This is a genomic window from Burkholderia anthinoferrum, from assembly GCF_002925705.1.
Taxonomy (GTDB): Bacteria; Pseudomonadota; Gammaproteobacteria; order Burkholderiales; family Burkholderiaceae; genus Burkholderia; species Burkholderia semiarida.
This window is the reverse complement of the sequence record NZ_LFZP01000052.1, coordinates 283,500-513,406: the sequence shown is the minus strand read 5'-3', so window position 1 is coordinate 513,406 and position 229,907 is coordinate 283,500. Positions and strand designations below refer to the sequence as shown.

Below are 229,907 nucleotides of genomic sequence, written 5' to 3'. Positions count from 1 at the left end.
CGACGCCCACGGCGATGCCCGCGACGATGTTGATCATCGTGATCATGAGGCCGGCGATCGCATCGCCTTTCACGAACTTCATCGCGCCGTCCATGCCGCCATGCAATTGGCTTTCGATGGCGAGCCTTGCGCGTTTCCTGCGCGCCTCGTCCGGCGTCAGGATGTTCGCGCGCAGGTCGGCGTCGATGCTCATCTGTTTGCCGGGCAGCGCGTCGAGCGTGAAGCGGGCCCCCACTTCGGCGACGCGCTCCGAGCCCTTGGCGATCACGATGAACTGCACGACGGAGATGATGACGAACACGACGAGGCCGACGACGAGATTGCCGCCCACGACGAGCTGGCCGAAGCTTTCGATGATTTCGCCGGCATCGGCATGCAGCAGGATCGACTTCGTCGACGCGATGTTCAGCGAGAGCCGGAAAAGCGTCGTGAAGAGCAGCACGGACGGGAACGCCGAGAGCGTGGCGATATGGCCCACATACATCGTCACCATGAGCAGCGTGATGCTGATCGTGATGTTGATCGCGAGCAGCCCGTCGATGATCGCGGGAGGCAGCGGCAGGATCATCAGCGAGACGATCGCGATCAGCAGGACGGCGATGCCGGCCTCGCCGATGCCGGGCAGTTTCATGGTCTTGAACATGTCCACTACTCCGTGGTGGCGGTTTGAGGCGCGAGGCCGCCCACCCAGCGAAGAATCGCGGCGACGACTTCGAACAGTTCTTCGGGAATCGGCTGATTGAGCGGCACCTTGTGCAGCATGCGCGCGACGGGCGGGTTCGCGACGATGGGCACGCGCGCGTGCATGGCCTGCTGGCGCAGCCGCAGCGCCTGCTCGTCGACGCCCTTGGCGAGGACGACGGGCAGCGGAAACTCCGCCGGGTCGTAGCGCAGCGCGACCGCGTAGTGAACCGGGTTGACCACGACGACGTTCGCGCGCGCGACGCCGCCTTTCGGGCCTTCCTGCGATATCTCCCTGGCCATGCGCTTGCGCTCGCCCTTGAGTTCGGGGTTGCCTTCGCTCTCCTTGTGCTCGCGCTTCACCTCGTCCTTCGACATCCGGTTCTTGCGGATGAAGAGCCACTTCTGCAGCTTGTAGTCGAACGCGCCGATGACGACGAACACGCCGAGCGCGACCACGACCACGTGCATGAGCACGGACCACAGCACGCCGATCAACTGCGGTACCGAGTGATCGAGCGCGCTCGCCACCACGGGCATCGCGCTTTTGATCGTCTGCCACATGACGGCGACGAGAATCGCGGCCTTGCCGACCATCTTCGCGAGGTCGATGGCGGAGTTCGACGAGAAGATGCGCTGAAAGCCGGACCCGGGGCTGACCGACGCAAGCTTCGGCATGACGGCTTTCAGCGAAAACTTGAGCCCCGTCTGGGGGGCGAGCGCGATGATGGCGGCGACGAGCGCGACGGCCGCGATCCCGCACAGCAGGCCAAGCGCCTGCAGGCCGACATGAACGAGGACGGTCCAGAGGTCCTGCAACTCGCGCTCGCCGTGAGTGAAATCGATCGCCTCCTTGACGATCGCGCGCAGCGTATCGGCCAGATAGTGCTGGCCCGCCGTCAGCACGAGCACGATCGAGCCGAGCGAAGCGACTTCGACGAGGTCGGAACTCTTCGCGACCTGGCCTTCCTCGCGGACTTTGTCCAGCTTCTTGTCTGTGGGCTCTTCGGTTTTTTCGTCGCTCATGACCGCTGTCCTTCGCTTGTCGCAGGCGCGCACCCGGGATGGGGCGCCCCGATGCAACGTTAGCGGCGCCGCTGTATCCGGCGCGATGGCGATGCGAAGCAAGGACGAGGGCTGCGAAGCAAGGCGGCGCGACGGCGCGTCGCTCGGGCGCGGGCCACGTGAGCCAGGCGACCCGCGCGGCGGGCACGCGCGAAGACGTCCGCGAACGCGGCACGCGCCGCCGCCCATCGCATGCGGCGCTTCGCAATTCGTTGTGCGACTTCGTGCCGGGCACGTGGCGTATCCATCGTGTTGCGTAACTTAGCGTCAACGGAAGGCCACGCCTCATCGGGTGCGGCCCATCGGATCGAATCTGATTTCCTTGGGGGAAAGGATGGACGTTCTGAAGGATCGGCCGCAGTGCCCATCGGGAGTCGTCGGCGCGGTCGTCGACCTGGTCAGGGTGGCATTGGCCCGCGCAGGCACACCGGAGCAAGTCGATATCGACGATCTCGAGCACCTCGTCGAAGTGCTGCATCTGCTGCGCCCGGATTCCGCCGAATTCGCGTTTTTCGACGGCTGGCTGCATATGGTGCGCGAGGAATGGAGCGAGGCCGAACGGCTCTTTCGCAATCTGGTCGAGCGCTCGGTCTGCGTGCCGGCCAGCAAGGGAATGTTGCTGCAGTGCCTGAAGGCCCGCCAGGAGTTCGGTTGGCAGGAGGAGGCCCGGCGCCTCCTGGAGGAAGGCGGCAACGAAGAGGTTGAACGGCTCGCGAAGGTTCTGCTTGCGAGCGAGGAGCTGAAGCAGGCGGTCGCGACCGCGAAGCGCACGGGCCGCTTCGTTGCGCCGGATTCCGCGCTCGCGTTCGAGAACGGAGCGCATGCCGAAGACGGCGAAGCGGTCGCGACGCCGTCGTCCTCATCCAGCGACATGCTGCTGACGATGCAGTACATGCGTGTCTGAGCCTGTTGCCCCTACCAGGAGAAACGAAATGAGCATCACGACTGCATCGCAACTCCAGTACGAACTGGCCCGCGTCACCGGCACGACGCCCGCGGCGCCGACCGCGGACGCGGTATCGCAGCCGCTCGTCGACAAATTCCAGGCGATGATGGCTTCGGGGCGCCAGCATGCGGCGGCCTTGCACCCGACCGAGCGCGCGGACCTCGTGACGAAAGCGGTCGAGGAGCAGGCGGACTATTACCGGCAAGTGCCGAACGACGTGCTCTACATGACTCAGCACATGAGCGCGCTGTCGATGGAGCGCCTTGCCGCCGCCGACATGACCATCCAGCTCGAGATCGCCAGCCTGAACGCCGATCTGCAGGTGAAGATGGCAACCGTGCAGTCGTCGAAGGACGCCATGCAGACGCTCATGAAGAACCAGTGAAATGAAACCGAACCTCGTGCCTTCGAGGCCGCCCTCCGCATGGCGGCTCGTCGCGGTGGCGGCGCTCGTGCTGTCGCTTGCGGCATGCAAGCAGGAGCTCTACGGGCAATTGACCGAAAGCGACTGCAACGAAATGGTGGCGGCGCTGCTGATGTCCGGCGTCGACGCGCAAAAGAGCACGCCCGATGGCGGCAAGACCTGGTCGGTCGGCGTCGATGAAAAGCAGATCGTGCATGCCGTGGAAGTGCTGCGCGCACGCGGCCTGCCGCGCAAGAAATTCGACGACCTCGGCTCGCTGTTCAAGAAGGACGGGCTCGTTTCCACGCCGACCGAGGAGCGCGTGCGCTTCATTTACGGTTTGTCGCAGGAGCTCGACGACACGTTGTCGAAGATCGACGGCGTGGTCGTGGCGCGCGTGCAGATCGTGCTGCCGAACAACGATCCGCTCGCGCAGTCGGTCAAGCCGTCGTCCGCATCGGTCTTCATCAAGTACCGGCCCGACGCGAATCTCGAGCGGATGACGCCGGCGATCAAGAACCTGGTCGTGCACAGCATAGAGGGGCTGACCTACGATCAGGTCAGCGTGACGAGCGTGCCGGCCGATGCGCTCGATCCACCTGCCCACCCGCATCGCCAGGACGGCTGGATCGTCTATGCGGGCGGCGCACTCGGCGTGCTGCTGTTGATGATCGCCGGCGGCTTCGCGCTCTTGCGCGGCAACCTGCTCAAGGGCGGTGGCGGACTGGCGGGCCTGCTCGCGCGCCGGGCGGGGCGCGCGGCGAAAGCGCCGGCATGAGCTTCGATCCGAACGATCGCATGGCCGGCAGGGCGAGCAGGGGGAGCACACGATGAGCGCATACGACGCAGCCGATGCAGACGACGCAACCGCCGACAGCGTTGCCGCCCCGAACGGCGAGACGCCGGCGACCGTCGCGGCGAGGCTGGCCGCCTACCATCAGCGCCGGCGTACGCTGTTCGACTGGATGCATCCGGCGCGCCTTGCACGCGTGCCCTGTGCAGACCGGCTCGGCGCATGCGGCCCCGCGCAGGCGGAGGCGCTTGCCGATGCGCTGCTCGACGAATGGGGCATGCCCGTGCCGCCGCTTGCCGCGTTCAACGCGCCGGAAGCGGCGCTTGCCTTGCTGCCGGCGCACGATTGTCTGACCGTGTTCCGCCTGCGCGCGCTCGTGGAGCAGGTGGAGCCATTGCGCACCTGGATCGACCGGCCGCGTCGCGAGAAGTTGACGGCCTGGATCGGGGCGCGCGGCGTCAATCTGCTCTTCGCGCGCGGGCGAGAGCTTGCGGGCGAGGCGCGCTCGCTGGCCGCGCGCGCGCACACCGCGGCATCGGTCATGCAAGTGCCGCTCGACGCGGCCGATGGCGACGTCCTCGCGTGGCTCGGCTTTCGGCTTTTCGAGCGCGACTGCCGATGGGCGCCGGGCGGCCCGCTCGCGATCATGCGGTGGGCCATGCCGGCGCGCGACGATGAAGGGGCGTTGCCGTCCCTTTCGTTGCCGCCGTCACTACCGTCTTCGGAAGGCTCGAGCCCGAGCCTTTCGATCGTCTCGCAACTGCCCGACTTGTTTCCGGAGTGGTCATGGTGATCTGGTTACGCAATCCGCAGGCCGAAGGCACGGACCTCGGCGTGGGAGTCGAAGGGGACGTCCTGCGTCATGAACGCCTCGCGGCGATCGTCGAGATCGATGCGGCGTACGCCGAGATGCGCCGGCAATGCGACGAGGCGCTGGACGCGGCGCGCGCCCAGGCCCGCGTGCTGCTCGACGAAGCCCGCGCCCGCGCGGAAGAGCTCGCCGAGCGTGCGGTGCGTGAGTTCGCGCAAGCGGCCGAGCGGGGCTACGACGATGGTTTGCGGCGGGGGCTGACCGATTGGCACGAACGCGCGGCGGCCGCGCACGCCGAAGCCTGCCGGCTCGCGCCCGGGCAGCAGGACCGGCTGGCCGAACTGGTCGCGCTGGCGGTCGAGCAGATCGTTGCGTCGGCCGATCCCAAGGCGCTTTTCGCGCGCGCGGCCGCGACGGTGGAGCGGATCGTCGCCGACGGCAGCCCCGTTCATCTGCGTGTTCATCCGTCGGATCTGGCCGCGGCGAGCGCGGCCTTCGACGAAGCGGCCGCGGCGTGGCGCGAGGCCGGGCGCGCCGTGCGGTTGCGCGTGGCGGCCGACGCGACGCTTGCGCCCGGCGCATGCGTCGCCGAAACCGACCTGGGCGCGATCGACGCGAGCTTGTCGTTGCACTTGGCGGCGATGCGCGACGCCCTGGCGCGCGCCGTGCGAAGCGTGGCGGAGGAGCCCTCGCGGGAGGCGCCGAGTGCGCGGCCCGGGGATGACGCACAAGCGGTCGACGCGCAGGCCGGTTTCGCCGGCGAGGATCTGGCGGACCCGGATGCGCGCGCGGACGACGGCGGCGATGGCGGCGAGGGCGGCGAGGGCGGCGACGGCAACCTCGGCGACGAAGAAGGTTGGCAGGACGATGCCGCGGCCCTGCAAACGGCGGGGGACCTGCACGACGAGGGTTGGACCGATGCCGCCCATGCCGACGCCGACGCGATGTCCATCTGAACGGGCCTTCGCGCGGCACGTGGAAGAACACATGACAAGGAAGGGAGCGCCATGATCGACAGCGCGGACAGTTTCGGAACCGATGAAGCGAGCGGGGCGCACATCGCGCAGCCGCGGGCCATACGCGGCTTCTCGGCGCTGATGGAGGCGATGGAGCGCGAACTGCGCGCCCGCGCGCAACCCGCGGCGTGCGGCAAGGTGCAGGAAGTGATCGGCACGCTCGTACGCGTATCGGGCCTCGACGCGACGCTCGGCGAGCTATGCGAGCTGCGTTCGCCCGAAGGCGCGTTGCTGCAGCGTGCCGAGGTGGTCGGCTTCTCGCGCGACGTCGCGCTGCTCTCGCCGTTCGGGCGGCTCGGCAGCGTGTCCCGGGCGACACGCGTGGTGGGGCTCCGGCGTCCGCTTTCGCTGCGCATCGGCCCCCGTCTGCTCGGCCGCGTGATCGACAGCCTGGGCGAGCCGATCGACGGCAAGGGGCCGCTCGAATGCGACGAGTGGCAGCCCGTCATCGCCGATCCGCCCGATCCGATGTCGCGGCCCGTCGTCGATACCCCGATGCCGACGGGCGTGCGCGTCGTCGACGGCATGATGACGCTGGCCGAGGGCCAGCGCATGGGCATCTTCGCGCCGGCCGGCGTCGGCAAGAGCACGTTGATGGGCATGTTCGCGCGCGGGGCGCGCTGCGACGTCAACGTCATCGCGTTGATCGGGGAGCGCGGCCGCGAAGTGCGCGAATTCTGCGAGCACATTCTCGGGCCGGAGGGAATGGCGCGCTCGGTCGTCGTCTGCGCGACATCGGACCGCTCGTCGATCGAGCGCGCGAAGGCCGCTTATGCGGCAACGGCGGTGGCCGAATACTTCCGCGACCGCGGCATGCGGGTGCTGCTGATGATGGATTCGCTGACGCGCTTCGCGCGCGCGCAGCGCGAAATCGGCCTGGCGATGGGCGAGCCGCCGACGCGGCGCGGCTTTCCGCCGTCGATCTTCGCCGAGCTGCCGCGGCTGCTGGAGCGCGCGGGCCGTTCGGAGCTCGGCTCGATCACCGCCCTTTATACCGTGCTGGCCGAGGACGAATCGGGCGGCGACCCGATCGCCGAGGAAGTGCGGGGCATTCTCGACGGCCACATGATTCTTTCGCGCGAGATCGCGGCACAGAACCGCTATCCGGCGATCGACGTGCTCGGCAGTCTTTCGCGCGTGATGACGCAGGTGGTGCCGCGCGAGCACGTGGCGGCGGCGGGGCACGTGCGGCGGCTGATGGCCAAGCACAAGGAGGTCGAACTGCTGCTGCAGGTGGGCGAGTATCAGAGCGGCACCGATGCGCTTGCCGACGAAGCCATTGCGAAGATCGACGCGATCCGGGCTTTCCTCGGCCAACCGACCGATCTGCTCGTCGACCCGAGCGACACGCTCGCGGCCCTCGGCGAGATCGTGCAGTCCTGATGCCGGAGGCAAGCGATGAAAGACCGCCGCGTTGCCGCGTTCGAGCGCGTGCTCTCGCGTCGCCGCCAGCTCGATCGCAAGCTCAATGCGGCGCTCGGCGGTTTGCGCGGCGAGCTGCAGGCGCTCATGGACGCCTTGGACGAAAGCCGCGCGGCGGTGCGCGCGCATGCGGCCGAGCTCGCCGCGCACGACGGCAAGATCGACGCGATGCTGGGCGGCGTTTCCTTCCGGGCGAATGAGTATCTGAAGCTGCGCGAATTCCGCTCGCACGCGGCCGAGCAGCACGCGATGCTCGAGGCCCGGGCGGCGCAGGCCGCACAGGCGCTCGCGGCGAAGGAGGCGCAGATCGGTGCGCTGCGCACGGAGATCCTGCGCAACCGTGCCCGCATCGACATCTACGGCAAGCGGCGCGACACGCTCGTCAAGGGTATCGAGCTCGCGATCGAGGACGCGCAGGACGAGGAAACATCGGAGAGTCGCCGGCCCAGTCCGGCGTTTTGAAGCGGCGAGCGCGCTCGCCAGCCGGCATCCATTGAGCGACAGGTGACTGAAATGAGCGAGATTACATTCGCATCGATCGAATCGAGCCATCAGCTGGTCAGGTTTTTGATCGTGCTCGGCCTTTGCAGTGAACGATTGATGGTCCTGATGATGATTTTTCCGCCGACGTCCGACAACGTCGTGCAAGGCCGCGTGCGCACCGCGCTGGCGCTGCTGTGGGGCAGCTTCATCGCGTACGGGCAACGCGGCCTGCTCGAGCAGGGCGATGCGACGATGCTCGTGGGCATCGGGTTGAAGGAGGCGCTGATCGGCGTCGGCCTCGGCTTCGCGGCGTCGACGGTGTTCTGGGCCGCCGAAAGCGTCGGCACGTACGTCGACGATCTGACCGGTTTCAATCAACTGCAGATGCAGAACCCGAGCCAGGGGCAGCAGACGTCGCTGACTTCCACGCTCCTGAGCCAGTTCGCGATCGCGGCGTTCTGGTGTCTGGGCGGCATGACGTTTCTGCTCGGCGCGATCTACGAATCGTATACCTGGTGGCCGCTTGCGAACCTCACGCCGGCCGGGGGGGCGGTACTCGAATCGTTCGTGCTGGGGAAGACCGACTCGCTGATGGAAACGGTGGCGAAGCTGGCCACGCCGATGATGCTGATGCTGCTGCTGATCGACATCGGCTTCGGCTTTACCGGGAAGGTGTCGCAAAAGCTCGATCTGCCGTCGCTGGCGCAGCCCGTGAAAGGCGCGCTCACGATTCTGATGCTCGCCCTGATGGCGGCGATCTTCATCGATCAGGTACGCGATCAACTGTCGCTCGTGGGCATCGCGGCCGAGGCGAGGGCGCTCGCGGGCGGCAAGTGAAACGCGGTGAATGCGCGAGCGCGCGCAAGTATGCGTTCGCCGATGGCGATTGGCCGAAAAAGCTTGGAGAAAAACATGATCGAGGCGTTGAGCGACAACGCGATCGTCACGGGGATGATGCACGTGCTGTGGGCCGGTGCGGTGCTCGATACGTTTTCGGACGTTCAGGACCTGCTCGATGCGATGGCGGTGCTGCGTCCCGGGAGCGGCGAAATGCGCGAGGTGCTGGCCTGGTGGCATGTGCGTGCACGCGCCTGGGGCGAGGCGCTGACCGAATTGCGCCGGGTGGAGCGCGACGGCACGCTGTCGTCGCGCGGCATGGCGCTCGCGGCTGTCTGTCTTTACGCACTTGGCGATGCATCGTGGCGTACCTATGCGTACGCGGCGGCGTACAAGTCTGATGACCCGATGGCGACGCGCACCGCCCAGGCGCTGCTCGCAGCGCCCGCGATCGGGCGTGGATAGCCGCCCGCGGCTGCGTCAAGCGGGGACCGGCCGTCTGCCCGGCCGGCCGGTTTCACGATGACTCGCCGCGGCCCGAAGCTAGGTTTGCCTCGATCCACGATGCCACGTCGGTGACCGGAATGGCGTGGCGTTGATTGAACGTCCCGCGCTTGTCCCACGCGACACCCCGCCCTTGAGCGAAAGCGGCACGATACTTCCGCATCATGTTGTGTGGGTCCCGCGCCAGTTCATCCAGCAAGTACGCCTCACTCCACACCGCACGGCTGAAAGGGCGGCCGAGGCCCGCTTGCAGCTTGTCGGCGACCTCACCGTAAGTCACGGTGTCGCCGGCCAGATACACGATCTCGTTCCGGATACGAGGTTGGGCGAACACGATCTCGGCAGTCAGTGCGCCGATATCGTCGGGCGTCGTCAGCGTCACGGCGGTGTCGAGGCTGCCCAACGCGTGGACCGTGTCGTTTTTCAGGTCAACGACACCGAAGTCCGGCTCGAACAGATAGCTCATGAACATGCCGGTCGAGATGATGACCCACTCGGTGTCGTGCTGACTGCGCAGCAATTCGCGCACGTCCAGCTGTGCGTCGAAGATGTCCTGCGGACTGCCGCGACCGATCACGTCGAAATCGACCCCGAACTGCCACGGGAAGTACCTCGGGATTCGCGCCTGCAATGCAGCGCGTGCCAATTTCATCGGCGTGTCGATTCCGGCCGTAATGCCCGCGCAACCGATTACCGTGTCATATCGCGCGAACAAGACAGCGAGTTCATCGATGGAACGCTTCACGAAATCGCCTATGACGATCTCGATCCCAAGATCCCGAATCTCCGCGATATCATGCTGCTTGGCGGGTGCGCTGGATTCGACGGCACTGGCGCGCAGCAGCACGCTGATCTTCGCGCCAGTCACGTCCTTCGCCCGGCGTGCAAGACTGCGTAGCACCGGGAGGCCGAGTTCGCCGGCACCGAGCACGAGAATGTTTCGAGACGTAGCGTCAGGATCTGTTCGGTTCATCGTTTAGCCCATCAAGGAATGCGTGGCGGCAGTCTAGCAATGCGTGGGCGTGGATGAAAGAAGGCACACGCGTGATACTGGGAGCCAGAGAGTTGGATCGAGATGAACTTCTTCAATATTCGCAGACCGTGTGTGACGGCCTGCGGGACGATGATGACGGGTTGCGGCGGGAGGTGCTTGCCCATGCCGGAAGCCGTTGGTCGCTCGGTGTCGTGCACACGCTCGGCGTGTACGGCAGGCTGCGCCATGCGGAAATCGGCAGGCGCATGCACGGGGTGACTCAGCGCATGTTGACGCGCACGTTACGGCAGCTTGAGCGTGACGGCCTCGTGCGCCGTCACGATTTCGAAGAAGTCCCCCCCAGAGTCGAATACGAGTTGTCCGACACGGGCATGGACCTGCTCGTTCGCATGGTCCCGCTGTGGACCTGGATCGTCGAGAATGCGGACCGCTTCCGTGAAGCGAGGCGGAATTTCGACAGGCAGCACCGCGACGCAAACGCGTAGTCGACGCCGCCGCGGCGGTGGAGCGGCGCTGCACAAATGCCGGCGCTCGGTATCGCGCGACATCGATTCGGTCACGCGTACTTGTCGCCGACCGTACTGCGAATCGGATGGGTGTCGTAGACGATGATCATCCGTTCGATCAGCCCCGCGATGTCGAACTCGAACACGTCGACGCACTCGAAGCGCGCCACCGAACCGTCTTTCAGGGCCCAGTCGTAGATGAAGTAACCGGTCGCACGTCGAGCGCCTGTCGTGCTGACGCAGATATCGATCGGTGTAATCTTGCTTTCTCCCGATGCGGCAGCGACCTTCGAAAAGAAGGGTTCGGCGTGCATCCAGCCGAGAAACGGCGAAAAAATCCGCGCGTCCGGCGTGAATAGCGCGCAGATGGCGCCCACATCGCCTCGCTCCAGCTCCCGAAGGTAAGTGCGAACCTGTTCCGTATAGAGTGATGCCGACGTTGAGCCCAAAATTGTCCTCCGATCATTCGTTGACGCTCCCGTTCATGCGTAGGAGCGGGGTATCCGGTAGATGCACGATAACGACGCACCGATGACCGAACAATCGAAAAATCTGCAACCCGGGTATGCGGCGCATGCATATCCGCTGGCCGACCTGACGCGGCCGCTCCCGCCGTTGGCGGCGATTCAGTCGTTCGTCGCCGCGGCGCAGCTCGGCAGCGTCAGCAAGGCGGCGGATCATCTGTGCCGTACGCAAGGCGCGGTGAGCCGCCAGATACAGCAGTTGGAAACGCATTATCGATGCGCACTGTTCGTGCGCCATGTATCGGGGCTGACGTTGACCGCGGAAGGAAATGCACTGCTGACGGTCGCGGTCGACGTGCTCACGCAATTGGTTCAGCACGCGGATTCCCGAGCACGGGCGACCGCGGTGCTCACGTTGAAGTTGCCGTCCACGTTCGCCGTTCGCTGGTTGCTCCCGCGGCTACCGGACATTCATCGTGCGATGAGCGGGACGGAGCTGCGTATTTCGACATCCGCGGACGATAAGCCGGATTTCACGACGTCCGACGTCGACGCCGTCATCGTGCGCGGCACGGGGCAATGGACCGGCATGGAGGCGGTAGCGCTATTTCCCGAGAGGCTCACGCCGATGTGCGCGCCCGCCTTGGCAACATCGCTGCGATCCGTTGCCGATCTCGCGCATGTCGATTTGCTCCATCCGGGGCCCAGCCATGCGGAGTGGCGATGCTGGCTCGATCAGGTTGGCGCGCGCCAGCTCGATGCGGGACGCGGGCTGGTATTCGATACCCTCGAATTGACGCTCGCGGCATCGACGGAAGGGCACGGCATTGCAATCGGCGACCCACGAATGGCAAGAGACCGGCTCCGCGCCGGATCGCTGGTGACACCGTTCGAGGAGGTGGTTGAAGACGGCCTGTCGTACTTCCTCGTCTATCCGCCGCAACGTGCGGAACAACCGAAAATTCGGGCCCTTGCCGACGTCTTGCTGCGACTTGCGCGAGAAGACTGATCGACAGGTGAGCGGCCGATTCGGCATTCCTCCCGATCTTCCTGCCCACCGACGCTAGATACGGAACGCCGCCGGCGGGTCTGCGTCCGTCGAAAATGCCGCGCTTGCCACCGCGGCGACGCTTCGACTCCGCGGATGCCGCGCCGAATCCGATGCGGTCCATCGATACTTGTGCTCCCGGACAGGATCATGCCGCGCCCGCGTCGCGCACCGACGCCGTACAACGGCCGCGTCCATGCAAACTTGATCGGGAAAAGCACTAGACGTACGGGAATTATTTCCCGGCTATAGTGGAATGACTGAAGGTAGATGCGGCGCTTTTTGCCGATACCGACCAGGTCTTGACCGTAGACGGGTGCTGTATGAAAAATAAAATCGAAAAGACCGCCGGACCGATGTGGGGTATGGCGGCAGGATTGCTTCTCGCGGTGGCGGGGTTGAGTCTCGGCATCCTCCCGAAGTCCTTGCATGGCTCGGGAAGCGCAAACGACTTCATGGCGTTCGGCGTCGCGATGCTGGGCATCTTCCTCGTCGTCTATTCCACGCACGAACTGCGCAGAAAGCGCTTGCACTGAGCGTTCGCGCGTCGATCCGCGAAAAAATCGATTCCGGCGGGCCGGCGGCTCGCGCGTGCCCGCGCCTTCGACGTGCTATGCGTTGCGGATTTCGTGCTTGTAGACGAGTTCGACGATGCGTTTCGTCGGGATGCTCGCGCGCAGTGCCTCGACGCCTTTGATCGGAAACCACCTGCATTTCTCGATCTCGTTGTTCGCTTGCGGCGTATGGTCCGGGCCGACTTCCGCGAAGAACACGTGATGGATTTTCGCGAGCCCGGTGAACTGCATCGCGTACACGAGATCGTGGCCCGTCATGCCGGTTTCTTCGCGCAACTCGCGATGCGCGGCGTCGAGCGGCGTCTCCCCGCGCTTGATCGTGCCGCCGGGTAGCGCCCAGCGCGACGACGCACGCGCGACGAGCAAGACGTGCTCGCCGCGGTAGCAGACGACCGTCGCGCGCTCCTTGATCGGGACGGCGCTCGCTTCGGCGGCAGTGTTGGGCGCTGGCGTTCGGGGCATGGCGCCATTCTAACCAGCGTCGATCGTTCGGCCAAGCGGCGCCGATCGGGCTGGATGAACGGTCGTCGTCGCGTGGCCGACGGCTGCGCGACGGGGCCGGGCGCGCGGGACGCCGTTGGCGCGGGGCGGCCCGTCACGCGCACCGCGCCGCCGCACGATTCGTTCGGTTACTTCTTTTCTGGCAGGAACCAGTTCATCACGAGCGCGCAGATACCGCCCGTCGCCACGCCCGATTCCAGCACGTTCTTCAGCGCATGCGGCAGGCTGTTCAGGATGTCCGGCACCTGCGATACGCCGAGGCCGAGCGCCAGCGACACCGCGATGATCAGCAGCGCGCGACGGTCGAGGTGGATGCCCGCGAGGATGTTGATGCCCGATGCGGCCACGGCGCCGAACATCACCATCGCCGCACCGCCGAGCACGGGCTCGGGCACGGCCTGCAGCACGCCGGCGACGACCGGGAACAGGCCGAGCACCACCAGCATCCCCGCGATCCAGATGCCGACGTGACGGCTCGCGACGCCGGTGATCTGGATCACGCCGTTGTTCTGCGCGAATACCGAGCTCGGGAACGTATTGAACACGCCGGCCAGCAGCGAGTTCGCGCCGTTCACGAGCACGCCGCCCTTGATCCGCTGCATCCACACCGGCCCTTCGACCGGCTCGTTCGAGATCTTGCTGGTGGCCGTCACGTCGCCGATCGCCTCGAGCGACGTCACGAGGTAGATGATCAGCATCGGCACGAACAGCGCCCACGAGAAGCCGATGCCGAAGTGCAGCGGCGTCGGCACCTGGAACAGCGCGGCCTGATGCATGCCGGTGAAGTCGAGGCGGCCGAGGAACGCGGCGGCGAGATAGCCGATCGCGAGCGCGATGACGAGCGCGGTGCTGCGCACCCACACGACCGGCACGCGGTTCAGCAGGATGATCGTGCCGAGCACGAGGCCCGACAGCGTCAGGTTCTCGGCGCTCGCGAACGTGCCCTTGGCCATCGCGCCGTAGCCGCCGCCCATGCTGATCAGGCCGACCTTGATCAGCGTGAGGCCGATCAGCAGCACGACGATGCCGGTGACGAGCGGCGTGATCAGGCGCTTCACGAACGGCAGGATGCGCGACACGCCCATCTCGACGAACGACCCGGCGATCACGACGCCGAAGATCGCGGCCATCACGGTCTCGACCGACGTGCCCTGCTTGACCATCAGGCTGCCGCCGGCGATCAGCGGGCCGACGAAGTTGAAGCTGGTGCCCTGGACGATCAGCAGGCCGGCGCCCAGCGGGCCGAAGCGCTTGCACTGGACGAAGGTGGCGATGCCGGAAATCACCAGCGACATCGACACGATCAGGGTCGTATCGCGGCTGGACACGCCGAGCGCCTGGCAGATCAGCAGGCCGGGCGTGACGATCGGCACGATGATCGCCAGCAGGTGCTGGAGCGCGGCGACGAAGGCGACCATCGGCGCCGGCCGGTCGTTCGGGCCGTAGACGAGGTCGCGGGCCGATTCTGCGGCGTCGGCGCCGCGAGAGGCGGATTGGGCGGAGGAGGCGGGTTGCATGGCGAGCGGGCCGGACGAGGTGGAAAGTGCGGCATTTTAGCCGAAGGGCCGGCCGGCGCCGCCGGGCCGGGCCGCAATGGTGACGAGCCGGTGGATCGCGCAAAAGGCGCCCGATCGGCGGCCGGCTGGTTCGAACTGCGGGATGTGGCCAACGGTCAGCCCGCGACGCGTGCTCCGTTGCCGCGCGCCGTGGTGCGCGGCGGGCGGGAATCCGGATACGCGCGCTGGCAGACGGCGATGACCGTATCGCGCAAGCGGCGGTGCACGGGGTCGCCGTGCATGCGCGGATGCCACAGCGCGGACACGAGGATCGCCGGCAGACGGACCGGAATCTCGAAACTGCGCAGCCCGAGGACTTCGGTGAGCCCCGGCGAGCACGCATTGCCGAGGCTCGAACGCGGCACCAGCGCGATCAGGTCGGTGCTGGCGGCGACACGCATCGCGTCGGGGTAGCCCGGCACGACGACGTGCACGGCGGGGCCGGGGCCGGCGTTGCCGGTCGTGTCGTCGGCCGGCCCGGCGAAATCGCCGAGCTGGGCCGCCATGACGTGGCGGCACGCGGCATAGCGCGCGGGCGTGATCCGGGCCGACGCGAACACCGGATGCCCGGCGCGCGCCACCGCGACGTGCCAGTCGTGAAAGAGCATGCGCGTGTGCAGCTCGGGTGCGTCGTCGCCGCGCTTGCCGATTTCCAGGTCGACCGTGCCGTCGCGCAGCGCTTGCGGATTGCGGTCGAGCTTCGGGACGAAGCGGATACGCACGTGCGGCGCGACGTCGGCCAGCGCGGCGACGACCGGGCCGGACAGCATTTCCATGAACGACGCGGCGGCCCGAATCGTGAACGTGGCCGTGAGCGTCGCGAGATCGACGTCGGCCGTCGCCGGCCGGAGCACGGCGCGCGCGTCGCTCGCGACCGCATGCACGCGGTCGCGCAGCGCGGCTGCGTGCGGCGTCGGCACGAGCCTGCGCCCGGCGCGCACGAGCAGTGGATCGCCGGTGGCGATACGCAGCCGCGTGAGCGTGCGGCTCATCGCGGACGTGCTCAGGCCCAGCCGGCGCGCGGCGGCGGTCACGCTGGCTTCCGACAGCAGCACGTCGAGCGCGGTGACGAGGTTCAGGTCGATGTCGTCCATGCAGACAGGATACGCTTTTGTGCCGATAACCTGGTGTCTAATGCAACTATTGATTGCATTGGATGCGTCTGGCGCCTGTCGTGGCGCGCGCCTATAGTGGGCGCATGACGAAACACGGCAAAGGCGAAAACCATGCAATCGACTGAATCGAATCGACGAAACGCGCCCGCGATCCTTCTCGTCGCGGCGTCGCGCGGCCTCGGGCTGGCGATGGCGGAGGCATTCCTGAACAAGGGCTGGAACGTGACGGGCACCGTGCGCGCAGGATCGGGGCGCACCAAGCTGCACGACCTGGCCGACCGGTTCGACGGCCGGCTCGAGATCGGCACGCTCGACATCTGCGAGCCCGCGCAACTGGCCGCGCTGCGCGAGCGCCTGTCGGGCCGGCGCTTCGACATGCTGTTCGTGAACACGGGCACGACCAACGATCCGAGCGAAACGATCGGCGAAGTGACGACCGACGAATTCGTGCGCGTGATGATCACGAATGCGCTGGCGCCGATGCGTGCGATCGAGACGCTGCAGGATCTCGTGACCGACGACGGCCTGATCGGCGCGATGTCGTCGGGGCAGGGCAGCGTGACCAACAACGTCAGCGGGATGCGCGAGGTGTATCGCGGCAGCAAGGCCGCGCTGAACCAGTTCATGCGCAGCTTCGCGGCGCGTCAGGCCGATACGCGCCGCGCGCTGGCGCTGATGGCGCCCGGCTGGGTCCGTACCGAACTCGGTGGGCCCGACGCGCGCCTGACCATCGACGAGAGCGTGCCGAGCCTCGTCGACGTGCTGCTCGCGAAGCGGGCGCGGCCCGGGCTCGAATATCTCGACTATCTGGGGCGGACGGTGCCGTGGTGAACGACGGAGGCGGCGCAAGCGCGCGGCGGCCGGCCAGGTTCCGGCTCGTCGTGAGCGTGCCGCGGGATTCGGCCTGTGGTTCGCGGCCTGTCGCGGCACTGCGAAGGCCGCGCCGATTCAATACAATGCGACGACGCGTCAGTGATACGGTGCCGCCTCATCGCGTTTGAATCCATCCGGCTCATGGCGGATCGGGGGCGCTCCCGTCGCGACGGGCTTGTGTCGAACATGGAGCGCAGCATGAACGAACCCTATCTGCAGGTCATCGCGCATTTCTTCGCGAAACCCGGCAACGGCGACCGCGTGGTCGAATTGCTGGCCGAACTCGCGCCGGCCACGCGCACCGAGCCGAAAAACCTCGACTACGCGTACTTCCGGTCGCCGGAGAACCCCGACCACATCGTGATCCTCGAGCGTTACAGCGAGGCCGACGGCCTCGACGTGCATCGGGAAACGCCGCATTTCCAGCGGATCGGTGTCGGCGCGATCATGCCGTTGCTCGATCGTCGCGAGGTGATCCGCTACATGGTGCAGCCGGACACCGGCACGGCGACGGCCCCGGGAGGCGCTCGATGAACCCGTTTCAATTCCGTACCGTTCCGACGCAGATCGTCGAATTCGGCGCCGCGCGCCGGCTCGGCGCGCTGTTGCGCGAACGCTTTCCGGCGCTCGCGCGGCTGTGCGTCGTCACCGATGCGTTCCTGCATCGCAGCGGCGTGCTCGCGCCCGCGCTGGCGAGCCTCGCCGCGCACGGCTGGCAGGTCACCGTGATCGACGACGTGATCGCCGATCCGCCCGAGCACGTGGTGCTCGACGCGACCGCGCGGGCCGTCGCGGCCGATGCCGAGATCGTGCTCGGCCTCGGCGGCGGCTCGTCGATGGACGTCGCGAAGCTGATCGCGGTGCTCGTGCCGGGGCAGCAGGCGCTGGCCGACATGTACGGCGTCGACAAGGTCGCGAGCGCGCGGCTGCCGCTCGTGCAGATGCCGACCACGGCCGGCACGGGCTCCGAGGTCACGGCCGTGTCGATCGTCACGGTCGGCGAGGCGCGCAAGATGGGCGTCGTGTCGCCGCACCTGTTCGCGGACGTCGCGATTCTCGACGCGGAGCTCACGCTCGGCCTGCCGCGCGCGGCGACGGCCGCTACCGGCATCGACGCGATGGTGCATGCGATCGAGGCGTACACGTCCGCGCGGCTGAAGAATCCGGTGTCCGACATGCTGGCGACGCACGCGCTGACGCTGCTGTCGCGCAACCTGCTGGCCGCATGCGACGACGGGCAGAACCGGCACGCGCGCGAAGCGATGCTGGTCGGCGCGATGTTCGCGGGGCAGGCGTTCGCGAATGCGCCGGTCGCGGCCGTGCACGCGCTGGCCTATCCGGTCGGCGGGATCTTCCACGTGCCGCACGGTTTGTCGAACGCGCTCGTGCTGCCGCACGTGCTGCGCTTCAACGCGCCGGCCGCCGCGCCGCTGTATGCGGAACTGGCGGCGATCGTCGCGCCGTCGGCCACGGGCAGCGACGAAGCGAAAACGCACGCGCTGATTGCCGAGATCGACCGGCTGATCGTCGCGACGGGCATTCCGCGCACGTTGCGCGAGGTCGACATCGGCGAGGCCGACCTGCCGAGGATGGCGTCGGACGCGATGCTGCAGACGCGCCTGCTCGTGAACAATCCGCGCGAGGTGACCGAGGCCGACGCGCTGGAGATCTATCGGCAGGCGTGGTGACGCGGCGGGCGCGCGTGGCGCATCGCCCGGCAGGATTCACGACGCGCGCACGACCGGCCGCGCGAGCCGTGCCGCAACCCACGTGCATGCCGGCGCGACGGCCACGAGCGTGCCGAGCCGCCCGCCGTGCCTACATGCGCGACGCGTCGGCGCCGGCTGCCACCACGTACGCCGACGCCTGCTTCGTGCCGTCCGGCTTCGTCTGCAGGTACACACCCTGGATTTCCGGTTCGAAGCCGGGCAGCGCGTTGATCCCGGCCTCCAGCGCGCGGAAGTAGTCGAGCGCCGGGCCGCCCCATACTTCGCCGGGCACCACGCAGAAGATGCCGGGCGGATAGGGCAGCGCGCCTTCGGTCGCGATCCGGCCTTCGATGCGATCGAGCGTGACGAGTTCGACGTCGTTGCGGATCAGCTCGGCATTCGCGGCCTGCGGCAGCATCGCCTGCTTCGGGAACTGCGCACGCCGGAACATCTGTTTCTGCAGATGCTTCATGTCGTGGCTGCGATAGAAATCATGCATGCGCTGGCACAGCTGCCGCAGGCGCATCGTGCCGTACAGCTCGGGATAGGCTTCGCACAGCGACGGAATCGCTTCGCGCAGCGGCGTGTCCTGATCGAGATGGCGTTCGAATTGCGCGAGGTGAGCGACCAGATGCTGCAGCTTGCCGAAGCTCTCCGACGGCGTGAGCAGGAACAGGATCGTGTACAGGTCGGCCTTCTCCGGCACGACGCCGTGCTCGCGCAGGTAGCGCGCGAGGATCGGCGCCGGCGCGCCGAACGGCGCGTATTCGTGCGTGTCGCGATCGATGCCGGGCGTGGTCAGCAGCAGCTTGCACGGATCGACGAAATACTGGTCGTCCGCATAGCCTTCGAAGCCGTGCCACGTGTCGGCCGGATGGAAGCGGAAGAAACGCAGGTCGTCGACGATCTGCTCGGTCGGGTAGTCGGCCCACGGGCGGCCGTCGATCTGCTGCGGAACGAACGGGCGGATCTGGCGGCACGTTTTCAGCAGCAGCTTGCGCGCATCGACGCCGTGTGCGACGCAGTCGCGCCACAGGCGCTTGCCGGCCGGGCCCGCATGCATCTGCGCGTTGACGTCGAGCGCCGCGAACATCGGATAGAACGGACTCGTCGACGCGTGGATCATGTACGCGTTGTTGAAGCGCCGGTGATCGCAGAAGCGCTTCTGGCCTTCGATGTGGCTGTCCTTCTTGTGGATCTGCGACGTCTGCGAGAAGCCGGCCTGCTGCTTGTGCACCGACTGCGTGACGAAGATGCCGGGATCGTCGGGCCCGAGCGTCAGCATCAGCGGCGAGCAGTCCTGCATCATCGGGATGAACTGCTCGTAGCCGACCCACGCCGAATCGAACAGGATGTAGTCGCACAGATGCCCGATCCGGTCGACGATTTCGCGCGCGTTGTAGATCGTGCCGTCGTAGGTGCCGAGCTGGATCACCGCGAGCCGGAACGGGCGCGGCAGATCGGCGCGCTCGGGCGCGACGTCGCGGATCGCGTCGCGAATGCGCGCTTCGCCGAGCGCCGCGCTGTCGACGCCGCCGATGAGGCCCCACGCGTTGCGCGCGGTCTCGAGGTAGACCGGCCGCGCGCCGGACAGCACGAGCGCGCCGAGGTGCACCGACTTGTGGTTGTTGCGGTCGAACAGCACGAGATCGCCGGGCGCGAGCAGCGCGCTCGTGACGACCTTGTTCGACGTCGACGTGCCGTTCAGCACGAAATACGTCTTGTCGGCGTTGTAGATCCTTGCGGCGTTGCGCTGTGCTTCCAGCGCCGGCCCTTCGTGGATCAGCAGGTCGCCGAGCCGCACGTCCGCGTTGCAGAGATCCGCGCGAAACAGCGTCTCGCCGAAGAAATCGAAGAACATCCGGCCGAGCGGGTGATTGGAGAAGAACTGGCCGCCCTGATGGCCGGGGCAGTCGAACTCGACGTAGCCGCGCTGCACGTAGTCGCGCATCACCTTGAAGAACGGCGGCAGCAGACTCTCGCTGTAGATGTCGGCGGCGGCGGAAATCTGCCGGCCGTAGTAATGGCGGCCGCCGTGGCGGAGCTGGATCACGCCGCTCGCGCTCGGCAGGACCGACGGCGGCACTTCCTGGTCGGGCTCGACCGCGACGAAGAACGGAATCGCGAAGCCGGTTCTTTCGACGGTTTTCAGCACCTTTTCCGCGGCGTCGATACCGACGACGATGGCCGCGATATTCGTGAAATCGGTCTGAAATACGTCGACCTGTTCGTGCGTGGTGAGGAAGGCGCCGATCAGCGCCGGCTCGACTGCGATTTTCAACAGACTCACGCGAACTCTCCGGTAAATGACCTGAAACGGGAGCCGCATTCACGCCGATGGGTCATGTCGATACGACGCGCGCCGCAGCCGATTGAAATGCTCCCGCGAATGCGGAATGCCGAATGCGCACCGCGCCGGGAAGCGTCGAGCAGCGCGGCACAGCCGTGATCGGACGGTGCTCGGCGCCGCCGATCGTAGCAATAAAGGCACGCGAATTCAATCGACCAGAATCGTCAATGTCATTGACGGATGAGCCTAATCAATTGATCGGCAATTGACGTGCTGCAGCGCATATAAAAATGATCCAATGATGAAATCCTATTGGAAAGGCGCCGATGGTTTCACCGAATCGTCGGCTTTTCATCGAATGGCGTTCATGGCATAGTCGGCTCCGAACTGGGTGGCGAATCAAGCCGGAATGGCGAGCGTCTCGTGCCACTGCCCGTGACCTGCCGTCCGCGTGCGCGCGAGACGAGCGATACCAATCGAAGCAACCCAACCGCGAGGGCAACAACATGAACACTTCCGTCGGCGGCATTCGCCGTCTCGGCATGCGTGCGCTACTGGTCGACGACGAAATCGCGCAGGAAACCGCGACCGGCCGCGCGGTCCGCACGCTGAGCGCGGAACTCGCGCAACGCGGCATCGACGTGTTGACGGCCACGTCCGCCGACGATGCGGTCGTGCTGATCCGCTCCGATCCGTCGATCCAGTGCGTGCTGCTCGACTGGGATCTCGGCGTGGACGGCCACGGGCCGTCCGAGGTGGTGGTCGACGCGATCCGGCATCGCAACGGCAGCGTGCCGATCTTCCTGCTGGCCGACCGCAGCGTCGCGTCGACGGTGCCGGCCGCGGTGATGGGCAAGGTCGACGATTTCGTGTGGCTGCTCGAGGATACGGCCGACTTCATCGGTGGGCGCATCCACGCGGCGATCGAACGCTATCGCTCGACCGTCCTGCCGCCGATGTTCGGCGCGCTCGCGAAGTTCTCGCGCGTCTACGAATACTCGTGGCATACGCCGGGCCACACGGGCGGCACCGGCTTCCTGAAATCGCCGGTCGGCCGCGCGTTCTTCGAGTACTTCGGCGAATCGCTGTTCCGCTCGGACCTGTCGATCTCGGTGGGCGAACTCGGCTCGCTGCTCGATCATTCGGGCCCGATCGGCGAAAGCGAGCGCTATGCGGCGCGCGTGTTCGGCGCGCATCGCACGTATCACGTGACGAACGGCTCGTCGACGTCGAACCGCATCATCCTGATGGCGAGCGTGAGCCGCGACCAGATCGCGCTGTGCGACCGCAACTGCCACAAGTCGGCCGAGCATGCGATGACGATGTCGGGCGCGATTCCGACCTACCTCGTGCCGACGCGCAACCGCTACGGGATCATCGGGCCGATCGCATCGGAGCGCCTCACGCAGGCGGCGATCCGCGAAGCGATCGCATCGAACCCGCTCGCGGCCGGGCTGGCCGATCGCCAGCCGAAGCACGCGATCGTCACGAATTCCACGTACGACGGCCTCTGCTACAACGTCACGCGCGTCGAGGAATTGCTCGGCGCGAGCGTCGACCGGCTGCACTTCGACGAAGCGTGGTACGGCTACGCGCGCTTCAATCCGATCTACCGCGACCGCCATGCGATGCACGGCGACCCGCGCGACCACCACAAGGACCGGCCCACGGTATTCGCGACGCAGTCGACGCACAAGCTGCTGACCGCGCTGTCGCAGGCGTCGTACATCCACGTGCGCGACGGCCGCAGCCCGATTCCGCATGGCCAGTTCAACGAAACGTTCATGATGCACGCGTCGACGTCGCCGAACTACGCGATCATCGCGTCGAACGACGTCGCGGCCGCGATGATGGACGGCCCCGGCGGCGCCGCGCTGACGCGCGAATCGATCGAGGAGGCTGTCGCGTTCCGGCAGATGATCGCGCGAATGAACAATGAATTCGGCGCGAAGGGCGACTGGTTCTTCGAATGCTGGCAGCCCGATACCGTGCTCGAGGCGCGCACGGGCCGCACGCTGCCGTTCCACGAAGCGCCGCCCGAGCTGCTCGCGAGCGACCCGGCGTGCTGGGTGCTGCGCCCCGGCGCGCAATGGCACGGCTTCGGCAATATCGAGGACGGCTACTGCATGCTCGACCCGATCAAGGTGTCGATCGTCACGCCTGGCGTCGCGCCGGCCGGCGGCCTGATGCCGGTCGGCATCCCGGCGAGCGTCGTCACCGCGTATCTCGATGCGCGCGGGATCGTCGTCGAGAAGACCACCGATTTCACGATCCTGTTCCTGTTCTCGATCGGCATCACGAAGGGCAAGTGGGGCTCGCTCGTCAGCGCGCTGTGCGATTTCAAGCGCGACTACGACGCGAACCTGCCGCTCGACATGGCGATTCCGTCGCTCGCGAACGAGCATGGTTCGCGTTATGCGGGCATGGGGCTCAAGGATCTGGCCGACACGATGTTCGCGGCGATGGAGCAGCTCGGCACGACGCGGCTGATGTCGGAGGCGTTCTCGATCTTGCCGACGCCGGAGATGAGCCCGGTGCGCGCGTACGAGCATCTCGTGCAGGGCCGCGTCGAACAGGTCACGCTCGACGAGCTGGCCGGGCGCACGGTGGCCACCGGCGTCGTGCCGTATCCGCCGGGCATTCCGCTCCTGATGCCGGGCGAGAACGCGGGGCCGGCCGGCGGCCCGGTGCTCGGCTACCTGAAGGCGCTCGAAGCGTACGACCGGCGTTTCCCGGGCTTCGCACACGACACGCACGGCGTGGAAGTCGAGGACGGCACGTACCGCGTGTACTGCCTGACGGCCTGACGAGCGAACGAACGAGCGACCGGCCGCCCGGCGGCCTCACATCGAAGGATCGAACACCATGGACAACGCAGCGCACCTGTCCGGCGCGGCCACGACGGCCGCGCCGAAGAACCGGATGAACGTCTGGCAGCTCACCGTCCTCACGGCGGTCAACATGATGGGCTCCGGCATCATCCTGCTGCCGGCGAAGCTCGCGCAGGTCGGCACGATCTCGCTGCTGTCGTGGATCGTCACGGCCGGCGGCTCGCTCGCGCTCGCCTATGCGTTCGCGCGCTGCGGGATGCTGAGCCGCAAGCCGGGCGGGATGGGCGGCTACGCGGAGTACGCGTTCGGCAAGGCCGGCAACTACATGGCGAACTACACGTACGGGCTGTCGCTCGTGATCGCCAACGTCGCGATCGGCGTGACGGCGGTCGGCTACGGCACCGTGCTGTTCGACGCGACGCTGTCGCCGCTGCAAACGGGCCTCTGGACGATCTTCCTGCTCGTGCTGACGACGGTCGCGAACTTCGGCGGCTCGCGCATCACCGGCCGGATCGGCGCGGTGACGGTGTGGGGCGTGATCATTCCGGTCGTCGTCGTGTCGCTGATCGGCTGGTTCTGGTTCAGCGGCGCGACCTGGGGCGCGGCGTGGAATCCGCACGACCTGCCGTTCGGGCCGGCCGTGGGCGGCTCGATCGCGGTGACGCTGTGGGCGTTCCTCGGGCTCGAATCGGCGTGCGCGAACTCCGACGCGGTGGAGAATCCGGAGCGCAACGTGCCGATCGCCGTGCTCGGCGGCACGATCGCGTCGGCGATCTTCTACATCGTGTCGACCAACGTGATCGCCGGGATCGTGCCCAACGCGATCCTCGCGAAGTCGAATGCGCCGTTCGGCATCGCGTTCGCGACGATGTTCACGCCGGCCGTCGGCACGATCGTCACCGCGCTGATGGTGATCGCATGCATCGGCTCGCTGCTCGGCTGGCAGTTCACGGTGGCGCAGGTGTTCAAGAGCTCGGCCGACGTCGGCTACTTCCTGCCGGTGTTCGCGCGCGCCACGCGCACGGGCACGCCGATCGTCGGCATGGTGATCCTGCTGGTCGCGCAGGTCGCGCTGGCGCTGATGACGATCAGCCCGGAGCTGAGCAGCCAGTTCCAGAAGATCGTCGATCTCGCGGTCGTCACGAACCTCGTGCCCTACGTGATGTCGATGGCCGCGCTGATCACGATCCAGAAGGTCGCGAAGGTGCCGCCGGGCAAGGCGCTGTTGACGAACGTGGTCGCGATGGTCGCGACCGCGTACAGCTTCTACGCGCTCTACAGCTCGGGCGAGCAGGCGCTGATGCTGGGCGGCCTGTGCGTGTTCCTCGGCTGGACGCTGTTCGGCTTCGTCAGCGCGCGCTTCTACCAGATGGAAGTCGATGCGCACGTGAAGGAACCGGGGAAGTCGCTGCAGGCGTGAACAGGCCCTAACGCTGCCGCTGCGTCAGCAGCGGCGGGAGTGCTCGTTTCAACAGATCGACGACGGCGCGCACGCGCGGCGGCAGCGGCCGCTGCGCGTGCACCAGCACGTTGAGCGCGAAGTCGGGAACGTCGTAGTGCGGCAGCAGGCGGACGAGCCGGCCGTGCGCGAGCGCATCGGCGCAAGCCGGGTGCTGGACCACGCCGATGCCGCCGCCCGCCGCGATCGTGTCGAACATCGGGCGCCAGTGGCTCGCGGTCATGACCGTGCGGATACGCGCGTATTCGACTGCGCCGCCGTCGCGCTGCAGCGGCACCTGTTCGTTCGCGAACACGCCTTTCACACGGATGAACGGATGGTTCGCGAGATCGGCCTTCGTGTCGATCGGGCCGTGCCGGTCGAGATACGACGGTGCGGCGACGAGCACGCGGCCGACCGTGCCGAGCGCGTAGGCGACGAAGCCGCCGTCGCCGAGCTGGCCGACCCGGATCGAAATGTCGACGCCCTCGGTGACCGGATCGACGATGTCGTCGTTCAGCACGAGGTCGATGTGCAGCTTCGGATACGCGGTGCGGATCTGCATCAGCACGCCCGGCAGTACGACCTCGCCGAAGCATTGCGGCGCCGCGAGCCGGATCGTGCCGTCGAGCGCGTTTTCCGTCTTCGACACCGATGCAACGGCCAACTCGGCCGCCTCGAGCAGCGCCTTGCTGCGTTCGTAGAAAAGGCGGCCTTCCTCCGTGCACGCGAGCGTACGCGCACTGCGCATCAGGAGCCGCGTGCCGAGATGTTTCTCGAGTTTCTCGATGCGCTCGCTGACGGCCGGTTGACCCATGTCGAGATCCCGTGCCGCGCCGGACATCGTGCCGCGCTCCACGACCCTGACGTAGATGCGCATCGTCGCCAACAAATCCATGAAGTCGCGCCTTTTGTCTTCCGGTACGATTTTGTGCCGATCGACGGATGGTATCAAAGCGGCGGAGGGCCGACGGTGTGCGTCGGGCCGATACTCACTATCGGCCGGTGCGCTCATGGTGCCGACGAAGCCGCGTGCGTTCGTTCGCGCCGTGAGCGAAAATCGGCGTCGCTCCCTCGCGACCGACAGGAGACCCGGCATGACGCAACGCAACGAAGCCCCACGGACGCATTGCGTCGCATGGCAGATCGTGCAGACGTGGCAGGCGGCCGAATGGTGCCGGCTCGACGAGTCGCAAACGGGCATCGCGCTGGCGGGGACGGTGGCGGGCGCGATCGACGGCACGCCGTTTCGCATCGATTACGCGATCGCATGCGGGACCGACTGGCTCACGCGTTCGGCGCGCGTGACGCGGTGGACCGGCACGGCGCCGCCACGGCAATGGGACATCGCGTGCGATGCGGGGCGGTGGACGATCGACGGCGTCGATGCGCCGGCGCTCGCGGGCGCGACCGACATCGATCTCGGCTTCAGTCCGTCGACCAATACGCTGCCGATCCGGCGGCTCGCGCTCGCCGTCGGCGAGTCGGCGGAGATTCGCACCGCGTGGCTGCGTTTTCCGGATGTCGACATCGTGCGCGGCGAGCAGCGCTATACGCGCACGGCGCCGCACATGTATCGCTACGAGAGCGGCACGTATGCGGCCGATATCGCGATCGACGGCGCGGGCCTCGTCACCGACTACGACGAATGGCGGCGCATCGGCGCGGCGCCCGCGTCGTGACGCATCAGCGCGCGCTGGCGACCGACAGCTTGCCCGGGATCAGCTTCAGCGTGCTGAACGCGTCGGCGATGCTCTGCTGGTACGCGAGAGTCGCGTCGGTGATCGGCTGCACGCCGTAGCCGGCGCGCTTGAGCGCGACTTCGAGCGTCGGCGCGTCGAGGCCGACGAGCGGCGACAGTTGCGCGGCCACCTCGGGCACGTGATCGCGCGCCCAGCGGTCGACCGCATCGACTTCGTCGAGCAGCGCGCGCAGCACCTGCGGGTGCGCGGCCGCGTACTTGCGCGCCGCGAGGTAGTACTGCGTATTGCGCACGAGCGCGTCGCTGTTCGCGACCACGCGCGCGCCGAGCTGCCGTTCGGCGGCGGCCAGATACGGATCCCAGATCACCCACGCATCGACGCTGCGCTGCACGAACGCCGCGCGCGCGTCGGCCGGCGTCAGGTAGATCGGCTGGATGTCGGCATAGGTCAGGCCCGCGCGCTCGAGCGCCTTCACCAGCAGGTAGTGGACGTTCGAACCCTTGTTGAACGCGACCTTCTTGCCGCGCAGTTGCGCGACGGTTCGGATCGGCGAATCGGGCAGCACGACGATCGCCTCGCCCTGCGGCGCCGGCGGCTCGTTGCCGATGTAGACGAAATCGACGCCGGCCGCCTGCGCGAAGATCGGCGGAGTTTCGCCGACCGTGCCGACGTCGATCGCGCCGGCGTTCAGCCCCTCGAGCAGTTGCGGGCCGGCCGGGAATTCGAGCCATTGCACGGCGACGCCCTGGCTCGCGAGACGCTTCTCGAGCGTGCCGCGCGCCTTGAGCACGACGAAGTTGCCGTATTTCTGGAAGCCGATGCGCAGCCGCGTGCCGCCGGCATCGGCGCGTGCGGGCGCGGCCGCGAGCGGCCCGAGCGCGAGCCCGGCCAGCCCGGCGGCCGCGCCGTGCAGCCACTGGCGGCGGCGCGGGTTCGCCGGAGTCGATTCAAGGTCTGCGTGCGGTGTGTCGTTCATCGAGGCGTCCTGCTGGCGGGTTCACGGGCCGCGCGCGAAGGTGGCGCGGCCGGCGCAGGACCGGGCCGGATGCGGGCGACGCACGCAACGGGCCGGCCCGCGCCGGAGTCAGGACGATACGGCGCGGCGGGCCGGCGGCCAACCAACGAATCCGAATATGCAAATCAGCGGCCGGACGATACGTAACCGGTGACGCGGCAGCACGCCGCCGCGCTCACTCGGTGACGAGCAGGCTTTCCTCGATCGAGTCGACGCGATCCGGATAGAACGCGAGGTGCCCGCGAATCGATTCGACGGCCGGATTCGGATGCTCGTACGTCCACACGGCGTTGATCGAGCGTTCGCCGCCGGCCGGAATCGAGTAGTACGCGCAATCGCCCTTGTACGGGCAGTAGGTCGCGTGTTCGGTGCGTTCGAGCAGCGACATGTCGGCATCCTCGCGCGGAATGTACAGCACCGCCGGATAGCTGGCCTCGCGCAGCACCAGCGCATGGCGCGTATCGGCGACGACCTTGTCGGCCACCTTCACGATCACGCGGGACGAATGCGGTTCGATCAGGATCGGGTGATCGGGGCCCGGCGACTTCACGGGACGAGAGGGCGTATCGGGGTTGATCGGCATCGGGTTCCTCCGGAAAGGGCGGCGCGCACGGACGCGCCGTGCCGGCATGTGCACGCCGGGCGGATTCCCGCGCGCTGGCGCCGGCGTTGGCCAATCGATACGATGCGCCCATTCCGGAGAACTTGCAGGGGGCCGGAAGGCCGTGCGGCGGTTTTCGATCGGGTGTCCGGGCGGCTCGCGGCGGCGGCGTTCGGCATGCATGCGGCGCTCGCATGGACTTTTCGATGCAGCGGCAGCGGGATGCATCCACGACGATAAGCAACGCGGAATTAATTGGTAAGCGATCGGCGGGAGGCGCGCGAAGATCGGCGGTCGTCAATCGCATGACAGCCTTTTTTATCCGCCACCATGAAGAATCCTTTCGTTTCGTCAGCCGCGCGCCGCACGCGCGGCGTATCGCACGCCGGCGCGGCGCTCCGCTGCATCGCCGCGTCGTTGCTGTTGGCGGGCGCCGCGACGCACGCGCTCGCGGCGCCCGCGGGCAAGACGCTCGTGTACTGTACCGAAGGCAGCCCGGCCGGCTTCGATCCCGGCCAGCATACGACGAGCACCGATTTCGATGCGAGCACGTACCCGATCTACAACGGGCTCGTGCAGTTCAAGCGCGGCACGCTCGATCTCGTACCCGCGCTCGCGACGAGCTGGGACGTGTCGCCCGACCAGCGCACGATCACGTTCCACCTGCGGCGCGGCGTGAAATTCCAGACCACCGCGTGGTTCAAGCCGACGCGTCCGTTCCAGGCCGACGACGTCGTGTTCACGTTCCGCCGGATGCTCGACCCGGACGATCCGTTCCGCAAGGCGTATCCGGTCAGCTTCCCGTATTTCAGCGATCTCGGCTTCGACCGCAACATCGAGCACATCGAGAAAGTCGACGACTACACGGTGCGCTTCGTGCTGAAGTCGCCCGACGTCGTGTTCGTGCGCAATCTCGCGATGGCGTTCGCGTCGGTGCTGTCGGCCGAATATGCGGGGCAGCTCGCCGCGCGCCATCGGGAGTCGGACATCAACCAGTTCCCGGTCGGCACGGGGCCGTTCGTGCTGCGTACGTACCAGAAGGACGCGCTGATCCGCTACGACGCGAATCCCGACTACTGGAACCCGGACGACGTGAAGCTCGCGCGCCTCGTGTTCGCGATCACGCCCGACCCGGCCGCGCGCTTGCAGAAGCTCGTGGCCGGCGAGTGTCAGGTGTCGGCGTTTCCGCGGCCGGCCGATCTCGAGACGGTGCGGCGCGACCCGAAGCTGACGCTGTTTTCGGGGACGGGCTTCAACGTCGGCTTCGTTGCGTACAACACGCAGCATCCGCCGCTCGATCGCGTCGACGTGCGGCGCGCGCTCGACATCGCGATCGACAAGGCGGCGATCATCAAGACCGTGTTCAACGGCGACGCGACGATCGCGACGAATCCGATGCCGCCCGCGCAATGGTCGTACAACCCGCGCCTGAAGGACGCGCCGCGCGATCCGGCCGCCGCGAAGGCGCTGCTCGCGCAGGCCGGCTTTCCCAACGGCTTCGACCTGACGCTGTGGGCGATGCCCGTGCAGCGCCCGTACAACCCGAACGCGCAGTTGATGGCGCAACTGATCCAGCAGGATTGGGCGAGGATCGGCGTGCGCGCGAGGATCGTCAGCTACGAATGGGGCGAATACAACCGCCGCGCGAAGCACGACGGCCAGCACGACGCGATCCTGTACGGCTGGTCGGGCGACAACGGCGACCCCGACAACTGGCTCGGCACGCTCCTCGGCTGCGACGCCGTGCACGGCAGCAATCTCGCGAAGTGGTGCAACAAGGACTTCGAGCAACTCGTGACGGCGGCGCGCTCGAATGCCGATGTCGCGAAGCGCACGGCGCTGTACGAGCAGGCGCAGGTGGTGTTCAAGGACCAGGTGCCGTTCACGCCGATCGCGACGTCGATCGTGTCGCTGCCGATCTCCAGGCGAGTCCACGGGTTGACGTTCTCGCCGCTCGGCGGGCACCGGTTCGACGGCGTGTGGCTCGATTGACGGAAGGGGGGCCGACGCGCCCGTGCGCACCGGCGTTCGCCGCGTCAGTCGAGCGCGACGGCCGCGGCCGTTTCGACCGGCGTGCCTTCGAGCGCGACCGACGGCCGGCCGTCGGGGCCGACCGGCACGTCGCCGACGAGCGTCGTGCGATATAGCTGGCGGTCGAAGTCGAGATCGAAGATGTCGACGGGCGCGAGATGCGCGGTCGCGCGGTTGTCCCAGAACGCGATGCTGCGCGGCTCCCACTTGAAGCGGACCGTGAATTCCGGCCGCGTCACGTGCTCCCACAGCAGTTCGAGCAGCGCCTGGCTCTCGCGCGGCGTCAGCCCGACGATCGATTTCAGGAAGCTCGGGCTCACGTACAGCGCGCGTTCGCCGGTTTCCGGATGCACGCGCACGAGCGGATGCTCGGTCACGAGCGGGCGGCGCTCGACCGCGTCGTCGAATGCGCCGGTCGCGCGCGCGCCTGGCGGTGGCGTGAAGCGATGGATGCCGCGCAGCGTGTCGACGAAGCCGCGCAGCGGCGCGGACAGCGTTTCGTAGGCGCGCACGAGGTTGGTCCAGTGCGTGTCGCCGCCGTACGGCGGGATCGTCACGCCGCGCAGGATCGATGCCCACGGCGGATTCACGGCGGCCGTCACGTCGGTGTGCCAGCCGGTCCAGGGCCGGCGCACCGGTTCGCCTTCGAAGCGCGTCGCCTTGCGATGCTTCGCGATCGAATAGACGGCCGGATGGCCGTCGACATGCCCGAACACCGGGTGCCCGACCGTCGGCTCGCCGAACTGCGCGCAGAACGCGACATGCTGCTCGTGCGTGAGAAATTGTTCGCGGAAGAAGACGACGCGCCATTTCAGCAGCGCGGCGCGGATCGCCGTGATCTGCGGCGTCGTCAACGGTTGCGTGAGGTCGACGCCGCGGATTTCCGCACCGATGTGGGCGGACAGCGGGATCACGTCGACCGGCTGGGCGGGGGGTTCGAGTAGGGCGCTCATGCGACGCTCCTGGCGGAAGTGAACGGGGAAGACGGACGACATCGTTGCGCGTGCAAGCGTCGGTCCGGTGGCGCGATGTTCATGGCGGGTGTCCGGCAGGGAGTGGCGCGGCGGCGCGCGGGAAAAAGGGAAAGGAAACAGGCGAAAGGGCGCCGCCGCGGGACATGGACGTTATTGCAGCGTGGCGCCCGGCCCCTTCAGCAGGACGCTCCGGCGGCCGTCGATGCCGACCGGCACGTCGCCGTGAACGGTCGCACGGCGCACGACCCGGCGCGCATCGCCGTAGTCGTTGATCGCATAGTGCTGCGTCGCGCGGTTGTCCCAGATCGCGACGTCGCCCTCCTGCCAGTTCCAGCGCACGGTGTTCTCGAGACGCGTCACGTGCTCGTGGAACACCTGCAGCAGGTGCGCGGAATCCTGCGCCGACAGCCCCTTGAGCCGCTGCACGAAGTGTCCGAGCACGAGCGTGCGCTCGCCGGTTTCCGGATGCACGCGCACGACCGGGTGCTCGGTTTCGTAGACGGTCGACGTGAACACTTCGCGGTAGCGCTTCAGTTGTGCATCGTCGGCGTGCACGTGCGTCGACGCATAGTCGTAGGCGTTCGTGTGCAGCGCCCACAGCGTGTCGGCGAGCGCGCGCAGCGAATCGGGCAGATGCGCGTACGCGGCGGCCGTGTTGGCCCATACGGTGTCGCCGCCGAACGGCGGGATCACGACCGCGCGCAGGATCGAGACCTTCGGATACGCATCGACGAAGGTCACGTCGGTATGCCACGAATTCGCGCGTGCGCCGTGCGCGGAATCGAGTTCGAGCAGCGCCGCGCTGCCGTCGACGGACGGCACGGTCGGGTGCGCGACCGTGTCGCCGAAGCGGCGGGCGAACGCTTCCTGCGCGGTGTCGTCGAGATGGTGCTGGCCGCGGAAGAACAGCACCTTGTGGCGCAGCAGCGCGGCGTGGATCGCGTCGAACGTCGCGTCGTCGAGCGCGGACGACAACCGCACGCCGGAAATTTCGGCGCCGATCCGGCCGGCGACCTGGCGAAGCTGAAGCGGGACGGCGGCCGTGCGCGGCGCGGCGTGCGAAGCAGGCGAAGGCGAGTGAGCGGCGTGCTGGACATCGGACATCGGGAGTCTCCTGGAGTCGGGTCGGTCGAGCCTCCATTCAAGCAGGCGCCGCGCGGATTCGGAACCGATGAATCGTCACAACCTTAGCGTGCGGACTGCGCTGAACGATATGTGTCGTGATGCTGAGCAATGCAAACGCGTTGCATCGCTACCACGCGAGCCGCCATTCGCCGATCGGGTGCGCTCGCGCCGCGTCGATGCGCTTGCCGCCCGAGGCGTCGTCGCCCGACGGGGCGCTGTCGTCGAAATCGGCGAGCACCGTGGCGCGGAATCGCGCGAATGCCGGCGAATCGCGCCGGCGCGGGCGCGGCAGCGCGACGTCGACGATGCGCGCGATGCGGCCCGGACGCGGCGCCATCGTGACGACACGGTCGCCGAGATAGACGGCTTCGTCGACGTCGTGCGTGACCAGCAGCATCGTGATGCGTTCCTGTTCCCAGATGCGCAGCAGTTCGTTCTGCATCTTCGCTCGCGTCTGCGCGTCGAGCGCGCCGAACGGCTCGTCGAGCAGCAGCACGCGCGGCCGGTTCACGAGACCGCGCGCGATCGCGACGCGCTGCGCCATCCCGCCCGACAACTGGTTCGGAAACGCGTGCTCGAAGCCGTTCAGCCCGACGAGGGCGATGTGTTCCGCGACCGCACGCCGTTTCGCGGCGGCGTCCAGCGGCGCGTTGCGCAGCGCGGCGCCGATGTTCTGTTCGACGGTCAGCCACGGAAACAACCGGTGATCCTGGAACACGATGCCGCGCTGTAGCGACGTGTCGCGCACGCGTTCGCCGCCCGCGCGGATTTCGCCCGTGTAGTCGGTGTCGAGCCCGGCGACGAGCCGCAGCAGCGTGGACTTGCCGCAGCCGCTGGCGCCGACGATCGTGACGAATTCGCCGGCACGCACGTGCAGCGATACGTCGTCGAGCACGGCGAGCGCCGCGTCGCGTCGCGCGTAGTGCTTGCTTACATGGAGGATGTCGAGCGAATCGGAGGCGAGGGTCGTCATGGCGGTACGAAGAAGGGGGCGGAAAGGAGGCAAGGGGCGCTCAGCGCGCGAGGTCGCCGCGCCGGGCCAGCACCTTGCGCTCGATCGCTCGCGCGGTCGCGTTCAGCGCCCAGCCGGTCACGCCGACGACGATGATCCCGAACAGCACGAGATCCATCCGGAACTGCTCGCTGCCGTCGATCAGCGTGTTGCCGATCCCGCTGCCGGCGACGAGCAGGTATTCGGCGCCGAGCGTCGCGAGCCACGAATAGATCAGGCCGAGATACAGGCCGGTGAAGATCGACGGCAGCGCGGCCGGCAGGATCACGTGGCGGATCAGCTGGAGCCGCGAGTAGCGCAGCGCGCGGGCGACGTCGACATACGCGCGCGGCACCGCGTGAATGCCGTCGCAGGTATGGGCGGCGACCGGCAGCAGCGCGGCGAGCGACAGGAACACGACCTTCGCGACGTCGCCGAGGCCGAACCACACGGAAATCAGCGGAATCCACGCGAACAGCGAGATCTGCTTGAACGTGTCGAAGCTCGGGCCGACCATCCGCGCGGCGATGCGCGACAGCCCGAGCACCGCGCCGAGCAGGAGGCCGCCCGTCGCGCCGATCGCGAACCCGCACGCTTCGCGCGCGAGCGACGCCGGCAGCGCACGGCCGAGCGCGCCGCTTGCCGCCTGCGCCCACGCGGTGTGCAGCACGTCGGCCGGGCCGACGAGCAGCCCGCTTGTCACGAGATGCGCGGAAGCGATCGCCCACCAGAGCGCGAACGCCGCGAGCGGCAGCACGAAGCCGCGCCAGTCGGGCACATGCGGACGGCGGGCGGCCGCGGCGGATGTAGCGGTGGTAGCGGGCGGTGTGGCTGACGGCGCGGCGGCAGGCGGCACGGGCGATTCTCCTTCGGTTGGGCGGGCGGGCCCGTTCAGCCGCGAAACGCGGACGGCACGCCGCGGCGCAGGCGCGCTTCGAGTGCGTCGAGCGCCCGGTTGATCAGCAGGCCGACCGCGCCGACCACGACCACGGCCGCCATCACGAGATCGAGCTGGAACAATTGCCGCCCGTACACGATCAGGTAGCCGAGCCCTTCGGACGACGCGACGAGTTCGACCACGACGAGCGCGAGCCACGACTTCGTGAACGCGAGCCGCGCGCCCGTCGCGAGCGTCGGGATCGCGGCCGGCAGCACGACGTGGACGATGCGTTGCCGGCGCGTGTAGCCGAACCCGCGCGCGACTTCGTCGAGGGCGGGCGGCGTCTGGCGAAACCCCTGCAGCGTGCTCAGCGTGACGGGGACGAGCGCCGCATGCGCGATCAGCAGGTACTTCAGCGGCTCGCCGACGCCGACGAGCAGCAGCAGGAACGGCAGCCAGCCGAGCACCGGGATCTGTACGAGCGCGTTGAAGCTCGGCAGCACGTAGGCTTCCAGCGTGCGCGACAGCCCGAGCGCGACGCCGATCGACACGCCGAGCAGCGTGCCGGCCGCGAAGCCGACGAGCACGCGTTGCAGGCTGATCAGCGTGTGGCGCATGAGATCGCCGTTCGACGCGAGCTCGGCCAGCGTGTCGACCACGCGTTCGGGCGGCGGCAGGATTTGCGGCGCGATCCAGCCGCGCGCGCTGCCCACGCTCCACAGCGCGAACAGCAGCGCGGGCAGCACCCACGGCGCGAGCCGCCACGCGAGCCGTTCCAGCGCGGCCGCGCGGCGCGGCGGCACGGCGAGCGTGCGCGACTCGGACGACGGGACGGGAAACGCGGTGTCGCTCATCGGGGTCGATCCGGTCAGGAGAGAGGCTTGCCGGCCGCGTCATAGCGCGGCCAGTAGTTTTCGAGCTTGAGCGTGCGCAATGCATGGTCGAGATACTTCGGCTCGAACCAGCCGTCGACGTCGACCGGCTGGCGGATCAGCTTCAGGTTCAGCGCATCCTGCGCGACGGCCTTGTAGCGCGCGACGACGAACGGGTCGATCAGCGGGGACAGGCGGTCCTTCAGGCGCTGGTTCGCATAGTCGGCCTGCCACGACGTGTACGGCACGCCGCTCTTCGCCCACAGCTTGAACAGCGCATCGCGGTTCGCCTCGTCGGACGACCATTGCGCGCCCTTCACGAACGCGGTGACGACGCGCTGCACGATGTCCGGGTGCGCGCGTTCGAAATCGTCGAGTACGAGCAGGTGGGTCTGGCGCGTCAACTGCGGGCCGTCGTTCTGCGATTCGTAGATGATTTTCGCGAGGCCCGCGTCGCGCAGCTTGTAGAGCCCGTAATCGCCGACCGACGCGTCGATGCCTTTCGACGCGAGCGCGGCGAGCGAACTGGCGGCGTCGAGATTGATCACGCGCAGGTCGCGTTCGCCGAGGCCGTTCTTCGCGAGCGCGTTGTCGGCGACGAGCTGCAGGTTGGTGCCGCGGAAGATCGACACGCGGCGGTCCTTCAGGTCCTTGATCGAGCGGATCGTGGAGTCGGGCGGCACCGCGATCTTGATGCCCGAGCGCACGCTCGCGGCGAGCAGCAGGCGCGTCTTGATCCCGTTCGAGCGCGCGAGCACGGCGGGCAGGTCGCCCTGGTATGCGAAGTCGAGCGCCTTGTTGGCGATCGCCTCGTTGACGGCCGGCCCCGCGCCCTTGAAGAACAGCCATTCGACCTTGATGCCGTCGGCGGCGAATTCCTTTTCGACGAGCTGCTGCAACTGCACCGTCGCGGCGCTCGATCCGCCGAAGGTCGGTGGGTCGCCGGCGCCCTGCTGGGCGACGCCGATGCGGAGAATGGCGGGCTTGTCCGCGTGCGCGGCGGCGGCCGGCAACGCAACGAGGGACGCGATCAGCAGTGATCGCAGCAGGCGCAGTGGAAGCATGAATCGATGGATCCGGAACGTTGGGGAACGAGGCCGGGCCGCAGCCCGTCGGGTCATTCTCGATGACGCCCGGAGGCCGGACAAGCAACGATTTGAACTATGCTTATCGCCGCGCGGGGGATCGCGGGAGGGACCGAGCGCGCTGCAGCAGCACGAGCAGCGCGATCGACGTGATGGCGGGCCCGATCTGCGGCAGCGTCATCCACGGATTCAGAAACTCGTACAGCGGCAGCGCCCACATCGCGGCGACGGCGCATTGCTCGCCGCGCCGCCAGCCATGCTGCGAGCCGATGGCGATCATGCAGGCGATCGGAATGCACAGCCACGACAGTTCGTAGTGCCAGACATACGGATTGGCGACGAGCGTCGCGACGACCAGTGCCGCGCCGCGCAACCGCACGTCGCGGCTGCGGCGCCAGACCTGGCACGCCGCCGCGAGCGCGATCGCCGCGACGGCGGCCTGGCCGGCGAACGCGGCGGCGGGCGACAGGCCGGCAAGCCGAAACGCCGCGAATGGTGTCGGCGACGCGAACCAGAACGGCACGCCATGCTCGATGGTCAGCGAGCGCAGCGCGCCGGCATTCCGCAGAAACAAGCGAAGCGGTTCCATGCCGCCCGCCGCGATGCCCAGTGCGGTGATCGCGATCGCCCATGCCGCGGCCCATGCGAACGCGCGCCACGCGCGCGCGGCGATCAGCACGAACTGGAACAGCACCGCCAGTTGGGGCTTGACCGACAGGAGTCCGATACACAGGCCGGCCAGCATCGGCCGCCGGTCGACGAAATACACGGCGAGCGCCGCACACGCGGCGGTCAGCATCGCGTTCTGTCCGTATATCGCGGTGACGAGCACCCCGGGGCACGCGAGCAGCGCGAGCCAGCCGATGCGTGTCGCGTCGGGCACGGCGCCGAGCCCCGATACGCGCCACACCGCGAGGCCGAGCAGCACGACGCCGAGCACGACGAACAGCGGATAGCTGATCGCATAGGGCAGCAGCGCGAGCGGTGTCACCGCGAGCAGATACGACGGCGGGTACAGCCACGGCAGGAATGCATGGCGGCCGGCCAACGGGAACAGTCCGGCGAGCGCGCGCGAGAACGCGGGGATGTCGTAGGCCTGCCACGGCGAGCCGTGGAGCATCAGATGGGACGCGGACCAGAACACCATGTACCCCGAACCGGGGCGGAACGTGCCCGGTTCGGTCGAGCGAAGGCCGATCCAGAGCAGGATCGCCCCCAGCAGTACGCCGATCGCCAGCATGACCGCACTGTAAAGCGCGATGCGTGCGGGGGTGAGCCAGGCGCGGACAGGGCGTCCGCCGCGCCGTATCGGCGAGCCGGAAATATCCATGCGGCGCTACTTGGCCGACAGATTGCGCGGCACTTCGGAAAGCCGGTTGTGCACGCGGTAGCAGAGGGCGGCCGCCATGCGTTGCATCAGCGGATCGCACATCCGGTCGGTGCGCTTCGTGGCGACGACCTCGGCGCCCGCGTGCCAGCGTTCGAGCATCGCGGGAATCAGGGACGGTGGGCCCTGCAGGTCGGCGTCGGTCAGGATCACGGCCGCGCCGGCCGCCTCGTCGAGGCCCGCGGTGAGCGCGGCCTCCTTGCCGAAGCGCCGCGTGAGATCGACGATGCGTACGCGCGGATCGGCGACCGCGATGTCGATCAGCTTGTCCAGCGCGCCGTCGCGGCTGCCGTCGTTTACGCAAACGATTTCGAAGCGCGCGGTGCCGATCGCTTCCGGTATCGGAACGGTGGTCGCGAAGAACGCATCGATCGCTTCCGCTTCGTCGTGAAACGGCGCGACGAGCGATACCAACGGCTTCAGGGTGTGCCTGGACATACGTCCCCCGTGAGATCCGGTCTGCGGCGCGTTGTCTGGTTCTGTTGCCGGCGAACGTGCGGAAACGGGCCCGGACCGGTGCGCATGTCGCGGTTATGACGGCCTCGCTGGCTGCCGCCGGCCGGGGCGGCGAACCGTCGGATCATTCTACGCACGAACGGCACGCGAGTGACAGCATGCGCGGGTTTGCTCGGGGGGATTTTCCGCGATGCCGCCCGTGCCGAGGGGCGTTGGCGTTCGGACCGGTCTGCATACGCGCGCAACCGTTAGCATGTTGCTGTCACGACGGTAACGGAGAGGGGCATGCAAGTTCAGGATCTGACAGGCGCGGCGCTGGATTACTGGGTCGCGATCGCGGAAGGCCATGATGCGCCACGTGCCGACGCGTACGGATGCACGTCTGTTCGCACGGCGGGCGGCGTGCCGGCGCCGTTCGCGCCGTCGTCGTCCTGGGCGGACGGCGGCCCGATCGTCGAGCGGCGGCCGTTCGCCGCGTTCGAGCGCGATGGCGGGCGGGGCGCGTGGCGCGCCGTGTTGCATCGGGCCGTGCCGGCCGCGGGCGAGCGCTGCACGTTCAACCAATCGGGGCCGACGTTGCTGATCGCCGCGATGCGCACGATCGTCGCGTCGACGTTCGGCGACGACGTGCCCGACCTCGATATGGCGCGCCCGCGCTGACTGCGCGTCGCGCCCCGCGCGGCGCCACTCAGGCCGACACGTTCCGGATGGCGATCGACGCGACGTCGACGCGGCGCGGCAGGATCGCGTCCGCCGCCGCGCGATCGGCGACGCGCTGCAGCACGTCGATGTCGGCGCCGCTGAGGCTGCGCTGCGCGAGCGCGGCCCGGCGCGCGATATCGGTGGCGGCGTCGGGCGGCAGGCGCGTGAGCGACGCATAGACGCTCGCATAGTCGGCCGGGTGCGCGAGCGCCCATTGCCCCGCTCGGGCGAGGCGCGCGAGCACGTCCGCGAGCGCCGCGCGCTTGCCGCGATCGTCGAGCGTTTCGACTGGCGACGTGAGGAACGCGAGCCCCGAGTTGATGCCGCTGCCGTCGCGGACGATGCGCGCGCCGCGTCGCACCGCATGCCCGTAGTACGGATCGAACGTGGCCCAGATGCCGATCCGCTTCGCCTCGAACGCGGCGAACGCGTCGACCGGCAGGACGAAACGCACCTCGACGTCGCGCGGCGCGAGCCCATGTTCGCGCAGCGCGCCGTACAACTGGTATTGCGAGATGCTGCCGCGTGCCGACGATACGACGACGGTTTGCCCTTTCAGGTCGGCCACGGTGCGAACCGGCGAGTCCGGCTGCACGACGATGCCGAGCGACGTCGGCGAGCCGACGCGCGTCGCGACGATCCGCAGCGACGGATCGCCGAGCGCGGCCGTCAGGACGGGCAGGTCGCCGGCCGGCGCGAGATCGATCGCGCCCGCGCGCTGCGCTTCGAACAGCGGCGCGGCGCCCTGGAAGTTGGCCCAGCGGAACCGGTACGGCGTGCCGTCGAGCACGCGCGCCGCTTCGGCCAGCGCGCGCAGGCCGCCGGCCTGGTCGCCGAGGACGAGCGTGACGCCCGACAGGTCGGCGCCGGCCGCGCGGGCCGGCAGTGCGAGGCCGCCCGCGAGCGGCGCGGCGGCGAGGGCGGCAAGGCGCTGCAGCGCGCGGCGGCGCGCTGTGGCGAAAGAGTGGGTCATCGGCGGCGTGTCCTCGGTGATCCGCGCGCGGACGGCGCGGCTGCCGGGCAGGTTACGGAATCGGTTTCCGGCCGACAAACATCGAATCGTGAAATGCATATTCGTGCGGAGGGCGGCCGGTTTGGCCGGTGCGGCGGCGCTCGACCCGGCGCCCGAGCCCGCACGTCTTACGCGGCCGGCCGAATCGTCCGCAGGAATGCCCGCACGGCCGGCGCCTTTTCGAACCGCCGGTGCGCGAGCGCGAGCGCCGACATGATCGGCTTGCCGGCGATCGGCCGGTACACGACGCCCGGCAGCGACACGCAACCGGCAAGTGCATCGGGAATCACCGCGACCCAGCCGTTCACCGACACGCACGCGAGTACCGCGAGCAGGCCACCCGGCCGCGCGGCGACGACCGGCTCGAAGCGGCCGCGGCGCGCGACTTCGAGCGTGCCGAGCGCCTGTTCGGGCACAGCGAAGCGCGCGTCGGCGAGGTCCGCCGCGCGCACGGTCGCCATCGCCGCATAACGCGAATCGGCCGGCACGGCCGCGACGAACACGTCGCGCTGCAGCGTGACGATCCGCAGGCCGCCGGGCAGCGCCAGCGGCGGGCGCACGTACGCGAGGTCGAGCCGGCCCGTGTCGAGCTGGTTCGCGACGTCGTCCATCGGCACCTCGCGCAGGTTCAGCTCGATGCGCGGGTGCGCGGCGCGGAACGCGCCGACGGTGCGCTGCAGCGTGCCCGAATAGACGGCCGACGACACGTAGCCGATCTCGATCCGGCCGAGTTCGCCGCGTTCGGCCAGCGCGGCGAGTTCGCGGCCTCGCTGCAGGTGCTCGACCGCGGCTCTCGCTTCCGCGAGATAGGCCTCGCCGGCCGCGCTCAGCGTGACGGCGCGGCGCGACCGGTGAAAGAGCCGCACGCCGAGCACGCGCTCGGCTTCCTGGATCTGCCGCGTGAGCGCGGGCGGCGCCATGTCGAGCGCCTCGGCCGCGCGTGCGAAATGCAGGTTTTGCGCGACGCTCAGGAACGCGCGCAGATGACGGAATTCGAGCTGGCCCATGGTTGCAGTTTTCGTCAATGAAATAGCGTGGAAGTATCAATGACAGGCAATACCGGGCGAGCCTAGCATACGGCTCGTTCATCCTGTTCCGGAGTGGCCGATGTCCCCGTCTTCACCGGCGTCGCGCGCAAGCGCGGCCGCCGCCCCGCGCGCCGGCACCCGTCTGCCTGCCGCCGCGACGCTCGCCGTCGCGTCCGCGACCTGTTCGCTGATCGTGCTCGACACGAACGTGGTGGCCGTCTCGCTGCCGAGCATCGCGCGCGGCTTTCACGCGAGCTTCGCCGATATCGAGTGGGTCGTGAGCGCGTACATGACCGCGTTCGCCGCGTGCCTGCTGCCGGCCGGCGGGCTCGCCGACCGCTTCGGGCGCAAGCGGATGCTCTTCGCGGGCCTCGCGCTCTTCTTCATCGCGTCGCTCGGTTGCGGCATCGCGCCGTCGGCGGGCTGGCTGATCGCCGCGCGTGCGGTGAAGGGCGGCGGCGCCGCGCTGCTGCTGACCGCGGCGCTCGCGGTGATCGCGAACCGTTTCCCGGACGGGCGCGAGCGGGCACGCGCGTGGGCGATCTGGGGCATGTGCATGGGGATCGCGACGGCCATCGCGCCGCTCGTCGGCGGCGCGATCACGCAATGGATCGGATGGCGCTGGGTGTTCCTGCTGAACCTGCCCGTCTGCCTGCTGCTGGCGGCCGGCGCGCGCGTCGCGATCGACGAATCGAACGATCCCCATGCGAAGCGCGTCGACGTGGCCGGCAGCCTGCTGTTCGGCGCGGCGCTCGCCTGTGCGATCGCGGCGCTGATCGGCGCGCCGTCGCACGGCTGGCTGTCCATCGCGACGCTGGGCCGGCTCGCGCTCGCGGCGGCGCTGCTGGCGGCGTTCGTCGGCGCGGAGCGCTGGCAGGCGCGGCCGATGATCGATCTCGCGCTGTTTCGCCAGCCGCGCTTCGTCGGCGCCGTGCTCGCGATGTTCGGTTACGCGGCATGCGCGCAGGTGATGATGACGTTCCTGCCGCTGTACCTGCAAAACGCGTTCGGGATGTCGGCGATCGATGCGGGGCTCGGGATGCTGCCGTTCGCGTTCGCGATGATCGCCGGCCCGTCGCTCGGCGCGGCGCTCGCCGCGCGCGTGTCGTCCGGCGGCGTGCTCGCCGGCGGGCTCGCGCTGATCGGCGCGGGCAACCTCGCGACCGCGGCGCTGACGACCGGCGGCGACTACCGGCTCGTCGCGCTCGGCATGTTCGTGACGGGGTGCGGCGCCGGCATCATGAACGGCGACACGCAGAAAGCGATCATGGCGTGCGTGCCGCCGAATCGCACGGGCATGGCGTCGGGCATCAGCACGACGACGCGCTTCTCGGCGATCGTCACGGCCGTGGGCGTGCTCGGCGCGGTGCTGGCGGCGAGTACGCATGCGCGGCTCGACGGGCTGCTGTCCGCGACGCCCGGCCTGCGCGCATTCGTCGACGCGCCGTTCATGTCGAGCCTGCTGGCCGGCGACCTCGCGCAGGCGCTCGGCCGCGTGCCGCCGTCGGCTGCCGGTGCGCTCGCACAGGCGGCGCCGGCCGCGTTCGCGAGCGGATTCGCCGATGCGCTGAAGGTAAGCGGCGTACTGGCGCTGGTTGCGGCCGTCGTTGCGTACAAGTTGCTTACGCAGCCGATGCGCGAACCCGCGTGACGCAGACGCTTGCATGCGCAGCGCATCGTTCTGCTGTCGACGCTCGGGTCGATCGTCTCCCTGCCGGTGCGGCTCGCACTCACGCGGCGCCTGTGAGCCGGTGCGTCGTTTGACGCATCCCGTCAGCCTTTCAGTGCGTCGCGATCGACTTGCGCGTCGTGCAGCTTGCGCATGGCGTCGCGCAGCCTGGCCTGCTTGTCGGCGAGCTTGCGTTGCGCGTTGTTCGACTTCTTTGCATCGCCGAGCGCTTCGGCTGCATGGGCTCGTGCCTGTGCGTCGCGCACCTCGTCCTGCGCGTGCTGCAGATCGCGCTGCTTGTCGGCGACCTTGCGCTCGGCGCGCGCGAGCTGGCCGGCGTCCGTGCAATTGGCCTTGATCTGTTCGAGCGCGGCCTGCTGGCGCATCGCCTGATGCGTGTTGCCGAATCGCTTCGCGTTGTCGATCTGCGTCTGCAATGCACGAATGCGTGTCGCGCAATCTTGCGTATCGGCGAAGGCGCCGGTGCTCGCGAGCAGTGCGGCGGGAATGGCCAGGATAACGAGCGTTTTCTTCATGGTGGGGTTCTCGACAGGATAGCGGCCGGGTGAATCAGCGATGCGATACGGTCGCGGCGATGTTTCGAGAACGCATTCTGACGATTCGGTACCGGGCGCGTAAATAGGATTAGTCTGACTTGAGTCCGAATAGGGAATCGCACGGACCATCCGCGCGTGCACGGGTTGAGCAGCGAATCGTTGCAGCCGCGGGCGGCGGAAGGGGAACGCCGCGTGACGCCTGCGCCGGTCAGTGCGGTTTCGTCGCGAGGCGATGGATGCGTGCCGCTTGCGCGACGCGCGCCGGGTGGGACGCGTGACCATGCGCGGCCGGTGTGCGGCGCGGGCGACGGGTCGGCTCCGAGGAGTCGGCGACGTTCGGTGCGGTTTTCGCGGTATCCGCATCGATCCCCGAAGCGGCGATCGCGGCGACGGCCGGCAGCGTCGCGTCGGCGTCGAGCCATGCGCGCGTCGCTTCCGCGATCAGCCCGCGCAGCCACCGCACACCTTCCACACACGATCCCGATTCGTTCCACGTCATCCGGTACACGATGTCCGGCGGTTCCGCCGGCAGCGCGACCGCGGCGAGCGGCAGCAGCTTCGCGTAGTGCCGCGCGAGCCGGTAAGTGGTGGTGAGGATCAGGTCGGCGCGCACGAGCGCATGCGCGGCGAGCTCGAAATGCGGCAGCGTGACGGCGATGCGCCGCTGCAGGCCCACGCGTTCGAGCTGCCGGTCGATCGCGCCGGACGCTTCGAGCCACGACGGCGTCGGGCACAGCTGCGGCGCCGCCGCGAACGCGGCGGCCGTCATCGCGCCGCGCCGCGCTAGCGGATGCGCCGCGCGCATCAGGCACACGACGCGGTCGTCGAACAGGTCGTCCTGACGGAAGCGCGACCGGCGCGCGGGCCGGTTGTCGATCACGACGTCGAGCTCGCCGTCGGCCAGCGCGCGCTCGTCGTCGAACCCGTCGCCGAGCGGATGAAACACCAGTTGCGCGTTCGGCGCACGCTCGCGAAACAGCGCAACGAGTTTCGGCACGAACAGCACGTTCAGGTAGTCGGGGCAGCCGATCCGGTAGGTACGCACCGACGTGCGCGCGTCGAACGTCGGCTGCTGGATGCGGATGAAATCGATCACGCGCAGCGCGTTGCGCAGCGGCTCGATCAGTCGCGCACCGAACTCGGTCGGCACCATCCCGTAGCGGCTGCGCACCAGCAGCGGATCGCCGAGCAGCGTGCGCAGGCGCTTGAGCGCGGCGCTCGTCGCCGGCTGCGACATGTTCAGGCGCACGGCCGCACGCGACACGGTACGCTCGGTCAGCAGCACGAGCAGGATGCGCATCAGCCGCGCATCGAGCACGTCGAGCGCGCCCGAGTCGTCGGACGCGTCGCGGGGCGGCGCGGCCGGGTCTAGCGGATCGCGCATGTCGATACGCGTCCCGGCGAGGCGAGGTGGCCGCGCGACGCGGCGGCCGGCCGGCGGCCCGTCATTTCGCGAAGGTGCCCGGCCAGCCGACGATCCGCTTCGGGCGCGGCGGCGCGTAGGTGCGGACCTTCGACGTCTTCAGCTTCAGGCGCACCAGCGACTCGGCGAGCGCGACCGCGGCCGATACGCCGTCGACGACCGGCACGCCCGTGCATTCCTCGATCTGCCGGTCGAGGCCGGCCATCCCGCCGCAGCCGAGGCAGATCACTTCCGCATGATCGTCCCGCACCGCGCGCTGCGCCTCGTCGACGATCGACTCGATCGCGCGCGCCGGGTTCTCCTCGAGTTCCAGCACCGCGAGACCGCTCGCACGCACCGACGCGCAACGCGCATCGAGCCCGGCGAGCTTCAGGCGATCCTCGATCAGCGGCACCGTGCGGTCGAGTGTCGTGACGACCGAGTAGCGATGGCCGAGCAGCATCGCGACGCTCGCGGCCGCTTCGGTGATGTCGACGACGGGCGCCGTCAGCAATTCCTGCAGCCCTTCGCGGCCGTGTTCGCCGTAGCCGGCCTGGATCACGGCATCGTACGGTTCGTCGTAGCTCATCACGCGATCCATCACGGCGATCGCCGCGAGGTAGCTCTCGAAGTTGCCTTCGACCGACTCCGCGCCGAAGCGCGGCGTGAGCCCGACGATCTCCGTGCCGGGCGACGCGGCGGCCTGCGCCTGCGCGGCGATCGCGTCGGTGATCGACTCGGTCGTGTTGACGTTGACTACCAGGATCCTCATCCGTGACTCCGTATGCGTGTGTATCAGTGTCGCGCGCAGGCAACCGCGATGTGTTCGCCCGAGCGCGCTTCGTATTGCCGCTTGCGATCGGCCAGCAGCCAGTACACGCCGCCCGCGATCGCCGCGCCGAGCAGCCACGAGAACGGCGTCATCGCGCTGAAGGCCGGTACGACGGCGAGCGTGATCGAAATCAGCGCGGACGGCACGAGCGCCGCGAGCGCGTTGCGGTTCACGCCGCGCGTGTAGAAGTAGGCGCCGGTCGGCGCTTCGGAATAGAGATCGGGCACGTTCACGCGCTGCTTGCGCACGAGCCAGTAGTCGACCGTGATGATCCCGTACAGCGGGCCGAGCAGCGCACCGAGGCCGGACAGGAAATAGACGATCACGATCGGGCTGTTGTACAGGTTCCATGGCAGGATCAGCACGGCGATCGTCGCGCTGATGAGGCCCGCGCGGCGAAACGACAGGCGGTGCGGCGCGAGGCTCGTCAGCACGAAGGCCGGTGCGACGAAGTTCGCCATGATGTTCACGGCCACCGTCACGATCAGGAACGCGAGGCAGCCGAGCACGAGGAACAGCTTGTTCGGCACCGTCGCGATGATTTCCGTCGGGCTGTGGATGACGTGGCCGTTCAGCTTGAACTGTGCGCCGGCAAGCACGAAGCTGATCGTCGCGAACACGAGGATGTTGACCGGCAGGCCCCAGAAGTTGCCGACGCGCACCGTCTTCGCGCTCGGCGACGAACGGGTGAAATCGCAGAAATTGAGCACCAGCGTGCCGTAGATCGCGAGCCACAGCGCGCCGCCCGCGAAGATTTCCGTCCACATCTTCAGGCCGGTCATCGGCTTGCCGATCGACATCGCGAGGTGGCCGCCGGTGCGGCTGAACATCCACGCGGCGAGCGACAGCGTCGTGACGAGGATCACCGGGCCGGCGAGCCCCTCGTACTTGCGGACCATCTCCATCCCGTACGTGAGGATGCCGATCTGCACGAGCCAGATCGCGACGAACGTGATCCAGCCGAGCGTCGACAGCCCGAAGATCGCATTCCGGTCGAACGCGGCGAGGCCCGGCCAGATCGCGGTAAGCAGCACGCGCAGCACGACCGACGCGAGATAGGTCTGGATGCCGAACCATGCGATCGCGATCACCGCGCGAATCATCGCGGGCAGCATCGCCCCGTAGATGCCGAAGCTCATCCGGCTGATCACCGGGAACGGCACGCCGGTTTTCTGGCCCATGTAGCCGGTGAGATTCATGAAGCAGTACACGAGCACCGCGCCGATCGCGAGCGACGCGAGCATCTGCCAGCCCGACAGGCCGAGCGCGAACAGCCCGATCGCGAACGAGTAGTTCGCGATGTTGTGCACGTCGTTGGTCCAGAGCGCGAAGATGCTGTAGCGGCCCCACGTCCGGCCTTCGGCCCGGGTCGGCGCGAGATCGGGGTTGTGCAGCCGCGGGCTCGGCGCGGGCTCGCGCGCGGCCGTATCGTGTCGATGCGATGCGTCGTCCGCGCCGAGCCCGATGCTCGCGCGGTGGATGGCTTCCAGTTGCACGCCGTTGTCTCCTTCCATGTGCGGGGCGCGAAACCGGCCGCGTATGCACGCGCCGCGGGCCCGGCCGCCGTGGACGTTATGTGTCGGATTTGTTCGCGAGTATGGGCGGCAGGTACGGCGATGGGAAATTAAATATTCGGCTGGGGGGCATTCAAAAAACAAATGGAACGCGCCCGGCCGCGCCGCCCGGCGCGCGGCACGCAAATTGCGGGTCAACGGGTTCCATTCACATCGACATCAGCGGAGGTGTCATGCAGCGATATTCATTTCGTCACGTATCGCGAGCCGTCTTCGCCGGCATCCTGATCGCGGGCCTCGCGGCAGGCGCCGGCTGCCAGAAGAAGAGCGACAACGCCGACTCGGGCGCATCGAGCGGCATGTCGGCCGCGCCTTCCACCGCGCCTTCCACCGCACCGTCGGGCATGCCCAGCAGCGGGGCGGCCGGCAGCAGCGGCGATACCGGCGCGAGCCTGCCGGGCGCGGCTTCGGCGCCGGCCGGCGCGAGCGGCGGCGGTTGACCCGCGTTCAGGCGGCAGGCGGGCGGCGCGCGAGCGTGTCGCCCACTTCCCGGCCGCTGCAGTGCCCGGCGGCAGGTGCGCCAGACGGACGACGCGCGCGCAGTGGTGCGCATGAAAGATTTGCAAGGATCGTTGTAGCGATTTCCGGCCTGGCGGCGACGGCGTGACGCCGGCGTGCGTCGGCCGGCCAAGGAGGTGCGATGCAGAACGCGGAATCGAACCCTACCCCCGAAAAGCAGCGGGAACAGATCGAGAAGAGCCCGGTGAAGACGCCGGCCGCCGGCGACATGCCCGACGCGGCGACCCAGGCCGAGCAGGTCGCGCGGCGTCCGCTGACGCCGGAGGCAGTCGCCGGCAAGATGCCGACCGGCCTGCCGAAGATCGACGTCGACGCGCATGCGGTCGACAGCGGCGATCCGGTGCGTCGGGCCGCCGGCCGGATCGTCACGCTCGACAACGCGAACATGGCGATGACCGACAACACGGTCGACGTCGACGGCAAGGGCATGGAGGCGCGCACCGGCGCGTCCGAACTGCAGGACAACGTGATCTATTCGAACGCGTCGCTCGACGAAGCGGTCGCTACGCCCGACGAAGGGCTGGGCGGGATCGAGAGCCGGCCGTCCGGCAACCTGCCGCAGATCGCGACGCGGCCGGGCTGGCGCGTGCGCCATGTCGGCGACGTGGATATCGCGCACGGCGACGGCACGCGTGCCGAGCACGTGATCTGCCTGGAGCGGGTGGACGACTGATAGCCGGCATTGATGCCGGCGTTTGATCCCGCGACGTTTGATCCCGCGACGTTGGATCCCGGTATACGACACGCGGCGGCCGATGCAATCGCACCGGCCGCCGCGACCGTTTTCGGACCCTTGCCGCGTTACTGCGGCCCCAGCTCCTGCGCGGACGTATCGGCGTCGTTGCCCTGCGCGACCAGCACGTGGATGTCGTTCGGCGTCACGTCGCCGATGCCGCCGGACGGAATCGTCAGAAGCAGCCAGTCGGCGTTGTTGCCTATGTTGACCGGTGCGGTCTTGAGGATCGGCGACTTGCTGCCGGCCGTCGTCACGACCACCTGGTAGGTGCCGCCGTTCAGGTAGACCGAATCCTGCGTCGTTGCCGGCACGGCATTCTGGTAGGCGGCGCCCGCCATCGTCGGACTGACCGTCGTGATGTCGGTGCCCGGCGCCACGACGTACACGTCGACGTTCTGCGCATTCGGCGACGCGTTGAAGCTGCGCACGCGCGCCTTGTCGGACAGCAGCCCCTTGTCGTACGGATCGTCGATGACGGAGATCAGCGACGTCGTGCTCGGCAGCGCGATCGTCGTGTAATGGTGACCGTTCGCCGCGCTGAACGACTGGGACGCGATGGTCGTCGTCGTGCCCGATACGTCATAGCTCGCGGTCTGATTACCCGAATCGATGTCGTGATAGCGCGTCACGCCCTTGTAGGCGACGCCCGCCTGGTCGACCTTCGCATTCAGGTAGTAGTCGAGGTTCGGGCCGGCCGGCACCGCGTTGATGAAGCGCGCCTGCGGCTTCGAGATGCCGAGTACGGTCCCGGCGTCGTCGCCGCCGCCGCATGCCGTGAGCATGGAAATGACCGAGCACAGGGCCACTATCGTTCGTATTGATTTCATGTCGTCCTCTCGTTCAGGAAACCTGTATTGCGATGCGGGACCGCCGCGTGAAGGATCGCGCGGGGCGCAGCGCCGGTTGGAAGGAAGTTGGCTGTCCGCCGGAGGGCGGGCGCGAGGGTGACGCAATCGACGTGCCTGCGGGAAGACCAGGCGCGACGGACGCAGGCGGGCGCGCACTGGCCGGGATGGCGGCGCGAGGCGCGGGCGCGAACCGCGTGAGTGGCGCGGTTGTAAAAAGGGCGTGGCGCGTGCGGTCGCTAACCGGGCGGCATAGGCAAGCGCCAGTGCGCAGCCGATCCCCATGCCCGCCGGGGGCTGACTCATCCCACGTGGCCAGCGCGCCGGGCGAAATGACCTGCCGCACGAAAACGATGGCCGGCGACGGCTGTAATTCTTGCCGGGTTCGACCATCGTTTAACCATTCGAAACAATGTGTTCACCGAAAGGGGCATGATCTCCGGCGATCGAGCAGGCATACTGTCGCCTATGTTGCTCAATGCGCGCCGAACGGCGTGCGCTTGCCCTCCATGTCCATTCCAGTCTCTTTTCGAACCGTGCGATGGTTGACCATTGCGGCTACTGCGTGCTTGCTCGCCGCGTGTTCGACCGCTTCCGACGTCACCACGACGTCGAACCCGAACGTATTCACCGTGACGACGCGCACGCTCGGCGTGTCGACGACATGGGCCGACGCCCACGCGAAGGCCGTCAGCGAAGCCACCAACTACTGCTCGCAGCGCGGGATGCGCGCAAGCGTGAAGCAGGAATCGCTGACCGGCGGCCGCCGCGTCGACGCGCGCTCCGAACTCGCGTTCGAGTGCCATCCGACCTTCGAGACGGCGTCTAACCCGCGCGGTTGACCGGCCGGCGGCATGACTGCGCCGCCCGCGTTTTCCTTCCCCCGCATGGCAAACCGACCCGCGATGCCGTATCGGCACATCGCGGGCCGGCGCACGTCCGGCGTCGGCCGGGCGGGTCAGGCCGGCTGCGCCTCGTACAGCTTCACGCACGCGGAGAAGTCGAGCGTGCCGAGCCCCTGCTGGCTCATCGACTGATAGAGCTGCTGCGCGAGCGCGCCCATCCACACCGGCTGATGCGCGCCGCGTGCGGCTTCCGTCGCGAGCCCGAGATCCTTCAGCATCAGGTTCGCCGCGAAGCCGCCCGCATAGCCGCGCGCGGCCGGCGCCGCGTCGCTCACGCCGGGGTACGGGTTGTACGTGTCCGAACTCCAGCAGCGGCCGGTCGACGTGTTGATGATGCCGGCCAGCACGGCCGGATCGATGCCGAGCGCGGCGCCGAGCGCCATCGCTTCCGCCACGCCCATCATCGAGATGCCGAGCAGCAGGTTGTTGCAGATCTTCGCGATCTGTCCGGTGCCGGTGCCGCCGCAGTGCACGACGTTCCTGCCCATGTCGAGCAGCACCGGGCGGATGCGCTCGAACAGCGGGCCGTCCGCGCCGACCATGAAGGTCAGCGTGCCGGCCTGCGCGCCGCCGGTGCCGCCCGACACGGGCGCGTCGGCGAGCGGGAGGTCGCGCCGCGCGGCGGCGTCGGCCACCGCGCGCACGGTGCCGGGGTCGATCGTGCTGCAGTCGACCAGCGTCGCGCCGGCGCGCGCGCCGGCCAGTACGCCGTCGTCGCCGAGGTAGACGGCGCGCACGTGCTGCGCGGCCGGCAGCATCGTGATGATCAACGCGCCGCGCGCGGCGGCGTCACGCGGCGACGCCGCCGCCGTCGCGCCCGCGCGCACCGCGGCGCCGACCGCGTTCGCGTCGAGGTCGAACACCGTCAGCGCGTGGCCGGCCTTGAGCAGGTTGGCGGCCATCGGGCCGCCCATGTTGCCGAGTCCGATGAAGGCGATTTCCATGTCCGGGCTCCGTCGGGTCAGCGCAGCGCGATCGTCGTGTTCACGCCGCCGGCCGTCGCGTCGTCGTCGAACCAGCGCGCCGTGACCGTCTTCGTCTGCGTGTAGAACTGCACGACCTGCTTGCCGTACGGGCCGAGATCGCCGAGCTTCGAGCCGCGCGAGCCGGTGAAGCTGAAGTAGGGCACCGGCACCGGAATCGGGATGTTGATGCCGACCTGGCCGACGTCGATCTCGCTCTGGAACTTGCGCGCGGCCGCGCCGCTCTGCGTGAACAGGCCCACGCCGTTGCCCATCGGGTTGCGGTTGACGAGCGCGATCGCTTCGTCGAGCGTGTCTGCTTCCATCACGACCACCACCGGCCCGAAGATCTCCTCCTTGTAGATCGACATGTCGGTCGTCACGCCCGAGAAGATCGTCGGGCCGACGAAATTGCCGTGCTCGTAGCCGGGCACCTTCACGTCGCGGCCGTCCAGCAGCAGCGTCGCGCCTTCGTTCACGCCGGCGTCGATCAGCGACAGGATGCGTGCCTTCGCCGCCTTCGACACGACCGGGCCGACGTCGGTGCCGGCTTCGGCGCCCGCGTTGACCTTCAACGCCTTCGCCTTTTCGACGAGATCGGGCAGCCAGTCGCGCGCCTGGCCGACGAGCACGACGACCGACGTCGCCATGCAGCGCTGGCCGGCCGCGCCGAAGCCCGCGCCGACGAGCGCGTTGATCGACTGCTCGCGATGCGCGTCGGGCAGCACGACCGCGTGATTCTTCGCGCCCATCATCGACTGCACGCGCTTGCCGTGCTGGCTGCCGAGGTTGTACACGTGCGTGCCGACGCGCGTCGAGCCGACGAACGAGATCGCCTTGATGTCCGGGTGCGTGCACAGGCGGTCGACCACCGTCTTGCCGCCGTGCACGACGTTCAGCACGCCTTGCGGCACGCCGGCCTCGATCGCGAGCTCGACGAGCTGCATCGTCGACAGCGGGTCCTGCTCGGACGGCTTCAGCACGAACGTGTTGCCGCACACGATCGCCATCGGGAACATCCACAGCGGGATCATGCCGGGGAAGTTGAACGGCGTGATGCCCGCGCACACGCCGATCGGCTGGCGCAGCGTGTAGGTATCGACGCCGCCCGCGACGTTCTCCGCGAATTCGCCCTGCTGCAGCGTGCCGATCGAGCACGCGTGCTCGACCACTTCGAGGCCGCGGAAGATGTCGCCCTGCGCGTCGGGCAGCGTCTTGCCTTGTTCGGCCGTCAGCGTGTGCGCGATCCGTTCGAGATTGCGGCGCACGAGATCCTGGAACTTCAGCATGATGCGCAGCCGCGCGCCGATCGGCGTCGTCTTCCAGGTCTGGAACGCGCGCTGCGCGGACGCGATCGCGGCATCGACCTCGTCGAGCGTCGCGTACGGCACGCGGCCGATCACTTCCTGCGTCGCGGGGTTGACGATGTCGCCCCATTCGGCGCTTTGCGAATCGACGAACGCGCCGTCGATCAGCAGCTTGGCGGTGGGCAGGGCGAGGGTGGTCTGGGGGACTGCGGCGTTCATGGCATGCTCCGGGGAAACGGTGTGACGATGAAAAAGGGGCTGCGTCCGCCGCGCGCGCAGGCATGGCGGGCGGCAGGTCGAACTGAAATCGAATGAATGCGGGCGCTGCGAGCCGGTCGGCTTACGTCCGCGCCGGACGCATCAGCGCGGTACAAGCAAGCGCGAACACGCCGAAGCCGACGAGATACGCGATCACGTAGTGCGGCTGGCCGCCGCCGGCCTTGAGCAGCGACGTCGCGATCATCGGCGCGAAGCCGCCGCCGATCACGCCGGCGAGCTGCACCGACAGCGAGATGCCGCTGTAGCGGATTTCCGCGGGAAACTGCTGCGCGAACAGCAGCGATTCCGGCGCATAGAGAATCGGGAACACGACGCCGAGGCCGAGCACGATCGCCCACCACGCGGTCGACGTCTGCTGCGTGCCGAGCATCATGAAGAACGGCGCGGCGAACGCGCACATCAGCACGAGGCCGATCGCGAACATCCGGCGCTGGCCGATGCGGTCGCTCAGATGCCCGCACAGCGGCATCGTCACGAGCGACAGCGCGGCGCCTGCCGTGATCGCGTGCAGCATCTCGGCCTTCGGCAGATGCAGCTGCTGCGTCGCGTAAGCGAGCGCGAACGTGACGACCATGTAGAACCACGTGTTCTCGGCGGCGCGCGCGCCGACGATCGTCAGCACTTCGCGCGGATGGCGGCGCAGCGCGGCCGTCACCGGCGATTTCTCGGCCTTGCCCTGGCGCTGCATCTTCTCGAAGTCGGGCGATTCGGGCACCTTCGCGCGGATGAACCAGCCGAGGCCGACGAGCGCGATGCTCGCGAGGAACGGCACGCGCCAGCCCCACGACAGCATGTCGGCTTCCGGCAACGCGGCCACCGCGGCCATCGCCACCGACGACAGGATCAGGCCGAGCCCGACGCCCGTCTGCGGCAGGCTGCCGAACAGCCCCTTGCGGCCTTTGGGCGCGTGCTCGACGGCCATCAGCACCGCGCCGCCCCATTCGCCGCCCACGGCCATCCCCTGCAGGAAGCGCATCGCGATCAGCAGCGCGGCGGCCCAGTAGCCGATGCTGTCGTACGACGGGATCAGCCCGATGATCATGCTCGGCACGCCCATCAGCAGCAGCGTGATCATCAGCATCGACTTGCGGCCGATACGGTCGCCGAAGTGGCCGAACACGATGCCGCCCATCGGCCGCCCGATGAAGCCGACCGCGAACGTGCCGAACGCGGCGAGCGTGCCGACGACCGGGTCCAGCGACGGGAAGAAGATGCGGTTGAACACGAGCGCGGCGGCCGTGCCGTACAGGAAGAAGTCGTACCACTCGATCGTGGTGCCGGCCATGCTGGCCCAGCCGGCCAGCAGGTGGTGCTTCGCGGTGCGCTCGAGCGCCGGCGTCGCGATGGTCGCATGCTCATCGAGGGTGGATCGGGTCTGCATGGTGTCTCCGGTTTTATTGCCCGCGGCTCATGGTCCGCAGGTCACGGTCGAGTATAGTTATGCGCGGATTCATGATGTACCGACAAAGAAACCGGTTGGATGTGCATTTATGCATATCGACGGCCGGCCCGGAGACGCCCGCCTTTTTCCCCTCGCCGATGCGACATGCCACCGAGCCGGTTTCCGGCAACCTGAACTGGGACGACCTGCGCTTTTTCCTCGAAGTCGCGCGCACGCAGCGCGCGAGCGGCGCGGCGAAGCGTCTCGGCGTCGACTACACGACCGTCGCGCGGCGCATTCGCGCGCTCGAGGCCGCGATGGGCACGCTGCTGTTCGACAAGTCGCGCTCCGGCGGCTTCACGCTGACGGCCGAAGGACAGCGGCTCGTCGCGTATGCGGACGCGATGGAGACGACCGTGCAATCCGCGTGCGATCAGGTCGCGAACACCGGCGAGGCGCTGTCGGGCCACGTGCGGATCGGGTCGACCGAAGGGTTCGGCTGCTTTTTCCTCGCGCCGCAGCTCGCGCGGTTCCGCGCCGCGCATCCGCACGTGACGGTCGATCTGCTGCCGGTGCCGCATTTCGTCAACCTGCCCAAGCGCGAGGCCGATCTCGCGATCACGCTCGAGCGGCCCGAGCGCGGGCCTTATGTGGTCACGAAGCTGTGCGACTACCAGTTGCGGCTCTATGCGACGCGCGACTATCTGGCGAACCACGCGCCGATTACCTGCACGGACGATCTCGCGCGGCACGCGTTCATCAGCTACGTCGACGATCTCGCGTTCAGCAACGAGCTGCTGTACCTCGATCGCGCGGTCCCCGGCGCGACGGCCGGGTTGCGCACGACGAGCGTGATCGCGCAGGTTTTCGCGGCGCTGCAGGGCGGCGGCCTCGCGATCCTGCCGTGCTTCATCGCGGCCACGCAGCCGGCGCTGGTGCCCGTGCTGCCGAACGACGTGGTCGTCACGCGATGTTTCTGGCTGACGTGCCGCGAGGATCTGCGCAAGCTGCGGCGCGTGACCGCGCTGTGGGATTACCTGCGCGCGGCGGCGGATGCAAACCGTGCGTTGCTGGCGGGGGAGTCGGGGGCGCTGAGGTTCGTTGGCGAGCCGGCATAGCGGGTTGCACGCGCGTCGCGACGGCGGCGCGATCGACATGACCGACGTGGATGACGAAACAGCCGGCGGCGATTCGACCGGCTATCGGGGGGAGGCAGATGGCTTTGACGCATGCGGGCAAGGTTTTCGTGGTGTGCGTGGTCGTATTCGGCGTGGCCGCTTACTGGCTCGCGTCGCGCATGGTGCGCCGCCAGACGGGCGGCAAGCGCGGCTCCGGCGGCGCGGTCGCGTTCTGGTGGCTCGTGTGTTTTTGCCTGGTGTCGCTGTTGTTCCCGTTCGCGTACTGGATCGGCGACGAGATTTACGCGCTTGCGGTGTCGCCGACGTACGAAGCGACCGTCGTGTCCTACCAGTCGGAGTGGGACACCTGCGAGCGCCGCGAAAGCTCGGGGCGAACCTCTTCGTACCGGTGCATCAAGTACACGTCGATCCTGGAAGCCGTGATGCCGAATGGCGAGCGCATCGTGCTGCCCGGCAACATCCGCTCGGGCGCCGTGCCCGAAATCGGCGAGAAGGTCGATGTCGTGTTGCCGCAAGGGGCGCGTCAACTGCACGAGCGCAGCGTGCGCAGTATCGGCCTGCTGGCCGGCGGCGCGGTGATGGTCGCGATCATCGGGTATTTCGTCTATCTGATCGCGGCGTACGGGGCCGGGAAGAAAATCGACAGCGCGGCCCGCTTCGGCATGGCGGCGGTGGTGAACGGGCTCGTGCCGCTCGGCGCGCTGCTGATGGAAATCGCATTCCTGAGCGTGCCGTACCGTTACTGGGTGCACGGGAATCCGCAGCAATGGCCGGTGTGGGTGCTCGCGCTGGGCATGCTGTTCGCGCTGGCGCTGCTGCCGTTGCTGCTGCTCTATGCGCGGGCCGCATGGCGGGCGGTCGTGAAGTAACGGCGCCCCGTCGCCTCGCGGTCGCGGCGCGGGGGGGGGCGGCCGCGCCGCCGGTAGTCAACCGGGGCAGCCCAGCCGATCGGCGAGTTCGTTCAGATCCCTGACGTCGAAATCCCACGCGTCGTCGGCCTGCAGGTCGGTCGTCTGGCCGGGCCCGTGCTCGGTCGGCCGCAGCACGAACGCGGTCGACAGCCCGAGCCGGCGCGCGGCGGCCAGATCGCCGTTGTGCGCGGCCACGAGGCACAGCTCGGCCGGCGCGAGGCCGAGAATCTCGACCGCTTCGGTATAGACGGCCGGCGACGGCTTGTACGCGCGGGCGACCTCGGCGCCGAGAATCGCGTCCCACGGCAGCCCGCCGTGTTTCGCGACGTCGACCATCAGCCGGATGTTGCCGTTCGACAGCGGCGCGATGATGTAGCGCTGCTTCAGCCGGTGCAGCCCGGCGACGGAGTCGGGCCACGGATCGAGCCGGTGCCATGCGAGATTGAGCGCGTCGATGTCGGCATCGGGCGCGTCGACGATCCCGAAACGGTCGAGCGTGCGCACGAGGTTCTCGCGATGCAGCACGTCGAGCCGCACGTAGCGGCGGCGTCCGCTGCGGATTTCTTCCATCGACGGCGAATATTCGGCGCGCCACGCGTCGGCGAACGCGAACGGGTCGAGCGTCGGCGCGTGACGCTCAAGGAATGCGGCGGCGCCGCGCGCGACGCCGCTTCTCCAGTCGACGATCGTTCCGAAGACATCGAAAACGAGCGCCTTGATTTCGGCAGGGTTCGTCATGGTGATCGAGTGAAGGTCGTTCGATGAGGGGTCACATCGCCGTGCCGCCGGATGGCATGGCGCCGGTTCGATCGACATTGAATCACGGATACGAAAACCCGGCCCGGGAGGGCGCGGTGCGTGGCTCGCGCGCCGGTCGCGCCAGAGCCGGCGCGCGCGGCGACGGCGCGCGGCGGCCGGCCGGACGGTACCGGCTGACGCGCGCGCCGAACCTCGACTGGGGCCCGGTGCGTTCAGGCGGTCAGTGCCGCTTGCGGACCTGCACCTGCACCTTCCCGTGGCGAATCGGCATCACGTCCGGGCTGTCGTCGCCGACTTCGCTGGCGATCAGGTCGTTCAGGCGGCCGTTCATCGCGAGCAGCAATTCGCCGTGCTGCTTCCTGTCCATCGCGAGATTGCGCATCTCGCCCGGGTCGCTCGCGATGTCGAACAACTCGACGTCGTTGCGCGCGAACAGATCCTCCATCGTCGTCGGCCGGTTGAATTCGAGCGGCGAGAAATAGCGCGTGAAGCGGTAGCGGCCGTCGAACACGCTGCGGATCGTGCCGCGCAACCGGAAATCCGGCTGCTGCGCGAGCGCGCGGCGCAGCCGTTCATCCTCCGGCACGCCTTTCTGCCGCAGCGTGCCGAGTTCCTTCAGCATCCATTCGCTGTCGTAGTACAGCAGCATCGCGTAGTTGAACAGCGTCGCATCGCGCGCAGCGTCGCATCGCGCGCCGCGCCGTTTCGCGTCCGCCGGTTTCGCGAGCCAGCGCGTGAGGTCGTGCCCCTTCAACGCGCTGCCGCGGATCGTCGCGAGCCGCGCGGCGTCGAGGCCGGTGAGTCCGAGCAAGGTCGGCGCGATGTCGATGTGCGACGTCAGCGCATCGCACTGCATGCCGCCCGGATACGCGGGATGCCGGATCACGAGCGGCACGTGATTCTGCGGCTGGTACGCGGCCGCGCCCTTGCCGACGAGCTGGTGCGCGCCGACGTGGTCGCCGTGGTCGGCCGTCATCACGACGATCGTGCGTTCGTCGAGCTGGAGCGACCGCAGCGTCTGCAGCAGGCGCACGACGTGCGTGTCGCAATCGCGGATGCAGTTGAAGTAGTTGTCCTGATAGAGGCGCACGCGTTCGTCGGTGAACGGGTAGCGCCCGACGAGGTTCGCATGCGCGGCGTTGAACATGCCGTGCGCGGGCGGCCGCCCCGGCTCGTCGTACGGCTGCCGCCGCGACGCCGCGAGCGGCACGTCGCGCCATGACGTGCGGTACAGCGCGTCGTTCGGCGGCGGCGCGTTGCCGAGCATCGGATGGTTCGCATCCTGCACCGTCGAGCCGTTCGTGTCGGTGTTCACGAACATCGCGTCGTGCGGGTTCACGAGATTCACCGCGAGGAACCACGGCCTGCCTTCCTTCGCGAGGCGCGGCGCATGGTTGCGCATCCAGCTCACCGCGGCCTCGGCCGTGAGCCCGTCGTACTCGTAGCCGCCGCGCACCATGCCGATCAGGTCGCCCACGCCGAAGTAGTCGTCGAAGCCGTACGCGCGGATCGTGCGGTTGTAGTCGGCCACGGGCGCCGTGTACGGGCTCGCGGTTTCGTGCATCGACGCGCTCAAGTGCCACTTGCCGAGATACGCGGCGTAGTAGCCGGCATCGCGCAGCATGTGGCCGACGGTGCGTATGTCCGGCGACATGTCCTGTTGCCAGGGCAGGCCCGCGTTGTCGAGCACGCCGGTGTGCTGGATGTGCTGCCCCGTATAGACCGTCGAGCGCGACGGCGAGCACACGCATGCGGCGATCTGGTGATGCATGAACGTGATGCCGTCGCGGCGCAGCGCTTCGCGGCCGGGCACCGGGAACGGCCAGCGGTCGAAGTGGCGTTCCTGGTCGGTCAGGATGAACAGGATGTTGTAGCCGGCGGGCGGGGTGGCGGGCGCCGTTGCGGCGCCGCGCAAGCCGGGATCGACGGCTGAGGCGGTCGCGGCGGTCGCGGTACCGGCGGCCGGGGCCGGCGGCGGCGGGTTCGCGGCCAGCGCATCGGCGCCGATGCCGGCCGACGCGACGGCCGCACCGGCCAGCTTGAGGAACCGACGCCGCGCGGTGGGCTCGGTGGCGGGGGCGTCCTGATCGTCTTTCACGTCGGCTGTCTCCTGGTCATGCACGGCTCGTGCCGGGGGTTTTCATGCCGACGACTATGCGGCAGGATCGCGTATCGATCGATGAAAGATCAGGGTCGATCGATAACCTGACGAACATGAATGACGGAGGCGCCCGTGACCCTCGACCCCCGCGGCCCGGCCGGCCGCACGCGACCGGGCCCGCTCGCGCCGCCCGGCGCGCCGGCCCACGAGCAGCGCATCGCGCAGGCGCTGCGGCGGCTGCGTGTGCGCGACATGGAAACGCTCGATACGCTCGGCCGCACACGCAGCTTCGCGCGCACGTCCGAGGCCGCGTCGATCACGCAGCCGGCGTTGTCGAAATGGCTGCGCGAGCTCGAGGACTCGCTCGGGCTGCCGCTGTTCGAGCGCACGTCGCGGCGGGTCGCGCCGACGGCATACGGCGATGCGCTGCTCGAATGCATCGGCCGCGTGCTGACCGACATGCGCGGCGTCGCACCCGCGTTCGACGCGTTGCGGACCGGCGCCGGCCGACCGGTGTCGATCGGCCTGCTGCCGAACATGGCGCCGCAACTGATTCCGGGCGCGCTCGCGTGGCTGCGGGAAGCCGGCCGCCCGGTACAGCTCAACGTGCGGGAAGACACGCTCGACCGGATGCTCGTGCAGGCGCGGCGCCACGAGCTCGACCTGCTCGTGTGCCGGCTCGACGCGTCGGCGTTGAGCGCGGGGCTCGCCGTCGCGCCGTTGTACCGCGACGACATGATCGTCGTGTGCGGGCCGCGCCATCCGTTGCTCGGGCGTGCGCGGATCGGCTGGCGCGACGCCGCCGCGTTTCCGTGGATCGCGCCGCCGTTCGGTTCTCCCGCGCGCACGGCGCTCGATGCCGAGTTCGCGAAGGCCGGCCTGGCGCCGCCGGCCGTGCTGATGGAGTCGGTGTCGTGGCAGACCAACCGCGCGGTCGCCGACCAGTCGCCGTGCCTGTTCGTGCAGTCGGCCCGCGCGTTCGACCTCGCCGCGCGGGCCGGCGAGCGCGTCGGCCGGCTGCCGCTGAAGTTGTCGACGATGCCGGAGACGGTCGGTGCGTTGTATGCGGCACCGGCGAGCGTGTCGGTCGCCGCGGCGATCGACGCGCTGAGCGCGGTGACGCGCACGCATCCTGGCGCGGACGAGCGACCGGGAACGGAGCGGGGCGCGGACACATTCTGACGGATCGTTTTCGGAGAACGCGCGCGCGGCCTTCGTGCGGTGCAGCAACCTGGCGGCGAACCGTTCGCCGCTGGCGGGGGCGGCGCGGCAACCGAGCGTATCCCCTGATGGAAGCAGGTATGCCGATCGTCACGGATTGGTGTTAAATAGATTTCGGCGCGCCCTCGCTCGGCGCGCAAACGGGGCGCACCGGGCATCGGCGTAAACCCGAGGCGGAACAGGGCACGAAATATCGAAAACGAATCGGGCGCATCAGACCCGGTCGGACAGACGGCAGGATTCACTTTGAATACCGAACCGCAAAGTTCTCGTTACAGCCTCGGGCTCGCCGCGGAAGTGCTCGCATCCGAGCAGAGCGTGCTGAGGCTGATCACACGCAACACGCCGCTGCCGGAACTGTTGGTCGAGGTTTGCCGGCGTGCCGAGGCTTTGCTCGGCGACGGCGCGTCGTGCACGATCCTGCTGCTCGATACGGACGGCATGCACGTGCGCGTGGGCGCGGCGCCGTCGTTGCCCGCGCAGTACAGCGCGGCGATCGACGGCGCGACGATCGGGCCCGCGGCCGGCTCGTGCGGCACCGCGATGTACGAGCGCCGGATGGTCACCGTCGAGGACATCGAAACCGATCCGCTATGGGCCGACTACCGCGCGATCGCGTTGCCGCTGGGCTTGCGCGCGTGCTGGTCGGTGCCGTTCCTCGACGATGCGGGCGCCGTGCTCGGCGCGTTCGCCGTCTATCACCCGCGGCCGTGCCGGCCCAGCGACGAGGAAACCGCGCTGTTGCGCGATATCGGCAACAGCGTCGGCCTCGCGGTGCATCAGGACCGGATCGCGCGCCAGCTCGCGCGCAGCGAGGAACATCACCGGCTCGTCGTCAACAGCCTGAGCGAGGGCATCCTCGTCGTCTCGCGCGATGGCGTCGTGATCGCGAGCAATCCGAGCGCGAACCGGATGATGCGCGTGAAGGGCGAGCTCGTCGGCCGCCGGCTGTCGACGGTGATCCTGCGCAAGCTGCGCGAGGACGGCACGCCGATCGAGCCGCACGACTGGCCGAGCCGGCGCGCGCTCGAGACGGCCACGCCGATGCTCGACTATACGGTCGGCTTCGGTCTCGCGGACGGCGACATCATCTGGGTGCGCGGCAACGCGGTGCCGATCGTCAGGCCGGGCGACACGCAGGCCGATTCGGTGCTCGTGTCGTTCAACGACATCGGCCCCGTGCGCGAAGCGCAGCAGCAGTTGCGCTACATGGCGACCCGCGACGCGCTGACGGGCCTCTACAACCGCCGCTGGCTCGGCGACCGCATGCGCGAGCTGTTCGGCGCGCCCGACGCGGCGGGCGGGCCCGCGCGCGTTGCGATCCTGTTCATCGATCTGGTCGGCTTCAAGAAGGTCAACGACACGGCCGGCCACGACGCGGGCGACGCGCTGCTGCGCAGCGTCGCGTCGCGGCTCGCGGCCTGCGCGGACGACCGCTACGCGCTCACGCGCGTCGGCGGCGACGAGTTCGTGATCCTCGTCGACGACTGCGACGATCCCGACCGTCTCGCGGTGCTCGCGCGCGAGGTGATCGACGCGATCGCGAAGCCGTTCGCGATCGCGAACAACGAATACTGGCTCGGCGTATCGATCGGCATCAGCGTCGCGCCGCGCGACGGCGACGATGCGGTGACGCTGATGCGCAACGCCGATTCGGCGATGTACGACGCGAAGCAGCGCGGCCGCAACCACTTCACGTTCTTCACCGCGCAGCTCAACCTGCGGCTGCAGCGCCGCTTCGCGATCGAGCAGTCGCTGCGGCGCGCGCTGGCGTCGGACACGCTGCGGCTCGCGTATCAGCCCGTCATCGATGCGCGCAGCGGCCGCACGGTCGGCGCCGAGGCGCTGCTGCGCTGGACGAGCCCCGAGCTCGGGCCGATGTCGCCGGCGGAATTCATTCCGGTCGCGGAAGATACGGGGCTGATCGTCGCGATCGGCCAGTGGGTGCTCGAAACCGCGTGCCGGCAGGCCGCCGAGTGGCGCCGCACGATCGCGCCGGACCTGATGCTGGCCGTCAACCTGTCGCCGCGGCAGTTCCACGAGGGGCTCGTCGAATCGGTCGGCCGCTGTCTCGCGCAAACGCGGCTCGACCCGTCCGCGCTGGAGCTGGAGATCACCGAAGGCGTGCTGATGAACGACACGGACACCGTGCTGCCGATGCTCGAAGCGCTCACGGACATGAACGTGCGCATTTCGGTCGACGATTTCGGCACCGGCTATTCGTCGCTCGCGTACCTGAAGCGCTTTCCGCTGCACAACCTGAAGGTCGACCGCTCGTTCGTGTCGGGCGTGCCCGATCATCACGACTCGGTCGCGATCACGCAGGCGGTCGTCGCGATGGCGCATTCGCTCGGGATGAAGGTCACGGCCGAGGGCGTCGAGACGCAGGCGCAGTCGTGGTTCCTGCAGCAGATCGGCTGCGACATGCAGCAGGGCTACCTGTTCAGCCGCCCGCTGGACGCGGGCGACTACGCGCGCCGGCTCGGCGCGGCCTGAGCGCGGCGCGTTCGCCGGTTGCAGCCGCTACCGAGCGTCGAACCCGCCGGCGCCCGGCGGCGTCGACGACGGATCGATCTCGACCCGGTTCTTGCCCGCGTGCTTCGCGCGATAGAGCGCGCGGTCGGCCGCCTCGATCAGGACGGTCGTCGGCAGGCCGGGCGCGGGCACGATGCTCGCGCCGCCGATGCTGATCGTCACGGTCTGGTTGCCCGTCGACGAATGCGCGTGCCGCAGTCGCAGCCCCTCGACCGCGAGCCGGATCTTCTCGCCGAGCAGCCGCGCGGCGCCGGGCGACGTGCCGGGCATCACGACCGCGAATTCCTCGCCGCCGAAGCGCGCGGCGAGATCGCCCGATTGCCCGAGGCAGCGCTCGATCGTCGACGCGATCTGCTTGAGCACGCTGTCGCCCGACACGTGCCCGTACGTGTCGTTGTACAGCTTGAAGTTGTCGACGTCGATCATCAGCAGCGACAGCTCGCTGCGCTCGCGCGCGCCGCGCCGCCACTCGGCGGCCAGGTATTCGTCGAGATAGCGGCGGTTCGACAGCCCGGTCAGGCCGTCGGAGTGCGTGAGGCGCCGCAGTTCGAGATTGGCCTCGAGCAGTTGCTGCTGCGACTGCCGCAACGCGCGATAGGCCTCGTCGCGCTGCAGCAGGTTCAGGTACGAGCGCGAGTGGTAGCGGATGCGCGCGACCAGCTCGATGCGATCGGGCAGCTTGACCAGATAGTCGTTCGCGCCGGACGCGAACGCGGCACTCTTGATCACCGGTTCTTCCTGCGTCGACAGCACGATGATCGGCACGTCGCGCGTCGCCGGGTTCGCGCGGTACGCCCGCACGAGGCTCAGCCCGTCGGTGCCCGGCATCACGAGGTCCTGCAGGATCACGGTCGGGCGCGTCTCGATCGCGGCGGCCATCGCGTCGTCCGAGCGCGGGCAGTAGTGGAAGTCGATGCCTTCCTCGTCGACGAGCGCGCGCCGCACGGCTTCCGCGACGATCGTCTGGTCGTCGACCAGCAGCACCATCGCCGGCGCGTCGGCGGGCGACGCGCTCGGGCCGCCGGGCGGGCGAGTCAGGTCAATCGTCATGGTCGATGCGGGTTGTTGCGGTTGTTGCAGGAGCAGGCATGGGTGTTGCGCGCGGTCATCGTCGGGCTCAGATGCGCGCGAGCGCGGCCAGTTCGCCCGCGATGCGCCCGAGCGGCAGGATCGCGCGCGCCGCGCCGAGCGTCGCGGCCGCCTTCGGCATCCCGTACACGGCGCTCGTCGCTTCGTCCTGCGCGATCGTATGGTAGCCCTTCATCCGCAGCGCCTTCAGGCCGATCGCGCCGTCGCGCCCCATCCCCGTCAGCAGCACGCCGATCACGCGGCCCGGCCAGTGCTCGGTCAGGCTGTTGAAGAACACGTCGACCGACGGGCGATACGGCGTGGCGGCCGGTTCACGCGTGTATTCGAGCGTGCCGGCGCGCGTGACGCGCAGGTGATCGTCGGTCGCCGCGAGCAGCGCGACGCCCGGCTGCGGGCGGTCGCCCGCGCGGGCGACGCGCACGGTGAGCCGGGTCTGGCCGTCGAGCCATTGCGCCATGCCTTCGGCGAACGCGCGATCGACGTGCTGCACGATCACGATCGGCGCATTGAAATCGGCCGGCAGGCTGCCGAGGATCGACGCAAGCGCGCCAGGGCCGCCGGCCGATGCGCCGATCGCGACCAGCGGGCCGCCGCCGGTGCGCGCGGCCGCGCCGGCGACGCGCGTGCCGCCCGGCGCGTCGAGCAGGTGGCCGATCTGGTCGATCTTTGCGAGCAGCAGTTTCGTCGTGTCGCCGGCCGCGCCGTCGCCGAGCCGCGGCGTGTCGACCGCGTCGAGCGCACCGGCGCCCATCGCCTCGAACACGCGCCACGCGTTCGCGCCGATGCAGCTCGTCACGATCAGGATCGCGCATGGCCGTTCGGAACGCATGATCCGGCGGGTCGCCTCGATCCCGTCGCATTTCGGCATGATCAGGTCCATCAGGACGATGTCGGGCGGCTGCGTGGCGCACAGTTCGACGGCTTGCGCGCCGTCGGTCGCGACCCACAGCACGCGGTGCTCGGGCCGTCGCGCGATCGCGCGGCGCATCGCCTCGACGGCTAGCGGGAGGTCGTTGACGATGCCGATGTTCACAAGCGGAATTCTCCGGTCGGTTCGTGGTGTTGGAGCTGGGCCGGGTTCATGGAGGGGGCAGCCTGTTCGGCGCGGCCGAACGGCATCGGCGGCCGGACGGCGCGGCGTTCTTTTCGGTTGGCGACGCCCGAATGCTGTCATGCGGCGCGGGCGGCGGCAATCGAAAAATTTGCGCATTGCGCCGTTTCAGACCATTTCCTCTATGGCGATGCCGCATTGCGTGCCAGCGGGCCAGTCGATCCTGTCCCGGCAGGCCGCGAAAGTCCGCATGTTACCGTGCCGGCATCGACAAAAAGAAAGGAGGGAACCGGATGACCGCGCCCGAAACCGTACTCGTCAGCCGCGCTCCATACGCGCCGATCGTGATCGAGCAGGACGGCCGTTTGCTGTACCGAATCCACATCGAGAGCGGGCACGCGTCGTTCCACCGCGATTTCCCGGTCGAACCCGACGCGGTGCGCGTGCTGCGCGACGATGCCGAGCGCTACTACTTCCTGTTCGCCGCGCTTCACCATCCGTATCAGCTGCGCGCGACGAACCTCTCCGACGCGGAGCGCGAGCGCCATTTCGGCACGATCCTGTTTGCCGGCCGCGACGAGGTCGAAGCCTTCATGACGGAACGCGATCGCGCGAGCAACGGCGCGGTGGCGAACCTGCTGAGGATCTTCACGCAGGCCGATTACCGGCAAATGCGCGAGGGCCGGTGGTTCGGCGTGGGCGCGGGCACGCCGGCCGCGTAGCGGGCCGTACCGCGCATCGGGCAGCGGCCGCGCCGCCGCGCCGTCAATGGCTGCGCGCGTAGCCCTGGATCAGCGCGCGCATCATTCCCTCGACCGTCGCATCGCGCAGGTCGTCTTCCTGCTCGGCTTCCTCGACAAGCGCGGCATAGGCGGTCGCGAGCGTCACGCGGTCGACTTCATGGCGTTGCTCCATCAGCGTCACCATCCCGTCCTTCGCCAGATGGGCGGAGAACGCGCGGCTGCCGATGGTCTGGAATACGTCAATCATGGCGGCTCTCCCGTACGTTGCCGATGCTTTCCAGTGTAGTCGGCGTGCCGCGGCCGCGCCACGCGGCCGCGCCACGCGGGCGGGCCGGCACGCCCGATTCATCGGATGAAAGGCGGCCGACACACGGTGCGCGCACGGTGTGCCGCTTCAACGTTTACCCGAACCTGCAAATTGTCGACTTTTTATCGATAAAGTCTCGTGTTAGATTTCGCCGTCCGAGCCCGATGCAAACCGGGCCGGCCGCGCGCGGCCGACGTGCCGCGCGTCCCCAGACACGAGGAGGAGAAATGCTGGTGCTGATTGGGGTGCCGATCGTCGTGATCGGCTTCGCGCTGCGCTTCAATGCGCTGCTGGTGGTCACGATCGCGGGGCTCGCGACGGGGCTGGCGGGCGGGCTGAATCTCGTCGACATCGTCAGCGCGTTCGGCAAGGCGTTCACCGAGAACCGCTACATGGGGCTGATCTGGCTCACGCTGCCGGTGATCGCGCTGCTCGAGCGCAACGGGCTCAAGGAGCAGGCGAAGCGGATGATCTCGCGGGTGCAGGCGGCCACCACGGGCCGCGTGCTGATGCTGTACTTCGTGCTGCGCCAGGGGACGGCCGCGCTCGGCCTCACGTCGCTCGGCGGTCACGCACAGATGGTGCGGCCGCTGATCGCGCCGATGGCCGAGGCTGCCGCGGTCGGCCGGCACGGCGAGTTGCCCGAGTCGGTGCGCCAGCAGATCCGCGCGCATGCGTCGGGCGCCGACAACGTCGCCGTGTTCTTCGGCGAGGACATTTTCATCGCGATCCAGTCGATCCTGCTGATCAAGGGCTTTCTCGAACAGAACGGCATCTCCATCGAGCCGCTGCACCTGTCGGTGTGGGCGATCCCGACCGCCGTCGCCGCGCTGCTGATTCACTGCACGCGCCTCGCGCTGCTCGACCGCCGGCTTGCGCGCGGCTTCGGCCTGGTGAAGCAGGAGGGCGCGCGATGATCGGCCTCGAATCGCTGTACACGCTCGCGGGGCTGATGTTCGCCGCGTTCGCGTACTTCAACCTGACGGACCGCACGAACCCGCGTCGCGTCTTCAATTTCGCGTTCTGGGCCATTTACGCGGTCACGTTCCTGTTCGGTGCGCTGCTGCCGCATTTCGTGACGGGCTGCCTCGCGATCGCGCTCGCGGTGATCGCCGGTTCGGGCAAGCTTGGCCGCGGCCAGTCCGACGAGGCGGGCGGTGCGGCGGCGGTGCGGCGCGAGACGCTCGCGCAGCGGTTCGGCAACCGGCTGTTCCTGCCCGCGCTGCTGATTCCGGTCGTCACGCTGATCGGCACGTTCGCGCTGAAACTCCTGCCGTTCGTCGAGCCGAAGAGCGTGACGCTGATCTCGCTCGTGCTCGGCACGATCGTCGCGTTCGTCGTCGCGCTCGCGATGCTGCGCGATTCTCCCGTACATGCGCTGAAGGAAGCGCGTCACACGATGGATGCGGTCGGCTGGGCCGCGATCCTGCCGCAGATGCTCGCGGCGCTCGGCGCGCTGTTCGCGGTCGCGGGCGTCGGCGGCGTGGTGTCGGGGCTCGTGAAGGAGTGGGTGCCGATCGATTCGCCGTTCGCGGTGGTCGCGGCCTACACGGTCGGCATGGCGCTGTTCACGATGATCATGGGCAACGGCTTCGCCGCGTTTCCGGTGATGACGGCGGGCATCGGCCTGCCGTTGATCGTCCATCAATTCCACGGCAATCCGGCGATCATGGGCGCGATCGGGATGCTGAGCGGCTTCTGCGGTACGCTGATGACGCCGATGGCCGCGAACTTCAACATCGTGCCCGCGGCGCTGCTCGAACTGAAGGACAAGAACGGCGTGATCAAGACGCAGTGGCCGACGGCCGTGCTGCTGCTGGCCGTGAACACGCTGCTGATGTACGCATTCGTATTCCGCTTCTGATTCGATGGAAGAGATCCTCATGACCGACCGACTCACCCCCGAACTCGCGTCGAAATTCGCGTCGCTCGCGCTCGCGCACCTGACTCGCGAATATCCGAACAAGCTCACGCACGCGCTCGAGGGGCCGCACGACGTGCAGGGCCCGCGCGCGCTGCACCCGATCTTCTACGGCAGCTACGACTGGCACTCGTGCGTGCACGGCTACTGGCTCGTGCTGCGCGTGCTCGAACGTTACCCGGCATTGCCGGAGGCCGAGCGCATCGTCGCGATCGTCGACGCGCACTTTACCGACGCGAACGTCGCCGGCGAGCGCGCGTATCTCGCGCTGCCGCACAACGCGGGCTTCGAGCGGCCGTACGGCTGGGCATGGCTGCTCGCGCTCGCCGCGCAACTCGAGCGGCTTGCGCTGAAGGGCGCGCTGCCGCAGGCCGCGCGCTGGGCGAAGACGATGGCGCCGCTGGCCGACCTGTTCGTGTCGCGCTTCGAGACTTTCCTGCCGAAGGCCACCTATCCGCTGCGCGTCGGCACGCATTTCAACACCGCGTTCGCGCTGGCGCTTGCGCTCGATTTCGCCCGTGACACGCAGCGCGACGGGCTCGCCGCGCTGATCGTCGATACCGCGAAGCGCTGGCACCTGAACGACGTCGCGTGCCAGGCGTGGGAGCCGTCGGGCGATGAATTCCTGTCGCCCGCGCTGATGGAAGCCGAACTGATGCGACGCGTGCTGCCGGCCGCCGAATTCGACGGCTGGTTCGCGCGCTTCCTGCCCGATCTCGCGCGCGGCGAGCCGGCGACGCTGTTCGAGCCGGCGACCGTCAGCGACCGCAGCGACGGCAAGATCGCGCACCTCGACGGGCTGAACCTGAGCCGTGCGTGGTGCCAGCGGTCGCTGGCCGGCGCGCTGCCGCAAGGCGATGCGCGGCGCGCGAAGCTGCTCGACGCGGCCGAACGGCATCTCGCGAGCGCGCTCGCGCACGTGGCCGGCGACTACATGGGCGAGCACTGGCTCGCCACGTTCGCGTTGCTCGCGCTGGACGCGTAGCGCGCCACGGGCGTTCGTGGGGCGCGCTTGCCTTTGCGTCGCATGCAACACCGCTTTCCATGTCAGGGCCGACGCGCGGCGGCGACGACTCGCTACACTGCCGTACCGGTTGGACGGGCCCCGGCGTCAGGCCCCCGAGCAAGGAGACAAAAGAGGATGGACACCCCACGCGCAGCGGTCGTCACGTACCGCGGCAATGCGATCGAGAACACGCACGTCGCCCATGTGGCGGTCGTCGATGCACGCGGCCGGCTGCTGGCCCGGTTCGGCGATCCGTTCCGGATGACGCTCGCGCGGTCGGCGGCCAAGCCGGCCCAGGCGCTGTCGGTGATCGAGACGGGCGCGCCGGAGCGCTTCGGCTTCGACGACGCGGACATCGCGCTGATGTGTGCATCGCACAGCAGCGAGGACCGTCACATCGAACGCACGCGCGCGATGCTCGCGAAGGTCGCCGCGCACGAAGCGGATCTGCGCTGCGGCGGCCATCCGCCGTTGTCCGACGCGGTGTACCGTTCATGGATCAAGCGCGACTACACGCCGACCGGCGTATGCAGCAACTGTTCGGGCAAGCATGTCGGGATGCTGGCCGGCGCGCAGGCGATCGGCGCGGCGATCGCCGATTACCATCTGCCCGACCATCCGATGCAGGTGCGCGTGAAGCAGGTGGTGGCCGATGCGTGCGGCCTGCGCGACGATGAAGTCGTCTGGGGCATCGACGGCTGCAACCTGCCGACGCCGGCGTTCCCGCTGGATCGGCTGGCGCGCCTGTACGCGTCGCTGGCCGACGGCGCGGACGCGGTGGAAGCGGGCGGTGCCCAGGTGACGGACCGGATCCGCGCACTGGCGCGCATTCATCGCGCGATGACCGCCCATCCGGAACTGGTGGCGGGTGAAGGGCGCTATTGCACGGTACTGATGAACGCGTTCGGCGGGCAGGTGGTCGGCAAGCTCGGCGCGGATGCGTGCTACGGGATCGGCGTGCGCGCGTCGGAACGCACGCGGCAACTCGGCGCGGATGGCGCGCTCGGCATCTCGGTGAAGATCGAGGACGGCAATCTCGACGTGCTGTACATGGTCGTCAGCGAAATCCTCGAGCGGCTGCAGATCGGCACGGCCGAGCAGCGTGCGCAACTGGCCGGCTTCCACCGCCCGCCGATGCTCAACACGCAGGGCGTCGAGTTCGGGCACGCGACGTTCCCGTTCGAATTGCAGGCGGCCTGAGCGCGGTTACCGCGCCGATGCCGCCGGCCCGTGACTCGGGCATGCGCATCGGCGCGCGCTACGCGCGTGCGCCGCGAATCCTCGCGAGTTCGCGCGCCGACAGCTCGCCGATCTGCGCGAGGTGTTCCACCAGAAAGTCCTTCAGCACGCGCAGCTTCGCCGAGCTGCGCCGGTTCGCCAGATACGCGATGTAGATGTATTCGCCGGTCAGCCGGTTCTGCAGCCGGTGCCGCGGCAGCACGGGTTCGAGCTCGCCGCTCGCGAGCAGGTCGCGCACGAGCCAGATTTCGAATTCCGCGATGCCAAGCCCCGCGCAGGTCGCTTCCAGCAGCAGCTCCGAATGGTCGGTGACGAGATTGCCGGCCGGCAGCACGCTGTGCCGCGCATCGCCGCTCACGAGCTCCCAGCGCGGATCGCCTTCGGGGTGCACGTAGCGCAGGCAGTTGTGGTGCTTCAGGTCGTCCGGCGTCGCCGGGCGCCCGCAGCGGTCGAGGTAGCCGGGCGTCGCGCACAGGATGCTGTCGTTGCGCGACAGCCGGTGGACGACCAGGTTGTCCAGGTAGTTCTCGCCTTCGTGGATGTCGAGATCGAAGCCGCCGGCCACGAGGTCGTTGTGGTTGTCGGTCAGCCGCACGTCGAGCTGGATCGTCGGATAGCGCGCCAGAAACGGCGCGATCAGCGGCGCGAGATGACGGCGGCCGAACGCGACGGGCGCGGTGAGCTTCAGCGGGCCGCTCGGCTGCGCATTCAGCTCGGCGACGACGCGCAGCGTGTCGTCGAGATCGGCGATCAGCGTGACCGCACGTTCCAGGTAGATATGGCCGGCTTCGGTGAGCGTCACGCTGTGCGTCGAGCGGTGCAGCAGCGCGACGCCGAGTGCCTCCTCGATCGCCGTGACCTTGCGCGCGACGGTGGACGTCGACACGTGCATCTCCTTCGCCACCGCCGAAAAACTCCCCGTTTCGACCACGCGCACGAACGCGCGCATCGCGCCGAGGTGATCGATGCCGGTTTCTCTCGCACCTTTTTTCATTCGATTCTCGCTGTTGCGTCCCACGCAAAACCGCTTTCGATAATACAGAAGCGAGCTTGTTTTTGCAAAGGCATAGAATGCGAACCCGTCGCGTCGGGAAGCGGCTGCCGGCGAGCGGCACGAGACATTTCAGGAGGGCACGATGGCAGAAAGCGGCTTCCGCGTCGAAGCGGATCTTTTAGGGAAACGAAGCATTCCGGCTACCGCGTATTACGGCGTCCATACGCTGCGCGCGAAAGAGAATTTCGACATTTCGGGCCGCACCATCGCGTCGCTGCCGTACCTCGTGATGGCGCTCGCGGCCGTGAAGGAAGCGGCGGCCGACGCCAATTGCGAACTCGGTCTGCTGCCGCGGCCGTACCGCGACGCGATCGCCGCGGCGTGCGTCGAGATCCGCGAAGGGCGGCTGCACGACCAGTTCGTCGTCGACATCATCCAGGGCGGCGCCGGCACGTCGACCAACATGAACGCGAACGAGGTGATCTGCAACCGCGCGCTCGAAATCATGGGGTACGCACGCGGGCAGTACGAATATCTGCATCCGAACGAGCACGTCAATCTCGCGCAGAGCACCAACGACGTCTATCCGACCGCGATCCGGATCGCGACGTGCTTCGCGGTCGAGCACCTGCTCGAGGCGATGGCGCGGCTGCGCGATGCCTTCGCGGAGCGCGCCGACGCGTTCGCCGGCTTGCTGAAGCTCGGCCGTACGCAGTTGCAGGACGCGGTGCCGATGACGCTCGGCCAGGAATTCTCGACCTACGCGGTGATGCTGACGGAAGACATCGCGCGGCTGCAGGAGGCCGGCTGGCTGATTCGCGAGATCAACCTCGGCGCGACCGCGATCGGCACGGGCATCACCGCGCATCCGGAGTACGCGGAGAAGGCGCTGGCCGCGCTGCGCCGCATCACCGGGCTCGACCTGAGCACCGCGCCGAACCTGATCGAGGCGACGCAGGATTGCGGCGCGTTCGTCCAGGTGTCGGGCGTGCTCAAGCGGATCGCCGTCAAGCTGTCGAAGATCTGCAACGACCTGCGGCTGCTGTCGAGCGGCCCGCGCGCGGGCTTCGGCGAGATCAACCTGCCGCCCGTGCAGGCCGGCTCGTCGATCATGCCCGGCAAGGTGAATCCGGTGATCCCGGAGGTCGTCAACCAGGTCGCGTTCGAGGTGTTCGGCAACGACGTGACCATCACGTTCGCGGCCGAGGCCGGCCAGCTTCAGCTCAACGCGTTCGAACCGGTGATCGCGAGCGCGCTGTTCCGCAGCTTCAGCCATCTGACGGCCGCCTGCACGACGCTCGCGCAGCGATGCGTGAGCGGCATCACCGCGAACCCCGAGCGGCTGCGCGAAACGATGGAGCGCTCGGTCGCGCTCGCCACCGCGCTGAATCCGTACATCGGCTACAAGCGCGCGACCGCCGTGGCCGCCGAAGCGCACGCGACCGGCAAGTCGATCCACGAGGTCGTGCTGGCGCGCGAACTGATGACCGAGGCGCAACTCGACGAAGCACTGCAGCCCGAAGCGCTGATCCGGCCGCGCGTGTTCTGACGCCGGCCGGGTCGCGGCCCAACCGAAAGCGCCCCCGCAGCGGGGCGAAACACATCGACAAACAACGGAGACTCACGATGAAACACCCCACCGAGCGCCCGGCCGGTCCGGCCGGCGGCGCGGATGCCGCGCATGCCGATCCCGATGCGATGTTCGCGTCGCACGAAGCCGGCTATGCGAAGCAGTTGAAGCCGCGGCACGTGCAGATGATCGCGATGGGCGGTGCGATCGGCACCGGCCTCTTTCTCGGCGCGGGCGGGCGCCTGCAAAGCGCGGGGCCGGCGCTCGCGCTCGTGTATCTCGTGTGCGGCGTGTTCGCGTTCCTGATCATGCGCGCGCTCGGCGAGCTCGTGATGCACCGGCCGACCAGCGGCAGCTTCGTGTCGTACGCACGGGAGTTCATGGGCGAGCGCGCATCGTTCGTCGCGGGCTGGATGTACTACCTGAACTGGGCGACGACCGGCATCGTCGACATCACCGCGGTCGCGATCTACATGAAGTACTGGGCCGTGTTCACCGACGTGCCGCAATGGGTGTTCGCGCTCGGCGCGCTCGGGATCGTGTCGGTGATGAACATGATCGGCGTGAAGGTGTTCGGTGAGATGGAGTTCTGGTTCTCGCTCGTGAAGGTGGGCACGCTCGCGGTGTTTCTCGCGGTCGGCGCCGTGTTTCTCGCGAGCGGCCATCCGGTGGCGGGACAGATGACGGGGCTGCATCTCGTCGCGGATCACGGCGGGATCTTCCCGCACGGGATCCTGCCGGCGGTGCTGATCGTGCAGGGCGTCGTGTTCGCGTACGCGAGCATCGAGCTCGTCGGTGTCGCGGCGGGCGAGACCGCCGACGCGCGCAAGGTGCTGCCGAAGGCGATCAACAGCGTGATGTGGCGCATCGCGCTGTTCTATGTCGGCTCGGTCGTGCTGTTGACGCTGCTGCTGCCGTGGACGGCGTACAGCGCGCACGAAAGCCCGTTCGTCACGTTCTTCAGCAAGCTGGGCGTGCCTTACGTCGGCACCGTGATGAACGTCGTGGTGCTGACGGCCGCGCTGTCGAGCCTGAATTCCGGCCTTTATTCGACGGGCCGCGTGCTGCGCTCGCTCGCGATGGGCGGCTCGGCGCCGCGCTTCGTGTCGCGGATGAACGCCCGCGGCGTGCCGTACGGCGGCATCCTGATCACGGTCGCGATCAATGCGATCGGCGTGCCGCTGAACTACATCGTGCCGGCCCAGGCGTTCGAGATCGTGCTGAACATGGCGTCGCTCGGGATCATCACGACGTGGGGCTTCATCGTGATGTGCCAGATCCTGTTCCGCCGCGCGGTCGATCGCGGCGAGATGAAGGCCGTGTCGTTCCGGATGCCCGGCGCGCCGTTCACGTCGTGGCTCACGCTCGCGTTTCTCGTCGGCGTGCTGGTGTTGATGGCGTTCGACTATCCGGGCGGCACGTGGACCATCGCGACGATTCCCGTCGTCGTGCTCGCGTTGGTGATCGGCTGGAAGCTGGCGAAACGTGGCGCCGAGCGCGAGCGGGCGGCGGCGGTGCCCGCATCCGTGCGTGGCGTGGCGGATCCCGCGCGGAACGCGTGACGAACGCGTGACGTCATGCGCCGGGGGTGCCGGTCCGTTCGCGGGCTGGCGCCCCCGGTCCGTTTGGTTCGAGTCAGTTCAACCCGGCGCGCTCACCGACCCATCGGCTGAAATCGCCGGCCATCTCCGCGGTCAGCTCGTGGCCGGCCGCATACAGCCGCGTGTCGTGCGCGACGCCGAGCGCCGTCAGCTTCGCGTCGGCCGTGTCGGCCCATGCGACGGGCAACTTGTCGTCGAAGCGGCCGTGCATCACCAGCGCGTGCAGCGTGCTCAATGCATCGCGCGGCGCGATCAACGGATCGATTTCCGGCAGGATGCGCCCGCACAGCACGGCGAACGCGCTCACGTCGCCCGGCGACGTGAGGCCGACGCTCGCGCTCATGATGCCGCCCTGGCTGAAGCCGGCGATCACGGTCGGCAACGCGGGGGCAGCGCCATCCCGCGCGCGGAGCGCATGCAGCAGCGTGATCAGTTGCACGCGGCTCTCGTCCGCACGCGCCGGATCGATTTCAGGGCCGTTCGGGCCGAAACGCACCGGAAACCATGCATGCTGATTGGGCCCGAACGTGAGCGGGCCGCGCAGGAACGCGATTTCGATGCGCGGATCGATCGTGTCGGCCACGTTCAACAGGTTGGTCTCGTTTCCGCCGACGCCGTGCAGCAGCAACAGGCGGGCGGCCGGGCCGCCAGTGGCCGGACGCAGCCGGTATTGAAGGCCGGATTCGGGCTCGGTGGTCAGCGGCAGGACGTCGGTCATTGCGTGGGTCCGAAAGGGGAGCGATGCAACAGTCTAGAGCGGGCGGATCGGGAGGGGAATCGCCGGGGCGGGATTGATTGTTTCGTGACCGGAACGAATCGGGGCCCGGTACGTTGCAGGAACGGATCGCGACGTCACGCGATCGGGCATGGGCCGGCGGCCCCGGCAATCCGTTCACGCCAGGCCGATCGGACGACTCGTCATTCTCACGTTCAATTGATAAAATAGATACATTCTGTAGATACGTGAGGGCGGGAACATGGATACTGCAAAGCTCTTCAAGCATGGCGGTTCGCAGGCCGTCCGGCTGCCGAAGGAATTTCGCTTCGATACGGCCGAGGTCCGCATCCGCCGCCACGGGGCGTCCGTCGTTCTCGAGCCGATGCCGCAGGACTGGGCCTGGCTGACACCGCTGATCGGCCCGGTCGACGCCGATTTCGAGGCTGCCGCGACTACGCAGCCGTCCGCTCAGGAGCGAGCGGGCCTGGATGTGTTCGAATGAAGTTCCTGCTCGATACCAACGCGGTGATCGCCATTCTCAAGGGCGAGCCGGCGATGCTGGCCCGTCTGCATGCGTGGCAGCCGGCCGATTTCGGCATCCCGGCGATCGTCGCGCACGAGCTTTACTACGGCGCGTACAAGAGCCAGCGCGCGGCGGCGAACGCCGCGCGTGTCGACGCGCTGCAGTTCGAGGTCGTGCCGTTCGACACCGAGGATGCGCAGCATGCGGGCGAAATTCGTGCGCATCTGATCGCGGCCGGCACGCCGATCGGCCCTTACGATGCATTGATCGCAGGGCAGGCGCGTGCGCGGCACCTGGTGCTCGTCACGCACAACGTCCGCGAATTCGAGCGCGTTCCGCGGCTGCAATTCGAAGACTGGCTCGCCGAGCCGAACGAAGGCTGAACAGTCGATCATGCGGTGGACACACTGACGAACCAGCCGGGCGAACGCTGCAACGATTATAAAAAATACCAAAACAAACCGGCTCGTCGATAATGGGCAAACGTTTTGCCGGCATTCAATAAAACGGATTTTGCGGAGCCGGCATAAAACAATAAATATCCGCTATTTCGACGATTGCTCAGGCGCAGCTTCCACGCCGGTAAGGCGGCGCGAAGTTAACGGCAAATCCGCAAAAGACTTTAGGCTTTTCCCCGCACAATTATTCATTCCATTTTCCTCAATGACCGATTGATTTTCGGTCATCGGACCGTCATACGCCATCCCCGATAATTCGGCGCTCACACTCTTTCAATAGACAAAAGGGCGATCGCACCCGGATCGCCGCGGGGAGCTGTACTCATGACCATCCGTCATCGCATTACGCTGCTAGTCGTCCTGACGTTCTTCGCGCTGTCCGCGATCGGCGTCTATGCCGTGTACCAGACGCGCAAGAGCGCGTCCGAGGTGCGTCAGGTCACCCAGGGCATCGTGCCGAGCGCGCTCGCGTCGGCCGATCTCGTCGCCGAGGTGAAGAATATCCAGATCGCGGCGATGACGCTCGTCTACGCGCCCGACGCGAACACCGCCGCCCAGGCGCGCGACGAGCTGAAGGCGAAGCAGGCCGCGCTGCGCGCCGCGCTCGACGCGCAGGCGAAATCGGCGGTCGGCCGCGCGCAGGAAGGGCTCGTCACGCAGGCGAAGGACAGCGCCGCCAACTATTTCGCGGCGATCGAAGACACCGTGAAGATGAAGACGGACGGCAAGGCCGAGATGGCGCAGGCCTACCTGTTCGCGAACGTCGCGCAGTATCGCGACGAACTCGAAAGCATCGTCGACACGCTGCGCGTCGAGAAGAACCGCCAGAAGGACGACGCGATCGGCGCGCTGAACGGGATGCTCGCGACCACGGCCACCGCGATCGCGGGCGTCGCCGGCACGGTGATCGTGCTGCTGACCGCGCTCGGCTTCGTGCTGTATCGCCAGATCACGCGCCCGCTGATCGGGATGCAGACGGCGATGAGCGAGATCGCGACGAGCCAGGATTTCACACGCCGCGTGCCGGTGGGCCGGATGGACGAAATCGGCCATTCGATTGTCGCGTTCAACGGGATGATCGAGAAGATCCAGGAGAACGCCGCGCAACTGAAGCAGAAGACGGCCGATATCCAGGCGATGCTGCAGAACATGCAGCAGGGCATCCTGACCGTCGTCGAAGGCGGCGTCGTGCACGCGGAATATTCGGCATACCTCGAAACCATCTTCGAGACGAACGACATCGCCGGCCGCGACCTGATGGCGCTCGTGTTCGACGATTCGGCGATCGGCGCCGACGCGCGTTCGCAGGTCGACGCGGCCGTGCACGCGTGCCTCGGCGAGGACAGCATGAACTTCGAGTTCAACGAGCACCTGCTCGTCAACGAAGTCGCGAAGCGAATGCCGGACGGCCGCGAGAAGTGGCTCGACCTGAGCTGGTCGGCGATCACCGACGAAACCGACACGGTGGTGCGCCTGATGCTGTGCGTGCGCGACGTGACCGAGATACGCGCGCTGACCGCGCAGACCGGCGAGCAGCAGCGCCGCCTCGAGATGATCGGCGAGATTCTGTCGATCAGCCAGGACAAGTTCCACGACTTCGTGCACAGCGCGAAGGGCTTCCTCAGCGAGAACGAACGGATGATCCGCCAGCACGAGCGCGCCGATCACTCGATCGTCGCGGCGCTGTTCCGCAACATGCACACGATCAAGGGCAATGCGCGCACGTACAGCCTTCAGCACCTGACGAACATCGTCCACGAAGCGGAGCAGGCGTACGAATCGCTGCGCCGCGCGGACAGCGGCCCCGAGTGGAATCGCGACGCGCTGATGGAGGATCTGGCGCGCGTACGCGAAGCCGTCGACCACTACGCGACGATCAACGCGGTCACGCTCGGCCGCGGCGGTGAGCCGGCACCGAATGGCGCCGATTTCCTGATGGTCGAGCGCGCGCGCATCAGCGAGAGCCTGCGCGTGCTCGACGGCGCCGATCCGGCGAACGCGTCCGACTGGCATGCGGCGCGCGATGCGGTGCGCCGCATGCTGAGCCAGCTCGGCACGCAAGGGATCGGCGAGGCGCTCGGCGGCGTGATCGAGTCGCTGCCGTCGCTCGCGGCCGAGCTCGGCAAACCGGCGCCCGTCGTGCATATCGACAGCCACGGCCAGCGCGTGCGCAGCGAGATCGTCGCGACGCTGAAGAACGTCTTCATGCACCTGCTGCGCAATGCGATCGACCACGGGATCGAATCGTCCGACGAGCGGCGCGCGGCCGGCAAGGCGGCGTCCGGCACGATCGACATCGCGGTCGGCGTGGGCGGCGGCGAACTGTGGTTCGTGCTCGGCGACGACGGCCGCGGCCTCGCGCTCGACCGGATTCGCGGCATCGCGCGCGAGCGTGGCTGGATCGATGCCGCGAGCGAAGCGGCGATGTCCGACGAGGACGTCGCCGAGCTGATCTTCCGGCCGGGCTTCTCGACCGCGCAAGCGGTGACCGAAGTATCGGGGCGCGGCGTCGGCATGGACGCGGTGCGCAATTTCCTGAAGCGCGACGGCGGCGATATCGCGCTGCGCTTCACCGACGATCGCGTCGGAGCGCCGTATCGCGCGTTCGAGACGATCGTGTCGCTGCCGGCGCGCTTCGCGGCCGACGGCGCCGCGCATGGTGCGGGGCACGCGCAGCCGGCGCGCCTCGCGGATATCGGCGCGGCGGAGTGACGGCGTGATCGTGCAGGCGTGGATGATTCAGATGGCCGCCGCGCTCGCGGGCGGCGTGGTCGTCGCGGTGGCGGCGGCGATCGTGTGTCGTGTGATGCGCCAACGGCTCGTCGCGTCGATGGAGCGCGACGCGCATGCGTTGCGCGGTGCGCTCCACGCGGCCGAGGCCCGGGCGGAAGAGACGGCGTCGGCGCATGCGCAAGCGGCCGACGCATGGGCGCAACGCGAGGCGCAACTGGAAGAGGCGCTGGCGCGCGAGGTGTCCGAGAGCGCCGCGCAGCGCGACGCGTTGCAGGCGCTGTCGGCCGACCGCGCGGCGCTCGCGCAGCATGCGATGAAGATCGCCGACGAAGCCGCGCGCCTGCGCGGGCTCGCCGGGACGTTCGAGCGCTGGCACGAGCAGATGATCTCGCTGACCACGCAGAACCAGGACATGCGCGCGAAGAACCTGGAGCTGTCGGCGATCGTCGCGCACGTGTCGATCGTGTCGCTGAACGCGTCGATCGAGGCGGCGCGTGCCGGCACGGCCGGGCGCGGCTTCTCGATCGTCGCGAGCGAGGTGCGCGGGCTGGCCGCGCGTTCGCAGGAACTGTCGAACAGCTATCGCGACAGCCTGAACCGCAACGATCTCGTGACGGCCGCGACGTTCCAGGACATTCAGGCCGGCGGCAAGATGATCACGGCCGCGCTCGCGACGGTCGAGACGCTGGCCGGGCAACTGCACGCGCGGATCGAAGGAGCGGCCCCGTGATCAGCGCGCAGGCGAGGGCCGGTTTCGAGCGGATCTTTTTCGATGCCGCGCGCACGCGGCTCGCGGCCGGCGGCGCGTGCGACATCCGGCCGGCCGCCGGGCACGCACACGACGCGCCCGATCGCATGCACGCGAAGCCGCGCTCGAAGCCGACGGTAGCCGAACATGTGGTCGTGCTGACGATCTCGGCGCTGCATTTCCGCCTGCTGCTTGCGCTGCGCTTCAGCGACGACGACGCGACGCGCCGCCATTTCGCCGGCGCGACGGCGGGCGCGAGCAGCCAGCGGCCGCTGACCGACGCGTTCATGGAAGTCGCGAACCTGTGTTGCGGCGCGATCAACCAGGCGCTGACCGCACCGTTCCCCGATCTCGGGATGTCGACGCCTTGCCTGCTGAGCGGCGTGAGCATCGACGCCATGCACGCGCTCTCGCCCGATTACGTGGCCGCGTACGACCTGACGCTCGACGGCGACGTGCGGGTCGGCGCGACGCTGTGCGTGTGCGCGAACGCGCCGGTCGATTTCCATGTGCCGGAAACCGCCACAGCGGAGAGCGGCGGCGAGCTCGAACTGTTCTGACCGACCATCAGGAATCCATCCGATGACCGAAGACCAACCCGTCAGCAAGGTACTCGTGCTCGACGACAGCCGCGTGCATGCCGACGCGATCAAGCGTTTCTGCGACGAGCACAATCTGGTCGGCCTGACCGTGCGGCGCAGCCGGCTCTTGAAGGTGCTGCGCTCGAACATCGATCTCGGCGCGATCCTGCTGGCCGAGGATTACGGCGGCTCGCCGGCCGAGAGTGCGATCATCGCGACGCAGATCGACGCGCTGCGGCCCGAGTTGCCGATCATCCTGCGCCGCGAATCGCTCGCGTCGCGCGACGGACTGCCCGATGCGCTCGCGCGTGTGGCGTGCGCGGCCTACGTCGCCGACGACATGACGCCGCTCGCGCGCGCGATCGACGAATACCTGTTCGGCCGCGACTACCCGAACGCGCTGGTGCGCGGCATCTCGGAGATCACCGAGGCGCGCATCGACGGCCTGTTCCCGGGCATGACGATCGAGCACGACACGCCGTGCATCGTGCGCGACCAGATCATCTTCGGCGAAGTGTTCAGCCTGATCGCGCTCGAAAGCGCGTGGTGCCGCGGCTACATGCTGCTGCAGACGAGCGAGCAGCCGCTGCTCGACATGCTCGGCGGCACGCGCGACAGCGGCCGCGCGCCGGATTTCCGCGACGTGAACAGCGTGCTCGGCGAACTGACCAACCTCGTGTGGGGCGCGTTCAAGAACCGCTATCTCGGCAACGCCGAGGCGCTGGCGCGCCATCCGGTGCAGGTGCCGCTCGTCGTCAATCACAAGCAGAAGTTCATCTCGTTCGGCGGCGACTGTCCGCAGCTCTGTTTCAAGTACCGGATGACCGATCCGGCTTCGGGGCGCTCGGTCCGTCTCGACCAGCGCTTCGTGTTCAGCCTGAGCTGGTCGCCGGAGGATTTCCGCGAATCGGTGCAGGACGTCGGGCCGATGGTCGAAGCGGGCGAACTCGAACTGTTTTGAATGTTGAAGTCGGCAACGACGAAAGGGGAATACGACATGGCAAAGATTCTGGTGGTGGACGATTCGGGCACGGTGCGCGACGAAGTGGCCGGCTTCCTGCGCGATCACGGGCTCGACGTCGCGACGGCCGTCGATGGCAAGGACGGGCTCGCGAAGCTCAAGGCGACGCCCGGCGTGCGCCTCGTGATCAGCGACGTGAACATGCCGAACATGGACGGCCTGACGATGGTCGAGAAGATTCGCGGCGAACTGGCGAACACGGCGGTCAACGTCGTGATGCTGACGACCGAAAGCAGCCCGGCGATGAAGGCGCGCGGCAAGGCCGCCGGCGTGAAGGGCTGGATCGTGAAGCCGTTCAAGGGCGATGCGGTGCTCGACGCGCTGAAGAAGCTCGCGGGCTGACGCGCCAGCGGGCCGTCGAACGGTTGCGCGCGCAATTTACAGCGCGCCGGGATGTCCGTATCCTGCCGGATGCCGAGGGCGGCGTGGCGGCGCATCATGCGCCGCCACGCCCGGCATTGACGAACATCAGGAACGGAACGAAACCGATGGCATCCGAATACGTGCGACCCGCTGTGCGGCACACGGAGACGCTGATCGCGAAGGGCGTCGTTTTTACCGTCGTGGGCACGTGCGTGCTGATCGGCGTCACGTTGCATGCGCAGTCGACGCGTGAATTCCTGCGCGCGTCGGTCGTCGTACCCGGGCGCGTTGTCAAGCTGAACGCAGGCCAGCATCATCCGGAGATCGCGTTCACGACGCTCGCGGGCGAGCAGGTCGAATATGCGCAGGGCGGCGAGGTCAGCGTGCAGGACGACGCGACGGTCGAGGTGCGCTATGCGCCGGACGCGCCGAGGATGACGGCGCGGCTCAATACGTTCGGCGCGATCTGGGGCGGCGTGCTGACAATCGGCGCGATGGGCGCGGTCTTTTTCGCCGTCGGCGTCGGTCAGTTGTGGTCGGGCGTGCGCGCGTGGCGCAGCGGGCGCAACCGGGTGCGCCCGCCCGCCGCGCACTGAAACACTTCACAGGACATTCCGGCATGACAATCCGCTTGATGCCGTGGCTCGTCGCGATCGGCGCCGCGTTCGCGGGCTGCGCCGCGCACGCGGCGGGCACCGCGCATTCGCTCGATCAGGTGCCCGGGAAATTCGATTCGCCTGACGCCCGCGCCGCGTATGCGCGCGACATGAGCGGCGCGCCGGAAGCGGACGGTTTCGGCGTTCACTTGCCGCCCGGCTTCACGAAGGAGGGGCTGGTGGCGCAGCTTGCGCCGGGCCAGCCGCTTGCGCGTGTCGTGCTGGCCGGCGCGAAACCGTGGCCGCAGCGTCCCGGCGCGTTCGTCGCGATCGTTTGCGTGGCGCCGACCGACGAGTCGGCGCGCGAGGCGCTGCGATTCCGTGCACCCACCGATTGCGAGGGCTTCGAGCGCCACGCCGAGGCCGATGACCAGAAGGAACTGGTCTGGCTGGGCGTGTTCGAGCGCGGCCCGGACGGCGTGCCGCGCCTCGTCGCGCGAACCGAACAGCCGCTCGACCAGGCCACCGACTGGAGCAACACGAATCTCGACAGTCCCGACTACCTCGAGGAGGCGAAGCCGTCGGGTGATCGCGTGCTACGTCCCGAGCGGTGGTCGCGGTTCGATCTCGCGCCGTATGCGCTGCGGGCGGGCGATGCCGCGTTCGGGGTGCGGGCGGGCTGGTCGATCGGTTATTCCGGCGGCGGTGCGTCGTTCGAGGCGTTGTACCTGTTCCGGATCGACGGCAAGACGCTGCGCGTCGTGTTCGCGCAGCCGATGATGTTCTACCGGGATATCGCAGGCGATTGGCATCGCAACGGCACGCGCGATCACGACATCACCGAAGGCAGCAATACGCTGAGCGTGCTGTCGACGTCGACGGATGGCTTCCGCGACCTGCAGTTGCGCGAGCGCGGCGGCAAATGGCGCCGGACGTTTCGCTGGTCCGCGGCGGACGGCGCGTATCAGCCGCGCTGACGCACCGGCCCTGGCGGTCCGCTATCGGCCCACGACCGGGCCCGCCGCCGCCGTCGCGAATTCGTCGGCGACGGCTTCGATCACCGCCCGTACATGCGGTCTTGTAGAGATCGGCATGGGCGACGAGCCACACGGTGAAATGATTGCATCGCCGCTCCATCAGGCGCACCAGTTCAGGCTCGGCGTCGGCGCGGAAGCACGGCGCGCAACGGCGCCGTTGACGGGCGAGCGGCATCGCACGTCGCGCGGTGGCCGACGGGCCGGCGTGCATGCGCATGCGGCGGCGCGGCTGGACGTCGTGCCGAATGTGGAGGACCATTTCCCCGATATGCCGCGAGCGGGCGGGCGCGATGGCCGCTCGTTCGCATCGCCCCTCAACCCTGCCGAACCCCGTCGAGCGGAACACCATGGAACCCATTCACGAGACAGCCGGGCCGGTCCTGCTGCGCGACGCGCGCGACGGCGTCGTCACGCTGCGCCTGAATCGCCCGCAGCAGTTCAACGCGTTGTCCGAAGCGATGCTTTCGGCCCTGCACGATGCGTTCGATACGCTTGCCGCCGATCCGCACGTGCGCTGCGTCGTGCTGGCCGCCGAAGGCAACGCATTCTGCGCGGGCCACGACTTGCGGCAGATGCGCGGCAAGCCCGAACTCGACTACTACCGCACGCTGTTCGCGCAGTGCAGCCGCGTGATGCTCGCGATGCGCGCATTGCCGGTGCCGGTGATCGCGCGCGTGCACGGCATCGCGACGGCGGCCGGCTGCCAGCTCGTCGCCGCGTGCGATCTCGCGATCGCGGCCGATACCGCGCGCTTCGCGGTGTCGGGCATCAACGTCGGGCTGTTCTGCTCGACGCCGGCCGTCGCGTTGAGCCGCAACGTCGCGGCCAAGCGCGCGTTCGACATGCTGGTGACCGGCCGCTTCGTCGATGCGGCGACGGCCGCCGCGTGGGGGCTCGTCAACGAAGCCGTGCCCGAGGACGCGCTCGATGCGGCCGTCGCGCGCAAGGTCGCGGAGATCGTCGCGAAGAGCCCGGCCGCGGTGCGATATGGCAAGCAGATGTTCTATCGTCAGCGCGAGCTGCCGCTCGACGAAGCGTATGCGTACGCGGGCGACGTGATGGCGCGCAACATGATGGAAGAGGATGCGGGCGAGGGCATCGACGCGTTTCTCGAGAAGCGCAAGCCGACGTGGCGTTCGTGATGCGTTGACGGAAGCGGACAGAGCGCGCGTCGGCGCCCGGCGTTGCGCAACGCGCAACGACGTACCGTGTCGTCGCCGGTGCGCGTGGGCGGTTCGCCGCAGAGCTGACGGGCCGCGTGAGGCGGCCGGCCAGCACGCGGCACGGCACGTGCGGCGACGCTGTCACGCATCGCAGCACCGCAGCACCGCCGGCCCGTCAGCGTCCGTAGCTGCCGGTCCGTAGCGCCGGCTGCACGCTCGTCGCCCCGGGCGGCACGATCACGACCGGCACGCGGCGCGCGAGCGCGCACATCAGCTCGTAGCCGATCGTGCCGCTGGCTTGCGCGACGTCATCCACCTTCACCTGGTCGCCCCACAGCTCGACGCTCGAGCCGATGCCCGCGTTCGGGCACGGCGTCAGGTCGACGGTCAGCATGTCCATCGATGCGCGGCCGACGACGCGCGTCATCACGCCGTCCACCGCGATCGGCGTGCCGGTCGGGGCATGGCGCGGATAGCCGTCCGCGTAGCCGCACGCGACGACGCCGATCCGCATCGCCCGATCGGCCGTGAAGCGGCGGCCGTAGCCGACGGTTTCCTCCGGCGCCAGCGTCTGCACGCCGATGATCCGGCTCGTCAGCGTCATCGCGGCCGTCAGCGGCGTGTCGGCGATATGCCGCGAGGCGCCCGTCGGCGAAGCGCCGTACAGAATCGTGCCGGGGCGCACCCAGTCGCGGTGCGCGCGCGGGTGCCACAGCACGGCCGCCGAATTCGACACCGAGCGCTCGCCCGGAATCCCGGCCGTGGTCGCGTCGAACTGGTCGAGCTGCCAGTCGACTTCGCCTTCGTCGGCGTTCGCGAAATGCATCATCAGCGTGATCTTGCCGATCGACGGCGCGCTCGCCGCGCGTTCCCACGCGGCGCGGAACGCGGCCGGCCGATAGCCGAGCCGGTTCATGCCGGAATTCATCTTGAGCTGGATGTCGATCGGCTGCCGCGGCTTCGCGGCGATCAGCAGGTCGAGCTGTTCGTCGCAGTGCACGGCGACCGTCAGCCGATGGTGATCGGCCAGCTCGACGTCGGCGGGCTCGAAGATCCCTTCGAGCAGCAGCACGGGCTTGTCCCAGCCGAGCTCGCGCACGCGCACGGCTTCGTCCAGATCGAGCAGCGCGATGCCGTCGGCGGCCGCGAGGCCCGGGTAGATCCGCTCGATGCCGTGGCCATACGCGTTGGCCTTGATCACGGCCCACACGCGCGATTGCGCGGCGGTGCGGCGGATGAAGTCGAGGTTGTGGCGGACGGCGTCGGGGCGGATATGGGCGACGATGGGACGGGGCATGGCAAGGGCTCGGGTCGGATGTCGTTCGGCGCACGGGGCGCGGAGTGAAACGGCAGGCCGGCGCGATCGCGCGCCCAGCCAGTGTTGAGCGCTATCTTATTGGTGTTAGACCAGTTTTAATTAACGTATTTGTCGATGATTTGGTGGAAATTCGGGTGCTGGGGCTCGCCGCGCACTGCCCACTTCGGCCTGGGCGGCCGAGTCTCCCGTCTAGAAAACCGGTGCGCGAACGGCACGGTGCAATGCTAAGCTCTCGGCGATCTTGTCATTGACCAATGTAATCATAACGGAGGAGACTTGGATGACGACGTCCCAGCTGTGCCTGTTCATCGTGGCGCTGTTGCCGTTCCCGATGACGTTTCTCGCCAAGGCCCGCAAGGGTTACGACAACCGTACGCCGCGCGATTACCTCGCGAAGCTCGAAGGCTGGCGCGCCCGCGCGCAGGCCGCGCATCAGAATTCATGGGAAGCGCTCGCGCTGTTCGCGGTCGCGCTGGTCGTGGCGTGGCACAACGGCGCGAACGTCCATCGCGTCGACCAGCTCGCGATCGCGTTCGTCGCGATCCGCATCGTGTATGCGCTGATGTACCTGTTGAACTGGGCGTCGCTGCGTTCGCTCGTGTGGTTCGGCGGGATGGCGTGCGTCGTCGCGCTGTTCTTCGCGACGCCGTAAGCGGCCGGTCATACGCAAACGCGCTGCCGGCGTTGCATGCGGCCCGTCAGGCCCCGCCCGCGCCCCGTGCGTGACTGTCGTTGGATGCGGGCGCAACGATCTTCGAGACGAACGGCGGCGCGTCCGCTTCGCTGCGCAGGAATGCGATCAACGGATCGAGCAGCCGGTGCCGCGTCGCCGGGTGGCGGCGCAGCACGAAGCGCCACGACGCGTCGCGCGCGAGGCCCGGCACCAGCGGCACCAGACGCCCGCTGCGCAGCTCGGGCTCGATCAGCGGCACGCGGCCGAGCGCGATGCCCGCGCCGCCGACGGCCGCGCCGATCACCTGGCTGAAACTGCTGTAACGGACGATCTTCGTCTCGAAGTCGTCCGGCAAGCCGAACTGCACGGCCCAGTTGCGCCAGTCGATCTCGGGGCTGTCCTCGTGCATTTCCTGCAGCAGCCGCGAGCGGCATACGTGCCCCGACGCGTACGGAAACAGCTCGGGGCTGCAGACCGGAAACACGGTTTCCCGCATTAGCACGTCGTCGTCGGCCCGCAGCCGGTGCGCCGGTACGTGCACGATCGCCAGATCGACGCTGCTGCGCGCGAAATCCGGCTCGTCGTCGAGCACGACCGCGTGCAGCGGGGTGTCGGGATGAAGCGACGAGAATTCCGCCAGCCGGCGCGCGAGCCACATCGACGAAAACGGTGCGTTGGCGGACACGGTGAGCCGTTGCGCGGCACCGCGAATCTCGCTGCACGCGTCGGTGAGACGCGACAGCGCATCGCTGACGGCCGGCAGCAGGCGTGCACCGGCCGGCGTGAGACCGATGCCGCCGAGCCCCGTGCTGCGTTCGAGCAGCCGCGCGCCGAGCGATTCCTCGAGCGAACGGATCTGGTGGCTGACCGCGCTGGTCGACACGTTCAGCTCGACCGCCGCGCGCGCGAACCCGCCGAGGCGGACGGCCGCCTCGAAAGCACGCAGTGCGCTGAGGGGAGGAAGGTGCGACATGCGGGGTATTGTAGTTGACTCAACACCCGTTGAAAAATCATCTTTTGCCGCGCGCGGGCGGCGCGGGTAGCCTCGATCCGGTCAACCAGAACGCAACCAAACACCGACCGGAGGGCTTCATGTATTTCGACCGACGACTATGGGCGATGATGGCGGGACTGCGCTGGCGGGTGGCGGCGGCCGTCGCGCTCGGGCTGCTCGCGATGGGTGTCGGCATCCTCCGCTTCGTGTTTCTCGGCCGCGTGCTGGCGCTGGTGTTTTCCGGCGCGCCGGCGCGCGGCATCGGCGAAGCCGTCGTTGCAACGGCGGCCTGCGTGCTGCTGCGCGCATGGCTCGATCATCGCCGCACGGTGCTCGCGCAGCATACGGCGGGCCGCGTGCAGGCGACGCTGCGCGCGCGGCTGTTCGACCGGATCGCCGCGCTCGGCCCCGCCTGGTTCAGCGGCGAACGCACGGGCGGCGTGATGCTCGCCGTCGTCGACGGCGTCGAGCAGTTGCAGACCTTCTTCGGCGTCTACCTGCCGCAGCTCGTGATCGCCGCGTGCGCGCCGCTCATGATCTTCGCGGTGCTCGCATGGTGGGACGTGCCGACGGCCGCGATCCTGCTCTTCGCGGCGCTCGTCACGCTCGCGTTGCCGCAGCTCGTGCATCGCGCCGACAAACGCGCGGCGCTCGCCCGTTCGGCCGCGTTCAAGGCGTTCGGCGAGGAATTTCTCGACGCGGTGCAGGGCCTGCCGACGCTGAAGGCGTTCGGGCAGAGCACCGCGTTCGGCGCGAAGCTGGCCGCGAAGGCGCGCGCGTTGTCGGACAGCACGTTCTGGGTGCTCGCGCTCGGCCTGCTGACACGGTTCTTCACGGATCTCGGCACCGGCCTCGGCGCGGCCGCGGCGATCGCGGTGGGCGCATGGCGCGTGCGGCACGGCGACATGAGCCTCGAAGCGCTGCTGATCGTGCTGATGGCCGGCAGCGAGATCTTCCGCCCGTTGCGCGACCTGCGCGCGGTGCTGCATCAGGGGATGATCGGTCAGTCGGCGGCGAATGCGATCCACGCGCTGCTCGACGCGGGCGGCGCCGCGCCTCGCGTCGATGCGCCGCGCGTAGCGGGCCTGCGGCCGGAGATCGCGTTCGACGACGTCAGTTTCGCGTATCCGGGGCGCCGCGCGGAGGCCCATGCGGCGCTGAGCTTCTCGGTACGCGCGGGCGAGACGGTCGCGATCGTCGGGCCGAGCGGAGCCGGCAAGTCGACCATCGTGCGCCTGCTGCTGCGCCAGCACGATGCGCAGGGCGGCGCGGTCCGGATCGGCGGCCACGACGTGCGCACGCTCGATGCCGATCAGGTGCGCGAGATGATCGCGGTCGTCGCGCAGGATGCGACGCTGTTCGATGGCAGCGTCGCCGACAACCTGCGGCTCGGCCGCCCCGACGCGAGCGACGCGGAGATGATCGCCGCCGCGCGCGCCGCCAACGCGCACGATTTCATCTCGGCGCTGCCCGATGGCTACGCGACGCGCATCGGCGAGCGCGGGCTCATGTTGTCGGGCGGTCAGCGCCAGCGCATCGCGATTGCCCGCGCGCTGCTGCGCGATGCGCCGATCCTGTTGCTCGATGAGGCGCTGTCGTCCGTCGATGCGGAAAACGAGGCGCTGATCCAGCAGGCGCTGGACCGGCTCACGCGCGGGCGCACGACGCTGGTGCTCGCGCACCGGCTGTCCAGCGTGATCGGCGCCGATCGCATCCTGGTGCTCGACCAGGGGCAGGTCGTCGACGAAGGCACGCACGCGGCGCTGATCGCACGCGACGGCCCGTATCGCCGCCTGATGGGGCCGCAACTGGAAGCGGTCGCCGAATCCGTCGGCGCGGCGACCCCGGCCGGCGCGACCGCGCGCGGGTCGTCGGGCCCGCAGGTGCGGCCGCTGAACGACGACGCGGCGACGATCGGCTGGCCGGAAACGTTGCGGACGCTGCTGCGCTTCGTGCGTCCATGGAAGGGCAAGGTGGTGCTCACCGTGCTGTTCGGGATCGGCCGCGTGCTCGCCTTCATCGGCGTCGGCGTGCTCGGCGCGCGGGTGGTCGGCGCGGTGCCGACCGGTCATGTCGGCACCGGGCTGGTTGCCGCGCTGCTCGTGATCGCGCCGGTCGCGGCCGTGCTGCACTGGCTCGAATCGTGGCTCGCGCACGACATGGCGTACCGGCTGCTCGCGGAAATGCGCATCGCATTGTTCGCGACGCTCGAGCGGCTCGCGCCGGCCGGGCTGCTGCGTCGCCGTTCCGGCGATCTCGTGTCGCTGGCGACGCAGGACGTCGAGACTGTCGAATATTTCTACGCGCATACGCTCGCGCCCGCGTTCGTCGCGGTGCTCGTGCCGGCCGGCGTGCTGGTGCTGCTCGCGTCGGTCGCATGGCCGCTCGCGCTCGTGCTGCTGCCGTTCCTGCTGTGGGCCGGGCTCGCGCCCGTGCTCGCCCGCCGCGACGTCGACCGGCTCGGCACCGGCGCGCGCGAAGCGCTCGGCCGGCTCGGCGCGCACCTGACCGAAACGATCCAGGGGCTCGCGGAACTGACCGCGTTCCAGGCGATCGCACGCCGGCGCGCCGCATTCGTGGCCGAGGCCGATGCGTATCGTCGGCAGCGCGCGAAGCTGCTCGACGATCTGTCGACGCAAAGCGCCGCGCTCGAAGTCGCGAGCGGGCTCGGCGGGCTGGCGGTCGCCGCGCTCGGCGCGTGGTTGTGCGCACGCGGCTGGTTCCCGCACGAGTCGTTGCCGCTGCTGGTGCTCGTCGCGGTGGCCGCGTTCATGCCGGTGGCCGAAATCGGTCAGGTCGCGCGCCAGCTTGCCGACACGATCGCGTCGACGCGCCGCTTGCGCGCGCTGGAGAAGGAGCCCGTGACGGTGACGGACGGCGCGCATGCGATGCCCGGGAATCCGGCGGTACGGTTCGACGCGGTGTCGTTCACGTATCCGGGCCGCGGCGTGCCCGCGATCGACCGCGTGAGCTTCGAGGTGCCGCCCGGCAGCACGGTCGCGCTGGTCGGTGCATCGGGTGCGGGCAAGTCGACCGTCGCGAGCCTGCTGCTGCGCTTCTGGGATCCGCAGCAGGGCCGCGTCACGCTCGGCGGCGTCGACCTGCGCGACCTGCGGCTCGACGATCTGCGGCAGCACATCGCGCTCGTCGCGCAGGATACCTATCTGTTCAACGACACGCTGGACGCGAACATCCGGCTCGCCGCGAACGATGCGTCCGACGCGGACGTGCGGCGCGCGATCGACCACGCGGCGCTCGGCGATTTCGTCGCGCGGTTGCCGGACGGGCTCGCGACGCGCGTCGGCGAGCGCGGCGTGCAGTTGTCGGGCGGCCAGCGCCAGCGTGTGGCGATCGCGCGCGCGTTCCTGAAGGATGCGCCGGTGCTGATCCTCGACGAGGCGACGTCGCACCTGGACACGATCAGCGAGCAGCAGATCCGCGCGGCGCTGGAGGACCTGATGACGCAGCGCACGTCGATCATCATCGCGCACCGGCTGTCGACCGTGCGTCATGCCGACCTGATCCTCGTGATGGAGCAGGGCGCCGTGATCGAGGCTGGCCGCCATGCGGAGCTGATGGCGCGGCAGGGCGCGTATGCGCGGCTCGTGTCGCATCAGGCGAGCGGGGTCGCGGCGTGACGGGGCAGCGAGCGCGGCTGCATCCGGTGTTGTCCGTACCCAGGTATTGACAACATATGTTGTGTGATTGTCTAATTCGTCATCGCGTGTTGCGCGATCGTGACGACGTGCGTCCCGGCATCGTTTGACGGGGCGCGCCAACCCGGCGCACGCTACCTGTCACCGGAGTGGACTCTTTTGCACGACATGCCGCTTTCCCTTTCGCCCGTCATCGCCGGCACGCCGTTCGACATCGGCGTGCGCCTCGGCGAGCTTGCCCGGCCGGTATTCGACGCGTACATGCGGCAGAGCCGTGCATGGCAGGCCGTGCGCGGCTGGCGCGGCCATCCGTTCGTCGCCGACGCGATCGACGAAGCCGCGCTGCTGCGCGTGCTCGGCGATCGTGCACCGGAAGGGCTGCCGATCTACCGCGACGGTCCGACCGATCGCGACGACGAGAACACGCTCGCGACCGCGGTGTTCGAGATTGACGACACCGCGATCGATTTCACCGTCCATCAACACGGCACGCAGCGCTTCGCGACGCGCATCGTGCCGTCCGCGCACGCGCCCAGCGCATCCTGATCCATGAGGCCACGCATGACGACCGTTTTCCATCGCGCCCCGCGCGCCACCTTGCCCGTCGCCGTCGCCGGGGACGGCATCGAGATCGTCGATTCGACCGGCAAACGCTATATCGATGCGTGCGGCGGCGCGGCCGTCTCGTGTCTCGGCCACAGCAACCCGCGCGTGATCGACGCGATCAAGCGGCAGGCGCAGCAATTGCCTTACGCGCATACGTCGTTCTTCACGACCGACGTGGCCGAGGAACTGGCCGACCGGCTCGTCGACGGCGCGCCGGCCGGGCTCGACCACGTGTATTTCGTGTCGGGCGGCTCCGAGGCGATCGAGGCCGCGCTGAAGCTCGCGCGCCAGTACTTCGTCGAGAAGGGCGAGCCGCGGCGCCGTCATTTCATCGCCCGGCGCCAGAGCTATCACGGCAACACGCTCGGCGCACTCGCGATCGGCGGCAATGCATGGCGGCGCGAGCCGTTCCTGCCGCTGCTGATCGACGCGCACCACGTGAGCCCGTGCTATGCGTACCGCGATCAGCAGGCCGGTGAAACGGAGGAAGCGTACGCGCAGCGCCTCGCGGACGAGCTCGAACGGAAGATCGTCGAGCTCGGCGCGGAAAACGTCGCGGCGTTCGTCGCGGAAACGGTGGTCGGCGCGACGGCCGGCGCGGTGCCGCCGGTGCGAACCTACCTGAAAAAGATTCGCGCGGTGTGCGACAAGTACGGCGTGCTGCTGATCCTCGACGAGATCATGTCGGGGATGGGGCGCACGGGTTACCTGTATGCATGCGACGAGGACGGGGTCGCGCCCGATCTGCTGACGATCGCGAAAGGGCTCGGCGCAGGCTACCAGCCGATCGGTGCGACGCTGGTGAGCGATCGTATTTACCGGACGATCGTCGACGGCTCGGGCTTCTTCCAGCACGGTCACACGTACATCGGCCACGCGACCGCCTGCGCGGCCGCGCTCGAAGTGCAGCGCGTGATCGCCGAGGAGAAGCTGCTTGACAACGTGAAGGCGCGCGGCGAGCAGTTGCGTGCGTCGTTGCGCGCGCATTACGGTGCGCATCCGCATGTCGGCGACGTGCGCGGCCGCGGGCTGTTCGTCGGCGTCGAGCTCGTGCGCGATCGCGACACCAAGGCGGCGTTCGATCCTGCGTTGAAGCTGCACGCGGCAGTCAAGCGGGAGGCGATGCAGCGCGGCTTGATGGTGTATCCGATGGGCGGCACGATCGACGGCGTGCATGGCGATCACATCCTCATCGCGCCGCCGTTCGTTTGCACCGCGCAGCAGATCGATACGATCGTCGAGCGGCTGTCCGGCGCGATCGGCGCGGCGCTCGCATCGGCCGCCGCGTGAACCCCGACCCCACTGCATTCTCATCATGACAGACAGACTGCCTCCTTTCGATCCCGCGTCGGCCACCGTCGAACAGAAGGCCGTGCTCGCCGATATCCTCAGCGGCCCGCGCGGCAACCTGAACGGGCCGTTCCTTGGCTGGATCGCGAGCCCCGAGCTGGCCCAGCACGCGCAGAAGCTCGGCGCGTTCTGCCGCTACCGCACGGGGTTGCCGCTGCGGCTGTCGGAGCTCGCGATTCTCGTGACGGCCGCGCGCTGGCGCTCGCAGGCCGAGTGGCACATCCATCATCCGATCGCGCTCGAGGCCGGCGTGCCGGCCGCGACGGCCGACGCGATCCGGCTCGGCGTCGCGCCCGCATTCGAATCGGACGACGACGCGCTGATCCACGCATTCGCCACCGAGCTGTACGACACGCGCCGTGTGAGCGATGCGACGTTCGCGCGTGCGCAGGCCCGCTTCGGCCACGAGACCGTGGTGAACCTCGTCGCGCTGCTCGGCTATTACGCGCTCGTCGCGATGACGCTCAACACGTTCGATATGCGCGCGGACGGACAAACTGATTTGCCGTTTCCGGAATAATCGCTGCCGGCGCGAGCGGCAGCAGCATGCCGCACGCGCGTCCGGATGGCCCGAAAAGCACGTACGCGCGGGCTTTTCGGCGTTTCGGCACGAATCGTTTCGCGACTTCGGCGTGTTGTAAGGCGTACACAGCACGACCTACCCGTCAGAGCAGGAAATTTTTCCCCTCCCTAGAATTTCGGCAAATAGCTTACGGGGGAAATATCGATGCGCTGGGTCCTGTTGATCGTGTTCATTGCGTGTGTCGTGTACACGCATCGGCGCGGCAAGGTTCGGCACCGGTTGTTCAGGCAACTATCCGACCACTCGACCTTTACCGCACCGCTGAACTGCTTTTCGTATGCGTTCTCGTCGGTGCCGACCACGCCGTTTCTCGATACGCGGCACTTTCCGGAGCTCGCGGTGCTGCAGCGCGAATGGCGCACGTTTCGCAGCGAAGCGCTCGCGTTGCGCGACGCGAGCCGGATCAAGGCGTCGGGCGAGTACAACGACATCGGTTTCAATTCGTTCTTTCGCCACGGCTGGAAGCGTTTCTACCTGAAGTGGTATGACGCGCCGCATCCGTCCGCGCAGGCATTGTGTCCGCGTTCGGTCGAGATCCTGTCGCGGATTCCGTCGATCAAGGCGGCGATGTTCGCGCAGTTGCCGCCGGGCGGGAAGCTCGGGCTGCATCGCGATCCGTATGCGGGCTCGCTGCGCTACCACCTCGGGCTCGATACGCCGAACGACGACGCGTGCCGGATCGTCGTCGACGGCGAATCGTATGCATGGCGCGACGGCGAGGCCGTGATGTTCGACGAGACGTACCTGCACTGGGCCGAAAACCGCACCGCGCACGATCGCGTGATCCTGTTCTGCGACATCGATCGCCCGATGAAATACCGTTGGGCGCAGCGCATCAACGATGCGTTCGGGCAACTGCTGATGCGCGCGGCCGCATCGCCGAACGAAACCGGCGATCGCACGGGCGGGCTCAATCGCGCGTTCAGGTACCTGTATGCGATTCGCCGTGCCGGCAAGCGCTTGAAGGCGTGGAATCGCACCGTGTACTACATCGTCAAGTGGCTGCTGTTCGGCGGGATCGCGGTCGCGATTTTCTGCATCTGACGGGCGACGGCGGGCGTTTCTTCCGTCTGACGATAGGGCGTACGGCAGGGCGCCGACGGCCTCGGCCGCGATCAATGCAACCAAATGTATTCGTCCGGGATCAACGGACGCTGGCCGCGTATGATGGCTTGTTCACGTGGATATGATCGGTGAGCAAGCATGACGAGTACCCGTAAGACCATGATGATCGCCGGCGGGCTCCTGGTCGCCGCGGCCGGCACCGCGTACGTGATGCTGCTGCGCGCGGACCACCGTGCGATCGAAGACGCCGGCATCGGCGACGCGGCCGCACCCGTTGCGTCGGCGCCCGCGGGCAACGATCACGCGGCGCAGGGCGCGATCGCGCCGCCCGCACCGGCTGCCGCGACGGCGCCGAAGCAGGCGGCTGCCGCCCCGTCGCCTCCCGAACCCACACCCGCGCCGGCTGCAACCGCGCGCGTCGGCGCCGCGCCCGCGCCGGTTCCGGCGATTCCGGTCGTCAGCGACAGGCCGCAACCGGTGACGAAGCCGGCCGCACCGCCGCCGAAAGTCAACGTCGTGACGGTCGATGCGCAGGATTCGACCCCCACGCCGGCTCCCGCACCGGCCGCCAAGCCCGCTCAGTCGGCGCAGTCGGCCGCACCCGCGCAGGTCACGCAGCGCGCGCCGCGCAAGCGCGACGGCCTCGAACGCCATGCGGCCGCCGCGCGGCCGGCCGCGACGAAATCCGAAACGCCGGAGACGGCCGCGCTCGTCAGGGAATCGGCGAAGCTCGATCCGTCGCTGCCGCCGCCGTCGACGTCATCGATGCAGTCGATGTCGGCGAGCACCGGTTCGTACCGGCAGGGCGGTTCGTCCTCCGGCGCGAATCCGGTGGCCGCCGCGATGACCGAGCAACTGGTCAGGCAGTCGAGCAGTTTCAAGGCGACGGCGCCTGCGCCGGCGGACGGCGGCTCGGCCGCAACCAAGTAACCGCGCGCGTTTTCGGCATAAAAAGGGCCCCGCACGCCGACCAAGGCATGCGGGGCCAAGAGAGACAAACCTTGATGTCGTCGGGCCGACGTGCGTCAGGCGGCGACCGCTTCTTCGGCCTTCGGCTGCGCGGTTGCGACGGGCGCCGCCACATCCTGCCGGATCAGGTGGTCGAACGCGCCGAGCGACGCCTTCGCGCCTTCGCCGACCGCGATCACGATCTGCTTGAACGGCACCGTCGTCACGTCGCCGGCCGCGAACACGCCCGGCACCGACGTCGCGCCGCGCGCATCGACGACGATCTCGCCGTGCTTCGACAGCTCGACCGTGCCTTTCAGCCATTCGGTGTTCGGCACGAGGCCGATCTGCACGAATACGCCTTCGAGATCGATGCGCTGCATGTCGCCCGAGCGCAGATCCTTGTAGACGAGGCCGTTCAGCTTGCTGCCGTCGCCGGTCAGCTCGGTCGTCTGCGCCTGCGTGACGATCGTCACGTTCGGCAGGCTGCGCAGCTTGCGTTGCAGTACTTCGTCCGCGCGCAGCTGCGCGCCGAATTCGATCAGCGTGACTTCCTTCACGATGCCGGCGAGGTCGATCGCCGCCTCGACGCCCGAGTTGCCGCCGCCGACCACCGCGACACGCTTGCCCTTGAACAGCGGGCCGTCGCAGTGCGGGCAGTACGCGACCCCGCGGTTGCGGTATTCGCGCTCGCCCGGCACGTTGATTTCGCGCCAGCGTGCGCCGGTCGCGAGGATGATCGTCTTCGCCTTCAGCACCGCGCCGTTCGCGAGACGGATCTGATGCACGTCGCCCGGAATCAGCGCGTCGGCGCGCTGCACGTCCATGATGTCGACGTCGTACTGCTTCACGTGCTGTTCGAGCGCGGTCGCAAACTTCGGCCCTTCGGTTTCCTGCACCGACACGAAGTTCTCGATCGCCATCGTGTCGAGCACCTGGCCGCCGAAACGCTCGGCGACCACACCCGTCACGATGCCCTTGCGTGCCGAGTAGATCGCCGCGGCGGCGCCCGCGGGGCCGCCGCCGACGATCAGCGTGTCGAACACCGGCTTGTTCTCGAGCGACTTCGCCGCGCGTTCGCCGGCGCCCGTATCGAGCTTCGCGAGGATTTCCTTCACGCTGCTGCGGCCCTGGCCGAACGACGCACCGTTCAGGAACATCGTCGGCACGGCCATGATCTGGCGCGACTCGACTTCATCCTGGAACAGCGCGCCGTCGATCGCGACGTGGCGGATACGCGGGTTGATCAGCGACATCACGTTCAGCGCCTGCACGACTTCCGGGCAGTTCTGGCACGACAGCGAGAAATACGTTTCGAATGCGTAGTCGCCGTCGAGCGCGCGAATCTGTTCGATCACGTCGTCGTCGAGCTTGATCGGATGGCCGCCCGTTTGCAGCAACGCGAGCACGAGCGACGTGAATTCATGGCCCATCGGGATGCCGGCGAAGCGGATGCCGGCCGGCTTGCCGGGTTCGCCGATCGAGAACGACGGCTTGCGCTCGGCGTCGTCGCGGCGTTCGGTCACGGTCACGCGATCCGTCAGCGACGCAATCTCGTTCAGCAGCGCCAGCAGTTCCTGCGATTTCGCGCTGTCGTCGAGCGAGGCGACGAGTTCGATCGGGCGCGTGATCTTTTCGAGGTACGCTTTCAGTTGATTCTTGAGATTGGCGTCGAGCATGGCGTTTCGGATTCCGTATTGATTATGCTGGTCGGGCACGTCGTGCCGGAGGAGAGGGCGGGCCGCGCGATGCAGTGCCCGCCGTCGCGCGCCTCGGGCGAGGCGCGCGGAGCGATCGTCAGATCTTGCCGATCAGGTCGAGCGACGGGGTCAGCGTTTCCGCACCCGGCGTCCACTTGGCCGGGCACACTTCACCCGGGTGCGCCGCGATGTATTGCGCGGCTTGCACCTTGCGCAGCAGTTCGCCTGCGTCGCGGCCGATGCCGTTGTCGTGGATTTCGCACAGCTTGATCTCGCCTTCCGGGTTGATCACGAACGTGCCACGCAGCGCCATCCCTTCTTCCTCGATCAGCACGTCGAAGTTGCGCGACAGCGTGAGCGTCGGGTCGCCGACCAGCGGGTACTTGATCTTGGCGATCGTGTCCGACGTGTCGTGCCATGCCTTGTGCGTGAAGTGCGTGTCGGTCGACACGCCGTAGATTTCGACACCCAGCTTCTGGAATTCCGCGTAACGGTCGGCGAGGTCGCCCAGCTCGGTCGGGCAGACGAACGTGAAGTCGGCCGGGTAGAACACGACGACGGACCATTTGCCCTTGAAGTTCTCTTCCGAGACGGGCACGAATTCGCCGTTGTGGTAAGCGGTTGCCTTGAACGGCTTGATTTGGGTGTTGATGATCGGCATCTGGGTAATTCCTTTTCGTCAGTGGTGAGTGGAGTGTTGCCAGTATCCGGGTTCACCCTGTGTTTGTGAAATTGCTTGTTTCAATCCGGGGCATCGGGATTTTCTATCTGCTTCCGGCCCTTGATTGGGTGGGGAGGGGAGGGCGTTGATGCGGGCGCCCGCTCGGCATGAGGCGGGGTCGGGGGACGTGCTGGGAAGGCGTATGCGCTGGGCGTACGCCGGCTTAGATCTGATACGGCACGCGAACGCCGGGTTCGGAGGCGGGAAAGTCCTTCGTGTTGCGCGATACGAGCAGCAGACCGTTCACTTGCGCCGATGCCCACACGATCGCGTCGGGCAGGCGTATCCGGCGGTCCTTGCGAATCGTCACCGCGCGATTTGCAACCGTGCTGTCGAGTGCGATGACGTCGAACGACGAGAGCCATGCACGGATGGGTGCCTCGTCCCTTGCGGACGCCCCGACGAGGACTTCCATCCACGTGATCATGCTGATTGCGCGATAGTCGTAGCGGCCTAACTCCGCACGGGCGGATTCCACGCCGCCCAGATAATCGATCAGGATGTTGGTGTCGAAAAGGGCTTTTACCATTCCGAGCGCAATTCCTCTTGATAGGCGAGCCCATCGATCGTGCGATCTTTCCAGAGACCGAAGACGTCGTCGGCAAGCCGGGGCTTGTTCAGGGCAATGTAGGCGTCGATCGCGTCACGAATGATGGCGGCGCGGGGACGGTGTTGAGTCTCGACGATGACGGCCAACGCGTCTAGTTGGCCATCCGTCAGATCGACCAGAATCCGACCCATGGTAACCTCCGATATATGATATGCATATCATATATGCAGACTTAAAAGTATGCAAGGCCCCGGCAGGACGACGCTGCAAGGAGCCCCCGCTCAAATCCCCGCCATCTTCCTCAACCATTCCGCCAGCCGCCGCGCCCCGTCCGGCATGTCCGCGTCCTCGCGCGTGCACAGGTAGTAGTCGCGCCCGTCGTCGAGCGCGTGATCGAACAGTTGCACGAGTTCGCCGTTCGCCAGTTCGCGCTGGACCAGCGGCGCGCGCAGCAGCGCGGCGCCGAGGTCGGCGCGCGCCGCGCTCAGCGTGAGCTGGCCGTCCTCGAACATCGGCCCCACCGCATGCGACACGTGCCGCACGCCGGCGCCCTGCAGCCAGTTGACCCACGTGCTGCGATCCTCGTCGTGCACGAGCGGCGCGCGCGCGAGATCGGCCGGCGTGCGGAACGGCCCGTGACGCTTCAGGAACGACGGGCTGCACATCGGCACCATCGCGCCCGGCAGCAGCCGCTCGCAGCGGTAGCCGGGCCAGTCGCCGGTGCCGAAGCGGATCGACAGGTCCGATGCATCGCTTCGGTAGTTGCGGTGATGCGCGTACAGCACCGTGACGTCGACATCGGTGTTGTCGGCCAGGAACGCATGCAGCCGGGGAATGAACCAGCCGATGCCGAGCAGCGGAATCAGGCTGACGGTGATCTGGCGCAGCGACGAACGGTCGCGCACGAAGCGCGTCGCGCTGCGCAGCACCGAGAAGGCCGCGCTGATCGACCGGTAGTAGTCGCGCCCCTCGTCGGTGAGCGCGAGCAGCCGGCCTTCGCGCACCGTCAGCGGCGTCTGGATGAACGCTTCGAGCAGTTGCAGCTGATGGCTGACCGCCGACGGCGTGATGTCGAGTTCGCCCGCCGCCGCGGTGACGGAGCCCAGACGCGCGAACGCTTCGAACGCACGCACCGCGCGCAGCGGCGGATCGTGCGGCAATTGTTCGATATTTTTCATGTATCGAATTTTATCGAAAAATCAGGGTAAGCGACAACACAAAAATATGCTGTATTTACATGGGTATACAGTAATGTGTCGGGAATGGTATAAGCATCCAACAATTGGGTATTTGGGGTTTGGTGGTTGAATATTTAATATTTTTCATGTTTATGATTCGATTCACCGATCCCTCACACATGAAAATCGCTTTCCTCTCCGCCAGTCTCGCCTTCTCCGCGGCCGCCCTCGTCGCCGCCGTTCCCGCGTTCGCGCAGTCCGCTCCGCAGACGGTCCTGATCGGCCTCGCCGCGCCGCTCACCGGCCCGTCCGCGCGGATCGGCAAGGATCTGCAGAACGGCGCGCAACTCGCGATCGACGACGCGAACGCCAAGCATCCAACCATCGGCGGCAAGCCGGTCGTCTACAAGCTCGTCGCGGCCGACGACCAGTCCGATCCGCGCACGGCCGTCGCGGTCGCGCAGCAACTCGTCGACCAGCACGTGATCGGCGTCGTCGGTCACTGGAACACGGGCTGCAGCGTGCCGGCGTCGCGCGTGTACCGCGATGCGGGCATTCCGCAGATCGCGCCGGCCTCCACCGGCCATCAATACACGCAGCAGGGCTACGCGACGGCGTTGCGCATCATGGGTCACGACGATGCGGGCGGCCGCTTCACCGGTGCGTACGCGGTGAAGACGCTGAAGGCCACGCGCATCGCGGTGATCGACGATCGCACGTCGTTCGGCGCGGGGCTGGCCGACCAGTTCATCCAGGGCGTGCAGGCGAACGGCGGCACGATCGTCGATCGCCAGTACGTGAACGACAAGACCACCGATTTCAGCGGCGTGCTGACCGCGATCAAGGGCAAGCGCGCGGATCTCGTGTTCTTCGGCGGCCTCGACGCGCAGGCCGCGCCGATCGCGCGCCGGATGCGCCAGCTCGGCGTGAACGCGCCGCTGCTCGGCGCGGGCGGCTTCGTGAGCCAGACCTTCCTGTCGCTCGCCGGCAAGGACGGCGACGGCGTGACGGCGCTCGAGCCGGGCCTGCCGCTCGACCGGATGCCGGGCGGCAAGACGTTCGATGCGCAATACCAGGCGCGCTATCACGCGCCGATCGAACTGCATGCGCCGTTCGCGTACGACGCGGCCGCCACGCTGATCGCGGCCGCGCAGAAGGCCGGCACGACCCAGCCGGCGAAGCTCGTCGCGGCCGTTCGCGCGATCGACCGGCCCGGCGTGACGGGGCGCATCGCATTCGACGCCGAAGGCAACCTGAAGGACCCGGCCTTCACGATCTACCAGGTGCGCGGCGGCAAGTGGGCCGTCGTCGACGTGCTCGGCGGCTCGCGTACCGCCGTCAAGTAACGATAAAACGACCAGGACGATCCCCATGACCGAAGCGAACCCGACATCCGCCGCCGCACCCGAGGACACACGCCTCGGGATTCTCGCGCGGCGCCGCATCGAAGCGGAAATCATCAAGCCGATCTACGAGATCATGAAGCGCGAGTTCGGCGCCGAGCGCGCGCAGGCCGTGATCGCCGAAGCCGTGCGCGGCGCGGCCGTCGATGCGGGCCGTACGTTCGCCGCGCAGGAGCCGGACGGCCCGAGCGTGAAGTCGTTCATCGCGCTGCAGGTGCTGTGGGAGAAGGACGATGCGCTCGACGTCGAGGTGCGGCGCGCGGACGACGCGCACTACGACTACGACGTGCATCGCTGCAGCTACGCCGAGATGTATCACGCGATGGGGCTTGGCGAGATCGGGCACCTGCTGAGCTGCGCGCGCGACAGCTATTTCATCCAGGGCTATGCGCCGGACATCGCGCTCACGCGCACGAGCACGATCATGCAGGGCGGCAAGCGCTGCGATTTCCGCTATGCGCTGCAACGCGCGCCGGAGCACGGCGATGCATGACGCTACCGTGACCATGCCGCGCGTCGACGGCGACCGTCTGTGGGCGTCGCTCGAACGGATGGCGCAGAACGGTGCGACGCCGAAGGGCGGCGTCTGCCGTCTCGCGCTGACCGATCTCGACCGTGAGTCGCGCGACCTGTTCGTGCAGTGGGCGCGCGACGCCGGCTGCACGGTGCGCGTCGATCGGATGGGCAACGTGTTCGCGCGCCGCGCGGGCCGCAATCCGGGCGCCGCACCCGTGATGACGGGCTCGCACGCCGATTCGCAGCCGACCGGCGGCCGCTACGACGGCATCTACGGCGTGCTCGGCGGGCTCGAAGTCGTGCGCGCGCTGAACGATGCGGGCATCGAGACCGAACGCCCGATCGACGTCGTGATCTGGACCAACGAGGAAGGCTCGCGCTTCGCGCCGGCGATGGTATCGGCCGGCGTGTTCTCGGGCGTCTACACGCTCGAATACGGGCTGTCGCGCACCGACGGCGCGGGCCGGACGATCGGCGAGGAGCTCGAACGGATCGGCTACGCGGGTGCGGAGCCGGTCGGCGGCTATCCGGTGCACGCCGCGTACGAACTGCATATCGAGCAGGGCGCGATTCTCGAACGGGCCGGCAAGACGATCGGCGTCGTGACGGCCGGGCAGGGGCAGCGCTGGTACGAGGTGACGCTGACCGGGGTCGATGCGCACGCCGGTACGACGCCAATGGAGTTTCGTCGCGACGCGCTGGTGGGCGCCGCGCGGATGATCTCGTTCGTCGACGAGCTCGGCCGCCGTTACGCACCGGATGCGCGCGCAACGGTCGGGATGATCGAGGCGCGGCCGAATTCGCGCAATACGGTGCCGGGCGGCTGTTTTTTCACGGTGGAATTCCGGCATCCCGACGATGCGGTCCTCGACGAACTGGACGCGGCGCTGCGCGCGGAGCTCGCGCGCGTGGCCGACGAAACCGGCCTCGGCGCGCGGATCGAGCAGATTTTCACGTATGCGCCGGTGCCGTTCGCGCCACGCTGTATCGACACGGTGCGCGACGCGGCCCGCGCGCTCGGGTTGTCGCACATGGACATCGTGTCCGGTGCGGGACACGACGCGTGCTATGTCGCGCGTGTCGCGCCGACCGGGATGATCTTCGTGCCGTGTGTGGACGGGCTGAGCCACAACGAGGCGGAAGCGATTACGCCGGAATGGGCGACGGCGGGCGCCGACGTGCTGTTGCGCGCGGTGTTGCAGAGTGCGCAGGAAGCGTAAGCGCGACGCGTGCGGCCGGGCTGCGGAGCGCTCGCGTTACTTCCCCGCCTTGCGCCGCGCCATATACGCGAGATACGCGACGATCTGGTCGAGTTCGCGGTCGCTCAACTGTTCGGGCGGAAACGCCGGCATGCTGCGGCCCGGCCAGTCGCGTACCGACGCCGGGTTGCGGATGTAGCGGCGCAGCGCGGCGGGCTGGAAATAGTCGACCGGATTCATCGGCGTGTTCAGGTCGGGGCCGGCGCGGCTGCTGCCCGCGCCGTCGATGCGATGACACGCGAGACATTGCGTGACGAACAGCCGCTGGCCCGCGCGGGCCGGATCGTTCGCGGGCAACGCGGCATCGACCGCGAGCGACGGCCAGCGCGCGAGCGGCGACGATTCGATCGTGATGCGCACGATCTGGTACGGCCACTGCTCGCCGCGCACCGACGGCGCGTCCGGCCCGAGCCAGACGAGATAGAACGGCCCCGCGCCGACCTGCTTGCCGGGCAGCTTCGGCCACGGATGGGCCGGATCCTCGATCGCGAGCCACGGGACCGCGCCGGCCGGCGCGCGGCGGCGCACGAGATCGAGCGGCAATTGCGCGGCGAAACCGTCGGCCGCGCGCGTTTCGAGCACGCCGTCGGCCGGCAGCGGCGTGTCGCCGAGCAGCGCGGCGAACGGCACCGCGCGGAACGTCATCGGCCGGCCGTATGCGATGTCGCGCGGCACGTGGATGTCGGTCGCGTCCGGACGCGCGAGCAGCGCCTGGCGGGTGAGGGCGCGGGCCGTGCCGTCGGTGTCGAGTTCGAGCGTGGACTGAGCCGACGCGCGTTGCCCGAGCAGGCAGACGGTCAGCAGCACGAGCGAAAACCACTGGCGCTTCAGCATTCGTTCTCCGGGAAGGGGCGTTCCGGCGGCGGCAGGCGGGCCGCCGCGGTCGATGGAAGGAATCGGGCGACAGTCTATCCGGTACGGGCGGCGCTGGCGAATTCGGCGCGCAAGGGCATGGCCGTCATGACCGGACCGGCCCGCGGCAGGGCTCGACCAACGGGGCGCCGAGTGGGCGAGGTGTCGTCATAGCGGTTCGGACCGCGGAGGACAAACGCTCACGGTGGCGATATGCGGTCTACCCGCGTTCACGACATTGCGTGACCGGCCATCGTCGTCAATGACTCGAACAAGCCGCTTCGCTCTTCGGCATGGGTGTGCGTTGCGCCGGTTCGAAATCGGCTTCACGCAGTCCCGACGGCGTCAGCGACACGAAATGCATCGCCGTGCCGCGCGCCGGGAAACCGGCGATGCCGGTCGAGCCCCACGGAATCGGCGAACGCTGCACGCCGCTCACCGCGATATCCGCCGGCGCAAGCGCGAGCGTCAGCAGCCGCCCGTCGCGGGTCGGCACATACGCGTGCGTGCCGGCGACACCGAGGTCTGATTCGCGCACCGACGCCGGCAGGCAATCGAGCGTCGCCGTGCGGCGGCCGTCCGGCGCGATCAGCATCGCGACGCCGCGATCGTCCGCCGTCGTCGTGACGACGATGAAACGGTCGATCTCCGGCACATAGGCGGCCGAATACACGTAGTACTGGATCGCGTCGTTCAGCGATCCGAGTTTTTCCAGCTTCGCGGTGACGGGGTCGAACATCGCGTATTCGAGCGTCGCGTCCGTGCTGCCTTCGATGAACTTCTGCCACACGAGCAGCGCGTTGCGCGGCGAGCCCGCGATCACGGGCCACCACTCGCGGCGGCGCGGCGCGACCGCGACATGGTTCAGTACGCGCCCCGCCGCATCGTAGGTTTTCAGGTAGACACCGTTGCCGCTGCCGAGGTTGTCGACCCCGCCGCCGTTGACCCAGTCGGCCGAATAGAACACGACGAAGCGGTCGCCGGCCGTCGCGACATGCCCCGAATGGCCGCCCGATTCGACGTCGTTCGGGTAGGGCTTGACCGGTTTCAGGTCGCGGCGGTAGACGCCGTAGCGCTGGCTGACTTCCTGCGGCGCGTTCCAGCCGTCCTCGAACGTGACGAAGATGTCGCCGCGCGCGTTCTGCGCGATCGACACGGGTTCCTGCGCCTCGGGGCGGCTGATGAACGTGCGCACGTGCAGCACGCGCGTCCCGCCGGGCAGCCATTCGCCGACGTACACGTCATGCGGCCAGTTGCCGCCGCGCCGCGCGCCGCGCGGCACGATGCCCGAGCTGCTGAAGAACACCCAGCGTTTGCCGTCGCCGGCGTCGGCCACGCCGATTCCGTGCATGAAGCGCCGCGGGTCGCCGCTGTCCTGCGGCGACGGGGCGGTCGACACCGTGACCGTATGCACGACCGGCGCGCCGGCGAAGGCCGGCGGCGACGCCGTGCCGATGCCGCCCGCGCCGCAAAGGGCAATTGCGGCCAGCCGCACGACGGCCTGTACCGGGCGCGTTCGCCGCATCATTCGACGGTTACCGATTTCGCGAGGTTGCGCGGCTTGTCGACGTCGGCGCCGCGCGCGCAGCCGACGTGATACGCGAGCAGTTGCAACGGAATCACGTTGACGATCGGCGACAGCAGGTCGCCCGATTCGCGCACGCGGATCAGGTGCGTGTCGCGGTCGGCGTCGATCTCGAGCTGACTGCCGGCCAGCACGTAAAGCCGGCCGCCGCGTGCACGCACCTCGGCCATGTTGGACTTCAGCTTCTGGAACAGGCGGTCGTCCGGCGCGATCGTGACGACCGGCATCGCGCTCGTGACGAGCGCGAGCGGCCCGTGCTTCAGCTCGCCGGCCGCATAGCCTTCCGCGTGGATGTACGACACTTCCTTCAGCTTCAGGGCGCCTTCCAGTGCGATCGGGAAATGGATGCCGCGGCCGAGGAACAGCGCGTTCTCGGTGCGCGCGAACTTCGTGGCCCAGCCCATGATCTGCGTTTCCAGCGCGAGCGCGTGGCCGATGCGCCCGGGCAGCGCGCGCAACTGCTTCAGGTGCGTCGCGACTTGCGCGGCATCGAGCCGGCCGCGTAGTTGCGCGAGCGTCAGCGTCAGCAAGAACAGCGCGACGAGCTGCGTGGTGAACGCCTTGGTCGACGCGACGCCGAGTTCGGCGCCGGCCCGCGTCAGGAACCGCAGTGGCGCGTTGCGCGCGATCGTGCTGGTCGCGACGTTGCAGATCGCCATCGACAAATCCTGGCCCATCGTGCGCGCCTGCTCGATCGCGCCGATGGTGTCGGCCGTTTCGCCCGACTGCGAGATGCCGACGACAAGCGTGCGCGGATCGGCCACCGTGTCGCGGTAGCGGTATTCGCTGGCGATCTCGACCTGGGCCGGCACGCCCGCGATGCTTTCGAGCCAGTACTTCGCCGTGAGGCCCGCGTAGTAGCTGGTGCCGCAGCCGAGCAGCAGCACGCTTCTGACTCGCGACAGCAGCCCGCGCGTGCCTTCCGTCGCGTCGAACAGCGCCGGCGAGATCGTGTCGATGCCGTCGAGCGTGCTGTCGATCGCCTTCGGTTGCTCGAAGATTTCCTTCTGCATGAAGTGCTGGTACGGGCCGAGCGCGGCATCGTCCGCGCGCGCCTTCACTTCGCACAACGGGCGCCGTGCTTCCTGCCCGCCCGCATCGACCACGGCGATGCGATCCGGCGTGATCAGCGCGACGTCGCCGTCCTCCAGGTACACGAAGCGGTCGGTCAGGTCGCCGAGCGCCGCGCAGTCGGACGCGAGGTAGTTCTGCTCGGCGCCGATGCCGATCACGAGCGGCGAGCCGGCGCGCGCGGCGACGAGGCGCTGCGGCTCGCGCGCGCCGAGCACCGCGATCGCGTACGCGCCGTGCAGCCGTTTGACCGCGCGCACCACCGCGTCGAACAGGTCGTCGCGATAGAGGCTGTGGATCAGGTGCGCGATGACCTCGGTGTCGGTCTGCCCGCGAAACGTATAGCCGAGTTGCTTCAGTTCGGCGCGCAGCGTGTCGTGGTTCTCGATGATCCCGTTGTGCACGACGGCGATCGTGTCGCCCGACATGATCGGATGCGCGTTCATTTCAGACGGCGCGCCATGTGTCGCCCAGCGCGTATGCGCGATGCAGGTCTGCGCTTCGAGGCCGAGCGTCAGCACACGGTCCTGCAGGTCCGTCACGCGTCGCAGCGTGCGTTCGCTGCGCAGGCGGCCGTCGCCCTGAACGGCGATGCCGCACGAATCGTAGCCGCGATATTCGAGCCGGCTCAGTGCATTGACCAGTTGCGGCACCTGATTGTTCAGGCCGCTTGCTCCGACGATTCCGCACATGATTCACCTCGTCTCCAGGAAGTTTTCTGGCTGGCGCGCGATGCGCGGCAGCACGATGTCAGGAGCGGTGCCGCGTCGCACGGCAGGCGTCGCGCGCGGCGCGGCACGTCTCCGGCGATCTATTCGCGGGGCTGCGGCCCGGCATGGGCAACCCATTCGATGCCCGAAATCGACCCGTTCGCATCGTGCGACGCGACGAGAATGCGCGTCGTGCGGCGCGCGCCGCGCCGGCGCTCGCTCGCGAACGCGGTCGGCGGCACGGAGCGCACCTTCACGCTGGCCGAGCGTCGCACCATCTTCGACACGCGCAGGCGATAGGCGAATGGATGCACGACGCGTCCCGCGATCAGCCACATGACGATCGTGCCGGCGATCAGCGCGATGCTCGTCACGTAGAACACGATCTGCTCGATCGGCATCTCGGCCTCGTTGAACGGCAGCAGGTAGCGGTACGTATAGATGCAGATCGATGCCCATACACCGCCGACCAGCGCGGGCCGCACGAGGCGGAACCATGCGACGAGCACGGGCCCGACGATGCCGCCGCGTTCGGCGATCATGTCGCGCGGGGCGCGCAGGGAAAGGTCAATAATCGGCGCGTTCTTCATGTTGAATGCCTCGGTCGGGACTGACCCAGACGGCGCGCTTGCCGCGGCCCCGCAGTACGACGGCGGGCAGGGCGACGACGGTGGTGATCATGCTGATCAGCCAGAACGCGACGGGGTACCAGATGGTGTCAAGGAAGTACATCAGGAGTTTTTCGTCGTAACGACGATCGATCATGCTGCCGATGATCAGCTGCAGGATGCAGGTCGCGACCAGCAGCATCCCGTGCCAGTGCGGCACCACGGACACATGCCAGTTCGGCGGAAGCGGGTAGACGACGTCGATCAGCGCGAGCAGCAGGATGAACGACATCGAGTACGCCCACGCGATGCCGATCAGGTACTCGACGAACAGCGGCCACATCATCATCTGCGTGGGCCGCATCAGCGTGCCCGCGTACTTGAGCAGCACCTGGATGCCGCCCTTGGACCAGCGCAGCCGCTGCCGGTAGAGCCCCTTGAGCGTCTCGGGCATCAGGATCCAGCTGAGCGCGTGCGGCTCGTACACGACGCGCCAGTCGCGGCACTGCAGCTTCCAGCTGATGTCGATGTCCTCGGTGAGCATGTCCGAGCTCCAGTAGCCGACGTCGGCGAGCGCGGTCTTGCGGAACATCGTGATCACGCCCGATACCGTGAAGATGCGGCCGTACACCTGCTGCGTGCGCTTGATCAGCCCGACGATCGACGAGAATTCGCCGACCTGCATGCGGCCGAGCAGCGACGTGCGCGTGCGGATGCGCGGGTTGCCGGTCACCGCGCCCACGCCCGGGTCGGTCAGGAAATGTTCGAGCATCCAGCCGATCGCGTCGTGCGCGAGCAGCGCGTCGCCGTCGATACAGAGCAGGTATTCCGCGTTGGATACCGCGGCCGCGGTCGTGAGCCCGACCGCCTTGCCTTCGTTGCGCGCGTGATGGATCACGAGCAGCCGCGGGATCTCGACGGCCAGCTCGTTGAGGATCTCGCCGGTGCGATCCTTGCTGCCGTCGTTGACCGCGATGATGTCGTAGTTCGGATACAGCATCCCGTTCAGATGGGCGATCACGCTGCGCGCGTTCGCGGCTTCGTTGAAGCAGGGCACGACGATCGACACCTTCGGGATGCCGCTCGACGCGATCGTGCGTGTCGACAGCTCGCGGCCTTCCTCGAGCAGGAAGTAGTGCACGACGCCGCCGATCATCCACAGATACGACATGAAGAACGGATAGTAGAAGACGAAATCCTGCAGGCGCTGGATCAGGCTATGGGAGGTCATGGCGTCTTGGTTCCCCGCGATTGCTGCATCTGCATCAGCGCGTTGATGGAGGTTGGGTCGAGGCGCGACTTCAGCGACATCACGTCGCGCATCGCGTCGAGCTCCGGCTGGCCGGTCAGGAAGTTGTCGGGGTAGTAGCCGAAATTCACGGCGCCCTTGCTGCGCAGCCGCCGCATCTGCGCGAGCAGCGTGCTGGCCGGCACCGCCTTCTGCCCGTGCCAGTCGTACGACTGCAGTTCGAACACGGTGCGCTGCAGCCCGCGCTGCTTCGCGCGCACCGCCTTCACGAGCTGGTCGAGCCAGCCTTCCGGGTCCTTCGCCTGTTCCATGTACGGCATCGCCATCAGCGCGACGTAGTCGTAGGCGGCGATGAAATCGTCGTAGTTCTGCGCATACCACGCTTCCGATTCGGGCTTGAGCACCGGCATCGCGAAGATGTTGCGCGCGGTCAGCACGTCGCCGGCGTTCTGGTGGGCCAGCACGATCTGTTCGAGCTGCCGGGTCATGTCGATCAGGTAGCGCGTCTTCTGGCGCGTCCAGCGCTTCATCAGGTCGGGGTTCTCGCGGATCTTGCCGACGTCGGCCGGCAGCCCCCATTGCGAATAGGTGCGCAGCGCATGCCGGCCCGCATCCTCGTAGTCGTCGAGCACGGCGTCGTCGCCGAACAGGATGCCGCTGAACGACGCGTGCTTGCTGAGATCCTCGTAGACCTGCTGGATCATCAGCCGCGAATCGGGATCGAACGGGCTCAGCCGGAACACGCGCGCGCCGTTCTCGCGGGCCGGCGCGCCGCCGTAGGCGCTGACGGCTTCGAGCGCGCGGAGCTTGTCGGCCGGCGGCCGGAACGCGAGCACCGGCATCCACGCGTATACCTGCACGTTGGACCGCGTGTTGAGCTGCCACGCGGCACGCGAGAACAGGTCGGAACGCATCGGCAGATGCCGGTTCGGGAAATACACCGCTTCGGCCACGCCCGTGCCCTTCGGGTCCGCATACGCCTGCAGGTACACCGATTTCGGCTGCATCCGGTAGATGCGCTCGATCAGCTTGCCGAGATTCGCTTCCTGCCGCGCGGGATCGGGGTCGTAGACCTGGTCGAGATCGACCTGCACGGTACGCTCGGGCATGTCGACGTCGCCGCGGTTCGACGCCGGCTCGCGCATCGAGCGCTCGAACCCGCCGATATCGACGTCGTACATCATCAGGATTCGTCTGAGCCGGTCGAGCGGCACGTCCGGCGTATTCGGGCCGGCATCGAGGCTGAACTGGATGTCCATGCCGAGCGATGTCGAGATCTGGCGCACGGGCTGGTTTTCCGCGCCGTACGGCCACACCATCGAGCGCGCGACGATGCCGGTGCGCTCGCGGATCTGCCGCACGCAAGTCTGCAGGTCGTCGTGCACGCGGGCGTGGAATTCGGCGTCGGTTTCATAGCGCTTCTGGTCTTGCAGGTACAGGTGCGACGTGGTCGCCGGCAATTCGTTGCCTTGCGGATTCGCGATCGCGCCATGATGCAGATTGTGGGTGTGGCAGCCGAGCTCGACGAATTCCGACTGCCCGAGCTTCTTCACCTCGTCCCACGACAGGAAGTAGTCGCGCGGCACCTGAACCTTGTCGCTGATGCGGATCGGCGTATCCGGCGGCATGTCGATCCACGCGGTGACGAGGCCCATCACGGCCGGATACTTGAAGCGCTCCAGCAGCGGCAGCACCTTCGTGTAGTGGCTGCGAAAGCCGTCGTCGAACGTGAGCAGCACCGAGCGCGGCGGCAGCGGCTTGCCGCCGTGCCGCGATGCCTCGATCTGCTTGACGGTGATGGTGTGGTAGTTGTTGGTCTGCAGCCACGAGAAGATCGCGGTCAGCGTACCGGTATCGACCGCGAACGGATCGATGATCGCGGTCGGCGACGAAAACGACGCCATCAGGTTGTCGCGCACGTCGTGCATGCAGATCACGCGAAACGTCTTGCCGTCGGCCGGGTCGGACGGCGGCAGCAGGTCGATCATCTTGGCGCCGCTCACGCCCGGGAACAGCGAACAGGCGGCAAACGTGCCGAGGCATCCGCACATGAAGGTCCGTCTGGATTGCATTCAGGGCTCCTTTCTAAAACGGCAGGTTGAGCGACAGGAAGCCGGTTTCGGAGCGCTCGCGCTGGCCGTCGTACGCGTGGCTGCTGACCTCGACGCCGTAGCTCAGCGTGATGTCGTGCTTGAACGTCCACGCGTGCTCGATGCGCGCACTCCACAACGGGCTGGTGCCGAAGCCGCGCTCGTTGTACGCGCCGCCCGACACCGACACGCGCTGTCGCAGCCCGAGGTCGCCCTTCTTCCACAGCGTCAGTTGATGCATGACGGTCGCCGCGGCCGCGTAGTCGCGACCGGGGCTGAAGTAGGGCGCGTCCCGCCGCGTGTTGCTGTCCGTGCCCAGGTTCAGCGAGACGTTGACGAGCTGGTTCGCGGACGTATACACGCGCTGCGTGGCGGTCGCCGCGATCTCCTGGTGCAGGTTCGAATCGCTGTAGCGGCTCACGCCGTAGCTGAGCTTGACTTCGCGCCGGTCGTTCTGGCGATACACGACCTCGACATTCGCGGAGCGGCCCCAGATGTGCGCGGCATACGCTTTCCACGGCAGCGAGTTGTCGTTGGTGTCGAGCCCGGCGCTGACCGTCCAGTAGTCGTTCAACGCGTACGCGATCGTCCCGCGGCCGCCGGTTCGGCCGTCCCCGCCCATCGAGCGCGTGACTTCGCCGAGCACGGTGAGCGGCCCGTGCCGGTAGTCGCCGCCGATGCCGGTGCGCGTGCGGCTGAGGTTGCCGTCGTCGGTCTGCGCGAAACCGTAGAACGTGTGCGAAAACACGCGCCAGTTGTCGCCGAACGGTTGCGAATACACATAGCTGTCCGACGTGAAGCTGTTGTTGGCCAGCGCGCTGTTGCCGTGCTCGAAGCTCAGGTCGGTCGTGAACACCGGGCTGCGGTACGCGTTGTAGTCGCGCTTGAAGCTGCGCACCGCACCGCTGTCCGGGAACGTGTTGCCGAGGGTCTGGTCGACGGTTTTCGCGGTCGCGTAATCGTCCGCCGTGAGCGATGCGCGGCCGAGGCCCGCGAGCATCTCGACGCTGTCCGGGTGATCGGTCAGCGACGCGCGATACATCGAGATCGCCTGGCGCGGATGCGATTGGCCCGACACGGCGTCGGCATGCGCGGCGCGCACCTCAGCGTTGAACGGCACCTCTTTCTCGAGCTGTTCGAGCGCGGCGATCCCTTCGTTCACGTGACCCGTGAAGATCAGGTATTGCGCGCGCAGCCGGTAGTAGCGCAGATAGTCGCTTTCTCCCGGGCCGACGTTGGTCACCTGCCTGGCCGGCGGCAGCGACTTCTCCATGTCGTCGAGCACCTGCTTCGCTTCCGGCGCGCGTGCCTGGTCGACGTACGACCAGAACAGCCCTTCCTGCAGCTCGATCGGGCGCGTGCGCGAGCCGTACTGGAAGCCGCGGGTCGCGCGATCGGTCGGCGAGGCGGTGGCCTGTTTCAGCGCGCGCGCGTACACGGCGTTCGCCTTGGCCGGCTCGCTCAGGTACAGGTATGCGTCGCCGACGGCCGCCAACGCGTCGATCGAGATTTCCGCGCTGGACGGAATCGTCTCGAACGTCGCGACGGCCGTTTTCATCTCGCCGCGTGCGGCAAGGGCGACGACCCGGTCGCCCGCGAGGGCGGTGCGGACCGGGGTGTACTCCGGTGTCGCGGGTATCCGCTTGTCGAGGTCGTCCGCCGCGCGTAGCGCGTCGTCGATTCCATCGAAGCGGTCCGAACTCGTCATCGATCGCGACTTGTCGCGTCCGCCGCGCACCTGCTGGCGAATCGACAGCTCTTCCAGTTGCGCGATGTCGACGGCGGAGAACGCATCGGGCCGGGCCTTCGCTTCGTCGAGCGCCTTGACCGCGCCGCCGCTCGCCGCGAGGCCGAACACGTCGTTGCGTACCGTCTCGACGTCGGCGGTGCGGAGATTCGGCGCCCGCGCATTCGGCGCTTCGACGTCGGGTCCCTGCGATCGCTGGGTCGACTCGCCGGGGAGCTGGGCGCCGGGCGTCTGCGAATTCGGCGGCTGGGACGACGGCAGTTGCGCGCCCGGCGTCTCGGTCGCAGGCGTGGGCGAGTTCGGCATCGGTGTGCCGGATGCCTGCGCGGTGAGCGTCGGCATGGTCGGCGCAGCCGGCGGTGCGGTGGTCAGGGGTTGCGCGGGCTGCGGCGGTGCATCCGACGTTCGCGCGCGCGGCGCCGACGTATCCGGCGGCGGGGTGTCGAATGCCTGCGCAAGCAGCATCGACGCGTTCGGCGATGCTGCGACCGGCGCCGGTGCGCTCGGCTGCGCAGCATCGGGGTCCACCACGACCGTGGTCGGCATCGCCGGGTTCGGCGCCTGCGCGATCTGCAGCGACGCATCCGAGGCCCGCGCGATCGGCGTGGTCGCAAGCGGGGGCTGCGTGCCCGAACCCTGCGCGGCTTGCGTCGACGCGCCCGTTGGCCGCAGGTCGGGTGGCAGCGCATCCGGCGCGCCGCGGGATCCGGCGATCTCGCTCGTGCCGCGCGGTTCCGCGTCGCCTTCGGCGGAAAGACACGGGCCGGACGCGACGAGCAGGCACAGCAGCGGCGCATGCAGGAGGATCCGCCGGTTCGGCGGAGCGACGGTGGTGCATTGTTGGTGACGATTGTTGGCCACGGTGTCTCCTCACTTTGAAACGATCACGTCGATTGCACGCCCGAGGGCCGGTTCACAGGCGGTTGCGGATCGCCTGTCCCAGCAGTGCGCGCGATTCGCTGTTCGTCGGGTCGATGGCGAGTGCTCGGCTCGCGTTCTGCTCCACGCAGCTCCATTCGTCGATCTCTGCGCACCGGCGCGCCTTGGCCAGAGCGCGGGCGCCTTCCAGCTCATCGTGCGTGACGCGGGCGGTCTCCATGTACGGCGTGCCGGCGAGGCTCGACTGCGGCTGCCGTTTCGTCGCGGGGTCGGGGTGTTTTCTCGTGCGTGCCAGCGCCTGCGAGCGCGACGTCCGGTGCGCATCGCCGGCGCGCGCCGAGCGACTGCCGGTCGACGCCGCGTGCGGGCTCGCCGCGAGCTTCGTCGGCGGCACGTGCGCGGCGCGCGGTGGGCTCGTGTCGGAGCGGGCCGTCGCTTGCGGCGGCACGGCCGGTTCGGCCGGCGCCGACACGGCGGGCGCCGTCGAGGCGGACGGCGGAACCGGCCCGGCCTGCGCGACCGTCGACGTCGAGCCGGCGGGCGCCGCTGTGCGGGACGAGCCACCCGTCGCCGCGACGATGAGCTGGCGGTACTTGCCGACGACGTCGCCGATCACGCCGGCGATATCGTGCGTCACGCTCGCGTGGCCGATCCTCGTGTCTCGCTCGACGTACGCGAACGCGCCGAAGATCGCGGCAAATGCAGCGACGCTGAGCGCCGCATTCCTTCCCGGACCCCACGAGGGTTTCGGCTGACGGTCGGGCGAGTCGTCCGGTCGTTCTGGACGGGGCATTCAAGTCTCCTGGATTCGATGCGCTCCATGAATGACGCGATCGGAGCGGGGCGGTGCGACGTTTCACCATCGCAACTGCGTCGTGAGCGCACCCGTCTCGACGATCGCGAACTGGGTTGCTCCCTGATAGGTTCCTTCAACCCGGTAGCTCGCGTCCGGCACGCTGAACAGGCAGCGCGATCCCGATGCATTGAATTCGACGAGCACGCGCCCATGCCGGCGCAGGCGCACCTGCACGTTGGAGAGGGGCTGGCCGGTGCTCCCCGACACGAACGACACGCCCAGGTTGTACGGGCGTCCGTCAGGGGGAAGCGGCGCGGTGCCGTCGATCCGCGCGTCGCCGCAGATATACGAAATCACGTACCGGTTTGCCCCCGGACCGGACGCCGGCGGCGGGGCCGCCGATGTCTGGGCCATGGCGTTCATGCAGAGCGTGGAGAGCACGACGCTCAGGAAAGGGCGAGCCTGCTGTCGAAGCGAAGGTGACATTGCAATCTCCCGTCCGGAATCGATGACGCGCATCGACTCGGAGTCGAATTTGCCAACGTTCTTTTTGCGACACGCTATTGATACACGATGGCTTTTGAACCAACAACCGCGTGTGACCCGAATGGGACGGGAGCGAAAGATCCTATCTAAATAGGATAAGGATGGATTGGTAAGGATGTCTTAATTATGAATAAAGTCGATATTCCCGGACATGAAAATTGCTCACCGGTAGCGATGATCGAGCACGCTTTGAATCACGTCGGAGGTATCGACGTTCGTGCCGAAAAATAACGACTGATAAAAGAAACTGTTGCGCCTGTATTCGAGAAGAATCGATGAATGTTCGGATACAGACCGCATGTCGAGAAATGAGGGTGCGACGTTTTTGATCATTCCGGCTGTTACAGGTAAATAGAAACTTGTGTAACAAGGTATTTCTGTCTGGAAAATCGGTCCGAATATTCTTACTTAATACGGGAAGCAGTAAAAAGTACGACACGGATTTGCAAACGTTTGCGTTTTAATGGCGGCGGATTGGGGGCAGGTGAGGGATTTTATGGAATCCGGCGGATTATCGATTGCCGTCGAAAGAATACGCATGCGCGCCATGGATATCCACGGCGCGGACACGGCGTTCAGCGACTGCCGCCCGCGCTTCGTCGCGCGCCGCGCATTGCCGGCGCGGCCGCCTCTTCGGTGCCGATCGCCGCGTCGAGGGCCGTGCGCGGCCGGTTCATGATGTAGGCCCACAGCTGCTCGGCCGCGAGCCCGCGCTTGCGCGCCGATCGATACAGGCGGATTTCGAGTTCGGTGATCCAGTCGCCGGTGCCGGCGCAGACGAGCGTGCCGTCCGCGAGCTCTTTCGCGACGCAGCTTTCCGGCAGCCAGCCGATGCCGTGCCCGGCCACGACCATGCCTTTCAGCGCCTCGGACATATGCGTCTCGAAACACCGGTGCAGCACATACGGCTCGGTCGCGTTCAGCAGCAGCATCTCGACGATGTTGCCGAGAAAGGCGCCCGACGAATACGCGAGCAGCGGCAGCGGCGCATCGGGCGTGCCGGGCAGCTGGAACACCGGCTTGCCGCGTGCATCGGGCGACGACACGGGCAGGATTCGTTCGACGCCGAGGCTGACGAACGGAAAGTGGTTCGGATCGAGCACGATCGGCAACTGCGGATGGTGATAGCCGAGCAACAGGTCGCATTCGCCTTCGACGAGCTGCTGCACGCCTTCCGGCACGTTCACCGCATTGACGCGCGCGGTCACGTGGCCGACCTCGCTGTTGAGTTGCTTGAGCCATTCCGGAAACAGCGTGAACACGAGCGTATGCGCGACGGCGAAGCGCACGACCTGGTCGCTGGCCGCGAACTGGTCGTAGCCGTTCACGAGATTGCGCGCCGCATACATGCTGCGCAGGATGTCCGCGGCGAGCCCGCGGAACATCTGGCCGGCCGGCGTCAGTGCGATCGGATTGATGCTCCGGTCCACCAGCTTCGCGTCCATCCAGGTTTCGAGGGCGGCGATTCGTCTACTGAACGCCGATTGCGTCAGGTGCCGATGACGCGCGGCCCGGGAAAAGCTCTTGGTATCCGCCAGGCTCAGGAAATCTTCCAGCCACTTTGCTTCCATTTCGATCTTCGCTTTTTATAGTCGGGCGCCTGAAAGGGGGCGCCGTCTGCTGCGCAAACGTTCTAGCGTACCGCGCATCGCGTCGGTCGGGCCGATGTTTTTTTTCGATCGGTGTCAGTCGAAATATGCATGGGCGTTGTCGGCGGGATTACGGCTACATAGCGTTGAGGGGCCGGACCGAGTTAACCGGACAGTTCATCGCGTCGGACTGTCCGGCCCGCCCGGACGGCGCTTCCCCCGGGCCGGCTGCGCCGTGTGCGTGCCGGCCCGCCCGCTCGGGCCGGTGCCCGCCTCGTCGCTTTTGGTGCAGTGCAGATTGCACATCCGTGACACGCGGGAGAACTATGTTCGTCGGATGCGGCGCAGCATCGGCCATGCGCGTCGGCGGCGCACCGCGAGTGCGCGCCGCGTCGGCGATGCACCGTTGTGGTGCGAAACGTGGCGCGGGCGTGCCCGGCGCGGCGCAAAAACAGGGGGATATCGACGGGAGCGAACACGGCACGTTCCTTGCAAAGCATTGGTTACGCCGGTCCGGCATGCGCAATGCCGGGGAAAACGATCGATGGAGAAAAAATCGATGAAGCCATTCGATGAAATGCTGCAATCCGGCGACATGGTAAGGGCGCCTTACGCGCGCCTGAAGCAATGGCTCGACACGCAGAATCCCGCGAGCCTCGCCCAGAAGGCCCACGATGCGGAAGGCGTGTTCCGCAAGACGGGCATCACGTTCGCCGTCTACGGCGACGCGGAGGCCGCCGAGCGGCTGATTCCGTTCGACATCGTCCCGCGCATCATCTCGGGGGCGGAGTGGAGCCGGCTGTCGCTCGGCATCGAGCAGCGCGTGATGGCGCTCAACGCGTTCCTCGACGACATCTACCACCGCCAGGAAATCGTGCGCGCGGGCATCGTGCCGAAGCACCTGATCGCGCACAACGACGCGTTCATCCCGGAGATGATCGACTTCCGGCCGCCCGGAAACGTTTACACGCACATCATCGGCGTCGACATCGTGCGCACCGGCGAGAACGAGTTTTACGTGCTGGAGGACAACGCGCGCACGCCGTCCGGCGTGTCGTACATGCTGGAAAACCGCGAAACGATGATGCAGCTCTTTCCGGAGCTGTTCCAGCAGGTGAAGGTGCGCCCGGTCGAAACCTATCCGCAGATGCTGCGCCAGTCGCTCGCGGCCGTGTGCCCGCCGGGCGGCAACACCGACAACCCGACCGTCGCGGTGCTCACGCCCGGCATCCACAATTCCGCGTACTACGAACATTCGTTCCTCGCCGACCAGATGGGCGTGCACCTCGTCGAGGGCAGCGACCTGCAGGTGATCGACGGCCGCGTCGCGATGCGCACGACCGAAGGCTTCCAGCCGATCGACGTACTGTATCGCCGCGTCGACGACGCGTTCCTCGATCCGCTCACGTTCCGCCCCGATTCGGTGCTCGGCGTGGCCGGCATCATGGACGTGTACCGCGCGGGCAACATCACGATCGCGAACGCGCCCGGCACCGGCATCGCCGACGACAAGGCGATCTACTCGTACATGCCGGAGATCGTCGAGTTCTACACGGGCCGCAAGGCGCTGCTGGAGAACGTGCCGACCTGGCGCTGCGGCGAGGCCGACAGCCTGAAATACGTGCTCGAGCATCTGGACGAACTGGTCGTGAAGGAAGTGCACGGCTCGGGCGGCTACGGGATGCTGGTCGGGCCGTGCGCGTCGAAGGCCGAACTCGACGCGTTTTCCGCGAAGCTGCGCGCCCGTCCCGCGAACTACATCGCGCAACCGACGCTCGCGTTGTCCACGACGCCGATCCTGACCGACGCCGGCCTCGCGCCGCGCCACGTCGACCTGCGGCCGTTCGTGCTGGTGTCGGACCGGATCCGCATCACGCCGGGCGGGCTCACGCGCGTCGCGCTGAAGGAGGGATCGCTCGTCGTCAACTCGAGCCAGGGCGGCGGCACCAAGGACACCTGGGTGCTGGCCGACTGAGCCGGACGCGACCGCGCGCGCCGGAGCCGGCGCGCGAACCGAACGAAGACGGAGTGGACACGAGATGCTTCTGGGACGTACTGCAAGCGGGCTCTACTGGATGTACCGCTATATCGAACGCGCGGAGAACATCGCGCGCATCGTCGATGCCGGGCTGCGGATGGCGCTCACGCGCACGGCCGACGCGCCGGCCGAATGGTCGTCGGTGCTCGTCAGCTCGGGCGCCGACGACGGCTATCGGCAGAAATACGACGCGTACGCGGCCGATACCGTGACCGACTACCTGCTGCGCGACCGCGACAACCCGTCGAGCGTGCTGTCGTGCATCGAAGCCGCGCGCTCGAACGCGCGGATGGTGCGCACGGCGCTCACGCGCGAGGCGTGGGAAAGCGTGAACGGCGCGTGGCTCGCCCTGCGCCGCGCGCTCGCGCAGCCGGTGCCTGAAAGCGAGCTGCCGGCCGTGCTCGACGAAGTGAAGCGCGAAACCGCGCTGATCCTCGGCAGCTTCTACAGCACGATGCTGCGCAACGAGATCTTCGATTTCGCGCAGATCGGCGCATTCATCGAGCGCGCCGACAACACCGCGCGGATCATCGACGTGAAGTACCACCTGCTGCTGCCGTCGGTGTCGCACGTCGGCACGATCCTCGACAACTACCAGTGGGAGACGATCCTGCGCTGCGTGGCCGCGCATCGTTCGTACCGCTGGGTGTACGACGTGCAGTACAAGCCGCTCAACATCGCGGACTACCTGATCCTGAACGGCCGCATGCCGCGTTCGCTGCGCTATTGCTACGGGCGCGTCGTGTCGAGCCTGAACCTGCTCGCGAAGGATTACGGCGTGACACACCCGTGTCACGACACGGCCACGAAGATCCTGCAACTGCTGTCCGATACCTCGGTCGAGCGGATCTTCAAGAGCGGCCTGCACGAATTCCTGACCGACTTCATCGGCCGCAACAACAGCCTCGGGCTCGAAATCGCCCAGGCTTACAACTTCGACTGAGGCTTGCCATGCGACTCGCCATTCGACACATTTCGCGTTATCGGTTCGACGATCAAGCCAGCCATGCGCTGCAACGGCTGCGGCTGCGCCCGCAATCCGGCCCCGGGCAGACGGTGCGCGCGTGGCAGGTCACGATCGACGGCGTCGAGCCGACGCTGTCGTACGCCGACGGGCTCGGCAACCGGATCGACCTCGTGCGCCACGATCGCGGCGCGAAGGACGAGATCGTGGTCGTGGCGGCCGGCGTCGTCGAGACGCAGGACCGCGCGGGCATTCTCGGCAATTCCGAAGGCTATGCGCCGCCGTGGATCTTCGAGCGCGAGACCGCGCTCACGAAGGCGGGCGACACCGTGCGCGCGCTCACGGATGCGCTGCCGATCGAGCCGCACGGTCTCGACGCACTGCACTGGCTGATGACGGAAGTGCACGGCCGCATCGCATACGCGCCGAACCTGGCGGCCGATGCGCCCGTCGATGCGGAAACCGCGCTGCAAAGCGGCGAGGGCACGAGCCGCGACCATGCGCACGCGTTCATCGCGGCCGCACGCGTGCTGAAGATCCCCGCGCGCTACATCTCGGGCTACGTGTTGGCCGACAGCGCGATGCAGCGCATCGCCGATTCGAAGCAGCATGCGGGCGACGTCGAGGAGGAGGCGGCGCTCGCGCTGCAGAGCGGCGACGGCATGCAGCAGGCGCTCGGCGCGTCGCATGCCGCGCAATCGCAATCGCAAGGGCAATCGCAGTCGCAGTCGCAGTCGCAGTCGCAGTCCCAGGGGCAGCCGCAGGCGGCGCTCGGCGCGCAGCCGCAAGCCGCGTCGCTGACGCAGCAGCCGGCCGGCCATGCATGGGCCGAGGCCTATGTCGAAGGGCTCGGCTGGGTCGGCTTCGACCCGTTCATGAACCGTTGCCCGGATGAACGCTACGTGCGCATCGCGGTCGGCCTCGACCATCGCGACGCGCAGCCGGTGACGGGGCTCGGTGCGACGGCCGTGGCCGTCGAGATCAGCGTCGTGCAGTCGCCGGAACTCGTCTGACCGGCGGCGCGCTTTCGCCGAAACAGCCATGCCGGGCCGCCGCGTCGACAGCGACGCGGCGTGCGCGGCCGGCCCAACCCGACCCGAGCTCCCATGTCCATCCACGTCGCGCTGCATCACACCACCCGCTATCGCTACGACCGGCTCGTCAACCTCGGCCCGCAGGTCGTGCGGCTGCGGCCCGCGCCGCATTGCCGGACACCGATCCTCGCGTATTCGATGACGGTCGAGCCCGCGCAGCACTTCATCAACTGGCAGCAGGACCCGTTCTCGAACTATCTGGCGCGCCTCGTGTTTCCGGAGCGCACCGAGCACTTCGAGATCACCATCGATCTCGTCGCCGAGATGTCGGTGTACAACCCGTTCGACTTTTTCCTCGAAGCGAGCGCGGAGCAATATCCGTTCAGCTATGACGACGCGCTGAAGACCGAGCTCGCGCCGTATCTCGCGTGCGATCCGCAGACGAGCGCCGCGCCGCTGTTTCGCGCGTATCTCGACGGTGTGGACCGCACGCCGGCCGGCACCGTGAACTTCCTCGTCGCGCTGAACCAGCAGCTTCAGCGCGACATCGGCTATCTCGTGCGGATGGAGCCCGGCGTGCAGACGCCCGCGCAGACGCTCGAGCTCGCGTCCGGCTCGTGCCGCGACAGCGCGTGGCTGCTCGTGCAGCTGTGCCGCCATCTCGGCATCGCCGCGCGCTTCGTGTCGGGCTACCTGATCCAGCTCACGCCGGACGTCAAATCGCTCGACGGCCCGAGCGGCACGTCGGTCGATTTCACCGATCTGCACGCGTGGTGCGAGGTCTATCTGCCGGGCGCCGGCTGGATCGGCTTCGATCCGACGTCGGGCCTGCTCGCCGGGGAAGGGCATATTCCGCTCGCGTGTACGCCGCAGCCGACGAGCGCGGCGCCGGTCGAAGGGCTGATCGACGAATGCGAGGTGTCGTTCGAGCACGAGATGAGCGTGACGCGCGTGTACGAATCGCCGCGCGTGACCAAGCCGTATACGGAATCGCAGTGGGATGCCGTGCTCGCGCTCGGCTCGCAGGTCGACGGCGCGCTGGCCGCCGGCGACGTGCGGCTCACGCAGGGCGGCGAGCCGACCTTCGTGTCGATCGACGATCGCGACGGCGCCGAGTGGAACACCGATGCGCTCGGCCCGACCAAGCGCGGCTACGCGACCGAACTCGTGCAGCGGCTGCGCGCCGAATACGGCGACGGCGGCTTCCTGCATTTCGGGCAGGGCAAGTGGTACCCGGGCGAGCAACTACCGCGCTGGGCGCTGTCGATCTTCTGGCGCGCGGACGGTCAGCCCGTGTGGCACGATCCGTCGCTGTTCGCCGACGAGCGCGAGCCGTCCGCGTATACCACCGACGACGCGAAGCGCTTCATCGATGCGCTCGCCGCGCGGCTGAACCTGACCGGCGAATTCATCCGGCCCGGCTACGAGGACGTCTGGTACTACCTGTGGCGCGAGCGCCGGCTGCCCGTCAACGTCGATCCGTTCGACGCGCGCCTCGACGACGAACTCGAGCGCGCGCGGCTGCGCAAGGTGTTCGAGCAGCAGCTCGACAGCGTGGTCGGCTACGTGCTGCCGGTGAAGCGGGTGGATGACACGCCGGGTCTCGACGGGCCGCGCTGGCAGACGGGGCCGTGGTTCTTCCGCGACGAGCGGATGTACCTCGTGCCGGGCGATTCGCCGATGGGCTATCGGCTGCCGCTCGATTCGTTGCCGTGGACCGCAAGCGCCGACTATCCGTACCTCGTCGAGCGCGATCCGTTCGCGCCGCGCGACGCGCTGCCGGACGCCGCCGCCATGCGCGCCCGCTATGCGGGCCCGGCCGACGCGCCGCGCTATCTGGCGGGCGTGCATCGCGAAGCGTCCGCGCCGACCGTGATGCAGTGGCGCGACGACGGCGCGGCCGCGAGCGCTCGTGCGGGCGCGGTGGACCCGCATCGCCGGCCCGAGCGTTTCGAATCGGCCGCGTGGATCACGCGCACCGCGCTGTGCGTCGAAGTGCGCAACGGCATTCTGTATCTGTTCATGCCGCCGCTCGCCGCGCTCGAGGATTATCTCGACCTGCTCGGCGCGATCGAGCTGACCGCGCACACGCTCGGCGTGAAACTCGTGCTCGAAGGCTATCCGCCGCCGCGCGACGCACGGCTGAAGCTGCTGCAGGTGACACCCGATCCGGGCGTGATCGAGGTGAACATCCACCCGGCCGCGAGCTTCGACGAACTCGTCGACCACACCGAATTCCTGTACGACGCCGCGTGGCAGTCGCGGCTGTGCAGCGAGAAGTTCATGGTCGACGGGCGGCACGTCGGCACGGGCGGCGGCAACCACTTCGTGCTCGGCGGCGCGACGCCGGCCGACAGCCCGTTCCTGCGCCGCCCGGACCTGCTCGCGAGCCTGATCGCGTACTGGCACAACCATCCGTCGCTGTCGTACCTGTTCTCGGGGCTCTTCATCGGGCCGACGAGCCAGGCGCCGCGCGTCGACGAGGCGCGCAACGACCAGCTCTACGAGCTCGACATCGCGTTCGCGGAAATCCAGCGCAACAAGCTGCTGTTCGGGCAGGACATGCCGCCGTGGCTCGTCGATCGCGTGCTGCGCAACCTGCTGATCGACGTGACGGGCAACACGCACCGCAGCGAGTTCTGCATCGACAAGCTGTATTCGCCCGATTCGTCCACCGGCCGGCTCGGCCTGCTCGAACTGCGTGCGTTCGAGATGCCGCCGCATGCGCGGATGAGCATCGTGCAGCAACTGCTGCTGCGCGCGCTGGTCGCGCGCTTCTGGGCCGCGCCGTATACGACGCCGCTCACGCGCTGGGGTACCGCGCTGCACGACCGCTTCATGCTGCCGGAATTTCTTCGGATGGATTTCGACGACGTGCTGGCCGAGCTGCGCGACGCCGGCTTCGCGTTCGATCCGGCGTGGTTCGCGCCGCACTTCGAATTCCGTTTTCCGCTGTTCGGGCAGATCGCGGTGAACGGGATGCAGCTGTCGCTGCGCGGCGCGCTGGAACCGTGGCACGTGATGGGCGAGGAGGGCGCGCCCGGCGGCACGGTGCGCTACGTCGATTCGTCGGTCGAACGGCTCGAAGTGCGCGTGACGGGGCTGAACGACAACCGGCACGTCGTGACCGTCAACGGCCGCGCGCTGCCGCTGCAGCCGACCGGCACCGTCGGCGAATACGTGGCGGGCGTGCGCTACAAGGCATGGGCGCCGCCGTCGGCGCTGCATCCGACCATCGGCGTGCACGCGCCGCTCACGTTTGACATCGTCGATACGTGGCTGCAACGCTCGCTCGGCGGCTGCCGGTATCACGTCGCGCATCCGGGCGGGCGCAACTACGCGACGTTCCCGATCAATGCATACGAAGCCGAGAGCCGCCGGCTCGCGCGCTTCGTCGAGATCGGCCACACGCCGGGGTGGATGGAGGTCGCGGCTGCCGCGCCGAGCCGCGAATTTCCGTTCACGCTCGACTTGCGGCGGCCGTGATCGATCGATGACAGGGAGGACGACGATGCGCGGATCGCGACCTCCGGGCCCGCCGGTCGGTCGCGACGCCCCCGGAGTGCTAGGATGCGGGCAGATTGCGGTTCCGCGCTGCGGCTTGCCGCCCGACTGGCGGCGCGCGTGCGCGGCCGCACCCTGACGACGGAACGACATCGTGCCGCCCATTGACCTCGATCATCTCGCCGCCCTCGACGCGATGCCCACGCTTTTCGATACCGGCGCCCAGCCGGACGCCGCCGAACTGGCCGCCGCGCTCGCGGCGCCGGCCGCCGCCGGCCGTTACGACGAACTGCGCGGCAGCGCGGCCGGCCTGCACGCGCCCGCGCTTGCGCCCGCATGGCGCAGTTTCTTCACGTCGATCGGCAGCGACGGCGTGGCCGACCTCGACCGCCGCGCCGATGCACTGCACCGGCGCATGCGCGAGAACGGCCTGTTCTACCAGTTGCACGAGCAGCGCGCCGGCGACGGCGCGGTCGGCCCGTGGTCGCTCGACCTGCTGCCACTGATCGTCACACCGGAGGATTGGGTCGGGATCGAGCGCGGCGTGCTGCAGCGCGTGCGGCTGCTCAACGCGACGCTGGCCGACCTGTACGGGCCGCAGACGATCCTGCAACGCGGGCTGCTGCCGCCCGCGCTCGTCACCGGCCATCCCGGCTATCTGCGCGCGATGCGCGGCGCACGCGTGCCGGGCGATACGTGGCTGCACGTCGTCGCGTTCGATCTCGCGCGCGGCCCCGACGGCCAATGGCGGATCGTCGCGCAGCACACGCAGGGCGCGGCCGGGCTCGGCTACCTGCTCGAAAACCGGCTGATCGTGTCGCGGCTCTTTCCGCGCGGGTTTCGCGGGCTGCGCGTGCAGCGCCTCGCATCCGCGTATCGCGCGCTGCTGCAAAGCATGCAGTCGCTCAGCCCCGCCGCGAAGAATTCGCGGATCGTGCTGCTGACGCCGGGGCCGCACAGCGCGACCTATTTCGAGCATGCGTATCTCGCCCGCTATCTCGGCCTCACGCTCGTGGAAGGCGGCGACCTGACCGCGCGCGACAACCGCGTATTCCTGAAGACGCTCAGCGGGCTCGAGCCGGTGCATGGCATCCTGCGGCGCGTCGACGATGCGTGGCTCGATCCGCTCGAACTGCGGCCCGATTCGATGCTCGGCGTGCCGGGGCTGTTGCAGGCCGTGCGCGCGGGCAACGTGCTGCTCGCGAACGCGCCGGGCTCGGGTTTCCTCGAATCGCCGGCGATGCTCGGCTTCATGCCGCGTCTCGCGGAAGCGCTGCTCGGCGAAACGCTGACGCTGCCGGCCGTGCATTCGTGGTGGTGCGGCGAGGCGGCCGCGTGCGACGACGCGCTGCCGCAGCTCGCGCGCAGCATCGTCAAGGCATCCTATCCGCCCGACGTGCAGGAAGGCGGGGCGTTCGAACCGGTGATCGGCGCGCGGCTCACGCAGGCGCAACTGGCGGAATGGCGCGCGCGGATTCTCGCGCGGCCCGAACACTATACGGTGCAGGCCGACCTGCCGCTGTCGCAGGCGCCGACCTGGCCGCGGCCCGATGCCCCCGACGGCAACGGCAGCGCACGGATCGTGCCGAAGCCGCTGCTGCTGCGCGTGTTCGCGCTTGCGGACGGCGCGCGGCGCTGGCGGCTCCTGCCGGGCGGGCTGTCGCGGGTCGGCACGCGCGACGCACTGTTCAACGCGCCGATGCCGCGCGGCGGCAGCACCGTCGATACGTGGGTGATGACCGAGGGCATCGTCGATTCGACGACGCTGCTGCAGACGCACCTCGGCCCCGACGATCTCGTCGAGCGGCCGCGCGCGATCGCGAGCCGCGCGGCCGAGAACCTTTTCTGGCTCGGCCGCTATACCGAGCGCGCGACCAACCTGATGCGCCTCGCGCGCGCCGCGCTCGAACGGCTGCGCGGCGAAGACGACGTCGACAGCCCCGCGCATCTGGAACTGATCGACACGCTGTGCCGCGACACCGGGCTGGTCGCGGCCGACGCGCCGCACGCCGTCGATGCGCCGCAGGCATTTCAGTACGCGCTGGCGACGTCGCTCACGCGCGGCGGGGATCGCACGTCGGGCATCGCGTCGTGCCTGTTCGGCATGCGCGGTGCGGCCGCCGCGATCCGCGAACGGCTGTCGAGCGATCAGTGGCGGCTGATCGACGACGCGACCCAACTGTTCGCGGACAGCGCAGGGCAGCCGGAAGCCGAGGAGCAGATCGGCAACGACGCGCTGCAGTTGCTGGAGCGCCTCGGGCTGCTGCTCGGCGCGATCACCGGCGCGCAGACCGACAACATGACGCGCGACGACGGCTGGCGATTGCTGTCGATCGGCCGACAGATCGACCGGCTCGACTTCCTGTGCAGCGTGCTGAAGTTCGCGTTCGACGAAGGGGCCGTGCATCGGCAGGACGGCTTCGAACTCGTGCTGGAACTGTTCGACAGCACGATCACGTTCCGTTCGCGGTTCCAGCGCGGCTTCGACGTCGCGCCGCTGCTGTCGCTCGTCGTGCTCGATACCGACAATCCGCGCTCGCTCGGCTGGGTCGTGCAGGCGCTGCGCGGCCGGCTGACGAAGGTCGAGCGCAGCGAAGGCTACGCGCTGTCCGAGCTGGCCGAGACGGTTCCGGACATACCCGCGTGGTCGCTCCACGAGCTGTGCGAGACCGCCGAAGGCGGCCGGCACGACAAGCTGCTCGCCGCGCTCGACACGACGGTGAAGGCGGTGTGGGAACTGTCGAACCGGATCGGCGAGCGCTATTTCAGCCACGTGCGCGAGGCGGGCAGGACGCTATGGTGATGATGAAAGGCGCACCGAAAACGCCATCCGGTGCCGGCCATGCACGGCAGGCAGCGGCCGAGGCTCCGGCCGCCGTCGCGCCGGGCCGGTTGCTGCGCGTCACGCACGACACCGAATACCGCTACGCGGCGCGTGTCGAATCCGCGCAGCACCAGGCTCGCCTGCAACCGCTCGCGACGCCGCGCCAGCAGATGCTGTCGTTCTCGCTCGACATCGAGCCCGCGCCGGAATCGGTCTGCACCGAGATCGACGCGTTCGGCAACGCGCGTGCGTCGTTCGCACTGAACCAGCCGCACGACGCGCTGCTCGTGCGCAGCCGCAGCACGGTGCGCGTGACGCCGCCGATGTGGTCGCTTGGCGCCCGCGGCGAGCCGCCGCCGTCGATCGCGAATCCGGACGCCGCGCACGCCACCGCATGGGAGGCCGTGCGCGACCGCTTGCGGTTCCGCGCGGGGCAGCCTTACGACCCGGCGAGCGAGTTCGTGTTCGCGTCGCCGCACGTGGCGTGCGACCCCGAACTCGCCGCATACGCGGCCGCGAGCTTCACGCCGCAACGGCCGCTCGTGCAGGCGGCGTGGGATCTGATGCGGCGTGTGCATGCCGATTTCGCGTACACGCCGAACAGCACCGACATCACGACGTCGGCACTCGACGCGCTGCGGTTGCGCAAGGGCGTGTGCCAGGATTTCGCGCACGTGATGATCGGCGCGCTGCGCTCGCTCGGGCTGGCCGCGCGTTACGTCAGCGGTTACCTGCTCACGCAGCCGCCGCCCGGGCAGCCGCGGCTGATCGGCGCCGACGCGTCGCATGCGTGGGTCGACGTGTACGATCCGGCGTGGCCCGAGGATGGTGGCTGGCTGCAACTCGATCCGACCAACGATCGTGCGCCCGGCGACGACTACGTGATGCTGTCGGTCGGCCGCGATTATGCCGACGTGACGCCGCTGCGCGGCGTGATCCGCGGCGGCGGCGCGGATCAGGAGCTGAAGGTCGGCGTGACGGTCGAGCCGCTCGATGCGGCTTGACGGTACTGCCGGGCGGGGCTCGCACCCTTTAAGTCTTCGTTAATACTGCACGCCTAGCATGGTGATGCTGGCGAACGGTCCGAACTCAGGTCCGGCGCGCCGGCGGCACGCGCGGGTGCGTCGACATCACGGCGCCGCGCCGTCGCGCGTCGCCATTTCCATGCAACGGCGGCGGACATGATCAAGCACTTCGACTACACGCTCGGCAACGAGACGATCGAGCTTTGTGCGAGCTTCGGCGCGGGCCCGGCGTTTCGGCGCGTGCTCGTGAGCCGCGCGGATTCGATGGAAACGTTGGTGGTGCTCGATGCGCGCGGGCTATCGGGCTTGCTGAAGGTGGCGACCGAGGAACCGGAAGGGCTGCTCGACGATGCGATCCGCAAGGTCGGCGACGAACAACTCGTCGAACGGGCGATCAGCGGCCGGACGATCGTCGAAGCCGCGTTGTGACCGGCGGCGCGTAAGCGTGCCCGTAGGCACGGAGACACGCGCCGCATTCCGTCGATCACGCAGCGAACCGGTCCGTCGCCGCGACGAGCGCCTCCAGAATCCCCGGCTCGTTGTACGCATGCCCCGCGCCGGGCACGATCTCGAACGTCGCATCCGGCCACGCCTTCGACAACTCCCACGCGGTGCGGGCCGGGGTCGCGATGTCATAGCGGCCCTGCACGATCACGCCCGGAATGCCGGCGAGCCGATGCGCGTCGCGCAGCAACTGGCCTTCCTCGACGAAACCCTTGTTCACGAAGTAGTGGTTTTCGATCCGCGCGAACGCGAGCGCATAGTGGCCGTCCCCGAAATGCGCGGCGAGCGCGGGATCGGGCAGCAGCGTGATCGTCCGGCCTTCCCAGATGCTCCACGCGCGCGCGGCTTCGAGTTTCGCGGCTTCGTCGTCGCCGGTCAGCCGGCGATGGTAGGCGGCCATCAGATCGCCGCGCTCGGCTTCCGGAATCGGTGCGAGGAAGTCTTCCCAGTGATCGGGAAACAGCCACGACGCGCCTTCCTGGTAGTACCACAGCAGTTCCGCACGACGCATCGTGAAGATGCCGCGCACGATCAGCGCGCTCACGCGTTCGGGGTGGGTCTCCGCGTACGCGATCGCCAGCGCGCTGCCCCACGAGCCGCCGAACACCAGCCATTGTTCGGCGCCGACCATTTCGCGCAGGCGTTCGATATCGGCGACCAGATCCCACGTCGTGTTGTTCTCGAGGCTCGCATGCGGCGTCGAGCGCCCGCAGCCGCGCTGGTCGAACAGCAGGATGTCGTAGCGCTCGGGATCGAACAGGCGGCGGTGGTCCGGGCCGCAGCCGGCGCCGGGGCCGCCGTGCAGGAACACGGCGGGCTTGCCGGCCGGGTTGCCGCAGCGTTCCCAGTAGATGCGGTGGCCGTCGCCGGTGTCGAGATGGCCGTGGGCGTAGGGTTCGATCGGTGGGTACACAGACAGGCTCCGGTGAGGTCGACAGGAGGCGGACGAGGCGCGGGCCGATGTGCGGACGGGTACGGTCGAGCGGATGTTGCTGCGCCGCAAAATTCGTTGCGTAGGCATCGGACCGGCCGCCGCCGGACAAGGCTTGTCATTATGCCCATTCGTCGCGCAGGGCGTGGGCGCGCCGTGGCGCGGCGTCGCCTCGTCGGCGGCATGTGCCACGCGGATTTTTGAAGCAATTTCATTCCGATATTTTTCATACAAAATCCCGGCGACATGTCGGCGGGCCGGTCGGGCGCCGGCCGATTCCTGTTCCTTTACCGTGCCAACGGAAACCAGCCGATGAACCATCGCGTCACGCAGTTGACCGGGTTGCGCGCCGTCGCGGTCGCGATGGTCGTCGTCGGTCACGCCGAGCATGTGCTGCCCGGCGGCTATACGGGCTGGTACGCGCCGTTGCGGCTGATCGCCGACGGCCGGCTCGGCGTGCTGATCTTCTTCGTGCTGAGCGGTTTCCTGATCACCAACGTGCTGCGCGCCGAGTTCGCGCGCACGGGCGGGATCGCGCTGACGTCGTTCTACGTGCGCCGGGCGCTGCGGATCTGGCCGGCCTGCTACGTGTATCTCGCAGTCGTTGCGATCGTCGCGTTCGCCGGCGGGGTCGACGTCGATCGTCGGCAGTGGCTCTATGCGGCGCTGCACCTGTGGAATTACTCGGCGTGGTTCGGGCTGACCGGCGACAACGCGCTGCACCCCGACGGCGCGTGGTATCTCGGCCATTTCTGGTCGCTCGCGCTCGAGGAGCAGTTCTACTGGTTCTGGCCGTTGCTGTTCGTGCTCGGCATCCGCCGCGCCGGCACGCGCTGGCTGGCCGCGCTGATCCTGGTCGTGCCGCTGGTGCGCACCATCACGTATTTCGTTGCGCCGGCGCTGCGCGGGCAGCTCGGGATGATGCTGCACACGGGTGTCGATCCGATCCTGATCGGCTGCTATGCGTCGCTCAACCGCGAACGGCTCGAAGCGTGGATCGGCTCGTGGCGCGGCGAGGCGCACATCGTGACGGCGCTCGTCTTCGTCGTGCTGATCGGCATGCCGCTCGCCGAGCACCGGCTCGGCGGCTTCTGGAATGCGACGTACGGCGTGACGCTCGAAGCCGCGCTGATCGCGATCGTGATCGTCGTGCTGAATTTTCGCGGCGAGTTCTGGTGTGCGCGGTGGTTGCGTACGCGGCCGGTCGTGTTCGTGGGTACGATCTCGTTCAGTCTTTATCTGTGGCAGCAGCCGTTCGCGAACCCGCATCTGCCCGTGCCGCATGGGTTTCCGCTTGGTATCGTGTGGGCACTGATTGCCGCGACCGCCAGCTACTTCCTCGTCGAAAAACCGTTCCTGCGGCTGAAGGATCGCTATACGGCGCGCGAGGCGCGGCGTGTGCGGGATGACGCGTTGCGGATGCCGGCGCCGACCGACGCGATCGGGGCGAAGGTGGTGGAGTAGGTGGGGTAGCGCCGCGATTCACTGCGGTCTTACTGGAAGCGCTTCATTGCGGCGGGCGAATACCAGAAGTTCCGGAACATGTCGATTCCATAGGACTTGCCGTCGTAGTGGACGACCGTGCGCACCGTGCGCTTGCCCGTATCCGAGTAATCACCGTTCTTGCGCTGCGTCGTCGTGATGTGCGCCGTGATCGACAGGTCGGCAAAGCCGTGGCTAGATGTTTTCTCGACGGCGATCGTCATACGGGCCTCTTCACTGCGCGCATCGCCGACGCCAGGGCCGCAGGCATCGCCTTCGACGCTGATCCATCCGTAGAGGTTGGTGCCGAACACCGGGCGGATTCGGTTGCCTTCACGAATCCACAGCGTCAGCTCTTCGCTCGCATTCGCGTCGGGGCAACTTGGCCCGCGTGCGCTGCTGGTAAACACGACGCCGAACGCCCGTACGTCGGGCGAGAGCCGGTAGGGCGCCGTGTCGATGCGGTAGCTGTTCTCGCCGATTTCCGTTGCCGCATCCTCTTCGACCACCGATCGATCGGCCGCCACGACCTTGCCGCCTTCGACGAGCGCGACCACCTGCAGTTTTTGGCTTTCGTTCGGATTCTTGCTCTTCGGCAGCGAATCGAACGCGACGGCGGCGATCGTCGTTTCCGGCGCGTTCGGCGTCGCCTTGCATGACGATGCGACGACGAGCCGGTCCGCGTCGCGCGTGGCGATGCGCGCGCTCGCGACACCGGCCCAGCGGGCGACGGCTGCGACGACTGCGTCGCTGCAAGACTGGCTGTCGGCAGCGTGAACGACGGGGGAGGCGACGAGCGTCAGCATTGGGGCGAAGCGCAAGATTCTCATTGTCGCGATCGGAAATGTGTCTTCATCGGTATTCGTGGGCGTTGCCTCCCGACCCACTTCCGTCGGCCGATTCCAACGGGATTGACGTTCGGCATTGACGGACCATCGGTCGTTCAGGATGGCGGGCATGCGTCGTTCGCGATCGAAGCGGGTGCACGGAGGTTGTTACCGTCGACAGGTGCACGAGACGGCTTGCTTCGCGGCGCGAACACGACGCTCGGCATTCGGCACACTCGTCGGCTCGCGGCACGCACGCAGCACATGGTAATGAGGCATTCCGTCCCGGTCGATGTGCACGGCCGATACCGACGGACGGCGCTTTCATAGATCGACAACTGACGCGCCGTTCACCTTCCCGTCGACGATGTCCTTGCCTTGCTGCCGGGCCGCCCGCCTCGCCACTCCAAAGTCGGAGAATGTGTGGGGCTGGTTCAGTCGGAAAACACGGCTTGAAGGCGCGCTTGCCATCGAGGCCGGGCGACATATGCGCACGGCGATGTCATACCCTTCGGCGTAACGGGAATGCCTGTCAAAGCGATGGAACGTGCAGGAGAAGACAAGGGGATGAAGTTCGTACCCCTTATAGAGAAGAAACGGATAGGTTGGCATGTTGGTTGCTCCATAAGGGGAAGCCCACTATACACGGAACGGTTGGGGCGGGGTGACGCGGATGACGAGGCGCGCATCCGCACTCGTCGCGGCCAGCCGAAATAAAGTGGTTGCCTGTCCGGCGATACGCGTATGATGGTTTCATCCGAGCCGCATGCGTATCGATGGCTCCCCCTTCCAGCCTGGGCCGCACCCCTGGCTTGCGCACGGTATTTCCGTCTCTTCGACCCGCGGTGCCGTGCGGCATGCATCCGTCGGAACCGGCTCCCGTGCCGCCGTTCGAGCGAACCCTGGTGTTCTCGCTGGGCATCGATTCAAGATGCAAATATTAATCAAAGGCGGCGAACATGAGCTGGTACTGCGATGTGGAGCGCGAATTGGTACATATCAGGCGATCGATCGGGCTGCTTGAACAAGCCCAACACGCCTTCGTCAACAAATCGTCCGTAAGTGATCCTTCGTATTGGCGGATCAGGCTCAACAAACTCCGCAAGCAATCCAACCGAAACAGGATCCTCGAGCTCCAGGTGGACGAGCTTTTAGGGCGCATCGACGGAATTCAAGTTCCGCGCTGCGGCAAATAGGCCTCTGTTCCGCCACCGTTGTTATTCCGCGGCTGCACGCGTAACCGGGGGGGCAGCTCGAGCAAGCCGATTTCAAATTCAGGAGCAACATCATGATTGACGCCAGCCCAAGCAACACGTTTCGACATCTCCCGCTCTCGCCGGAGCAAGACGCGGAAATCCGGCATTACATAAAGAGGAAGGAGCAAAGGGGCGAGCAATGGGATACCCAGGAACTGGCAATGATGCTCGGCGACATGCTTGCGCCTCCGCCGGGCGACGACGAGAAGCCGGAGCCCACCGTTGAAGAAACGAGACTGGCATGCGAGTTTGCATTGGCATCGATCGACGAAGCCATGGGATCTGTTTCCGCCAGCGAAGAACGGCTCGCCGCGGTGGAGGCCGAGGAAATGAAACACCCCAGGGGATAGGGCATTGCCGACACCCATGCGTCACGTCCACGATTGTGAAGGACAAGAAAAAAGGCCCTTGCGGGCCTTTCGTGGACGAAGGTGAGGGCAGCGCTTACCGCGTCAACTGGGTAAAACCATCCAGCAACCGTTCGACATCGGCCGCCTGAATCGCCCCCATCGTCGAGATCCGGAACAGTTCCTTCGACAGCCCGCCTTGCCCGGCGTAGATCACGAAGCCGCGCGCCTTCAGCCCGTCGTGCAGGGTTTCGTACGTCACACCCTGCGGCAGCCTGTACGCACGCAAAACCACTGACGACTCGCCTTCCGGCAGCACCAGCGGCATCCCGCGTGCAACAAGCCCCGCCTGCGCCTGATCGGCAAGCGCCTTGTAATGCGCATGCCGAGCACGCCAGCCGCCGGCCTCATCGAACTCGCGCAGCGCTTCGACCAACGCGTAATACGCATGCACGGACGGCGTAAACGGCGTATTCCGCTGATCCTGCAGCTTCGCAAGCCGGCCGAGATCGAGATAGTACGTGCGGCTCGCGGCCTTCGCGAGCGCACTACGGCGCACGATCACGAACGCGGCACCCGGCACACCATGCAGGCACTTGTTCGCGGTCGCGGCAACCGCATCGATGTCGCCACCTGCAAAATCGATCGCTTCCGCGCCGAAGCTGCTGACGCCGTCCACGAGCATCTTCACGCCGCGCGCACGGCACACCTCGGCGATGGCGCCGAGGTCGTTCAGCCGGCCCGTCGTCGTTTCGTGATGGATCACCGCGACATGCGAGTAGCGGCCCGCGTCGAGGCGAGCGCCAATCTGTGCGACATCCGGCGCCTGCATCCACTCGTGCTTCAGCACATCGTGCGCGATGCCGTACTGCGTGGCGATCTGCGTGATCCGCTCGCCGTACACGCCGTTCTCGATCACGAGCAGCTTGCCGTCCTGCGGCACGAGCGCGGCGATCATGCTTTCGACGGCGGCGGTGCCGGAACCCGTCATCAGCACGGCGGCCCATTCGGCCGGGTCGAGTTCATACGCGGCAACGAGCCGCGCGCGCGCTTCATCCTGCAAGTCGAAGAATTCGCCTTCGCGATGGCACAGGTCGGGTTGCAGCAGGCTGCGGCGCACGCGTTCGGAGAGCGTGACCGGGCCGGGGTTCAGCAGCAGCATCAATGGGCTCCTTCGACGTGGGCTTCGGTCTGCGCGGCGCCGATGTGCCGCATCAGACGGGTCTTGACCTCGACCGGCGTGACGGTCGGGCGCGGCAGGCCGTCGGGCACGCCGGTGCGGATTGCAATGCGCACGAACTGTGCACCGTCGCCCGTGGCAGCCAGCGCCGCATCGAGCACGTCGAGCGTATCGCCTTCGACCGCCGACGCATAACCGCACGAAGCGGCGACACCCGCGAACGACACATGCTGCGACACCGTCGCCTGGCCGCCCGTCGATTCGTGCGCGCCGTTGTCGAGCAGCACGTGCGTGAGGTTGGCCGGGCCGTAGGTGCCGAGCGTCGCGAACACACCCATGCGCATCAGCGCGGCGCCATCGCCGTCGACGGCCACCACGCGCAGGTCGGGCCGTGCGAGCGCGAGGCCGAGCGCGAGCGGCGTCACGCAGCCCATCGAGCCGACCATGTAAAGCTGGTTCGGGCGATCGTCGAGCGCGTAGAGTTCGCGGCCGCAGAAACCGGTCGACGCGAGCACGACGGTCGAATCGACCGGCGTATGCGCGATCACGCGCTGCAGCGCGTCGTGACGGGTCGGCCATGCATCGGCCGACGCGGCGCGCGCCGACGATTGTGCGGCGACGTGCGCGCGCGGCGTCGCGGCCGGGTTCGCCTTCAGTTCATACGGCGCGACGCTGCCTTTCTGCATCACGAGCGCGTACGGGCGGCCCGTCGCGTCCATGTGCGCGATCGCGCGGTCGAGTGCCGGGCCGACCTGTTCCGGGTCGGTCGGGAACGTCTCCCACGGGATCTCCATCGTGTCGAGCATCGCGGGCGTGATCGGGCCCATCAGCGCGTGCTGCGGCTCGTCGGCCACGCCCGGCTGGCCGCGCCACGTGACGATCAGCAACTGCGGCAGGCGGAACGTCCAGGTGAGCGACGTGAGCGGGCTCACCGCGTTGCCGAGCCCGGAGTTCTGCATCATCGCGATCCCGCGCTTGCCGCCGAGCGTCGCGCCGGCGATCAGCGCGACCGCGTCGCCTTCGTTCGCGGCCGACACGTAATGCAGCGTCGGGTCCTGCAACACGTAATTGATGAACGGCGTCAGGTACGAGCAGGGCACGCCCGCGTACCAGTCGAAGCCGCGTTCGCGCGCGGCCTCGACGAACTGGGCCGCCTCGATCATTGCGCGCCCCCGTTGCCGGTGCCCGGCTCGGACAGCGGCGTCTGGCCGTGCGCGAAGTCGCCCGCACGGCGGAAGTCTTCGAGGTCGTTGACGCCGCGCCAGTGGCCGTGCACGTACTGCACTTCGATCTTCTCGCCGGCGGCGATCAGTTCGTTCAGCAGCGACGGGATGTCGAGCGTGTCGAAATCAGGACGCGCCTGCAGCGTCGCGAGCATCGCCTTCAGGCGGTCGACGCCGGCGCCGCGCACGTTCAGCAGGCCGATCCAGCGGCCGTGCGGGGTGCCCGCGGCGACGTCGCTCGACACGCGCTGCAGGTAGGTCTTCTGGCCGAACAGGCCGCGATCGTCGGCCGCCGAGCAGAGGGCGAAGTCGCGCACGCTCTGGTTGGTCTCGGTGAGCGACGAATCGACCACCACGCTGAACTCGGCCTCGCTCTCCGCGAGGTCGCGCACGATGTAGCTGCGGAACAGCAGGTCGCCGTACGAGATCACGGTGTCGCCGGTCAGGCGGTCGGCCGCGCAGGCGAGCGATGCGAGTTCGCCCGTCTGCGCATGGCGCTCGTTGACGACGAGCTTGATGCCCGACGTGTCGATCGCATCGGCGCGATAGCCACCGACCACGGTGATGTCGTTTACGCCGTGCGTCTTGAAGCCGTCGACGAGCCAGCGCAGCAGCGGCTTGCCAGCGACCGGCAGCATGACCTTGGGTTTATCTTCGGTGACGGCTTCGAGGCCCTTGCCGCGGCTCGCGGCGAGCACGATCGCCGCATTCGACGCGCGCGACGACGAAGACAGGTAGATACGCTCGGCCGCCGAGTACTCGTCGGCGTCCTGCAGGCGGAAGATCTCGTTGACCGATGCGACGCGGTCCTCGACGTTGATCAGCGTTTGGCTCTCGTAGATCTCGCGCGCGGTCGCCTGCATCGCGGATGCCGACGCGCGGATCAGGTGGTTCGCCCAGATCACGGTGCTGATGCCGGCCTGGCGGAACACGTCGGTCGGCGTGCTGTAGTACTTGGTCGGCACGATCACGAGCGGCGCCTTGCCGCTCCATTCGCGCGCGAACTGCAGGATTTCGTCGGGGCGCGACAGCTTGCTGTGGATCAGGATCGCGTCGGCGCCGGCTTCCGCGTACGCGTTCGCGCGGCGCAGCGCCTCGTCCATCCCCCAGCCCGCGATCAGCGCTTCGACGCGCGCGACGATCGAGAAGTCGGGGTCGGTCTGCGAATCCTTGCCGGCCTTGATCTTGCCGCAGAATTCGTCGATCTCGGCGAGCGGCTGGCGTTCGCCGCCGATGAAGCTGTTGGTCTTCGGAAACTGCTTGTCCTCGATGCACACGCCGGCGATGCCGCGCTGCTCGAGCTTCTTCACGAGACGGCGCACGTTGTTGAAGTTGCCGTAGCCGGTGTCGCCGTCGAGCAGGATCGGCAGGTCGCTCGCGTCGGCCATGAATTCGAGCACGTCGACGACCTGCGTCCAGCTCGCTTCGTTGTTGTCGCGCACGCCGAACTGCGCGGAGATCGCGAGGCCCGAGGCCCAGATGCCCTTGAAGCCGGCCTCGCGGACGATCCGCGCGGACAGGCCGTTGTGCGCTTCCATCAGGAATTCGAGATCGCTGCTGACGAGCATGCGGCGCAGGCGCGCGCTGCGCGATTCGGTGAAGTTGGGTTCGCGTGCGTTCATCGTGCGGCTCCGGCGGTAGTGCGTTGAATCAGGGGAAGAATGTCTTGCGTCGCGCGTGCGACGTCGTTCGGGAAATCGATCTCGATCCACGGCGAGCCGGTGACGTCGGCGACGTCGAACGAATGGCCGCCTTCGAGCAGCAGGTCGCGCACGGCTTCCTCGTGCGGCATGTTCGCGCGGCCGCTGTCGACGTAGCCCGCGACGATCGTCGCGAGGCGGCGCGCGGTGCCTTCGGTGAAGCGGAAGAAGCCGACCGATTCGCCGATCGTGTCGTAGTCGAGGTCGACCGCGAGCTGCTTGCGCAGCTCGACCGGCACGCCGTTCTTCAGGCACAGCTTGACGGGCTCGTCGCCGGCCTCGAAGTCGCGGTCGATCAGCAGGCGGTCGACCGCGCGATCGGAATCGGCCACCAGCGCGTGCAGGATGTTCTCGTCGTACAGCACGTCCGCGTCCATCAGCAGCACGTCGCCGCCGCGCGTCATTGCCTCGGCGACGGTATGCACGGTCAGCACGCTGCCGAGGTCGTAGCGGTCGTTGATCACGATCTCGGCGGCGCGGCCGAGGCGCTTCAGTTCCTGCTCGACCTTCTCGTGCTGAAAGCCGAGCCCGAGCACGATCTCGTCGACGCCCGCGGCGTCGAGCACGCGCAGATGGCGCTCGAGCAGCGACACGTCGTCGAAGCGCAGCAGGCACTTCGGAAACTGCGCTTCGGGCGGTTGTTGCAGGCGCAAGCCGAGGCCTGCCGCAAGAATGATGGCTCGCATGGGTTCTCCAACCAAAAAGCCGGCGATCTGAACGATCAGTCGGCGAGCGGCTGCGGCGCACGGCGCCGCTGCCAGTTTCTTTCACTGAAATGCAGATAGAGCAGGCCGGGCAGACCGAGCGCGAGTTCGCGCGCACGCTTCGCGAGCGACAGCGCGAGCGCCGCGTCGGGCGGCAAGCCGACCAGCGGCGCGAGCAGCAGGTAGCCGCCTTCCTGCGCGCCGAGCGAGCCCGGGATCGCGAAGGCCGCGCCGCGAATCGCCTGGCCGACGCTTTCCAGCAGCAGCGCGTCGAGCCAGCTCACCGGATGCCCGAGGAAGTGCAGCGCGAGCCACACTTCCGCGGTGCCGACGATCCAGCCGACGAGACTCAACGCGAAGGTCTTCGCGACTTTCGCGCGATCGCGGTACAGCGCGCCGACGGCGCCGTCGATCGCGTCGGCGCGCGTGGCGAGCGACGACCAGTCGCGCGGGCCGAGCAGCTTCGACGCGAGGCGCAGGCCGCGGCCGAACAGGCCGCGCCGCTGCGCCAGATAGAACATCACCGCGAGCGCGCCGAGCACGCCGGTGGCGATCAGTGCGGGCGTGCGCAGGTGCGCGACCGACTCGTGCGTCGCATACAGGCTGAACGCGGCGATGCCGATCAGCGCGAAGGCCATCTGCGAGAGCGCCTGCATCGTCGTGCCGACGGTCACGGCGGCGGCCGCGTCGGCCATCCGCGTGCCGCGCTGCGCGAGGTGGCGCACCATCAGCACGGGGCCGCCGATCTGCCCGGCGGGCAGCAGGCTGTTCACCGATTCGCCGACCCAGCGCGCGCGCAGCGCATTGCCGAGTTCGGCGCCCGGCTGCCCGCGGCGGAACATGACCGTAATGGCTACCGCGTCGATCACGAGCGGCACGACGTGGAACGCCGCGACGAGCGCGAGGCCCCAGCCGGCCGCGAGGAACGTGGACGCCACCGCGCCGACGCCTTGCCAGGCCAGCAGGGCGATGAAGAGTGCGGTCCCGAGGGACAGCAGGATGAGGCCCGCGCGTGTCATGACCCGCTCGTGCGTCGCGTCGCCAACTGCTTGAAGACCTGGCGGAAACCGAAATACGCGATCGCGTCCTTCATGTTCGAGATGAAGCGCTTCCACGGCCGCATGCCGGGGTTCGTCACGTATTCGAACGTGAGCGACACGCGCATCTCGTTCTGGCCGAGCGGCGTGATGCGGTGGCGCAGCTTGTCGCCGTCGAACAGCACGATGCCGCCGTCGGCGATCTGCACGGAGCCCGGTTCGTCGGGCACGTCCGGGTTGCGCGTATGCAGCTCGTAGTCGAGCCGGCACGACGATTCGTCGATCACGCCGATCAGCAGCGTGTAGCGGCGGCCGTCGTAGTACGACGTGTCGTAGTGCCAGCCGATGTGGTCGCCGGGTTTCGTGTAGTAGTAGAGCGCGTACGCGTGCGGATCGTCGTCCGGCGACAGCATCAGCTTGTCGCCGGTGATTTTCTCGAGGAAGCCGATCAGCGCCTTCGAGCGATACAGCTCGGCGATGTACGGCGCCTGCTCGTCGATCGTATGGCGGCTCACGCTGCCGCCCTGCTTGTGGCCGGGCAGGTAATTGCGGTTCAGGCCGGCCTGCATCGCGCGCGCGGCATCCGCCAGCTTCGCGTGCGCGTCGGCCGGCAGGAATGCGTCGAGATAGAGGAACGAGCCCTGGCGCGTGTAGTCGCCGCGCAGGCGCTCGAGGTCGAGCCGGCCGACGCAGTCGGCCACGGTGCGATCGGGATCGGCCGCCGTCGCGCGCACGGGCGCGGGGCGTGCCGGGCTCAGCACGGAATCGTCGCGCGTGCTAGGAGTCATTTGGAAGCCTGGATTTCGGTTGAATTCTGCGAAAGGTCGCCGCGGTTGCCGCGCCGCACGACGCGCCACCAGTCGATCACGACCCAGGCGGCGAACAGCGGGGCGCCGATCGACGCCGCGAGCAGGAACGGCTGCACGCCGTCGACGAGCGTCACGATCGGCAGCAGGTACAGCACGTCCTCGGTCTCGAAGCCGCCGGCGAACGCCTGCTTGGTGCCGGCCTTGCCGGCGATCGATTCGATCCGCATGCGCAGGAAGAAGATCAGCGCGACGGCCGCGCCGGCCACGGCGCCGAGCAGCACCGGCGACGCGGCCATCTGGCCGCCCTGGGCGACGATGCCGACGCCCATGCTGACGAACAGCGCGACCGTGACGAGCGCATCGGCCGCGAGGTCGTAAAAATGACCGATCTTGCTGGACTTGCCGCTGATGCGCGCGAGCTCGCCGTCGGTATGGTCGACGAAGTTCGACAGCACGATCAGGAACGCACCCGCATTGCTCCAGCCGAAGCCGCCGTGCGCGAGGCACCAGGCGCCGGCGAGGCCGATCAGCAGACGAAGGGTGGTGAGGTGATTCGGGGTGACCGGCGTATCGACGAGCGGTCGGACAAGCGAGCGCGCGAGCCGCGCATCCCACGTGCGTGGCAGGGGCGGTTCGGGGTGTGTGGCGGTTTTTCTTTGGTCCATCGGCGAAATATATACGGAATTGTAATTTGTTGCTTTTTATTCGATCAATGTCCTGACATGCGGGAGTGTTACCGCGTCTTGCAGGCATCGGGCGGTTCGAAAACGCGCCGGCGAACGAGGCCGCCGACCGGGCGGCCGGACCCACTTTCCAGTGTGGTCCGCATCGCGCGGCTGTCAAGGCCGCAGGGGCTTCGCGGGCCGGCGCGGCGGCGCTTCTCGCGCCGGCCGGCCGGCGGCGCGCGATGGACCGGAGCTTGACCTCCGTCAGGCCGGGAAAGAGCGCAGCGGGCGACAATCGGCCACGCCGGACGGGTGTCGTCCGTTGCCGAACCAAAGGCCGTCAATGTCGAGGGACATCCGTCGATTGATGCGCGACGGCCGGCGATCGCGAACCGGCGATTCCGCCCCGGTGCTTTCACGTACCTTTCGCGCGCATCGCGCGGGCCGATCGCCTGTCACGGAACGACCGTTCGATACCCGACAAATCCGGCAAGGATCTTTTGCATCCAGCGGACATTTCGCGGCGATCGCCTCTGCGATACTCCGACCGTGCCCGTGGTGCCGGGCCGCCCCTCGCGGCCCCAAGGGCTTCGCGTCGCTCAGGAGACACCCCCCGCGACGTCAACGACAGACCAAAGCGTCAGATAACCAGCCATGTCTTCATCACGCATCCTCGCTCCCGCCCTGCGTTCGCTCGTCCGCACCGCCGACGAAGCCGCCGCGCTGATCCGCCCCGGCATGACCGTCGCCATGAGCGGCTTCACCGGGTCGGGCTATCCGAAGGCCGTGCCGGCCGCGCTGGCCGCCCATATCGACGCGGCGCACGCGCGCGGCGAGGACTTCCGGATCAACGTGCTGACGGGCGCGTCGACCGCACCGGAACTCGACGGCGCGCTCGCCCGCACCGACGGCATCTCGATGCGGCTGCCGTACCAGTCCGACCCGACGTTGCGCGACAAGATCAACGGCGGCGAAGTCGATTACCAGGACGTCCACCTGAGCCACGTCGCGCAATACGCATGGTTCGGGCTGTACGGCGATCTCGACGTCGCGATCGTCGAAGTCGCGGGCATCCGCGAGGACGGGCTGCTGATTCCGTCCGCGTCGATCGGCAACAACAAGACCTGGCTCGAGCGCGCGAAGCACGTGATCCTCGAAGTGAATGCGCGCCAGCCGCTCGGCCTCGACGGGATGCACGACATCTACTACGGCACCGCGCTGCCGCCGCACCGCAAGCCGATTCCACTGACGAAGAGCGACGACCGGATCGGCGAGCCGTACCTGCGCTGCCCGGCCGACAAGATCGTCGCGATCGTCGAAACCGACGCGCCGGACCGCAGCAATGCGTTCACCGCGCCTGACGCGACCTCCAGGCAGATCGCGCTGCACCTGATCGACTTCCTGCGCCACGAAGTGAAGCGCGGCCGCCTGCCGGAAAACCTGCTGCCGCTGCAGTCGGGCGTCGGCAACATCACGAACGCGGTGCTCGCGGAACTGAGTTCGGCCGGCTTCTCGAACCTGACGGCCTACACCGAGGTGATCCAGGACGGCATGCTCGACCTGCTCGACGACGGCACGCTGAGCTTCGCGTCGGCTACCGCGCTGTCGCTGAGCCCGGCCGCGGTGCAGCGTTTCGCCGACGACATCGCGACGTTCCGCGAGAAGATCGTGCTGCGCCCGCAGGAGATCAGCAACCATCCGGAACTCGTGCGCCGCCTCGGTTGCATCGCGATGAACGGGATGATCGAGGCCGACATCTACGGCAACGTGAATTCGACGCACGTGATGGGCACGAAGATCCAGAACGGCATCGGCGGCTCGGGCGACTTCGCGCGCAACGGCTATCTGTCGTGCTTCATGTCCGCGAGCACCGCGAAGGGCGGGGCGATCTCGCGGATCGTGCCGATGGCGAGCCACGTCGACCATACCGAGCACGACGTCGCGGTGGTCGTCACCGAGCAGGGGCTGGCCGACCTGCGCGGCCTGTCGCCGAAGCAGCGCGCGCGCAAGATCATCGCGACCTGCGCGCACCCGGACTACCGCCCGATGCTCGAGGATTACTTCGAGCGCGCGTCGCGCGAAAGCTTCGGCAAGCACACGCCGCATCTGCTGGCCGAAGCGCTGTCGTGGCACGAGCGCTACGTGCGCACCGGGACGATGAAGGCCTGACGAGCGGGCCCGCGGCGGACGCGCGCCCGTCGCAGTCGAGCGACGGAATGCCGGGCACCCGCCGCAGGAACAGCGTCGACAGCTCCATCGCGAGCGTGGCGCCCGCGTCGATCACAGCAGTTCGAACGGGCCGCCGGGCGTGCTCGTCGCGCACGTCGGCCGCGGACGGCGATGGTGCGGCGGCGCGGCGGAGTACGACGCGGGGCCAACGGTTTCATGGGGGGGCCGGACTTGTCTTGATGGAGTCGAGCGACTATCTTGCAACCTCAAGCGAACTTGAGGTCAAGCATGAGCCGACTGGACATTGCGGAGGTAGCGCGGCGCACGGGACTGCCTGCATCGACGCTGCGTTATTACGAGGAAAAGGGACTGATCGTCCCGATCGGCCGGCATGGGCTGCGGCGGCAATACGACGAGTCGGTGCTGGAGCGTCTGGCGTTGATCGCGCTCGGCCGCGAGGCCGGTTTCTCGCTCGACGACATCCTCGCGATGGTCGGCACCGAGGGCCGGCCCGCGATCGACCGCGCGAAACTCGATGACAAGGCCGACGAGCTCGACCGCACGATTCGCCGTCTCGGCGCGGTGCGCGATGCGCTGCGGCATGCGGCCGTATGCCCGGCGGCGAACCATCTCGAATGCCCGTCGTTCCAGAAGCTGCTGCGCATTGCCGCGCATCGTCATCCGGCGCGCCGCGCGAAGCCGGAAGGTGCGTAGGCAGCGAGCCCGCGCGAGGCAGGATGCGCCGCGATAGCCGTTCGACGGAAGGACGGCTACGTGGCGACGTCACGGGTTCGACGTGCCGAATGCGACGAGGCGACATCGTCCGTGCCGGCTTCGGCGTCCGCGAAACAGCCGCGCCTGCTCATCCCGCGTAATACACGCGGCATTCCATTTCGCGCCCGCGCACGATTCGCTTGCCGACGAGTGCGCCGTACGTTTCGGTGAACACGGTGCGCTGGTGCTCGCACTGCGCGGCGTCGTAGAAGTAGAGCGACACCCAGTCGGTCGGGCGCCCGGCTTCCGGCGTGCGCATGGCGGCCTGCTGGCTCAGCGCCGTGAAATGCCAGCCGCCCTTGGTCATGTGCATCACGGGCGGCGGCACGTAACCGTCCGCGTTCGGGCGCCGGTGCGTGAGCGTCGGCAGCACGCCGGCGGCCGCCTTGTTGCGGTACTGGCGATCGATGTAAAGCAGCAGTTCGACCGGCGGCTCCGTGCCGGGGCCGGCGTTTCGCATGTGACCTTGCCAGCGTCGGCGGCGGCTCAGCACGTCGTCGAGCGCGGCGCGGATGCCGACCGCGCGCCGCGGGCCGACGCCCGCGATCGTTTCGAGCTGGCCGTTGCGGGCCGCGCGTTCGAGTTCCTCCAGCGTATCGATGTGCAGCGCGTCATGAATGCGCAGCGCGAGCGCGTGACCGATGCCCGGCACGGCTTCGAATGCGGACGCGCGTTCCGCGTCGCCGCGCAGGCGGTCGAGCTGGCGCCAGCGGCCGGTCACCAGCAGCTCGGCGATCGCCTGCGCGACGCCCGCGCCGACGTCGGGCAGCGCGCCGAGCGCCTCGACGCCGCCGGTTTCGAACACGGTGCGGACGTCGCGGTCGAGCGCATCGACCGTGTCGGCCGCCGCGCGGTACGCGGCGACCCGGTACGGATTCGCGCCCTGGTCGACGAGCCGTTGCGCGGCCTCGCGCAGGCAGGCCGCGATAGGCTGGTTTTCCTCGTACGTCTGGCTGACGGTCGACTGCATGGCGAGGGACCCGAAAAGCACAAACGGAATGGCTGCGACGAGCGATGCGCCGGTCGGCTTTCAACCATTGTCGTGACGCGCGATGAAGAAAACTTGATGTGCGTCAATGGCAAACGTAGCACAGGCGCGCCGTGCACGGTCATGCAGCATTTCGGCACGACCGTGCGCGGCGCGCGATGCGGTTACGCGTCGAGAAACGACTGCGCGTTCTCGGCCTCGGCGGCCGTGCGCAGCGCGGCGAGCGCCCGTTTCTCGATTTGCCGCACGCGCTCGCGCGACATTCCCGCATCCTGCGCGATCGCGTCGTAGGTGTCGGGCTCGGCGCCACCCAGGCCGAACCGCCGGCGCAGCACGTCGGCCTCGGTCGGCGTGACCGACCGCAGCAGCGACAGCACGCATTCGCGCATGCGCGTGTCGGCCAGTTGCTCGAACGGGCTGGCCGATGCCCGATCCTCGATCAATTCCACGAGGCCGGTATCCGCATCGGGCAGCGGCGTGTCGAGCGAAACCGGCTCGGCCGGCAGCGCGAGCACCGCGCGCAGCTTGTCTTCGTCGAGGCCGGTTTCGGCCGCGAGTTCGGCCGGCGTGGCCCGACGGCCCGTCCGCTGGCGAAAGCGCAGCACATGCCGCTGCACGCGCTGATACTGGTCGCCGACGTGCACCGGCACGCGGATCGTGCGGGAGCGATCCGCGACCGCCCGTGCGATCGCCTGGCGGATCCACCACGTCGCATAGGTCGAGAACTTGAACCCGCGCCGGTATTCGAATTTCTCGATCGCGCGCATCAGGCCGAGGCAACCGTCCTGCACGAGGTCGGACAGGTCGACGCCGCGGTTCAGGTACTTGCGCGCGATCGACAGCACGAGCCGCAGGTTCGCCTCGAGCATCGCGCGCGTTGCATCGCGCACCTTTTGCTGGCCGTCGCTCAGCGCCGCCGCGAGCGCGCGCCGTGCGACCGCATCGAAGTGCGCTGCATCGACCGCCGACGGATCGTGCGGTGCGCTCGCGAGTGCGCGCACGGTACGGCTTGCGTCGTCGACGGCCGGCGCGACCCAAGCGAGCGAGCCGAGCAGGGCGGCCACGTGGTTGCGCGCGTCGCGATATTCGTCCGAACGGCTGCCATGCGCATGCAGCGCGCCGCGCAGCGCCGAGACCGCCGCGTGCAGCGCATCGTAGCGGGCGGGCGCCGGCGTATCGTCGTCGCCGTCGGCCGACCCGGTCGCGCCTGTCGTGCGATGACGCTCGAGCAGCACGTCGACCGCGGGCGGATAGCCGGCGATCGCATGCAATACCTGATGACGGCCCGTCTCGATTTCGCGGGCGAGCGCGATTTCGCCTTCGCGCGTGAGCAGCGGCACCGCTTGCATGCGCCGCATGTAGAGCGCGAGCGGATCGGTCGACGCGCTCGTGCCGCGTGCGAGGTCGCCGAGCATGGCCCTGCCTTCGTCGAGCGCGTCGCGATCGACCTCGACCGGCGCCGCGCCGGCGAACGGTGCGGGCGCGGCCGGCTCGTCGAGTACCGCGATGCCGATGTCGGCGAGCGCGGCGCGTACGACGTCGAGCGCATCGGGGCTGTCGCTTTCGGGCGGCAGCGCGTCGACGAGGTCGGCGTGCGTCAGATAACCCTGCTCGCCGGCGAGCGCCAGCAACTGGATGATCGGATCGAGCGGTGTGTCCGCCCGGAGAGTGGGGCGTGGCGTAGTCATGTCGATGGCGGCGCGAGCCGCGTTCCTGTCTGGGCGGGCCGAAGCTCGCCGGTTTGCGGTTGCCGGTGGATCGCGGACGCCCGTCCGCGCCGGTCAGCCCGACATCGTTCAAGTTGAGGGCATTTGCGCCAACTTCAACGCCGGCGCCGCGGACGGGCCAGCACGCGGCGTGCCCGCGCGGCGCGCCGGAGCAGGAAACAAAAAGTAACCGATCATACGCGCGGAAATCCGCAGGGGACGTAAGCTAGAGTCACGCGCGCCGCCTGGCGGTGGCGCACGGATTCCGCCGGAGTACGAGATGAACCCGATTCCCGCCGCGAGGCCGGCCGTCGTCGCGCTGGCCGCACTGATGCTTGGCGGCTGCTACTACACGAGCCCGTACGGCTATGCACCTTATTACGCACCCGTGCCCGCCACGGTGACGCAGCGCGAGATTCCGGCTGCACCGGCCACGCCTGGCCCGGCCCAGTCGACCGTGCCGCAAGCGCAGGTCGACGCCGGCACGGCGGTGCCCGTGTATGTCGCCCCGGCCTACGTGCCGGCGCCGTATCCGTATTACTACCCGGCGTACTACTCAGGCTGGTACGGGCCGCCCGTGACGATCGGCTTCTGGGGCCGCTGGGGCGGCGGCGGATACTGGGGCGGGCGCGGCGGGTACTGGCATCGTCCGTGGGGTGGCGGGCATTGGGGTGGCGGCCATGGGGGCGGGGGCCACTGGGGTGGCGGCCACTGGGGCGGCGGCCATCGGCACTGACGGGCGCGCGGCGGCGCGGCGCGGGAGAGCATCATGTTGAACACGATTGTCCGAAGTCTGTGCGTCGTCCTGGCCGGCCTCGCGGCCGTGCCGGGCGTCGCCGATGCGCAGAGCAGCGCTTACACGAATTCGCCGGCCGAGCTGTTTGCGGGGCCGGCGCCCGATTATCCGGTGGTCGCGCAGATTCCGCCCGGCACCGCGCTGGACGTATTCGGCTGCCTGAGCGACTACACGTGGTGCGACGTCGCGCTGCCGGGCGTGCGCGGCTGGATCGATGCGCAGTTGCTCGACTATCCGTACCAGGGCAACTATGTGCCGCTGCTCGAGTACGGCGCGATCATCGGTGTGCCGGTGACCGGATTCGCGATCGGCGCGTACTGGGACCGCTATTACCGGCACCGCCCGTGGTATCCCGACCGCGATCGCTGGGCGCGCCGTGCGGAGCCGCGGCTCGGTCCCGGCGGCATGCCGCCGGGGCAAGGGCGGCCGCGGCCGGGCGCACCGATGCAGGTCGCGCCGGCCGGCCCGCCGCCCGTGCATGACACGCGGCCATCGGCCACGCGCGGCGGCTGGAACGGCGCGAATCGCGTGCCGCCACCGGCTGCTCCTGCACCGACACCGATGCCGGGTGGAGTGGGTAATGCGCGCCCGGCCAGCCCGCCAGCGCCGACCCCGATGCCGGGTGGGGTGGGTAATGCACGTCCGGCCAGCCCGCCGCCGGCCGTGCCGCGCCCGTCATCGCCCATGCCGGGCGGCGAGGGCCACATGATGCCGCCGCCGGTGCGGCAGGGGGGCGGCGGTTATGCGCGGCCGCAAGGCGGCGGAAATGGCGGCGGTAATCGCGGCGCAGGCGGTGGCCCCGACGAACTCCGTCACTGAGGGCGCCGGTGCCGCGGCTTCTCCGGGCAACGGACGAAAAAAAGCCGCTCCGAAGAGCGGCTTTCGGATCGGGCGAACGGGAAGCGGGCAAGCCGCTACCCGCCGCCTGTAGCGCGTCGCATCAGTCGTCGAGCAGGGACAGGTCGCGTACCGCACCCTTGTCGGCCGACATCACCAGCTTCGCGTATGCCTTCAGCGCCGCGGACACCTTGCGCGGACGCGGCTGGGCGGGCTTCCAGCCCTTCGCGTTCTGCTCCTCGCGGCGGCGCGCCAGTTCCTCGTCCGACACCAGCACGTCGATCGTGCGGTTCGGGATGTCGATGCGGATGCGGTCGCCGTCGCGCACGAGGCCGATCGCGCCGCCCGCTGCCGCTTCCGGCGAGCAGTGGCCGATCGACAGGCCCGACGTACCGCCCGAGAAACGGCCGTCCGTCAGCAGCGCGCATGCCTTGCCGAGGCCCTTCGACTTGATGTAGCTGGTCGGGTAGAGCATTTCCTGCATGCCCGGGCCGCCCTTCGGGCCTTCGTAGCGCACGATCACGACGTCGCCGGCCTTGACCTTGTCGTTCAGAATGTTCTCGACCGCTTCGTCCTGCGATTCGGTCACGTGAGCCGAGCCTTCGAACACGAGGATGCTCTCGTCGACGCCGGCCGTCTTCACCACGCAGCCGTCGAGCGCGATGTTGCCGGTCAGCACGGCGAGGCCGCCTTCCTTCGAGAACGCATGCTCGTACGAGCGGATGCAGCCTTCGGCGCGGTCGAGGTCGAGGCTCGGCCAGCGCGTGTTTTGGCTGAACGCGACCTGCGTCGGAATGCCGGCCGGGCCGGCCAGGTAGAACGTGCGGACCGCTTCGTCCTGCGTGCGGACGATGTCCCACTGGTCGAGCGCGTCCTTCAACGTCGGCGCGTGGACGGTCGGCACGTCGGTGTGCAGCTTGCCGGCGCGCTCGAGCTCGCCGAGGATCGCCATGATGCCGCCTGCGCGGTGCACGTCCTCGATGTGGTACTTGTTCGTGTTCGGCGCGACCTTGCACAGCTGCGGCACGGTGCGCGACAGGCGGTCGATGTCCTTCATCGTGAAGTCGATGCCGGCTTCCTGCGCGATCGCGAGCAGGTGCAGGATCGTGTTGGTCGAGCCGCCCATCGCGATGTCGAGCGTCATCGCGTTCTCGAACGCCTTGAAGCCGACCGAGCGGGGCAGCACGCGTTCGTCGTCCTGCTCGTAGTGCTGGCGCGTCAGTTCGACGATGCGGCGGCCGGCGCGCTTGAACAGCTGTTCGCGATCGGCGTGCGTGGCGACGACCGTGCCGTTGCCGGGCAGCGACAGGCCGAGCGCTTCGGTCAGGCAGTTCATCGAGTTCGCGGTGAACATGCCCGAGCACGAGCCGCAGGTCGGGCACGCCGAGCGTTCGACTTCGGCGACGTCGGCATCCGAATACGACTGGTCGGCCGCGATCACCATCGCGTCGACGAGGTCGAGCTTCTTCAGTTCGATGGCTTTGGTGACCGGGTTCGCGAGGCGCGTCTTGCCGGCTTCCATCGGGCCGCCCGACACGAAGATCACCGGAATGTTCAGGCGCATCGCGGCCATCAGCATCCCCGGCGTGATCTTGTCGCAGTTCGAGATGCATACCATCGCGTCCGCGCAGTGCGCGTTCACCATGTATTCGACCGAGTCGGCGATGATGTCGCGGCTCGGCAGCGAGTACAGCATGCCGTCGTGGCCCATCGCGATGCCGTCGTCGACCGCGATCGTGTTGAATTCCTTCGCGACGCCGCCCGCGGCTTCGATCTCGCGCGCGACGAGCTGGCCGAGATCCTTCAGGTGCACGTGCCCGGGCACGAACTGGGTGAACGAGTTGACGACCGCGATGATCGGTTTCGAGAAATCGTCGTCTTTCATGCCGGTGGCACGCCACAGCGAGCGCGCACCTGCCATGTTGCGGCCGGCGGTGGAGGTTTTGGAACGGTAAGTGGGCATGGTGAAAGCTGAAGAAATATCGCGGGAAAAGGGTGGAGGCTCGGGAATAAAGGCCTCTCTCGCGCCCGTGCGAACAACCTCTTGAGCTGCGCCCTGGGCAAACTTCGCGATTATCCCACAGCCGCCGGGCCCGTGGCGCCGGCGGGAGCGGGCGAGCGGCGCGCCGGCCAGGGGCCATGCTCGCCCGGCGCGCCCGGGCTCGCCGGCACGCAGCCCGACGCAGGTCATTGCCGGCGCAACGGGCGCGCGGCTTCACCGCCCGTTCTGCCGATGGTGAAGCCGCGCCGTGCGGCTCGATCGCGCGTCAATCGAGCAGCGTCAGGATCTCGTCGTACAGCGCCTTCGGAATCCGCACGCCGTTTGCGATGCTGCGCGCGCGGGCGTCGAAGCGCCGTTGCGACGGCAGCCGCGCGCCTTGCGCGACGATCGATTCGAACATCCGTTCGCCGCGCGCGAGCCCCGCGTCGAGCTCGTCACCGAGAAACACCTCCGGGTCGAACGCGATCACGAGTTCGCCGTGGCACGGCGTCGCGCCGACGCCTTCGTCGAAATCCATCGATTCCCGGCTCGTCATGTCGCCGATCAGCGCGCCGCCGAGCAGCTCGACCATCGCCGCGAGCGCCGAGCCCTTGTGCCCGCCGAACGTGCGCATCGCGCCCTGCAGCGCGGCTTTCGGATCGGTGGTCGGCTGGCCATCCGCGTCGATCGCCCAGTGCGACGGAATCGCCTTGCCCTGTTTCGCGTGCAGCTCGATGTCGCCGCGCGCGATCGCGCTCGTCGCGAAATCGAACACGAACGGCTCGCCGCCCGGGCGCGGCCACGCGAACGCGATCGGGTTGGTGCCGAACACCGGTTCGCGGCCGCCTTCCGGCGCGACCCAGCTATGGCTGGGGTTCATCGCGATGCCGACCAGCCCTTCGGCGGCGATCGCCTCGACCTCGGGCCACAGCGCGGAGAAGTGGTAGCAATGGTTGATCGCCATCGCGGCGATCCCGTGCTGCTTCGCCATCTCGACGAGGACGGGCAGCCCGGTCTCGAAGCTCAGCAGCGAGAAGCCGCGATGCGCGTCGACCGCGACGATCGATGACGACAGCCGGCGCAGCGTCGGCACGGCTTGCGGATCGACCTTGCCTTTCTTCAGCGAGCGCACGCAGACGAGCAGCCGGTACACGCCGTGCGAATGGCACTCGTCGCGCTGGCCCTGCGTGATCACGTTGGCGATGGCGTGCGCATGCGCGTCCGACATCCCGTTGTGCGTCAGCACGCGCAGCGCGAGTGCGCGCACTTCATCGAGCGACAGGACGACTTCGGTTGCGCGCTCAGCCATGGTTCACCTCGCGCGGGGCGGGCACGCCGTCGATGCGTTGCGGCACGTGCAGCGGATTGCCGCTGCGAATCGCGTCCGGCAGCAACGCGTCCGGCACGTCCTGGTACGACACGGGGCGCAGGAAGCGCTCGATCGCGCGTGCGCCGACGGACGTCGTGCGCGTGTCGGACGTCGCCGGGAACGGGCCGCCGTGCACCATCGCGTGGCCGACCTCGACGCCCGTGCCGAAACCGTTGACGAGAATGCGGCCGGCCTTGCGTTCGAGCGTCGGGCGCAGCGCGGCGAACAACGCGGCGTCGCGGTCGGCGAGATGCGCGGCGATCGTCAACTGACCTTCGAGCGACTTCAGCACGCGATGCAGCGTGCCGGCATCCGGGCAGCGCACGATCAGCGATGCGGGGCCGAACACTTCGTCGCGTAATTCGCGGTGCGCGACGAACGCATCGGCGGACGTCGCGAACAGCGCCGCGCGGGCCTGGTGACGGCCGCCTTCCGCGCCTTCGGCCAGCAGCTCGACCGCATCGTGATCGCGCAGCGCCGCGACGCCTTGCGCGTAGCTCGCGTGGATGGCCGGTGTCAGCATCGTCTGCGCGGCGACGGCACGCACGGCATCGGCCGCCGCGGCTTCGAATGCGCGCAGCGCGGGGCCGTCCACCGCGAGCACGAGGCCTGGATTCGTGCAGAACTGGCCGGCGCCGAGCGTGAGCGACGCGACGAACTGCGCTGCGATGGTATCGTGACGGGCGTCGAGCGCGGCGGGACACAGCAGCACGGGATTGATCGAGCTCATTTCCGCATAGACGGGAATCGGCTCGGCTCGCGCGGCCGCGATATGCATCAGCGCGACGCCGCCGCGGCGCGAGCCGGTGAAGCCGACCGCCTTGATGCGCGGATCGGCGACGAGCGCCTGACCGATCTCGCGCGACGCGTCGAACAGCAGCGAGAACACGCCGGCCGGCATCCCGCATTCGCGCACGGCCTGCTGGATCGCGCGGCCGACGAGTTCCGACGTGCCCGGATGCGCGGAATGCGCCTTGACGATCACCGGGCAGCCGGCCGCGAGCGCCGACGCCGTGTCGCCGCCGGCCACCGAGAACGCGAGCGGGAAGTTCGACGCACCGAACACGGCGACGGGCCCGAGCGCGACGTTGCGCAGGCGCAGGTCGACGCGCGGCAGCGGCTTGCGCTCGGGACGCGCCGGATCGATCCGCGCGTCGAGAAAGCCGCCGTCCCGGACGAGCGACGCGAACAGCGCGAGCTGCCCGACCGTGCGGCCGCGTTCGCCTTCGATGCGTGCGCGCGGCAGCCCGGTTTCGACGACGCAGCGCTCGATCAGGTCGTCGCCGAGCGCCATGATGTGGCGGCCGATCGCGTCGAGGAACGCGGCGCGTGCTTCGAGCGACGTTTCGCGATACGTGTCGAACGCATCGTCGGCGAGCGCGCATGCCGTTTCGAGATCGTGCCGGCTCGCGCCGCCGAACGCCGGTTCGAGCGGTTCGCCGGTGGCGGCGGCGAGCGCGTGGAGGGTGCCGTTCTGCCCGGTGACGGCCGACGGGCCGATCAGGAGCTGACCTGTGAGTTGCATGGTTTTCCTCGGAAAAGGCAGGGCCGGGCGTACTGCGCCCGGCCGTTGGAAGGGGAAAAGGGCTGAAAAAGGGCGCGGGCGCGTCAGTCCTCGTCGTCGTCGAGTTGCAGCTTGTCGGCGCGCACGCCGGTGTTTGCGCCCCAGTAGTAGATGACGAGCGCGACGGCCGCGACGGCGACCGTGTCGTACGGATGCGCGAGCCGGCCCGTGCCGCCGAAGCCGCCGAGATACGACAGCACGATCATCGCCGCATAGAACGCGATCAGCCACGCGGACGAACGCACCTGCTCGGCGAGGCTCAGCTGCGCGGTCGGCACCCAGCGGCGGCACGCGAGATAGATGACGAACATCACGATCTGCAGCCCGAGCAGCCAGGACACGGTGCTCCAGCCCGACCAGTAGACGATCAGCGCGGCGATCACGAACGACGCGGGGCCGGTGACGCCGAACGCGCTGGCGCGGAACGGCCGCGGCAGGTCGGGCGCGGTGCGGCGCAGCGCGGCGACCGACACGGGCGCGACCGCATAGCTCAACACCAGCGCGGCCGACACGATGTTGATCAGCGCTTCCCACGACGGAAACGGCAGCGTCCAGAAGATCGCGAGGCCGAACGTGAGCCACAGGCCCGCGCGCGGGATGCCCGACGCTTCGTCGACGCGGGTGAACACCTTGAAGAACGTGCCCGTTTTCGCCCAGCCGTAGACCACGCGCGGCGTCGCGTTCATGTAGATGTTGCCGCAGCCGCTCGGCGAGATCATCGCGTCGGCGACGACCATCACCGCGAGCCAGCCGACGCCGAGTGCAAGGGCGATGTCGCGGTACGGCAGCGAGAACGCCTTGCTCACGTCGTGCCAGCCGGCGGCGAGCATGGCCGTCGGGATGCTGCCGATGAACGCGAGTTGCAGCAGCACGTAGATCAGCGTCGACAGCAGGATCGACAGGATCAGCGCGATCGGGATCGTGCGCTGCGGATTGCGCACCTCGCTCGCGACCGACACGATCGGCGTGAGCCCGAGATACGCGAAGATGATGCCGCCGGCCGACACGGCCATCTCGATGCCCGGCATGCCGAACGGCGCGAAGCCGTGCACGGTCAGGTTCGCGGGCTTGAAGAACGTGAACAGCACGCCGATCACCGCGAGCGGCACGATGAACTTGAAGACGCTGATGATGTTGTTCGCCTTCGCGAACGTCTTCACGCTCGAATAGTTCAGGTAAAAGAAGAAGCAGAGCAGCGCGGCCTGCACGAGCCAGCCGAGTGTCGTCGGGTCGCTCGATCCTTCGATCGTCAGGCCCGGAAACCACGCGGCCGCGTACTGGCGCGCGGCGACCACTTCGATCGCGATCAGGCTCGAGAACGCGATCAGCGTGATGAAGCCCATCAGGTAGCCGAGCAGCGGGCCGTGCGAGAACACCGGGTAGCGCACCACGCCGCCCGCGCGCGGCAGCGCGGCGCCGAGTTCGCAGTAGACGATGCCGAGCAGCAGCACCGCGAAGCCGCCGAGCAGCCACGAGAAGATGCCGGCCGGGCCCGCGATCGTCGATACGTGACTCGCGGCGAACAGCCACCCCGAACCGAAAATGGCGCCGAGACCGATGAACGTGAGATCGGTCAGCGACAGCTGTTTCTTGAACTTGCCGTGACCCGCGTCGGGGTGCGCGGAACGGGAAAGCGGGACGGACGGGTGTGCGTTGCCTTGGCCTGGCATGGGCTTGTCTCCTGGAGGGAATATCGGCACAGGCTCGATGTGCGCCGCGCTCCGACGGAGCAGTGGCGCTCGCCTGCAGGCCGGCGTCGCCCGGTTCGAACGACCGGGGCGGGCCGCGGCCCGTTCACGCGCGGCGCGACGCCGGGGTTGGCGTGAACGGCCCGCAGGCCATGCCGGACCGGGGACGGCGGCGCGTAGCGGGGCAAGCCCGCGCGCCGCCGCCGGGGGCGTCGATCAGAGACCGACGTCGGGCAGCACCGGGCGCGTTTCCAGCGCCTTCGCGACGATCGCCTTCACTTCCGCGAGCGTGTCGCCTTGCAGCGCGAGGCGCGGCGGACGCGTGATCGCGCTGCCGCGGCCGACCAGCTCTTCGCACAGCTTGATGCACTGCACAAGGTCCGGGCGTGCGTCGAGGTGCAGCAGCGGCATGAACCAGCGATACAGCGCGAGCGCTTCGTCGAAGCGCTTCTGCTTCGCGAGGCGGAACAGCGTTTCGCCTTCCTTCGGAAATGCGTTCGACATGCCAGACACCCAGCCTTCGGCGCCGACCGCGATGCTCTCGACCACGACGTCGTCGAGGCCCGCGAACAGCACGAAGCGATCGCCGACCGCGTTGCGCAGGTCGATGAAGCGGCGCGTATCGCCCGACGAATCCTTGAAGCAGACGATGTTCTCGCAATCCTGCAGCGCGATCAGCACGTCGGGCGTCACGTCGTTCTTGTAGATCGGCGGGTTGTTGTAGACCATCACCGGCAGGTCGGTGCTCGTCGCGACCGCGCGAAAGTGCGCGGCGGTTTCGTGCGGTTTCGCCGAGTAGACGAGCGCGGGCATCACCATCACGCCGTCGACGCCGACGCGCTGCGCTTCGCGCACCGTGTTGCGCGCGAATTCGGTCGTGAATTCGGCGATGCCGGCGATCACGGGAACCTTGCCGCCGGCCGCGTCGCGTGCGGCTTCGATCACCTGGAGCTTCTCGCTCGTCGACAGCGACGTGTTTTCGCCGACCGTGCCGCAGACCACGAGGCCCGACACGCCGTCGTTCACCAGGTTCTTGACCACGCGGTGCGTGGCGTCGATGTCGAGGGAAAAGTCCGGCTTGAACTGGGTGCTGACGGCCGGGAAAACCCCGGTCCACTGAATGGCGTTTCGGCTCACTGAAATCTCCTACGTGTTCGTATCGATCGGCCGACAGGTGTCGGTGTGGCAACCAGTATCGCCGCGCAAACGCCCATCACGCTTGAGTCGTATCGCGGAGCAAAATGACGAAATCGGCACAGCGGCCGGCAGGCGCGCCGGGGGCGCGTGGCACTATGCCGATTTCGTCGTCGTCCTCATCGAAAAGCCACAAGCGGACGGACGCGCGACGGAGGAAGCTATGCTCCTTTCCCCACTTCGGACGGCTCATGATGAAGCGCATCCAGATCATCGATTCGCACACGGGCGGCGAACCCACTCGGCTCGTCGTGTCCGGCTTTCCGTCGCTCGGCAATGGCACGATGGCCGAGCGCCGCGACGTGCTCGCGCGCGAGTACGATCGCTACCGCACCGCGTGCATCCTGGAGCCGCGCGGCAGCGACGTGCTGGTCGGCGCGCTGCTGTGCGAGCCCGTCTCGCCCGACGCGGCGGCCGGCGTGATCTTCTTCAACAATAGCGGCTACCTGGGCATGTGCGGGCACGGCACGATCGGCGTCGTGCGCACGCTGCATCACATGGGCCGCATCGCGCCGGGCGTGCACCGGATCGAGACGCCGGTCGGCACCGTCGAGGCGACGCTGCACGACGACCTGTCGGTCAGCGTGCGCAACGTGCCCGCGTATCGCCACGCGCAGGCCGTCGAAGTCGACGTGCCGGGATACGGCCCCGTGAAGGGCGACGTCGCGTGGGGCGGCAACTGGTTCTTCCTGATCAGCGACCACGGGCAGCGCATCGCCGGCGACAACGTCGCGGCGCTTACCGCGTATGCGTCGGCCGTGCGCGCAGGGCTGGAACGCGCGGGCATCACCGGCGCCAACGGCGGCGAGATCGACCACATCGAGCTGTTCGCCGACGATCCCGCGCACGACAGCCGCAGCTTCGTGCTGTGCCCGGGGCTCGCTTACGACCGTTCGCCGTGCGGCACCGGCACCAGCGCGAAACTCGCGTGCCTCGCGGCCGACGGCAAGCTCGCGCCGGGCGCGGTGTGGCGGCAGGCGAGCGTGATCGGCAGCGTGTTCCACGCGAGCTACGAGCTGGCCGACGGCGGCATCGTGCCGACGATTCGCGGCAGCGCGCATCTGAGCGCGGAAGCGACGCTGCTGATCGAGGAAGACGATCCGTTCGGGTGGGGCATCGGGTCGTGAGCGAAACGAAGACCGACGTCGTCGTGATCGGCGCCGGCATCGTCGGCGCGGCGTGCGCGCACGAACTCGCGCGGCGCGGGCTGCGCGTGCTCGTCGTCGACGACGCGAGCGGCGGCGCGACCGGCGCGGGCATGGGGCACCTCGTCGCGATGGACGACAACGCGGCCGAACTCGCGCTGAGCCATTACTCGATCGAACTCTGGCGCGCGTTGAGCGGCGAGATGCCCGACGGCTGCGCATACCGCAATTGCGGCACGCTGTGGCTCGCGGCCGATGCGCACGAGATGGATCTGGCGCGCGCGAAACAGGCGACGCTCGCCGCGCACGGTGTGGCCGGCGAGCTGATCGATGCGGCAGCGCTCGCACGACTGGAGCCGATGCTGCGCACGGGCCTCGGCGGCGCGCTGAAGATTTCCGGCGACGCGATCCTCTACGCGCCGGTCACCGCGAACTGGCTGTTGCAGCGCGCGCCGCGCATCACGTTGCGTCGCGAGCGGGCCGTCGCGGTCGATGGCCCGAGCGTGATGCTCGCGAGCGGCGACGTGCTGCGCGCGGAGCGTGTGGTCGTCGCGAACGGCGTGGCGGCGCGCACACTGCTGCCCGAACTGCCGCTGCGCCCGAAAAAGGGCCATCTGCTGATCACCGACCGCTATCCGGGCCACGTGTCGCACCAGCTCGTCGAGCTCGGCTATGCGGCCAGCGCGCATGCGAGCGACGGCACGTCGGTCGCGTTCAACGTGCAGCCGCGGCCGACCGGTCAGTTGCTGATCGGCTCGTCGCGCCAGTTCGACACCGAGGATGCGCAGGTCGAGCCGCCGGTGCTGGCGCGCATGCTGCGCCGCGCGGTCGGTTACCTGCCGGATCTGGCCGAGCTGAACGGCATCCGCGCATGGACCGGCTTCCGCTCCGCGAGCCCCGACGGCCTGCCGCTGCTCGGCGAGCATCCGGCGCGCCCGGGCGTGTGGCTCGCGGTCGGGCACGAAGGGCTCGGCGTGACGACCGCGCCGGGCAGTGCGCGGATCGTCGCCGCGCTGATGGCCGGCGAGCGGCCGCCCATCGATATCGAACCGTATTTGCCGGGACGCTTCTTGAGCGCGTCCCGCGTAGCCGGAGCGCTGACATGAAACGACCCCCACGCTCACTTCGTCCGCTGTCGACCGGAGTTGGCGCTTCGGCGCTGGCGTCGGTCCCATGCAAGGCGTCCCCCGCGAGGGCGGTCAGCCGCCTTGGGGCGGCCCGGCGGAGGCTGACATGATCATTCATCTGGACGGCCGCGCGCTGACGGTAGCTGATGGGACGACCGTCGCGGCCGCCGTCGCGGCGAGCGGCGACGACACGACGCGCGTGTCGTGCACGGGCGCGGTGCGTGCCCCGTTTTGCGGGATGGGTATCTGCCAGGAGTGCCGGATGACCATCGACGGCCGGCGCCGGCTCGCGTGCCAGACGCTGTGCCGCGACGGCATGCAGGTGGAGCGCACGCGATGAAACAGGAACGACAGGAACGATTGAGCGTCGACGTCGCGATCGTCGGCGCGGGCCCGGCCGGGCTGTCGGCCGCGCGGGCCGCCGCACGAAGCGGCGCGACGGTTGCGATCGTCGACGACAACCCGCGCGCGGGCGGGCAGATCTGGCGGCAGCCGGCAGCAGTCGCACCGACGCCGGCCGCGGCCGCACGCCTCGCCGTGCTGCGCCAGCCGAACGTCACGCATCTCGCGGCGACGCGCATCGTCGCCGAAACGCAGCCGGGCACGCTGCTGCTCGAAGACGACGAACGCGGGCGGCTGCTCGATTTCCGGACGCTGATTCTCTGCTGCGGCGCGCGCGAGCTGCTGCTGCCGTTTCCGGGCTGGACGCTGCCGGGCGTGACCGGCGCGGGCGGCTTGCAGGCACTGATCAAGTACGGGCTCGACGTGCGCGGGCAGCGCACGGTCATCGCAGGCAGCGGACCGCTGCTGCTGGCGAGCGCGGCGACGGCCCGGCAGGCCGGCGCGCGCGTATCGCACGTACTCGAACAGGCCGCTTGGCGCGACGTGGCCGGCTTCGGTACGGGGCTGTGGCGCTGGCCGTCGAAGCTCGCGCAGGCCGCGAAGCTCGTCACGACCGCGTATCGGCCCGCTGCGTACGTCGTCGAGGCATTCGGCGACGAGCGGCTCGAACGCGTGCGGATCCGGCACGGCGATCGCGAATTCGACGTCGACTGCGACCGGCTCGCATGCGGCTTCGGCCTCGTGCCGAATACCGTGCTGCCGCGGCATCTCGGCTGCCGGATCGAGAACGACGCGGTGGCCGTCGACGCGCACCAGCGCACGAGCCGCGACGGGTATTTCGCGGCGGGCGAGTGCACGGGCGTCGGCGGCAGCGAGCTGGCGATGGTCGAAGGTGAGATCGCGGGCTACGCGGCGACGGGGCAAACGGCACTGTTGGCCGCGCTCGTCGCGCGGCGCGCGCACTGGCAGGCTTTCGCGGATGCCGTGCGTGAGCGCTTCGCGATCCGCGAACCGATCCGCCGGCTCGCACGGCCCGACACGCTGCTGTGTCGTTGCGAAGACGTGCGGTTCGACGCGGTCGCGCGGGAACCGGGCTGGACGGCCGCCAAGCTGCAGTCGCGTTGCGGGATGGGCGCGTGCCAGGGCCGTGTGTGCGGCGCGGCCGCGCAGGCGCTGTTCGGCTGGACGCCGCCCCCGCCTCGCACGCCGCTCGTGCCCGCGCGGGTCGGCACGCTGATGCTCGACGGCACGGGGGCCTGCGAGAGCGCATGATGCGTGACGCTGGCGGACTGTGATGAAGCGGCCCCGGTTTGCGCCGGGCCGTGCCGCTCCTTCCATCTTTATTTCACCTTCACTTTTCCTGGCCGCCGGCCTCGGCCCGCCACGAGCGCGCAGGCGATGGAGCGTCGTGGGCATGGGCACGGGTGGCGGCTCCTTCTGTCGCGGTGCCAGTCCAGCGACACAGTGCCCGGGCCATCAAGCTCCATCGGCAGGATGCGATCGCAGTTCGGCTGCATGAAGCGCCGCGCGGCGGGGCCCGCGTGACGGTAGGCAAGGAGGTTTGATTGAGGGTGATCAACCGAATTGCCGATCCGGCAAGCAGCGGGAAAAAGAACAATATACAAAATAATATAATATTGATTCTTTAATCATGTCCCTCCGCCGATGAACGACGATTTCCCGGCCGGGCTACCCGGCCCCGACCAGATGCGCGCCGCCGCCGAATCGGCCTGTGCGCTGCTGAAGGTGATGTCGAATCCGGACCGTCTGCTGCTGCTGTGCGAACTGTCGCAGGGCGAGCGCTGTGTGAGCGATCTCGAGGCACGCCTGGACATCCATCAACCGACGCTGTCGCAGCAGCTCGGTGTATTGCGGGACAACGCGCTGGTTCGTACGCGCCGCGAAGGCAAGGCGATTCACTATTCGCTCGACAGTCCGGCCGCGATCGCGGTGATGGGCGTGCTGTACGAACAGTTTTGCGGGGCGACCGTGAAGGAGGTACGCGATGCAGATTGATGCGCTTCATTTCACGCCGTGGCTGTCGCTCGTCGGCGGCGTGATGATCGGGGGCGCGGCCGTGTGGCTGGTCGCCTTTAACGGCCGGATCGCCGGTATCAGCGGGATCGTCGGCGGCCTGCTGACGGCGGGCCGTGCAGAGCGAGGCTGGCGCGCGGCGTTCGTCGCCGGGATGATCGTTGCACCCGTCGTCATGCGTTTCGCCGGGAGCAACTCGATGCCGCAGGTCGACGCCAGTTGGCTTGACGTGATGGCGGCCGGGCTGCTGGTCGGGATCGGCACACGATACGCGGGCGGCTGCACAAGCGGCCATGGTGTATGCGGAATTTCGCGCGGGGCGCTGCGCTCGGCGGTCGCGACGGCGACCTTCATGGTCGCCGGCTTCGCGACCGTGTTCGTGCGGCTGCACGTTGCGGGGGGCTGACATGCAGGCAGGATTCGCGTTTCTGGCAGGGCTGCTGTTCGGCGTCGGCCTCATCGTGTCGGGTATGGCCGATCCGCGGAAGGTGCTCGGTTTTCTCGACCTGGCGGGCCGCTGGGATCCGTCGCTTGCGTTCGTGATGGCGGGCGCGATCGGCGTTGCGGTGTTCGGGTTCGCGTGGGCGAAGCGCCGCACACGGTCGTGGCTCGGCCTGCCGATGCAGTTGCCCGCGCAGCGGGCGATTACCGTGCGCCTCGTCGCGGGAAGCGCGGTATTCGGCATCGGCTGGGGGATTGCCGGGTTTTGTCCCGGCCCTGCGATCGTGTCGATCGGCTTCGGAGTGGCCAAGGGAATCGGGTTCGTCGTCGCGATGCTGGCCGGAATGGCGTTGTTCGAATGGATCGAGCGACGGCGGAATGGGCCGTGAGGTTGGTGCGGCGGCTGCGCTGGAAGAGGGCGCCCGGCACGTCGTGCGTTCGTCCATCGCCGCGATGAGCCAGCCGCCCGGCGGGATGCTGTGGATCGCGTTGGCGGAAGGCGTGCGCTCCGATGTGTTGTTCGACGCCGCGCCCGCGCATGGAGTCAAGATCGCGCCCGGTTCGATCTTCTCGAATGCGGACCGTTTCGACGGCTATATCCGGCCCGGCTGCGCGCGCGTATTCGATGCGGTGCCCGAGACGGCGTTCGACACACTCGGCCGCCTCGTACGGGAAGCCATGGCGGCCGGGTAAGCGCGACGGCGCCGGCCGGTCGGACTTCCGCATACGCGAGTGCGCCGGCCGGGCGCGGTACCGAAGCGGCAAGCCTCCGCCATTTCATCGGCCGACCGCGTGCGTGGCGAGGTGCTGGCGAATCAGCGACAGGTAACGATCGCCGACCGAGAAATCGCGGGCCGCGCGCGGCCGGGCGGCGGCCGGCCGCAGCGTGGCCGGCACGCTCATGCCCAGATACCGGCACACGGCCGACGGAAAGGGCTTGCGCGTATGCCCGAGCTGACGCGCAGCGCGTTCAATGCGGGCATCGCCGACCTGGGCACGAAGCCACGCCAGCACTTGGCGATCGGTGTCGTTGACGATACGGACCAGATGTTCCATCGCGCACCTCACTGTTCATAAATACAGTACTGTAAATATAACCAGTGTTTGCGAGAACCGCAAGCGGCGGCGCGTCGGCTGGCCGTTCGGCCAGGGTCAGCGCGCCGGCGCGGCGGTGCGCGCGAGCCGGGCAGCGGCCGCTGCCGGTGCGGCAATGCCCGTATACCGCGCATCGGTCAGCGTGCCGAGAAATGCGACGATATCGTCGATCTCCGCGTCGGTCAGCGCGGGCGGCGTACCGGGCCGGCGGTTCATCGGCGTCGAGTTGACGTTGATGTTGCCGCGATAGGCGGCCGGCACGTCGTCGAACGTTCGGGCGCCGTGATACCAGAAGCCCGGATCGGTCGAGCGCGTGTTGTAGAACGCGACCGCGTCGCGCAGCGTCGTGAACACGCCGTTGTGCATGAACGTCTGCTTGACCGCGACGTTGCGCAGCCCCGGCGTGCGCAGGTAGCCGCACCACTGCGTCGGTTCGGGCCAGCGCAGCCGCCGCGCGGTGTCGCACAGTCCGTTGTCGAAGTGGCGCGGATCGCGGTTCGCCGGCAGCGCCCGGTTGCGCGGCACCGCGATCGCGTCGTAGCCGAAATCGGTGAACAGCGAGCGCTCCGGGCGGTTCGACGTGTCCGACAGCGTATGGCAGGTCATGCAATTGCCCTTGTCCGGATTCCGGAACAGCGCGAGCCCGCGCATCTCGGCCGGCGCGAGCGGCTTGCGCGTGCGCAGGAACGCATCGAAGCGCGACGTGAACGGCGCCATCTCGTCGCTCTGCAGATAGGCTTCGACGGCCGAACCGAGCGCGCGCACCAGTCGCTCGGGATCGCGCCGCACCGGCGCGCCGAAGCGCGCGGCGAGATCGGTCGCGAGTTCGGTCGCATTCACCTTGCGCAGCAGCGCGGCCGGCGACCGGTTGTTCATCTCGTTCGGATCGAACAGCGGCCCGCGGATCTGTTCGGCGAGCGTATCCGCGCGGCCGTCGCTGAACAGGCCGCCGAACGGCGACGGCGCGGGCGCATCGTCGTCCTGATAGAAGTGGCGGCGCGGCACGTAGCGCACGTACAGCAGCGACGGCGCATTGCGCTGGCTGAAGCGCCCGGGCCGGCTGCCTTCCGGCACGCCGGGCCCGGCGAGCGACGCGGCCGACAGCGTCGGCGCGAACGCGCGGCCCGGATCGTGGCAGCCCGCGCAGGACATGCCGCGCGGCTCGGACAGCCGTGCGTCGAAGAAGATCCGGCGGCCGAGCGCGACGAGCGTCGGGTCGGGCGCGAAGCGCGCGGTGGCCGCATCGATCTTGCCCGTCACCTGCGGCGTGCCGTTGCCGATCGTGTCGACGACGCGCGACGGCGGCGCGCCGGGCAGCAGGACCGTTTCGGCCGGCGCGGCGTGGGTCGCGAGCGTCAGGCCGGCGAGCAGGGTGGCGGCAAGCGTGTGCAGACCACGTACGCCCGGCCCGTCACGTCGAACTTCGTCACTCACGGCGCGATGAACCCCGTCTTGTCGCAGGCGAGCGTCCTGCCCGACTGATTGCACGACGCCAGGAGCTTGCCGGCCGCCGAATACGCATGGAACACCCAGCCCGTCGCCGGGGCGGCGTTGCGCTCCATGATCAGGAAACCGAAGCTGTTGTTGTGCGATAGCCGCTCGATCACGGCGCCCGGCGCGGGTGTCAGGCCGGCCGGGAACGGGTCGGGCAGTGCGACGTCGAGGTTGTCGCCGCCGTTGCCGGACACGATCGTCGCCGGGTGCCCCGACGAGAAGTTGATCGCCTGGAAATCGTGCACGTGGCCATGCAGCGCGACGTGCACGCCCGGCGGGTAGTACGCCTGCGCGTTGAGGCTCGACATCACCGACTGCAGCGCGAGGTTGCCCGGCGCGGGCGTGCTGCCGGCGATCGGCGCGAATGCGAGAATCGGATGATGGTTCGTGAAGATCGTCGTCGTCATGCCGGGCTTCGACGCGAGCGATGCGACCGTCTGGAACTGCTTCTGGTAGATGCCGAATTGCGCGTCGGTGGTCTTGAGCGGCGTGCGGCCGACCTTCGCGGTGTCGAACACGATCACCTGCGAGCCGTCGCCGAGCGACACCGCATAGGGTTCCGAATAGTTTGCGTCGTTGTCGTTGGCCGGATCGTCGCACGAGCGGGCGGCCGAGTACGGGCGCGGGTCGAGGAAGCGGAACCACCCCTGGCCCGCCCGCGCGCATTCCTCGTGGTTGCCGCGCACGACCACCCACGGCGCCTTCGCGAGCAGCGGCGCGGCCGGGCGGAACAGGTCGGCCTGCCACGTATCCCAGCCGTAGCCCCACGGGCTGTCCTTGCAGCCGGCGATGTCCGGCGGGCATGCGTTCTCGCGGTAGTGGTAATCGCCGACGTGCAGCACGAGATCGGGCGACAGCTTCGCGACGCTGGCCGCGATCGTGCCGAGCGGCCAGACCGCGGCGTCGTTGCACGCCTGCCATGCGTTGTCGGCCTTCTTCATCCGGCAGCCCGTGTCGGCGATGATCGCGATGCGCCGCGGCTGCGCTTTCGGCAGCGGCAGCGTGCGGCCCGCGACGCTCGCCGCCTGCGCGCCGGCGGGCAGCGTGGCCTCGCAGACGGACACCGGGAAGCTCGACTGTTTCGAATCGGCCGGGTCGCTGGCGGTCGGCCGCTGGGCGACGGTCGCGGCGCCTGCGCGCAGCGCCATGCGCGACAGCTTGCCGTCGACGGTCAGTTGCGGGCATATCGGATCGCCGGCCGACGCGGGCGTGTAGTTTGTGATGACGCGCGCGATCGCCTGGTTCGCATCGCCGATCTCGACCCATGCGGCCTGGACGTTGGCCGACGCGCTGGCCGGATCGTCCGGCGTATCGATGTGATTCGAGCACGCGGACAGCGCGGCGAGGGCAACAAGCGGGGCGCAGCGCACGAGCAGCGCGCGCGAGAGGATTCGTCGCATGGGAAGGGGAAGCGCCGTAGGAAAGCCGTCAACGATACGCAGCGCGAATGTAAGAAATGTGAAAAGCGCGGTGCGACAGCGCGCATGAACGGGGCAATCGGCCTTGACTTCAAGCCGGCTTGAAGCAGTACAGTCCGGTTCGTCATCAACGAATCGGAAGGGAATCGACGATGGAAGCCAACCGGCCCAACGAAGCGCAATCCGCGCTCTGGAACGGTCCGTCGGGGCGCGCATGGGTCGATGCGCAGGCGCTGATGGACCGGATGTTCGAGCCGTTCGAAACGCTGCTGGCGGATGCCGCGGCAGCGTCGTCCGCAATGCACGTGCTCGATGTCGGCTGCGGCACGGGCGCGGTCACGCTCGCGATCGCGCGGCGGCTCGGCGCGGGCGCGCAGTGCACGGGCATCGACATTTCGGCGCCGATGATCGACGCTGCCCGCACGCGTGCCGAACGCAGCGGCGTGCGCGCCCGGTTCGTGTGCGCGGACGGGCAGACGCATGCGTTCGAGCCCGCCAGCGTCGACTTGATCGTGTCGCGCCTCGGCGTGATGTTCTTCGACGACCCGGTGCGGGCGTTCGCGAACCTGCGGCATGCGGCGCGGCCCGGCGCGCGGATGCGGTTCGTCGCGTGGCGCGGCGCGGCCGACAACCCGTTCATGACGACGGCCGAGCGGGCGGCCGCGCCGCTGTTGCCGAACCTGCCCGCGCGCCAGCCCGGCGCGCCGGGGCAGTTCGCGTTCGGCGACCGGCAGCGGATCGCGTCGGTGCTGTCGGACAGCGGCTGGGCCGACGTCGCGATCGAGCCGGTCGACCGCGCGTGTGTGCTGCCGGCGTCCGCGCTGGACGACTACATCGCCCGGCTGGGCCCCGTCGGCCTCGCATTGCTGAAGACAGACGAAGCAACGCGGCAGCGCGTGATCGACACGACGCGCGCGGCGTTCGAGCCGTACGTGCATGGCGCCGAGGTGCGGTTCGATGCGGCGTGCTGGCTGGTGACGGCGCGCGCGCCGTCTGCCTGACGTGTCGCGTGAACGCCGCGGAAGCGGATCAGGGACGCCCTGGCTGCCCGTCCGCGCCGGGATGACGCGCACCCGTGTGACGAAGCAGGGCCGCGCGACGTGCGTGCGTCAGCGTTGGCGCGCGCGCAGCATCAACCACGCGCAACCGCCGGCCGCCAGCACGAGACCGAGCAGGACGGCCTCCACGCCGAGCGCGAAACCGGGCGGCATTTCGCCGCTGTTCGGCACCGGCGCCAGGTTGCCGGCCATTGCGATTGCGCCGCCGGCGAGCAGCGCCGCGCAGACGATCCAGTAGATCTTGCCGCGCGGCGGCGCCGCGCGGATTCGCCACAGCGCGATGGCGCCGCCGCCGAGGTACAGCACGGCGAGCGTGCCGAGCGCGATGATGTCGGCGGCGCGGCTGTGCAGCAGCCCGCTCATTCGGCCTCCGTCGCGTGCCCTGGCGCGCGGCTCAGCAGATGCGTGCGCGTGTCCGCCGCGAGCGACACGTAGCGTTCGTACTGGCGCAGCACGTCGGCAATCACTTCGTCGCCGCGCAGGTATTCGACGTCGTAGCCGAGCCGGCCGTCTTCGAAGAACGTGACGATGCCATACACGTGCGTACGCGACGCGTCCGGCTCGGCCGCCTCGCGCACCAGGAACGCGGCCGCGGATTTCACGGTGACGCGCACGCCGTACACGAAATCGCGATGGTCGGCGGTCGGCACGGTGAGCCGCACCGCATCGTCGCTGTCGCGCTGCACGTGCGCATCGACGCCGCTCGCGCGCAACTCGTCGGCGACCTTGCGCAGCGCGGGCTCGACCGTTTCCGCGACGAACTGGCGCGCCTCGGCTTCGGTCGTCTGACGCAGGATGTGCGTCAGGCGATGGCGCCAGTGCTGGCCGGTCCAGAAGCTCGTCGCGGGTGCGACGTCCTGCGAATAGTGCGCGCGGTCGGCCGCGAGCCCGCGCCACAGCCCGTAGCAGAGCGCGAGCATGATGAGAGCAACCGGCAGCGCGGCGATCAGCGTCATCGCCTGCAATGCGCCGAGCCCGCCCGCGACGAGCAGCACCGCGGCCGTCACGCCGAGCAGCGCGGCCCAGAACAGCCGCTGCCAGACCGGCGAATGCGCGCTGCCGCGCGTCGCGATCTGGTCGATCACGAACGCGCCCGAATCCGCGGACGTGACGAAGAACACCGCGATCAGCACGATCGCGACGATCGACAGCAGTTGCGGCAACGGCAGGAAATCGAAGAAGCGGAACAGCAGCGCATCGACGCTGGTCGCCGTCTGCGCGAGCGCGCCGGCCGCGCCGTGCGTATCGAGCCAGATCGCGCTGTTGCCGAACACCGTCATCCACACGAGGTTGAACGCCGTCGGCACGAGCAGCACGCCGATCACGAACTGGCGGATCGTGCGGCCGCGCGAGATGCGCGCGATGAACATGCCGACGAACGGCGACCACGACACCCACCACGCCCAGTAGAGGATCGTCCAGCCGCCGAACCAGCCTTCCTCGCGCGGCGGCGCGTATGCATAGGTGCGGAACGACAGGTCGACGAGGCTCGACAGGTACTGACCGATGTTGTCGGCGAGCGCGCGCAGCAGGAACGCCGTCGGGCCCGCGATGGCCACGAACGCGAGCAGCAGGAACGCGAGCAGCAGGTTCAGCTCGGACAGCCTGCGCACGCCCTTGTCGAGGCCGCTCGCGGCCGACAGCCCCGCGAGGATCACGACGAGCGCGACGAGCCCGAGGCGAAACGTATTGCCGCCCGTGTCCCAGCCGGCGACCGTATGCAGGCCCGCGCTGATCTGCATCACGCCGTAGCCGAGCGTCGTCGCGATGCCGGCGACCGTGCCGACCAGCGCGAACGCATCGACCGTGTGGCCGATCCAGCCGTCGATGCGCTCGCGCAGCACCGGATACAGCCCCGAGCGCAGCGTCAGCGGCAGGTTGTAGCGGAAGCCGAAGTACGCAAGCACGAGCCCCATCAGCCCGTAGATGGCCCACGCATGGAAGCCCCAGTGGAAGAAGGTCATCAGCATCGCCTCGCGCGCGGCGTCGGGCGTGCCGGGGGCGACCGTCGGCGGCTTCAGGAAATGCTGCATCGGCTCGCCGACGCCGAAGTACATCAGGCCGATGCCCATGCCGGCCGCAAACAGCATCGCCGTCCACGACACGAAGCTGAATTCGGGTTCGGCATCGTCGGGGCCGAGCCGGATCTTGCCGAAGTCGCTGGCGGCAATCAGCACGAGAAACACGAGGAAGCCGGTGACGGCGAGCACGTAGAACCAGTCGAAACGTGCGATGACCCATTGCTGGCCGGCGAGGAACAGCGCGCCGGCTTCGCTCGGGTGCAGCGCGCACACGACGAGCAGCGCGCCGATCACGGCGAGCGCGGGCAGGACGACCTGCGGCTTGAATGTCGTGCGAGGCGAGGGACGGAGATCCGGCATGGCGGGTATCCAGTTGTGGGCGCAACGACGCGCAACGCCGCCCGGCGCGCACGTCGCGCGTCGGACCCTGATACGGCATGCGTCGAGTGTACCGCGGTGTCAGGACTGCAAGAACGGGTATGCAGAGGGAATCGAACCTGACGAATTGTAAGGTATCGGGGCGATCGGGAAAACCGGCGCGCTGCGCCGGCCGGGCTGGTGGCGGGACGGGGAAACGTCGTGGAGAACGTCTATGGGGCGCCCGGACGGCGCATGCAGGGTGCGCATCGTCCGGGGCGTGGAGAGCGTGCCGAGGGGCCGCCCGGCGGGTTCAGAACGTGACGGCGATCCCCGCCATGCCGACGAACTGGCCGCGCGTCGTCGACGGCGTGAGCTGCTGCGAATCGCCGACGATCGGCGCCGCGTCGACGATGTGCCCGGCGCCTTGTGCGCCGAGCGTCTGCCCGCTCGAATGCGTGTACGCCTGCAGCGCGTAGAGCGTCGTGCGTTTCGACAGGCTGTACGACTCCTTCAGCGAATACTGTTGATAGCGGGCCGCACTCGCGACGCCGTTCGCCTTCGATGCGAGCGTGTACGCGAACGCGCCGGCCACCGAGAACGTCGGCGTGAAGCGGTACGCGGCGAGCGCGCCGTAGGTGTTGAACACGGCCGTGTCGGTGAAGGCCGAGCCGTTGCCGGGCAGGTACTTCACGTTCGAATAGTTGAGCCCCATCGTCAGGTCGCCGAGCGTGTAGTTGCCAGCCGCCGCGACCTGTTCGACGGCCTTCGCGGTCAGATAACCCTGGTTCAGCACGGATACCGCGAAGCTGCCCGACGCTGCGGTGGCCGGATTCTGGAAGCCCGCGGACGAACCCGAGCTGTTGATCCGCAGGTAGCCGGCCGCGATCCCGATCGGCCCGTTCGCGTAGCGCAGCGCGGCGCTGAACGTGTTGCCCTTGCCGGTCGCGCCGGCGATGCCGCCGAATGCGTACATCGCGCTCGCGGTGAGTCCGGCGAAGGTCGGCGACGTATAGGTGACCGAGTTGTTCACGCGGATCGTCGTGTCGAGGCCGTCGATGTCGCCGGGATGCGCGCCGGTGGCGCCGGTCAGCCAACTGCTCGACGCGTACGGGCCGACGAACAGGAAGTACGGCGTGTACTGACGGCCGGCCGTGACCGTGCCGTAGCGAACGTTGCGCAGGCCGACGAAGGCCTGGCGGTTGAAGATCGTGCCGGCGGCGGCCTGCGCGCCCGTATTCAGGTTGAAGCCGGCCTGCAGGTCGAAGATCGCGTGCGTGCCGCCGCCGAGATCCTCGTCGCCGCGCAGCCCGAACTTCGACGCATACAGGTTGCCGTCGCGCATATAGACGTTCGAGTGTCCCTGCTGGTTGTTCACGTACGCGATCGAATCGTCGACCACGCCGTACAGCGTCACGCTGCTCTGCGCATGGGCGGCGGTCGTGCCGAGCGACGCGGCCGATAAAATGAGGATTGCATAACGGTTGACGGGTGCTGTCATTGTCGATCTCCGGGTCTCTTCATCTTTTCAAGGGGGCGGGAGGTTGAATGCCTCCTCTGTGGCAGGCGGCGGGCCGCGCGAACGGCCCGCCTGATCGGGTTGGCTTCGGCCTCAGCGGTTCAGCGGTTTAGTGGTCGAACGCGACGACGAGGCGGCGCCATGCGCCGTCCCGCGTATCCTGCTCGACGCGCGCACCGCGCACGGCCACCGGGCCTTGCAGCGACGTGGGCAACAGGATCTCGACACGGTCGGCCGGGCGCGCCGGGCGGCCGTCCCAGCGGACCGACACGCCGAGCGCGCCGGACGCCTCGCGGCCGGTCTCGATGCGCCACAGTCCGTATTCGCCGTCGCGCCACGCTTCCGTTTCGCCGTCGTCCTCGACGCATTCGCCGTACGCGACGCCGTCCTCGATCCGTGGCGCGACGAGGAAGCCGCGCGTGTCGGCGCGCGCACCGAAGTGCTGTTCGGCGACGTTCAGCGGCAGCACGCGGCCTTCGCGCAGCAGCATCACCGGCGTGTCGAGCGGCGCGGGTAGCGTCACGCTCGCGCCGCCGTCGAACGATTGCGCGCTCGCGCAGCACGTCCAGCGTGCGCCAGACGGCAGATACACCGTGCGCTCGGACTGGCCGGGATCGACGACCGGCGCGACCAGCAGTGCGTCGCCGAGCATCATGTCGTCGCACGCGTCGTAGCAGCGCGCGTCGCCCGGGAAGTCGGCGAAGGTCGGCCGCAGCACGGGCTCGTAGCGCGTCGTCGACAGCCACAGCAGGTGATAGAGGTAGGGCAGCAGCCGGTAGCGCTGCTTGATCAGCGACGCGATCTGCGCGGTGATCTCCGGGTACATCCACGGTTCGTTGACGGTGCCGTCGTCGTTCCACGAATGAATGCTGAAGCGTGGCATGAAGATGCCGAACTGCACCCAGCGCAGCAGCAACTCCGGCGACGGCGCGGGGCCGGAGAAGCCGCCGATGTCGTGGCCGATGTTCGATACGCCCGACAGCGCGAGCCCTAGGCCCATCTTCAGGTTGTAGCGCAGCGTTTCCCACGACGTGTAGTTGTCGCCGGACCACGTCTGCACGTAGCGCTGCATGCCGGCGCCGCCGGAGCGCGACACGAGGAACGGCCGCCGCGCCGGCGCATGCGCGCGCTGCGCGTCGCGCGACGCGCGCATCATCAGCATCGTCTGCAGAACCTTCGCCTCGCGCGCCGGAAACGGCTGGCCGAAGCCGTGCGCGATCGCGTCGGGCGACCAGATCTCGTATTCGTTGTTGTCGTTCCAGGTCGACTCGATCCCGTATTCCAGCAGCGCCGACGTGACTTGCTCGCGCCACCAGCGGTAGGCGTCCGGCTGCGTGAAGTCGACGTACGCGCCGACCTCGTCCCAGAACTGCACCCACGCGGGCTCGCCGCATGCCGAGCGGATCAGCAGGCCGCGCTTCGCGGCGTCGTCGAAGGCCGGATGGTCGCGCAGCAGGCACGGCTTGATGTTCGCGCACAGGCGGATGCCGTGGTCGCGATAGTGCTGCACGAAACCCTGCGCGTCGGGAAACTTGTCGCGGTTCCAGTTGAACACGTAGCGCTTCGCGCCGATCGACGTATAGCCCGACGACAGGTGGAACGAATCGCACAGGATGTCGTGCGCGCCGCACTGCTCGACGAACTGGTTCATCTGCTGCTGCGCGTCCGGCGCATCGGTATAGCTCATCGTCGAGCCCGAATAGCCGAGCCCCCATTTGGGCGTGCGCGCCGGACGCCCGGTCAGCCACGTGAAGCGCCGCGCGGCCGCGAGCGGCGTATCGGGCGACGCGATGAAGTAGTAGTCGAGATCGCCGTGCTCGGCGACGAAGTAGCGATAGAGCCCGTGGTAGTTGTCGAGTTCGCGGCCCATGTCGAACGTGCAGTCCGACAGCGTGTCGTAGAACAGCCCGAACCCCTGGCGCGCATCGGGTGACCACGTGATGTAGAACGGGATGTGCTTGTAAAGCGGGTCGGTGTGCTTCGCGCTGTAGCCCATCGCGTCGATGTTGCGCATCTCGAAGCGTGCGCCCGTGCGGTCGAGTTCGCCCGCGCGTTCGCCGAGACCGAATACCTTGTCGCCCCGCTCGCGGGCGACGTAGTGATAAGCACGATCGTCCCACCAGCCGAAGTTGTACGCCTGCGTCGCGCGGTCGGCGAGCACGATGCGCCATGCGCCGTCCGCGCCGCGCATCGACCACGTGCAGTGGCCACCTTGCCGGCACACCGCGAGCCGGATCTGCGCGGTTTCGATCCGCACGCCGTCGTCGTCTTCGGCGAAGTCGTAGTGGGGCAGCGCGAAGCCGCTCAGGTCGAGGCGGTCGCGCCCGTCGAGCGGCACGTCGTCGAGGCCGGGCGCGATGGTCCACGTGCGCGGGGTGCGCGCCGTCGCGTCGGGCAGCACGCGCAAGCGCACGATGTCGTCCTCGAGCACGAAGATTTCGAGGGTGGCGCCCGTATCGGACGCGAGCAGCACGCGGTTCGCGTGGTGGCTGGCGACGCGGAACGCGGGCGGATGAAGGAGCGAAGTCATAAGGCGATTCCTGGTGAAAACGGAGCTCAGGCGTGCTGCGCGAGCAGGCGTTCCTGCTTCGACTGGCCGCGGATCAGCACCGCGAGCAGCGTGACGCCGATGATGTCGAACAGGCCGAGGCACGCGAACAGCGGCGCATAGCCGATCTTGTCGGCGAGCGCGCCGACCAGCAGCGAGAAGCCGAGGCCGCCGATCCACGCGGCCATCCCGGCGAAGCCGCTGGCGGTGCCGACCTCCTCGGAATCGAACACGTCGGCCGACAGCGTGTTGACGAGCGCGGAGATCATCTGGTGCGCGAAGCCGCCGACGCAGAACAGCGCAATCGCGGTGTACGGCGACGACACGAGCCCAATCATCGCCGGCCCGAGCATCAGCACCGCGCCGAGCGCGACGCCGGCGACGCGCGACCACACGAGCGGCAGCTTGAAGCGGTTCGCGAGGTAGGGCGACAGGTAGCCGCCGGCGATGCCGCCGAGGTCGGCCGCGAGAAACGGCATCCACGCGAACACCGCGATCTGCGTGAGCGGCATGTGGCGCTCGGTCGCGAGATACAGCGGAATCCAGAAGCTGAAAGTCTGCCATGCGGGTTCCGCGAAGAAGCGCGGCAGCGCGATCGCCCAGAAGCGCCGGGCGGTGACGACGTCGCGGACGCGGCGCCTGGACACGGGCGGCATCGTGGCCTGGCCGTCGCGGATCAGCGTGCGTTCCCGCGCCGTGATGCGCGGATGGTCGGCCGGCGACCGGTACTGCGTGTACCAGAGCGCGGCCCAGATGAAGCCGAGCGCGCCGGTGACCATGAACGCGGCCTGCCAGCCGAACCGCATCGAGATGAACACGACGAGCGGCGGCGCGATCGCGGCGCCGAGCGACGTGCCCGCGTTGAAGTAGCCCACCGCGACGGATTTCTCGCGGTCGGGAAACCATTCGGCGACGGCCTTCATCCCCGACGGAATCGCGGCCGCCTCGAACAGGCCCAGAAAGCCGCGCAGGATGCCGAGCGACAGCCAGCCGGACGCGAAGCCGTGCGCGACGCCGACCACCGACCACAGCATCGCGAACAGCGCGAAGCCGAGCCGCAGCCCGATCAGGTCGACGATGAACCCGCATACCGGCTGCATGATCGTGTAGCCGATCTGGAACGCGCCGACGATGTACGAGTACTGCTGCGTCGAGATCGCGAACACCTGCTTGAGCTCGGGCGCGAGCACCGCAAGGGAATTCCGTGCGAGGTAGTTGAGAATCGTGCCGAGACACACGAGCACGATGATCCACCAGCGCAACGCCTTGACTGTCTTCACTGCTGTCTCCTGTCAGGCAGGGCGGGCGCGCGGCGCCTGCCCGGTCCATGAGGGCCATCCGTCGGGATGGCTTGTTTCGTTTTCGTTCGTACGATGTCCGATCTTGTTCCGCGCCGGTTTGTACCGGTTTATATTCGAATTCACGGTGTTCGAGCGAACATTTGGCCGTCATCACACTGCAATGTTATCTGACGACTGATCATTTTCGAACATCCTATGTTCGAATGCGAATCCGGTCAACGTGAATCTGCATTCGAACGAACGTGCCTGGGGTTTTCCCGATGACGGTGCGCCCAACACAGGGGCCGGGACGGAAGGCCGTCGTCCGTCAAAGGCCCGTGCGGCGCGGGCGGGCGATCTCGCGGACGGCTGACGAAGGTGCGCGGGGGTGACAACCCTGATGAAAATTTATTTTTTTCCGGCCATCAGATTGTGTAAATTCATTTTCATCGAACCTTGCAACAACCCTTCGCATGACGCCTCTCGTTCCGCCCGATGTCAGTCACGACGAACCTGCGATCGCCGAGCGGATCGCGTCGGCGATGCCGTTGATGACGCCGATTCACCGGCGCATGGGCGAATTCGTGCTGGCGAACCCGTTTCGCGCGGCGACGATGCGGATCGATGAACTCGCGCAGGCCGTGAACGCGTCGATCGCGACCGCGAACCGCTTCGCGAAGGCGCTCGGTTTCGACGGCTATCCGGCGATGCGCGCGGCGCTCGTGCGCGGCTTCGAGGCCACGCTCGGGCCGGTCGAGCGGCTGCGTTCGGCGCAGGAACAGGAGCCCGGCGTACGCGGCGCGGTCTGGATCGATGCGGTGTTCGACCAGGCTGTCGCCAACATCGAGAACACGCGCGCGCAACTGGATGCGGCCGACGTCGAGGCGGCGGTCGAGGCGATCGTCGGCGCGCGGCGCGTGCTGATTCTCGGCGCCGGGTCGAGCGCGTTTCTGACCGGATTGATGGAGCACGGACTGTCCGTCTGCCATGACAGCGTGCAGTCGCTCGCGCTGCTCGGCGGGCCATCGCATGCGGCGCGACGTCTGTACACCGCCGATTCGCGCGATCTCGTGATCGCGCTCGCGTTTCCGCGCTACGTGAAGGACACGATCGAGCTGGCCCGTCGTGCGGCCGCGCGCGGCGCGCGCGTGCTCGGCATCTCCGACGGCCCGCAATCGCCGCTCGCGCCGATCGCGTCGCTGAACCTGTACGTCAAGGCCGAGCGGCGCTTCGCGGCCACGTCGGAGGCCGCGGTGCTGACGATGATCGAGGCGCTGATCGACGCGGTCGCGCTGCGCACGCACCGGTCCGCGAAATCCGCCGCCGAGATGACCGAATTCCTGCTGCCGTGGCTCGTGCAGCCGCAAGCGGCGCTGCCGGCCGCCAACCCTTCTTCCCCCCGTCCGAAAAAATCATGACTTCACCCGCGATCGTCGCGATTCACGGCGGCGCAGGCACGATCCTGCGCGAAGCGATGGATACCGACACCGAACGTCGGTACCGCGCCGAACTCACCGCGATCCTGCAGGCCGCGCAACAGGTGCTGGCCGACGGCGGCAGCGCGCTCGACGCCGTCACCGTCGCGGTGCGGATGCTCGAGGATTGCCCGCTGTTCAACGCCGGGCGCGGCGCCGTGTATACGGCTGAAGGCAAGCACGAACTCGACGCGGCGGTCATGGACGGCGCGACGCTCGGCGCCGGCGCGATCTGCTGCGCGACCCGCGTGCGCAATCCGGTACTCGCCGCGCGGCGCGTGATGGAGGCGAGCGAGCACGTGCTGTTCGCCGGCGCGGGCGCCGACGCGTTCGCGGCCGCGCAGGGGCTCGAGCTCGTGGAACCCGGCTACTTCGACACCGAAGCGCGGCATGCGCAGTGGGTCAAGGCGCGCGCGGCGGCCGGCGCGATGCTCGATCACGATGCGGCGACGTTCGTGTTCGGCCAGTCGCAGCCGCAACCCGCCGAGCCGCTCGATCCGGACCGCAAGCACGGCACGGTCGGCGCGGTCGCGTGCGACGTGCATGGCCATATCGCGGCGGCGACGTCGACGGGCGGCATCACGAACAAGCAGCCGGGGCGCGTCGGCGATTCGCCGATCATCGGCGCCGGCTGCTATGCGGACGACGCGACCTGCGCGGTCTCGTCGACGGGCACCGGCGAGACGTTCATCCGGCTCGCGACCGCGCATGACGTGGCCGCGCAGATCGCGTATCGCGGCGCGTCGCTCGCCGACGCCGCGCACGACGTCGTGATGAACAAGCTGCCGCGCCTGGCGGGCCGCGGCGGGATCATCGCGGTCGACGCGCACGGCAACGTCGCGATGCCGTTCAACACCGAAGGGATGTACCGCGGCTACGCGCGCGTCGGGGACGCGCCGGTCGTCGGCATCTACCGCGACGACGCGGCCTGAAACCGGATCGCACGAGGAGATACGCGATGACTTCGAGCCGTAACCCGTCGGCCCTGGCGCTGCCCGAGCAGCGCGTGGTGGCCGTCGACGACCTGTCGGTCACGTTCCGCCGCGAAAGCGCGACGTTCGACGCGGTGCGCAACGTGTCGTTTCACGTCGATCGCGGCGAGACGCTCGCGATCGTCGGCGAATCGGGCTCCGGCAAGTCGGTCACGTCGCTCGCGCTGATGCGGCTCGTCGAGCACGGCGGCGGCGAGATTACGAGCGGACGCATCGCGTTCCGGCGCCGTGGCGGCGCGCTGGTCGATCTCGCGCAGGCCAGCGCCGCGACGATGCGCGGCATCCGCGGCGCGGACATCGCGATGATCTTCCAGGAGCCGATGACGTCGCTGAACCCGGTGTTTACGGTCGGCGACCAGATCAGCGAGGCGATCGCGCTGCACCAGTCGAAGAGCGCGGCCGAAGCCCGCGCGGAAGCGCTGCGGCTGCTCGATCTCGTGCGCATCCCGGAAGCGCGCCGCGTGTTCGCGCGCTATCCGCACCAACTGTCGGGCGGGATGCGGCAGCGCGTGATGATCGCGATGGCGCTGTCGTGCCGCCCCGCGCTGCTGATCGCCGACGAGCCCACGACCGCGCTCGACGTGACGATCCAGGCGCAGATCCTGCAACTGATCCGCGGGCTGCAGGACGAAATGAACATGGGCGTGATCTTCATCACGCACGACATGGGCGTGGTGGCCGAAGTGGCCGACCGCGTGCTCGTGATGTATCGGGGCGAGAAGGTCGAGGAGGGCGAGTCGGACCGCATCTTCGCGACGCCCGCGCATCGCTACACGCGGGCGCTGCTCGCGGCCGTGCCGCGGCTCGGCTCGATGCAGGGCACCGACGCACCGGAGAAATTCCCGCTGCTGAAGGTGGACGGCACGAGCGCGACGGTCGCGGCCCCGACCACGGCGTCCGCCGCGAACGACGCGCAGCCGCTCGTCGATCACGCCGCGCCGCCGATCCTGCGCGTGCGCGATCTCGTCACGCGCTTTCCGGTGAAGAGCGGCGTGTTCGGCCGCGTGTCGCAGTACGTGCATGCGGTGGAGCGCGTGAGCTTCGAGCTGCGCGCGGGCGAGACGCTCGCGCTCGTCGGCGAATCGGGCTGCGGCAAGTCGACCACCGGCCGCTCGCTGTTGCGCCTCGTCGAATCGCAGAGCGGCTCGATCGAATTCGACGGTCGCGACATCAGCGCAATGAAGGGGCATGACCTGCAGGCGCTGCGGCGGAACATCCAGTTCATCTTCCAGGACCCGTTCGCGTCGCTGAACCCGCGCCTGACCGTCGGCTTCTCGATCATGGAGCCGCTGCTCGTGCACGGCGTCGCGAGCGGCCGTGAAGCGCAGGCGCGCGTCGACTGGCTGCTCGACAAGGTCGGCCTGCCGCCGGAAGCCGCGCGCCGCTATCCGCACGAATTCTCGGGCGGCCAGCGTCAGCGGATCGCGATCGCGCGCGCGCTCGCGCTGAACCCGAAGGTCGTGATCGCCGACGAGTCGGTGTCGGCGCTCGACGTGTCGGTGCAGGCACAGATCGTCAACCTGATGCTCGACCTGCAGCGCGAACTCGGCGTCGCGTACCTGTTCATCTCGCACGACATGGCGGTTGTCGAGCGCATCAGCCATCGCGTCGCGGTGATGTATCTCGGCCAGATCGTCGAGATCGGCCCGCGCCGCGCGGTGTTCGAGGCGCCGCAGCACCCGTACACGAAGAAGCTGATGAGCGCGGTGCCGGTCGCCGACCCCGCGCGTCGGCATGCGCCGCGCCAGCTCGCGGCCGACGAGATTCCGAGCCCGATCCGCGCGGTCGGCGACGAGCCGCTCGTCGCGCCGCTCGTCGCGGTCGGCCCCGATCATTACGTCGCGACGCATCGCGTCGGCGGCGCGTATTGAGTAGTGGAGTCGTGCGTTGCGATGACGGCGCACGAACCGGCAGGCAGTCGAAACCGAAACGCCCGTGAGGCGTCACCGATTCACCGATAGGAGCCCAGCAACATGAACAAGCAGCATCCGTTTCCGATGTTTCGTCCGCGCGCATGCTTCGTCGCGCTCGCCGGCGCGTTCGCGCTGTCGGCCGCGCTGCCCGCGTTCGCGCAGCAGACCGCGGTGATGGCGGTGGATTCGACCTTCACGACGATGGACCCGTACGACGCGAACGACACGGTGTCGCAGGCCGTCGTCAAGTCGTTCTACCAGGGGCTGTTCGGCTTCGACAAGGACATGAAGCTCGTCAACGTGCTCGCGACCGGCTACGAAGCCAGCCCCGACGCGAAGACGTACACGATCAAGCTGCGCTCGGGCGTGAAGTTCCACGACGGCACCGATTTCAACGCGGCGGCCGTGAAGGCGAACTTCGACCGCGTGACCGATCCCGCGAACCACCTGAAGCGCTACAACATGTTCCGCGTGATCGAGAAGACCGAGGCCGTCGATCCGACCACGGTGAAGGTCACGCTGCGCGAGCCGTTCTCGGCGTTCATCAACACGCTCGCGCACCCGTCGGCCGTGATGATTTCGCCGGCCGCGCTGAAGAAGTGGGGCCGCGACATCGCGCTGCATCCGGTCGGCACCGGCCCGTTCGAGTTCGTCGAGTGGAAGCAGACCGACGATCTGAAGGTGAAGAAGTTCGCCGGCTACTGGAAGAAGGGCTATCCGAAGATCGACGCGATCGACTGGAAGCCGGTGGTCGACAACAACACGCGCGCGGCGCTGATGAAGACGGGCGAAGCCGATTTCGCGTTCCGCATTCCGTTCGAGCAGGCGGCCGACCTGAAGAGCAACCCGAAGGTCGACGTCGTCGAGCGGCCGTCGATCGTGCAGCGCTACGTGTCGCTGAACATGCTGCAAAAGCCGTTCGACAACCCGAAGGTGCGCCAGGCGCTGAACTACGCGGTGAACAAGGAAGCGCTCGCGAAGGTCGCATTCTCCGGTTTCGCGACGCCGTCGACCGGCGTGGTGCCGCAGGGCGTCGATTACGCGACGAAGCTCGGGCCCTGGCCGTACGACCCGGCGAAGGCGCGGGCGCTGCTGAAGGAAGCCGGCTACCCGAACGGCTTCGAGACGACGCTGTGGTCCGCGTATAACAACTCGACGTCGCAGAAGGCGATCCAGTTCGTGCAGCAGCAGCTCGCGCAGGTCGGCGTGAAGGTGCAGGTGCAGGCGCTGGAAGCCGGCGAACGCGTCGCGAAGGTCGAGAGCGCGCCCGATCCGGCGAAGGCGCCGGTGCGGATGTACTACATCGGCTGGTCGTCGTCGACGGGCGAGGCGAACTGGGCGATCACGCCGCTGCTGGCCGGCGCGTCGGCGCCGCCGAAGCTCGTCAACACCGCGTACTACAAGAACGACGCGGTCGACGGCGATCTGACCAAGGCGCTCGAGACGGTCGACCGCACGAAGAAGGCCGAGTTGTACGCCGATGCGCAGAAGCAGATCTGGGCCGATGCGCCGTGGATCTTCCTCGTGCAGGAGAAGATCGTGTATGCGCGCAGCAAGCGGCTGCAGGGCGCATACGTGATGCCGGACGGTTCGTTCAACTTCGACGAGATCTCGGTGAAATGACGGCGGCTTGCCCGCCACGCAGTGCCGGCGGCGTAAGCCGCCGGTGCGCTGATTCGATCGGTGTCCCATGCTGAATTTCCTCGTCAAACGCCTGTTCGGCCTGCTGCCCACGCTCGCGATCGTCGCGGTGCTGGTGTTCCTGTTCGTGCATCTGCTGCCGGGCGACCCGGCGCGGCTCGCGGCCGGCCCCGAAGCCGACGAGGCGACCGTCGCGCTCGTGCGCGCCGATCTCGGGCTCGACCGGCCGCTGCCCGCGCAATTCGCGCGCTTCTTCGCGAAGATCGCGCACGGCGATTTCGGTGTGTCGACGCGCAGCAAGCGGCCGGTGTCGACCGAGATCGGCGAGCGCTTCATGCCGACGCTGCTGCTCACGCTCGTCAGCATGGTGTGGTCCACGCTGTTCGGCATGGCGATCGGCATTGCGTCGGCGGTCTGGCGCAATCGCTGGCCCGACCGACTCGGGATGACGCTCGCGGTGTCGGGCATCTCGTTTCCCGCGTTCGCGCTCGGCATGCTGCTGATGGAGATCTTCTCGGTGAAGCTCGGCTGGCTGCCGGTCGTGCCGGACGGCACGTGGAAGAGCTACGTGCTGCCGTCGCTGACGCTCGGCGCCGCGGTCGCGGCGGTGATGGCGCGCTTCACGCGCGCGTCGTTCGTCGAGGTGCTGAACGAGGATTTCGTGCGCACCGCGCGCGCGAAGGGCGTGCACGAGCCGATGGTCGTGCTCAAGCACTGCCTGCGCAACGCGATGATCCCGGTCGTCACGATGATGGGGCTGCAGTTCGGCTTCCTGCTCGGCGGCTCGATCGTCGTCGAGGCCGTGTTCAACTGGCCGGGGCTCGGGCGCCTGCTCGTCGACGCGGTGACGATGCGCGACTACCCGGTGATCCAGGCGATCGTCCTGCTGTTCTCGCTGGAATTCATCCTGATCAACCTGACCGTCGACGTGCTGTACGCGGTCATCAACCCGACCATCCGGTTCAAGTGAGGCGCGCATGAACGCGACTGTCCAGCCCGCGGCGCCGGCCGCACCGACCGCGATCCGCACGCCGTGGCGCGAATTCTGGCGCAAGTTCCGCAAGCAGACCATCGCGCTCGTCGCGGGCGGCTTCGTGCTGGCGCTCGTCGTGCTCGCGTTCGTCGGCCCGCACATCGTGCCGTTCGATCCGGAAAACTATTTCGACTACGACGCGCTGAACGCGGGGCCGTCGGCCGTGCACTGGTTCGGCGTCGACTCGCTCGGCCGCGACATCTTCAGCCGGATCGTCGCGGGCACGCGCATCTCGCTCGCGGCCGGCTTCTTCTCGGTGGCGCTCGGCGCGGTGATCGGCACGTTCTTCGGGCTGCTTGCCGGCTATTACGAAGGCTGGTGGGACCGCATCACGATGCGCGTGGCCGACGTGCTGTTCGCGTTCCCGGGCATCCTGCTCGCGATCGGCGTGGTCGCGATCCTCGGCAACGGGATGATCAACGTGATCTGCGCGGTCGCGATCTTCAGCATTCCGGCGTTCGCGCGGCTCGTGCGCGGCAACACGCTGATGCTCAAGCACATGACCTACGTCGAGGCCGCGCGCAGCATCGGCGCATCGGACTGGACGATCATCATGCGGCACATCCTGCCGGGCACCGTGTCGTCGGTCGTCGTCTACTTCACGATGCGCATCGGCACGTCGATCATCACGGCCGCGAGCCTGTCGTTCCTCGGGCTCGGCGCGCAGCCGCCGACGCCGGAGTGGGGCGCGATGCTCAACGAGGCGCGCGCGGACATGGTGACGGCGCCGCACATCGCGGTGTTCCCGAGCCTCGCGATTTTCCTCACCGTGCTCGCGTTCAACCTGCTCGGCGACGGGCTGCGCGACGCGCTCGACCCGAAGCTGGAGCGCCGTTGATGCGGGCTGCATCGATGTGGGCGGCGACGCTGCCGGCCGGGCCGCGCGGCACGATCGCCGACGTGCCGGGCGTGACCGTCGGCCATTGCACGCTCGATGCCGGCAGCGTGCAGACGGGCGTGACCGTCGTAAAGCCGCATCCGGGCGACGTGTACCGCGCCAAGGTGCCGGCCGGGGCGGCCGTGATCAACGGTTTCGGCAAGAGCGTCGGGCTCGTGCAGGTCGACGAACTCGGCACGCTCGATACGCCGATCGCGCTGACCAATACGTTCGGCGTCGGCGCGGTCGCCCATGCGCAGATTCGCGCGGCGATCGCGGCGAATCCGCGGATCGGCCGCGACTGGCCGACCGTCAATCCGCTCGTGTTCGAGTGCAACGACGGTTACCTGAACGACATCCAGGCCTTCGCGGTCACCGCCGCGCATTACGACGACGCGTGCCGCGCGGCATCGCGGGACGTCGCACGCGGCGCGGTGGGCGCCGGGCGCGGGATGTCGTGCTTCGACCTGAAAGGCGGGATCGGTTCCGCGTCGCGCGTGGCCGTCGCGGCCGGCCGGCCGTATACGGTGGGCGCGCTCGTGCTCGCGAATTTCGGCCGGCTGTCGATGCTGACGCTCGGCGGCGTGCCGCTCGGGCGCATCGTCGCGCAACGGCGCGCGGCCGAAGACGCGCACGCTGCGCCGCCCGAGCAGGGCTCGATCATCCTGCTGCTGGCCACCGATGCGCCGCTCGACGCGCGGCAACTGTCGCGGCTCGCGCGCCGCGCGGGGGCCGGACTGGCCCGTACGGGCTCCGTCTACGGGCATGGCAGCGGCGACATCGCGCTTGCCTTCTCGACCGCGTACACGATTGCGCATGACGCGTCGACGATCGCGCTGCCGGCCCTCGTCGCCGATGCGGCGCTCGATCCGCTGTTCATGGCCGCGGCCGAAAGCGTCGAGCACGCGATCGCCGACGCGTTGCTGCAGGCGGTGACGGTCGCCGGACGAGACGGCCACGTGCGGCAATCGCTGCGCGACGCGGTGCCCGATCTCGACCGCTTGTTCAACGAAGATAACGAAGGGCATCCGACCCAGTCATGAAGATCCTGATCTCGACCGACATCGAGGGTGTCGCCGGCGTATTCGCCGCCGAGCAGACGCGTGCCGGCAATCCGGAATACGAACGCGCACGCCGCTGGATGACCGCCGAGGCGAACGCGGCGATCGAAGGTGCGTTCGCTGGCGGCGCGCAGGCCGTCTGGGTCAACGACTCGCACGGCGGCTTTCGCAACCTGCTGCCCGACGGGCTCGATGCGCGGGCGCGTGTCGTGCTCGGCAAGCCGCGTACGCTCGGCATGATGACGGGCCTCGAACAGCAGCCCGATCTCGTATTCATGATCGGCTATCACGCGAAATCGCAGACGCGCGGCGTGCTCGCGCACACGATCAACAGCTTTGCATTCACGCAGGTGTGGCTGAACGGCGTCGAGCTCGGCGAAGCCGGGCTGTACGGCGCGCTGGCGCGGGAATACGGCGCGCACGTCGCGCTCGCGACCGGCGACGACGTATTCGCCGACGAAACGCAGCCGCTGTTTCCGGACGCGCGTTTCGAGACGGTCAAGACGGCCGGCGGCGCATCGAGCGGCGAGACGCTCACGCCGTCCGCGTCGTGCGCGCGCATCGCGGCCGCGGCGCGCGAAGCGGTCGCGCGGGCGCTGTCGGCCGGCGTGCGCGCCGGCGCGCATCGGCCCGCGCCGGCCGCGTGCACGCTGCGCGTGCAGACGGCCGCGCTCGCCGACCTGTTCTGCGTGCTGCCGTCGCTCGAACGCGTCGATGCGGTGACGCTGCGCTTCGACGGGCCATCGGTCGAGCACACGGTGCGCACGCTGAACAGCCTGTCGGCGATGTCGTTCATGCTGCGCTGATGCGTGCCGCGACGATGCCGCCGGCGCGCGGCCGGTCAGCCGATCGCGACGGGGCGGGCCGTTGCGGCGAGCAGGAATGCTTCCATCGCCGCGACCAGTGCGAGCGGGGTTTCGTTCATCGGATAGTGGCCCGCGTTGCGCAGCACGTCGACGCTGGCGAGCGGATAGCGTCGCAGATAGGTGCGGGCCATCAGCGCCGCGTCGAACGCCGGATCGTGCTCGCCGATCAGTACCTTGACCGGATGGATGCCCGTGATGTCTCCGCTGAAATCCGTATCGGCCCACGCGCGGAAGTACGCGCCGAATGCCCGCGCCGACGAACAGGCGGCCGAATACGCGGCTTTCCACTCGATCCAGGCGGCGGGCAGCCGGTTGCCGGTGCTGCGGTCGATGATGGTGCGGCGATCGGCGAGGTGGTCGGCAGCGCGCTCGAATAGCGCGCGTCGCGCGGCGTCGAACGGCAGACCGCCGCACGGGACGGGCGCGATCGGCACCAGCGCGCGCACGCGGTCGGGCGCGAGGGCGGCGATCTTCTCGATCGCCATGCCGCCCATCGAATGGCCGACCAGACTGAAGGTCGGGAAGCTGAGCGCGTCGGCGAGCGCGAGCGTGTCGGCGGCGATCTCGTCGATCGTGTAGTTGCCGCGGGCGTCGCGCATGCGGCCGTAGCCTCGGTAGTCCATGAAGACATAGCTGAAGTGCTCGCGCGACAGCCACGCCTCGAGAGGTTCGAACGCGCGGGCGTCGCCGAACCAGCCGTGCAGCACGAGAACAGGGTGGGGGCCGTCCCCCACGCGATGAAACGTATTCGGCATGTCCGCTCCGATGAGGTTGCCCGCCGGCCGATCCGGCCGGCGGGTGTTGCGGCCGAGAGGTCGCGCAACGGTGGAGCGGATCGTAGATCGTTCGAAGGCGACCCGCCTTCGATATCGGGTCATTGATGATGGAATTCGGGCCGTGAGAAATACGCTGCTAGATCCTTACGAACACATTCCCCGGAGCGTGGTCGTGACCGCCAACGACTTTGCGGCGGGCATGACGTTTCCGGAGCACGCGCACGTGCGCGGGCAATTCGCGTTCGCGTCGCGCGGCACGATCAGCGTGTCGACGCCGCACGGCCGATGGCTGGTGCCGCCGCAGCGCGCGTGCTGGGTGCCGGCCGGCGTGCGGCACGAAATGACGATGACCGGGCCGGTCACGATGCTCAACGCATTCGTGACCGTCGACGCCGCGCAGGCGGCCGGGCTGCCCACCCAGTGCGGCGTGTATGGCGTGTCGCCGCTGCTGCGGCAACTGATCGACGATGCGATCGATTTGCCGGCCATGTACGACGTCGACGGTCGCGCGGGCAAGCTGATGGATCTGCTGGTTGCGGAAATCGCGACGATGCCGCGCCTGTCGCTGCATGCGCCGCTGCCGGCCGACGCGCGGCTGGCGAAGGTGTGCCGGCACCTGTTCGCGGCGCCGTCGATCGCGGCTGATCTCGACCGCGTCGCGGCCGACGCGGGCGTGAGCCGGCGCACGTTCACGCGGCAGTTCCGTGCGCAGACGGGTGTGAGTTTCGCCGCGTGGCGCCAGCAGGTGTGCATGCTCGCGGCGATTGCCCGCCTGACCGACGGGCAGCCGGTGACGCGCGTCGCGCTCGATCTCGGCTATGCGAGCGCGAGCGCGTTCACGTCGGCGTTTCGCCGCATTCTGGGCGACACGCCGAGCCGTTATCTGGAGATTCGTCGCTAGGATTCGGCACAGGCCACGCGCTTGCGTGGGCCGCCGCGCCAAAAAAATACGCGTCCGCCAACTTCGGCCAGACGCGTTCAAAGGCACTCTGTCTGAAAAAATGCGCGGGCCGCCTGCCGGGCAGCGTCGCGCATCATCCCTGTCATTGTTTCTTCGTACGATTCAATTCTGTCGGCTCGTTGCAGATAACGAAGCATACGCCGCATAACGCGCAAACGATATCGTGTCGCCCACATGATTGATGTGCTGTCGCAGCATGCGTTTCGATCGCATGTTCGATCTCGGCACGGGAAGCCAATGACGCCAGGCGTCCGCAGCCACCGTGCATCACGACGCGGCGCATCATCGAAGGCGGCCCAAAACGCCGTGTGGCGCGATGCCGGTCGGTATCGCGCCACACGGCGGTGCGGTGGCAGGCGAAGCCTGCCGCATGCGTCAAACGTCGAAGAATACGGTTTCTTCCGGCCCCTGCATGCGGATGTCGAAGCGGTAGACGACCGGGCGGCCCGGCTGCGCGTCGCGTTTCGCGACGAGCGTCGCGCGGCGCTCCGCCGGCACCGCGTTCAGCACGGGGTCGACCGCGTTCGCGGCGGCTTCGTCGTCGAAGTACACGCGGGTGAACGCATGCGTGAGGATGCCGCGCATCATCACCGTCACGTTGATGTGCGGCGCCTCGTCTGCGGCGAGGCGGCCCGGCTTCACCGTCTCGACGACGAAGCGCTGCTGCGGATCGGTGCCCGTGCCGACCCGCGCGAAGCCCGTGAAGCCGGATTTCGCGACGTCGTCGCGCGACGCGGGGTAGCGGCCGGCGGCGTCCACCTGCGTGAATTCGAGCACCGCGTCGCCCACGACGTTGCCGTCGCCGTCGAATACCTGCCCGACCAGCAGCACATGCTCGCCTTCGGCGTGCGCGGCAGCGATCGTCGGCGTGAACAGGCTTTTCAGGTCGTAGCCGTATTGCTGCGGACACAGGCCGTACGCGAAGTACGGGCCGACCGTCTGCGAAGGGGTTTGCTTCAGCGTCGTCATGGTTCAGCGCTCCATCGGGGTGGCGTCGCGGCCGCGCAGCACGATGTCGAATTCGTAGCCGAGCGCATAGCCTTCTTCGGTAATGTCCATCGAGAAGCGCGAGATCAGGCGCTCGCGCGCGGCTTCCGGCGTGCCCTGGAAGATCGGGTCGTACGCGAGCAGCGGATCGCCGGGGAAGTACATCTGCGTGACGAGACGCGAGCCGAAGTAATCGCCGAACAGCGAGAAGTGGATGTGATTCGGGCGCCACGCGTTCGGATGGTTGCCCCACGGATACGCGCCGGGCTTGATCGTCAGGAAGCGGTAGCGGCCTTCGTCGTCGGTCAGGCAGCGGCCGGCGCCGAGGAAGTTCGGATCGAGCGGCGCGTCGTGCTGGTCGACCTTGTGCACGTAGCGGCCGGCCGCGTTGGCTTGCCACACCTCGACGAGCGTATTGCGCACGGGCTTGCCGCCTTCGTCGAGCACGCGACCGGTGACGACCATCCGCTCGCCCAGCGGCTCGCCGTTCTTCACGGCGTTCTTCGTCAGGTCGTGGTCGAGCGCGCCGAGATCTTCCGCGCCGTAGACGGGCGCGTACTGGTCGCGCAGCTTCTCCTTCAGCGGAATCAGCGGGCGGGTCGGGCCGCGCTTCACGGACGAACGGTACTCGGGGTGAACATAGGCCGGATGCGACGGCCAGTCGCGCGGCGTGAGGATCGTGGGGGAATCCATCGGGCGTCTCCTGTCAGGTTTTTTCGCGAAGTGGATGGCACGACTTTAGCCAATCCGGAAAGTTATGCAAAATGACCTTTTTTCGCGAATCGCATAACGGTTCGTTATGTACTTCCCCACAATGAAAATTCCGCCGGACAGAAAGCCTGTCCGGCGGAAAAAAGCGATCGGGCTTCGCGTCGTCGGCGACGACCCCGTGCACGGCCCTCCAGCCAGCCCGTCACTGTTTTTTGTCGTTCGTTCTCGTTGTTATCCGGTCTCCCCGAGCGTGCCCGTCGTCATGGACGGCCGGGATCGAGCACGATCCCGTCGAATTCGAGCGCCAGCGCGCCGCTGCGCAGCAGGGCCGCGGGTGTCGCCGCGTGGCCGGCGCCGAGCACCTCGGTCACGTACCGCGAGCAGAAGCCACGCCGCGCCCGCGGGTTGAAGCGACTGCCGAGCAGCGCATCGATCCGCTGTTCGGCCAGCGCATGCGCGTGGCGCTGCGCGTCGGCCGACGCCGCCGCGACGCGGCGCGCCAGTGCGATGCGTCCGCCGTCGGTACGGGCGACGAAGCGCGACAGCGGCGTGAGCTTCGTCCACGCGAACGCCGCCGGCTCGGCGATCACCGGTTCGGCGCCCGACGTATCGACGACGATGCCGAAGCGATTGGCCCAAGTGCCCGATGTTTCGACCGAACCGTTCGCACCGGCGGCGGCGTCCGGCGCACCGGCCGGCACGCGGATGAACACCAGATCGCCGACATGCGCGCCGGCGGCCAGCGTGCGCACGGTGGCGAGCGGCATCGCGCGATCGGTGCCGCGCGCATCGCGCAGTGCGGTGTGGTGCGGTTCGTAGGCCGCGGTGTCGATTCGGGTGGTCATTTCGGCTCCGTCGTTGCGTGACAGGACGGAGCGGATTATGCGGACAAGTAACCAAAAGTGCTGATGTGGATGCGCGAGTGGCCTAATATTCGACCTCGAGCATCATTTTTCGATACCGCCATGACCGAGACCGCCCAACTCATCGAAACGCTGAAGCGCCAGTTGAAGGCGCAGGGCATGACTTACCGGGACGTCGCGCGTGCGCTCGACGTCTCCGAGACGAGCGTGAAGCGGCTGTTCGCGAGCGGCCGCTTCACGCTGGAGCGCGTCGTGGAGATCGCGCAATTGCTCGGCTATACGCTCGCCGAGCTCGTGCAGGAGGCGTCGGCGTCCGCGCCGCGCCTGCGCGTGCTGACCGAGCAGCAGGAGGCGTTGCTGGTGTCGGACGAGAAGCTGCTGCTCGTCGCCGTTTGCGCGATCAACTACTGGACCGTGCAGGACATCGTGTCGGCCTACCGCCTCACGCAGGCCGAGTGCGTGAAATACCTGCTGATGCTCGACCGGATGAACGTGATCGCGCTGCTGCCCGGCGACCGGATTCGCGTGCGCGTCGCGCGCGATTTCGACTGGCTGCCGGGCGGGCCGATTCGCCGCTACTTCCATGCGCACGTGCTCGACGATTTTCTGGGCAGCCGCTTCGACGGCCCGGGCGAGACGATGACGTTCCTGCAAGGGATGCTGACGGATGCTGCCGCCGCGGAGCTCGAACAGGAACTGCGGCGGCTTGCCAGCAAGGCGGCGGCGCTGCATGCGGAGTCGTCGTCCGCGCCGCTCGGGCAGAAGCACGGCACGGCGCTGCTGATCGCGAAACGGATCTGGGAGCCGACCGGATTCCACGCGCTGCGGCGTCATGCCTGACGTCGCCGGAAAGCTTGGGCCTTTCCGGGAAGTTATGCAAAATGGCGATTCATCGTCATTCGCATAACCATCCGTTATGAACAACCGTATCGCCGACGGCCGCGTCAAATTCCGTCACCTGCAGTGTTTTCTCGCGGTCGCGCAGCTCGGCGGCGTGCAGAAGGCGGCCGAAAGCCTGTCGATCACGCAACCGGCCGTGTCGAAGACGATCGCCGAACTGGAGACGATCCTCGGCGTGAAGCTGTTCGAGCGCGGCCGGCACGGCGCGCAGCCGACCCGCGAGGCGCAACTGTTCATGCCGCACGCGAACGCGTGCGTGCTGGCGCTGCGGCAGGGCGTCGGACTGCTGGCACGCGAGGGCGGCGCCGCCGCCGCGACGCTGGAAATCGGCATGCTGCCGACCGTCGCGGCCTCGCTCGCGCCGGCCTTGATGAAGGCGCTGACCGCACGCTGGCCGCGCATCGTCGTGCGGATCGCGACGGCCGCGAACGCCGACTTGCTGGAGCGCCTGAAATCCGGGGCGATCGAATGCGCGATCGGGCGGCTGTCGGAGCCCGAACGGATGATCGGGCTCGCGTTCGAGCAGTTGTACAACGAGCCGCTCGCCGCGGTCGTGCGCGCCGGCCATCCGCTGCTCGCGAGCGCGGCGCCGGCCACCGAGCTCGCACGCTATCCGGTCGTGCTGCCGCCGTTCGGCACGTTGATCCGCCAGTCCGCCGAGCAACTGCTCGGCGCATGCGGCGCGCCGCCGCTCGATTCCTTCATCGAGGTGCTGTCGGTATCGGTCGCGCGCGCGCTGGCGCTCGAGAACGACGCGGTCTGGTTCGTGCCGCTCTATGCGGCGGAATACGATCTGTCGGCCGGCGCGCTGGCGCGCCTGCCGCTACCGTCGGCGGGCACCGACGAGCCGGTCGGGCTCGTGCTGCGCACCGATGCGCAGCCGTCGCCCGTCGCGCGGACGCTGATCGATGCGGTGCGCGACATCGCGCGGTCGCGGTTCGGCGATGCGCGAGCGCCTCGGGCGCCACGCGCGGCGCGCAAGCCCGTTCGCGGCAAGCGTTGATCCATCGGGCCTGGCGACGCGCCGGACCCGATCTCCCTTGTTGCCGCGGGATCGGCCATCCGGTCAGTAGCCGTCATCGGGGTGCTTGGCATATCGTACCGTTTTTGATACGATGGACGACAAGACGATGGCGAGACAGCAGATTCAGGTCACGCTCGGCGTGCGGTTCTTCCGGACGGCTCGCGGCAACGAGCCGGTGCGCGAATGGCTCAACGCGCTCGGGCAAGCGGAGCGAAGGGCGATTGGCGAAGAGATCAAGACCGTTCAACTCGGCTGGCCGCTCGGCATGCCGCTGGTCCGGAAGATGGCGAAGGATCTATGGGAGATCCGCGTGACGGTGCCGGGGCGAAGCGCACGCGTGCTGTTCACGGTCGTCGGCGACACGATGGTGCTGCTGCACGGCTTCTTCAAGCAGTCGCGGGCCACGCCGTCGGACGATCTCGACGTCACCGTCGCGCGCCTGAAAACGCTGACGCGCGCCATTTGAATTCCCCGGTTGCGCCGGAACGCACCGTCCCCGACGGTCGGGCAGCCGGCAACGCCATGCACCAGGAGTACGACATGACGACCACGAACAATCCGTATATCGGCAGCGATTTCGACGCCTTCCTCGAAGCGGACGGCAACCTCGAAGCGGCCACCGCCACCGCGATCAAGCGCGTGATCGCGTGGCAGATCGGGCAGGAAATGAAGGCGCAGCACATCACGAAAACGGCGATGGCCGCGCGGATGAAAACCAGCCGCGCCGCGCTCAACCGGCTGCTCGACGAAACCGACACGAGCCTCACGCTGGCGACGCTCGCGAGCGCGGCCGCCGCGCTCGGCAAACGGCTCAGCTTCGAGCTCGTGCCGGCCTGAGCGGCGCGAACGAACGGCGCGCGGCCGGATCGACGCGATCGTTCACGCGGCGAGTTGTCGAGCGCCGGCCCGCGTGCGCATGCCGGGTCATCGACGCGCTCGGGTGATCCGCAGATACAGCAACGCGCCGCCCGCGAGCAGCAGCGGGCACAGGAAATACCATCCGGTCGTCACGAACAGCCCGGCCACCGCAATCAGCGAAATCCACGCGCAGCGGTACGCGATCCCGCCACGCGGCAGCAGCTTCAGCGCGGCCGCCGCGCCGAGCCCGTACACCATCACGAAACATCCGGACGTCACGAGCACGAGCGGCTTCGGCCCGACGTCGGACAGCGTCGTGGCGGCCAGCGCGATGGCCGCGAGCGCGGCAATCACGCCGAGGCTGCGGCGCGGCACGCCGCCGACCTGGCTGCCCTGCGCGAGCCACGCAGGCAGCGCGCCGTCGCGTCCGAGCGCCGCGCCGAGCTTTGCCGCGCCGGCAAAATACGCGTTCATCGTGCCCAGCGTGAGCAGCAGCGCGGCGGCCGCCGCGAGCACCTGCGCATGGCCGCCGATGCCGCCCGCGATCAGTTCGGCGAGCGGCGCGCCCGATGCGCCCGCGGAAGGCCCGAGCACCGTCACGCTCGCGGCGGCGACCGACAGATACAGGAACCCGACGACCACGACCGCGATGCCGGCCGAACGCGGCATGTCGTGCGCGGGCCGGCGGAATTCGGCCGCGAGATGCGTGATCGCTTCCCAGCCGGCGAAGCTCCATACGAGCAGCGCGGCGGCCTGGCCGACCGCGAGCCAGCCGTGCGGGGCGAACGGATACAGGTTCGCGGTGCGCGCATACGGCGCGGATGCGAGCACTGCGGCGAGCAGCAGCGCGACGAGCAGCGCCGACAACACGAGTTGCATGCGGCCCGACACGGTGACGCCGAATGCGTTCGCGGCCGATACGACGGCGATCAGCGCGGCCGCCGTGACGATGATCGTCGTGTGTCCGCCGCCCGTGACAGCGGCGACGTAGGCACCGCCGAACATTGCCGCGGCCGGCGCGCCGGCCGGCACCGCGAAATAGAAGCACCAGCCGACGACGGCCGCGGCCTTCGGGCCGAATGCGCGCCGCGCGTAGGTCGACACGCCGCCCGCATCGGGATAGCGCGCGCCGAGTGCGGCGAAGGTGGCCGCGAGCGGCCCGGACAGCACGACGAGCGCGGCCCACGCGAGCAGCGAGGCCGGCCCCGCCACGTCGGCGGCGAGCGCGGGGAGCGCGATCACGCCGGTGCCGAGCACCGCGCCGATATAGAGCGCGGCGCCCTGGAAAATGGTCAGCGAACCCGCGTGACGGGCAGCGGGCGAATCGGCATGCGAACGCATGAGCGGCAGTCTCCGGAAGGTCTTGTTTTGTGTGGGCGACGCGCGGAAGTTCGCGCGGTCGATCGTTCGATGCTACCCGAACGAGGGTGCCCGCGCGGCGCGGCGATCAGTAGTCGGGTGCCGCGTGCGTGTCAGCCGATGTCAGCAGGAACGCGCGAGCCGCAAGCGCGCCTCCTCGCGCGCGGCGGGCGACAGGTCGGGCGCGTAGTGGAACGTACCCGATACCAGCGATGCGACGGGCACGCCGTCGCGGAACAGCACGCGATTGCCGGCCAGCGCCGGTACCTTGTCGCCGGGCAACAGCGTGCCGGCGAGATTCAGCGGATCGGCGCCCGTCACGCAGATGTACTGTCCGTCGCCCGGTTGCCGCCGCAGTTCGCGCAGAATCGGGATGGCCTCGGGCAGCGCGAATTGCTCGCCCGCGAGCCCGGCGACGAAGCGTCCGCCGCGAATCTCGCCGCGTGCTTCGAGGCGCTGCAGCACGCGCACGAGTTCGCGCCAGCTCGGCAGCCAGTCGGCTTCGCGTTCGAGCAATCGCCAGAACACGACGCCGTAGCGGCGCAGCAGCGTCCATACGATATGTTCGAGCGCGTCCGGATCGGTCGTGGCGAGGCCGCGTTTCGCCGCGGGCGCCTCGCCGTCGGGCCGCGGATGACGCTGCACGAGCGCCCAGCGGCCCGCGTCGTCCATCCCGCCGATCAGTGCGCCGCCGCGCCGCGTGCGCGGCGCATAAGTCGCGCTGCGCTTGACGGCCGGCTTCAGCAGCGCGCGCAGGCCCGCGTAGCTGTCCGCATTCACGAGGCCGGCCGACACGAGTTCGCCGAGCGCCTGTTCGAGTTCGACGGGCAGCATGTGCAAGTCGTCGAGCAGCGCGTCGAAGAACATCGCGCCATGCGCGGCGAGCGCATCGCGCACTTGCGTGGCGCGTGCGGACAGCGTCGGTTGCGCATCGGGATCGCGCAGCGCCTGCCATGCAGCGAGATGGCGGCGCGGCAGCAGCACGATCGGCGTCGTCTTCACGGGCGTGCCGGCCGCGCGCGCCGGCGCGCCGATGCGCGTCCACACCAGCTTGCCCGAGCGGCACAGTTCGTCGAGGCCGCCCGCCGTGTAGTCGGTGAGCCGCGCGGGCAGCAGCGCGTCTTCCCACGCGCTCGCCGCCGCCTCGTAGCCTTCGAGCTGTTCGACCACGGCCGCCAGCGCGTCGCGGCCGGCGCCGCGCGTGTCGGGTGCCAGATGTTGCCAGTGGAACAGGAAGCGCATGAAATCGGCGCGTTCGACCGGCTCGATCTCGCGGCGCAGCCGCTTCACCGTATAGCGATGAATGCGCGCGAGCAGGTGGCGTTCGCACCATTCGTCGGTCGTCGCGCCCGGCGTGAAGCGGCCGCGCATCACGTAGCCTTCGCGCTCCAGCGCCGCGAGCGCCGTCGCGATCGACGCGGGCGGCAGGCCGAGCGGCGCGGCGATCGCATCCAGCGTCAGCGGCCCGAAGCCGGTGAGCCGCGCGCGGATCACGTCGACGAGCGCCGCATCGGCTTCCCACGGCTGCGCGCACGCGGCCGGCACCTTGAGCGTGGGTGTCGCGCGGGCGTCGGGATGCAGCGCGCGCAGGCAGACGAGCCGCTCGACCGGCACCCACAGCGCGGCACCGCCCGGCGTCGCGAGTTTCGTCGCGCGGCGGCGTTCCGCGAGTTCCGCGAGTCGCTCGGGCCAGCCCGCGTGCGCGTGTGCCTCGCCGTCGGTCACGCACGCGAGGGTGAGCAGTGCGTCGTGCATTTCGTCGGCGTCGCGCACGAGCGGCCACGCTTCCTCGCGCACCGCGTCGATTGCGTCGGCGTCGAGCGCGCCGAGATCGTCGGCCGATTCGGGATCGCTCCAGCGGCGCGACTGCACGGCCTGCGTGCGGCGTTCCTCGAGCGGCGCATCGTCGAGGAACGCGTAGGGCTTCGCGTTCAGGATCTCGGCCGCGAGCGGCGACGGTGCGGGCAAGTCGCGCGCGACGAGCTCGATCGCGCCGCTTTCGATCCGGCGCAGCAGCGCGAGCCAGCCGTCGGTGTCCATTGCGTCGTGCAGGCAATCGTCGAGCGTCTGGTCGACGAGCGGGTGATGCGGAATCTCGCGTTCGCCGACGATGTTCTCGAGGCACGCGACCTGATCGGGGAACACCGTCGCGAGCAGGTCGTCGCTCTTCATCCGCTGCAGTTGCGGCGCGGTGCGCCGGCCGCCGGTGAAGCGCGGCAGCGCGAGCGCGGTGGTCGCGTTCCAGCGCCAGCGCACGCCGAACATCGGCGCGTCGAGCAGCGCCTGGATCAGCACGTGTTCGGCGCTGGCCGAACGCAGGTAGCGCCACACTTCGTCGAGCGCGAAGCTGTGCGCGAGCGACAGCGACAGGATGATCGCGTCGTCGGTCGCGGCGGCCTGCAGTTCGAAGTTGAAGCTGCGGCAGAAGCGCTTGCGCAGCGCGAGCCCCCAGGCACGGTTGATCCGGCTGCCGAACGGCGAATGGATCACGAGCTGCGTGCCGCCCGATTCGTCGAAGAAGCGCTCCATCACGAGCGTGTCCTGCGTCGGCAATGCGCCGAGCGCGGCGCGGGTGCGGGCGAGGTAGTCGGCGATCTGGCGCGCGGCGTCGGGCGACAGCCGGAGATCGTCGACGAGCCAGCGCAATGCGGGCGCGAGGCGGCTGTCGCTGGGGGCGAGCGCGGTGGCGGTTGAGGCTTGTGCGTCGGCTTCCGCTTTCGCATTGCTCACCGTGTTGCCGCCCGCGCGCTTGCGCCCGGCGGCGCCGGCCTGCCGGTCGCCTTCGGCGAACAGCGCGTCGAGCCGCGCGCGCAGCCGGCCGACCGCCGCCGACAACTCGTCACTGCGCCCGAGTCCTTCGCCGAGCCAGAACGGAATGCCCGGCGATTGACCGTGCGCGTCCTCCACGCGCACGCGGCCCGTTTCCACGCGAATGATCCGGTACGACTGATTGCCGAGCTGGAACACGTCGCCGGCCAGGCTCTCGACCGCGAAATCCTCGTTGACGGTGCCGACCTGGATGCCCTGCGGTTCGAGCAGCACCGCGTAGTCGGCCATGTCGGGGATCGTGCCGCCGGAGGTGGTCGCGGTCATCATCGCGTTGCGGCGGCCGCGCACCGTGCCGCCGACCACGTCGCGGTGCAGGTACGCGCCGCGCACGCCGCGACGGCTCGTGAATCCCTCGGCGAGCATCTTCATCACTTCGTCGAAGCGTTCGCGCGTCAGCCGCGCATACGGCGCGGCGCGCGTGAAGCTCGCATACAGCGCGTCCTCCTGCCACTCCGTGCACGCGACTTCGGCGACGATCTGCTGCGCGAGCACGTCGAGCGGCGCTTCCGGAATCCGCAGCGCATCGAGTTCGCCGCGTTGCACGCAGTCGAGCAGCGCCGCGCATTCCACCAGCTCGTCGCGCGACAGCGGAAAGAGCCGCCCCTTCGGCACGCCGCCGACATGGTGCCCCGAGCGGCCGACGCGCTGCAGGAACGGCGCGATGCCGCGCGGCGAGCCGACCTGGCAGACGAGATCGACGTCGCCGATATCGATGCCGAGTTCGAGCGACGCGGTCGCGACGAGCAGCTTCAGTTCGCCGCGCTTCAGGCGCTGCTCGGCGTCGAAGCGGTGCTCCTTCGCGAGACTGCCGTGATGCGCGGCGATCGCGTCCTTGCCGAGCCGGTCGGCGAGATGGCGCGCCATGCGCTCGGCCGTGCGCCGCGTGTTGACGAACACCAGCGTCGTGCGATGCGCGGCCGCGAGCCCGGCGATGCGGTCGTACACCTGTTCCCATACGTCGGTCGCCATCACCGGTTCGAGCGGCACGTTCGGCAGTTCGAGCGCGAGATCGCGCTCGCGCGTGTGGCCGGTGTCGACGATCGCGCAGTCGCGCGGCGCGTCGGCCGGCCCGCCGACGAGAAAGCGCGCGACCGCGTCGATCGGCTTTTGCGTGGCCGACAGCCCGATGCGCGGCAGCGCGCGGCCGACCAGCGCGTCGAGGCGCTCGAGCGACAGCGCGAGATGGCTGCCGCGCTTGGACGACGCAAGCGCATGGATTTCGTCGACGATGACCGAGCGCACGTTCGACAGCATCTGCCGCCCCGACGTGGACGACAGCAGCACGTACAGCGATTCGGGTGTCGTGACGAGGATGTGCGGCGCGCGCTTGCGCAGCGCGGCGCGCTCGGCCTGCGTCGTGTCGCCGGTGCGTACCGCGGTGCGGATCGCCGGCACCGGTAGGCCGAGCTGCGCGAGCGATTCGGCGATGCCGGCGAGCGGCGCGTCGAGGTTCACGTGGATGTCGTTCGACAGCGCCTTCAGCGGCGATACGTAGACGACCAGCGTCGCGTCGGGCAGCGTGCCGTCGTGCGCGAGCGCATCGCGCACCAGCTCGTCGAGCGCGCACAGGAACGCGGTGAGCGTCTTGCCCGAGCCGGTCGGCGCGGCGACGAGCGTCGAGCGGCCGGCCTTGATGTGCGGCCACGCGAGCGCCTGCGCGCCGGTCGGCGCGGCGAACGTGCGCGTGAACCACGCGGCGACGGCCGGGTGGAACACGTCGAGCGCACGGGCGGCGGGGTGGGGAGCTGTGACGTCCATCGGAGCGTTGAAATAGGGTGCGAGCGTGCGGACACATCGCACGCGAATCGAATCGTCAGTGTGCCAGACGCCGCGCGGGCGTGCGGGGCATGCGTACCGACCATTCCAATGCAGATGGGGGCCTGCACCGCGCTTTCAATGGACGGAAAGTTGCGTGCCCGTCGGCACGCCGAGCGCGCGCTGAATTGTGTCGAATTGCAACTTGGGGGCGAGCCCCACGGCTGAATTTTCCGAAACACGGGAACGTGCGTTACCAGCGCGAACCGTCCCTAGACGCGATGCAGCCAGCCGAGCCAGTGTTGGACCAGCGGCGCACGCGACCACAGCGACTGCGCGAGCCACAGCGTGCCGCCCCATGCGGCGACCATGACGATCAGGTCGCAATGTCCGCTGTTCCACAGGTTCAGCGAATGGCGCCGCCAGATCCACGGTACGCCGAGCGGATTGGGCCAGTCGGCGAGCAGATGCATCACGCCACCGCAGGCGAAGCCGAACAGCGGCGCGGCCCACGTCGGATGCGGATGATGGACGAGCCCGTGCCACCCGAGCGCGAGCAGCGCAATCCACCCGATACCCCAGTGCGTGATGGTGCGATGCGTGATCCACAGCCGGCGCTTGCGGGTCCACCAGGCGACTTCGAGCCAGTCGGGCGCGGTGCCGCCCGCGACGCCCGCCGCGAACGCGGCAAGCATGCCCGAGTGCCACGGGCCGGTCGCGCCGGTTTGCGCGACGAGGATGGCGGCGGCGACGCCGGCTGCGAAGCCGGATGCGTGATGCGCATTGTGTGATGCCATAGGGAGCGAGACGAAGAAACGTGAAGCGGCGCGTGCACGAAACGATGATGCGGCGCGCACGCGGGGCGCTATCTTCGCAGATCGAACTGTGCAGCGGGCCGCTGGTTCGCAGATTTTTTCGCACCCGCTGCGGGGCCGGCCGCCCGGTTCGCAACTTTCGGTTTTGTGGACTGCGCGCCGGCGCGCGTCGCCGACGATGCCGAACGATTCGCGGGCGCGTCGCGGCGCCGCAACGTGACCGCGCGCGCAATCGGCACGCTTTCGTCGCACGTCACGTGTTCGACCCTTTTTGTCCCCCTATACTACGAAGCCGGCATATGGCCGTCGGCGCGCTGGCGGCCATCCACGGATCAGGTGCTTTTCCTGCCTGAAGGAGATCCACATGGGGGACATGCAATGACTACGCTGAATCGCTTCAAATCATCCGCCGCCGTGTTGGCGACGGTGGCCGGCATCGGCTTCCTGCCGAACGCGCCGGCCTACGCGAAAGGGCCGCAGCCCGCGGTCCTGACGAGTTCCGCGGTGGCGGTGGCCGACAAGTACAGCGCGGATGCCGCGGAGCGGATCTTCAAGGAGGGCGGCAATGCGATCGACGCGGCCGTCGCGATCGCGTTCACGCTCGCCGTCACGTACCCGGAAGCCGGCAACATCGGCGGCGGCGGCTTCATGACGATCTACAAGGACGGCAAGCCGTACTTCATCGATTACCGCGAGCGCGCGCCGCTCGCTGCGACGAAGGACATGTACCTCGACAAGGACGGCAACGTCGTCAAGGGCATGAGCCTGTACGGCCCGCGCGCGGTCGGCGTGCCGGGCACGGTGGCGGGCATGTGGGAAGCGCAGAAGCGCTTCGGCAAGCTGAAGTGGAAGCAGGTGCTCGCGCCGGCGATCCACTATGCGCGCGACGGCTTCGTCGTCGATGAGCAACTGGCGCAGCGCGGCGTCGACGCGTCGAAGGAATTCGGCGGCAAGACCAATTTCGACAAGTACTTCTCCGGGCTGAAGGCCGGCGCGAACTTCAAGCAGCCCGATCTCGCCGACGTGCTGACGCGCATCGCGGACGGCGGCGCGGAGGGTTTCTACAAGGGCAAGACGGCCGAGCTGATCGCCGCGTCGATGAAGACCGGCGACGGCAACGGGCTGATCACGACCGAGGATCTCGCGCAGTACCGCGCGGTGTGGCGCCAGCCGGTGCAGGCGAAGTGGAACGGCTACGACGTGATCACCGCGCCGCCCCCGAGTTCCGGCGGCATCGGCCTCGTGCAGTTGCTGAAGATGAAGGCCGATCTCAAGCAGGACTTCGAGGGCGTGAAGCTCAACTCGCCGCAGTACATCCATCTCGTCGCGGAAATCGAGAAGCGCGTGTTCGCCGACCGGGCGCAGTATCTCGGCGATCCCGACTTCTACAAGGTGCCGATCGCGCAGTTGACCGACGACGCATACATCGCGAAGCGCGCGGCCGAAGTCAACCCGAAAGAGCCGTCGGATACCAAGAGCGTGCAGCCGGGCCTCGGCACGACGATGCCGGAGAAGGCCGAAACGACGCACTTCTCGGTGGTCGACAAATGGGGCAACGCGGTGTCGAACACGTACACGATCAACGGCTATTTCGGCTCGGGCGTGATCGCCGACGGCACGGGCATCGTGCTGAACGACGAGATGGATGACTTCTCCGCGAAGCCGGGTGTCGCGAACATGTTCGGCGTGGTCGGCAGCGACGCGAACGCGATCGAACCGAGGAAGCGTCCGCTGTCGTCGATGTCGCCGACGATCATGACGAAGGACGGCAAGGTGTCGCTCGTGATCGGCACGCCGGGCGGCTCGCGCATCTTCACGTCGATCTTCCAGGTGATCAACAACATCTACGACTTCAAGATGCCGTTGAAGGAGGCGGTCGGCGCGATGCGATTCCATCACCAATTGCTGCCGCCGAACACGATCTTCTGGGAGCCGTACCACCCGATCGAAGGCGAACTCGCGAAGCAGATCGAGGCGCGCGGCTATACGCTGAAGGGGCAGGATTTCAGCGGCGACATCCAGGTCATCAAGATCGACGGCAAGACGCCGGAAGCGATGGCCGATCCGCGCGGGCGGGGCGTGACGCGGATCATTCGTTGAGGTGACGTTGACGTGAAGCGATGCGTGCGCGTCGGCGAAAGCGGCCGCGTACGCCGTTCGGCAGCCGGTGTGTCGACCCGGCTGCCGATTTTTTAGCTGGTCGTTCGGATGAAGCCCGCGATCCGCGGTTGCCCCCATTTTCATGAATTTGACGCGCGACGCTGGGATAATGGCCGAGTTTGGCTGCGTCAACGATGGAAGGAGGCCCCATGGGCGACAAGGATACCCGCGAGACCGAGGACAACCGCGCCGATACGAACTCGATGGAAGCGCGCCAGCGCCGTTTCGAAGAGGATCTCGTCGACGCGTACGACGAAGAGCTCGAGATGGAGCTCGACGACCGCCGCTTCGACAACGGTGAAGACCTGTTGTTCTCGCCCGAGCGTCGCGAAGCGCGCAAGGAATATTTCCGCGAGCTGTTTCGCTTGCAAGGCGAGCTCGTGAAACTGCAGGACTGGGTCGTGGAAACCGGGCACCGGCTCGTCGTGATTTTCGAGGGGCGTGACGCGGCCGGCAAGGGCGGTGCGATCAAGCGCATCACGCAGCGCCTGAACCCGCGCGTGTGCCGCGTCGCCGCGCTGCCCGCGCCGAACAACCGCGAACGCACGCAATGGTACTTCCAGCGCTATGTCGCGCATCTGCCTGCAGGCGGCGAGATCGTGCTGTTCGACCGCAGCTGGTACAACCGCGCGGGCGTCGAGCGCGTGATGAATTTCTGCACCGACGACGAGTACGAGGAATTTTTCCGGTCGGTGCCGGAGTTCGAGAAGATGCTCGTGCGCAGCGGGATCCAAATCGTCAAGTACTGGTTCTCGATCACCGATCGCGAGCAGGAGATGCGCTTCCAGAGCCGGATCGAGGATCCGCTGAAGCAGTGGAAGCTGAGCCCGATGGATCTCGAAAGCCGCCGCCGCTGGGAGGCTTATACGGCCGCGAAGGAAGAGATGCTGCAGCGCACGCATATTCCGGAGGCGCCGTGGTGGGTCGTGCAGGCCGTCGACAAGAAGCGCGCGCGGCTGAATTGCATTCACCATCTGCTCGGCCAAGTGCCCTATCACGAGGTGCCGCGCCCGACGATCGATCTGCCGCAGCGCGAGCATCACGAGGATTACATCCGCCGGCCGGTGCCGAACCACATGATCGTGCCGGACGTTTATTGAGCGGTTCGGGGCGGCTGGATCGGCCACGGACGCGCGCCGTGCCGCGCGGCGCGCGTTACTCCCGGATCAGGAACGCGGCGCGGTCGCGGCCGGCGATCCAGGCGGGCGTGCGACCGCGTCCGCTCCAGGTGGCGCCCGTCGCCGGATCGCGATATTTCGCGCCGATGGTGAACAGCTTCGCGCGACCGCTGTAACCCTGCCCGAACACCTCCCGCGCGGTCAGCGCATGATCCGTCACGATCTGGCGTACCTGCATCAGTGCCGCTTGGCGTTCGCGGCGGCGCGCGGCCCGGATGCGCCGATCCAGTTCCGCGAGCTGGGCCTGCAGTTTTTGCAGTTGCATGCGTTCGATATCCCCGTAGCTGAATTCTGATGATTGGCAGAGGTGCGATGTGCCGCATGTCTGCACGCCCGACCAGACGTTGGCAGAACGCATGGCGGGCAACACCGGAAGATTAAGTTTCAGCGCGCGGGTTTTCTATCGGACGTATCCGATTTTTCACGGGAATCTGTCCGCCTTACAGTGCGGGGAAGCCCGAGCGTCCTTGCGTCAGGTCGAACAGTTCGGATTTTGCTGCCGCCTCGGCCGTTTCCGGCAGCTTGATCACGAGCTTCACCGTCATCCCGTAAGCGCTGTCCACCAGATCGTAGCCGGCCTGTTCGATCCAGCGGCGCACGCGCGCCTCTTCCGGGTAGCCGATCTCGATCGCGAGCCGCGTGTGGCGAATGCGCTCGACGCGTTCGGCATCGAGCAGCGCCGATGCGATCGCATCGGTGTACGCACGCACCAGCCCGCCCGCGCCGAGCTTCACGCCGCCGTAGTAACGCACGACCGCGCCGAGCACGCCGTCGAGATCGTGATGGCGCAGCACTTCGAGGATCGGCCGGCCCGCCGTGCCGGACGGCTCGCCGTCGTCCGACATGCCCGACTGGCCGCCGGCCAGCAGCGCCCAGCACACGTGGGTGGCCGCCGGATGCTCGTCGCGCAGGCGTTGCAGTACCTGCATCGCGGCATCGCGGTCGTCGACGGGAACCGCGTACGCGATGAAACGGCTCTTGCGGATCTCGAGTTCGCGGACGTAAGAGGTGGCGAGCGAGTAACTCATGCGTCGCGACGCGGAAAGTGTAGGGAAATCAAGGCGATGATGGCTGGTCGATGCGTTTGGCGTTGGCCTGCGGACGGATATCGTCTGCATGAGCGGAGGGCGAAGACGGAATTTTACCGTGGCGCGCGCCGAAGCATTTCGATGACGCGCGCGGCATCAACGTACGCCGATCGACGAGCGCAGCGCCGCGGCCAGCGTGCGCAGCGCCTGCCGGGCACGCGCATCGGTCAGGCTCGAGTAGAGCACCACGTCGCGCGTCGGCAACGGCGGGAGCCCGTAGCGCATCCCCACGTCGACGGTGCCGGCGGGCGCGACGCGATGCCCGAGCGCCGCGACGGCCAGGCCCGCGGACACCGCCGCGCCGATCGTCGCCACGCCGCCGCCGACAAAGACTTCCGTCCACGCGACGCCGGCTTCGTCCAGTGCGCCGACCGCCATGCGGCGCACGCTGCACGGTTCGGCCTGCGTGGCGAGCCGCAGCGGTTGCGGCGGATGGTACTCGAAATCGGCCGCCGCCATCCAGCCGAACGACTCCGACAGGATCGTTTCACCGTCGAGCCGCCGGCTGTCGTGCTGCAGTGCGACGGCCGCATCGAGCTGGCCGCGATCGAACGCATCGAGCACGTCGCGCGACGTGGCGACGCGAATCTCCAGCACGAGCGCCGGCTCCGCTTCGCTCATCCGCCGCAGCAGCATCGGGAGATCGGCGCCGACGACATGGTGGCTGACGCCGATCACGAGCCGTCGCTGGCTCGTGCCGAACGCGCTGATCGCACCATGGTGAGCGGCCACCAGTTCGCGCGCCGGTTCCAGGAACGCGGTGCCGTCGGCCGACAGGCGAACCTGCCGCGGCGTGCGTTCCAGCAGGCGGCGGCCGAGCCCGTCTTCCAGCCGCTTGATCTTCAGGCTCACCGCCGACTGCGTCGTGTCCAGCGCCTGCGCGGCCCGCGTGAAGCTCCTGAGGTCGGCGGTCAGCACGAATGCCTGCACGGCTTCGATGTCGAGCGTTTTCATCGCACCCTCGTTCATTTCAGAATCGAATCATTGAAATATTCTGCCATCCACTTTTTAAATGATTCAAGGTCTTCTACGCTGGCGCCATGTCGTCCGGAATACCGTCCGTTTCTTTCGCCAGGAGTCGATCATGCTGACCGCGTACTACGTGCACCGCCTGCCGGCGGACTACGACCTCGACATCATCCGCCATCGCGTGCGCGAGCGCGGCCGGCTGTGGGACGACACGCCCGACCTGCTGTTCAAGGGCTTCCTGCTGCGCGAGGCCGGCCGCCACGGCGCGACGGAAAACGGCTACGCATCGTTTTATCTGTGGCGCAACGAACAGGCGTTCGCGCGGTTCGTGACGGACGGCCGCTATCGGGTCGTGGCGGACAGCTTCGGCCGCGCGCCGATCGATACTCAGGTTGCGCTCGATGCACGCAAGGGCAGTGCGTCGACGGGACGTTTCGCGTGTCTGGAAACCGTCGAGATTCCGGCGGACGCCGATCTCGATGCGGCATTGGCGTGGGAGATCGCACGCAATCGCGAAGCGGCGGCTCGGCAGGGTGTGGTCGCGGCGGCCGTCAGTCTCGATCCGCTGCGCTGGCAGCTCACGCGTGCGCTCGTGACGGAACATGAGCCGGACGACGGCGGCGCGGGCACGGTGTACCAGGTGCTGCATCTGGCGAGGCCGTTGCTCGACACGCTGGAAGCGGGCGGCGCGTGATGGCCGGCATCGCGTCGCGATTGCCGGCCGGCGTGGTGATCGCCGCGCATCTGGCGGGTGTGGTGGCAGGCATCGCCGCGATTGCGGCGCTTGCGACGGTGCTGGCGCTGTTGGTCAGGTAAAGCGCTTCAGCGCAGTGAGGGTTTGCGCGGGGGCGCCGCACGCACGATGCACGGCGCCCCCGGTCGCTTCATCGTCGCTCGTTCAGTGGCTCTGCAAGCGGATATCGCGCGACGACGCGCCGACATACACGGTTCCGCCCGGGACGACCCGCCAGCCGTTGCGCGACGTATCCCACACGCTCTGCATCCGCGGCGACACGGTCACGCGCACGCGCCGGGCCTCGCCCGGATTCAGCCGGATCTTGTCCCAGCCGACCAGCCGCTTCGGCGGCTCGTCCTTGTACGGCACGCCGAGATAGACCTGCGGCGTTTCCGCGCCTGCCACGCGCCCGTCGTTGCGCACGGTAAACGCGACGCTCAGCGAGCCGTCCCATTGCTTCGACACCGACAGGCCCGAATACGTGAAGTGCGTATACGACAGGCCGTAGCCGAACTCGAACATCGGCTTGATGTTGCGCGCGTCATACCAGCGGTAACCCATGTTCAGCTTTTCCGCGTACACCGGGTCGGTCTCGAACGCGCCGTTTTGCCCCCACGTCGGCGAATCCTGATCGCGCGCCGGGAATGTCACGGGCAGCTTGCCCGACGGATTGACCGCGCCGAACAGCACGTTCGCGATCGCCTTGCCGCCGGCTTCGCCCGGATACCACGCCTCGACGATGGCCGACACGTTGTCCTTCCACGGCATCAGCACCGGGTTGCCGCTCTGGACGACGACGATCGTATGCGGATTCGCGCGCGCGACGGCTTCGACGAGCGCATCCTGGTTCGACGGGTTCGCGAGGCTCAGGCTCTGCAGCTCGCCGAAATCCTCGCCGGCCGGCTGCGCGACCACGACGATCGCGACGTCCGAGCGGCCCGCGAGCGCCGCGGCCTGATCGATTTCCTGCTGCGTGTACGCGCGGAACGGCGACTGCTGGTCGCTGTTGCCTGCATACGTGACCTGGGCGGCCGGCGCCAGCGCGCGAATCGCCGCGATGATCGGCACGTCGACCTTGAGCCACGGATTGCGCCACCAGCTGCACCCGGTCGACGACCCGAACGTCAGGCCGCCGCAACCGGCGAACGAACCCGATACCGGATCGCGCGTATTGCCCGAGCCGCCGCCGGACAGCACGGCCGCATCCGCATGGCCGCCGATCACGGCGATACGCGACAGCGCCGACGCGACGAGCGGCAACTGGTTGCCGTCGTTCTTCAGCAGAACGATCGATTGCTCGGCCGCCGCCTGCGCGAACCGGTTCCCGGCCGCGAAATCGATCGTGCCGCCGCCCTGGGCCGGATCGTCCATCACGCCGACGCGGATCATCACGGCGAGCTTGCGGCGCACCATGTCGTCGAGGCGCGCGGTCGACACCGAGCCGTTCGCGATCGCCTGCTTGACGGCCGCCGGCGTCAGGTACACGCTCGGCCCGACGTCTTCTTCCTCGTCCAGCCCGGCATTGATCGCGGCGGCGGTGCTGTGCGTGGCGCCCCAGTCGGACTGCACCTGGCCCTGGAAGCCCCATTCGTTCTTCAGCACGTCGTTCAGCAGGTGCGGGTTCTCGCACGCATAGGTGCCGTTCAGGCGGTTGTAGCTGCACATCACGCTGCCGGGCCGGCCGCGCTTCGCGGCGATCTCGAACGGCAGCAGGTACAGCTCGCGCAGCGTGCGTTCGTCGATCTGCGTATTGCCGCCCATCCGGCCGTGCTCCTGCTCGTTGCCCGCGTAGTGCTTGATCGTGGCGATGACTTTCTGCCGCTGCGTGGCAAGCGTGCGTTCGGCGAGCAGGTCGCCGGCGAGCAGCGGATCCTCGCCGAGATACTCGAACAGGCGGCCGCCGCGCGGCTCGCGCGCGAGATTGGTGCCGCCGGCGAGGCCCATGCCGAATCCTTGCGCACGCAACTGGATCGCGACCTGCTTGCCGTAGTCGTACGACAGCCGTCGATCCCAGCTCGCGGCGACCGCGATCGTGGCCGGGAACGTCGTGCTGGCCTGCGACGTGCTGCCGGAGCCGGTCGCCGAATCGACCATGTTGAGATCGGGAATGCCGAGCCGCGGCACGCCCTGGATGTAGCCGGCGCCGCCGCCCGGCACCTTGGACATTTCGTATTGCGAATGAATGAACTGGAGTTTCTCGTCGAGCGTCATCTTGCGCACGAGCAGGTCGGCGCGCCGTTGCGCGGCGGCCGATGCGAACGTGTCGATCGCGTCGCCCTGCGCATTGAAATCGGCGTCGCCGGCGTAGGCGGTGGTGCAGAGGGTCGCTGCCAGCACGACGGCCGGCCAGAGGGTGTCCCGCATGTTGTTCTCCATGATCGTATTGCCGGTTGTTCGGATGATGTCTGGAGCTGCGTACGTCCGGTGGATTCGCACCGGACGCATTCGGCTGGCGAAGCAGGGTGGATGCGCGTCGGCATGCCAGGCCGGGCGGGGAATCGTTACGGCCGGTTGGGCCCCGATCGAACCAGACGGACGGCGACGCGGACCGCCCGGCACTGTCGAATCGGATGTAGCGGTTCTCTGCTGCGGCTAATGGTATGAATGTAGTTTGACTACAGCATCGGTGTTTCTACCGATACGTGTGATCTTTATTTCGTAGGGGCGCGCGGCGGGGTGGAAAGGCGGTCATCGTTCCCGATGGGACATGCGCGGCGGAGTAAGAAGTACCTGCGCGCGAGCGTTCCGACGGGCGGGAGGTCGGGAAGCGAGTGCCCGCGCGATACGGTTGGTTGCGCAAGCATCGAATGGAACACTGACGGATGCCGGCCGCGTCGGGGCGGAACCGGGCAGCACCGACGGCGTGCTAGCCGCGTCGCGCGACCGGACTGCCGGGCATCGGAATTCCGGCGCGATAGACGACGGTCGCGAGTGCCGCGGCCACCGCGGCCTCGGCTGTCAGCACGGCGACGGCGGCGCCCAGTTCGGCGAAGTACTTTGCGAGCACGGGTACCAGCACGATGTTCAGAATACCCGATGACATCAGGATTCGCGTGAATGCCGACTTCATCCCGAGCGGCAGCATCGTCTGCACACCGAACAGGTCCGTCATGCCGGCCATGAACGGAATGAAGGCCATCCAGCGCAGCACCTGGACCGTCGGTTCGTACGAAGGCCCATAGAGAATGCGCACGGCGAGCGGCGCACCGAAGAAGATCGCGAGCGAGATGCCGAGCACCATCGCGACCTGCACGACGAACAGCTTGCGCAGGAACGAGAACGCGTCGTTGCGCGCGTGCCGCATCAGGTAGCTGATGCGCGGATACGTGGCGGCCTTCAGCGGCTGCAGCATGCTGAGCGCCGCGCGGATCAGCTTGTCGCCTGCGGCGAAGTAACCGGCCGCGACGTTGCCCGAGACGAAGCCGAGCAGCACGGTGTTGGTCGACGCGTAGAACGCGATCGACGTCGACGCGAGAAACACCTGCCAGCCGCCTTTCAGCGATTCGGCGATGTCGGCCGCGCCGACGCGCACGAAGTCGATTTCGCGGTTGAAATACAGATAGGCCGCCAGCGCGATCGCGGACAGCGTCGGCACCGCCGCGTTGACGATCATCGCACGGTCGATGTCCGCCGGGCTGTGCACGAGCGCGAACATGGCCGGCAGGCTCAGGATGCGCCCGATGAACAGGATCACGCTGAGCGCGCGCAGCTTTTCCATTCCCTGGAAATACCAGCCCGGCGTGAACGCCACGCCGGCGACCATCCCGAAGCCGATCAGCAACAGATCGCGGTCTTCGCCGAAGCGGCCGACCAGCATGATCAGCCCGACCAGCACGATGAAACAGATCACCGCGATGCCGATCTGCGCGTACAGCGTCGCCCAGAAGATGCGCGAGCGTTCGGCGCGGTTGTCGCGCGCGAGCGCGATGCGTGGCGTGGCGGTCAGGTCGAAGCTGTAGCTCGTGCAGTTGGTGAGATACGCAATGACGGCGAGCGAGAACGCGAGCTGCCCGTAGCCTTCGGGCCCGAGTGCGTGCGTCAGCAGCGGTGCGATCAGGAGCGGCACCGCGTACATCGAAATCTGCAACGTCAGCAGCAGCAGGAAATTCTTCTTGAGGTTTGACATTCGCTCGGTCGGCGCCGTGGGTGTCGCAGGGCGGCGGCATGGGCCGCGGTGCGCGCGTGCATCCGGTCGGCGCTGACCCGGTTGCATGGGTGGGTGGCGCGTCCGGCGTCGCCCGGTATGGCCACATCGTATGGCGGCCATGATACGGGCCGCACGGGACGGCTCTGTTCGCGAGCCTACCGTTCGCGGATTCCGTTCGTGCGCGCGGCATGCATCCCGACACCGCGCGCCGTCGCCCGTCGTCGTACCGCGATAGCGATGAAGCTATTTGTAAGCTGGCGCACCGAAGGACGCTCGAACCGGGTGCTTTAATCGAGCGCACTGTTTTGGTTCACGGTGCGAGCCGTCCGATGACGCCTCGGGCACGCAACGTCACCTCCCGCGGGCATGGGGAGCAGGACAACACATGGAACCGGACGGGGACCGCGCAGGGGCGCGGCCGGGCCGCTGCCGCGCATTCGTCGAGCAGTCGCACGATCGTGGAATCGCTCGTTCCGGCGGAGCCGCCGGAACGCGTGTCCGCGTCCGATAAAAATACCGATCCGAGGAGTACCGATTGAAGCCCATTACGTTCGGCAGTTGCGTGGGGTGGCTGCACGAAGGACAGACGACACAAGGGGTGATCCTGTGCGAATCGTTGGGACACGAGGCATCGTGGACGCACAAGCTCATGCGGGCGATCGCCGAGCGCCTTGCCCGCGACGGCGTCACGGTGTTGCGATTCAACTATCCGTGCACCGGCGATTCCGCGGGCGACGATCGTGACGCCGATCGGCACGCCGCCACCCTCGGCAGCATTCACGATGCGATCGATCTGCTGCGCGACCAGGTCGGTGTCGCGTCGCTGACGCTCGTCGGCATCCGCGCGGGTGTGCTGTTCGCGATGCTGGCCGCCGCAGGCGACGGGCAGCACCCGTCGCCGCGCGTCGACGCTTTGGTGGCGCTCGCGCCGGTCGTGCGCGGGCGTGCTTATCTTCGCGAGCTGTCGTTCGTGCATCGCCAGTGGCTCGACATCACGTCCCCTGCGATTCGCGCCGCACATCGCGACGAGCCGTGCATGAACGTGCTCGGGCACCGCTTTCCCGACGATTTCGTCGCTGCATTGAAGGCGGTCGATCTGTGCGACGTCGTGCGCGACGCACCGACGCTGCCTCGCGCGATGCTGCTGATTCAGCCCGATCAGGACGAGCCCGCGTTGCGCGATGCGCTGCTTGCGCGGGGCGTGAACGTGGCGGCCGAACCGTTCCGCGAATGGCCCACGACGATGCTGGACGGTACACGCTCGCGTCTGCCGCTCGCGGCCATCGACACGCTCGCGAACTGGATCGTCGAACGCGCGCCGCACACGGCCGCCGGCGTCGACCCGACGTGGCGGCCGGATCCGGCATGGAACGGCGAATCGGCCGCGGCGCTCGACATGATCGACATGACCGAGCAGGTCGTCGCGGTCGGGCCGGACCGGTTGGTCGGCGTGCTGTGCCGTCCCGCCGATACGGGGCCGGCGCATCCGGTCGCGCCGGCGCTCGTGATCGCGAACACGTCGACGAATCCGCGAAGCGGCGAAGGGCGCTTCAGCGTGCGCCTCGCGCGGACGCTCGCGCGCGCCGGCGTCACGACGTTGCGGCTCGACGTGAACGGCGTCGGCGACAGCGGGGCCGCCGCGCCCGACGACCAGTCTCCCGTCGTGTATTCGGCGCGGTCGAGTGACGACGTGGCGGCCGCCGCCGACTGGCTGCGTGCGCTCGGTCATCCGGACGTGGTCGCGGCCGGCATCTGTTCCGGCGCCTATGCGGCATTGCATGCGGCCGTGAAGACGCCGTCGCTCGGCGGCGTGATCGCGATCAACCTGGCGCGCTTCGTGTGGCCGGCCGGCCTCTCGCTGGACGCGGTGCAGAAGCAGCGGAACAACTCGGTGCGCGGCTACTGGCTGTCGGTACGCGACTGGCAGAAGTGGAAACGCCTCGTGCGCGAACGGCGCGATTTGCGGCCGATCGTGCGGGCCGTCGCCGCCAATGCGATCGCGCGGGTCAGCGTACCGGTGAAGGAGGCGGCCGCGCGCGTCGGCTGGAAGCCACGCGTGGGCACACCACGCGGCGTGATGCACGTGCTTGCGCAGCGCGATGTCCGGACGACCCTCGTATATGGCGCGCTCGATCCCGGCATCGACGATGTCCGGCGCCATTTCGGCGCGATCGAGCATGCGTTCAGGTGCTCGCGCCACGTACGGCTGCACCTCGAGCCGCAGGTCGATCACGCGGTATACGGCGCGGTCGGCACGGATATCGTGATCGAGCGGTGCTTGCAGGCGCTCGGACGCGACTTGACGAGGCCGGTCGTGCATGCCGTCGACCCTGTCGGGCTCGAAGCGGCTGGGGGATCGTACGCAAACGTGTCGGTCGGCAGGCCGTGATGCACGTCATGCCGCATGCGTCGGCGCCGCGGGGTGCGATCCCGGCTTCGTATGAAGATCGACGTTCGGTGGGGTCGCTCACAGACGCGCGGCTCGCCGTAGTGTCCAATCCCTTATCGATGCATGCACGGTTGTGCTGCGGCCCGACCGGCCGGGTATGTCAGTTCCGATCGCCCGGCTCCGCATAGGGTGATTTCGCGTAGGGCGATGCGTACAACGTGTCGCTGCGCCATACGTCGTCGGTGGGCGCATTGGCCACCTGCGGGCGATGCGGTCTCGCCGGCACGAGCGGCCGGCGCAACGTGATGCGGGCCCGCGTGTCGGGCTGGACGGCGACGCTCGCGGCTGAACGAGCGAGCGCGGGTGCCGCAGCCGCGGATGCGGTCGCGGCTGGCTCGGCGATTGCAGCCGCGCCGGGGGCTTGCGCCGAGCGTTGTGGCGGCACGGGCGCAACGCGCGTCGACGATGCGAGGAGCGGTGTGTCGGCCGGTGTGCCGGACAGCGTTTGCGCACCGGCGGCACAGACGAAGCCGGCCGACGCGATGTAGAGGAACGGCGCAAGCGACGAAGAGAAGTTCATGACGAATCGCAGGGAGTGACGTGCGGTGAAGAGGGTGGTGCGGCACTGCAATGCAAGCCGCGCTGGGCAAGCGTAATGCCGGAATTCGCCGCGTTCGGCGGGTTACCGCACAGTTTTGGAAGGACACCATGTCAATCACCACGCAACCGGAATCGACGCGCGGCACGCGGCGGCCATGCTGGGCCGGCGCCGGCCGTGCGCCGTGGCTGTCGCGCATGGCGATCGTGGCGGCCGCATGCGCGCTGAGCGCATGCGCGCTGTCGCCCGGCATGACTTACCGCGCGCCGGCGGAGCGCGACGCGAATGCGCGCGTGAGCGCCGACGCATCGGGCTCGGGCGGCCTCGACGGCGTGCAGAACGTGTCGAGCGAGGATCTGATCGAGATCACGCCGGCATTCGTCGCACAGCACCATGCGGGGCGGCCGGCCAACGTCGACGCGGAGATCCGTCAGTTGTTCGGCAAGCCGACGCCGTACACGATCGGCCCCGGCGACGTGCTGAGCATCATCGTCTGGGATCACCCCGAATTGAACCTGCCGACGACGCAGACGGTCGGCGGCGGCGACGGCGTCGGCGCCAGCTCGGTCGCGACGGGCTACACGGTCGACGCGGCCGGCAACGTCCAGTTCGCGTATGCGGGCCTCGTGCACGTGGCAGGACTGACCGAGGCACAGGCGCGCGCGCTGCTGATGAAGCGGCTCGGCGAATACGTGCGCAAGCCGCAGCTCGCGCTGCGCGTGCAGAGCTACCGCAGCAAGCGCGTCTATCTCGACGGCGAAGTGCGCACGCCGGGTTTGCAGATCGTCAACGACATGCCGATGACGCTGCCCGAGGCGATCGACCGCGCGGGTGGCTTCACGCCGACGGCGGATCGCTCGCAGGTGTCGGTGACGCGCGGCGACACGACCGTGAACGTGAGCCTGCCCGCACTGATCGCGGCGGGCGTGAATCCGTCGAACATCCTGCTGCGCGACGGCGATCTCGTACGCGTGCGCGCGGCGAGCGACGCGAAGGTATTCGTGCTCGGCGAAGTATCGCGGCCCGCGACGCTGACGTTGACCGACGGCCGGATGAGCCTCGGCGAGGCGCTCGGCGACACGGGCGGCGTGAGCCAGTACACGTCGGACGCGCGTCAGGTGTTCGTCGTGCGCCGCGGCCCCGACAATCGCCCGCGCGTGTACCACCTCGACGGCAGCTCGCCCGCGTCGTTCGCGCTCGCCGACCAGTTTCCGCTCGAGCGGCGCGACGTCGTGTTCGTCGATGCGTCGTCGCTGGTGCGCTGGAGTCGCGTCGTGAACCTGCTGATTCCGTCGTCCGCGCAAGGTGCGCTGACGGCGAAAGCCATTTCGCCGTGATGCCCGAGGCGGATTTCGTGACCGCGACCGTGCGTCGCGCCATACGGGACTGATGCTGCATGAACACTTCGACCCTGCCTGACCCGCCCAGCGGGCGCATTCCGCGGCCGTCCTATCCGGTGCGCCGCTACTGGAGCATGCTGTACGGCGGCCGGCGCCTGATCGTGTGCACGGCGCTCGCCGGCGCGCTCGCGGGCGGCCTGTATGCGCTGTTCGCGGCCCCCGTCTACCGCTCCGACATCCTGTTCCAGGTCGAGCAAAGCCAGACCGATTCGAAGCAGACGTCGCCGCCCGGCGATCCGTCGTCGGTGTTCGATCTGAAGACCGATGCATCGACCGAGATCGAGGTGCTCAAATCCCGCGCGGTGCTCGATCGCGCGATCGAGAGCACGAACCTTGCCCTCGACGCACGGCCGCATTACCTGCCGCTGATCGGCTGGCGGCTCGTGAACGCGGCCGACGGACTGTCGTCGCCGTTGCCGGGCGGCTACGTGTATGGCACCGAGCGCATCGACGTGCCGACCTTCGACGTGCCGAAGCGGCTGCTCGGCAAGCGCTTCGCGCTGACCGTCGGCGACGACGGCGCCTACACGCTGCAGCGCACGGGCTTCTTCGGCCGGAAAGGGCCGGTATGGCGGGGCCGCATCGGCCAGCCGCTGCACATCGAGACGCCGCAGGGGCCGATCGACGTGTTCGTGCGCGACGTGGCCGGCCAGCCCGGCGCACGCTTCGATCTGACGCGCTACAGCGACGAGGAGGCGACGACGTGGCTGCAGAAGAACGCGCTGATCTCGGAGCGCGGCAAGCAGTCGAACATGATCGGCGTGACGCTCGACGGCATCGATCCCGTGCACGACAGCCGTGTGCTGAACGCGATCGGAGAGGCGTACCTCGCGCAGAACACGCAACGCAAATCCGAGGCGGCCGACAAGCTGATCCGTTACATGGACGGCCAGTTGCCGCAACTGAAGGCGCAACTGGAAGCGGCGGAGAACCGCTTCAACGCATTCCGTGCATCGCACGGGACGGTCAATACGAGCGACGAGGCACTGGCGTTGCGTCAACAGTCGGTCGACATCGAGACGCGTGTGCAGACGCTGCAGCAGCGTCGCGAGGAACTGCTCACGCGCTTCATGCCGAAGCATCCGGCCATCGTGGCCGTCGATGCGCAGCTCGCCGATGCGCAGCGTTCGCTCGACACGGCCCGCAAGCAGATCCAGCAACTGCCGACCGTCGAGCAGGGCGTGCTGCAACTGCAGCGCGACGTGGCCGTCGACACCGCGCTGTACACGAACCTGCTCAATACACGCCAGCAGATGGTCCTCGCGCGCGCCAGCAAGACGGGCACCGTGCGGATCGTCGATACGGCGAAGGTCGCCGAGCAGCCGATCGGGCCGCATCGCGGGGTCGCGGTGGTCGGCTTGCTGATGGTCGGCCTGCTGGCGGGCGCGGCGATCGTGATCGCCCGGCAGCGCGTCGTCGGCACGATCGGCGACGCGGAGGAAATCGAATGGGCGACCGGGCTGCCCGTGTTCGCGACGGTCCCGCACAGCGCCGTCGCGGCGGCCGCTGAACCGAGGTCGAAGGGCGGCCGGCGCGGCCCGCGCATGTCGACGGCGCCGATCGACGTGCAGGACGCCGCGCTCGAAAGCCTGCGCAGTTTCCGCGCGTCGCTGCAATTGTCGATGCCGGCCGCATCGAATCCGGTCGTGCTGATCTCCGGGCCGACGACGGGCGTCGGCAAGTCGTTCGTCGCCGCGAACATCGCATCGCTCGTCGGCGCCGCGAAACGGCGGGTCCTGCTGATCGATGCCGATCTGCGCAAGGGTTCGCTGCACGACCGGTTCCGCTATAGCCGCGCGCCGGGGCTGGCGGACGTGGTGGTGGGCACTCACACGCTCGACGAGGCAATCAGGCGCGGCGTCGCACCGGGCCTCGATTTCATCGCGATGGGCCATGTCGTTCCCGATCCGGGCGAGCTGCTGCTGCAACCCGCGCTCGCCGAACTGATCGGGCAGGCCGCGTCCCGCTACGACATGGTCGTGCTCGACGGCCCGCCGTTGCTGCCGGTGGCCGATGCGCTGGTGCTCGGCCGCCTCGCGGGCACCGTGTTCCTCGTCGCGCGTAGCGGCGTGACGACGTTGACGGAGCTCGACGAAAGCGCGCGGCGGCTCGAGCACGCGCATATCGATGTGCGCGGCGTGATCCTGAACGACTACAAGGGCGCGCCGGGACGGTACGACTACGGCTATACGGGCGCGAACACGCATCAGGCCGAGGCAGGGTTGACGGGGATGATCGCACCGCGGCAGCGGGCGGAACGCGCGTCATGAATCGGAGAGCAGGCGGTGCCGGCCCGCGACCGGGCGCGGCGACGGCGCGCGGGATGGCGCGCGTGCGCGGTGTCGCGGGCGGTTATGCGGGCTACTGGTGGGAGGATCCGGCACGGCTCGTGCCGATGTTCATCCTGCCGTTGTATGGATTGCTGTCGCTCAGCCTGCTGGGCGACCAGAAGTCGATCGCACGAATCTATTTCGACGGTTACTACGCATTTGCCGGCGCGTTGTTCCTGATGGTGGTGGCGGCGACGGCGTGGCTCGCGACGACCGAAGCGCGGACGCGGCGCGGGCCGCCGGAAACGCCCGTCGAGGTGCCGCCGCGCGTGCTCGATTGCCTGTTCGCGCTCGCGCTGTTCGGCAATCTCGTGATGATGAGCGGGATCATCGCGCGGCCGGCGCTGCTGCTCGAATTCCTGCATGGCCAGGCTACCGCGTACGACATGCTCCAGCAGATCGGCCGCGTCACCGGGTTGAGTTCGTTCACGCAGGCGACGTCACCGTTCGTCGCACTCTATTTCTACGTGTTCCGAACGCCGGTGAAAGGCCTGAACCGCTACAAGATCTACATGGCCGTGCTCGCGGTGCTGACGGTGCTGCGCAGTTTCCTCTTCGCGGAGCGCCTGGCGTTGATCGAGATGGTGATGCCGCTCGCGCTGATGGTCGTGCGGTTCCGGCTGCAGGGCCGGTATGCGCGGCTGCTCACGCTTGGGCCGTACGCGGCGATCCCGCTGTTGTTCGCGCTGTTTATCGCGAACGAGTACAACCGGTCGTGGGAAGCCTATTACGTCAACATCTACGACAACATCTTCGACTTCGCGCTCGAACGGCTCGGCCTGTACTATTCGACGTCGCTGAACAACGGTGCCGGGATGCTTGCCGTACTGGGCTGGGGGCAGGGCCATCCGATGTTCACGTTCGACTGGTTGATGCGCTTTCCGGTGATCGGCGAGACGTTCCGGCCGTGGATCGATTCGAGCGACAGCTTCAACCTGTTTCTGAACAGCTACGCAGACCCGGAATTCAACAATCCGTCCGGTATCTTCGTCCACTTCTACGAGTGGGGCTGGTTCGGGCTGCTCGACGCGGCCGTGCTCGGCTGGTTGGTCGGCCGCAGCTATGCGGGCTGGCGCAGCGGCAACGGGTTCTGGTGCTGCGCGCACGCGGTGCTCTACGTGTCGTTGATGGAGATCATGCGTACGCCGAATCTGTTCAGCGGACGCAATTTCCTGCCGATCGTGCTGCCGATCATCGTGTTCCATTGGTTCGGGAAGCGGCCGGCGAGCGTTGCGCCTTCCGCCACGCGCGCGGTATCCGGACGCGGGGCGCGCGCCGCCGAAACCAACGAGCGGGACGGCGGCGCGACGGCATGGCCACTCGCACCCGCACCGCATCGACGACGCACTATTCCACGCGCGACGCGAAATCCGGAACGGTAGGCTCGCGAACTGTGCGCGGCCGCGCGATCCGTATCATGACCAGGATTGTCCGCGCGCTGCTCGTCCGACTTCCGCACATGACCGACCTGACCATCGCAATCTGCAACTACAACCATGGTGCGTACCTGCGCGCAGCGATCGACTCGGCGCTCGCGCAGACCGTGCGCGACGTCCGCGTGCTGATCGTCGACGACGGGTCGACCGACGATTCGCGCGACATCATTCGCTCGTACGGCGAGCGCGTGACGGCGGTGTTCCAGGAGAATCGCGGCCAGGTAGCCGCGTACAACCGCGCGCTCGAGCATGTCGCGTCGCGCTACGTCATCCTGCTCGACGCGGACGATCTGCTCTATGCCGACGCCGCGGCACGCGTGCTCGCCGCGTTCGCGTCCGGCGATTTCGTGAAGGTTCATTTCCGGCTCGACGTGATCGCGCACGATGGCGTGCGGACCGGCGCGAGCGTGCCGCAGTCCGCGGTCGATACGGATTGCGGCCGCCTGTTGCGCGCAGGCTGGCTGTATCCGTCGCCGCCTGCATCGGGCAACGCGTATCGCGTCGCCGCGCTGAAGCGCATCTTTCCGGTACCCGTCACCGCCGACAATCTGCACGGCGCCGATTTCTACGCGATCTACGGCATCGCGCTGCTCGGGGCCGTCCACATGATCGACGCGACGCTCGGCGGCTATCGCGTGCACCAGCAGTCGAATGCAAGCACCACCGACGCCCCGGCCCTTGCGCTCGCCAATTCGGAAGACGCGGCCACCGGTGCGCTGAAGGCCGAACGCCGCTGGTCGATCCTGCGCACGCTCGCCGGCGCGCGGCTGCAGGAAGCGCTACCGATCGCCCCGCTCGACTTCGCGATCGAGAAGGCGCGCTTCGCGAGCACGCTGTATCGCGCGCCGTTGGCGCGGCGCTGGCGCTGGTTCCTGTGCGAATCCGGACGCTACTGGCATACCGTGCTGCGCAATCCGTTCTGGCGTCCCGCCAAGAAGGCGGCGGTCACCGTGCTGTCGCTCGCATGTTTTCTGCCGTCGTCCGCGCTGAGCAATCGCGCGATCCGCTACCTATCCAATCCGCTTGCGCGTGTGCGCAAGCTGCCCGCCGCACGCACCGACGTGCAATGAGCACCGCGCGCTCGCGGCTGCGCGGGCCGAATCGCCTGTTCGGTTAGCCATCGCACCCAGTGCGTCCGGCATGCGCTGCACAATGGTCCGGACCGTTGAGGAACACGTAACGACGGATATCGGTGGCCGCGTGGCGCGACAGCGAGGCCCGCCATGACGGACGCGAAGCAATGTTCGTGACGGCCACGTGTTCATCAATGAGGAATGCGTAATACATCGGGATTCCGATGTGTATGGATCGCTCGCGACTTGACGATGCGCCACCTCATCGGCGCGCTGGGCAACGAACAGTGCGATCGAATCGACCAATCCAGAGATGACCAAAGAAAAGATCGTTCATATTGCCGAGGCGTTTGGCGGCGGCGTGCTGTCGATGTTGACCTATCTCGCCAACCATGCCGCGGCAGCGGGCGTCGACGTGACGGTACTTCACTCGATCCGGCCGGAAACCCCGCGCGATTTCGCTACGCTGTTCCGGCCCGACGTGAAGCTCGTTTACGTCGACATGGTGCGCGAGGTCGACGTCCGGCGTGATCTGCGGAGCGTGCGCGCGCTGGTCCGGAACCTGCGTGACTGCGGGCCGACCGCGGTTCATCTGCACTCGTCGAAGGCAGGCGTGCTGGGACGCATCGCCGCCCGGATCGCCGCGCCGACCGCGACAGTGCTTTACTCGCCGCACGGTCTGTCGTTCCTGCGCTGCGACGTGTCTCGCATGAAGCAGTTCGCGTATCTGAGCTTCGAGCGCATCGCGGCGCGTATCGGCGGCACCATTGTCGCGTGCTCGGGCAGCGAGCTCGGCGAGATCAACCGCAAAGTTCGCGCGAAATCCGCGGTTCTGGTGGAAAACGGGGTGAACGTCGCCGAGATTCCGCCTCGCCGAACACGCGACGATCGCAAGGTCGTCATCGGGATGAGCGGTCGCGCGTCGTTCCAGAAGAATCACGAAGCATTCGTACGACTGGCCGACGAGCTGCACGGCGCCGACGTCGAATTTCTCTGGATCGGCGGCAACGTGGCGGAGATTCCCGATTCGTCGCGGCGCCAGGCCGTCGCCTGCAGCGGCTGGGTGACCCGCGAGCGTGCGCTGACGCTCACGTCGGAACTGGACATCTATGTCCAGACCTCCCGCTGGGAGGGGATGCCGGTCGCGCTGATCGAAGCGCAGGTTGCCGGGATCCCGGCCGTGGTGACGAACGTCGTCGGCAATCGCGACGTGGTGATCCACGGCGTGACCGGCTACGTCGCGTCGACCCCCGCCGAGATGGTCGGCTATCTGAGCACGCTCCGCGACGACCGTCGGCTTCGCGAGCAGATGGGCGAAGCCGCGCGAAAACGCGCGATTCAGCGGTTTTCGATGAGCGCGATCTTCCGGCAATGGCATGCGCTTTACGGACTGGGCCCCGACGAGCCGCGCGTTGCCACGCGCGACTTCGAGCCGGTTGCCGTGGATCACGTCAAAGCCTGATTTCGATATCCCCTTAGTGACATGAGCGCTTCCAAGAAACCGAGGCAACTCGTATACAACGGCCGATTCACCACGCAGAAGACAACCGGCGTGCAACGCGTCGCACGCGAGCTGATCGCCGCGTTGATCAAGTTTCAGCCGCAGGATCCGGTAACCGTGCTGGTGCCTCCGCAGCCCGGTATCGAGGTGAGTGGAGCGAGGACGGTCAAGGTCGGCTTTTACAAGGGCGTGGTCTGGGAGCAACTGGTGCTCCCGTTGTTCGCGCGCCGCGGCCGCGTCGTCAATCTCAGCAATTCGGCATCCATTTTCATCGGCAACCAGATCATCTACATGCACGACGCGGCGGTATTCGACACGCCCGCGCATTTCTCGCGCCCGTTTCGCGTGTGGTACCGGATCATGTTCTGGATCCTGGCGCGAACCTCCGTCCGCGTGCTGACCAACTCGTATTTCTCGCGGGATCGCCTCGCGCATCACTGCGGGGTTGCCGCGGAGAAGATCAGCGTCGTGCCGCTCGGCGCGGATCATCTCGACACGCTGGAACCGGACACGAGCGTGCTCGACAAGCATGCGCTGACACCGAACCGGTTCGTGCTCGCGGTCAGCAGCATGAATCCCACCAAGAACTTCGGCCGGCTGATCGCGGCGTTCAGGCAGATCGACGATCCGTCGGTCGATCTCGTCATCGTCGGGATGCAGAACGCCACCGTGTTCGGCAAGCAGGACCCGATGGCGGCGGCCGCGGAGCCGAACATCAAGTACGTCGGCTATATCAGCGACGAACAGTTGAAGGCGCTGTATCAGAACGCGGCATGCTTTCTTTACCCGTCGATCTACGAAGGCTTCGGCATACCGCCTCTCGAGGCGATGCGCTACGGCTGCCCGGCCGTGGTCGGCAAATCGGCAGCCCTGCCGGAAGTCTGTGCGGACGCGGCGCTGTACTGCGATCCGTATTCGCAGGACGACATCGCGCGGAAATTGCGGAGCCTGCTCGATTCCGACGAACTGAGGGCCGAGCTCAAACGCAAGGGGCGCCTGCACGCGGACAAGTATCGCTGGAGCAGAAGCGCCGAGATGATGAAGGAGATATTCGAGGGGCTGTAGGACATCCGCCGGGCGGCACGACGACCCACTGTTCCCCACCGCACTGTCCCGCGCGTCGGCCATCCATACAGTGAACGACTATCCGATATCTCGGCGGTGGGGAACCTGACGGGCCGGCCACCGCTTCATCATGACTGCACGCGAAACCCACCTCGATGTCGCCCGCGGCGCGGGAATCATTCTCGTCGTATACGGGCATGTGCTGCGTGGCGCCGTTTCCGCCGACCTCGTGCCGGCAGGCGCGGCCGACACGGCGTTCGCGTGGAACGACTACGTGATCTACACGTTCCACATGCCGTTGTTCTTCTTCCTGTCCGGCCTGCACGTCTGCAGCTCGCTGCGCCGCACGCCGCATGGCTTCCTGTGGTCGAAGATCCGGACGATCGTGTATCCGTACCTGCTGTGGTCGATCGCGCAGGGCGCCGTGCAGATTGCAATGGCGTCGCACGGCACCAATCATCCGTTTACGCTGAACGACCTGCTGGCGATCGGCTGGCGACCGTTCGCCCAGTTCTGGTTCCTGTACGCGCTGATGCTCTGCATGCTGGGCATCCGGGCGTTCGCGGCGGCCGTGCCGGATGTGACGCGCGCACCCATGCCATCGCGGGCGCGCGGCTGGCTCGCCGGATGCGCGGTGCTCGGGCTGGCGCTCGGCGCGGCGACGCAGTGGGGCATCCTGTCGATCACGCTGATGAACGCACCGTTCTTCGTGGCGGGTGTGCTTGCGTCGCAGGCATTGCCCCGGTGGCTCGCACGCCATAGCGGGCCGACCGCATGCGCCGCCACGGCAACGGCGTTCGTCGCCGCGGTCGTGTTCGCTCACGGCTTCGGTAGCGCGACGAGCATCTGGGCGCTTCCGGCCGCGTTCTCGGGCATCGCACTGGCGCTGCAACTCGCGCATCGGTATGCATCGCAGCCCGCACGCGCGGGATGGCTGGCGGCGATCGGTTGCGCATCGATGCCGATCTACCTGACCCACATCTTCGCGATGGCGGCCGTACGGATCGTGCTGATGCGCGCCGGCATCACCGGCCTGGCAGTCCACCTCGTGCTCGGCACGCTGGCCGGTGTCGCGATCCCGATCGCCGTCTATCTGGTCGCATTGCGGACGGGGTTCGCGCATATTGCCGGTTTCCCGTCATGGCCGGGACGCGATACGGCGGTACGAACGCGTACCGCTTGAGCTTCGGCATCATCGTCGGGCCCGGACGTTGCGCGCTTGGTCTGATGACGCACCGAAGCCGATCGGCGCCCCTGATCTAATCAACGGCGAAGCGTCGCCGCTTTCGTCGGCCTCGCGGACGGGCCATGCAGTCGGCCGTCGACATGTGCGGTTCAACGCGCGCGAAAACCTGCCAGGGAAACGATACGCCATGCATGAATTGCAACGTCTGTCGCGCGGCGTGATCGCCGCGATGTGCATCGCGGGCGGGCTGTCGTGGTCGGAACCCGCGTTATCCGCAACCGCCGCGGGCGAACCGGCCGCGGTTCATGCGGCCGTACCGGACGCATACGTGCGTCCGGATCCCGCCGCGGCCGATCAGGGCGACGCGTTGCAGCGCGCGCTCGATGCGTTGCGCCCGGGGCAGCGGCTCGTATTCGCACCGGGGCGCTATGTCGTCGGCCGCTCGCTCGTCGTACGGCAGGCGCGTGTGGTGCTGTCGGGATTCGGCGCGACGCTGATCGCCACCGCGCCGAACGATCAGACGATCGAGCTGCGCGGCGACGGTACGACGCTCGTCGGGTTCCGGCTCACGGGAACCGGCACGACGCGCCTCACGACGCCGGAGTCGACGAAGGTCGAGGTAACGGGGCGAGACGTACAGGTGCTCGACAACATCGTCGACGGCGGCGCGGGTGCCGGCATCTTCGTGTTCGGCGGTGCGGATGTCGCGATCGTCGGCAACGAGGTACTGTCGACGCTGGCGGACGGCATCCACATGACGCACGGCTCGCGCAACGTGCTGGTACAGGGCAACGTCGTGCGCGGCACCGGCGACGACATGATCGCCGTGGTGAGCTACCAGGCGGAGGGCGTGCTGACCCGCAACGTGATGATTACCGGCAACTCGCTGGAAGGCAACCCGTGGGGGCGTGGCATCACCGTCGTCGGCGGTGCGGACGTGACGATTTCGAACAACATCGTGCGCAACGTGCAGGTCAGCGCGGGGATTCTCGTCGCGCAGGAGGACAGCAACCGCACAGCGGGCTCGTCCGACGTCCGGGTCGAGCACAACGTGATTGCCGATATCCAGACTGCGACAGGCCGGACCGATTCGCGCCCGCTCACGCAGCAAGCGGCGATCGAGGTCAGCACGTGGTCCGGTTCGGTGTCGCGGGTGACCGTGATCGGCAATCGCGTGTCGAATGCGAGATTCGACGGCATTCGGTTGTGGGGCAACGTGTCCGACATACGGCTGGCCGACAATCGGCTGTCCGGGATCGGCGGCTTGCCGGTGCGGGTCGGACCTGAACCGGAGTGCGCAGCCGGTGCGCCCGCGGCCCCTTCCGCGAACGATCGGTCGAGGAGCGTTCCGTGCGCGCGCGCCCGCCAGTCTGCGCCGGGCGCGCCCGACGCGCTCGGCGCCGATACGTCGCTCCTGCCGCGCGTGCGCGAATCCGTCAGACGGCCGCGGTGGTCGCAGCGCGGCACGGATTAGGGTGAGCAGGACCTCATCGAGCGGTGCGCGGCATCCGCGCCGTCGGCACCGCGCGGCGCGCGCCGACGCGATTCGCACGCACTTGTCGCACGGCGTCGCGTTCCTCTGCCTTCTTTTGACGCGCGTCCGGTCAGCCTGGCTCGCCGGCTGAGAGCGGTACGACCGGCGTCGGCTGCGCGGACGTCGTCCCCGAGCGCGGCGGAGCGGCGCCGACGATTGCCCGCCCGTACTGATCATCGAACCGCACGATATCGTCTTCGCCGAGATAGTCGCCCGATTGCACCTCGATGATTTCGAGCGGAATCCGGCCGGGATTCTCGAGTCGATGCACTTCACCGACGGCGATGTACGTCGATTCGTTCTCGCACAGCAGGAACGTCTCGGTGCCGCGCGTCACCTTCGCGGTGCCGCGCACGACGATCCAGTGCTCGGCGCGGTGATAGTGCATCTGCAGCGACAGCCGCCTGCCGGGTTCGACGACGATCCGCTTCACCTGGAAGCGCGCGCCGAAATCGATCGAATCGTAATGGCCCCACGGCCGCTGCACCTTGCGGTGCTCGCTCGCCTGCGGGCGCCGGTCGGTCTTCAGGCGGGCGACGACGTTTTTCACGCGCTGCACGTCGTGCTTGTTCGCCACGAGCACGGCATCGGCCGTCTCGATCACGACGACGTCCTTCATCCCGACGCACGCGATCAGGCGGCCTTCCGAGCGCACGAAGCTGTCCTGCGTGTCCTCGAACACGATCGGGCCGCGCGCGACGTTGCCGTGATCGTCCTTTGGCATGATTTCCCAGATCGCGTCCCACGTGCCGACGTCCGACCAGCCGGCCGCGAGCGGCACCACGATGCCTTCGATGCCGAGCTCGCGGTGTTCCGCGAGGCGCTCCATCACCGCATAGTCGATCGAATCCGACGGGCACGCGTCGAAGGCCGCCGCATCGATCCGGAAAAACGGATCGTCCGCGACACCCGCGCGCCACGCGCTTTCGCAAGCGGCGTGGATGTCCGGCGCGAGCGCGCCGATCGCCTTCAGCCAGACCGATGCCCGCGTGACGAAGATCCCGCTGTTCCACCAGTAATCGCCCGATTGCAGATAGCGTTCGGCGAGCGTCGCATCGGGTTTTTCGACGAAACGCCCGATCGCGTAGCCGCCTTCGCTGCCATGGCGGCCCGCGCGCGGCTCGCCCACCTGGATGTAGCCGTAACCCGTCTCGGCACGGCGCGGCAGCACGCCGAGCGTGACGATCGCGCCTTCCTGCGCATAGCGTGCCGCGCGGGCGATCGCGTCCTGGAATGCGCCGACATCGACGATCACGTGGTCGGCCGGCATCACGGCGAGCACGGGATCGTCCACGAGCGCGCTCGCGTCGAGCGCGGCAAGCGTCAGCGCGGGCGCGGTGTTACGCGCGACCGGCTCCAGCAGGATGCGGGCGGGCGCCGACCGGCCTTGCACCTGCTCGGCGCTCATGAAGCGATGCTGTTCGCCGCATACGAGGAGCAGCGTGTCGCCGAGCGACGCGTTCGCGATGCCGTTCAGGCGGCGTGCCGTCGCCGACAGCGGCGATTCGTCCGAAACCAGTTCGATCAGCTGCTTCGGATACTGCTCGCGCGACAACGGCCACAGCCGCGTGCCGGAGCCGCCGGCGAGAATCACCGGCAGGATGCTCGGCAGATCGGGTTCGGGAACCGGGCGAAGGGTGGGGGTCATCGGTTCGCTCCGGTATCGACGGGCAGCCGGGTGCGAGCGCGGCCGTCGGCGCGCGCGTCGTCGTTGCGCGAGACGGAAACGGCCCGCGACAGCAGGTAACGCAGCGCGCCGGCCGCACGGTCGGCCGCGCGTACCAGGCCGACGAACGGCGCACCCTGTTCGAGATACGGGCCGTAGGCCTTGCGGAATCCGAACTGTTTGTAGAACGCCTGACGCGGCGCGGGGACGTGCGTGCGCACGGCGGTGTCCGGCCATGCGGCCTGCGCGGCGGTGAGCGCGCGTCCGATCAGGCGTTCGAGCGTGTCGTCGTCCCGACAGCTTTCGCTCGTCAGCACCTTGTCGATCACGACGTCCGGATCGATGTCGTCGCCGGGCAGGATACGCGCGTATGCCACGACTTCCGTGGCGTCGCCGTTGCGCATGCTCGCATAGACGTGCAGCGCGCCGGCGTCCTTGCCGTCGATGTCGAGATGCGTGTGCGCGTCCTCGACCACCAGCACGGCGTTGCGCGCGCGCAGGATTGCATAGAGATCGACGGCGCTCAGATGTTCGAATTCACAACAATGCCATTCCATGATGCTGTCCTCGCGTGATGCCTTCGGCACGCCGCACCCTACGGACGCGATCGATCCGTGCGGCGCGGCGATCTTCATCATCCGGATGCGCGATGTGGCGGTCTGTTCGAAAGCGCACTCACGCTCCGGATTCGCAGGCGCGGCGCGGGATACGAGGCGACGCGCGCGTCGCGGGAGCGTCGCAATGTGCGGTAGCACACACCGTCGGCGCCGGTGCTTTTTCATAATCGATTCATCGTGGCGGCCGGCAATGAAGCGCGGCCGGCCGACATCGCACGCAAACGACGCGCTGCGCGTGCGGGGCGGGGAATGGCGGCGATCGTTCGCGGCGGCGTGGTCGCATGCGGCCGAGTCGGGCCGGGCACGGGGCGCAGTCGATCGCGTGGTGCCGACCGGGGGATGCGCTCTCGCCGCGTCCCGTCGAAATCCCGCGCCCGCGCGGCGTGCACGCCTGAGCCGGTACGCTGCCGGTCGCGCGTTTGCACCGCCGTGGTGATCTTCCGGCGTGCCGGCTTCCGGTCCAGACGTGCGGGTTGGCGGGTCGCGATGGCCATCGTGCTGCACTGCACGACGCGCGTGCCGGCGTCCTGAAATCCAGGTCGCCCGGCGGGAATGCGTCGAAAAGGCCCGCGCGGCGGGATGCCGGTGATTACGGCGTGTAACGACCGGGCGGCCGGCACACCGGGGCAACGCGATGCGGTTACGCGGCGGCCGGCGCGATTATGCGGTCCGTGGAGCACGGTTCCACGTACTTTTGGGAGATTTCGGCGGAAATCGCCGGTAATCGACAGGATCAATATTGCGGAAAAGTAGTATTTGCCACTGATTGACGGCAATGGTCGTAGATAATCAAATCTCGGTGGTCAAACGCGCATGGCGCGCAACCCGGGGCAGCGTAACCGCCTGATTCAGGTTTATCTTTTGGTAACAAGGTCAACTTGAAACGGGGTGTAAATTCGGGTGCGGATGAAATGGGGCGGCCAATCCGGCGACGGTTTGGCCGCCGTCCGGTTCCGCAGCGGGCGCGACTGTCGTGTACGACGCCCCGTACATGCGGACGGAGTCCCCGTTTGCCGACGTGCCCCGCCTGACGGCGGGTCGCTTCAAAGCCGGAATGTCATGGCTCCCGAAGCCGGGCATTCCGTTCGAGTTCGATGACAACGAGGCCGGATGACATTCGGCTCGACCTCCGGGGGTGTTCGCCGTGTGCAGTTTCGATCTTCGCCAACGCTGCGCAAGCGCAGCGCGGAAAGGCGGCCATGCGCCGCCGGTCGCAGCGCACGCGAACGGTTCGCGGAGTGCGGAAAGTGACGGTTCGTTATGAATATGCCAATAACGCGCGATAAGAGCGCCGGCGTGGGGAGCGGTAACGGGCAGCGTCCGCTGATTTACTGGACGCAGTCGCCGTCCGTGATGCTGCGAAAGGAATTGTCGCGCCGCGACTGGAAAGTAACGGTGGTCGCGCATGCGAACGAACTGCGCGACACGTCGGGCGAAATTACCTGCGGCATTCTCGACCTGAGCGGCGGCCACGCCGATGCGATCGGCAGCATCGCGTCGACCTGCGCGTCGATGCGCGACGTCGTCTGGGTGGCGCTCGTGGACGTCGGCCAGACCGCGTCGCCGAACGTGCGCGCGCTGTTGCGCGACTACTGCTTCGACTATGTCACGTTGCCGGCGTCGCACCAGCGGATCGCCGATACGGTCGGCCATGCGTACGGCATGGAATGCCTGTTCGCGCGCGATCGCGAACAGCTCGAATCGGAGGAAAAGGGCATCGTCGGCACCTGCAGCGCGATGCTGCGGCTGTTCGACACGGTGCGGCGTTTCGCGCGCACCGACGCACCGGTGTTCGTGTTCGGCGAAACCGGCACCGGCAAGGAACTCACGGCCGTCGCGATCCATCGTCATTCGGAGCGGCGCAACGGCCCGTTCGTCGCGGTCAACTGCGGTGCGATTCCGCCGCATCTGCTGCAATCGGAGCTGTTCGGCTATGAGCGCGGCGCGTTTACCGGCGCGAACGCGCGCAAGATCGGCTACGTCGAAGCCGCGAACGGCGGCACGCTGCTGCTCGACGAGATCGGCGATCTGCCGCACGAGAGCCAGGCAAGCCTGCTGCGGTTTCTGCAGGAGCGTTCGATTCATCGTCTCGGCGGCAGCGATCCGGTGCCGGTCGATGTCAGGATCGTGTCGGCGACGCACGTCGATCTGCGCGATGCGATGGAGGAAGGGCGTTTTCGCGCCGACCTGTTCCACCGGCTGTGCGTGATGCGCATCGACCAGCCGCCGCTGCGCGCGCGCGGCAAGGACATCGAGCTGCTCGCGCATCACATGCTCGAGCGCTTTCGCGGCGATGCGCGCCATCGTGTGCGTGGGTTCTCGACGGATGCGATCACGGCGCTTTACAAGCACGACTGGCCGGGCAATGTCCGCGAACTGATCAACCGCGTGCGCCGTGCGGTCGTGATGACGGAGGGGCGCCTGATCACCGCGCAGGACCTCGAGCTCGAATACTGCCTCGATGCGGCATCGCCGTCGGTCGCCGACATCCGCAAGTCGATCGAGCGCGAGGCGATCGAAACCGCGTTGCTGCGGACGCGCGGGCGCGTCGCGGCTTCCGCGCGCGAGCTCGGCGTGTCGCGCGCGACGCTGTATCGCTGGATGGAGGCGTACGGCATCGAGCGACCGCGCGGGACGGGCTCGTCCGACTGATACGGGAAGCATGACGCTCGCGGCGGCCGCGAGCGTCGCATCATCCGGCCGGCGTGGCCCGCACGGCGCGCGCGGCGTTGACGGCCCGAATTTCCACCGCAGGCGGCGCGTTATCGTCGGCCGCCGCAGGCTTCCCGTCGATTCTCGACGGAATGAGCGCGATGCGCGCCGGCGTGCCGGGCGCGAGATGGAACCAGTCGTCGCTCGGCATGAAGCCCGGCGCGTCGATCTGCACGTGGCGGGCGACGTGTCGCGTGTCGATGTCGACGTGCCAGGTCTCGCCGGTGCGCGACACGCACGCCTCGATCCCGGGTTCGCGCCGCGCCAGCACGGCCGGATGCGTGCGGGACGGGAAATGGAACGCCTGCGACAGCGGCGTGCCGTCGTCGGCGCGCAGCGTGGCGATCACCGTATCGTGTTCGCACGGGCCAAAGCGGTACGCGTAGGTCCAATCGAAGAAGCGGCCGAGCAGTTCGGCCGAGCCGAGCCGCACCGTGTCGTGCGCGGCGATCCGCACCGCGCAGCCGGCCCGTGCCACCGGCGTGCGGCCGTCGCGCAGCGCGACCAGCTCGATCGCGGCCGACAGCGGTGCCGGGCGCTCGTTGACCACATGCACGTCGAGCCCGTTCAGCCCTTCGTCGACGAGCAGCACCTGGACCGGCTGCAGCACCTGGCGCAGCGCATACCATGCCGATTTCGGCCGGTGCGCGGCGTCGATCACGCCCCATCCGGCGCCCGGCATCACGTCCTGGAATTGCCACACGAGCGCGCCGGCGCACCGCGAACCGGTGCGTCGCCATTCGGAAAACGTCTCGCGCATCACGTCCGCGATCACCGCGCGCGACAGCTCGACATAGCGCGCCGGATCCTCGCGCCGCAGCCGGTCGGGCGCGACGTCGTACAGCGTCTGCAGATAGTGGTCGCGGATATCGTCGAAATCCCACGACGTGCCGGGGTCGCGCGGCACGGCCGCCTTCCAGCGCGGTTCGTGCACGCCGGGCCAGCCGAGTTCGGCGAGCGTCGCATCGCATGGCAGGTTCGCGAATGCGAGGCATTCGCTCGCGAAGCGCACGTCCGCGCGGCGCGCGTCGTCGAGCGGGCGCAGGTACGCGCCGACGCCGTAGTAGTGCGACACGCGCTCGCGCGGCGTGAACGGCAGCACGCCGCCGTCGGGCGAATCGGGCACGTACGGGACGTCGGGGCGGTGCGCGGCCGCGTGAGCGGCCAGCCGGTCGGCCGTCAGCTCGAGAAAGCGCTGCTTCGGCCCGAGCCCCGACATCGCGGCCTGTTGCGCGATCTCGCTGCCGCCGCACAGCACCGCAAGCGACGGCGAAGCGCCGTGACGCGAGAGGAACTGGCTCGCTTCGCGGTCGACGTTGGCCGCGAACGCGGGGTCGTCGAGCGCGTAATCGAAGTTCGCGAAGCCGAAGTCCTGCCAGACCAGCAGCCCGAGCCGGTCGCACCATGCGTGGAAGGCGTCGGCCTCGTAGGCCATCGTGCCGCCTACCCGGATCATGTTGAAGCCGGCGTCGCGCGCGAGCCCGAGCAGGCGGCCGTAGGTCGCGTCGTCCGCGTGCAGCGCGAGCGGCGCGGCGCTGCTCCAGCATGCGCCGCGCGCGAATACGGGCACGCCGTTGACGCGCAGCCCGAAACCCTTGCCGTCCGCGCCGGAATCGACGTCGATCGTGCGGAAACCCGTCGAGCCGAGCGGCCGGCGCGCATCGCCGATATGCAGCGCGATCTCGTAGAGCGCCGGCTCGCCGTGCGTATGCGGCCACCAGCGACGCACGTTCGGTACCGGAACGCTTGCGCGCAGTTGAGCGGCGCCGGCACGTTCGAGCGTCGCGTGATGGTCGCCGCACGACAGCCGCGCCGCGAACGTGTCGGGCAGCGCCACGGCGAACGTGAGTTCCGCGTCGAGCCAGCCCGTGTCGCCCTCGACGCGTGCCTGCAGTGTGCAATCGGCCAGAACGGGCCCGTCGGCCGGATCGAGCACGTCGACGGGCCGCCACGGGCCGGTGGGCACATACGGCGGGAACCAGCCCGGCATGTGCCCGAACAGCGACGTGCGGACCGTGCGCAGCGCGGCCGGCTCGGCGAGCCGCGTGCGCCAGCGCGCACGGCGCGGCGCGCGCGCGTCGCGCAGGTGCGGCGCGAGGGCGCGGAAACAGACGGTCAGCCGGTGCGTGCCGTCGAGCGACACGGGCACGTCGTGCGCGACGAACATGCTGTCCGAGCTGTGGATCGGCGTGTCGTCGAGCCACGCCTGAGCAAGCGTCGCGAGGCCGTGAAAGCGCAGGATGCGCGGCCCGCGCCCGCGCAGCGCGAGCCGGTACCAGTGGTCGCGCTCGTCGAGCGACGCGGCTTCGTCGAGCCGGCCGGCCAGCGCGAGCGCCTGCGCGACCGTGCCCGGCACCGGCGCCGCGATCCAGCCGCCTGGGTCGGCCGGGAGGTCGCGCGGGTGCTGCACGGCGCCCGCGGGCGTCGCCAGCATCGACCACGCGGGCAGGGGGCGCGCGCGCGTCACCGCATCGCCGACACGGGCTCCGTGTCGCAGCGCACCGGCGTCACGTACCGCAGCGGCGCGCCGATCTGCCGCGCGCACGCGACGAGGTCGCCATACGCGGCCTCGATCGCGTCGAGCGTCGAATCGCCGCGCTCTTCCTTGCCGCGTGCGCACGCGCGCGCGAGCCGGAATTCGAGCACCATCGCTTCCGACGCGATGCGATCGCACGCGGCGCGGATTTCGGCGAACGGCCCGGTGCAGCCGCTTGCCTGCAGCCAGCGCGCATAGTGGCCGAACAGTTCGAAATTCGCGCCGAGCTGTCGCACCGAATTGAACGAGTACGCATGGAAGCGTTCGAGCGGCGCTTCCGCGAGAATCGCTGCGTCGGTCTGCAACTGCCGGCGAAATGCCGCGACCGGATCGACGACCGGCAGGCGCCGCAGGTGGCGCTGCAACGCGGCGAGGGAGGCATCGCAGAGCGCGCGCTCGTCGAGCGGCGCAAAGCGTCGCTTCGCGCATTCGACGTACGGCGGCAGCGCCATCGGCGAACTGCCGCCGACGAGCCCGCTGTAATCGACATCCTCGGCGACGTAATAGCCGCTGTTGTGGAAATAGCCGATCTGGTGCTTCCCGCGGTCGATCGCGTCGATGCCGATCGTCGTCTTCGTGTGCTGCGTGCGGTAACTGCTGCCGCGCGTATCGGGCAGGAACCACGCATCGACCTCGACGATCATCAGGTGGCCGCGCGCGACCTGCGTCTCGATGTGCTGGTCGAGCGGCTCGTAGATCGAATGTTCCTGCACGACGATCCCGTAGAGTCGCTCCAGCTCGTCGTGCGGAAACTTGAAGAACGTGAACTGGTCGCCCTCGAAATCGAGCGCGATCGTAAACGGCAGCGCCGCGTACGGATTGAGACCCCA

General features: G+C 68.3%; 198 protein-coding genes and 3 pseudogenes (2 of these 201 cut by a window edge). 104 read left to right on the top strand and 97 right to left on the bottom strand.

The features are described from left to right. Together C5F75_RS24990 and sctU are read right to left on the bottom strand one after the other, a co-directional pair. Positions 1–643 carry the 5' portion of an FHIPEP family type III secretion protein gene (locus tag C5F75_RS24990; protein WP_059583109.1) on the bottom strand. It extends 1,334 nt beyond the left edge of the window, so the window shows 643 of its 1,977 coding nt (coding positions 1–643); its start codon is at positions 641–643; its stop codon lies beyond the left edge, outside the window. 5 nt (positions 644–648) lie between these two features. Continuing rightward, positions 649–1,809 carry a type III secretion system export apparatus subunit SctU gene (gene sctU, locus C5F75_RS24985; RefSeq protein ID WP_258048589.1) on the bottom strand — a complete coding sequence of 387 codons (1,161 nt, stop codon included), beginning with the start codon at positions 1,807–1,809 and terminating at the stop codon, positions 649–651. A gap of 271 nt (positions 1,810–2,080) precedes the next feature. Here sctU and C5F75_RS24975 point away from each other — a divergent pair, with 271 nt between their 5' ends. The 9 genes from C5F75_RS24975 (at position 2,081) to C5F75_RS24935 (ending at position 8,922) form a co-directional block, all read left to right on the top strand. Further along, entirely contained in the window at positions 2,081–2,650 is a 570-nt protein-coding gene (locus C5F75_RS24975; protein ID WP_059582619.1) for an HrpB1 family type III secretion system apparatus protein, read from the top strand. Between the two features lie 28 nt (positions 2,651–2,678). Next, on the top strand, positions 2,679–3,077 hold the full coding sequence (locus C5F75_RS24970) for a serine kinase (RefSeq protein ID WP_059582617.1): 399 nt from the start codon (positions 2,679–2,681) through the stop codon (positions 3,075–3,077). Position 3,078: 1 nt separating this feature from the next. Further along, positions 3,079–3,873: a type III secretion system inner membrane ring lipoprotein SctJ gene (gene sctJ, locus C5F75_RS24965; protein WP_059582615.1), complete on the top strand. Its 795-nt coding sequence runs from the start codon at positions 3,079–3,081 to the stop codon at positions 3,871–3,873. Beyond that, positions 3,812–4,681: a type III secretion protein HrpB4 gene (locus C5F75_RS24960; protein WP_226094069.1), complete on the top strand. Its 870-nt coding sequence runs from the start codon at positions 3,812–3,814 to the stop codon at positions 4,679–4,681. Before sctJ ends, C5F75_RS24960 begins: the two co-directional genes overlap by 62 nt. Next, entirely contained in the window at positions 4,675–5,655 is a 981-nt protein-coding gene (gene sctL / locus C5F75_RS24955; protein ID WP_059582610.1) for a type III secretion system stator protein SctL, read from the top strand. Before C5F75_RS24960 ends, sctL begins: the two co-directional genes overlap by 7 nt. 51 nt (positions 5,656–5,706) lie before the next feature. Next, positions 5,707–7,098 carry a type III secretion system ATPase SctN gene (sctN, locus tag C5F75_RS24950; RefSeq protein WP_059582606.1) on the top strand — a complete coding sequence of 464 codons (1,392 nt, stop codon included), beginning with the start codon at positions 5,707–5,709 and terminating at the stop codon, positions 7,096–7,098. Positions 7,099–7,113: 15 nt separating this feature from the next. Continuing rightward, on the top strand, positions 7,114–7,599 hold the full coding sequence (locus C5F75_RS24945; protein ID WP_059582604.1) for a type III secretion system protein: 486 nt from the start codon (positions 7,114–7,116) through the stop codon (positions 7,597–7,599). A 51-nt stretch (positions 7,600–7,650) separates the two neighbouring features. Next, a complete protein-coding gene (gene sctT / locus C5F75_RS24940) occupies positions 7,651–8,457 on the top strand; it encodes a type III secretion system export apparatus subunit SctT (protein ID WP_059582601.1) in 807 nt (268 codons plus the stop codon). Positions 8,458–8,532: 75 nt separating this feature from the next. Continuing rightward, the gene (locus tag C5F75_RS24935) at positions 8,533–8,922 is read left to right on the top strand and encodes an HrpB1 family type III secretion system apparatus protein (RefSeq protein WP_059583107.1); all 390 of its coding nucleotides are present in this window, start codon (positions 8,533–8,535) and stop codon (positions 8,920–8,922) included. A gap of 52 nt (positions 8,923–8,974) precedes the next feature. On the opposite strand, the gene C5F75_RS24930 is transcribed toward C5F75_RS24935, so the two are convergent. Further along, a complete protein-coding gene (locus C5F75_RS24930; RefSeq protein ID WP_104012854.1) occupies positions 8,975–9,934 on the bottom strand; it encodes an aromatic alcohol reductase in 960 nt (319 codons plus the stop codon). 92 nt (positions 9,935–10,026) lie between these two features. On the opposite strand from C5F75_RS24930, the gene C5F75_RS24925 reads away from it, so the two are divergent. Next, positions 10,027–10,440: a winged helix-turn-helix transcriptional regulator gene (locus C5F75_RS24925; protein ID WP_059583104.1), complete on the top strand. Its 414-nt coding sequence runs from the start codon at positions 10,027–10,029 to the stop codon at positions 10,438–10,440. 71 nt (positions 10,441–10,511) lie between these two features. Here the strand turns inward: C5F75_RS24925 and C5F75_RS24920 are convergent, their stop codons facing one another. Beyond that, complete coding sequence (locus tag C5F75_RS24920) at positions 10,512–10,910, bottom strand: nuclear transport factor 2 family protein (protein WP_059639222.1); 399 nt, start codon at positions 10,908–10,910, stop codon at positions 10,512–10,514. Between the two features lie 82 nt (positions 10,911–10,992). On the opposite strand from C5F75_RS24920, the gene C5F75_RS24915 reads away from it, so the two are divergent. Then, on the top strand, positions 10,993–11,934 hold the full coding sequence (locus tag C5F75_RS24915) for a LysR substrate-binding domain-containing protein (protein WP_059582593.1): 942 nt from the start codon (positions 10,993–10,995) through the stop codon (positions 11,932–11,934). A 362-nt stretch (positions 11,935–12,296) separates the two neighbouring features. Further along, positions 12,297–12,509: a hypothetical protein gene (locus tag C5F75_RS24905; protein WP_059583102.1), complete on the top strand. Its 213-nt coding sequence runs from the start codon at positions 12,297–12,299 to the stop codon at positions 12,507–12,509. A 75-nt stretch (positions 12,510–12,584) separates the two neighbouring features. Here C5F75_RS24905 and C5F75_RS24900 read toward each other — a convergent pair whose 3' ends face one another. The 3 genes from C5F75_RS24900 to C5F75_RS24885 form a co-directional block, all read right to left on the bottom strand. After that, positions 12,585–13,010, bottom strand: a complete 426-nt coding sequence (locus tag C5F75_RS24900) for an NUDIX hydrolase (RefSeq protein ID WP_059582592.1) — start codon at positions 13,008–13,010, stop codon at positions 12,585–12,587. 167 nt (positions 13,011–13,177) lie between these two features. After that, positions 13,178–14,566: a nucleobase:cation symporter-2 family protein gene (locus tag C5F75_RS24895; RefSeq protein WP_104012853.1), complete on the bottom strand. Its 1,389-nt coding sequence runs from the start codon at positions 14,564–14,566 to the stop codon at positions 13,178–13,180. Between the two features lie 155 nt (positions 14,567–14,721). Further along, positions 14,722–15,699: a LysR family transcriptional regulator gene (locus tag C5F75_RS24885; RefSeq protein WP_104012852.1), complete on the bottom strand. Its 978-nt coding sequence runs from the start codon at positions 15,697–15,699 to the stop codon at positions 14,722–14,724. Between the two features lie 132 nt (positions 15,700–15,831). Here C5F75_RS24885 and C5F75_RS24880 point away from each other — a divergent pair, with 132 nt between their 5' ends. The 3 genes from C5F75_RS24880 to C5F75_RS24870 all read left to right on the top strand — a co-directional run bounded on the left by C5F75_RS24880 (position 15,832) and on the right by C5F75_RS24870 (position 18,281). Beyond that, positions 15,832–16,551, top strand: coding sequence for an SDR family oxidoreductase (locus C5F75_RS24880; protein ID WP_104012851.1), 720 nt, complete (start codon positions 15,832–15,834; stop codon positions 16,549–16,551). A gap of 240 nt (positions 16,552–16,791) precedes the next feature. Further along, entirely contained in the window at positions 16,792–17,127 is a 336-nt protein-coding gene (locus C5F75_RS24875; RefSeq protein WP_059582584.1) for a putative quinol monooxygenase, read from the top strand. Further along, positions 17,124–18,281: an iron-containing alcohol dehydrogenase gene (locus tag C5F75_RS24870; protein WP_060967693.1), complete on the top strand. Its 1,158-nt coding sequence runs from the start codon at positions 17,124–17,126 to the stop codon at positions 18,279–18,281. The genes C5F75_RS24875 and C5F75_RS24870 overlap by 4 nt, the downstream gene beginning before the upstream one ends. 130 nt (positions 18,282–18,411) lie before the next feature. Here the strand turns inward: C5F75_RS24870 and C5F75_RS24865 are convergent, their stop codons facing one another. Next, positions 18,412–20,592, bottom strand: a complete 2,181-nt coding sequence (locus C5F75_RS24865; RefSeq protein WP_179231771.1) for an ornithine decarboxylase — start codon at positions 20,590–20,592, stop codon at positions 18,412–18,414. Positions 20,593–21,098: 506 nt separating this feature from the next. Here C5F75_RS24865 and C5F75_RS24860 point away from each other — a divergent pair. Beyond that, the gene (locus tag C5F75_RS24860) at positions 21,099–23,399 is read left to right on the top strand and encodes an Orn/Lys/Arg family decarboxylase (protein ID WP_089465509.1); all 2,301 of its coding nucleotides are present in this window, start codon (positions 21,099–21,101) and stop codon (positions 23,397–23,399) included. A 58-nt stretch (positions 23,400–23,457) separates the two neighbouring features. Next, complete coding sequence (potE, locus tag C5F75_RS24855; RefSeq protein ID WP_059582571.1) at positions 23,458–24,843, top strand: putrescine-ornithine antiporter; 1,386 nt, start codon at positions 23,458–23,460, stop codon at positions 24,841–24,843. A 7-nt stretch (positions 24,844–24,850) separates the two neighbouring features. On the opposite strand, the gene C5F75_RS24850 is transcribed toward potE, so the two are convergent. Continuing rightward, positions 24,851–25,759, bottom strand: a complete 909-nt coding sequence (locus C5F75_RS24850; RefSeq protein ID WP_104012850.1) for a LysR family transcriptional regulator — start codon at positions 25,757–25,759, stop codon at positions 24,851–24,853. Positions 25,760–25,958: 199 nt separating this feature from the next. Here C5F75_RS24850 and C5F75_RS24845 point away from each other — a divergent pair, with 199 nt between their 5' ends. Beyond that, positions 25,959–26,543 (top strand): putative glycolipid-binding domain-containing protein, encoded by a 585-nt coding sequence (locus tag C5F75_RS24845; RefSeq protein ID WP_104012892.1) that lies wholly within the window; start codon positions 25,959–25,961, stop codon positions 26,541–26,543. Positions 26,544–26,547: 4 nt separating this feature from the next. On the opposite strand, the gene C5F75_RS24840 is transcribed toward C5F75_RS24845, so the two are convergent. Beyond that, complete coding sequence (locus tag C5F75_RS24840) at positions 26,548–27,540, bottom strand: sulfonate ABC transporter substrate-binding protein (protein WP_104012849.1); 993 nt, start codon at positions 27,538–27,540, stop codon at positions 26,548–26,550. A gap of 214 nt (positions 27,541–27,754) precedes the next feature. After that, entirely contained in the window at positions 27,755–28,162 is a 408-nt protein-coding gene (locus tag C5F75_RS24835; RefSeq protein ID WP_059583096.1) for a DUF427 domain-containing protein, read from the bottom strand. 348 nt (positions 28,163–28,510) lie between these two features. Between C5F75_RS24835 and C5F75_RS24830 the strand changes: the two genes are divergently transcribed. After that, complete coding sequence (locus tag C5F75_RS24830) at positions 28,511–30,172, top strand: ABC transporter substrate-binding protein (protein ID WP_059582563.1); 1,662 nt, start codon at positions 28,511–28,513, stop codon at positions 30,170–30,172. 44 nt (positions 30,173–30,216) lie between these two features. Here the strand turns inward: C5F75_RS24830 and C5F75_RS24825 are convergent, their stop codons facing one another. The 8 genes and pseudogenes from C5F75_RS24825 to C5F75_RS24790 form a co-directional block, all read right to left on the bottom strand. Further along, a complete protein-coding gene (locus C5F75_RS24825) occupies positions 30,217–31,164 on the bottom strand; it encodes a TauD/TfdA dioxygenase family protein (protein WP_104012848.1) in 948 nt (315 codons plus the stop codon). Positions 31,165–31,335: 171 nt separating this feature from the next. Beyond that, positions 31,336–32,289 (bottom strand): TauD/TfdA dioxygenase family protein, encoded by a 954-nt coding sequence (locus C5F75_RS24820; RefSeq protein ID WP_060311167.1) that lies wholly within the window; start codon positions 32,287–32,289, stop codon positions 31,336–31,338. Between the two features lie 148 nt (positions 32,290–32,437). After that, positions 32,438–33,283: an ABC transporter ATP-binding protein gene (locus C5F75_RS24815; protein ID WP_104012847.1), complete on the bottom strand. Its 846-nt coding sequence runs from the start codon at positions 33,281–33,283 to the stop codon at positions 32,438–32,440. 40 nt (positions 33,284–33,323) lie between these two features. Further along, positions 33,324–34,157, bottom strand: coding sequence for an ABC transporter permease (locus C5F75_RS24810; RefSeq protein WP_104012846.1), 834 nt, complete (start codon positions 34,155–34,157; stop codon positions 33,324–33,326). A gap of 35 nt (positions 34,158–34,192) precedes the next feature. Then, positions 34,193–35,035: an ABC transporter permease gene (locus C5F75_RS24805; RefSeq protein WP_104012845.1), complete on the bottom strand. Its 843-nt coding sequence runs from the start codon at positions 35,033–35,035 to the stop codon at positions 34,193–34,195. A 14-nt stretch (positions 35,036–35,049) separates the two neighbouring features. Beyond that, positions 35,050–36,117 carry an ABC transporter substrate-binding protein gene (locus C5F75_RS24800; protein WP_059582549.1) on the bottom strand — a complete coding sequence of 356 codons (1,068 nt, stop codon included), beginning with the start codon at positions 36,115–36,117 and terminating at the stop codon, positions 35,050–35,052. A 103-nt stretch (positions 36,118–36,220) separates the two neighbouring features. Next, the gene (locus tag C5F75_RS24795) at positions 36,221–37,468 is read right to left on the bottom strand and encodes a glycosyltransferase family 87 protein (RefSeq protein ID WP_104012844.1); all 1,248 of its coding nucleotides are present in this window, start codon (positions 37,466–37,468) and stop codon (positions 36,221–36,223) included. An 18-nt stretch (positions 37,469–37,486) separates the two neighbouring features. Further along, positions 37,487–37,963, bottom strand: a pseudogene (locus C5F75_RS24790) (glycosyltransferase family 2 protein); the annotation flags it as partial. Positions 37,964–38,266: 303 nt separating this feature from the next. Between C5F75_RS24790 and C5F75_RS24785 the strand changes: the two are divergent. After that, entirely contained in the window at positions 38,267–38,641 is a 375-nt protein-coding gene (locus tag C5F75_RS24785) for a phage protein NinX family protein (protein WP_059639242.1), read from the top strand. 28 nt (positions 38,642–38,669) lie between these two features. Here C5F75_RS24785 and C5F75_RS24780 read toward each other — a convergent pair whose 3' ends face one another. After that, entirely contained in the window at positions 38,670–39,656 is a 987-nt protein-coding gene (locus C5F75_RS24780) for an ABC transporter substrate-binding protein (RefSeq protein WP_089465776.1), read from the bottom strand. A 167-nt stretch (positions 39,657–39,823) separates the two neighbouring features. Continuing rightward, positions 39,824–40,702, bottom strand: a complete 879-nt coding sequence (locus tag C5F75_RS24775) for a LysR family transcriptional regulator (RefSeq protein ID WP_089465517.1) — start codon at positions 40,700–40,702, stop codon at positions 39,824–39,826. Between the two features lie 100 nt (positions 40,703–40,802). Between C5F75_RS24775 and C5F75_RS24770 the strand changes: the two genes are divergently transcribed. After that, positions 40,803–42,374 carry an MFS transporter gene (locus tag C5F75_RS24770; protein ID WP_089465518.1) on the top strand — a complete coding sequence of 524 codons (1,572 nt, stop codon included), beginning with the start codon at positions 40,803–40,805 and terminating at the stop codon, positions 42,372–42,374. Positions 42,375–42,496: 122 nt separating this feature from the next. Here C5F75_RS24770 and C5F75_RS24765 read toward each other — a convergent pair whose 3' ends face one another. The 5 genes from C5F75_RS24765 to C5F75_RS24740 all read right to left on the bottom strand — a co-directional run bounded on the left by C5F75_RS24765 (position 42,497) and on the right by C5F75_RS24740 (position 47,310). Next, positions 42,497–42,928, bottom strand: coding sequence for a DUF1090 family protein (locus C5F75_RS24765; protein WP_089465519.1), 432 nt, complete (start codon positions 42,926–42,928; stop codon positions 42,497–42,499). 229 nt (positions 42,929–43,157) lie between these two features. After that, positions 43,158–44,333, bottom strand: coding sequence for a LysR family transcriptional regulator (locus C5F75_RS24760; RefSeq protein WP_089465520.1), 1,176 nt, complete (start codon positions 44,331–44,333; stop codon positions 43,158–43,160). A gap of 61 nt (positions 44,334–44,394) precedes the next feature. Further along, positions 44,395–45,123, bottom strand: coding sequence for an aspartate/glutamate racemase family protein (locus C5F75_RS24755; protein ID WP_059582532.1), 729 nt, complete (start codon positions 45,121–45,123; stop codon positions 44,395–44,397). 23 nt (positions 45,124–45,146) lie between these two features. Continuing rightward, positions 45,147–46,697 carry an NCS1 family nucleobase:cation symporter-1 gene (locus C5F75_RS24750; RefSeq protein WP_081066422.1) on the bottom strand — a complete coding sequence of 517 codons (1,551 nt, stop codon included), beginning with the start codon at positions 46,695–46,697 and terminating at the stop codon, positions 45,147–45,149. 253 nt (positions 46,698–46,950) lie between these two features. Then, entirely contained in the window at positions 46,951–47,310 is a 360-nt protein-coding gene (locus C5F75_RS24740; protein WP_226094059.1) for a hypothetical protein, read from the bottom strand. Between the two features lie 87 nt (positions 47,311–47,397). On the opposite strand from C5F75_RS24740, the gene C5F75_RS24735 reads away from it, so the two are divergent. Next, on the top strand, positions 47,398–47,949 hold the full coding sequence (locus tag C5F75_RS24735; protein ID WP_089465521.1) for a DUF3005 domain-containing protein: 552 nt from the start codon (positions 47,398–47,400) through the stop codon (positions 47,947–47,949). A gap of 128 nt (positions 47,950–48,077) precedes the next feature. Here the strand turns inward: C5F75_RS24735 and C5F75_RS24730 are convergent, their stop codons facing one another. After that, positions 48,078–48,839 (bottom strand): DUF4397 domain-containing protein, encoded by a 762-nt coding sequence (locus C5F75_RS24730; protein WP_059582525.1) that lies wholly within the window; start codon positions 48,837–48,839, stop codon positions 48,078–48,080. A gap of 527 nt (positions 48,840–49,366) precedes the next feature. Between C5F75_RS24730 and C5F75_RS24720 the strand changes: the two genes are divergently transcribed. Then, positions 49,367–49,699, top strand: coding sequence for a hypothetical protein (locus tag C5F75_RS24720; protein WP_060311159.1), 333 nt, complete (start codon positions 49,367–49,369; stop codon positions 49,697–49,699). A 116-nt stretch (positions 49,700–49,815) separates the two neighbouring features. Here C5F75_RS24720 and mmsB read toward each other — a convergent pair whose 3' ends face one another. The 3 genes from mmsB to C5F75_RS24705 form a co-directional block, all read right to left on the bottom strand. Next, positions 49,816–50,706 (bottom strand): 3-hydroxyisobutyrate dehydrogenase, encoded by an 891-nt coding sequence (gene mmsB / locus C5F75_RS24715; protein WP_089465522.1) that lies wholly within the window; start codon positions 50,704–50,706, stop codon positions 49,816–49,818. A 17-nt stretch (positions 50,707–50,723) separates the two neighbouring features. Beyond that, positions 50,724–52,250, bottom strand: coding sequence for a CoA-acylating methylmalonate-semialdehyde dehydrogenase (locus C5F75_RS24710; protein ID WP_059639251.1), 1,527 nt, complete (start codon positions 52,248–52,250; stop codon positions 50,724–50,726). A 121-nt stretch (positions 52,251–52,371) separates the two neighbouring features. Beyond that, complete coding sequence (locus C5F75_RS24705) at positions 52,372–53,691, bottom strand: MFS transporter (protein ID WP_089465523.1); 1,320 nt, start codon at positions 53,689–53,691, stop codon at positions 52,372–52,374. 158 nt (positions 53,692–53,849) lie between these two features. Between C5F75_RS24705 and C5F75_RS24700 the strand changes: the two genes are divergently transcribed. Both C5F75_RS24700 and C5F75_RS24695 read left to right on the top strand, forming a co-directional pair. Next, entirely contained in the window at positions 53,850–54,809 is a 960-nt protein-coding gene (locus C5F75_RS24700) for a LysR family transcriptional regulator (RefSeq protein WP_089465524.1), read from the top strand. Positions 54,810–54,907: 98 nt separating this feature from the next. Beyond that, a complete protein-coding gene (locus C5F75_RS24695) occupies positions 54,908–55,699 on the top strand; it encodes a uracil permease (protein ID WP_089465525.1) in 792 nt (263 codons plus the stop codon). A 57-nt stretch (positions 55,700–55,756) separates the two neighbouring features. Here the strand turns inward: C5F75_RS24695 and C5F75_RS24690 are convergent, their stop codons facing one another. Together C5F75_RS24690 and C5F75_RS24685 are read right to left on the bottom strand one after the other, a co-directional pair. Beyond that, entirely contained in the window at positions 55,757–56,479 is a 723-nt protein-coding gene (locus tag C5F75_RS24690) for a haloacid dehalogenase type II (protein ID WP_089465526.1), read from the bottom strand. A 241-nt stretch (positions 56,480–56,720) separates the two neighbouring features. Then, the gene (locus tag C5F75_RS24685) at positions 56,721–58,598 is read right to left on the bottom strand and encodes a sulfatase-like hydrolase/transferase (protein WP_089465777.1); all 1,878 of its coding nucleotides are present in this window, start codon (positions 58,596–58,598) and stop codon (positions 56,721–56,723) included. A gap of 135 nt (positions 58,599–58,733) precedes the next feature. Between C5F75_RS24685 and C5F75_RS24680 the strand changes: the two genes are divergently transcribed. Both C5F75_RS24680 and C5F75_RS24675 read left to right on the top strand, forming a co-directional pair. Then, complete coding sequence (locus C5F75_RS24680) at positions 58,734–59,783, top strand: LysR substrate-binding domain-containing protein (protein ID WP_104012891.1); 1,050 nt, start codon at positions 58,734–58,736, stop codon at positions 59,781–59,783. Positions 59,784–60,068: 285 nt separating this feature from the next. Then, positions 60,069–62,318, top strand: a complete 2,250-nt coding sequence (locus C5F75_RS24675) for a putative bifunctional diguanylate cyclase/phosphodiesterase (RefSeq protein ID WP_104012843.1) — start codon at positions 60,069–60,071, stop codon at positions 62,316–62,318. Between the two features lie 27 nt (positions 62,319–62,345). Here C5F75_RS24675 and C5F75_RS24670 read toward each other — a convergent pair whose 3' ends face one another. Further along, positions 62,346–63,407, bottom strand: a complete 1,062-nt coding sequence (locus tag C5F75_RS24670; protein WP_099317302.1) for a diguanylate cyclase — start codon at positions 63,405–63,407, stop codon at positions 62,346–62,348. Between the two features lie 67 nt (positions 63,408–63,474). Continuing rightward, positions 63,475–64,479, bottom strand: a complete 1,005-nt coding sequence (gene cheB / locus C5F75_RS24665) for a chemotaxis response regulator protein-glutamate methylesterase (protein WP_060967670.1) — start codon at positions 64,477–64,479, stop codon at positions 63,475–63,477. A 311-nt stretch (positions 64,480–64,790) separates the two neighbouring features. Between cheB and C5F75_RS24660 the strand changes: the two genes are divergently transcribed. After that, positions 64,791–65,219 carry a hypothetical protein gene (locus C5F75_RS24660; protein ID WP_059582492.1) on the top strand — a complete coding sequence of 143 codons (429 nt, stop codon included), beginning with the start codon at positions 64,791–64,793 and terminating at the stop codon, positions 65,217–65,219. Positions 65,220–65,262: 43 nt separating this feature from the next. Here C5F75_RS24660 and C5F75_RS24655 read toward each other — a convergent pair whose 3' ends face one another. Further along, the gene (locus tag C5F75_RS24655; protein WP_050013757.1) at positions 65,263–65,487 is read right to left on the bottom strand and encodes a hypothetical protein; all 225 of its coding nucleotides are present in this window, start codon (positions 65,485–65,487) and stop codon (positions 65,263–65,265) included. A 287-nt stretch (positions 65,488–65,774) separates the two neighbouring features. On the opposite strand from C5F75_RS24655, the gene C5F75_RS24650 reads away from it, so the two are divergent. From C5F75_RS24650 to C5F75_RS24635, 4 genes are all read left to right on the top strand, one after another. Then, positions 65,775–66,464 carry a DUF969 domain-containing protein gene (locus C5F75_RS24650; protein ID WP_059582489.1) on the top strand — a complete coding sequence of 230 codons (690 nt, stop codon included), beginning with the start codon at positions 65,775–65,777 and terminating at the stop codon, positions 66,462–66,464. Continuing rightward, entirely contained in the window at positions 66,461–67,411 is a 951-nt protein-coding gene (locus C5F75_RS24645) for a DUF979 domain-containing protein (RefSeq protein ID WP_059582486.1), read from the top strand. Before C5F75_RS24650 ends, C5F75_RS24645 begins: the two co-directional genes overlap by 4 nt. Before the next feature lie 19 nt (positions 67,412–67,430). Beyond that, the gene (locus C5F75_RS24640) at positions 67,431–68,453 is read left to right on the top strand and encodes a DUF2891 domain-containing protein (protein WP_059583082.1); all 1,023 of its coding nucleotides are present in this window, start codon (positions 67,431–67,433) and stop codon (positions 68,451–68,453) included. A gap of 156 nt (positions 68,454–68,609) precedes the next feature. After that, on the top strand, positions 68,610–69,674 hold the full coding sequence (locus C5F75_RS24635; RefSeq protein ID WP_059582483.1) for an asparaginase: 1,065 nt from the start codon (positions 68,610–68,612) through the stop codon (positions 69,672–69,674). Between the two features lie 58 nt (positions 69,675–69,732). Here C5F75_RS24635 and C5F75_RS24630 read toward each other — a convergent pair whose 3' ends face one another. Further along, entirely contained in the window at positions 69,733–70,707 is a 975-nt protein-coding gene (locus tag C5F75_RS24630; protein WP_059582480.1) for a LysR family transcriptional regulator, read from the bottom strand. A 142-nt stretch (positions 70,708–70,849) separates the two neighbouring features. Here C5F75_RS24630 and C5F75_RS24625 point away from each other — a divergent pair, with 142 nt between their 5' ends. Beyond that, a complete protein-coding gene (locus C5F75_RS24625) occupies positions 70,850–72,256 on the top strand; it encodes an aspartate ammonia-lyase (RefSeq protein ID WP_104012842.1) in 1,407 nt (468 codons plus the stop codon). A 77-nt stretch (positions 72,257–72,333) separates the two neighbouring features. After that, on the top strand, positions 72,334–73,839 hold the full coding sequence (locus C5F75_RS24620; protein ID WP_059582475.1) for an amino acid permease: 1,506 nt from the start codon (positions 72,334–72,336) through the stop codon (positions 73,837–73,839). A 73-nt stretch (positions 73,840–73,912) separates the two neighbouring features. On the opposite strand, the gene C5F75_RS24615 is transcribed toward C5F75_RS24620, so the two are convergent. Then, positions 73,913–74,596 (bottom strand): alpha/beta hydrolase, encoded by a 684-nt coding sequence (locus C5F75_RS24615; RefSeq protein ID WP_089465528.1) that lies wholly within the window; start codon positions 74,594–74,596, stop codon positions 73,913–73,915. Between the two features lie 259 nt (positions 74,597–74,855). On the opposite strand from C5F75_RS24615, the gene C5F75_RS24610 reads away from it, so the two are divergent. From C5F75_RS24610 to C5F75_RS24570, 9 genes are all read left to right on the top strand, one after another. Then, positions 74,856–75,098, top strand: a complete 243-nt coding sequence (locus C5F75_RS24610; protein ID WP_089465529.1) for an antitoxin — start codon at positions 74,856–74,858, stop codon at positions 75,096–75,098. Continuing rightward, a complete protein-coding gene (locus C5F75_RS24605; protein WP_089465530.1) occupies positions 75,095–75,502 on the top strand; it encodes a type II toxin-antitoxin system VapC family toxin in 408 nt (135 codons plus the stop codon). The genes C5F75_RS24610 and C5F75_RS24605 overlap by 4 nt, the downstream gene beginning before the upstream one ends. 399 nt (positions 75,503–75,901) lie before the next feature. Further along, a complete protein-coding gene (locus C5F75_RS24600; protein ID WP_089465531.1) occupies positions 75,902–78,289 on the top strand; it encodes an MCP four helix bundle domain-containing protein in 2,388 nt (795 codons plus the stop codon). A gap of 22 nt (positions 78,290–78,311) precedes the next feature. Beyond that, a complete protein-coding gene (locus tag C5F75_RS24595; RefSeq protein WP_059583079.1) occupies positions 78,312–79,040 on the top strand; it encodes a methyl-accepting chemotaxis protein in 729 nt (242 codons plus the stop codon). After that, positions 79,037–79,618, top strand: coding sequence for a hypothetical protein (locus C5F75_RS24590; RefSeq protein WP_059582463.1), 582 nt, complete (start codon positions 79,037–79,039; stop codon positions 79,616–79,618). Before C5F75_RS24595 ends, C5F75_RS24590 begins: the two co-directional genes overlap by 4 nt. Before the next feature lie 22 nt (positions 79,619–79,640). Then, complete coding sequence (locus C5F75_RS24585) at positions 79,641–80,600, top strand: chemotaxis protein CheX (RefSeq protein WP_059582458.1); 960 nt, start codon at positions 79,641–79,643, stop codon at positions 80,598–80,600. A 36-nt stretch (positions 80,601–80,636) separates the two neighbouring features. Continuing rightward, positions 80,637–81,002 (top strand): response regulator, encoded by a 366-nt coding sequence (locus tag C5F75_RS24580; protein ID WP_059583076.1) that lies wholly within the window; start codon positions 80,637–80,639, stop codon positions 81,000–81,002. A 146-nt stretch (positions 81,003–81,148) separates the two neighbouring features. Beyond that, positions 81,149–81,619, top strand: a complete 471-nt coding sequence (locus C5F75_RS24575) for a DUF3592 domain-containing protein (protein ID WP_059582456.1) — start codon at positions 81,149–81,151, stop codon at positions 81,617–81,619. A gap of 23 nt (positions 81,620–81,642) precedes the next feature. Continuing rightward, positions 81,643–82,596 carry a hypothetical protein gene (locus tag C5F75_RS24570; RefSeq protein ID WP_059582453.1) on the top strand — a complete coding sequence of 318 codons (954 nt, stop codon included), beginning with the start codon at positions 81,643–81,645 and terminating at the stop codon, positions 82,594–82,596. A gap of 21 nt (positions 82,597–82,617) precedes the next feature. On the opposite strand, the pseudogene C5F75_RS37535 reads toward C5F75_RS24570, so the two are convergent. Continuing rightward, a pseudogene (locus tag C5F75_RS37535) lies at positions 82,618–82,798 on the bottom strand (LysR family transcriptional regulator); the annotation flags it as partial. 205 nt (positions 82,799–83,003) lie between these two features. Between C5F75_RS37535 and C5F75_RS24560 the strand changes: the two are divergent. Beyond that, on the top strand, positions 83,004–83,798 hold the full coding sequence (locus C5F75_RS24560) for an enoyl-CoA hydratase (RefSeq protein WP_059582451.1): 795 nt from the start codon (positions 83,004–83,006) through the stop codon (positions 83,796–83,798). Positions 83,799–83,994: 196 nt separating this feature from the next. Here C5F75_RS24560 and alr read toward each other — a convergent pair whose 3' ends face one another. Then, positions 83,995–85,116, bottom strand: coding sequence for an alanine racemase (alr, locus tag C5F75_RS24555; protein ID WP_059582448.1), 1,122 nt, complete (start codon positions 85,114–85,116; stop codon positions 83,995–83,997). A 301-nt stretch (positions 85,117–85,417) separates the two neighbouring features. Between alr and C5F75_RS24545 the strand changes: the two genes are divergently transcribed. Beyond that, positions 85,418–85,789: an MAPEG family protein gene (locus C5F75_RS24545; RefSeq protein ID WP_059582445.1), complete on the top strand. Its 372-nt coding sequence runs from the start codon at positions 85,418–85,420 to the stop codon at positions 85,787–85,789. A gap of 46 nt (positions 85,790–85,835) precedes the next feature. Here C5F75_RS24545 and C5F75_RS24540 read toward each other — a convergent pair whose 3' ends face one another. Beyond that, on the bottom strand, positions 85,836–86,783 hold the full coding sequence (locus tag C5F75_RS24540; protein WP_059582443.1) for a LysR family transcriptional regulator: 948 nt from the start codon (positions 86,781–86,783) through the stop codon (positions 85,836–85,838). Between the two features lie 119 nt (positions 86,784–86,902). Between C5F75_RS24540 and C5F75_RS24535 the strand changes: the two genes are divergently transcribed. The 6 genes from C5F75_RS24535 to C5F75_RS24510 all read left to right on the top strand — a co-directional run bounded on the left by C5F75_RS24535 (position 86,903) and on the right by C5F75_RS24510 (position 94,994). Then, positions 86,903–90,442, top strand: a complete 3,540-nt coding sequence (locus tag C5F75_RS24535) for an ABC transporter ATP-binding protein/permease (RefSeq protein ID WP_059583073.1) — start codon at positions 86,903–86,905, stop codon at positions 90,440–90,442. 186 nt (positions 90,443–90,628) lie between these two features. Beyond that, positions 90,629–91,006, top strand: a complete 378-nt coding sequence (locus C5F75_RS24530; RefSeq protein ID WP_059582440.1) for a hypothetical protein — start codon at positions 90,629–90,631, stop codon at positions 91,004–91,006. A gap of 15 nt (positions 91,007–91,021) precedes the next feature. Next, on the top strand, positions 91,022–92,356 hold the full coding sequence (locus C5F75_RS24525) for an aspartate aminotransferase family protein (protein WP_059582437.1): 1,335 nt from the start codon (positions 91,022–91,024) through the stop codon (positions 92,354–92,356). A 25-nt stretch (positions 92,357–92,381) separates the two neighbouring features. Beyond that, positions 92,382–92,936 (top strand): carboxymuconolactone decarboxylase family protein, encoded by a 555-nt coding sequence (locus C5F75_RS24520; protein ID WP_059582435.1) that lies wholly within the window; start codon positions 92,382–92,384, stop codon positions 92,934–92,936. 207 nt (positions 92,937–93,143) lie between these two features. Continuing rightward, complete coding sequence (gene lpxO, locus C5F75_RS24515; RefSeq protein ID WP_059582432.1) at positions 93,144–94,043, top strand: lipid A hydroxylase LpxO; 900 nt, start codon at positions 93,144–93,146, stop codon at positions 94,041–94,043. 159 nt (positions 94,044–94,202) lie between these two features. Further along, complete coding sequence (locus C5F75_RS24510) at positions 94,203–94,994, top strand: hypothetical protein (protein WP_059582430.1); 792 nt, start codon at positions 94,203–94,205, stop codon at positions 94,992–94,994. Positions 94,995–95,089: 95 nt separating this feature from the next. Here the strand turns inward: C5F75_RS24510 and ahpF are convergent, their stop codons facing one another. The 5 genes from ahpF to C5F75_RS24485 all read right to left on the bottom strand — a co-directional run bounded on the left by ahpF (position 95,090) and on the right by C5F75_RS24485 (position 99,161). Then, positions 95,090–96,691: an alkyl hydroperoxide reductase subunit F gene (gene ahpF, locus C5F75_RS24505; protein ID WP_059582427.1), complete on the bottom strand. Its 1,602-nt coding sequence runs from the start codon at positions 96,689–96,691 to the stop codon at positions 95,090–95,092. Positions 96,692–96,809: 118 nt separating this feature from the next. Continuing rightward, positions 96,810–97,373 carry an alkyl hydroperoxide reductase subunit C gene (gene ahpC / locus C5F75_RS24500; RefSeq protein WP_011547973.1) on the bottom strand — a complete coding sequence of 188 codons (564 nt, stop codon included), beginning with the start codon at positions 97,371–97,373 and terminating at the stop codon, positions 96,810–96,812. A 223-nt stretch (positions 97,374–97,596) separates the two neighbouring features. After that, positions 97,597–97,962: a type II toxin-antitoxin system VapC family toxin gene (locus C5F75_RS24495; protein ID WP_059582424.1), complete on the bottom strand. Its 366-nt coding sequence runs from the start codon at positions 97,960–97,962 to the stop codon at positions 97,597–97,599. Continuing rightward, positions 97,956–98,174: a hypothetical protein gene (locus C5F75_RS24490; RefSeq protein ID WP_059582422.1), complete on the bottom strand. Its 219-nt coding sequence runs from the start codon at positions 98,172–98,174 to the stop codon at positions 97,956–97,958. The genes C5F75_RS24495 and C5F75_RS24490 overlap by 7 nt, the downstream gene beginning before the upstream one ends. 90 nt (positions 98,175–98,264) lie before the next feature. Then, positions 98,265–99,161: a LysR substrate-binding domain-containing protein gene (locus C5F75_RS24485; protein WP_059582420.1), complete on the bottom strand. Its 897-nt coding sequence runs from the start codon at positions 99,159–99,161 to the stop codon at positions 98,265–98,267. A 179-nt stretch (positions 99,162–99,340) separates the two neighbouring features. Between C5F75_RS24485 and C5F75_RS24480 the strand changes: the two genes are divergently transcribed. Genes C5F75_RS24480 through C5F75_RS24470 form a run of 3 tightly spaced genes read left to right on the top strand, consistent with a single transcriptional unit; the run spans position 99,341 to position 102,300 of the window. After that, a complete protein-coding gene (locus C5F75_RS24480) occupies positions 99,341–100,507 on the top strand; it encodes a branched-chain amino acid ABC transporter substrate-binding protein (protein WP_059582418.1) in 1,167 nt (388 codons plus the stop codon). A gap of 25 nt (positions 100,508–100,532) precedes the next feature. Next, entirely contained in the window at positions 100,533–101,057 is a 525-nt protein-coding gene (locus tag C5F75_RS24475; protein ID WP_059582415.1) for an L-2-amino-thiazoline-4-carboxylic acid hydrolase, read from the top strand. Further along, the gene (locus C5F75_RS24470; protein ID WP_059583070.1) at positions 101,050–102,300 is read left to right on the top strand and encodes a Zn-dependent hydrolase; all 1,251 of its coding nucleotides are present in this window, start codon (positions 101,050–101,052) and stop codon (positions 102,298–102,300) included. The genes C5F75_RS24475 and C5F75_RS24470 overlap by 8 nt, the downstream gene beginning before the upstream one ends. Positions 102,301–102,336: 36 nt before the next feature. On the opposite strand, the gene C5F75_RS24465 is transcribed toward C5F75_RS24470, so the two are convergent. From C5F75_RS24465 to C5F75_RS24420, 10 genes are all read right to left on the bottom strand, one after another. Next, positions 102,337–103,173, bottom strand: a complete 837-nt coding sequence (locus C5F75_RS24465) for a c-type cytochrome (protein ID WP_059582412.1) — start codon at positions 103,171–103,173, stop codon at positions 102,337–102,339. A gap of 277 nt (positions 103,174–103,450) precedes the next feature. Continuing rightward, the gene (locus C5F75_RS24460) at positions 103,451–104,719 is read right to left on the bottom strand and encodes a hypothetical protein (RefSeq protein WP_059582410.1); all 1,269 of its coding nucleotides are present in this window, start codon (positions 104,717–104,719) and stop codon (positions 103,451–103,453) included. Beyond that, positions 104,716–106,539: a glutamine--fructose-6-phosphate transaminase (isomerizing) gene (gene glmS, locus C5F75_RS24455; RefSeq protein WP_059582407.1), complete on the bottom strand. Its 1,824-nt coding sequence runs from the start codon at positions 106,537–106,539 to the stop codon at positions 104,716–104,718. Before glmS ends, C5F75_RS24460 begins: the two co-directional genes overlap by 4 nt. Before the next feature lie 119 nt (positions 106,540–106,658). After that, complete coding sequence (locus tag C5F75_RS24450) at positions 106,659–107,147, bottom strand: hypothetical protein (RefSeq protein WP_059582405.1); 489 nt, start codon at positions 107,145–107,147, stop codon at positions 106,659–106,661. Further along, on the bottom strand, positions 107,125–108,396 hold the full coding sequence (gene pgaC, locus C5F75_RS24445; protein WP_059582402.1) for a poly-beta-1,6-N-acetyl-D-glucosamine synthase: 1,272 nt from the start codon (positions 108,394–108,396) through the stop codon (positions 107,125–107,127). The genes C5F75_RS24450 and pgaC overlap by 23 nt, the downstream gene beginning before the upstream one ends. Beyond that, the gene (gene pgaB, locus C5F75_RS24440) at positions 108,393–110,486 is read right to left on the bottom strand and encodes a poly-beta-1,6-N-acetyl-D-glucosamine N-deacetylase PgaB (protein ID WP_104012840.1); all 2,094 of its coding nucleotides are present in this window, start codon (positions 110,484–110,486) and stop codon (positions 108,393–108,395) included. The genes pgaC and pgaB overlap by 4 nt, the downstream gene beginning before the upstream one ends. 13 nt (positions 110,487–110,499) lie before the next feature. Beyond that, complete coding sequence (gene pgaA / locus C5F75_RS24435; protein ID WP_104012839.1) at positions 110,500–113,112, bottom strand: poly-beta-1,6 N-acetyl-D-glucosamine export porin PgaA; 2,613 nt, start codon at positions 113,110–113,112, stop codon at positions 110,500–110,502. Positions 113,113–113,164: 52 nt separating this feature from the next. Beyond that, positions 113,165–113,923 (bottom strand): hypothetical protein, encoded by a 759-nt coding sequence (locus tag C5F75_RS24430; RefSeq protein ID WP_104012838.1) that lies wholly within the window; start codon positions 113,921–113,923, stop codon positions 113,165–113,167. Positions 113,924–113,986: 63 nt separating this feature from the next. Further along, a complete protein-coding gene (locus C5F75_RS24425; RefSeq protein WP_060311732.1) occupies positions 113,987–114,412 on the bottom strand; it encodes a hypothetical protein in 426 nt (141 codons plus the stop codon). 635 nt (positions 114,413–115,047) lie between these two features. Next, on the bottom strand, positions 115,048–116,043 hold the full coding sequence (locus C5F75_RS24420) for a LysR substrate-binding domain-containing protein (protein WP_059582392.1): 996 nt from the start codon (positions 116,041–116,043) through the stop codon (positions 115,048–115,050). Between the two features lie 577 nt (positions 116,044–116,620). On the opposite strand from C5F75_RS24420, the gene C5F75_RS24410 reads away from it, so the two are divergent. The 7 genes from C5F75_RS24410 (at position 116,621) to C5F75_RS24380 (ending at position 127,879) form a co-directional block, all read left to right on the top strand. After that, positions 116,621–118,036, top strand: coding sequence for a circularly permuted type 2 ATP-grasp protein (locus C5F75_RS24410; protein WP_059582390.1), 1,416 nt, complete (start codon positions 116,621–116,623; stop codon positions 118,034–118,036). A 64-nt stretch (positions 118,037–118,100) separates the two neighbouring features. Further along, the gene (locus C5F75_RS24405; protein ID WP_059582387.1) at positions 118,101–119,042 is read left to right on the top strand and encodes an alpha-E domain-containing protein; all 942 of its coding nucleotides are present in this window, start codon (positions 118,101–118,103) and stop codon (positions 119,040–119,042) included. A gap of 8 nt (positions 119,043–119,050) precedes the next feature. Then, entirely contained in the window at positions 119,051–120,076 is a 1,026-nt protein-coding gene (locus tag C5F75_RS24400; protein WP_089465541.1) for a transglutaminase family protein, read from the top strand. Between the two features lie 93 nt (positions 120,077–120,169). After that, positions 120,170–123,583, top strand: a complete 3,414-nt coding sequence (locus C5F75_RS24395) for a transglutaminase family protein (protein ID WP_104012837.1) — start codon at positions 120,170–120,172, stop codon at positions 123,581–123,583. Positions 123,584–123,797: 214 nt separating this feature from the next. After that, positions 123,798–126,404: a circularly permuted type 2 ATP-grasp protein gene (locus C5F75_RS24390; protein ID WP_104012890.1), complete on the top strand. Its 2,607-nt coding sequence runs from the start codon at positions 123,798–123,800 to the stop codon at positions 126,402–126,404. Next, on the top strand, positions 126,398–127,429 hold the full coding sequence (locus tag C5F75_RS24385) for a transglutaminase family protein (RefSeq protein ID WP_059582378.1): 1,032 nt from the start codon (positions 126,398–126,400) through the stop codon (positions 127,427–127,429). Before C5F75_RS24390 ends, C5F75_RS24385 begins: the two co-directional genes overlap by 7 nt. Before the next feature lie 177 nt (positions 127,430–127,606). After that, positions 127,607–127,879, top strand: coding sequence for a hypothetical protein (locus tag C5F75_RS24380; protein ID WP_059582375.1), 273 nt, complete (start codon positions 127,607–127,609; stop codon positions 127,877–127,879). A 55-nt stretch (positions 127,880–127,934) separates the two neighbouring features. Here C5F75_RS24380 and pip read toward each other — a convergent pair whose 3' ends face one another. After that, positions 127,935–128,867, bottom strand: coding sequence for a prolyl aminopeptidase (gene pip / locus C5F75_RS24375; protein WP_059582373.1), 933 nt, complete (start codon positions 128,865–128,867; stop codon positions 127,935–127,937). 330 nt (positions 128,868–129,197) lie between these two features. On the opposite strand from pip, the gene C5F75_RS24370 reads away from it, so the two are divergent. Then, complete coding sequence (locus tag C5F75_RS24370) at positions 129,198–130,349, top strand: acyltransferase family protein (RefSeq protein ID WP_059583066.1); 1,152 nt, start codon at positions 129,198–129,200, stop codon at positions 130,347–130,349. A 29-nt stretch (positions 130,350–130,378) separates the two neighbouring features. Here the strand turns inward: C5F75_RS24370 and C5F75_RS24365 are convergent, their stop codons facing one another. After that, positions 130,379–131,197: a PA3715 family protein gene (locus tag C5F75_RS24365; RefSeq protein WP_059582371.1), complete on the bottom strand. Its 819-nt coding sequence runs from the start codon at positions 131,195–131,197 to the stop codon at positions 130,379–130,381. A 321-nt stretch (positions 131,198–131,518) separates the two neighbouring features. After that, complete coding sequence (locus tag C5F75_RS24360; protein WP_081066423.1) at positions 131,519–131,806, bottom strand: hypothetical protein; 288 nt, start codon at positions 131,804–131,806, stop codon at positions 131,519–131,521. A 347-nt stretch (positions 131,807–132,153) separates the two neighbouring features. On the opposite strand from C5F75_RS24360, the gene C5F75_RS24355 reads away from it, so the two are divergent. Together C5F75_RS24355 and C5F75_RS24350 are read left to right on the top strand one after the other, a co-directional pair. Next, positions 132,154–132,390, top strand: a complete 237-nt coding sequence (locus C5F75_RS24355; protein ID WP_059582368.1) for a hypothetical protein — start codon at positions 132,154–132,156, stop codon at positions 132,388–132,390. Between the two features lie 92 nt (positions 132,391–132,482). Further along, positions 132,483–132,800, top strand: coding sequence for a hypothetical protein (locus tag C5F75_RS24350; RefSeq protein ID WP_059582365.1), 318 nt, complete (start codon positions 132,483–132,485; stop codon positions 132,798–132,800). Positions 132,801–132,894: 94 nt separating this feature from the next. Here C5F75_RS24350 and C5F75_RS24345 read toward each other — a convergent pair whose 3' ends face one another. From C5F75_RS24345 to C5F75_RS24315, 7 genes are read right to left on the bottom strand one after another with little or no spacing between them, the layout of a single operon-like run. Continuing rightward, on the bottom strand, positions 132,895–133,959 hold the full coding sequence (locus C5F75_RS24345) for a 2-aminoethylphosphonate aminotransferase (RefSeq protein ID WP_059582362.1): 1,065 nt from the start codon (positions 133,957–133,959) through the stop codon (positions 132,895–132,897). Further along, positions 133,959–135,140: a phosphonopyruvate decarboxylase gene (aepY, locus tag C5F75_RS24340; RefSeq protein ID WP_059582360.1), complete on the bottom strand. Its 1,182-nt coding sequence runs from the start codon at positions 135,138–135,140 to the stop codon at positions 133,959–133,961. Before aepY ends, C5F75_RS24345 begins: the two co-directional genes overlap by 1 nt. After that, positions 135,137–136,822: a phosphoenolpyruvate mutase gene (gene aepX, locus C5F75_RS24335; protein ID WP_059582357.1), complete on the bottom strand. Its 1,686-nt coding sequence runs from the start codon at positions 136,820–136,822 to the stop codon at positions 135,137–135,139. Before aepX ends, aepY begins: the two co-directional genes overlap by 4 nt. Further along, positions 136,819–137,586: a phosphocholine cytidylyltransferase family protein gene (locus C5F75_RS24330; RefSeq protein ID WP_104012836.1), complete on the bottom strand. Its 768-nt coding sequence runs from the start codon at positions 137,584–137,586 to the stop codon at positions 136,819–136,821. Before C5F75_RS24330 ends, aepX begins: the two co-directional genes overlap by 4 nt. Before the next feature lie 35 nt (positions 137,587–137,621). Beyond that, a complete protein-coding gene (locus C5F75_RS24325; RefSeq protein ID WP_059582352.1) occupies positions 137,622–138,623 on the bottom strand; it encodes an HpnL family protein in 1,002 nt (333 codons plus the stop codon). After that, on the bottom strand, positions 138,620–139,429 hold the full coding sequence (locus tag C5F75_RS24320) for a HalD/BesD family halogenase (RefSeq protein ID WP_099317334.1): 810 nt from the start codon (positions 139,427–139,429) through the stop codon (positions 138,620–138,622). The genes C5F75_RS24325 and C5F75_RS24320 overlap by 4 nt, the downstream gene beginning before the upstream one ends. Continuing rightward, complete coding sequence (locus C5F75_RS24315; RefSeq protein ID WP_059582348.1) at positions 139,426–140,115, bottom strand: CDP-alcohol phosphatidyltransferase family protein; 690 nt, start codon at positions 140,113–140,115, stop codon at positions 139,426–139,428. The genes C5F75_RS24320 and C5F75_RS24315 overlap by 4 nt, the downstream gene beginning before the upstream one ends. A gap of 654 nt (positions 140,116–140,769) precedes the next feature. Here C5F75_RS24315 and C5F75_RS24305 point away from each other — a divergent pair. Next, a complete protein-coding gene (locus tag C5F75_RS24305; RefSeq protein WP_059582345.1) occupies positions 140,770–142,284 on the top strand; it encodes an acetyl-CoA hydrolase/transferase family protein in 1,515 nt (504 codons plus the stop codon). A gap of 288 nt (positions 142,285–142,572) precedes the next feature. Beyond that, positions 142,573–142,998, top strand: a complete 426-nt coding sequence (locus C5F75_RS24300) for a helix-turn-helix domain-containing protein (RefSeq protein ID WP_059582342.1) — start codon at positions 142,573–142,575, stop codon at positions 142,996–142,998. A 148-nt stretch (positions 142,999–143,146) separates the two neighbouring features. Here C5F75_RS24300 and C5F75_RS24295 read toward each other — a convergent pair whose 3' ends face one another. Then, entirely contained in the window at positions 143,147–144,028 is an 882-nt protein-coding gene (locus C5F75_RS24295) for a helix-hairpin-helix domain-containing protein (protein ID WP_059582339.1), read from the bottom strand. A 182-nt stretch (positions 144,029–144,210) separates the two neighbouring features. Beyond that, positions 144,211–145,734 (bottom strand): sigma-70 family RNA polymerase sigma factor, encoded by a 1,524-nt coding sequence (locus C5F75_RS24290; protein ID WP_059582337.1) that lies wholly within the window; start codon positions 145,732–145,734, stop codon positions 144,211–144,213. Between the two features lie 298 nt (positions 145,735–146,032). Here C5F75_RS24290 and C5F75_RS24285 point away from each other — a divergent pair, with 298 nt between their 5' ends. After that, complete coding sequence (locus tag C5F75_RS24285; RefSeq protein WP_059582334.1) at positions 146,033–146,488, top strand: hypothetical protein; 456 nt, start codon at positions 146,033–146,035, stop codon at positions 146,486–146,488. Positions 146,489–146,521: 33 nt separating this feature from the next. Continuing rightward, the gene (locus C5F75_RS24280; protein WP_059582331.1) at positions 146,522–147,367 is read left to right on the top strand and encodes an SH3 domain-containing protein; all 846 of its coding nucleotides are present in this window, start codon (positions 146,522–146,524) and stop codon (positions 147,365–147,367) included. A 121-nt stretch (positions 147,368–147,488) separates the two neighbouring features. Here C5F75_RS24280 and ilvD read toward each other — a convergent pair whose 3' ends face one another. The 5 genes from ilvD to C5F75_RS24255 all read right to left on the bottom strand — a co-directional run bounded on the left by ilvD (position 147,489) and on the right by C5F75_RS24255 (position 155,124). Next, positions 147,489–149,348 (bottom strand): dihydroxy-acid dehydratase, encoded by a 1,860-nt coding sequence (gene ilvD / locus C5F75_RS24275; protein ID WP_059582328.1) that lies wholly within the window; start codon positions 149,346–149,348, stop codon positions 147,489–147,491. A 304-nt stretch (positions 149,349–149,652) separates the two neighbouring features. Then, a complete protein-coding gene (locus C5F75_RS24270; RefSeq protein WP_104012835.1) occupies positions 149,653–150,675 on the bottom strand; it encodes an Ldh family oxidoreductase in 1,023 nt (340 codons plus the stop codon). Then, entirely contained in the window at positions 150,668–152,260 is a 1,593-nt protein-coding gene (locus C5F75_RS24265; RefSeq protein ID WP_104012834.1) for an aldehyde dehydrogenase (NADP(+)), read from the bottom strand. The genes C5F75_RS24270 and C5F75_RS24265 overlap by 8 nt, the downstream gene beginning before the upstream one ends. A gap of 83 nt (positions 152,261–152,343) precedes the next feature. Continuing rightward, positions 152,344–153,969: an APC family permease gene (locus tag C5F75_RS24260; protein ID WP_104012833.1), complete on the bottom strand. Its 1,626-nt coding sequence runs from the start codon at positions 153,967–153,969 to the stop codon at positions 152,344–152,346. 234 nt (positions 153,970–154,203) lie between these two features. Further along, a complete protein-coding gene (locus C5F75_RS24255; protein WP_059582316.1) occupies positions 154,204–155,124 on the bottom strand; it encodes a dihydrodipicolinate synthase family protein in 921 nt (306 codons plus the stop codon). Positions 155,125–155,375: 251 nt separating this feature from the next. Between C5F75_RS24255 and C5F75_RS24245 the strand changes: the two genes are divergently transcribed. From C5F75_RS24245 to C5F75_RS24210, 8 genes and pseudogenes are all read left to right on the top strand, one after another. Continuing rightward, complete coding sequence (locus tag C5F75_RS24245; RefSeq protein WP_104012889.1) at positions 155,376–156,308, top strand: 4-hydroxyproline epimerase; 933 nt, start codon at positions 155,376–155,378, stop codon at positions 156,306–156,308. Beyond that, on the top strand, positions 156,305–157,432 hold the full coding sequence (locus C5F75_RS24240) for an NAD(P)/FAD-dependent oxidoreductase (RefSeq protein WP_104012888.1): 1,128 nt from the start codon (positions 156,305–156,307) through the stop codon (positions 157,430–157,432). The genes C5F75_RS24245 and C5F75_RS24240 overlap by 4 nt, the downstream gene beginning before the upstream one ends. Positions 157,433–157,559: 127 nt before the next feature. Next, entirely contained in the window at positions 157,560–157,793 is a 234-nt protein-coding gene (locus C5F75_RS24235) for a 2Fe-2S iron-sulfur cluster-binding protein (protein ID WP_104012887.1), read from the top strand. Beyond that, positions 157,790–159,067 carry an FAD-dependent oxidoreductase gene (locus C5F75_RS24230; protein WP_104012832.1) on the top strand — a complete coding sequence of 426 codons (1,278 nt, stop codon included), beginning with the start codon at positions 157,790–157,792 and terminating at the stop codon, positions 159,065–159,067. Before C5F75_RS24235 ends, C5F75_RS24230 begins: the two co-directional genes overlap by 4 nt. A gap of 393 nt (positions 159,068–159,460) precedes the next feature. After that, positions 159,461–159,811, top strand: coding sequence for a metalloregulator ArsR/SmtB family transcription factor (locus tag C5F75_RS24225; RefSeq protein WP_104012831.1), 351 nt, complete (start codon positions 159,461–159,463; stop codon positions 159,809–159,811). Continuing rightward, positions 159,801–160,235: a YeeE/YedE family protein gene (locus tag C5F75_RS24220; protein WP_060311097.1), complete on the top strand. Its 435-nt coding sequence runs from the start codon at positions 159,801–159,803 to the stop codon at positions 160,233–160,235. Before C5F75_RS24225 ends, C5F75_RS24220 begins: the two co-directional genes overlap by 11 nt. Before the next feature lies 1 nt (position 160,236). Continuing rightward, entirely contained in the window at positions 160,237–160,659 is a 423-nt protein-coding gene (locus C5F75_RS24215; protein WP_060311096.1) for a DUF6691 family protein, read from the top strand. A gap of 64 nt (positions 160,660–160,723) precedes the next feature. Next, a pseudogene (locus C5F75_RS24210) lies at positions 160,724–160,963 on the top strand (PLP-dependent aminotransferase family protein); the annotation flags it as partial. Positions 160,964–161,047: 84 nt separating this feature from the next. On the opposite strand, the gene C5F75_RS24205 reads toward C5F75_RS24210, so the two are convergent. From C5F75_RS24205 to C5F75_RS24195, 3 genes are all read right to left on the bottom strand, one after another. After that, a complete protein-coding gene (locus C5F75_RS24205) occupies positions 161,048–161,326 on the bottom strand; it encodes a hypothetical protein (RefSeq protein WP_060311094.1) in 279 nt (92 codons plus the stop codon). Positions 161,327–161,422: 96 nt separating this feature from the next. Beyond that, complete coding sequence (locus C5F75_RS24200; protein ID WP_104012830.1) at positions 161,423–162,799, bottom strand: cytochrome-c peroxidase; 1,377 nt, start codon at positions 162,797–162,799, stop codon at positions 161,423–161,425. Further along, positions 162,796–164,259 carry a metallophosphoesterase gene (locus C5F75_RS24195; RefSeq protein WP_104012829.1) on the bottom strand — a complete coding sequence of 488 codons (1,464 nt, stop codon included), beginning with the start codon at positions 164,257–164,259 and terminating at the stop codon, positions 162,796–162,798. The genes C5F75_RS24200 and C5F75_RS24195 overlap by 4 nt, the downstream gene beginning before the upstream one ends. Before the next feature lie 170 nt (positions 164,260–164,429). Between C5F75_RS24195 and C5F75_RS24190 the strand changes: the two genes are divergently transcribed. Beyond that, positions 164,430–165,278 carry a class I SAM-dependent methyltransferase gene (locus C5F75_RS24190; RefSeq protein WP_104012828.1) on the top strand — a complete coding sequence of 283 codons (849 nt, stop codon included), beginning with the start codon at positions 164,430–164,432 and terminating at the stop codon, positions 165,276–165,278. 108 nt (positions 165,279–165,386) lie between these two features. On the opposite strand, the gene C5F75_RS24185 is transcribed toward C5F75_RS24190, so the two are convergent. The 5 genes from C5F75_RS24185 to C5F75_RS24165 form a co-directional block, all read right to left on the bottom strand. After that, entirely contained in the window at positions 165,387–165,698 is a 312-nt protein-coding gene (locus C5F75_RS24185; RefSeq protein WP_104012827.1) for a hypothetical protein, read from the bottom strand. Continuing rightward, on the bottom strand, positions 165,695–167,716 hold the full coding sequence (locus C5F75_RS24180; RefSeq protein ID WP_104012826.1) for a BCCT family transporter: 2,022 nt from the start codon (positions 167,714–167,716) through the stop codon (positions 165,695–165,697). The genes C5F75_RS24185 and C5F75_RS24180 overlap by 4 nt, the downstream gene beginning before the upstream one ends. A gap of 310 nt (positions 167,717–168,026) precedes the next feature. Continuing rightward, a complete protein-coding gene (locus tag C5F75_RS24175; protein WP_059639328.1) occupies positions 168,027–169,214 on the bottom strand; it encodes a porin in 1,188 nt (395 codons plus the stop codon). 127 nt (positions 169,215–169,341) lie between these two features. Next, positions 169,342–171,762 carry a glycoside hydrolase family 31 protein gene (locus C5F75_RS24170; RefSeq protein ID WP_104012825.1) on the bottom strand — a complete coding sequence of 807 codons (2,421 nt, stop codon included), beginning with the start codon at positions 171,760–171,762 and terminating at the stop codon, positions 169,342–169,344. A 26-nt stretch (positions 171,763–171,788) separates the two neighbouring features. Further along, positions 171,789–173,060, bottom strand: coding sequence for an MFS transporter (locus C5F75_RS24165; RefSeq protein ID WP_059582281.1), 1,272 nt, complete (start codon positions 173,058–173,060; stop codon positions 171,789–171,791). Between the two features lie 473 nt (positions 173,061–173,533). On the opposite strand from C5F75_RS24165, the gene C5F75_RS24160 reads away from it, so the two are divergent. From C5F75_RS24160 to C5F75_RS24125, 8 genes are all read left to right on the top strand, one after another. Then, positions 173,534–174,478, top strand: coding sequence for a MurR/RpiR family transcriptional regulator (locus C5F75_RS24160; protein ID WP_059639331.1), 945 nt, complete (start codon positions 173,534–173,536; stop codon positions 174,476–174,478). Continuing rightward, positions 174,475–175,467 (top strand): isoaspartyl peptidase/L-asparaginase family protein, encoded by a 993-nt coding sequence (locus tag C5F75_RS24155; protein WP_099317352.1) that lies wholly within the window; start codon positions 174,475–174,477, stop codon positions 175,465–175,467. The genes C5F75_RS24160 and C5F75_RS24155 overlap by 4 nt, the downstream gene beginning before the upstream one ends. 26 nt (positions 175,468–175,493) lie before the next feature. Then, positions 175,494–177,398 carry a dipeptide ABC transporter ATP-binding protein gene (locus C5F75_RS24150; RefSeq protein WP_104012824.1) on the top strand — a complete coding sequence of 635 codons (1,905 nt, stop codon included), beginning with the start codon at positions 175,494–175,496 and terminating at the stop codon, positions 177,396–177,398. Between the two features lie 102 nt (positions 177,399–177,500). Further along, positions 177,501–179,063, top strand: coding sequence for a glutathione ABC transporter substrate-binding protein GsiB (gene gsiB / locus C5F75_RS24145; protein WP_060311085.1), 1,563 nt, complete (start codon positions 177,501–177,503; stop codon positions 179,061–179,063). A gap of 67 nt (positions 179,064–179,130) precedes the next feature. After that, positions 179,131–180,051, top strand: a complete 921-nt coding sequence (gene gsiC / locus C5F75_RS24140) for a glutathione ABC transporter permease GsiC (protein ID WP_059582267.1) — start codon at positions 179,131–179,133, stop codon at positions 180,049–180,051. Between the two features lie 7 nt (positions 180,052–180,058). Further along, positions 180,059–180,952: a glutathione ABC transporter permease GsiD gene (gsiD, locus tag C5F75_RS24135; protein WP_059582264.1), complete on the top strand. Its 894-nt coding sequence runs from the start codon at positions 180,059–180,061 to the stop codon at positions 180,950–180,952. Then, a complete protein-coding gene (locus C5F75_RS24130; protein ID WP_104012823.1) occupies positions 180,952–182,034 on the top strand; it encodes a DmpA family aminopeptidase in 1,083 nt (360 codons plus the stop codon). Before gsiD ends, C5F75_RS24130 begins: the two co-directional genes overlap by 1 nt. Further along, on the top strand, positions 182,031–182,858 hold the full coding sequence (locus C5F75_RS24125; RefSeq protein ID WP_104012822.1) for a M55 family metallopeptidase: 828 nt from the start codon (positions 182,031–182,033) through the stop codon (positions 182,856–182,858). The genes C5F75_RS24130 and C5F75_RS24125 overlap by 4 nt, the downstream gene beginning before the upstream one ends. A gap of 35 nt (positions 182,859–182,893) precedes the next feature. On the opposite strand, the gene C5F75_RS24120 is transcribed toward C5F75_RS24125, so the two are convergent. Continuing rightward, positions 182,894–183,673 carry an alpha/beta fold hydrolase gene (locus C5F75_RS24120; RefSeq protein WP_099317357.1) on the bottom strand — a complete coding sequence of 260 codons (780 nt, stop codon included), beginning with the start codon at positions 183,671–183,673 and terminating at the stop codon, positions 182,894–182,896. A gap of 142 nt (positions 183,674–183,815) precedes the next feature. On the opposite strand from C5F75_RS24120, the gene C5F75_RS24115 reads away from it, so the two are divergent. Continuing rightward, positions 183,816–184,595, top strand: coding sequence for an AraC family transcriptional regulator (locus C5F75_RS24115; RefSeq protein ID WP_060311081.1), 780 nt, complete (start codon positions 183,816–183,818; stop codon positions 184,593–184,595). A 435-nt stretch (positions 184,596–185,030) separates the two neighbouring features. Here C5F75_RS24115 and pcaG read toward each other — a convergent pair whose 3' ends face one another. The 3 genes from pcaG to C5F75_RS24100 form a co-directional block, all read right to left on the bottom strand. After that, positions 185,031–185,624, bottom strand: coding sequence for a protocatechuate 3,4-dioxygenase subunit alpha (gene pcaG, locus C5F75_RS24110; protein WP_059639340.1), 594 nt, complete (start codon positions 185,622–185,624; stop codon positions 185,031–185,033). A gap of 3 nt (positions 185,625–185,627) precedes the next feature. Continuing rightward, positions 185,628–186,335, bottom strand: coding sequence for a protocatechuate 3,4-dioxygenase subunit beta (gene pcaH, locus C5F75_RS24105; protein WP_011547893.1), 708 nt, complete (start codon positions 186,333–186,335; stop codon positions 185,628–185,630). Between the two features lie 278 nt (positions 186,336–186,613). After that, positions 186,614–187,198: a YiiX/YebB-like N1pC/P60 family cysteine hydrolase gene (locus C5F75_RS24100; RefSeq protein ID WP_059639342.1), complete on the bottom strand. Its 585-nt coding sequence runs from the start codon at positions 187,196–187,198 to the stop codon at positions 186,614–186,616. 120 nt (positions 187,199–187,318) lie between these two features. Here C5F75_RS24100 and C5F75_RS24095 point away from each other — a divergent pair, with 120 nt between their 5' ends. The 4 genes from C5F75_RS24095 (at position 187,319) to C5F75_RS24080 (ending at position 189,977) form a co-directional block, all read left to right on the top strand. Beyond that, complete coding sequence (locus C5F75_RS24095; protein WP_059582244.1) at positions 187,319–188,056, top strand: helix-turn-helix domain-containing protein; 738 nt, start codon at positions 187,319–187,321, stop codon at positions 188,054–188,056. Between the two features lie 76 nt (positions 188,057–188,132). Further along, positions 188,133–189,119 carry a pca operon transcription factor PcaQ gene (gene pcaQ, locus C5F75_RS24090; protein ID WP_059639344.1) on the top strand — a complete coding sequence of 329 codons (987 nt, stop codon included), beginning with the start codon at positions 188,133–188,135 and terminating at the stop codon, positions 189,117–189,119. Between the two features lie 127 nt (positions 189,120–189,246). Further along, positions 189,247–189,606: a type II toxin-antitoxin system RelE/ParE family toxin gene (locus tag C5F75_RS24085; protein ID WP_104012886.1), complete on the top strand. Its 360-nt coding sequence runs from the start codon at positions 189,247–189,249 to the stop codon at positions 189,604–189,606. 74 nt (positions 189,607–189,680) lie between these two features. Beyond that, complete coding sequence (locus C5F75_RS24080; protein WP_006479223.1) at positions 189,681–189,977, top strand: XRE family transcriptional regulator; 297 nt, start codon at positions 189,681–189,683, stop codon at positions 189,975–189,977. Positions 189,978–190,064: 87 nt separating this feature from the next. On the opposite strand, the gene C5F75_RS24075 is transcribed toward C5F75_RS24080, so the two are convergent. The 3 genes from C5F75_RS24075 to C5F75_RS24060 all read right to left on the bottom strand — a co-directional run bounded on the left by C5F75_RS24075 (position 190,065) and on the right by C5F75_RS24060 (position 196,738). Further along, positions 190,065–191,339: an APC family permease gene (locus tag C5F75_RS24075; protein ID WP_104012821.1), complete on the bottom strand. Its 1,275-nt coding sequence runs from the start codon at positions 191,337–191,339 to the stop codon at positions 190,065–190,067. A gap of 141 nt (positions 191,340–191,480) precedes the next feature. Further along, entirely contained in the window at positions 191,481–195,944 is a 4,464-nt protein-coding gene (locus C5F75_RS24070; protein WP_104012820.1) for a DEAD/DEAH box helicase, read from the bottom strand. 269 nt (positions 195,945–196,213) lie between these two features. After that, positions 196,214–196,738: a metal-dependent hydrolase gene (locus C5F75_RS24060; protein ID WP_104012819.1), complete on the bottom strand. Its 525-nt coding sequence runs from the start codon at positions 196,736–196,738 to the stop codon at positions 196,214–196,216. Between the two features lie 396 nt (positions 196,739–197,134). Between C5F75_RS24060 and ggt the strand changes: the two genes are divergently transcribed. Both ggt and ppk2 read left to right on the top strand, forming a co-directional pair. Then, on the top strand, positions 197,135–198,856 hold the full coding sequence (ggt, locus tag C5F75_RS24050) for a gamma-glutamyltransferase (RefSeq protein WP_059582231.1): 1,722 nt from the start codon (positions 197,135–197,137) through the stop codon (positions 198,854–198,856). Between the two features lie 209 nt (positions 198,857–199,065). Further along, positions 199,066–200,016: a polyphosphate kinase 2 gene (gene ppk2 / locus C5F75_RS24045; protein WP_104012817.1), complete on the top strand. Its 951-nt coding sequence runs from the start codon at positions 199,066–199,068 to the stop codon at positions 200,014–200,016. 55 nt (positions 200,017–200,071) lie between these two features. Here the strand turns inward: ppk2 and C5F75_RS24040 are convergent, their stop codons facing one another. The 3 genes from C5F75_RS24040 to C5F75_RS24030 form a co-directional block, all read right to left on the bottom strand. Next, positions 200,072–200,359 (bottom strand): H-NS histone family protein, encoded by a 288-nt coding sequence (locus C5F75_RS24040; RefSeq protein WP_059582226.1) that lies wholly within the window; start codon positions 200,357–200,359, stop codon positions 200,072–200,074. Positions 200,360–200,534: 175 nt separating this feature from the next. Further along, positions 200,535–201,122: an IMPACT family protein gene (locus C5F75_RS24035; RefSeq protein ID WP_059582223.1), complete on the bottom strand. Its 588-nt coding sequence runs from the start codon at positions 201,120–201,122 to the stop codon at positions 200,535–200,537. A gap of 156 nt (positions 201,123–201,278) precedes the next feature. Beyond that, the gene (locus tag C5F75_RS24030) at positions 201,279–202,136 is read right to left on the bottom strand and encodes a LysR family transcriptional regulator (RefSeq protein ID WP_059583057.1); all 858 of its coding nucleotides are present in this window, start codon (positions 202,134–202,136) and stop codon (positions 201,279–201,281) included. Between the two features lie 130 nt (positions 202,137–202,266). On the opposite strand from C5F75_RS24030, the gene C5F75_RS24025 reads away from it, so the two are divergent. Next, a complete protein-coding gene (locus C5F75_RS24025) occupies positions 202,267–202,845 on the top strand; it encodes a DUF4865 family protein (protein ID WP_181035461.1) in 579 nt (192 codons plus the stop codon). Beyond that, positions 202,845–202,967 (top strand): hypothetical protein, encoded by a 123-nt coding sequence (locus C5F75_RS37335; protein ID WP_257220590.1) that lies wholly within the window; start codon positions 202,845–202,847, stop codon positions 202,965–202,967. The genes C5F75_RS24025 and C5F75_RS37335 overlap by 1 nt, the downstream gene beginning before the upstream one ends. Before the next feature lie 82 nt (positions 202,968–203,049). On the opposite strand, the gene C5F75_RS24020 is transcribed toward C5F75_RS37335, so the two are convergent. Together C5F75_RS24020 and C5F75_RS24015 are read right to left on the bottom strand one after the other, a co-directional pair. Next, the gene (locus C5F75_RS24020; RefSeq protein ID WP_104012885.1) at positions 203,050–205,251 is read right to left on the bottom strand and encodes a glycoside hydrolase family 3 C-terminal domain-containing protein; all 2,202 of its coding nucleotides are present in this window, start codon (positions 205,249–205,251) and stop codon (positions 203,050–203,052) included. Between the two features lie 502 nt (positions 205,252–205,753). Next, positions 205,754–207,013: an oligosaccharide flippase family protein gene (locus C5F75_RS24015; RefSeq protein ID WP_059574652.1), complete on the bottom strand. Its 1,260-nt coding sequence runs from the start codon at positions 207,011–207,013 to the stop codon at positions 205,754–205,756. A 556-nt stretch (positions 207,014–207,569) separates the two neighbouring features. On the opposite strand from C5F75_RS24015, the gene C5F75_RS24010 reads away from it, so the two are divergent. Continuing rightward, the gene (locus C5F75_RS24010; RefSeq protein ID WP_104012815.1) at positions 207,570–209,423 is read left to right on the top strand and encodes an alpha/beta hydrolase; all 1,854 of its coding nucleotides are present in this window, start codon (positions 207,570–207,572) and stop codon (positions 209,421–209,423) included. 160 nt (positions 209,424–209,583) lie between these two features. Here the strand turns inward: C5F75_RS24010 and C5F75_RS24005 are convergent, their stop codons facing one another. Beyond that, entirely contained in the window at positions 209,584–210,054 is a 471-nt protein-coding gene (locus C5F75_RS24005; protein ID WP_258048588.1) for a hypothetical protein, read from the bottom strand. Positions 210,055–210,131: 77 nt separating this feature from the next. Here C5F75_RS24005 and C5F75_RS24000 point away from each other — a divergent pair, with 77 nt between their 5' ends. The 8 genes from C5F75_RS24000 to C5F75_RS23965 all read left to right on the top strand — a co-directional run bounded on the left by C5F75_RS24000 (position 210,132) and on the right by C5F75_RS23965 (position 221,486). Then, entirely contained in the window at positions 210,132–211,358 is a 1,227-nt protein-coding gene (locus tag C5F75_RS24000) for a polysaccharide biosynthesis/export family protein (RefSeq protein WP_059574648.1), read from the top strand. Between the two features lie 59 nt (positions 211,359–211,417). Next, positions 211,418–213,691 carry a polysaccharide biosynthesis tyrosine autokinase gene (locus tag C5F75_RS23995; RefSeq protein ID WP_104012813.1) on the top strand — a complete coding sequence of 758 codons (2,274 nt, stop codon included), beginning with the start codon at positions 211,418–211,420 and terminating at the stop codon, positions 213,689–213,691. After that, the gene (locus C5F75_RS23990; RefSeq protein ID WP_258048587.1) at positions 213,688–215,133 is read left to right on the top strand and encodes an oligosaccharide repeat unit polymerase; all 1,446 of its coding nucleotides are present in this window, start codon (positions 213,688–213,690) and stop codon (positions 215,131–215,133) included. The genes C5F75_RS23995 and C5F75_RS23990 overlap by 4 nt, the downstream gene beginning before the upstream one ends. A gap of 77 nt (positions 215,134–215,210) precedes the next feature. Then, the gene (locus C5F75_RS23985) at positions 215,211–216,257 is read left to right on the top strand and encodes a glycosyltransferase family 2 protein (protein ID WP_104012812.1); all 1,047 of its coding nucleotides are present in this window, start codon (positions 215,211–215,213) and stop codon (positions 216,255–216,257) included. Between the two features lie 316 nt (positions 216,258–216,573). After that, positions 216,574–217,722 (top strand): glycosyltransferase, encoded by a 1,149-nt coding sequence (locus C5F75_RS23980; protein ID WP_104012811.1) that lies wholly within the window; start codon positions 216,574–216,576, stop codon positions 217,720–217,722. Positions 217,723–217,743: 21 nt separating this feature from the next. After that, a complete protein-coding gene (locus tag C5F75_RS23975; RefSeq protein WP_104012810.1) occupies positions 217,744–218,826 on the top strand; it encodes a glycosyltransferase family 4 protein in 1,083 nt (360 codons plus the stop codon). Positions 218,827–218,956: 130 nt separating this feature from the next. Next, entirely contained in the window at positions 218,957–220,009 is a 1,053-nt protein-coding gene (locus C5F75_RS23970; protein WP_104012809.1) for an acyltransferase family protein, read from the top strand. Between the two features lie 190 nt (positions 220,010–220,199). Next, positions 220,200–221,486, top strand: a complete 1,287-nt coding sequence (locus C5F75_RS23965; RefSeq protein WP_104012808.1) for a right-handed parallel beta-helix repeat-containing protein — start codon at positions 220,200–220,202, stop codon at positions 221,484–221,486. Positions 221,487–221,616: 130 nt separating this feature from the next. Here C5F75_RS23965 and C5F75_RS23960 read toward each other — a convergent pair whose 3' ends face one another. Continuing rightward, positions 221,617–223,194: a mannose-1-phosphate guanylyltransferase/mannose-6-phosphate isomerase gene (locus C5F75_RS23960; RefSeq protein ID WP_104012807.1), complete on the bottom strand. Its 1,578-nt coding sequence runs from the start codon at positions 223,192–223,194 to the stop codon at positions 221,617–221,619. Beyond that, positions 223,191–223,769 (bottom strand): GNAT family protein, encoded by a 579-nt coding sequence (locus C5F75_RS23955; RefSeq protein WP_059574689.1) that lies wholly within the window; start codon positions 223,767–223,769, stop codon positions 223,191–223,193. The genes C5F75_RS23960 and C5F75_RS23955 overlap by 4 nt, the downstream gene beginning before the upstream one ends. Before the next feature lie 1,320 nt (positions 223,770–225,089). On the opposite strand from C5F75_RS23955, the gene C5F75_RS23950 reads away from it, so the two are divergent. Beyond that, entirely contained in the window at positions 225,090–226,481 is a 1,392-nt protein-coding gene (locus C5F75_RS23950; RefSeq protein WP_059574633.1) for a sigma-54 dependent transcriptional regulator, read from the top strand. 40 nt (positions 226,482–226,521) lie between these two features. On the opposite strand, the gene C5F75_RS23945 is transcribed toward C5F75_RS23950, so the two are convergent. Then, positions 226,522–228,975: a glycoside hydrolase family 2 protein gene (locus tag C5F75_RS23945; protein ID WP_258048586.1), complete on the bottom strand. Its 2,454-nt coding sequence runs from the start codon at positions 228,973–228,975 to the stop codon at positions 226,522–226,524. Positions 228,976–229,004: 29 nt separating this feature from the next. After that, positions 229,005–229,907, bottom strand: partial view of a DUF1839 family protein gene (locus C5F75_RS23940; RefSeq protein ID WP_104012884.1) — the 3' portion only. 153 nt of this gene lie beyond the right edge of the window; 903 of the gene's 1,056 nt are visible here — the last part of the coding sequence; its start codon lies off the right edge, out of view; the stop codon is at positions 229,005–229,007.

Coding starts and splice junctions, on each gene's coding strand:
- C5F75_RS24460 (WP_059582410.1), bottom strand. CDS start 104,719: ATGATGCGGCGAACGCGCCCGGTACAGGCCGTCGTGCGGCTGGCCGCA.
- C5F75_RS23980 (WP_104012811.1), top strand. CDS start 216,574: ATGACCAAAGAAAAGATCGTTCATATTGCCGAGGCGTTTGGCGGCGGC.
- C5F75_RS24805 (WP_104012845.1), bottom strand. CDS start 35,035: ATGAGCGACACCGCGTTTCCCGTCCCGTCGTCCGAGTCGCGCACGCTC.
- C5F75_RS24840 (WP_104012849.1), bottom strand. CDS start 27,540: ATGAACGACACACCGCACGCAGACCTTGAATCGACTCCGGCGAACCCG.
- aepY (WP_059582360.1), bottom strand. CDS start 135,140: ATGATCGAGGCGGCCCAGTTCGTCGAGGCCGCGCGCGAACGCGGCTTC.
- C5F75_RS24710 (WP_059639251.1), bottom strand. CDS start 52,250: ATGAACGCCGCAGTCCCCCAGACCACCCTCGCCCTGCCCACCGCCAAG.
- C5F75_RS23995 (WP_104012813.1), top strand. CDS start 211,418: ATGAACACTTCGACCCTGCCTGACCCGCCCAGCGGGCGCATTCCGCGG.
- gsiD (WP_059582264.1), top strand. CDS start 180,059: ATGAACGCGACTGTCCAGCCCGCGGCGCCGGCCGCACCGACCGCGATC.
- C5F75_RS24405 (WP_059582387.1), top strand. CDS start 118,101: ATGCTTCTGGGACGTACTGCAAGCGGGCTCTACTGGATGTACCGCTAT.
- C5F75_RS24120 (WP_099317357.1), bottom strand. CDS start 183,673: ATGCCGAATACGTTTCATCGCGTGGGGGACGGCCCCCACCCTGTTCTC.
- C5F75_RS24265 (WP_104012834.1), bottom strand. CDS start 152,260: ATGCAACTCACAGGTCAGCTCCTGATCGGCCCGTCGGCCGTCACCGGG.
- C5F75_RS24750 (WP_081066422.1), bottom strand. CDS start 46,697: ATGGAAGGAGACAACGGCGTGCAACTGGAAGCCATCCACCGCGCGAGC.
- C5F75_RS24430 (WP_104012838.1), bottom strand. CDS start 113,923: ATGCCCCGTCCAGAACGACCGGACGACTCGCCCGACCGTCAGCCGAAA.
- C5F75_RS23985 (WP_104012812.1), top strand. CDS start 215,211: ATGACCGACCTGACCATCGCAATCTGCAACTACAACCATGGTGCGTAC.
- C5F75_RS24325 (WP_059582352.1), bottom strand. CDS start 138,623: ATGACACGCGCGGGCCTCATCCTGCTGTCCCTCGGGACCGCACTCTTC.
- pcaQ (WP_059639344.1), top strand. CDS start 188,133: ATGAACAACCGTATCGCCGACGGCCGCGTCAAATTCCGTCACCTGCAG.
- C5F75_RS24615 (WP_089465528.1), bottom strand. CDS start 74,596: ATGACCGACGTCCTGCCGCTGACCACCGAGCCCGAATCCGGCCTTCAA.
- C5F75_RS24380 (WP_059582375.1), top strand. CDS start 127,607: ATGATCAAGCACTTCGACTACACGCTCGGCAACGAGACGATCGAGCTT.
- aepX (WP_059582357.1), bottom strand. CDS start 136,822: ATGAACGCACGCGAACCCAACTTCACCGAATCGCGCAGCGCGCGCCTG.
- C5F75_RS24540 (WP_059582443.1), bottom strand. CDS start 86,783: ATGTCGCACCTTCCTCCCCTCAGCGCACTGCGTGCTTTCGAGGCGGCC.
- C5F75_RS24795 (WP_104012844.1), bottom strand. CDS start 37,468: ATGGATATTTCCGGCTCGCCGATACGGCGCGGCGGACGCCCTGTCCGC.
- C5F75_RS24835 (WP_059583096.1), bottom strand. CDS start 28,162: ATGCCGATCAACCCCGATACGCCCTCTCGTCCCGTGAAGTCGCCGGGC.
- C5F75_RS24740 (WP_226094059.1), bottom strand. CDS start 47,310: ATGCGCACCACTGCGCGCGCGTCGTCCGTCTGGCGCACCTGCCGCCGG.
- C5F75_RS24075 (WP_104012821.1), bottom strand. CDS start 191,339: ATGCGTTCGCATGCCGATTCGCCCGCTGCCCGTCACGCGGGTTCGCTG.
- C5F75_RS24475 (WP_059582415.1), top strand. CDS start 100,533: ATGACCGAAGCGAACCCGACATCCGCCGCCGCACCCGAGGACACACGC.
- C5F75_RS24315 (WP_059582348.1), bottom strand. CDS start 140,115: ATGGACCAAAGAAAAACCGCCACACACCCCGAACCGCCCCTGCCACGC.
- ahpC (WP_011547973.1), bottom strand. CDS start 97,373: ATGCCGATCATCAACACCCAAATCAAGCCGTTCAAGGCAACCGCTTAC.
- ppk2 (WP_104012817.1), top strand. CDS start 199,066: ATGGGCGACAAGGATACCCGCGAGACCGAGGACAACCGCGCCGATACG.
- C5F75_RS24480 (WP_059582418.1), top strand. CDS start 99,341: ATGAAAATCGCTTTCCTCTCCGCCAGTCTCGCCTTCTCCGCGGCCGCC.
- C5F75_RS24880 (WP_104012851.1), top strand. CDS start 15,832: ATGCAATCGACTGAATCGAATCGACGAAACGCGCCCGCGATCCTTCTC.
- C5F75_RS24580 (WP_059583076.1), top strand. CDS start 80,637: ATGGCAAAGATTCTGGTGGTGGACGATTCGGGCACGGTGCGCGACGAA.
- C5F75_RS24895 (WP_104012853.1), bottom strand. CDS start 14,566: ATGCAACCCGCCTCCTCCGCCCAATCCGCCTCTCGCGGCGCCGACGCC.
- C5F75_RS24605 (WP_089465530.1), top strand. CDS start 75,095: ATGAAGTTCCTGCTCGATACCAACGCGGTGATCGCCATTCTCAAGGGC.
- C5F75_RS24175 (WP_059639328.1), bottom strand. CDS start 169,214: ATGACAGCACCCGTCAACCGTTATGCAATCCTCATTTTATCGGCCGCG.
- C5F75_RS24760 (WP_089465520.1), bottom strand. CDS start 44,333: ATGCGCGATCCGCTAGACCCGGCCGCGCCGCCCCGCGACGCGTCCGAC.
- C5F75_RS24360 (WP_081066423.1), bottom strand. CDS start 131,806: ATGCCAACCTATCCGTTTCTTCTCTATAAGGGGTACGAACTTCATCCC.
- C5F75_RS24845 (WP_104012892.1), top strand. CDS start 25,959: ATGACGCAACGCAACGAAGCCCCACGGACGCATTGCGTCGCATGGCAG.
- C5F75_RS24320 (WP_099317334.1), bottom strand. CDS start 139,429: ATGACTCCTAGCACGCGCGACGATTCCGTGCTGAGCCCGGCACGCCCC.
- C5F75_RS24495 (WP_059582424.1), bottom strand. CDS start 97,962: ATGGTAAAAGCCCTTTTCGACACCAACATCCTGATCGATTATCTGGGC.
- C5F75_RS24130 (WP_104012823.1), top strand. CDS start 180,952: ATGCGGGCTGCATCGATGTGGGCGGCGACGCTGCCGGCCGGGCCGCGC.
- C5F75_RS23965 (WP_104012808.1), top strand. CDS start 220,200: ATGCATGAATTGCAACGTCTGTCGCGCGGCGTGATCGCCGCGATGTGC.
- C5F75_RS24575 (WP_059582456.1), top strand. CDS start 81,149: ATGGCATCCGAATACGTGCGACCCGCTGTGCGGCACACGGAGACGCTG.
- C5F75_RS24465 (WP_059582412.1), bottom strand. CDS start 103,173: ATGCTGAAGCGCCAGTGGTTTTCGCTCGTGCTGCTGACCGTCTGCCTG.
- C5F75_RS24015 (WP_059574652.1), bottom strand. CDS start 207,013: ATGTCAAACCTCAAGAAGAATTTCCTGCTGCTGCTGACGTTGCAGATT.
- C5F75_RS24060 (WP_104012819.1), bottom strand. CDS start 196,738: ATGGCATCACACAATGCGCATCACGCATCCGGCTTCGCAGCCGGCGTC.
- C5F75_RS24420 (WP_059582392.1), bottom strand. CDS start 116,043: ATGGAAGCAAAGTGGCTGGAAGATTTCCTGAGCCTGGCGGATACCAAG.
- C5F75_RS24530 (WP_059582440.1), top strand. CDS start 90,629: ATGCCGCTTTCCCTTTCGCCCGTCATCGCCGGCACGCCGTTCGACATC.
- pcaH (WP_011547893.1), bottom strand. CDS start 186,335: ATGGATTCCCCCACGATCCTCACGCCGCGCGACTGGCCGTCGCATCCG.
- alr (WP_059582448.1), bottom strand. CDS start 85,116: ATGCCCCGTCCCATCGTCGCCCATATCCGCCCCGACGCCGTCCGCCAC.
- C5F75_RS24690 (WP_089465526.1), bottom strand. CDS start 56,479: ATGACGAACCCTGCCGAAATCAAGGCGCTCGTTTTCGATGTCTTCGGA.
- C5F75_RS24235 (WP_104012887.1), top strand. CDS start 157,560: ATGATCATTCATCTGGACGGCCGCGCGCTGACGGTAGCTGATGGGACG.
- C5F75_RS24635 (WP_059582483.1), top strand. CDS start 68,610: ATGGACACCCCACGCGCAGCGGTCGTCACGTACCGCGGCAATGCGATC.
- C5F75_RS24025 (WP_181035461.1), top strand. CDS start 202,267: ATGCTGACCGCGTACTACGTGCACCGCCTGCCGGCGGACTACGACCTC.
- sctN (WP_059582606.1), top strand. CDS start 5,707: ATGATCGACAGCGCGGACAGTTTCGGAACCGATGAAGCGAGCGGGGCG.
- C5F75_RS24630 (WP_059582480.1), bottom strand. CDS start 70,707: ATGAAAAAAGGTGCGAGAGAAACCGGCATCGATCACCTCGGCGCGATG.
- C5F75_RS24705 (WP_089465523.1), bottom strand. CDS start 53,691: ATGCAGACCCGATCCACCCTCGATGAGCATGCGACCATCGCGACGCCG.
- C5F75_RS24700 (WP_089465524.1), top strand. CDS start 53,850: ATGCGACATGCCACCGAGCCGGTTTCCGGCAACCTGAACTGGGACGAC.
- sctL (WP_059582610.1), top strand. CDS start 4,675: ATGGTGATCTGGTTACGCAATCCGCAGGCCGAAGGCACGGACCTCGGC.
- C5F75_RS24830 (WP_059582563.1), top strand. CDS start 28,511: ATGAAGAATCCTTTCGTTTCGTCAGCCGCGCGCCGCACGCGCGGCGTA.
- C5F75_RS24205 (WP_060311094.1), bottom strand. CDS start 161,326: ATGGAACATCTGGTCCGTATCGTCAACGACACCGATCGCCAAGTGCTG.
- C5F75_RS24870 (WP_060967693.1), top strand. CDS start 17,124: ATGAACCCGTTTCAATTCCGTACCGTTCCGACGCAGATCGTCGAATTC.
- C5F75_RS24860 (WP_089465509.1), top strand. CDS start 21,099: ATGAACACTTCCGTCGGCGGCATTCGCCGTCTCGGCATGCGTGCGCTA.
- C5F75_RS24040 (WP_059582226.1), bottom strand. CDS start 200,359: ATGCAACTGCAAAAACTGCAGGCCCAGCTCGCGGAACTGGATCGGCGC.
- C5F75_RS24395 (WP_104012837.1), top strand. CDS start 120,170: ATGTCCATCCACGTCGCGCTGCATCACACCACCCGCTATCGCTACGAC.
- C5F75_RS24885 (WP_104012852.1), bottom strand. CDS start 15,699: ATGGACGACATCGACCTGAACCTCGTCACCGCGCTCGACGTGCTGCTG.
- glmS (WP_059582407.1), bottom strand. CDS start 106,539: ATGTGCGGAATCGTCGGAGCAAGCGGCCTGAACAATCAGGTGCCGCAA.
- C5F75_RS24915 (WP_059582593.1), top strand. CDS start 10,993: ATGACCGAACAATCGAAAAATCTGCAACCCGGGTATGCGGCGCATGCA.
- C5F75_RS24400 (WP_089465541.1), top strand. CDS start 119,051: ATGCGACTCGCCATTCGACACATTTCGCGTTATCGGTTCGACGATCAA.
- potE (WP_059582571.1), top strand. CDS start 23,458: ATGGACAACGCAGCGCACCTGTCCGGCGCGGCCACGACGGCCGCGCCG.
- C5F75_RS24645 (WP_059582486.1), top strand. CDS start 66,461: ATGATCGGCCTCGAATCGCTGTACACGCTCGCGGGGCTGATGTTCGCC.
- C5F75_RS24000 (WP_059574648.1), top strand. CDS start 210,132: ATGTCAATCACCACGCAACCGGAATCGACGCGCGGCACGCGGCGGCCA.
- C5F75_RS23960 (WP_104012807.1), bottom strand. CDS start 223,194: ATGACCCCCACCCTTCGCCCGGTTCCCGAACCCGATCTGCCGAGCATC.
- C5F75_RS23990 (WP_258048587.1), top strand. CDS start 213,688: ATGAATCGGAGAGCAGGCGGTGCCGGCCCGCGACCGGGCGCGGCGACG.
- ggt (WP_059582231.1), top strand. CDS start 197,135: ATGACTACGCTGAATCGCTTCAAATCATCCGCCGCCGTGTTGGCGACG.
- C5F75_RS24485 (WP_059582420.1), bottom strand. CDS start 99,161: ATGAAAAATATCGAACAATTGCCGCACGATCCGCCGCTGCGCGCGGTG.
- C5F75_RS24180 (WP_104012826.1), bottom strand. CDS start 167,716: ATGCCGGATCTCCGTCCCTCGCCTCGCACGACATTCAAGCCGCAGGTC.
- C5F75_RS24930 (WP_104012854.1), bottom strand. CDS start 9,934: ATGAACCGAACAGATCCTGACGCTACGTCTCGAAACATTCTCGTGCTC.
- C5F75_RS24170 (WP_104012825.1), bottom strand. CDS start 171,762: ATGACTTCGCTCCTTCATCCGCCCGCGTTCCGCGTCGCCAGCCACCAC.
- C5F75_RS23975 (WP_104012810.1), top strand. CDS start 217,744: ATGAGCGCTTCCAAGAAACCGAGGCAACTCGTATACAACGGCCGATTC.
- C5F75_RS24625 (WP_104012842.1), top strand. CDS start 70,850: ATGGCAGAAAGCGGCTTCCGCGTCGAAGCGGATCTTTTAGGGAAACGA.
- C5F75_RS24755 (WP_059582532.1), bottom strand. CDS start 45,123: ATGAGGATCCTGGTAGTCAACGTCAACACGACCGAGTCGATCACCGAC.
- C5F75_RS24670 (WP_099317302.1), bottom strand. CDS start 63,407: ATGACGATTGACCTGACTCGCCCGCCCGGCGGCCCGAGCGCGTCGCCC.
- C5F75_RS24295 (WP_059582339.1), bottom strand. CDS start 144,028: ATGCAGTCGACCGTCAGCCAGACGTACGAGGAAAACCAGCCTATCGCG.
- C5F75_RS24730 (WP_059582525.1), bottom strand. CDS start 48,839: ATGAAATCAATACGAACGATAGTGGCCCTGTGCTCGGTCATTTCCATG.
- C5F75_RS24150 (WP_104012824.1), top strand. CDS start 175,494: ATGACTTCGAGCCGTAACCCGTCGGCCCTGGCGCTGCCCGAGCAGCGC.
- C5F75_RS24545 (WP_059582445.1), top strand. CDS start 85,418: ATGACGACGTCCCAGCTGTGCCTGTTCATCGTGGCGCTGTTGCCGTTC.
- C5F75_RS24350 (WP_059582365.1), top strand. CDS start 132,483: ATGATTGACGCCAGCCCAAGCAACACGTTTCGACATCTCCCGCTCTCG.
- C5F75_RS23950 (WP_059574633.1), top strand. CDS start 225,090: ATGAATATGCCAATAACGCGCGATAAGAGCGCCGGCGTGGGGAGCGGT.
- C5F75_RS24655 (WP_050013757.1), bottom strand. CDS start 65,487: ATGATTGACGTATTCCAGACCATCGGCAGCCGCGCGTTCTCCGCCCAT.
- C5F75_RS24900 (WP_059582592.1), bottom strand. CDS start 13,010: ATGCCCCGAACGCCAGCGCCCAACACTGCCGCCGAAGCGAGCGCCGTC.
- C5F75_RS24525 (WP_059582437.1), top strand. CDS start 91,022: ATGACGACCGTTTTCCATCGCGCCCCGCGCGCCACCTTGCCCGTCGCC.
- gsiB (WP_060311085.1), top strand. CDS start 177,501: ATGAACAAGCAGCATCCGTTTCCGATGTTTCGTCCGCGCGCATGCTTC.
- C5F75_RS24820 (WP_060311167.1), bottom strand. CDS start 32,289: ATGTCCGATGTCCAGCACGCCGCTCACTCGCCTTCGCCTGCTTCGCAC.
- C5F75_RS24610 (WP_089465529.1), top strand. CDS start 74,856: ATGGATACTGCAAAGCTCTTCAAGCATGGCGGTTCGCAGGCCGTCCGG.
- C5F75_RS24560 (WP_059582451.1), top strand. CDS start 83,004: ATGGAACCCATTCACGAGACAGCCGGGCCGGTCCTGCTGCGCGACGCG.
- C5F75_RS24330 (WP_104012836.1), bottom strand. CDS start 137,586: ATGCGAGCCATCATTCTTGCGGCAGGCCTCGGCTTGCGCCTGCAACAA.
- C5F75_RS24765 (WP_089465519.1), bottom strand. CDS start 42,928: ATGAAGAAAACGCTCGTTATCCTGGCCATTCCCGCCGCACTGCTCGCG.
- C5F75_RS24815 (WP_104012847.1), bottom strand. CDS start 33,283: ATGACGACCCTCGCCTCCGATTCGCTCGACATCCTCCATGTAAGCAAG.
- C5F75_RS24520 (WP_059582435.1), top strand. CDS start 92,382: ATGACAGACAGACTGCCTCCTTTCGATCCCGCGTCGGCCACCGTCGAA.
- C5F75_RS24450 (WP_059582405.1), bottom strand. CDS start 107,147: ATGAAGAACGCGCCGATTATTGACCTTTCCCTGCGCGCCCCGCGCGAC.
- pgaB (WP_104012840.1), bottom strand. CDS start 110,486: ATGCAATCCAGACGGACCTTCATGTGCGGATGCCTCGGCACGTTTGCC.
- C5F75_RS24850 (WP_104012850.1), bottom strand. CDS start 25,759: ATGGATTTGTTGGCGACGATGCGCATCTACGTCAGGGTCGTGGAGCGC.
- C5F75_RS24355 (WP_059582368.1), top strand. CDS start 132,154: ATGAGCTGGTACTGCGATGTGGAGCGCGAATTGGTACATATCAGGCGA.
- C5F75_RS24390 (WP_104012890.1), top strand. CDS start 123,798: ATGCCCACGCTTTTCGATACCGGCGCCCAGCCGGACGCCGCCGAACTG.
- C5F75_RS24260 (WP_104012833.1), bottom strand. CDS start 153,969: ATGCCAGGCCAAGGCAACGCACACCCGTCCGTCCCGCTTTCCCGTTCC.
- C5F75_RS24945 (WP_059582604.1), top strand. CDS start 7,114: ATGAAAGACCGCCGCGTTGCCGCGTTCGAGCGCGTGCTCTCGCGTCGC.
- C5F75_RS24410 (WP_059582390.1), top strand. CDS start 116,621: ATGAAGCCATTCGATGAAATGCTGCAATCCGGCGACATGGTAAGGGCG.
- ilvD (WP_059582328.1), bottom strand. CDS start 149,348: ATGCCCACTTACCGTTCCAAAACCTCCACCGCCGGCCGCAACATGGCA.
- C5F75_RS24300 (WP_059582342.1), top strand. CDS start 142,573: ATGAGCCGACTGGACATTGCGGAGGTAGCGCGGCGCACGGGACTGCCT.
- ahpF (WP_059582427.1), bottom strand. CDS start 96,691: ATGCTCGACGCCAATCTCAAGAATCAACTGAAAGCGTACCTCGAAAAG.
- C5F75_RS24510 (WP_059582430.1), top strand. CDS start 94,203: ATGACGAGTACCCGTAAGACCATGATGATCGCCGGCGGGCTCCTGGTC.
- C5F75_RS24775 (WP_089465517.1), bottom strand. CDS start 40,702: ATGGGCCAGCTCGAATTCCGTCATCTGCGCGCGTTCCTGAGCGTCGCG.
- C5F75_RS24600 (WP_089465531.1), top strand. CDS start 75,902: ATGACCATCCGTCATCGCATTACGCTGCTAGTCGTCCTGACGTTCTTC.
- gsiC (WP_059582267.1), top strand. CDS start 179,131: ATGCTGAATTTCCTCGTCAAACGCCTGTTCGGCCTGCTGCCCACGCTC.
- pgaC (WP_059582402.1), bottom strand. CDS start 108,396: ATGACCTCCCATAGCCTGATCCAGCGCCTGCAGGATTTCGTCTTCTAC.
- pcaG (WP_059639340.1), bottom strand. CDS start 185,624: ATGACGACGCTGAAGCAAACCCCTTCGCAGACGGTCGGCCCGTACTTC.
- C5F75_RS24470 (WP_059583070.1), top strand. CDS start 101,050: ATGCATGACGCTACCGTGACCATGCCGCGCGTCGACGGCGACCGTCTG.
- C5F75_RS24720 (WP_060311159.1), top strand. CDS start 49,367: ATGTCCATTCCAGTCTCTTTTCGAACCGTGCGATGGTTGACCATTGCG.
- C5F75_RS24370 (WP_059583066.1), top strand. CDS start 129,198: ATGAACCATCGCGTCACGCAGTTGACCGGGTTGCGCGCCGTCGCGGTC.
- C5F75_RS24085 (WP_104012886.1), top strand. CDS start 189,247: ATGGCGAGACAGCAGATTCAGGTCACGCTCGGCGTGCGGTTCTTCCGG.
- C5F75_RS24785 (WP_059639242.1), top strand. CDS start 38,267: ATGCAAGTTCAGGATCTGACAGGCGCGGCGCTGGATTACTGGGTCGCG.
- C5F75_RS24215 (WP_060311096.1), top strand. CDS start 160,237: ATGCAGGCAGGATTCGCGTTTCTGGCAGGGCTGCTGTTCGGCGTCGGC.
- C5F75_RS24155 (WP_099317352.1), top strand. CDS start 174,475: ATGACTTCACCCGCGATCGTCGCGATTCACGGCGGCGCAGGCACGATC.
- C5F75_RS24245 (WP_104012889.1), top strand. CDS start 155,376: ATGAAGCGCATCCAGATCATCGATTCGCACACGGGCGGCGAACCCACT.
- C5F75_RS24975 (WP_059582619.1), top strand. CDS start 2,081: ATGGACGTTCTGAAGGATCGGCCGCAGTGCCCATCGGGAGTCGTCGGC.
- C5F75_RS24095 (WP_059582244.1), top strand. CDS start 187,319: ATGACCGAGACCGCCCAACTCATCGAAACGCTGAAGCGCCAGTTGAAG.
- C5F75_RS24620 (WP_059582475.1), top strand. CDS start 72,334: ATGAAACACCCCACCGAGCGCCCGGCCGGTCCGGCCGGCGGCGCGGAT.
- C5F75_RS24100 (WP_059639342.1), bottom strand. CDS start 187,198: ATGACCACCCGAATCGACACCGCGGCCTACGAACCGCACCACACCGCA.
- C5F75_RS24875 (WP_059582584.1), top strand. CDS start 16,792: ATGAACGAACCCTATCTGCAGGTCATCGCGCATTTCTTCGCGAAACCC.
- C5F75_RS24160 (WP_059639331.1), top strand. CDS start 173,534: ATGACGCCTCTCGTTCCGCCCGATGTCAGTCACGACGAACCTGCGATC.
- C5F75_RS23945 (WP_258048586.1), bottom strand. CDS start 228,975: ATGCTGGCGACGCCCGCGGGCGCCGTGCAGCACCCGCGCGACCTCCCG.
- C5F75_RS24585 (WP_059582458.1), top strand. CDS start 79,641: ATGACCGAAGACCAACCCGTCAGCAAGGTACTCGTGCTCGACGACAGC.
- C5F75_RS37335 (WP_257220590.1), top strand. CDS start 202,845: ATGGCCGGCATCGCGTCGCGATTGCCGGCCGGCGTGGTGATCGCCGCG.
- C5F75_RS24935 (WP_059583107.1), top strand. CDS start 8,533: ATGATCGAGGCGTTGAGCGACAACGCGATCGTCACGGGGATGATGCAC.
- C5F75_RS24190 (WP_104012828.1), top strand. CDS start 164,430: ATGGAAGCCAACCGGCCCAACGAAGCGCAATCCGCGCTCTGGAACGGT.
- C5F75_RS24490 (WP_059582422.1), bottom strand. CDS start 98,174: ATGGGTCGGATTCTGGTCGATCTGACGGATGGCCAACTAGACGCGTTG.
- C5F75_RS24660 (WP_059582492.1), top strand. CDS start 64,791: ATGACCGCGCCCGAAACCGTACTCGTCAGCCGCGCTCCATACGCGCCG.
- C5F75_RS24270 (WP_104012835.1), bottom strand. CDS start 150,675: ATGGCTGAGCGCGCAACCGAAGTCGTCCTGTCGCTCGATGAAGTGCGC.
- C5F75_RS24365 (WP_059582371.1), bottom strand. CDS start 131,197: ATGAGAATCTTGCGCTTCGCCCCAATGCTGACGCTCGTCGCCTCCCCC.
- C5F75_RS24825 (WP_104012848.1), bottom strand. CDS start 31,164: ATGAGCGCCCTACTCGAACCCCCCGCCCAGCCGGTCGACGTGATCCCG.
- C5F75_RS24070 (WP_104012820.1), bottom strand. CDS start 195,944: ATGGACGTCACAGCTCCCCACCCCGCCGCCCGTGCGCTCGACGTGTTC.
- C5F75_RS23955 (WP_059574689.1), bottom strand. CDS start 223,769: ATGGAATGGCATTGTTGTGAATTCGAACATCTGAGCGCCGTCGATCTC.
- C5F75_RS24285 (WP_059582334.1), top strand. CDS start 146,033: ATGAACCCGATTCCCGCCGCGAGGCCGGCCGTCGTCGCGCTGGCCGCA.
- C5F75_RS24385 (WP_059582378.1), top strand. CDS start 126,398: ATGGTGATGATGAAAGGCGCACCGAAAACGCCATCCGGTGCCGGCCAT.
- C5F75_RS24290 (WP_059582337.1), bottom strand. CDS start 145,734: ATGACTACGCCACGCCCCACTCTCCGGGCGGACACACCGCTCGATCCG.
- sctJ (WP_059582615.1), top strand. CDS start 3,079: ATGAAACCGAACCTCGTGCCTTCGAGGCCGCCCTCCGCATGGCGGCTC.
- lpxO (WP_059582432.1), top strand. CDS start 93,144: ATGCGCTGGGTCCTGTTGATCGTGTTCATTGCGTGTGTCGTGTACACG.
- C5F75_RS24595 (WP_059583079.1), top strand. CDS start 78,312: ATGATTCAGATGGCCGCCGCGCTCGCGGGCGGCGTGGTCGTCGCGGTG.
- C5F75_RS24280 (WP_059582331.1), top strand. CDS start 146,522: ATGTTGAACACGATTGTCCGAAGTCTGTGCGTCGTCCTGGCCGGCCTC.
- C5F75_RS24225 (WP_104012831.1), top strand. CDS start 159,461: ATGAACGACGATTTCCCGGCCGGGCTACCCGGCCCCGACCAGATGCGC.
- sctT (WP_059582601.1), top strand. CDS start 7,651: ATGAGCGAGATTACATTCGCATCGATCGAATCGAGCCATCAGCTGGTC.
- C5F75_RS24185 (WP_104012827.1), bottom strand. CDS start 165,698: ATGAGCGGGCTGCTGCACAGCCGCGCCGCCGACATCATCGCGCTCGGC.
- C5F75_RS24780 (WP_089465776.1), bottom strand. CDS start 39,656: ATGACCCACTCTTTCGCCACAGCGCGCCGCCGCGCGCTGCAGCGCCTT.
- C5F75_RS24570 (WP_059582453.1), top strand. CDS start 81,643: ATGACAATCCGCTTGATGCCGTGGCTCGTCGCGATCGGCGCCGCGTTC.
- C5F75_RS24030 (WP_059583057.1), bottom strand. CDS start 202,136: ATGAAAACGCTCGACATCGAAGCCGTGCAGGCATTCGTGCTGACCGCC.
- C5F75_RS24020 (WP_104012885.1), bottom strand. CDS start 205,251: ATGCGGGACACCCTCTGGCCGGCCGTCGTGCTGGCAGCGACCCTCTGC.
- C5F75_RS23970 (WP_104012809.1), top strand. CDS start 218,957: ATGACTGCACGCGAAACCCACCTCGATGTCGCCCGCGGCGCGGGAATC.
- C5F75_RS24345 (WP_059582362.1), bottom strand. CDS start 133,959: ATGCTGCTGCTGAACCCCGGCCCGGTCACGCTCTCCGAACGCGTGCGC.
- C5F75_RS24035 (WP_059582223.1), bottom strand. CDS start 201,122: ATGAGTTACTCGCTCGCCACCTCTTACGTCCGCGAACTCGAGATCCGC.
- C5F75_RS24195 (WP_104012829.1), bottom strand. CDS start 164,259: ATGCGACGAATCCTCTCGCGCGCGCTGCTCGTGCGCTGCGCCCCGCTT.
- C5F75_RS24770 (WP_089465518.1), top strand. CDS start 40,803: ATGTCCCCGTCTTCACCGGCGTCGCGCGCAAGCGCGGCCGCCGCCCCG.
- C5F75_RS24230 (WP_104012832.1), top strand. CDS start 157,790: ATGAAACAGGAACGACAGGAACGATTGAGCGTCGACGTCGCGATCGTC.
- C5F75_RS24080 (WP_006479223.1), top strand. CDS start 189,681: ATGACGACCACGAACAATCCGTATATCGGCAGCGATTTCGACGCCTTC.
- C5F75_RS24695 (WP_089465525.1), top strand. CDS start 54,908: ATGGCTTTGACGCATGCGGGCAAGGTTTTCGTGGTGTGCGTGGTCGTA.
- C5F75_RS24425 (WP_060311732.1), bottom strand. CDS start 114,412: ATGTCACCTTCGCTTCGACAGCAGGCTCGCCCTTTCCTGAGCGTCGTG.
- mmsB (WP_089465522.1), bottom strand. CDS start 50,706: ATGGAAATCGCCTTCATCGGACTCGGCAACATGGGCGGCCCGATGGCC.
- C5F75_RS24970 (WP_059582617.1), top strand. CDS start 2,679: ATGAGCATCACGACTGCATCGCAACTCCAGTACGAACTGGCCCGCGTC.
- C5F75_RS24305 (WP_059582345.1), top strand. CDS start 140,770: ATGTCTTCATCACGCATCCTCGCTCCCGCCCTGCGTTCGCTCGTCCGC.
- C5F75_RS24735 (WP_089465521.1), top strand. CDS start 47,398: ATGCAGAACGCGGAATCGAACCCTACCCCCGAAAAGCAGCGGGAACAG.
- C5F75_RS24125 (WP_104012822.1), top strand. CDS start 182,031: ATGAAGATCCTGATCTCGACCGACATCGAGGGTGTCGCCGGCGTATTC.
- C5F75_RS24535 (WP_059583073.1), top strand. CDS start 86,903: ATGTATTTCGACCGACGACTATGGGCGATGATGGCGGGACTGCGCTGG.
- C5F75_RS24650 (WP_059582489.1), top strand. CDS start 65,775: ATGCTGGTGCTGATTGGGGTGCCGATCGTCGTGATCGGCTTCGCGCTG.
- C5F75_RS24640 (WP_059583082.1), top strand. CDS start 67,431: ATGACCGACCGACTCACCCCCGAACTCGCGTCGAAATTCGCGTCGCTC.
- C5F75_RS24800 (WP_059582549.1), bottom strand. CDS start 36,117: ATGCTTCCACTGCGCCTGCTGCGATCACTGCTGATCGCGTCCCTCGTT.
- C5F75_RS24905 (WP_059583102.1), top strand. CDS start 12,297: ATGAAAAATAAAATCGAAAAGACCGCCGGACCGATGTGGGGTATGGCG.
- C5F75_RS24220 (WP_060311097.1), top strand. CDS start 159,801: ATGCAGATTGATGCGCTTCATTTCACGCCGTGGCTGTCGCTCGTCGGC.